122 protein-coding genes and 3 pseudogenes (2 of these 125 cut by a window edge) are annotated in these 230686 nt (G+C 72.0%); 80 read left to right on the top strand and 45 right to left on the bottom strand.

Translation table 11 applies throughout. The annotated features are described in order from the left end of the window. On the bottom strand, positions 1-882 hold the 5' portion of the coding sequence (locus BLQ91_RS12240; protein ID WP_090096921.1) for a TerC/Alx family metal homeostasis membrane protein. It extends 90 nt beyond the left edge of the window; only the first 882 of its 972 coding nucleotides appear in the window; the start codon lies at positions 880-882; the stop codon falls past the left edge of the window. 332 nt (positions 883-1214) lie between these two features. Here BLQ91_RS12240 and BLQ91_RS12235 point away from each other — a divergent pair, with 332 nt between their 5' ends. From BLQ91_RS12235 to BLQ91_RS12220, 4 genes are read left to right on the top strand one after another with little or no spacing between them, the layout of a single operon-like run. Then, positions 1215-2042 (top strand): CPBP family intramembrane glutamic endopeptidase, encoded by an 828-nt coding sequence (locus BLQ91_RS12235; protein WP_090096920.1) that lies wholly within the window; start codon positions 1215-1217, stop codon positions 2040-2042. Continuing rightward, positions 2039-3163, top strand: a complete 1125-nt coding sequence (locus BLQ91_RS12230; protein ID WP_090096919.1) for a sensor histidine kinase — start codon at positions 2039-2041, stop codon at positions 3161-3163. The genes BLQ91_RS12235 and BLQ91_RS12230 overlap by 4 nt, the downstream gene beginning before the upstream one ends. Beyond that, a complete protein-coding gene (locus BLQ91_RS12225; protein WP_090096918.1) occupies positions 3160-3816 on the top strand; it encodes a response regulator in 657 nt (218 codons plus the stop codon). Before BLQ91_RS12230 ends, BLQ91_RS12225 begins: the two co-directional genes overlap by 4 nt. Before the next feature lie 59 nt (positions 3817-3875). Further along, positions 3876-5090 (top strand): GDSL-type esterase/lipase family protein, encoded by a 1215-nt coding sequence (locus BLQ91_RS12220; protein WP_090096917.1) that lies wholly within the window; start codon positions 3876-3878, stop codon positions 5088-5090. On the opposite strand, the gene BLQ91_RS12215 is transcribed toward BLQ91_RS12220, so the two are convergent. From BLQ91_RS12215 to BLQ91_RS12185, 7 genes are all read right to left on the bottom strand, one after another. Beyond that, positions 5087-5650, bottom strand: coding sequence for a hypothetical protein (locus BLQ91_RS12215; protein WP_090096916.1), 564 nt, complete (start codon positions 5648-5650; stop codon positions 5087-5089). The genes BLQ91_RS12220 and BLQ91_RS12215 overlap by 4 nt on opposite strands. Continuing rightward, positions 5647-6999, bottom strand: a complete 1353-nt coding sequence (locus BLQ91_RS12210; RefSeq protein WP_090096915.1) for a hypothetical protein — start codon at positions 6997-6999, stop codon at positions 5647-5649. The genes BLQ91_RS12215 and BLQ91_RS12210 overlap by 4 nt, the downstream gene beginning before the upstream one ends. Further along, a complete protein-coding gene (locus BLQ91_RS12205; protein WP_090097218.1) occupies positions 6996-7751 on the bottom strand; it encodes an ABC transporter ATP-binding protein in 756 nt (251 codons plus the stop codon). Before BLQ91_RS12205 ends, BLQ91_RS12210 begins: the two co-directional genes overlap by 4 nt. Positions 7752-7854: 103 nt before the next feature. After that, positions 7855-8619: an ABC transporter ATP-binding protein gene (locus BLQ91_RS12200; RefSeq protein WP_090096914.1), complete on the bottom strand. Its 765-nt coding sequence runs from the start codon at positions 8617-8619 to the stop codon at positions 7855-7857. After that, positions 8616-9428, bottom strand: a complete 813-nt coding sequence (locus tag BLQ91_RS12195) for a cupin domain-containing protein (protein WP_245733361.1) — start codon at positions 9426-9428, stop codon at positions 8616-8618. Before BLQ91_RS12195 ends, BLQ91_RS12200 begins: the two co-directional genes overlap by 4 nt. Beyond that, on the bottom strand, positions 9425-9976 hold the full coding sequence (locus tag BLQ91_RS12190; RefSeq protein ID WP_090097216.1) for an RNA polymerase sigma factor: 552 nt from the start codon (positions 9974-9976) through the stop codon (positions 9425-9427). Before BLQ91_RS12190 ends, BLQ91_RS12195 begins: the two co-directional genes overlap by 4 nt. A gap of 132 nt (positions 9977-10108) precedes the next feature. Next, positions 10109-11254: a PucR-like N-terminal domain-containing protein gene (locus BLQ91_RS12185; RefSeq protein ID WP_090096913.1), complete on the bottom strand. Its 1146-nt coding sequence runs from the start codon at positions 11252-11254 to the stop codon at positions 10109-10111. A gap of 86 nt (positions 11255-11340) precedes the next feature. Between BLQ91_RS12185 and BLQ91_RS12180 the strand changes: the two genes are divergently transcribed. From BLQ91_RS12180 to cutA, 6 genes and pseudogenes are all read left to right on the top strand, one after another. Continuing rightward, positions 11341-12396, top strand: coding sequence for a ferredoxin reductase (locus BLQ91_RS12180; RefSeq protein ID WP_090096912.1), 1056 nt, complete (start codon positions 11341-11343; stop codon positions 12394-12396). A gap of 79 nt (positions 12397-12475) precedes the next feature. Further along, on the top strand, positions 12476-13594 hold the full coding sequence (locus tag BLQ91_RS12175; RefSeq protein WP_090096911.1) for a fatty acid desaturase family protein: 1119 nt from the start codon (positions 12476-12478) through the stop codon (positions 13592-13594). A 141-nt stretch (positions 13595-13735) separates the two neighbouring features. Next, positions 13736-15517 (top strand): CocE/NonD family hydrolase, encoded by a 1782-nt coding sequence (locus tag BLQ91_RS12170; protein ID WP_090096910.1) that lies wholly within the window; start codon positions 13736-13738, stop codon positions 15515-15517. A 63-nt stretch (positions 15518-15580) separates the two neighbouring features. After that, a complete protein-coding gene (lgt, locus tag BLQ91_RS12165; RefSeq protein WP_090096909.1) occupies positions 15581-16471 on the top strand; it encodes a prolipoprotein diacylglyceryl transferase in 891 nt (296 codons plus the stop codon). Then, positions 16468-16768, top strand: a pseudogene (locus BLQ91_RS12160) (class I SAM-dependent methyltransferase); the annotation flags it as partial. The gene lgt and the pseudogene BLQ91_RS12160, both read left to right, overlap by 4 nt. A 110-nt stretch (positions 16769-16878) precedes the next feature. Then, a complete protein-coding gene (cutA, locus tag BLQ91_RS12155; RefSeq protein WP_176959701.1) occupies positions 16879-17202 on the top strand; it encodes a divalent-cation tolerance protein CutA in 324 nt (107 codons plus the stop codon). Here cutA and BLQ91_RS44010 read toward each other — a convergent pair. Beyond that, positions 17135-17602 carry an NsdA family TPR-like regulatory protein gene (locus BLQ91_RS44010; protein WP_483810787.1) on the bottom strand — a complete coding sequence of 156 codons (468 nt, stop codon included), beginning with the start codon at positions 17600-17602 and terminating at the stop codon, positions 17135-17137. The two genes, cutA and BLQ91_RS44010, sit on opposite strands and share 68 nt — an antisense overlap. 202 nt (positions 17603-17804) lie before the next feature. On the opposite strand from BLQ91_RS44010, the gene BLQ91_RS12150 reads away from it, so the two are divergent. From BLQ91_RS12150 to BLQ91_RS12115, 8 genes are all read left to right on the top strand, one after another. Further along, complete coding sequence (locus BLQ91_RS12150) at positions 17805-18404, top strand: sulfite oxidase-like oxidoreductase (protein WP_090096908.1); 600 nt, start codon at positions 17805-17807, stop codon at positions 18402-18404. Next, positions 18374-19114, top strand: a complete 741-nt coding sequence (locus BLQ91_RS12145) for a ferredoxin reductase (protein ID WP_090096907.1) — start codon at positions 18374-18376, stop codon at positions 19112-19114. The genes BLQ91_RS12150 and BLQ91_RS12145 overlap by 31 nt, the downstream gene beginning before the upstream one ends. A 14-nt stretch (positions 19115-19128) precedes the next feature. Further along, positions 19129-19404 (top strand): DUF6510 family protein, encoded by a 276-nt coding sequence (locus BLQ91_RS12140; protein WP_090096906.1) that lies wholly within the window; start codon positions 19129-19131, stop codon positions 19402-19404. Further along, complete coding sequence (locus BLQ91_RS12135; RefSeq protein ID WP_090096905.1) at positions 19401-20045, top strand: HAD-IA family hydrolase; 645 nt, start codon at positions 19401-19403, stop codon at positions 20043-20045. The genes BLQ91_RS12140 and BLQ91_RS12135 overlap by 4 nt, the downstream gene beginning before the upstream one ends. Before the next feature lie 361 nt (positions 20046-20406). After that, a complete protein-coding gene (locus BLQ91_RS12130) occupies positions 20407-23499 on the top strand; it encodes a PA14 domain-containing protein (protein WP_090096904.1) in 3093 nt (1030 codons plus the stop codon). Positions 23500-23537: 38 nt separating this feature from the next. Then, on the top strand, positions 23538-24551 hold the full coding sequence (locus BLQ91_RS12125) for a LacI family DNA-binding transcriptional regulator (RefSeq protein ID WP_090096903.1): 1014 nt from the start codon (positions 23538-23540) through the stop codon (positions 24549-24551). Positions 24552-24644: 93 nt separating this feature from the next. Then, a complete protein-coding gene (locus BLQ91_RS12120; protein WP_090096902.1) occupies positions 24645-26840 on the top strand; it encodes a discoidin domain-containing protein in 2196 nt (731 codons plus the stop codon). 307 nt (positions 26841-27147) lie between these two features. Next, positions 27148-27699: a malectin domain-containing carbohydrate-binding protein gene (locus BLQ91_RS12115; RefSeq protein ID WP_090096901.1), complete on the top strand. Its 552-nt coding sequence runs from the start codon at positions 27148-27150 to the stop codon at positions 27697-27699. Positions 27700-27794: 95 nt separating this feature from the next. On the opposite strand, the gene BLQ91_RS12110 is transcribed toward BLQ91_RS12115, so the two are convergent. Beyond that, entirely contained in the window at positions 27795-28703 is a 909-nt protein-coding gene (locus tag BLQ91_RS12110) for a DUF1996 domain-containing protein (protein ID WP_245733359.1), read from the bottom strand. Between the two features lie 181 nt (positions 28704-28884). On the opposite strand from BLQ91_RS12110, the gene BLQ91_RS12105 reads away from it, so the two are divergent. The 4 genes from BLQ91_RS12105 (at position 28885) to BLQ91_RS12090 (ending at position 34479) form a co-directional block, all read left to right on the top strand. After that, positions 28885-30993, top strand: a complete 2109-nt coding sequence (locus BLQ91_RS12105) for a discoidin domain-containing protein (protein ID WP_090096899.1) — start codon at positions 28885-28887, stop codon at positions 30991-30993. A 99-nt stretch (positions 30994-31092) separates the two neighbouring features. Further along, positions 31093-32454, top strand: coding sequence for an oxygenase MpaB family protein (locus BLQ91_RS12100; protein ID WP_090096898.1), 1362 nt, complete (start codon positions 31093-31095; stop codon positions 32452-32454). 564 nt (positions 32455-33018) lie between these two features. Then, positions 33019-33618: a hypothetical protein gene (locus BLQ91_RS12095; protein WP_218130245.1), complete on the top strand. Its 600-nt coding sequence runs from the start codon at positions 33019-33021 to the stop codon at positions 33616-33618. 78 nt (positions 33619-33696) lie between these two features. After that, on the top strand, positions 33697-34479 hold the full coding sequence (locus tag BLQ91_RS12090; RefSeq protein ID WP_090097213.1) for a carbon-nitrogen hydrolase family protein: 783 nt from the start codon (positions 33697-33699) through the stop codon (positions 34477-34479). A gap of 50 nt (positions 34480-34529) precedes the next feature. Here BLQ91_RS12090 and BLQ91_RS12085 read toward each other — a convergent pair whose 3' ends face one another. Together BLQ91_RS12085 and BLQ91_RS12080 are read right to left on the bottom strand one after the other, a co-directional pair. Next, positions 34530-36197 (bottom strand): flavin monoamine oxidase family protein, encoded by a 1668-nt coding sequence (locus tag BLQ91_RS12085; RefSeq protein WP_090096897.1) that lies wholly within the window; start codon positions 36195-36197, stop codon positions 34530-34532. 98 nt (positions 36198-36295) lie between these two features. After that, positions 36296-37192, bottom strand: coding sequence for an ACP S-malonyltransferase (locus BLQ91_RS12080; RefSeq protein WP_090096896.1), 897 nt, complete (start codon positions 37190-37192; stop codon positions 36296-36298). A 411-nt stretch (positions 37193-37603) separates the two neighbouring features. Here BLQ91_RS12080 and BLQ91_RS42020 point away from each other — a divergent pair, with 411 nt between their 5' ends. The 14 genes and pseudogenes from BLQ91_RS42020 (at position 37604) to BLQ91_RS12010 (ending at position 105803) form a co-directional block, all read left to right on the top strand. Continuing rightward, a complete protein-coding gene (locus tag BLQ91_RS42020; RefSeq protein WP_218130244.1) occupies positions 37604-49306 on the top strand; it encodes a type I polyketide synthase in 11703 nt (3900 codons plus the stop codon). A 48-nt stretch (positions 49307-49354) separates the two neighbouring features. Then, positions 49355-54778: pseudogene (locus tag BLQ91_RS12070) on the top strand (beta-ketoacyl synthase N-terminal-like domain-containing protein); the annotation flags it as partial. Further along, positions 54778-59229: pseudogene (locus BLQ91_RS12065) on the top strand (type I polyketide synthase); the annotation flags it as partial. The pseudogenes BLQ91_RS12070 and BLQ91_RS12065, both read left to right, overlap by 1 nt. A gap of 38 nt (positions 59230-59267) precedes the next feature. Then, positions 59268-81395, top strand: coding sequence for a type I polyketide synthase (locus BLQ91_RS12060; RefSeq protein ID WP_176959700.1), 22128 nt, complete (start codon positions 59268-59270; stop codon positions 81393-81395). Positions 81396-81489: 94 nt separating this feature from the next. Beyond that, entirely contained in the window at positions 81490-87816 is a 6327-nt protein-coding gene (locus tag BLQ91_RS42595) for a type I polyketide synthase (RefSeq protein ID WP_425412475.1), read from the top strand. Positions 87817-87846: 30 nt separating this feature from the next. Continuing rightward, positions 87847-96618, top strand: a complete 8772-nt coding sequence (locus BLQ91_RS42590; RefSeq protein ID WP_090096891.1) for a type I polyketide synthase — start codon at positions 87847-87849, stop codon at positions 96616-96618. Between the two features lie 7 nt (positions 96619-96625). After that, positions 96626-99436 (top strand): type I polyketide synthase, encoded by a 2811-nt coding sequence (locus BLQ91_RS12045; RefSeq protein WP_245733358.1) that lies wholly within the window; start codon positions 96626-96628, stop codon positions 99434-99436. A 106-nt stretch (positions 99437-99542) separates the two neighbouring features. After that, the gene (locus BLQ91_RS12040; RefSeq protein ID WP_090096890.1) at positions 99543-100394 is read left to right on the top strand and encodes a 3-hydroxyacyl-CoA dehydrogenase family protein; all 852 of its coding nucleotides are present in this window, start codon (positions 99543-99545) and stop codon (positions 100392-100394) included. A 45-nt stretch (positions 100395-100439) separates the two neighbouring features. Continuing rightward, positions 100440-100691, top strand: a complete 252-nt coding sequence (locus tag BLQ91_RS12035; protein WP_090096889.1) for an acyl carrier protein — start codon at positions 100440-100442, stop codon at positions 100689-100691. An 11-nt stretch (positions 100692-100702) separates the two neighbouring features. Continuing rightward, on the top strand, positions 100703-101842 hold the full coding sequence (locus BLQ91_RS12030) for an acyl-CoA dehydrogenase family protein (protein WP_090096888.1): 1140 nt from the start codon (positions 100703-100705) through the stop codon (positions 101840-101842). After that, positions 101839-102900 (top strand): HAD-IIIC family phosphatase, encoded by a 1062-nt coding sequence (locus tag BLQ91_RS12025; protein WP_176959699.1) that lies wholly within the window; start codon positions 101839-101841, stop codon positions 102898-102900. Before BLQ91_RS12030 ends, BLQ91_RS12025 begins: the two co-directional genes overlap by 4 nt. Beyond that, the gene (locus BLQ91_RS12020) at positions 102897-103640 is read left to right on the top strand and encodes a thioesterase II family protein (RefSeq protein WP_090096887.1); all 744 of its coding nucleotides are present in this window, start codon (positions 102897-102899) and stop codon (positions 103638-103640) included. Before BLQ91_RS12025 ends, BLQ91_RS12020 begins: the two co-directional genes overlap by 4 nt. A 177-nt stretch (positions 103641-103817) precedes the next feature. Next, on the top strand, positions 103818-104084 hold the full coding sequence (locus tag BLQ91_RS12015; RefSeq protein ID WP_245733357.1) for a DUF5988 family protein: 267 nt from the start codon (positions 103818-103820) through the stop codon (positions 104082-104084). A 306-nt stretch (positions 104085-104390) separates the two neighbouring features. Further along, positions 104391-105803 (top strand): class I adenylate-forming enzyme family protein, encoded by a 1413-nt coding sequence (locus BLQ91_RS12010; protein ID WP_090096886.1) that lies wholly within the window; start codon positions 104391-104393, stop codon positions 105801-105803. A gap of 85 nt (positions 105804-105888) precedes the next feature. On the opposite strand, the gene BLQ91_RS12005 is transcribed toward BLQ91_RS12010, so the two are convergent. After that, positions 105889-108825: an AfsR/SARP family transcriptional regulator gene (locus tag BLQ91_RS12005; RefSeq protein WP_245733356.1), complete on the bottom strand. Its 2937-nt coding sequence runs from the start codon at positions 108823-108825 to the stop codon at positions 105889-105891. 626 nt (positions 108826-109451) lie between these two features. Here BLQ91_RS12005 and BLQ91_RS12000 point away from each other — a divergent pair. Both BLQ91_RS12000 and BLQ91_RS11995 read left to right on the top strand, forming a co-directional pair. Further along, positions 109452-109727 (top strand): hypothetical protein, encoded by a 276-nt coding sequence (locus tag BLQ91_RS12000; protein WP_090096884.1) that lies wholly within the window; start codon positions 109452-109454, stop codon positions 109725-109727. A 58-nt stretch (positions 109728-109785) separates the two neighbouring features. Beyond that, a complete protein-coding gene (locus tag BLQ91_RS11995) occupies positions 109786-112335 on the top strand; it encodes an ATP-binding protein (RefSeq protein WP_090096883.1) in 2550 nt (849 codons plus the stop codon). 555 nt (positions 112336-112890) lie between these two features. Here BLQ91_RS11995 and BLQ91_RS11990 read toward each other — a convergent pair. Both BLQ91_RS11990 and BLQ91_RS11985 read right to left on the bottom strand, forming a co-directional pair. Then, on the bottom strand, positions 112891-114426 hold the full coding sequence (locus tag BLQ91_RS11990; protein ID WP_090096882.1) for an MFS transporter: 1536 nt from the start codon (positions 114424-114426) through the stop codon (positions 112891-112893). 255 nt (positions 114427-114681) lie between these two features. Then, positions 114682-115113, bottom strand: a complete 432-nt coding sequence (locus tag BLQ91_RS11985) for a TFIIB-type zinc ribbon-containing protein (RefSeq protein ID WP_425412462.1) — start codon at positions 115111-115113, stop codon at positions 114682-114684. Between the two features lie 169 nt (positions 115114-115282). On the opposite strand from BLQ91_RS11985, the gene BLQ91_RS11980 reads away from it, so the two are divergent. The 7 genes from BLQ91_RS11980 to BLQ91_RS11950 all read left to right on the top strand — a co-directional run bounded on the left by BLQ91_RS11980 (position 115283) and on the right by BLQ91_RS11950 (position 153114). Continuing rightward, a complete protein-coding gene (locus BLQ91_RS11980; protein ID WP_245733354.1) occupies positions 115283-116095 on the top strand; it encodes a three-helix bundle dimerization domain-containing protein in 813 nt (270 codons plus the stop codon). Positions 116096-116215: 120 nt separating this feature from the next. Continuing rightward, entirely contained in the window at positions 116216-116413 is a 198-nt protein-coding gene (locus BLQ91_RS11975) for a hypothetical protein (RefSeq protein WP_143022609.1), read from the top strand. Between the two features lie 404 nt (positions 116414-116817). After that, positions 116818-117021, top strand: a complete 204-nt coding sequence (locus BLQ91_RS11970; protein ID WP_090096879.1) for an MbtH family protein — start codon at positions 116818-116820, stop codon at positions 117019-117021. A gap of 368 nt (positions 117022-117389) precedes the next feature. Further along, a complete protein-coding gene (locus BLQ91_RS11965) occupies positions 117390-118712 on the top strand; it encodes a serine hydrolase domain-containing protein (RefSeq protein ID WP_090096878.1) in 1323 nt (440 codons plus the stop codon). 78 nt (positions 118713-118790) lie between these two features. Then, entirely contained in the window at positions 118791-132392 is a 13602-nt protein-coding gene (locus BLQ91_RS11960) for a non-ribosomal peptide synthetase (RefSeq protein ID WP_090096877.1), read from the top strand. A gap of 14 nt (positions 132393-132406) precedes the next feature. Beyond that, positions 132407-151885: a non-ribosomal peptide synthetase gene (locus BLQ91_RS11955; RefSeq protein WP_090096876.1), complete on the top strand. Its 19479-nt coding sequence runs from the start codon at positions 132407-132409 to the stop codon at positions 151883-151885. Next, a complete protein-coding gene (locus tag BLQ91_RS11950; protein WP_090096875.1) occupies positions 151882-153114 on the top strand; it encodes an MFS transporter in 1233 nt (410 codons plus the stop codon). Before BLQ91_RS11955 ends, BLQ91_RS11950 begins: the two co-directional genes overlap by 4 nt. A 33-nt stretch (positions 153115-153147) precedes the next feature. Here the strand turns inward: BLQ91_RS11950 and BLQ91_RS11945 are convergent, their stop codons facing one another. After that, positions 153148-153492, bottom strand: coding sequence for a histone-like nucleoid-structuring protein Lsr2 (locus BLQ91_RS11945; RefSeq protein WP_090096874.1), 345 nt, complete (start codon positions 153490-153492; stop codon positions 153148-153150). 522 nt (positions 153493-154014) lie between these two features. Next, positions 154015-154194, bottom strand: a complete 180-nt coding sequence (locus BLQ91_RS41230) for a hypothetical protein (RefSeq protein ID WP_176959698.1) — start codon at positions 154192-154194, stop codon at positions 154015-154017. Between the two features lie 36 nt (positions 154195-154230). Between BLQ91_RS41230 and BLQ91_RS41225 the strand changes: the two genes are divergently transcribed. Then, complete coding sequence (locus BLQ91_RS41225) at positions 154231-154728, top strand: hypothetical protein (RefSeq protein WP_176959697.1); 498 nt, start codon at positions 154231-154233, stop codon at positions 154726-154728. Between the two features lie 183 nt (positions 154729-154911). Then, the gene (locus BLQ91_RS11935; RefSeq protein WP_090096873.1) at positions 154912-155307 is read left to right on the top strand and encodes an STAS domain-containing protein; all 396 of its coding nucleotides are present in this window, start codon (positions 154912-154914) and stop codon (positions 155305-155307) included. Positions 155308-155401: 94 nt separating this feature from the next. Here the strand turns inward: BLQ91_RS11935 and BLQ91_RS11930 are convergent, their stop codons facing one another. From BLQ91_RS11930 to BLQ91_RS11915, 4 genes are all read right to left on the bottom strand, one after another. Continuing rightward, positions 155402-156550 (bottom strand): cation:proton antiporter, encoded by a 1149-nt coding sequence (locus BLQ91_RS11930; protein WP_090096872.1) that lies wholly within the window; start codon positions 156548-156550, stop codon positions 155402-155404. A 2-nt stretch (positions 156551-156552) separates the two neighbouring features. Then, entirely contained in the window at positions 156553-157032 is a 480-nt protein-coding gene (locus BLQ91_RS11925; RefSeq protein WP_090096871.1) for a cation:proton antiporter regulatory subunit, read from the bottom strand. Positions 157033-157039: 7 nt separating this feature from the next. Continuing rightward, a complete protein-coding gene (locus tag BLQ91_RS11920) occupies positions 157040-157219 on the bottom strand; it encodes a hypothetical protein (RefSeq protein WP_143022608.1) in 180 nt (59 codons plus the stop codon). A 110-nt stretch (positions 157220-157329) separates the two neighbouring features. After that, positions 157330-157818: a nitroreductase family protein gene (locus BLQ91_RS11915; protein WP_143022607.1), complete on the bottom strand. Its 489-nt coding sequence runs from the start codon at positions 157816-157818 to the stop codon at positions 157330-157332. A 138-nt stretch (positions 157819-157956) separates the two neighbouring features. Between BLQ91_RS11915 and BLQ91_RS11910 the strand changes: the two genes are divergently transcribed. Beyond that, positions 157957-159627, top strand: a complete 1671-nt coding sequence (locus BLQ91_RS11910) for a sensor histidine kinase (RefSeq protein WP_090096869.1) — start codon at positions 157957-157959, stop codon at positions 159625-159627. Positions 159628-159631: 4 nt separating this feature from the next. Here the strand turns inward: BLQ91_RS11910 and BLQ91_RS11905 are convergent, their stop codons facing one another. After that, on the bottom strand, positions 159632-160288 hold the full coding sequence (locus BLQ91_RS11905; RefSeq protein WP_090096868.1) for a response regulator: 657 nt from the start codon (positions 160286-160288) through the stop codon (positions 159632-159634). 258 nt (positions 160289-160546) lie between these two features. On the opposite strand from BLQ91_RS11905, the gene BLQ91_RS11900 reads away from it, so the two are divergent. From BLQ91_RS11900 to BLQ91_RS11890, 3 genes are all read left to right on the top strand, one after another. Beyond that, complete coding sequence (locus BLQ91_RS11900) at positions 160547-161236, top strand: hypothetical protein (protein ID WP_143022606.1); 690 nt, start codon at positions 160547-160549, stop codon at positions 161234-161236. Further along, positions 161237-161956, top strand: coding sequence for a SulP family inorganic anion transporter (locus BLQ91_RS11895; RefSeq protein WP_342670633.1), 720 nt, complete (start codon positions 161237-161239; stop codon positions 161954-161956). A gap of 144 nt (positions 161957-162100) precedes the next feature. Continuing rightward, the gene (locus BLQ91_RS11890) at positions 162101-162502 is read left to right on the top strand and encodes an ATP-binding protein (protein ID WP_245733353.1); all 402 of its coding nucleotides are present in this window, start codon (positions 162101-162103) and stop codon (positions 162500-162502) included. 405 nt (positions 162503-162907) lie between these two features. Here BLQ91_RS11890 and BLQ91_RS11885 read toward each other — a convergent pair whose 3' ends face one another. Next, the gene (locus BLQ91_RS11885; protein ID WP_090096866.1) at positions 162908-163792 is read right to left on the bottom strand and encodes a universal stress protein; all 885 of its coding nucleotides are present in this window, start codon (positions 163790-163792) and stop codon (positions 162908-162910) included. A gap of 250 nt (positions 163793-164042) precedes the next feature. On the opposite strand from BLQ91_RS11885, the gene BLQ91_RS11880 reads away from it, so the two are divergent. The 7 genes from BLQ91_RS11880 to BLQ91_RS11850 all read left to right on the top strand — a co-directional run bounded on the left by BLQ91_RS11880 (position 164043) and on the right by BLQ91_RS11850 (position 172351). Then, positions 164043-165179, top strand: a complete 1137-nt coding sequence (locus BLQ91_RS11880) for a GTP-binding protein (RefSeq protein ID WP_090096865.1) — start codon at positions 164043-164045, stop codon at positions 165177-165179. Beyond that, the gene (locus tag BLQ91_RS11875; protein WP_090096864.1) at positions 165179-166003 is read left to right on the top strand and encodes a class I SAM-dependent methyltransferase; all 825 of its coding nucleotides are present in this window, start codon (positions 165179-165181) and stop codon (positions 166001-166003) included. The genes BLQ91_RS11880 and BLQ91_RS11875 overlap by 1 nt, the downstream gene beginning before the upstream one ends. Next, positions 165996-166799: a class I SAM-dependent methyltransferase gene (locus BLQ91_RS11870; RefSeq protein WP_090096863.1), complete on the top strand. Its 804-nt coding sequence runs from the start codon at positions 165996-165998 to the stop codon at positions 166797-166799. Before BLQ91_RS11875 ends, BLQ91_RS11870 begins: the two co-directional genes overlap by 8 nt. Before the next feature lie 267 nt (positions 166800-167066). Beyond that, complete coding sequence (locus BLQ91_RS11865) at positions 167067-169838, top strand: ATP-binding protein (protein WP_342670632.1); 2772 nt, start codon at positions 167067-167069, stop codon at positions 169836-169838. Positions 169839-169877: 39 nt separating this feature from the next. Further along, on the top strand, positions 169878-170750 hold the full coding sequence (locus tag BLQ91_RS11860) for an alpha/beta fold hydrolase (RefSeq protein WP_245733352.1): 873 nt from the start codon (positions 169878-169880) through the stop codon (positions 170748-170750). A gap of 9 nt (positions 170751-170759) precedes the next feature. Continuing rightward, positions 170760-171566, top strand: coding sequence for an alpha/beta fold hydrolase (locus BLQ91_RS11855; protein ID WP_090096862.1), 807 nt, complete (start codon positions 170760-170762; stop codon positions 171564-171566). Between the two features lie 161 nt (positions 171567-171727). Continuing rightward, positions 171728-172351 carry a DUF1345 domain-containing protein gene (locus BLQ91_RS11850; RefSeq protein ID WP_090096861.1) on the top strand — a complete coding sequence of 208 codons (624 nt, stop codon included), beginning with the start codon at positions 171728-171730 and terminating at the stop codon, positions 172349-172351. Between the two features lie 262 nt (positions 172352-172613). Here BLQ91_RS11850 and BLQ91_RS11845 read toward each other — a convergent pair whose 3' ends face one another. The 5 genes from BLQ91_RS11845 to BLQ91_RS11825 form a co-directional block, all read right to left on the bottom strand. Then, a complete protein-coding gene (locus tag BLQ91_RS11845) occupies positions 172614-173906 on the bottom strand; it encodes a ricin-type beta-trefoil lectin domain protein (protein ID WP_090096860.1) in 1293 nt (430 codons plus the stop codon). 110 nt (positions 173907-174016) lie between these two features. Continuing rightward, positions 174017-176869, bottom strand: a complete 2853-nt coding sequence (locus tag BLQ91_RS11840; RefSeq protein ID WP_090096859.1) for a glycosyl hydrolase family 95 catalytic domain-containing protein — start codon at positions 176867-176869, stop codon at positions 174017-174019. Between the two features lie 106 nt (positions 176870-176975). Further along, on the bottom strand, positions 176976-178337 hold the full coding sequence (locus BLQ91_RS11835) for a glycoside hydrolase family 43 protein (RefSeq protein WP_090096858.1): 1362 nt from the start codon (positions 178335-178337) through the stop codon (positions 176976-176978). Between the two features lie 90 nt (positions 178338-178427). Then, positions 178428-179768 carry a glycoside hydrolase family 10 protein gene (locus tag BLQ91_RS11830; RefSeq protein ID WP_090097204.1) on the bottom strand — a complete coding sequence of 447 codons (1341 nt, stop codon included), beginning with the start codon at positions 179766-179768 and terminating at the stop codon, positions 178428-178430. Positions 179769-180280: 512 nt separating this feature from the next. Then, positions 180281-182653: an RICIN domain-containing protein gene (locus BLQ91_RS11825; RefSeq protein ID WP_090096857.1), complete on the bottom strand. Its 2373-nt coding sequence runs from the start codon at positions 182651-182653 to the stop codon at positions 180281-180283. 325 nt (positions 182654-182978) lie between these two features. On the opposite strand from BLQ91_RS11825, the gene BLQ91_RS11820 reads away from it, so the two are divergent. Beyond that, positions 182979-183752 (top strand): FadR/GntR family transcriptional regulator, encoded by a 774-nt coding sequence (locus BLQ91_RS11820; RefSeq protein ID WP_090096856.1) that lies wholly within the window; start codon positions 182979-182981, stop codon positions 183750-183752. Between the two features lie 121 nt (positions 183753-183873). Here BLQ91_RS11820 and BLQ91_RS11815 read toward each other — a convergent pair whose 3' ends face one another. From BLQ91_RS11815 to BLQ91_RS11800, 4 genes are read right to left on the bottom strand one after another with little or no spacing between them, the layout of a single operon-like run. After that, entirely contained in the window at positions 183874-185025 is a 1152-nt protein-coding gene (locus BLQ91_RS11815) for a mandelate racemase/muconate lactonizing enzyme family protein (RefSeq protein WP_090096855.1), read from the bottom strand. Positions 185026-185027: 2 nt separating this feature from the next. Beyond that, positions 185028-185855 (bottom strand): carbohydrate ABC transporter permease, encoded by an 828-nt coding sequence (locus tag BLQ91_RS11810; RefSeq protein ID WP_090096854.1) that lies wholly within the window; start codon positions 185853-185855, stop codon positions 185028-185030. Then, complete coding sequence (locus BLQ91_RS11805; RefSeq protein WP_090096853.1) at positions 185855-186769, bottom strand: carbohydrate ABC transporter permease; 915 nt, start codon at positions 186767-186769, stop codon at positions 185855-185857. The genes BLQ91_RS11810 and BLQ91_RS11805 overlap by 1 nt, the downstream gene beginning before the upstream one ends. Positions 186770-186818: 49 nt before the next feature. Beyond that, entirely contained in the window at positions 186819-188090 is a 1272-nt protein-coding gene (locus tag BLQ91_RS11800) for an ABC transporter substrate-binding protein (RefSeq protein ID WP_090096852.1), read from the bottom strand. A gap of 523 nt (positions 188091-188613) precedes the next feature. Here BLQ91_RS11800 and BLQ91_RS11790 point away from each other — a divergent pair. Beyond that, a complete protein-coding gene (locus BLQ91_RS11790; protein WP_090096850.1) occupies positions 188614-189474 on the top strand; it encodes a hypothetical protein in 861 nt (286 codons plus the stop codon). A gap of 39 nt (positions 189475-189513) precedes the next feature. On the opposite strand, the gene BLQ91_RS11785 is transcribed toward BLQ91_RS11790, so the two are convergent. Continuing rightward, positions 189514-190530: a carotenoid oxygenase family protein gene (locus tag BLQ91_RS11785; protein ID WP_176959696.1), complete on the bottom strand. Its 1017-nt coding sequence runs from the start codon at positions 190528-190530 to the stop codon at positions 189514-189516. A gap of 69 nt (positions 190531-190599) precedes the next feature. On the opposite strand from BLQ91_RS11785, the gene BLQ91_RS11780 reads away from it, so the two are divergent. Continuing rightward, positions 190600-191265, top strand: coding sequence for a TetR/AcrR family transcriptional regulator (locus tag BLQ91_RS11780; protein ID WP_090096848.1), 666 nt, complete (start codon positions 190600-190602; stop codon positions 191263-191265). Here the strand turns inward: BLQ91_RS11780 and BLQ91_RS11775 are convergent. The 3 genes from BLQ91_RS11775 to BLQ91_RS11765 form a co-directional block, all read right to left on the bottom strand. After that, on the bottom strand, positions 191246-191887 hold the full coding sequence (locus BLQ91_RS11775) for a maleylpyruvate isomerase family mycothiol-dependent enzyme (protein ID WP_245733351.1): 642 nt from the start codon (positions 191885-191887) through the stop codon (positions 191246-191248). The two genes, BLQ91_RS11780 and BLQ91_RS11775, sit on opposite strands and share 20 nt — an antisense overlap. Beyond that, the gene (locus BLQ91_RS11770; protein ID WP_090097202.1) at positions 191884-193425 is read right to left on the bottom strand and encodes an acyl-CoA carboxylase subunit beta; all 1542 of its coding nucleotides are present in this window, start codon (positions 193423-193425) and stop codon (positions 191884-191886) included. The genes BLQ91_RS11775 and BLQ91_RS11770 overlap by 4 nt, the downstream gene beginning before the upstream one ends. Before the next feature lie 86 nt (positions 193426-193511). Continuing rightward, on the bottom strand, positions 193512-194579 hold the full coding sequence (locus BLQ91_RS11765) for an NAD-dependent epimerase/dehydratase family protein (RefSeq protein ID WP_342670631.1): 1068 nt from the start codon (positions 194577-194579) through the stop codon (positions 193512-193514). A 75-nt stretch (positions 194580-194654) separates the two neighbouring features. On the opposite strand from BLQ91_RS11765, the gene BLQ91_RS11760 reads away from it, so the two are divergent. From BLQ91_RS11760 to BLQ91_RS11720, 9 genes are all read left to right on the top strand, one after another. After that, entirely contained in the window at positions 194655-195623 is a 969-nt protein-coding gene (locus BLQ91_RS11760) for a hypothetical protein (RefSeq protein ID WP_090096847.1), read from the top strand. Further along, the gene (locus tag BLQ91_RS40210; RefSeq protein WP_245733350.1) at positions 195596-196282 is read left to right on the top strand and encodes a MerR family transcriptional regulator; all 687 of its coding nucleotides are present in this window, start codon (positions 195596-195598) and stop codon (positions 196280-196282) included. Before BLQ91_RS11760 ends, BLQ91_RS40210 begins: the two co-directional genes overlap by 28 nt. 76 nt (positions 196283-196358) lie before the next feature. Then, entirely contained in the window at positions 196359-197327 is a 969-nt protein-coding gene (locus tag BLQ91_RS11750) for a DUF1702 family protein (protein WP_090096846.1), read from the top strand. A 90-nt stretch (positions 197328-197417) separates the two neighbouring features. After that, positions 197418-198401: a DUF1702 family protein gene (locus tag BLQ91_RS11745; protein WP_245733349.1), complete on the top strand. Its 984-nt coding sequence runs from the start codon at positions 197418-197420 to the stop codon at positions 198399-198401. Positions 198402-198448: 47 nt separating this feature from the next. Beyond that, positions 198449-200308: a CRTAC1 family protein gene (locus tag BLQ91_RS11740; RefSeq protein WP_090097200.1), complete on the top strand. Its 1860-nt coding sequence runs from the start codon at positions 198449-198451 to the stop codon at positions 200306-200308. A 5-nt stretch (positions 200309-200313) separates the two neighbouring features. Continuing rightward, on the top strand, positions 200314-201330 hold the full coding sequence (locus BLQ91_RS11735) for an enediyne biosynthesis protein (RefSeq protein ID WP_090097199.1): 1017 nt from the start codon (positions 200314-200316) through the stop codon (positions 201328-201330). Continuing rightward, positions 201327-207059 carry a type I polyketide synthase gene (locus BLQ91_RS11730; protein ID WP_090096844.1) on the top strand — a complete coding sequence of 1911 codons (5733 nt, stop codon included), beginning with the start codon at positions 201327-201329 and terminating at the stop codon, positions 207057-207059. Before BLQ91_RS11735 ends, BLQ91_RS11730 begins: the two co-directional genes overlap by 4 nt. 1 nt (position 207060) lies before the next feature. Next, positions 207061-207498: an acyl-CoA thioesterase gene (locus BLQ91_RS11725; protein ID WP_090096843.1), complete on the top strand. Its 438-nt coding sequence runs from the start codon at positions 207061-207063 to the stop codon at positions 207496-207498. A gap of 20 nt (positions 207499-207518) precedes the next feature. After that, positions 207519-208028 carry a flavin reductase family protein gene (locus BLQ91_RS11720; RefSeq protein WP_218130243.1) on the top strand — a complete coding sequence of 170 codons (510 nt, stop codon included), beginning with the start codon at positions 207519-207521 and terminating at the stop codon, positions 208026-208028. A 61-nt stretch (positions 208029-208089) separates the two neighbouring features. On the opposite strand, the gene BLQ91_RS11715 is transcribed toward BLQ91_RS11720, so the two are convergent. Further along, on the bottom strand, positions 208090-208803 hold the full coding sequence (locus BLQ91_RS11715; protein WP_342670630.1) for a helix-turn-helix domain-containing protein: 714 nt from the start codon (positions 208801-208803) through the stop codon (positions 208090-208092). 638 nt (positions 208804-209441) lie between these two features. Here BLQ91_RS11715 and BLQ91_RS11710 point away from each other — a divergent pair. Genes BLQ91_RS11710 through BLQ91_RS11700 form a run of 3 tightly spaced genes read left to right on the top strand, consistent with a single transcriptional unit; the run spans position 209442 to position 212970 of the window. Beyond that, the gene (locus tag BLQ91_RS11710; RefSeq protein ID WP_090097198.1) at positions 209442-209972 is read left to right on the top strand and encodes a DUF5987 family protein; all 531 of its coding nucleotides are present in this window, start codon (positions 209442-209444) and stop codon (positions 209970-209972) included. Beyond that, positions 209969-211630: an FAD-dependent oxidoreductase gene (locus tag BLQ91_RS11705; protein ID WP_090096840.1), complete on the top strand. Its 1662-nt coding sequence runs from the start codon at positions 209969-209971 to the stop codon at positions 211628-211630. The genes BLQ91_RS11710 and BLQ91_RS11705 overlap by 4 nt, the downstream gene beginning before the upstream one ends. After that, positions 211627-212970: a cytochrome P450 gene (locus tag BLQ91_RS11700; RefSeq protein ID WP_090096839.1), complete on the top strand. Its 1344-nt coding sequence runs from the start codon at positions 211627-211629 to the stop codon at positions 212968-212970. The genes BLQ91_RS11705 and BLQ91_RS11700 overlap by 4 nt, the downstream gene beginning before the upstream one ends. Positions 212971-213021: 51 nt before the next feature. Here BLQ91_RS11700 and BLQ91_RS11695 read toward each other — a convergent pair whose 3' ends face one another. The 3 genes from BLQ91_RS11695 to BLQ91_RS11685 form a co-directional block, all read right to left on the bottom strand. Next, positions 213022-214020: a carboxymuconolactone decarboxylase family protein gene (locus BLQ91_RS11695; protein WP_090096838.1), complete on the bottom strand. Its 999-nt coding sequence runs from the start codon at positions 214018-214020 to the stop codon at positions 213022-213024. A 7-nt stretch (positions 214021-214027) separates the two neighbouring features. Beyond that, complete coding sequence (locus BLQ91_RS11690) at positions 214028-215014, bottom strand: DUF1702 family protein (RefSeq protein WP_090096837.1); 987 nt, start codon at positions 215012-215014, stop codon at positions 214028-214030. A gap of 136 nt (positions 215015-215150) precedes the next feature. Continuing rightward, complete coding sequence (locus tag BLQ91_RS11685) at positions 215151-216095, bottom strand: carboxymuconolactone decarboxylase family protein (RefSeq protein WP_090096836.1); 945 nt, start codon at positions 216093-216095, stop codon at positions 215151-215153. A gap of 86 nt (positions 216096-216181) precedes the next feature. Between BLQ91_RS11685 and BLQ91_RS11680 the strand changes: the two genes are divergently transcribed. Beyond that, positions 216182-216628 carry a winged helix-turn-helix transcriptional regulator gene (locus BLQ91_RS11680; protein ID WP_090096835.1) on the top strand — a complete coding sequence of 149 codons (447 nt, stop codon included), beginning with the start codon at positions 216182-216184 and terminating at the stop codon, positions 216626-216628. Between the two features lie 14 nt (positions 216629-216642). On the opposite strand, the gene BLQ91_RS11675 is transcribed toward BLQ91_RS11680, so the two are convergent. Beyond that, a complete protein-coding gene (locus BLQ91_RS11675) occupies positions 216643-219771 on the bottom strand; it encodes an AfsR/SARP family transcriptional regulator (protein WP_090096834.1) in 3129 nt (1042 codons plus the stop codon). 106 nt (positions 219772-219877) lie between these two features. Between BLQ91_RS11675 and BLQ91_RS11670 the strand changes: the two genes are divergently transcribed. After that, positions 219878-221464, top strand: a complete 1587-nt coding sequence (locus tag BLQ91_RS11670) for an MFS transporter (protein ID WP_090097197.1) — start codon at positions 219878-219880, stop codon at positions 221462-221464. Between the two features lie 170 nt (positions 221465-221634). Here BLQ91_RS11670 and BLQ91_RS11665 read toward each other — a convergent pair whose 3' ends face one another. Genes BLQ91_RS11665 through BLQ91_RS43330 form a run of 3 tightly spaced genes read right to left on the bottom strand, consistent with a single transcriptional unit; the run spans position 221635 to position 225025 of the window. Further along, positions 221635-222435: a TIGR03084 family metal-binding protein gene (locus tag BLQ91_RS11665; protein WP_090096833.1), complete on the bottom strand. Its 801-nt coding sequence runs from the start codon at positions 222433-222435 to the stop codon at positions 221635-221637. A gap of 23 nt (positions 222436-222458) precedes the next feature. Further along, complete coding sequence (locus BLQ91_RS11660) at positions 222459-223694, bottom strand: class I SAM-dependent methyltransferase (RefSeq protein WP_090096832.1); 1236 nt, start codon at positions 223692-223694, stop codon at positions 222459-222461. Then, positions 223691-225025: a nucleotide disphospho-sugar-binding domain-containing protein gene (locus BLQ91_RS43330; RefSeq protein WP_090096831.1), complete on the bottom strand. Its 1335-nt coding sequence runs from the start codon at positions 225023-225025 to the stop codon at positions 223691-223693. Before BLQ91_RS43330 ends, BLQ91_RS11660 begins: the two co-directional genes overlap by 4 nt. 333 nt (positions 225026-225358) lie before the next feature. Here BLQ91_RS43330 and BLQ91_RS11650 point away from each other — a divergent pair, with 333 nt between their 5' ends. From BLQ91_RS11650 to BLQ91_RS11640, 3 genes are read left to right on the top strand one after another with little or no spacing between them, the layout of a single operon-like run. Then, complete coding sequence (locus BLQ91_RS11650) at positions 225359-226006, top strand: DUF2306 domain-containing protein (RefSeq protein WP_090096830.1); 648 nt, start codon at positions 225359-225361, stop codon at positions 226004-226006. 2 nt (positions 226007-226008) lie between these two features. After that, positions 226009-227172 (top strand): epoxide hydrolase family protein, encoded by a 1164-nt coding sequence (locus BLQ91_RS11645; RefSeq protein WP_090096829.1) that lies wholly within the window; start codon positions 226009-226011, stop codon positions 227170-227172. Beyond that, positions 227156-228160 carry an NAD-dependent epimerase/dehydratase family protein gene (locus BLQ91_RS11640; protein ID WP_090096828.1) on the top strand — a complete coding sequence of 335 codons (1005 nt, stop codon included), beginning with the start codon at positions 227156-227158 and terminating at the stop codon, positions 228158-228160. The genes BLQ91_RS11645 and BLQ91_RS11640 overlap by 17 nt, the downstream gene beginning before the upstream one ends. Here BLQ91_RS11640 and rfbA read toward each other — a convergent pair. Then, positions 228110-228985 (bottom strand): glucose-1-phosphate thymidylyltransferase RfbA, encoded by an 876-nt coding sequence (gene rfbA / locus BLQ91_RS11635; protein ID WP_090096827.1) that lies wholly within the window; start codon positions 228983-228985, stop codon positions 228110-228112. The two genes, BLQ91_RS11640 and rfbA, sit on opposite strands and share 51 nt — an antisense overlap. A gap of 151 nt (positions 228986-229136) precedes the next feature. Between rfbA and BLQ91_RS11630 the strand changes: the two genes are divergently transcribed. Beyond that, positions 229137-230240, top strand: coding sequence for a DegT/DnrJ/EryC1/StrS family aminotransferase (locus tag BLQ91_RS11630; RefSeq protein ID WP_090096826.1), 1104 nt, complete (start codon positions 229137-229139; stop codon positions 230238-230240). Then, positions 230237-230686, top strand: partial view of an NDP-hexose 2,3-dehydratase family protein gene (locus BLQ91_RS11625; RefSeq protein WP_090096825.1) — the 5' end (the start) only. The gene runs 942 nt beyond the window's last position; 450 of the gene's 1392 nt are visible here — the first part of the coding sequence; it begins with the start codon at positions 230237-230239; its stop codon lies beyond the right edge, outside the window. Before BLQ91_RS11630 ends, BLQ91_RS11625 begins: the two co-directional genes overlap by 4 nt.

Below are 230686 nucleotides of genomic sequence, written 5' to 3'. Positions count from 1 at the left end.
CGGCGTGGGGATCTCCGGCACGGCGGGCCAGATGCCGTGGGCCCAGTGCAGGACGAGCTTCACGCCGATGAACGCCAGGATGATCGCGAGACCGTGGTTGAGGTGCACCAGCTTGGCCAGCACGGACTGCAGCACGAAGTACAGGGCGCGCAGGCCCAGCAGCGCGAACGCGTTGGTCGTGAACACCAGGTACGGGTCCTCGGTGATGCCGTACACGGCGGGTACGGAGTCGATCGCGAACACGACGTCGGTCGCGAAGATCGCCACCACCACGATCGCCAGGGGCGTCAGGGCGCGGCGGCCGTGCTCGCGGACGACCATCTTCGTGCCGCGGTAGTCGTCCGTGACCGGCATCAGCCTGCGCAGCAGCCGCACCGAGCGCATCTGCGAGGTGTCCTTCTCACCCGGTTCGCCGGACAGGGCGGCGTGCAGGATCTTGATCGCCGAGGCGAAGAGGACGAGGCCGAACACGAGGAACGCCCAGGTGCCCGCGGAGAGCAGGGCGGCGCCGGCCGCGATGAAGACGCCGCGCAGCACCAGTGCGCCGACGATGCCGTAGAGCAGGACGCGCTGCTGGACCTCGGACGGGACCGCGAAAGCGGTCAGCAGCAGCATGAAGACGAACAGGTTGTCCACCGACAGCGACTTCTCGACCACGAAGCCGGTGATGAACTCGACCGACTGGCCGCTGCCGAACTCGAACCACAGCCAGAGGCCGAACACGAGGGGGAGGGCCAGGTAGAACACCGACCAGCCGGTGGCCTCCTTCAGGGAGACCTCGTGCGGGCGCCGGGTGACCAGGAAGTCGACCACGAGCAGACCGAGCAGCACCGCGATGCTGATGAACCACAGTCCGGGCGACGCCACGGATTCGACGGACACGGAACCTCCTCGAACTCCTGCGTTCGAGGTCTCCTTCACCCGTGGGCGGGTGGTCTCCCGAGGACACCTTCCGGGTGTCCGGACTGACCGGGCAGACGCTTTGGGAAGTACTCCCCTCGCCGGAGAGCATAGGTAAAGGGTAGGTAATGCTCAAGTAAGCCGATCGTGGGAAGCATCTCAGTCGGCTCGACGTTTCACCCGCTCGCGGGGAGACGACGGACCGCGCTCCGTGAGATTGCCGCACCACCCGGCCTTGTCCCCCTGGAGAGCTACACGCGGATGTCCACCGCGCGGGGACGTTGCGGCGCCGCGAAATCCCTAGCGTTGCGGCCATGCGATTCGTGCAGCAGTTGGTCGTGGTGGTGGTCGTGTCGTTCGTGGGCGGGACCGGAGTGCAGGCGCTGGGGTGGAACTGGCCGCTCACCCTGGTCGCGGGGTTCCTGGCGGCGGCGCTGGCACTGGCCGCGTACGCGTGGGTGGTGCGCAGGACCGAACGGCGCGAGGCCACCGAGGTCTCGTGGAAGACGGCTCCGGGGGCGCTGGGGCGCGGTGTCCTCATCGGACTCGCGATGTTCGGGGCGGTGATCGCGAACATCGCCTTCCTCGGCGGCTACGAGGTGCGCGGCTGGGGCTCGGCGACGGGCGCGGTCGCGATCCTCGGGTTCATGGTGGCGGTCGCGGTGACCGAGGAGCTGCTGTACCGGGGCGTGCTGTTCCGGATCGCCGAGGAGAAGCTCGGCACGTGGCTCGCGCTCGTCCTGAGCGGTCTGGTGTTCGGCTTCGCGCACATCTTCAACCCCAACGCGACGGTGTGGAGCTCGGTCGCGATCGCGATCGAGGCGGGGCTGATGCTCGGCGCCGCGTACGTCGCCACGCGCAACCTGTGGGTGCCGATCGGCGTGCACTTCGCGTGGAACTTCGCCCAGGGCGGCATCTTCAGCACCAGCGTGTCCGGTCAGGACGCTCCGCGGGGGCTGCTCGACGGCGTCACGTCCGGTCCGGCGATCGTGACCGGTGGCGGGTTCGGGCCAGAGGCCAGTGCCTACTCGGTGCTGGCGGGCGTGGTGGTCACGGCGGCGTTCCTGTGGCTGGCGAAGCGCCGGGGCAACCTCGTGCCGCGCCGTGGCCGCGCCGTGCCGGCCGCTACGCTCGGCGCGTGATCAGCCTTCAGCGGTGGCGCGGCTGGGACGTCCGAGTCCAGGACGCGCCGCTCGCGCTGCTGCTCGCCCTGGGCTCGGTGGTGCCCGCGTTGCACGACAAGGGCACCCAGCTCGGCGGGCTGCCGAACCGGCCGTTCGACGCGCTCGCGATCGCCGTGATCGCCTTCGAGTGCCTGCCGCTGGTCGTGCGCCGCCGGTGGCCGATGGTCTGCCTCGTCCTGGTGTCGGTCGCGTTCGCGGTGGACCAGGCGCGCGGCTACCACACGGTCGCCGGCACGGCGTTGCTCATAGCGTTGATCAGCGCGGGCGCGCACCTGGCGCACCACCGCCGCGCGACCGTCATCGCGTTGACCGCGGCCTACGCGGGGCTGGCGGTCTGGCTGGACCTGCTGGGTGCCACCGAGGGCGTCGCCGGGTTCGTCACCTTCTACCTCGCGGTGGCGGCCGCCTGGGCGATCGGCGCGTGGCTGCGGCTCTCGCGCAGCGCCGAGGAGGAACGCCGCCGGCACGTCGCCGAGACCACCCGCGCCGCGGAACGGACGTCGATCGCCCGCGAGCTGCACGACGTGGTGACCCACCACGTGACCGCGATGGTGGTGCAGGCCGAGGCGGCCCGGTACCTGACGGCCGCTCCCGAGCGCCTCGACCAGACGCTGCAGGCGATCACCGACACCGGCCGGCGGTCGCTCGCGGACCTGCGGCACCTGCTCGACCTGCTGAACCCCGACCACACGCCGGAGTTCGTCGGCGACCTGCGGGGTCTCGTCGAGCAGACCCGCCTGGCCGGGCAGCCGGTCGAGTTCGCCGAGGAGGGCCAGGCGTCGCGGGACGCGGGCAGCGCCGAGGCCGTCGCGTACCGGGTCGTGCAGGAAGCGTTGACCAACGCGCTCAAGTACGCGCACGGCAACCCGACGAACGTCAGCGTTCGTTACGGCGAAAGGGAGATCACGGTGGAGGTCGGCACCTCGGGCGCCACGACTCCCGCTCAGGTCGGCGGCAGCGGGCGGGGTCTCGCCGGCCTGCGGGAGCGCGTCGACGTGCTGGGCGGCGAGTTCTCGGCGGGGTGGCGGGACGGCGGTTTCGTGGTCCGCGCGCGCATTCCGGCGGGAAACCCGGCGTGACGGCACCGGTACGCGTGCTGGTGTGCGACGACCAGGCGCTCATCCGCACGGGGTTCGCCACGATCATCGGCGCGCAGCCGGACCTGGAGGTCGTGGGGGAGTGCGGGGACGGCCGCGCGGCGGTCGACCTCGCCGCCCGGCTGAAGCCCGACGTCGTCGTGATGGATGTGCGGATGCCCGTCCTGGACGGGATCGCGGCGACCCGGCTGCTCGCGGGCGCCGGCGTCGCCGATCCCGTCAAGGTCCTCGTCGTGACGACGTTCAACCTCGACGAGTACGTCTACGAGGCGTTGCGCGCCGGGGCGAGCGGCTTCCTGCTCAAGGACGCCCCACCCACGCAGTTGTTGCAGGGCATCAGGACCGTCGCGAGCGGTGCCGCGCTGCTCGCGCCGGAGGTGACGCGCCAGCTCGTCGGCAGGTTCGCCTCGCGCATCAGGCCCGCCGAGGAGGTCGCGGAGACGCAGCTCGCGCCGCGGGAGCTGGAGGTGTTGCGGCTGATCGCGGAAGGACTGTCCAACAGCGAGATCGCCGCGGCGCTGGTCATCAGCCAGGAGACGGTGAAGACGTACGTCTCGCGCATCCTCACCAAGCTCGACCTGCGCGACCGGGTGCAGGCGGTCGTCTACGCGTACCGGCGCGGTCTGGTGACCTGAGTCCACACTGCGGTCACGGATGGTGACGTGATCGTCACGAAGCGGTAAGAACCAGGGGTATGAGAACCCGAATCCCTGCCCTGATGTCGGCCGTGCTCGTCGTGGGAGCGCTCTCCACCCCGGCCGCCGACGCCGACCGCCCCGTCTGGTTCACCTCCTGGGCGCAGTCGCAGCAGAACCTCGCCCCCGTCACCCTGCACGACCAGTCCCTCCGGATGATCACGCACCTCAGCCAGGGAGGCAGCGCGGTCCGCGTCCGCGTGCAGAACACCTTCGGCACGGGGCCGCTGACGATCGACCGCACCACCGTCGCCCCGAGCACCGGCGGGTCCGCCGTCGAGCCGGTGCGGGAGGTGACGTTCAACGGCTCCCGCGCCGTCACCGTCCCCGCGGGCGGGTCGGTGTGGAGCGACCGCACGTCGCTGGCCACCCTGCCGGACTCCGACCTCGCGGTCAGCATGCACGTCGCCGGGGACGTCGTGCCCGGACGGCACGAGTCGGCGTTCCGCGACAACTACCTCACCCCGGCCGGCTCGGGCGACCACACCGCGGACGCGGGTACCGCCTACACCGAGAAGGTGCAGTCGACCTACGTGGTCAGTGCGGTCGACGTGTTCAACCCACGGCTGAGGGGGACGGTCGTGCCGTTCGGCAGCTCGGTCGTCGACGGCGTGGGCAGCACCAACTGCGGGCCGGGCTGCACGGAACTCGGTACCGACAAGCGGTGGACCGACGTGCTGGCCCGCCGGATCGTCGCCTCCTCGCGGCCCCAGCTCGCCGTCGCCAACGCCGGCATCAGCGGTACGACGAGTGCCGTGTGCCCGCGAACCTCGGCGCCGTTCGTCGGCCTGGACGCGTTGTCGCGCCTGGAAAGGGATGTCCTCGCGTTGCACGGCGTCACCGATGTCATCTACTACTACGGCACGAACGACCTGGCAAACGGCTGTTCGGCCGCGGACGTCATCGCGAGCTACCGCGCGGTGTTCGGTCGCCTGCGCCAAGCCGGGATCGCCGTGCACGTCACGCCGATCACGCCCCGGCCCGGCTACAGCGACCAGAACAACCTGGACCGCCACGCCGTCAACGACTTCGTCAAGCGCGGCGGCGACTGCTCGGACACCTGCGCGACGGTGCAGGACTTCGACCAGGTGCTGGAGGACCCGCTCCGGCCCAACAGCATCAACGGCCCGTACGACACCGGCGACGGCGTCCACGCCAACATCAGGGGCCAGCAGGCGATCGCCGACTACATCGCACTGGAGACGCTCGCTTAGCGGCGTGCGCCGCGTGCGCTGTACGCGGCGCACCCGCTCACGGCCAGCACACCCGCCGTCCACGTGGTCGCCGGGTCGTCCGGGGCACCCAGCGGCCACGTGGCGATCCGGCCGGGCACCGACCCGGCGGGCGGCATGATCGCCGCCACCGCCCACCACAGCACCGGTGCGGTGGCGGCGAACCTCGCCCCGGCGAGTGCCGCCGCGAGTCCGGCCAGACCGGTCAGGCCCGCCACGTCGCGGACGACGAACGCCGCCGGGAACGGCTCGTCCCCGAGTCGTTGCACCAGCAGGACGGCGGCCGCGGCTGCCACCGCGGCGAGCACCAGGTGGCCGAAGCGCCACCACGGCCAGGGGAAGGCGGTGGAGGCGTCGAGCTCCGGGTCCTGGCCCGCCAGACCGGTCGTGCCGACCAGCACGGCGGCGAGCGCGGTCAGCGACGCGCTGAGCGGTGACCACGGTGTGTGCAGCGCCGCCCAGGCGATCAGCACGACGACGGGCAGGAGCACGAGTGCGGCCGGGACGCCGCGCGAGTGCGCGTACAGCGCGAGCGGCCTCATCGGCCGGCCTTCAGCACTTCGAGCACGCGTTCGGCGTCCTGGCAGGTCAGCAGCATCTGACGCGCCCGCACGATGCGGTCCCGCTGCTCCTGCGGGGAGGCGGCGCTGAACTGCTGCCACGCCCGGTCGATCTCGGCGCGCATCCGCTCCTGATTCCACATGAGACGTTCGGACGCCAGCTCGGCCAAGCCACCGTTGAAGTAGCCGGCGGTCACGTACCGGGCGGAGGCCTCCCAGTAGTTCACGCTGTTCGGAGCAGAGCAGCTCGGGACACCCGCTCCGGCGAGCAGCTCGAGCCGCACCTCGTCCTCGGACATCGTCAGCACGCGCGGGTAACCCGACGCACTGATGTAGACGATGTTCGGATCCCGTCGGGGCGCGGTGAGGTGCGCCATCGCGGAGGTGTCCTCGCGGACCCCCGTGGGCGCGTCCGGCAACGCCGCGAGCTCGGCCAGCGCGGCCCTGCCCGCCGCGGCCACGACGGGCAGGCGGTCCGCGTGCACCCGGCTCACGCACACGGCGCCGTCGCAGACCTGCTCACCCGCGGTCGAGTCCACGACCAGCACGTCGGAGTACCTGGCCGGCACGATCGAGAGCGCCAGGACGAGCGCCAGCCCCGCCGGTGCGAGCGCGGCCAGCCGGCCGAGCCAGGTGCGGGCGGCGAGCAGCAGGAACGCCGTCACGCCCAGGCCGGTGAACCACGCGACCTGGCCGAGGTCCACCGACGCCGAGGTGGTGAGCAGGTCGGTGTCCGGCGCGTCCATGACCGGCGTCAGCAGCGCGAACCTGGAGATCTCGTCGTCCGGTGACCGGACTTCCAGGGCCCGGCCCGCGGTGGTCGCGACCATGAACGTGGTCACCAGCGCCACCGGCACGGTCAGCGGGTGGGGGAGCAGCCTGCCGATCGCGAGCCCGACCAGGACGCTCGACGCCAGACCGAGCACCACGGTCACCATCAGCGGCACGAATCCGGCCGAGACGAGCCCACCACCGAGCGCGACCTTCACCACCACCGCGGCGCACAGCAGGACCGCGGCGACGGCGACGGCTCCGCTCACCGCCGAGGCGAGCGCGCCGAGCCGGACCCAGCCGGGCCGGGGTGTGGCGGTGAACAGCTCGGTGACGCCCGCCCGGCTGTCCCGCATGCCCTGCAGGACGGCGAGACCGACGACCAGCGCCCAGACGTAGGCCAGCGGCAACCTGAGCTCCAGCATCGCGGAGGTGCTGTTCGCCTTCCACCGCGAGCTTTCCGACGTGACGAGCCAGAGCATGCCGGCGCCGGACACGAGCACGACGAGTCCGGCCCAGAGCGCCGCCGAGCGGCGCAGCTCGATGCGCAGTCCGGTCACCAGGCACCACCCGAGCTGATCAGCGCCGAGTAGCCGCGCTCGATGGGGCTGTCGCCGACGTGCTCCCGCGTGCCCCTGGCCGCGAGGTCGGCCGGGGTTCCCTGGAAGACGAGGGATCCTTCCGACACGAGCACAACGTCCGTGCACGCCGCCGCGACGTCCTCGACCAGGTGCGTGGAGATCAGCACGCACGACTGCCGGCCCAGTTCGGCCACCAGTTCGCGGAACCTGAGGCGTTGCGCGGGATCCAGGCCGACCGTCGGTTCGTCGAGCAGCAGCACCTCCGGCTCGTTGACGATGGCCTGCGCGATGCCGACGCGCCGGACCATGCCGCCGGACAACGACTTCATCCTGTCCTCGGCGCGGTCGGCGAGCCCGACCCGGTCCAGCGCCCGGTGCACCGCGCCCGGGATCTCGGCCGCCGGCATCTCCTTGAGCCACGCCAGGTACTCGACGAACTCCCTGACCTTGAACCGCTTGTAGAAGCCGAAGTGCTGCGGCAGGTAGCCGAGCCTCCTGCGCAGCGGTCGCATGCCGGTGCCCCGCAACGGGGTTCCGAGCAGCGACAGCGTTCCGGCGGTGGGCTTCTGGACCGTCGCCAGCGTGCGGATCAACGTCGTCTTGCCCGCGCCGTTGGGGCCGAGCAGCCCGTGCACGCCTCGCCCGAGCCGCAGGTCGAGCCCGTTCACCGCGGTGCGGCCCCGCCGGCCGCCGACGCGCACCACCAGGCTGTCGGCTTCGATCGCCTGCATCCAGTTCTCCTTCGAGTCGCTGCCCACGACCGGGAAGACGGTGGTGCGGCCGCCGCGGTTCTCCGTTCGCTGTGACGTGACGCACACCGTCCTCAGTGGAGTGTCACCACGTCCCGGGTCTGTCCGGGAACGCGAGCACGGCGCTGTAGCCGCGTTCGATCGGGCTGTCGCCGGGGTGGTGGTCCGCGCCCTCCGCCACCAGCTGCGCCGGGGTGCCCCGGAAGACGAGCTTTCCCCTGTCCATCAGCAGCACGTCCGTGCAGGCGGCGGCGACGTCCTCGACCAGGTGCGTGGAGACGACCACGCACGCGTCCGTTCCCAGCTCGGTGAGCAGTTCGCGGAACCTGAGGCGCTGCGCGGGATCCAGACCCGCCGTGGGTTCGTCGAGCAGCACGACCTCGGGATCGTTGACGATGGCCTGCGCGATGCCGACCCGCTTGAGCATGCCGCCCGACAACGTCCTGAGCCTGTCGTCCGCCCGGTCGGCCAGCCCGACCCTGTCCACCGCGCGCTGGACGGCCGCGGGGACGTGCCGGTCCGGCACCTCCTTGAGCCACGCCACGTAGGCGACGAACTCGCGGACCGTGAAGCGGCGGTAATGCCCGAACTCCTGCGGCAGGTAGCCGATCTTCTTCCTCGTCTCGCGGAGGTTCCCGCCGCCCAGCAGCCGCAGCTCTCCTCGTGCCGGCTTGAGCACCGTGGCGAGCGCACGGATGAGTGTTGTCTTGCCCGCGCCGTTGGGACCGAGCAGGCCGTGCACGCCGCGTCCCATGTGGAGGGTCACGCCGTCGACGGCCGTCCTGCGGCCCGCCCTGACCTCCAGGTCGCGCGCCTCGACCTCCCACGCGTAGGTGGTCGGTGCCGTCATCGGTTGGCCTCCAGCCGGGTGAACGCCATCCTGCGCACGACGATGACGGTGACTGCCAGCGCGAGGACCGCGGCCCACAGCGGTGCCGCGGCGTCGTTGAGCGCTGTCGGCGTGCGGCTGAACGCGATCGTCGGCGCCACGATCACCACCGCCCACGCCGCGATGAGCACGACCGCCGCTCTCGTGATGCCCACGAACGCTCCCAACGCCAACGTTCCGGCGGTGAAGGCGAGACAGGGCAACAGCCACTGCGTCAGTCCGGCGCCGATGACCAGGCTGGCCGCCGCGAGGCCCGGCACGACCACGGCCAGCACCGCCGCCGTGCGCCGGAACACGAGCGGCAACCCGGCTCGCGGCGTGGCGGCCGTGAGCTCGTGCGCCGGGTCCAGCGCCCGGCTCCACGACGCCGCCACCCCGAGCACCGGCAGCACCGGTGCGACCAGGTGCACGAGCGACACCCGGTCGCCCACCGCGACCCCGAGCCTGTCCAGCGCCACCGCCGCGGCCGTGACGAGCAGGATCATCGCGAGCCACGGCCCGGCCGCGGGCGACACCCACCCGTTGACCCGCCCGCGCCACCGCCCCGCTCGCGGCATCTGGGGCGTGAGGGCGAGCTGCGGCGCGAGCTCAGTCCACACCGCCTCGGCGACGGGGTCGGGGGCCAGGCGCGCGCGGCACGGCGCACAAGCCTCGAGGTGCGACTCGACGGCCCACAGCTCGTCGGCGGCGATGTCCACGTCACCCCGCGCATACCGGCGCAACAGGTGCTCACGCGGATGGGCGGTCGAATCTCCTTGCCGTGCGTTCACGCCAACGCCTCCCTCATCGCGATCCGAGCCCGCCGGGCCCGCGTCTTGACCGTCCCCTCCGGCACCCCGAGCAGCAACGACGTCTCCCGCACGGTCAACCCGTCGAGCACCATCGCCTGCAACACCTGCCGCAACTCCGGCGCCAGCCGCCGCAACGCGTCCCCGACCTCATCCCCGACCACCCCGTCGAGCACGGCCTCGTCGGCGGCGGGCGCGGTGTGCCGAGGCGCGGCAGCCGCGGGCGGCGCGGCGTGGTGCGCACGCCTGCGGAAGGCGTCGATCAGCCGGCGAGCGGCAATCGTCCACAACCACCCGACCGCGCTACCACCCGCGGCCGCGCCGGCGAACGCGTCCGCCGCCCGCCACACCGCCAGATAGGTCTCCTGCAGCACCTCGGCGACGATCTGTTCGTCCGAGCACCGCCTGCGCAACCGCACGGCCAGCCAGGGCGAAGTGCGCCGGTACAGCTCTTCGAAGGCGCGGCGGTCACCCCGTGCGACTCGGCGCACGAGTTGTTCCTCGTCGAGGTCGGCCGGCTCACCCCGGATGGCTCTCACACTCCGCAAGACGTCGGGGTGGTGGGCTCAGGTTCGCGCGATCGTGTGGTGTGGGTCACGTCGGCACGGGTGTCGACGTGACCCGATAGTGGACTCTATAGCTTCAGTGTTGGTCAAAATCAGTCACTCGACCGGCGTCGGCAACCCCACCGCCAGCGTCAACTCCAAAACCCGCTGCGGAGACCCCAGATCCGGGAAGACGTCCCGCAACTGCTGCATCCGGTACCGGACGGTCTGCGGGTGCACGAACAGCGCGGCGGCGACCTCCTCCCGCCGCCCGTGGTGCAGCAGCCAAGCCCGCAACGTCTCCTCCAGCCGTCGGGCGGAGCTGGCCGGCAGGGCGCGCAACGGTGCCAGCGCGCGGGCGCGCAGGTCCGCGTAAGCCTCGGGATCGGCGCTCAGCACCAGCGAGGGGAGGTGTTCCTCGGTGTCGCGGATCAGGGACGACAACGCACGGGCCCGTGCCGCCCGCGCGTACGATGCGGACGCCCGCATCCAGGGGCGGGAAGGGCCGACGACGGCGTCACGTCCCGTCAGCTGGCGCAGCAGGTGGGCGCGGTCGGTGTCCGGCACCAGCAGCACGCCGGTCGAGTCGGGCAGGTCGTCCAGGACCAGGGTGCCGGGGTCGAGCTGGCGGAACGCGGGTCGCACCTGGAACGACGGCAGCAACACCACGGTCAGCGTCGTCGGCGCGGACCAGCCGGCGCGTTGCGCGTCGACCAGCAGCACCTCGGGGGTGGCGCCGGCGAGCAGGTCGCGGGCCAGTTGTTCGAGGTGGCGCTCGTGGGCGAGGCCGCGGGCGGCCAGTTCGTCGGCGTGGCCCGCGGCGGAGGCGGCGGACAGCTCGTCGATGTAGGCGAAGGTCAGCTCGGCGAACTTCGCCACCTCGGCGGCGGGGAGACCGGCGGGTACGGCCCCGGCGGCCAGGCCGCGCCATGCGACGCGGGCGCCCACGCGGTAGGCGCTCAGGAGAGCGTCCATCGAACGCCCGTCCCGCACCTCGCCGCGGCCCAGCTCGTAGGCGGCGTCGCTGGCGTCACCGCCGCCGCCGGTGCCGCTCGCCAGGTCCAGGTAGTGGCCGAGGGCGGTGCGGACGGCCCGGCGGATCGTGCCGCCCATGCGGCCGGAGAGGGCGTTGGCGTAGCTCGGCACCTCGTCGATGATGGCGCGGACGACCTCGTCGGCGGTCGTCCTCAGGACCGCCCGCAGGGCGGTCACGGTCTTCTCGTCAAGGGCGAGTTCGGTGGCCCTCTGCATTGCGTGAGTCACGATTTGTTCCCTGCGAACAATGTGGCTGGATAAATTCACGTCTTGCGGACAGGACTTTACGCCCTGAGGCGCATCAAGCTGGAGTCATGACGAGTGCCGCCCTCCGCAGCAGGGCGTGGAAGTTCCTTGAGCTGGTCACGACGCCACTGCTGCCGTCCGACTACCTCGACCTGGTGAGCCCCCTCCGGGCGGGCGCTGACCTGCGCGGCCGCATCGAGGCCGTGCACCGCGAGACAGACGATGCCGCGACCATCGTGATCCGGCCCGGCAAGGGCTGGCGCGGTCACGTGGCCGGGCAGTACGTCCGGGTCGGCGTCGACGTCGACGGCGTCCGGTTGTGGCGCGCCTACTCGGTGACGTCGCCGACCAGCCGCGCGGACGGCCGCATCACGATCACCGTGAAGGCCATCCCGGACGGCAAGGTCAGCAACCACCTGGTCCGCAGGGCGAAGCCCGGCACGGTCATCCAGCTCGACCAGGCCACCGGCGAGTTCGTGCTGCCGGAGACCACGCCCGCGAAGGTCCTCTACCTCACCGCCGGCAGCGGCATCACACCCGTGATGGGCATGCTGCGCGACACGAAGCTCGCCGACGTCGTGATGGTCCACTCCGCGCCGCGCAAGGAAGACGTGATCTTCCGCAGCGACCTGCACGACCTGGTCGCGGACAAGGCCCTCACCCTCGTCGAGCTGCACACCGACACCGACGGCATGCTCGACGTCGCCGGACTCGAGGAGCTCGTGCCCGACTGGGCCGAGCGCGAGACCTGGGCCTGCGGGCCGACCGGTCTCCTGGACGCCGCCGAGGCGCACTGGGCCGCCCACGGCATCGCCGGCAAGCTCCACACCGAGCGCTTCCGCCCGACCGTGGTCGTGGCGGGCGAGGGTGGCGAGGTCACGTTCGGCAAGACCGGCAAGACCGTCGAGGCCGACGGCGCCACGCCGCTGCTGAACGTCGGCGAGGAAGCGGGCGTGCTGATGCCGTCCGGCTGCCGCATGGGCATCTGCTTCGGCTGCGTGACGCCGCTGAAGTCCGGCGCGGTCAGGGACCTGCGCACCGGCGAGATCACCGAGGCCGAGGACGGCGTGCTCGTCCAGACCTGCGTGTCCGCCGCGGCGGGCCCCTGCGAGCTCGAACGCTAGCCAGCGCGCCCCACCACAGACGTTTCCTTCTCCGCGAAGTGGCCACCCCTCAGCCACGGATCCCTCGAAAGAGAGCTTCATGACCGCCATCGACCCCACCGCGCACCTCACCGACGAGCAGATCGAAGAGCTCGGCCGCGAGCTCGACGCGATTCGCGACGAGATCATCGCGAGCCGTGGCGAGAAGGACGCGGCCTACATCCGCAAGGTCATCTCCGCGCAGCGCAAGCTGGAGCTGACGAGCCGCGGCATCCTGCTGTTCTCGTTCTTCCCGCCGGCGTGGCTCATCGGCACCGCCGGCCTGTCCGTGGCGAAGATCATGGACAACATGGAGATCGGTCACAACATCCTGCACGGCCAGTGGGACTGGATGCGCGACCCGAAGATCCACTCCACCACGTGGGAGTGGGACCACGTCTCGCCGGCCGAACAGTGGAAGCACTCGCACAACGAGCTGCACCACACGTACACGAACGTGATCGGCAAGGACAACGACCTCGGCTACGGCATCATGCGCGTCGACGAGGACCAGAAGTGGCACCCGATGCACCTCGGGCAGCCGGTGTGGAACTTCATCAACGCCTGCTTCTTCGAGTACGGCATCGCCGCGTACGACCTGGAACTGGGCAAGAACCTGCACAAGCGCCGCCGCAACAACCCCGAGTTCCGCGCGCGGGCCAAGGCCGTGGGCCGCAAGATCCGCAAGCAGGTGCTCAAGGACTACGTGATCCACCCGCTGCTGTCGGGCCCGTCGTTCCTCACCACGCTCGCCGCGACGTTCACCGCGAACCTGATCCGCAACCTGTGGTCGCACTCGGTGATCATGTGTGGTCACTTCCCGGAGGGCGTGCAGGTCTTCGAGCGCCGTTCCATCAAGGGCGAGACGCGCGGCCAGTGGTACCTGCGCCAGATGATGGGCTCCGCGAACATCAGCGGCAGCAAGGCGATGCACTTCATGACCGGCAACCTGTCGCACCAGATCGAGCACCACCTGTTCCCGGACCTGCCGAGCAACCGGTACGCCGAGGTGGCGGTCAAGGTGAAGGCGCTGTTCGAGAAGTACGAGCTGGAGTACGTGACCGGTCCGCTGCCCAAGCAGGTCTTCTCCGCGTGGCGCAAGGTGTTCCGCCTGTCGCTGCCGAACCGCAAGCCCAAGGTGAAGGCGCCGAGCCGCGACAAGGAGCTCGTCGCGGCCTGACAACCGGACATGGACTAGACGAAGAGCGGTTCAGATCTTTCGGCCGGTACCGGCGAGCACGCCGGTACCGGTGAGATTCCTCCGTAGGGCCCGAGACGCTGTACCCCTGCTGCTCGATCGGGCCCTCCGACGGAGGAACCTATGCGAAGGGTCTACCTCGTCGCGGCCGCCCTGCTCACGGCCGCGACGATCCACACGCCTGCCTCGAACGCGGCCCCGGAGGCCGCGGCGGCGATCACCGAGACCGTCTACGTCGAGTCCACGATCGACAGTGACGCGGACGGCAAGCCCGACCGGATCGCCGCGGACGTCATGCGGCCGGACACACCGGGCCGGGTGCCGATCGTGATGGAGGCCAGTCCCTACTACGGGCTGGGTGGCGCGGCGGCGTCGTCGACGGCGGTGCCCCGCGGCTTCGGCCGCTGGTACGACGAGTACTTCGTGCCGCGCGGGTACGCCGTGGTCGAGATGGAGATGCAAGGCACGTCCCGCTCGACCGGTTGCCCGACCAGCGGTGGTCCCGAGGACACCGCGAGCGTCCGCGCGGTCGTGGACTGGCTCAACGGCCGGGCGAAGGCGTTCTACGCGGACGGCCGGGAGGCGGTCGCGAGCTGGAGCACCGGCAACGTCGGCATGCTCGGCGTCTCCTACAACGGCACGCTGCCCAACGCGGCCGCCGCGGCGAACATCCCCGGCGTGAAGACGATCGTGCCGATCGCCGCGATCTCCAGTTGGTACGAGTACGCCCGCGACCAGGGCATCGGTTACAAGGGCTGGGAGTCGAACTACCCGTCGTTCCTCGCCGGCTACGTCGTGAGCGCGGCGCAGAAGGCGAAGTGCAAGCCGGTGTTCGACAAGCTCAGCGCGCAGGACGGCGACGAGTCCTGGGACCACACGTCGTTCTGGAAGACCCGCGACTACCGGCCGGGGGCGCAGAACACGACCGCGTCGGTGTTCGTCGTGCACGGCCAGGCGGACTGGAACGTCAAGCCGTCGCAGTTCGGCCGCTGGTGGAAGGAGCTCGCGGACCGCGGTGTGCCGCGCAAGATCTGGCTGCACCGCGGCGGTCACCTCGACCCGATCTCGTTCCGCCAGGCCGAGTGGCAGCGCGTGATGGGCCTGTGGATGGACCACTGGCTCAAGGGCGCGAACAACGGGATCATGAACGAGCCCATGGCCGACGTGCAGAAGCCCGACGGCAGCTGGGAGCAGGCGGCGTCCTGGCCGCGCCCGGACACGAAGAACACCACGCTGTACTTCGGTCCGGCGTCCGGTGGCATGTCCGGTTCGCTGACCGCCACCGCGGCCGGCAGCGGCACGCAACGCCTCGTGAACAACGCGAACATCAACGAGGCGAGCATGATGGCGAACCCGGAGACCGCGAGCTCCGGCCGGCTCGCCTACGTGACAGCACCGCTGACGAAGGCCGCGCGGCTGTCCGGTGAGGTCAGCCTGACCGTCCGCATCGCGTCGAACCGCGCGTCGGTGCCGCTCACGGCGCTGCTGGTGGACTACGGCCCGAGCACCCGGGCCGTGCTGTCCGAACGCAGCCCGCTGCAGCTGTCCACCGAGGTCTGCGGCAAGAACGACCTGCGCGACCGCACCGGCTGCGCGCGGCCGCCGGACGTCTCGATCCAGGCCGTCACGGCGACGATGCTGACCAAGGGGTCCATCGACGCGAAGAACCGCCTGTCGCTGGAGTCCGCGACCCCGTTGCCCACCGGCGGGACCACCGCGGACGTCACCTGGAAGCTGCACGCCAGGGACGCGCTCGTCCCGGCAGGGCATCGGATCGGCATCGTGCTCGTCACCAACCACAACGCCTACATCGCCTCGGACACCGCGGCGAGCGGCGTCGCGCTCGACGTGTCGCTGGGCGCCAGCAAGGTGGTGCTGCCGATCGTCGGCGGAACGGTGAGCTGACCCGCGGAACCGGGGCCTGCGCACTTCACATCGCACAGGCCCCGGCTTCACCAGCCTGGCGCGATGCTGCTCGCGGCCATCCCGAGCCCGACCCAGGGCGTCTGGCACCTCGATCCCGTGCCGATCCGCGCCTACGCGTTCTGCATCATCGCGGGTGTCCTCGTCGCCGCCTGGCTGACCGAACGCCGCTACGTCCGGCGCGGCGGCCGGCCCGGCGTCGTCAGCCAGATCGCGACGTGGGGCGTTCCGTTCGGCGTCGTCGGCGCCCGGCTCCACCACGTGGCGACGACGTGGCAGCCCTACTTCGGCCCCGGTGGCGATCCCGTGAAGGCCCTCTACATCTGGGAGGGCGGCATGGGCGTGTGGGGCGCGATCGCCCTCGGCGCGCTCGGGGCATGGATCGGTGCGAAGCGCGCGGGCGTGGCGCTGCCTCCACTGGCGGACACCGCCGCACCGGGAATCGCGCTGGCCCAAGGCATCGGCCGGCTCGGCAACTGGTTCAACAACGAGCTCCACGGCGCCCCGACCGACCTGCCGTGGGCGTTGACGATCCACGAGTGGGACCTGCAGGCCGGCCGCGCGGTCGTCGGCGCGGACGGACAGCCGGTGGTGCTGGGGACGTTCCACCCGGCGTTCCTCTACGAGCTGCTGTGGACCTTCGGCGTGGCCGCCGCGGTGATCTGGGCGGACCGCCGGTTCCGGCTCGGGCACGGCCGCGCGTTCGGCCTGTACGTGGTGCTCTACACCCTGGGCAGGCTGTGGATCGAGGCGCTGCGGATCGACGCGGCGAACACGGTTCTGGGCCTGCGCCTCAACATCTGGACGTCGCTGCTGCTGGGGCTGGGCGCCGCCGCGCTGACGCTGTGGTCGGCACGGCGGCACCCCGGTCGCGAGGACCTCGGGTCCGGTTCGGCGCCTCGGGCACGAACCGGCGAACGCGGAGTCCAGACATGATCGACTGCGTGAGCGACTACGACGCCGTGGCCGAGGCGTACGACCTGGACAACGGGACGAGCCTGCAGAACGCCTACTACGAGCGTCCGGCGGTGCTGGGGCTGGCCGGGGACGTGGCAGGGCGGCGGGTGCTCGACGCCGGCTGCGGTGCGGGTCCGTTGTTCGCGGCGTTGCGGGAACGGGGCGCCGTCGTCAGCGGCTTCGACGTGAGCGCGGGCATGGGCGCGCCTGCGGCTCGGTGCGGACGCGGACCTGCGCGTGGCCGACATCGCCGGTCCGCTGCCGTTCTCCGACGGCGAAGTCCCAGCATTTGGGAACATGAAGGCGCGAAAACGATTAGGACGCGGCAGGCATGGGCATGGTCCGATCGGCAGCGCGCTGGATCACCGGCGCAATAGGCTGTGGGTGTGAGTGACTACTTGCAGGTGACGACGACTGCTGACAATCGCGACACCGCCGCGAGCCTTGCTCGCTCTGCCGTGGCGGCTCGTCTGGCAGGGGCTGCCCTCGTTTCCGGGCCGAACACATCGTTCTTCTGGCACAACGGTGAGATGGGCGAGGGCGAGGAGTGGCAGGTCACCCTCAGGACCACGGCCGACAGGTATTCCGCGTTGGAGGCGCACCTGCTTCAGGAGCACCCGTGGGACAACCCGGAACTCACGGCTATCTCCATCGTCGAAGCTCCCGAGGACTACAAGGCGTGGCTCGACAAATCCGTTGACGAACGGTAGGCAGTCCTGCTGCGGCGCCCAGGACGCTAGTCACGGACGAGAGGGAGTGGTGCGGCCGAAGTCGATCAGTCACTCTGCTGATGCGCTCGACCGGCCGCACCGAGCCTACGCCCATCGCGAGGTCGATTGCGCGCTGTGTGATGGTTGCTGACTGTTCAACCTCGCCTGCGTCGAGGTAGGCGTGTGCAAGGGACGTCAGGTAGATCGCCTTGTCTCGGGCGTGCGTGTCATCGAAGCGACTGAGGCCGTCTTCGAGCAGCGGGACCGCGCGCAGTGGTCGGCGGAGTTGCGTCCAGCAACGTCCACTCATGATCTTGATCTCGTCTTCGTCGACCCAGAACACCCAGTCTGGTTCGGGTCGGTTGCTGGCTTGATGAACGACCTCCGCAGCGGTAGCCAGGCGCGTTCGGTCTCATCTGCCTGCCCAGCTACCGCATGCGTCCAAGCCATGCGCTCCAGCAACGAGGCTGCACTCGCGGCGTCGCGTGCTCCGGGCGGTTCATCCGGATCACCGTGGTGGTCCCGGTCGTCTCGCCCGCACGTCCCTGTGACCTCCGAGATCATCGGTGGCGCCCGGCGCGCCGGTGTCGTCTACTGGCACGATGCCAATCGTCTCTCCCGGTTTCTCCGGGCGACGCCGGTCACCGGACGCGCAGCTCCCGCCCGGCCAGTACCTGGCGGAGGACTTCCCGGTCCTCACCGCGGGACCGACGCCGCGGATCACGACCGACCGGTGGCAGTTCACCGTCAGCACGGAGGCCGGTCAGCGCCACGACTGGTCGTGGCAGCAGCTGATCGAGCTGCCGGCGGAGAAGATCACGACCGACATCCACTGCGTCACCAAGTGGTCCAAGCTCGGCACCCGTTGGAAGGGCGTCTCGCTGGACGTGCTGCTGGAGGACGTGGAGACGGCCGCGGACTACGCGCTCGTGCAGTCCTACGGCGGCTACACGACGAACCTGCCGCTGGAGGACCTGCTCGACGGGCAGGCGTGGATCGCCTACCGCTACGACGACGAGGAGCTCACGCCCGAGCACGGCGGCCCGGCGCGGCTGCTGGTGCCGCACCTGTACTTCTGGAAGTCGGCGAAGTGGGTCCGCGGGATCCAGTTGCTGCTCGAGGACGAACCCGGCTTCTGGGAAAGCGCGGGCTACCACGACTACGGAGACCCATGGCGCGAGCAGCGGTACCAGGGCGACTGACCTGGCGGGTGGCCGGACTGGCCGAGGCCACCGACCTGACGAAGAGCGCGCGCGGCCTGGTGTTCGACGTGCCCGGCTGGCCCGGTCACCTGCCGGGGCAGCACGTCGACGTCCGGCTCACCGCCGAGGACGGCTACTCGGTGCAGCGCAGCTACTCGATCTCCTCCGTGCCGGACGGGGAGCGCATCGAGCTGAGCGTGCAACGGATCGCGGACGGCGAGGTGTCGCCGTACCTGTGCGACGTGCTGCCCGTCGGGGCCGAGGTCGAGCTGCGCGGCCCGGTCGGTGGCTATTTCGTGTGGCGTGCGACGAGTCAGTCACCCGTGACGCTCGTGGCGGGTGGCTCGGGCATCGCGCCGCTGATGGCGATGGTCCGCACGCGTGCGGCCGAGGGCAGTCGCGTGCCGTTCCGGCTGATCTACTCGGTGCGCACGCCCGAGGACGTCTTCTACGCCGGCGAACTGCGCCGCCGTGCCCGTGAGGACGCAGGTCTGGACGTGCGGGTCGTGTACACCCGGCAGGCCCCGGAAGGTTCTCCGGAGCCGCCGGGCCGGCTGGGTGTGGCCACCCTCAACACGCACGGATGGCCCGCCGAGTTCACCCCCGACGTCTTCGTGTGCGGACCCACCGGGTTCGTCGAGACGGTGTCCGACGTCCTCGTGGCACTGGGGCACGACCCGCGCCGCGTCCGCACCGAACGCTTCGGCTGAACAGGAGAGCACCGATGAGCGACGACCACGCCGGTGGCCACGTCGACGGCAACGCGCTGGCGGGGGACCTGCGGGAGATCTTCGCGGTGGATCTGACGGCGGCGACCGGGCAGTGCTCGGCCTGCGGCTACAAGGGGTCAGTGGCGACCCTGCGCGTCTACCGCAACGCCCCCGGCACGGTCGCGCGCTGCCCGCACTGCGAGGAGGTCGTGCTGCGGCTCGTCCGCGGTCGCGACCGCGCGTGGCTCGACCTGCGCGGCACCGTGAGCCTGGAGATCCCGCTGTCATGAAACTGGCCTGTCAGGCGGTCCTGTTCGACATGGACGGCGTGCTCACCGACTCCACGGTCGCCGCCGAACGGGCGTGGACGCAGTGGGCGCACGAGTACGGTGTCGACCCGGCCGAGGTCCTGCGCGGCCTGCACGGCCGCCGCGCCACGGACACCGTCCGCCTGCACGTACCCGCCTCCGCGCACGCCGAGGCGCTGCGGCGGATCAACGACATCGAGACCGCCGACGCCGGCTCGACCACCGCGATCCCCGGAGCCCGCGAGCTGGTGGACTCGCTGCCGGGCAACTGGGCGCTGGTCACCTCGGCCCCGCCCGGACTGCTGGCGGTCCGGCTGGCCGCCGTCGGGATCCCGTTGCCGCCCGTGGTGATCAACGGCGACGACGTCACGCGCGGCAAACCGGACCCGGAGGGCTACCTGACCGCGGCGCACAAGCTCGGCGTGCCGATCGGGGACTGCCTGGTCTTCGAGGACAGCGGCAACGGGATCGCGGCGGGCCTCGCCGCCGGGGCGGCCACCGTCGTCGGGGTCGGTGAGGACGCGCTGCGGACGCCGGCGCCGGTGGTGGTGCGGGATCTGCGTTCGGTCCGGTGGGCCGGTGCCGGGGTCGAGGTGTCGGGGGAGCTCCGCCGGTCTTCGTGACCTCGCAGGGTCGACCGCCGAGGTCTTCGAGGCCGGCGGCAACGCAGCGCGACGGGTCCGGCCGCCGGTGCGGTTGGCGGGTGAGGACGCGCTGCGCACGCCAGTGCGGGACCCGGGTTCGGTCCGGTGGACCGCCGACAGCGCCACGGCGTAAGGGGACCGCCGCCGCCCTGCCGACCAAACGTCCCCGCCGAGGTCTGGACTGCTTCCAGACCTCGGCACCGAACAACGCGGTTCCCGGAAACTTGTCCGGTTTGACATGCCTGTTACCTCCGAACGGCCGTAGCCCGACTGTTGAATCGTGTGCGTTGATGTGTGGGAGCGCTCTTACAACGTTGTAAAACGAAGGGGATCTTCGCCGATGAAGAAAGCCGCCCCCGTACTCGTCGCTCTGCTGCTGGCGTTGGGCATAGCGCCCGGGACGTCACCCGCGAGCGCCGCCGAGCCCGTGCACGGCCTGAAGGGCGAGTACTTCAGCATGTCGGTACCGGGCGCGCGGGATTTCGCGACGCTGGGTGGCACCGTGCTGGACGCCGACGTCAACCACGGCGACCTGACCGGTGTCTTCGGGTTCCTGAACGGCCGCACCGAACACACGACCGCCCGCTGGACCGGGCAGATCGCGGTGCCGCAGTCCGGTGACTACACCTTCCACGCCATCGGGGACAACGGGTTCCGGCTGCTGATCGACGACCAGCCGGTGATCGACCACTGGGTCGGCGACTGGGACCGGGAGCAGACCAGCGCGCCGGTGGCGCTCACCGCCGGGCGCCAGTACGCGTTCAAGCTGGAGATGTTCCAGGACACCGGCGGCGCCAACATGTTCCTGCGCTGGTCGAGCGCGACCACCGCCAAGCAGCTCGTGCCCACGACCGCGTTCACGCCGCCCCCGGACTTCCAGGTCGTGCCGCGCACGGCCGAGGTCTCCCGGGACGGGCGCACGCTCACCGCGGACTTCGGCGGTCGCGTCACCGGCACGCAGGACCTGGAGGACCACCTGCGGATCGAGGTGGACGCCACCCCGTTCCCGATCTCGCTGATCACCACGAGCCGCAACCGGGCGACGATCCGGCTGGGCGAGCGGGTGCTGAAGGGCCAGCGGGTCCGGATCTACTACGACGGTGCCGGAGCGCTCGCGGTCGACGGCCGGAAGGTCGCCAAGACCGCCCGCACGACCGGGAACGTCTCCACCGAACGGCTCCGGACGCCGTGGGGTGAGGACTTCGACGCGCGCAACCCGTTGCCGGAGTACCCGCGCCCGCAGCTGGAACGCGACAAGTGGCTCAACCTCAACGGTCCGTGGGAGTTCGCGGCCGCCAAGGCGGGCGAGCAGCCGGTGTTCGGCAAGAAGCTGCGCGAGAAGGTCGTGGTGCCGTACCCGATCGAGTCGCAGCTCTCCGGGCTGGAGCGGCACGAGGACCACATGTTCTACCGCCGCACGGTCTCCGTCCCGCACGACTGGCGGATCGGCAGCGGCCAGCGGCTGAAGCTCCACTTCGGCGCGGTCGACTACCACGCCAAGGTGTGGGTCAACGGCAAGCTCGTCGCGGAGCACACCGGCGGCTACACGGCGTTCAGCGCCGACATCACCGACGCCCTCAAGCGCGGTGAGCAGGAGATCGTCGTCGCGGTCACCGACACCACCGGACCGCACCAACCCAAGGGCAAGCAGTCGCCCAACCCCAGCGGCATCTTCTACACGCCGTCGTCGGGCATCTGGCAGACGGTGTGGATGGAACCGGTGGCGGAGCAGGGGATCGACGAGCTCAAGACGACCCCGGACCTCACCACCGGCTCGCTCACGGTCCACGTCCGGTCCGCCGGCAACGCCACCGTCACGGCCGTCGCCAGGGATGCCGGGGGCCGGCAGGTCGGCACCGTCACCGGACCGGCGAACACGGACCTCAAGCTGCCCGTGCCGGACGCGCACCTGTGGACTCCGGACGACCCGTACCTCTACAAGCTCGACGTCACGCTCGGCCGGGACAGGGTCAAGAGCTACTTCGGCATGCGGTCCACGGGCGTCGCCAACATCGGCGGCACGCCGAAGCTCACGCTCAACGGCAAGCCGATCTTCCACCTGATGCAGCTCGACCAGGGCTTCTACCCGGACGGCCTGAACACCGCGCCGAGCGACGAGGCGCTGGTCTTCGACCTGAAGGCGCAGAAGGACCTCGGCTTCAACTCCGTCCGCAAGCACATCAAGGCCGAGCCCGCCCGCTGGTACTACCACGCCGACCGGCTGGGACTCATGGTGTGGCAGGACTTCGTGTCCCTCGAGGACGGCAGCGACCCCGCAGCCCAGCAGGCCTTCGTCAAGGAGGGCCGCGAGCTGATGGACCAGCTGCACAACCACCCGTCCATCTACTCGTGGATCGTGTTCAACGAGGGCTGGGGCGAGTGGGACCGCACCGCCACCGGCCAGATCGCCGACCAGGTGAAGGCGGCCGACCCGAGCCGGGTCGTCAACGCGCACAGCGGGGTGAACTGCTGCGCCTCCAAGGGTGACAGCGGCCGGGGCGACGTCATCGACCACCACGACTACAACAACACCGACCCGGCCCGCCCCGACGGCAAGCGCGTCGTGGTGGACGGCGAGCACGGCGGCTTCACGCTGCGCACGCCGGGACACCAGTGGCCCGGCGCCCCGATCGCGATCTACAGCGGCGTGGCGGACAAGGCGGCGCTGACGGCGAAGTACGTCGACAACACCCGCACGTTCTACCTCGGCCAGGCCCGCGCGGAGATGTCGGCGTCGGTCTACACGCAGGTCACCGACCTCGAAGGCGAGCTCAACGGGCTCTGGACCTACGACCGCAAGCGCATCAAGGTCGACCCCGGTCCCGTCCGCGAGATCAACCGGCGCGTGATCGAGGCCGGGGCCGACGCCGGCAAGCCGTACCCGTACGCGGGCAGCGGTGAGTGGAAGCTCGACGAGACCAGGGGCACCACGGCGAAGGACTCGACGGGCAAGAACCCGCTGACCCTCAGCCCGACCGGCGCCACGTGGAAGGACGGCGCACTCGAGCTCCGCAACGGCTCGGCGGAGACCTACGGTCCGGTCGTCGACACGACCAAGGACTACGCCGTGTCCGCGAAGGTGCGGCTGGACGAACTGCCCGGCAACTACGCCACCGCGGTGAGCCAGGACGGACGTCAGGCGGAGAACCCCTTCTACCTGCAGTACGGACAGGGCGCCTTCGCGTTCAGCACGCCGGGCGGCAACCGCGCCCGGTTCGAGGTCACGCCGGAGATCGGCCGCTGGTACGAGCTCAAGGGTGAGAGGAGCGGAAGCGAGATCCGGCTCTACGTGGACGGGGTGCTCGTCGCCACCGCGACCGCCGGACCGGCCGTCGCGAGCACCGGTGCTCTCGCGGTCGGACGAGCCAAGTACAACGGCCAGAACGTCGACTTCTGGCGAGGTGCCGTGAAGGACGTGCGCGTCACCTCCTGATCACGGGAGAACGCTCTCCGGCGTGGTAGAACCGTGGCATGAGCAAGGTTGCGCCCACGCTGGAGGACGTCGCGCGAGTCGCGGGAGTGTCTCGCGCGACGGTCTCCCGTGTCGTCAACGGCACGCGGAACGTCGACCCCGGCATCCAGGAGACGGTGCGCAACGCGATCGAGCAGACCGGGTACACGCCCAACCGCGCGGCCCGGTCTCTCGTCACCCGGCGCACGGGCACGGTGGCCCTGGTGATCTCCGGTGCCGGCGGGGGATCGGACGTGTTCACCGACCCGTTCTTCGGGCGCGTGACGGCGGGCGTGGTCGACTTCCTGCGCGGCCACAGCGTCCACCCCGTGCTCATGCTCGCCGACTCCGACCCGGCGCGGACCGAGGTCGTCGAGTTCCTCAGGCAGGGCAGCGCCGACGGCGCGCTGCTGGTCTCCACCCACCCCGTCGACCCGCTGCCCGCCCGGCTGCTGGACGCGGGCGTCCCCTCGGTGCTCTACGCGCGGCCCGGCCGGCCGATGCCGGTCAGCTACGTCGACATGGACCACCGCGCGGGCGGCAGGATGGCCGCCGACCACCTCGTGGCCGCGGGGCGGTACAACACCACCACCATCTCCGGGCCGCTCGACGTCCTGGCGAGCCAGGACAGGCACGCCGGGTTCCGCGACGCCATGGCCCGCCACGGGTTCCCGTACGTGCCGAGCGCGGAGGGCGGGTTCACGTTCGAGAGCGGCGCCACCGCGATGCAGCGGCTGCTGACCGAGTGCCCCGACCTCGACGCCGTGTTCGCCGCGAACGACCTGATGGCGCAGGCGGCCGTGGACGTGTTGCAGGCGCACGGGTTGCGCATCCCCGACGACGTCGCCGTGATCGGGTTCGACGACAGCGCGCCCGCCCTGGCCTGTCGGCCGCAGCTCACCACGATCCGGCAGCCGGTCGAGCGGATGGCCGCGGAGATGGCCGCACTGCTGCTGGCGGACCTGGAAAAACCGGGACAACGACCGAGATCCGTCATCTTCGAACCGGAACTCGTCGTACGGGCCTCCGCGTGATTGACCTGGTCGGCACCCGGCGTTAACGTCCCTTGGGAGAGCGCTCTCACGCCCCTGTCCAAGGCTTTCAGCCCCTCCCCGTCAGGCAGGATCATGGGCTCGACCCTGTCCAGGGCCGCCGCGTTCGCCGCTGCCGCTCTGTGTTCGGTGACCTCAGTCAGTGTTGCGTCGCAGGCCGGTGCGGCCGCCTGCGGCACCGGCAACGTCGCTCTCCACCGCCCGGCCACCGCGTCCTCCACCGAGAACGGCGGCACACCGGCGTCCGCCGCCGTCGACGGCAACGCGGGCACCCGCTGGTCGTCTCAGTTCTCGGACCCCCAGTGGCTCCAGGTCGACCTCGGCTCCACCCAGCAGCTCTGCCGCGTCTCCCTGAGCTGGGAGGGCGCGTACGGCAAGGCCTTCCAGGTCCAGGTGTCGGACACCGCCGCCGCGAACTCGTGGCGTGACGTCTACTCGACCACGACGAGCACGGGCGGCACCCAGTCGCTCGACGTCACCGGGTCCGGCCGGTACGTGCGGGTGCTGGGCACCCAGCGCGCCACAGGCTGGGGCTACTCGCTGTGGGAGCTGGGGGTCTTCGCCACCACGCCCGACACACCGGGCGTGACGCCGACCGACCCGCGCAACCCCGACTTCGGGCCGAACGTGTTCGTCTACGGGCCGGGCTCGTCGCAGCCGGAGATGCAGTCGCGGCTCGACTCGATCGCCGCGCAGATGAAGACCAACCAGTTCGGGCCGCAGCGCTACGCCGTGCTGTTCAAGCCCGGCACCTACAACGCCGACGTGAACCTGCGGTTCTACACGCAGATCGCCGGTCTCGGGCTGATGCCCGACGACGTGAACATCAACGGCCACATCCGGGTCGAGGCCGACTGGCTGCAGCAGGGCGACGACCCGAACAACCTCGGGAACGCGACGCAGAACTTCTGGCGCGGCACCGAGAACCTCTCGGTCACCCTGCCCGCCAACCAGATCGAGCGCTGGGCGGTCTCGCAGGCCACCGCGTACCGGCGGATGCACCTGCGCGGCCAGGCGCACCTGTGGAACGGCTACGACGGCTGGGCCAGCGGTGGTCTGATCGTGGACAGCAAGATCGACGGCGTCGTGGTGTCCGGTTCGCAGCAGCAGTTCCTCACCCGCAACAGCAACCTGGCGGGCGGCTGGTCGGGCTCGGTGTGGAACATGGTGTTCGCCGGCACCCAGGGCGCACCCGCGAACCACTTCCCGAACCCGTCGCACACCACCGTCGACACCTCGCCGGTGACGCGCGAGAAGCCGTACCTGTACCTCGACGGCTCGGGGGAGTACCGGGTCTTCCTGCCCGCGCTGCGCCAGAACTCGCGCGGCACGAGCTGGGAGAACGGCAACCCCGGTTCGTCGGTGTCGCTCGCGGACTTCTTCATCGTCAGGCCCGGCACCCCCGCCGCGACGATCAACGCGGCGTTGCAGCAGGGCAAGCACCTGCTGCTCACGCCGGGCGTCCACCAGCTCGACGACACCATCCGGGTCACGCGCCCGAACACCGTCGTCCTGGGTCTGGGCCTCGCGACGCTGACGCCGACCACGGGCAGGGCCGCGCTGACGACGTCCGATGTGGACGGTGTCAGGCTGGCCGGGTTCCTCGTCGACGCGGGCGTGCAGAACTCCCCGGTGCTGCTGGAGATCGGTGACTCCGGCGCGAACTCCCACGCGGCCAACCCGACCTCGCTGCACGACGTGTACCTGCGCGTCGGCGGGTCGCAGGCGGGCAAGGCGACGGTCAGCATGCGCGTCAACAGCCGCGACACGCTGATCGACCACACGTGGGTGTGGCGGGCCGACCACGGCGAGGGTGTCGGCTGGACCGCGAACCCCGGCCAGAACGGCGTGGTCGTCAACGGCGACAACGTCACCGCGTACGGGTTGTTCGTCGAGCACTACCAGCAGCACAACCTGATCTGGAACGGCAACGGCGGCCGCGTCTACCTGTACCAGAACGAGCTGCCGTACGACCCGCCGAACCAGGCCGCGTGGATGAACGGGTCCAAGCGGGGCTGGGCCGGCTACAAGGTGGCCGACTCGGTGACGACGCACCAGGCGTTCGGCGTCGGCGTGTACTGCTTCAACCAGGCGAACCCGAGCGTGGTCACGGACAACGCGTTCGAGGCGCCGAACCGGCCCGGTGTGCGGTTCACGCACCTCGTGGCGGTGTCGCTGGGCGGCGTGGGCACCATCGCCAACGTCATCAACGGTGTCGGTGGCGCGGCGGACGCCACCACCCAGGTCCGTTACCTGGTGAACTACCCGTGAGCCTGATCTGAGAGCACCCGCTCTCCGCCGGGCATCGGACACGCGGCGCACAGGGGCGGGCAGCGGCCTGCCCCTGTGCGCCGTCCTCGGCTTCGTCGGGAGCTGCGACTTCACGGGCGGCACCGATGCGGCGCTGACCGTTGCCACGTCTGGGGTTCTAGCGCGTAGAACGGTCGTTTGACAGCGGCCGAGGTGGTTCGTAACATCGCGGATCAGGCGTGTGAGAGCGCTCTCACGCGCCGCTGCACGACATTGGCATCGACGCCGAACTTTCCGTTGAACTCGAACAAGGTGGTGCTCTTCACGCATGCGCAAATTCATCCGGGTGGTCGCGGCGACCGCCGCGGCGGCCGCTCTGCTGCTCGGCACGGCGCAGGTCTCGCTGGCGGCCGACCCCGTCCTGGTGGACGCCGGCGGTCCCGGTGACATCGGCGTCGGCGGTCTTGTGGACACCAAGCCCGCGGACAAGCGGTCGAACGTGGTCTTCAGCCGCACCGTCCGGAACCGGATCGACAGCTCGCTCTGGAACACCTCGCGGTACCTGGAGTCGTCCTACGAGCTCACCGGCCTGACCGCGGGCGCGTCGTACGAGCTGCGGCTGTACTTCCTCGACTGGTACTTCACCCGTCCCGGCCAGCGGATCTTCGACGTCGACGTGAACGGTCAGCGCGTGCTGAGCGACTTCGACATCATTGGGACCGCCGTCGCCGCAGGAGCGGACGCCCCTCTGACCGCCTTCGGCGTGGAGAAGGACTTCGCCGTCACGGCCGACGCGGACGGCAAGGTGCGCGTCGGCCTCGTGCGCGGTGCGGTGAACCAGCCGCAGATCAACGCGATCGTGCTGGTGCCCGCCGCGTAGCGGTCCACCGCCGACCCAGAACATCCCGGGACGCAGACCATCCCGGGACGCGGACCATCCCAGGGCGCGGACACGCGCCCCGGGATGCTCGTCCTCTACCGCGGCAACCGGTAGTCCGGTCCGAGCGCGGCTCCCCGGTGGGGCTTGTACAGGTCGTACCCGCGCGGGTCGCACTGCAGGCCGCCGTTGACGCAGTGGCGGACCAGCGCGGCCTGCGTGGGCGCGTCCCAGGCGTTCATGAAGTCGTAGTGCCAGGTGTAGCCGCGGCCGCTGGAGAGCCGGACGCGCGACATGTCACCGGACACCGGGAACGCCATCTTGAACTCGATCATCGGCACGGCGACGGGGTGCGACGGCGGGCAGACCAGCGTGGCGCGGTCGGGGTAGGCCATGTGGGACCTGTGATCCGCGGAGTCGAGGTCGCGGCCGTTCCAGCAGCTCGGCGCCTGGTAGCGGACGTTGAGCTGGCTGCCGGGCGGGCAGTGCGCCGGGATGTCCCAGTTGTGGAAGCTGTCGCCGCACTCCCAGCCCTCGACAGCGCCCGGTGCCGTGCGGAACTCCTCCTGCGACGCCGAGGGACTGCCGACCACGAACCGGATGCCCGGCGGGAACGGCACGACGTCCTGGTACCTCAGGATGCCGGACTTGTAGTAGATGACCTGCGGGAAGTCCGGCGGCACCACCTGGTCGCCGTTGAGGACCGACGGGAACCAGTACGCGGACCTGTCGTCCGGCGTCCTGCAGTTGGTCTGCCCCGCCTTGAGCGAGTCGTTGGTGCTGCGGGCGTTGGTGGAGCTGTTGCCGAGGAACGTGTGGAGGTGCGACGCGCCCGGCAGTCCCGGGAAGACGATCGGGTCGTCCGGGAGGTGCGTCGTGACCGAGCAGTTCGCCTGGAACTCGTGGTGCGTGACGAGGTCGTCGGCCCGCGCCGACTGCGTCGCCACCACGACGACCGCTGCCACCAGGGCAGCCGACATCGCCGTCGCGCTGAGTTTTCTGGACACCTGTGTCCTCCTGCCGATGTGGGAACCGGCCTGGAGAGCGCTCTCCCACTCAGCGTCCCGCTCGGCCGCGCGTGGTGTCAAGACCGGTTCTTTTGACACCGCCTGCGTCTGGTCGTACCGTTCGACGGCAGGGCTGTGAGAGCGCTCTCCTCCTACATCCCTACCTGTGGCAGGAGGCGCGATGGCTCGCGTCCGCTCCGTCGGCACGGTGCTCGCCGTGCTGCTCGCTCTGGCGGTGACCCCGGCGCAGGCCGCGCCCGTTCCGCTCTCCGAAGGCAAACCCGCGGTGGCGTCGTCGACCGAGAACGGCGGCACCCCCGCCTCGGCGGCGGTCGACGGTGACGGCGGCACGCGCTGGTCCAGCGCGTGGAGCGACCCGCAGTGGCTGCGGGTCGACCTCGGCGCCTCCTCGTCGCTGACGCGCGTGGAGCTCGACTGGGAGTCCGCGTACGCCACGGCGTTCGAGATCCAGGTCTCCGCGAACGGCGACACGTGGCAAACCATCCGCTCCGTGACCGGGGCGGCCGGCGGTCGGCAGGGCTACGACGTCACCGGCACCGGCCGGTACGTCCGCGTGCACACCACCCAGCGCGCCGGCGGTTACGGCGTCTCGCTCTGGGAGTTCCGCGTCCACGGCACGCAAGCCCCGGGCGTCCCGGGCAGCGGCGTGCACGTCACCGGCTCGCAAGGCGACTGGCGGCTCACGGTCGACGGCCGGCCGTGGACGGTGAAGGGCCTGACCTGGGGGCCACCCGCGGCCGACGCCGCCCGGTACATGCCGGAGCTGACGTCGATGGGCGTCAACACCCTGCGCACCTGGGGCACGGACGCCTCCACCCGCCCGCTGCTCGACGCCGCCGCGGCCCACGGGCTGCGCGTCGTCAACGGCTTCTGGCTGCAACCCGGCGGCGGTCCCGGCTCGGGCGGCTGCGTCGACTACGTCACCGACACCGCCTACAAGAACGACGTGCTCGGCCAGATCCGCCACTGGGTCACGACCTACCGGGACCACCCCGGCGTGCTCCTGTGGAACGTCGGCAACGAGTCCCTCCTCGGCCTGCAGAACTGCTACTCCGGCGCCGAGCTCGAGAACCAGCGCGTCGCCTACGCCCGGTACCTCAACGAGGCCGCGCGGGCGATCCACACCATCGACGCCAACCACCCCGTGACGAGCACGGACGCGTGGACCGGAGCGTGGGCGTACCTGAAGGCGCACACCCCGGACCTCGACCTGTACTCGGTCAACTCCTACGGCAACGTCTGCCAGGTGCGCCAGGACTGGATCTCCGGCGGCCACACCAAGCCGTACCTCCTCACCGAGGCGGGCCCGGCGGGGGAGTGGGAGGTGCCGGACGACGCCAACGGCGTTCCGGCGGAACCGACCGACGTGCAAAAGCGCGACGGCTACACGCAGGCGTGGAACTGCATCACCGGCCACACCGGGGTCTCCTTCGGCGGCACGCTCTTCCACTACGGCACCGAGCACGACTTCGGCGCGGTCTGGTTCAACCTGACGCCCGCGGGCAAGAAGCGGCTCTCGTTCTACGCGGTGCAACGGGCGTTCGGCGGCGCCACCCCGGCCAACACCCCGCCGGTGATCTCGTCGATGGCGGTGCCGCGGACCGTCGCCGCGGGCGCCCCGCTGACCATCGACGTCGCGGCCTCCGACCCGGAGGGGGACGCGCTCACCTGGTCGGCCGCGTTCAACAGCAGGTACATCGACGACAGCGGCGGTCTCGCCGGAACTCCGGTGCGGGTCGCCGGGAACCGGCTCACCGTCACGGCTCCCGACCGCCTGGGCGTGTGGAAGGTCTACGTCCTGGCCGAGGACGGCCGGGGCAACATCGGCATCGAGACCCGGTCGGTGCGGGTCGTCGCACCGCAGCCGGCCGGCGTGGACGTGGCGCGGGGCAAGCCCGTGACCGCCTCGTCGTACCAGCAGGCCGGCGACGGCGCCCCCTACCCGCCGTCCAACGCCGTGGACGGCGACGCCGCCTCCCGCTGGGCCACCGACTGGTCCGACCCGCAGTGGGTCAGGGTCGACCTCGGCGCCGTCACCACCTTCCAGCACGTGCACCTGGTGTGGGAGGGCGCTTTCGGCCGCGCCTACGAGATCCAGGTGTCCGACGACGGCAGCAGCTGGCGGACCGCGTACGGGACGACGTCGGGCAACGGTGGTGTGGACTCGGTCGACGTGACGGCGACCGGCCGGTACGTCCGCCTGCACGCCACGCAGCGCGCAACCGGGTGGGGCTACTCGTTGTACGAGTTCGGGATCTACCGGCGGTGATCCACCTCTGCATCGAGCGGGTGGATTCCGCCACCGCATGAGGTGAATCCCGGGGCGAGACCGGTCTGCGGTCCCGGCGCCACGACTAGCTTCGGCGCAATGACTGTCGAAGTGGCGCTGGGACCGGGATCGAGCACATGGGAACGTCTCGGGCAGTGGCGGTTCCTGCTGGTGATGCACCGCGCGCTGGTTCTCCAGTCCGCGCATCCGGCCGTCGGAGCGGCCGTCGCCGAGTTCTCCGTCTACAACGCGCGGCCGTGGCGGAGGTTGTTCCGCACCATCGAAAGCCTGCACACCTACGTCTACGGCAGTGCGTCCGAACAACGCCGTGAGCTCGCCCGCCTCGAACGTCTCCACCGCCGGATGCAGGGGCAGGACGGGTACGGCAGGGCGTTCGACGCGGGGGACACGAGGGCCAGGGCATGGGTGCACCTGACCCTGTTCGAGGCAGTACTGACCATGCAGCGGCTCGGCGGAGACCCGTTGTCGGCGGAGGAGACCGCTCGCTTCTACGACGAGTGGCGCCGGGTCGGCCGGCAGTTCGGCCTGCACGAGGAGGACCTGCCCGCGACGCCGGAGGAGTTCCGCACCTACTTCGACCGGGTGGTGGCCGAGGTGCTGGAGGACAACACCACCGTCAGGGACCTGTTGTCCGGCAGCATCTACCGCGTGCCGGCACCGCCCGGCCTGCCGATCCCGGAACTCGTCTGGGCCCCGGTGCGGTTCGCGTTGGTCACGGCCGCCGTGCAGGCCACCGCCGCCACGCTGCCGCCGGTGTACCGCGAACGGCTGCGGCTGCCGTCGGTCCCCGGCGCGGATGTCGTGGTGCACGGTCTGCACCTCGCCGCGCGGATGGTCACCGACCTGTTGCCCAAGCCGTGGCGCTACCAGCCGATCGCCGCCGCGTCGATCAGGGCGGCCGGGGTGCGCCGGGCCGAGGTCGTCCCCGAGTCGTTCTTCGAGACCGTGCTCGACCAGAGCGGCGACGGCGTGCTGCGGTGGAGCGACCTGCTCGCGATGGCCAGGGAGATCAGCACCCACCTCGACCTGGACCAGAAGGACGAGGACGCGGTCCACGACGCCTTCCACTCGTGGTGGGAACAGCTGGCCACGGCCACCGGCACGCCCGTGGACGGCTCCGTGACCGCCGCCGCGTACAACGCGGCCCTGGCCGAGCGCGCCTACCCCGGCCCGCCCGACCGCGAACGGGGCTGCGGCGCCGTGGCGGCGACGGTCCGCGGGCTGATCGACCGCGACGGCAACGGCGAGGTGCGGCAGGACGAGTACACCCGCCTGCTCGACCGCAGCCCGCGCCGTCACGAGCTGATCGCCGCCATGCGCGAGCTCGACCACGACGGTGACGGCACCATCCACGGCGACGAGCTGGAGCAGGCGCTGCGCGAGTTCCTGGTGGGGGAGCGCGACTTCGAGGCCGCCCGTCACCTGCTCGGCCGGATCTGAGGGGTCGTTGGTCCTCGCGCGCCGCAGGTGTGCGACTGGGAGCCCGAGCACCGTCGAACGCGTCGATGGCGGAGCGATAGTCGGTTGATGGCCGAGCGGGGTCGAATGATGTGATCGGGGTTACATCGCACTGCGGCGAATGAGGGTGAGGCCGACGAACCCGCCCGCGGAGTCGCGGCTGTCCGGTTCCGCGCTGAGCCGCTCCTTTCCGCGGCATGCCGAGTAGCTCCGACCTGTGAGACCGGGAATTGTCGAGAGGAGGGTGCCATGGACGGATATGAGATTCTCGCCGACGAGGACGGGCACGTTCGCGGCTACGACTAAGGACAACTCGCCCGAGCCGCGGCGATGTCCTGCGAAGACTTCCTCGTGGCTCGGGCCGGGTTCCGCGCCGAGGAACGCATTCCGGCGGAGTGCCTGGCGGGGCGACGCGCGAGGAGATCACCGCGGGCAGGACGACGGGGCACTCGTCTTCGGTGCTCGCGAAACGTCCGCTCTCCTGGAGTGAATGGCGGAAGAATAGAACGATAAAAAAACAATAGATAGCGATGTCAAGATCGAGGAATGGTGGACATCCTCGGTCATGCCCGCGACAACCTGATCCTCGCACTGATCATCGGGTGCGAGATCGCGTTCTGGGTCTTCCTGCTCGCCGGGCTCGTCGTGCGCTATCCGATGCGGAGCCCCAGGCTCGGCGCCGCGCTGCTGCTCTGCACACCGCTCGTGGACGTGGTGCTGCTGGTCGTCACGGTGTTCGACCTGCGCTCGGGTGGCGAGGCGACGTGGGCGCACGCGGCGGCCGCCATCTACCTCGGGCTCACCCTCGGGTTCGGGCACGGCATCATGCGATGGGCCGACCAGCGCTTCCACCACCGCTTCGCCGGCGGCCCGCCTCCCGTCACCCCGCCGAAGTACGGCCGGGCCAAGGTGCGGTACGAGTGGAAGCAGTTCGGCCGGTTCGCGGTCGCGTGGCTCATCTCGGTCGTCATCATGGCGGCGTTGGTCTTCTTCGTGAGCACGCCCGCGCAGACCGAGGTGATGTGGAAGGTCGCCATGCCGATCATGACGGGCACCGGCGCGGCCTGGTTCGTCTTCGGTCCGCTCATGACCACGATTCGTCCGCCGCGTCCGCGCAGCGGCTTCCACAAGACGCACATCGGCTGATCATCGACCTTGACCGCGCCGCCGCCCTCCGCCGTCACCGCGCCGGACGCGGTGGTGCGGCGCAGGAGGACATCCGTGATGAGAATCGCCTGTTGGCAGGCCTCCACGCACCCTTCGGACGTGGCCGGCGCTCTCGCCCGTCTGCGTGTGCGCGCGAGGGAGGCCGCGGCGGCCGGCGCGCGGCTGCTGGTCACGCCGGAGATGGCGCTGTCGGGCTACAACATCGGCAGCGGGACGGTGCGCGAGCTCGCCGAGCCGGAGGACGGACCGATGTGCGGCGCAGTCGCGCGCATCGCCGCCGAGGCCGGGATCGCGATCGCGCACGGCTGGCCGGAACTGGCCGGGGAACGCGTCTACAACTCCGTGCGCCTGGTCGACGCCGACGGAACGCGTCTGGCCGCGTACCGCAAGACGCACCTGTTCGGCGAAATCGACCGGTCCAGCTTCAGCGCCGGTGAAACGGGCGTCGTCCAGGCCGTCCTCGACGGCCTGACCGTTGGCCTGATCATCTGCTACGACGTCGAGTTCTCGGAACTGGTTCGCGCACATGCGTTGCGCGGCACCGAACTCCTGGTGGTGCCGACCGCTCTGATGGCCCCGTGGCAGTTCATCGCCGAGACGGTGGTGCCGGCTCGTGCCTACGAGAGCCAGTTGTTCATCGCGTACACCAACTGGACCGGACGGGAACACGATCTGGAGTACTGCGGCCTCACCAGGGTCGTGGGACCGGACGGCCGGGTCGCCGCGATCGACGCCGGGACCCGGGACGGGCTTCTGGTGTCCGAAGTGGACCTGTCGCTGATCGCCGAGGTCCGCGCCGAGACCACCTACCTCGCCGACCTGCGTCCGGAGCTGTACTGAGACCTGTCCCAGGTCCTGGCCGGACCCGCGGCCACGACCTGGGACGTGTCTCAGATGACGACCGGCGCCAGCTCGTCGAAGAGGTCACCGGGGCCGGGGTTGTCGGGGTGCGTCGCGCCACCGAGGTGGTGCACCACGCCCCAGACCGCGTTCAAGGCCGTCCCCACGGCGTTCTCCGCGAAACCCCCGAGCCAGGAGATGTCGTCGCCGGCCATGAGGAACCCCCGGTGCTTCTCGTCCAACCCGTCCTGCATGAAGTGGGTGAACAGGGCGCGCTGGTACCGGTACTGCCCCGGGAGGCTGGACTTGAACGCCCCCATGAAGTTCGGCTCGGTCTCCCAGGTGACCGCGACCGGCGGCGCGATGATGTGCGAGCGGATGTCGACGTCCGGGTAGATCTGGGCGAGGGACGCCAGCACCGCCTCCAGCCTTTCCTCGGCGGTGAGGGTGGCGACCTTCAGGGAGTCGTCGTTCCACGTGTACGACAGGCACATCACACCGGGTTGGTCCGGGCCGTCGTCGAAGAGGTAGACGCCCCGGGGCAGCCGGTCCGTCAGCGTCATCCCCATGACGTCCCGGCCGGTCTCGTCGCGGTCGCGCCAGAACGGGCGGTCGGTCAGCACGAAGAGCTTCGACGAACCCATGTAGTGCGTTCGTTCCAGCGCGGTCCACAGGTCGGACGGCAGCAGATCGGGGTCGCACTTGATCCGGGACAGCAGGTTCCAGCTCTGGGCGGTGAAGACGGCCACCGGGTACTCGTGCACGTCGCCGGACACGTCCTCGATCACGTACCCGGTTCCGCCGGCGGCGCGGCCGATGCCGATCACGCCGGGCCTCGGTGTCCCGTCGTGCAGTCGTGCGAGCGAGGTGCCCGCGGGCCAGTGCACGAGGTCGTCCGGCTCGTGGTGCCACAGCCCCGTCGGGATCTGCTGGCTGCCGCCGACGATCCGGTACTGCTTGTCGCCGACCTCGGTGTAGACGACTCGCAGGACGTCGAGCACGGAGTTGGTGAAGTCGGTGTCCCAGCCACCGCACCCGAAGCCCACCTGGCCGAAGATCTCCCGTTGCTCGAACGACGAGAAAGCCGCTGTGGAGGCGAGGAAACCGTAGAACGACAGGTTCTCCATCTCCCGGACCGTGCGGTTCCACAGGGCCTTGATCACGGAGACGTCGCGGCGCTCCATCGCGCCCATCATGACCGGCAGGTCCGCCCTCTCGTACAGCGCCTTGGACCACGCGTCCGAGACCTGCTGGAAAGCCAGGGGCAGGTCCTCGGGGCCGCGCGCCCAGTGGGTCTCGCCGCGCAGGTTGATGACCGTGCTGGGAGTGGCTTCGGCCAGCGGGTTGGGGAACGCCACGGCTTTGAGGCCCAGCTTGTTCACGTAGTGGAACAGCGTGGCGGACGGCGAGAAGCGCATCGCTCCCAGTTCCGCCCTCGGCTCCGGGTGGCCCTCGAACCCCACGGTGCGCATCCGCCCACCGAGCTGCTCGATCTCGTAGACCACCGGGCGCAGACCCAGCTTCATGAGCTCGTAGGCGGTCACCACGCCCGAGATCCCTCCGCCGATGACGGCGATCTCGGTGCCGTGGCGATCCGGTGGCACCGCACCCAGTCCCGCCGGGTGGCTGAGCCATTCGTCGTAGACGAAGGGGAAGTCGGGGGACAAACCCGTGGTTGGTGCCGGCTCGTCGTCTGTGACAATCGACGTGAATCCCATTGTGCGACCTCGATGATTCGTCGGGTTTCAGCGGTTCGACGGAATTGCGGATCGGTGGGTGAATGCGCTGGACGGCGCGACGCGTGCCCGCGAGGGGATCACCGGGAGGGCCGACGGGGCTTCAAGGCGTCCTTCGGGCTGGCCGTCACCACGTCGAAGTTCTTCTTCAGGAGGTCCAGGCGGTGGATCAGGTAGTCCGGACCCGCCACGCAGATCCTCGTCATTCCCTCGTTCACCAGCCGGTCGTGGATGTGTCCCCAATGCACCGGGCTGACGGTGGCCGCGTCGAGCATCGCGCCGACTTCGGCTCCTCCGCTCAGGAGCGAGCCGTCCTGGTCCGAGATGATCGGCACCGCCGGCGAGGTGAAGGAGAACTTCCGCAGGACTTCTTCTCGCAGCCGGGCGCGCAACGGCGCCAGAACGCGGGCATGTGCCGCGGGACGCATCGTCGTCAGGCAGTAGCCGCCACGGTCGCTGATCTTCGCCTTGAACGCCGCGAGGTGTTCCTCGTGCATCGTGACGAGGTGCACGGTGTCGTCGAAGTACCCGGAGATCTCGTGCCACTCGCCGTCTCGCGACATGGTGGCGAGGACGTCGGCGAGCCGGTCCGAGGGCGTGCGCACGACCAGCTGGCTGACCAGGTCCCGGTGCTCCTCCCGGAAGTAGTCCAGCTCGCACCGCGCCAGCTCGGCGGTGAGCCGGACGACCTCGGCGAACGGCATGGCCCCCGAGTAGGCGACCGCGGCGCGCTCGCCGAAGCTCGAGCCGACGCACAGGTCCGGGCGCAAGCCCAGCGACTTCTCCATCCAGTCGGCCAGCGCGACGGAGTTCACCAGGAAGGCGATCTGCTGCGCGGCGCTGTACTCGTCGGGTCCGGACCGCAGCGCTTCGAGCAGCGAGTACCCGAGTGCGGCATCCGCCTCCGCCAGTCTCCGCCGGGCGAACGGGCTGACGGTCATGAACCTGCCGACATCGGCGAACCTCGACGGGCCCATTCCCGGAAACACAACTGCTGCACGGCTCACGGCGACGCCTCCAGATGCATGTGATCCACCTCGTCTCAGCCTGTGCCGCACGGGCGGGAAGCTGCTTTCAGCGGCCGAGGAGAAATAAGGCTGGATCCTATGAAGTGGCAGGCGTGCCGATCGATGCCGCGATTCCGCGCATCGGTCATCGACAGGTAATTGCGGTGACCGCTCCCGATCGATTGTGCGCCGTGGTGACCCGACCAGGTGGACGAGGAGTTCTTCCCCGGTGGTCGACTGGTGGAATGCGCACATCCCCCGGATTCCCCGACGTGTGATTACGTTACGCCAGTTCTGCGTCCCGATGTGTTTTTGGCGGGATCGGCCAGCGCTGTCGTTCGCCACCACTGACGTCCCACGGAGTAGTTGGGGAGTGCACTCTTGAGCGAGTTCGATGACCTCCGTCCTGCCGGCGAGGTGGTGGACCGGGGAAACGAGCTGCCTGCGGGAAATCCGGTGGCGGCACAGTCGATGCGCGACCTCGTCCTGCGGGTGACCGCGGAAGTCCTCGCCGACATGGTTCCCGGCGCGCCGGCGCCGGGGAACGGCACGCGGTCGTTCCTCGACCTGGGGTTCGACTCGCTGGCAACGGTCGAGCTGCACGCGCGTCTCGTCGCGGCCACCGGTCTCGAGCTGCCCGTGACCGCCGTCTACGACCACCCCAGCCCGGTGGCCCTGGCCGCCCGCCTGGGAGGGGGGAGCGAAGAGTTCGGGTCCGCGCCGGCGTTCCCGGTCGTGGAGCACGACGACGACGTGGCGATCGTGGGTCTCGGCTGCCGGTTCCCGGGGCGGGTCGACTCGCCGGAAGCGTTGTGGCGCCTGGTCGACGAGGGTGTCGACGCCGTCACCGACTTCCCGTCCGACCGGGGCTGGGACGTCGAGGGGATCTTCGACGAGGACGCGAACGCGGCGGGGAAGACCTACAGCCGGCGCGGCGGGTTCCTCGACGCCGCGAGCGAGTTCGACGCCGAGTTCTTCGGGATCTCCCCGCGTGAAGCGACCGCGATGGACCCCCAGCAGCGCCTGGTGCTCGAGGTCGCCTGGGAGGCGTTGGAACGCGCCGGTGTGGACCCGACCTCGTTGCGCGGCAGCCGTTCCGGTGTGTTCATCGGCGTGGAACCGCAGGAGTACGGCCCGCGCCTGGCGAACGCCCCCGCGGGGTTCGAAGGGCATCTGCTGACCGGCAACACGCCGAGTGTGGTGTCCGGCCGCATCGCGTACGTCCTCGGCCTCGAGGGTCCTGCCCTGAGCGTGGACACCGCCTGCTCGGGTTCCCTCGTCGCCCTGCACCTCGCCGCGCACTCGCTGAGGTCCGGTGAGTGCGACCTCGCGCTGGCCGGTGGTGTCGCGGTCATGGCGAGCCCCGGCAACTTCATCGCCTTCTCCCGGCAGCGGGGGCTCGCGCCCGACGGCCGGTGCAAGCCGTTCGACGAGTCGGCCGACGGGACCGGCTGGGGTGAGGGCGTCGGAATCCTCGCGCTGGAACGGCTTTCCGACGCCAGGCGCAACGGCCACCCGGTACTCGCGGTCGTGCGTGCGTCGGCCATCAACCAGGACGGCGCCTCGAACGGCCTGACCGCGCCGAACGGTCTCGCCCAGCAGCGCGTGATCCGCCAGGCACTGGCCAACGCCCGGCTCACCGCCGCCGACGTCGACGCCGTCGAGGCGCACGGCACCGGCACCCGGCTGGGAGACCCGATCGAGGCACACGCGATCCTCGCCACGTACGGCCGGGAGCGCGAGGCGGACAAGCCGGTGTGGGTCGGTTCGATCAAGTCGAACATCGGCCACGCCCAGGCGGCCGCCGGCGCCGCCGGCGTGATCAAGATGATCATGGCGATGCGCCGGGGAACCCTGCCGCGCTCGCTGCACCTCACCAGCCCGACGCCGCACGCGGACTGGTCGGCGGGCGCCGTCTCACTGCTCGGGGAAGCACAGCCGTGGCCGGTGACCGGCCGCCCGCGCCGTGCCGGGATCTCGTCGTTCGGCATCTCCGGCACCAACGCCCACGTGATCATCGAAGAAGCCCCGCCCGCCGAGGGCGAGCGGATCGGTGACGCCCAGGACACCGATGGCGTCGCCGTGCCGTGGGTGCTGTCGGGCAGGACGCAGGAAGCCCTGCGCGCCCAGGCCGCACGGCTGAAGGCCTTCGTGGGCGACAACCCCGCGCTCAGTCCGGCCGACATCGGCCTGTCGCTCGCCACCACCCGTGCCGCCCTCGACCACCGCGCCGCCGTCGTCGGCCGCGGTCGTGACGAGCTGCTCGCGGGCCTCGACGCCGTGATCGACCCGGCCGCCCCTGCTCTGCGGGACGTCGCGGGGACCGGCGGCCTCGCGTTCCTGTTCGCGGGTCAGGGCTCCCAGCGCCGCGCGATGGGTCTCGAGCTGTACGAGCGCAACGAGGTGTTCGCCCGTGCGCTGGACGACGCGTTCGGCTACCTGGACATCCAGCTGGACATCCCGTTGCGGGAGGTGCTGTTCGCGCAGGAGGGCAGCGAGAACGCCGCCCTGGTCGACCAGACCTCCTACGCCCAGCCCGCGCTGTTCGCGATCGAGGTCGCGCTGTACCGGATGCTGGAGTCGTGGGGCCTCAAGCCCGACTACGTCAGCGGCCACTCCATCGGCGAGATCGCCGCGGCGCACGTGGCGGGGGTCCTCACCCTGGAGGACGCCGCGACCCTGGTGGCCGCCCGCGGGCGGCTGATGCAGGAGCTCGAGGTGCGCGGCGCGATGGTGTCGTTGCGCGCCACGGAAGAGGAAGCGCTGAGCCTGCTCGGCGGGCACGAGCACGCCGCGGGGATCGCGGCGGTCAACGGGCCGCGCTCCGTCGTGCTCTCCGGCGCGGAGGACGTCGTCCTGCCGATCGCCGACCGGTGGCAGGCCCAGGGCGGCAAGGCCAAGCGCCTCAACGTCAGCCACGCCTTCCACTCGCCGCTGATGCAGCCGATGCTGCACGAGTTCCGCACGCTCCTCGAGTTCCTGAGCTTCTCCGCCCCGGCCATCCCGTTCGTCTCCACGGTCACGGGCCGCCTCGTGGGCCCGGACGAACTGTCCACACCGGACTACTGGGTGGCACACGTCAGCGAGGCCGTGCGCTTCCACGACGCCGTGCGGGTCATCGAGTCGGCCGGCGTCACGACGTGCCTGGAACTGGGCCCCGACGGCGTGCTCTCCGCGATGGCCGCCGACTGCCTCCCGGACGAGGCCGACGTGCTGGTCCGGCCCGTGCTGCGCCGCGACCGCCCGGAGGAGGTCGAGGCGCTCAGCGCCGTGAGCCACGCCCACCTGCGCGGCGCGCGGGTCGACTGGCGCGCGGTGTTCCCGGCGTCCGCGACCACCGTCGAGCTGCCCACCTACGCCTTCCAGCGCGAGCACTTCTGGCTGTCCGGAGCGGCCGCGGGCGACGCGGCCACGCTGGGCCTGGAGCCCGGCGACCACCCGCTGCTCGGCGCGGCCGTCGCGCTGGCCGGCGGGGAGGGCCACGTGCTCACGGGACGGCTGTCCCTCGCGACGCACCCGTGGCTCGCCGACCACGTCGTGTTCGGCCGCGTCGTCGTTCCGGGGGCCGTGCTGCTCGACCTCGCGGTGCGGGCAGCCGGGGAAGCGGGGTGCGCCTCGGTCGAAGAGCTGACCCTGCAGGCACCCCTGGTGCTCCCGGAGTCCGGCTCGGTGCAGTTGCAGCTGCGGTCCAGCCCCGTCGACCCCGCCGGCAGAGCCGCGATCAGCGTGCACTCCAGGCTGCCGGGGTCCGACGAGTGGGTCCTGCACGCCTCGGGCGCTCTGGCCGTGGAGCCGTCGGCACCGCACAGCTGGACCACGACGTCGTGGCCGCCCGCCGGAGCGCGGGAGGTCGCGCTCGACGGCGTCTACGACGACCTGGCCGCCACCGGCCTGGCCTACGGCCCCGTGTTCCGCGGGCTGCGCGGCGCGTGGGTCGCCGGTGACGAGGTGTTCGCCGAGGTCGCCCTGCCGGAGCCGGCCGCGGTGACCGCGGCGGACTTCGCCGTGCACCCCGCCCTGCTGGACGCCTCCCTGCACGCGATCGGGTTCGGCGGAGCCGGTGACGACGACGGGCGGGCACGGCTGCCGTTCTCCTGGTCCGGCGTGTCGGTGCACGCGACCGGCGCGACGTCCCTCCGCGTCAGGATCACCGTCAAGAGTGCCGACGAGGTCACCCTGCACGCCGTCGACCCGGCGGGCGCGCCCGTCTTCACGGTCGGCTCGCTGGTGTCCCGCGCGCCGTCCGCGGCCGTCACGCCGCGCGCGAGTCTGTACACAGTGGACTGGGTGTCCGTGCCCGCCGGGGACTCACCGGCGTGGACGACCTACGGCGCGGTGGACGCCGCCCCCGGCGTGCTCGCCCTGGTCGTCTCGCCGGAGAGCGGAGGTCCGGCCGGTGCGCGTGAGGCCACCCGCACCGTGCTCGCGGCCGTGCAGGACTTCCTCGCCGACGCCCGGTACGCGGACTCCCGCCTCGTCGTGGTGACCAGCGGCGCGGCCGGGCCGGACGTGACCGACGTGGCGTCCTCGGCGGTGTGCGGTCTGGTGCGCGCGGCGCAGGCCGAACACCCCGGGCGGTTCGTCCTCCTCGACGGCCCGCAGGAGTTCGCCGGTGCCGCCGCCGGGTCCGGTGAGCCGCAGCTGGCCGTGCGCGAAGGCGTTCTGCTCGCGCCACGGGTCGTGCGCGCTCCTGCCGCGGCCGGCACCGAACGGGTCCTGCCCGTCGACGGCACCGTCCTGATCACCGGTGGCACCGGTGGGCTCGGCGCGGCACTCGCCAGGCACCTGGTGTCCGCCCACGGCGTGACGAGCCTGGTGCTGACCAGCCGCCGCGGCACGCAGTCGCCGGGAGCCGCCGAGCTGAGCGCCGAGCTGGCCGAACTCGGTGCGCACGTCACGATCAGCGCCTGCGACGTCGCCGATCGCGCGGCTCTCGCCTCCGTCATCGGGGCCGTCCCGGCGGACCGCCCGCTCGTCGGCGTGGTGCACGCCGCGGGCTCCCTCGCCGACGGCGTCGTCACGTCGCTCGACGAGGAGAGCTTCGAGCGCGTGCTGCGCCCGAAGGTCGACGGCGCCTGGCACCTGCACGAGCTGACGAGCCACCTCGACCTGCGCTTGTTCGCCCTGTACTCCTCCACGTCCGGGCTCTTCGACGGTGCCGGGCAGGGCAACTACGCCGCCGCCAACAGCTTCCTCGACGCGCTCGCGCTGCACCGCCGCGCGAACGGCCTGCCGGCCCAGTCCCTCGTGTGGGGGCTGTGGAAGCTCGGCATGGGCAGCGGTCTGACGCCGGCCGACGCCGACCGTGCGGCCAGGCAGGGCTTCCCGGCGCTGGAAGAGCACGAAGGCCTCGCGCTGTTCGACGCTGCGCTGGCCTGCGACCTGCCGCTCGCCGTCACCGCGCGGCTCGACCTCGCCGCTGTGGAGGCGCGGTCCCGCGACGCCCTCCTCCCGCCGTTGCTCGAACGGCTGGCCAGGACGAGGCTGCGGCGCGCCGCGGGTGGCTCGCCCGCCGCGAGCCCGCTGGCCGGGGCGACGAGGTCCGACCAGAAGGCGGCTCTGCTCGGCCTGGTGCGCGCGCAGGTCGCCGCCGTGCTGGGACACGCCACCACGGACCGCGTCGACCAGGACAAGGCCTTCACCGACCTGGGCTTCGACTCGCTCACGGCGGTCGAGCTGCGCAACAACCTGAGCGCCGCCGCCGGCGTGCGGCTTCCGGCCACGGTCGTCTTCGACCACCCGACGCCCGCCGCGCTCGCGACGTTCCTGCACGTCCAGCTCTCCGGTGACGAGCCCGACCCGACCGCCCCGGTCCTCACCGCCGCCGCGACGGACGAACCGATCGCGATCGTCGGCATGGCGTGCCGCTACCCCGGAGGGGTGGGCTCGCCCGAGGACCTCTGGAACGTCGTCGCGTCGGGCACGGACACCATCTCCGGCTTCCCGGTCAACCGCGGCTGGGACCTCGACACCCTGTTCCACCCCGACCCCGACCACAGGGGTACCTCCTACGCGACCGAAGGTGGGTTCCTGCATGAGGCGGATGCGTTCGACGCCGAGTTCTTCGGCATCTCCCCGCGCGAGGCGCTGGCGATGGATCCGCAGCAGCGCCTGCTGCTGGAGGTCGTGTGGGAATCACTCGAGAACGCCGGTCTCGACCCCCTGGCGCTGAAGGGCAGCAGGACCGGCGTCTTCGCCGGGGTCATGTACTACGACTACGCCCACAGCCTGCACACGATCCCCGAAGAGGTCGAGGGCTACATCGGCACCGGCACCTCGGCCAGCGTGCTGTCCGGCCGGGTGGCCTACACGCTCGGGCTGGAGGGTCCGGCGGTCACCGTCGACACCGCCTGTTCGTCGTCGCTCGTCGCCCTGCACCTCGCCTCGCAGGCGTTGCGGTCGGGGGAGTGCGGGCTGGCCCTCGCGGGCGGCGTCACGGTCATGGCGACCCCCGAGACGTTCGTGGACTTCTCCCGCCAGCGCGGCTTGGCCGCCGACGGGCGCAGCAAGTCCTTCGCCGCCGCCGCCGACGGGACCAGCTGGTCCGAGGGCGTGGGCGTGCTCGTGCTGGAGCGGCTGTCGGACGCGCGGCGCAACGGCCACGAGGTGCTGGCCGTCGTGCGCGGCTCCGCGGTGAACCAGGACGGCGCGTCGAACGGTCTGACCGCGCCGAACGGTCCGTCGCAGCAGCGCGTGATCCGGCAGGCACTGGCCAACGCCGGTCTGTCCACTTCGGACGTCGATGTGGTGGAGGCGCACGGCACCGGCACCCGGCTGGGCGACCCGATCGAGGCGCAGGCGCTGCTCAACACCTACGGGCAGGACCGCGACGGGCGACCGCCGCTGTGGCTGGGCTCGGTCAAGTCCAACTTCGGCCACACCCAGGCCGCCGCCGGCGCCGCGGGCGTGATCAAGATGGTCCAAGCTATGCGGAACGAGACGCTGCCCGCGACGTTGCACGTGGACGCCCCGACGCCGCACGTCGAGTGGGACACCGGCGCGGTGTCGCTGCTGACCGAGCAGGTTCCCTGGCCCGCGCGGGACCGGCCGCGGCGGGCGGCCGTCTCCTCGTTCGGCATCTCCGGCACCAACGCGCACGTGATCCTCGAGTCGGCGGACGCGGTCGACGTTCCCGTCCGCGCGACGGGCGGGGGCACGTCCGGTTCCAGGACCGCCTGGGTGCTGTCGGGCAAGACGCCGGCGGCGGTGCGGGAGCAGGCGCGGCGGCTGAGCGCCTTCGTCGCCGCCGACGAGACCCTGTCCCCGGCGGACGTCGGCTTCTCGCTGGTCACGACCCGTGCCGCGCTGGAGGCGCGCGCCGCCGTCACCGGAGCGGACCGCGAGGAACTGGTGGCCGCCCTGGACGTCCTCGCGGACGGAGGGGCCGGCGCCGACGTGGTGGAAGGCTCTGTCCTCGGTGGACCGGTGGCGTTCCTGTTCGCCGGCCAGGGTTCGCAGCGGCTGGCGATGGGCCGCGGGCTGTACGACGAGTTCCCGGCCTACGCGTCGGCCTTCGACGAGGTGTGCGAGCTGCTGCCGGGCGTGCGCGAGGTGGTGTTCGGCGCCGACGCGGAGGCGTTGAACCGCACCGCCGTGGCGCAGCCGGCGTTGTTCGCCGTCGAGGTGGCGCTGTTCCGGCTGGTGGAGTCGTGGGGTGTCCGGCCGGAGTACCTGGTGGGGCACTCGATCGGCGAGATCGCGGCCGCGCACGTGGCCGGTGTGATGCCGCTCGGCGACGCGGCCCGGCTGGTCGCGGCGCGCGGGCGGCTGATGCAGGACCTGCCGTCCGGTGGCGTGATGGTGGCCGTGCGGGCCGGCGAGGACGAGATCGGGCAGTTCCTGTCGGACGAGGTGTCGCTGGCCGCGGTCAACGGTGCCGGTTCGGTGGTGCTGTCCGGTGTGGAGGGTCCGGTGCTGGCCGCGGCCGAGGAGCTCACCGCGCGGGGCCGCAAGTGCACGCGGTTGTCCGTGTCGCACGCGTTCCACTCGGTGTTGATGGAGCCGGTGCTGGACGAGTTCCGGGCCGTGGCCGAGTCGATCGAGTACCGCGAGCCGGCGGTGCCGATGGTGTCCACCGTGACGGGTGCCCTGGTGGAGCCCGGCGTGGTGACGTCGCCGGAGTACTGGGTCCGGCACGCGCGGCAGCCCGTGCGGTTCGCCGACGCGGTGGCCGCGTGCGCGGAGCTCGGCGTGGCACGGTTCGTCGAGCTGGGTCCGGACAGCTCCCTGTCCGGCATGGGCGCGGAAAGCGCGGAGGAAAGCGTTTTCGTCCCGCTGCTGCGCAAGAAGCACGACGAGGTCAAGTCGTTCACCACGGCGCTCGCGCGGTTGCACGCGCACGGCGTGACCATCGCCTGGGACGCCATGTTCCCCGGTGCCCGGCGGGTGCCGCTGCCGACGTACGCCTTCCAGCACGAGAGGTACTGGCTGGAGGCGCCGCGCACGCAGGCCGGCACGACCGGCCTCGGGCTCGCCTCCGCCGAGCACCCCCTGCTCGGTGCGGCCGTCGAGTTCGCCGAAGGGGACGGGTTCCTCTTCACCGGGAGCCTGTCCCGGGCGAGTCACGGCTGGCTGACCGACCACGTCGTGCTGGACCAGGTCATCGTCCCCGGCGCGTGCCTGGTCGAGCTGGCCGTCCGCGCGGCGGACGAGGTCCGCTGCGGCACCGTGGAGGAGCTGACGCTCCAGACCCCGCTGGTGCTGCCGGAGTCCGGCGCGGTGGACATCCGGGTGCAGGTCGGTCCCGCCGCCGCGGACGGCCGTCGTTCCATCAGCGTGCACTCGCGCCCAGCGAGCTCCCTCACCGGAGATCCCTGGACGCGGCACGCCACGGGTTCCCTGGTGCCCGCCGCGCCCGCGCCGGACTTCGACCTGCGGGAGTGGCCACCGGCCGGAGCCGAGCCGGTGGCGGTCACCGGCCGCTACGAGGAGCTCGCCGGCACCGGTCTTTCCTACGGTCCCGCGTTCCAGGGCCTGAGCGCGGCCTGGCGGCTGGGCGACGACGTCCTCGCCGAGGTCGTGGTTCCGGGCGACGCGAGCCACGCGGACTTCGGGCTGCACCCGGCACTGCTGGACGCCTCGCTGCACGCGATCGGCCTCACCGAGGACAGGCCGCTGTCGCTGCCGTTCGTGTGGAACGGCGTCACACTGCACGCGTCCGGTGCCGGTGCGCTGCGGGTCAGGCTGCGCGAGGAGAGCGGCGACACCTGGTCGATCCGGGTGGCGGACAGCGCCGGCGAGCCGGTGATGACCGTGGAGTCCCTCGTGCTGAAGGAGGTCTCCGCCGACGGACTGCAGCCGCAGCGGCAGAGCGACTGGTCGTTGCGCGTGGAGTGGGCGCCGGCGGTGCTCGGCGACGCCGTCGAGTGGACGGACTACGAGGCGGTCGGCGGCCGGGCTCCCGCGCACGTCGTCCTGCACCTGCCGGTGGACCGCGACGTGGACGTGCCGGAAGCGGCGCGCAGGCTGTCCCACCGGACGCTCGACGTCGTCCAGCGCTGGGTGGCGGACGACCGGTTCGCGAGCTCTCAGCTGGTCGTGGTGACCGAGGGCGCGGTCGCCGTCGACTCCGCGGTGGACAACCCGGCGACCGCGGTCGTCTGGGGCCTCGTCCGCACCGCGCAGCAGGAGTACCCCGGCCGTTTCCTGCTCGTCGACGCCGAACCCGGCGCGGCGATCGGGCCCGAGCTGCTGGGCAGGCTCATCGGGTCGGGGGAACAGCAGCTGGCGGTGCGCGGCGACCAGGCCTTCGCGCCTCGGCTCGTGCCCGCGGCCAAGGACCGGCTGCTGCCCCCACCGGGCGACGCGTGGCGGCTGGGGATGTCGGGCAAGGGCACGCTCGACCACCTCGTCCTCACGCCCAACCCCGGTGTGCTGGAGCCGATCGCGCCGGGTGACGTGCGCATCGGCGTCCGCGCCGCCGGGCTGAACTTCCGCGACGTGCTGACCGTGCTCGACATGTACCCGGGAGACGCCGGGACGATCGGCAACGAGGCCGCCGGAGTGGTGCTCGAGGTCGGTGCGGACGTGACCGACCTGCGCCCCGGCGACCGGGTGATGGGACTGGTCATCGGCGGGATCGGCCCCGTCGCCGACGCCGACCGCCGGCTGGTCACCCGCATGCCGCGGGGGTGGACGTTCGAACAGGCCTCCGCGGTGCCGCTGGTGTTCCTGACGGCGTACTACGGCCTGCGCGACCTCGGCAGGCTCGAGAAGGGCCAGTCCGTCCTGATCCACGCCGCCGCGGGCGGTGTCGGCATGGCGGCGACCCAGATCGCGCACCACCTCGGTGCGGAGGTCTTCGGCACCGCGAGCGCCGGCAAGCAGGACGTCCTGCGCGCGGCCGGGCTGGACGACCTGCACATCGCGTCGTCGCGCGACCTCGACTTCGAGGACGTCTTCACGGCGGCGACCCTCGGACGCGGCGTCGACGTCGTGCTCAACGCGCTGTCGGGCGAGTTCGTGGACGCGTCGCTGCGCCTGGTCACCCCCGGCGGCCACTTCGTGGAGATGGGCAAGACCGACGTCCGCGACGCCGCCGAGGTCGCCGCGGGACCCGGTCACGTCACCTACCGCGCGTTCGACCTGATCGACGCCGGACCGGACCGGATCGCGGAGATCTGGGCGGAGCTCGACGAGCTGTTCGAGCGCGGGGAGCTCACGCCGCTGCCCACCCGGAGCTGGAACGTGTTCCAGGCGCAGGAGGCGTTCCGGTTCATCAGCCAGGCCAAGCACGTCGGCAAGGTCGTGCTCACCCTGCCCAGGCCGGTGGACCCCGACGGAACGGTCCTGGTCACCGGCGGCACCGGTGCGCTCGGCAGCGCGGTCGCCCGTCATCTCGTGACCGAGCACGGCGTTCGCCACCTCCTGCTGATGAGCAGGAGCGGAGCGGACGCGCCGGGCGCGGAACGGCTGCGCGCCGACCTGGCCGGGCTCGGTGCCACCGCGACCATCGCCGCCTGCGACACCGCCGACCGCGAGGCGCTGGCCGGCGTGCTGGACGGCATTCCGGGGGACCGGCCGCTGACCGCCGTCGTGCACACCGCCGGCGTGCTCGACGACGGACTGCTCGGGTCGCTCACGCCCGCACGGCTGGACGCGGTCCAGCGCGCGAAGGTGGACGCGCTCTGGCACCTGCACGAGCTCACCCGGCACCTCGACCTGGCGCGGTTCGTCGCGTTCTCCTCGATCAGCAGCATCACCGGCACCGAGGGACAGGCGAACTACGCCGCGGCCAACGCGTTCGTCAACGCCGTCGCCGAGCACCGCCGCGGCCACGGCCTCGTCGGCCAGGCCCACGCGTGGGGCCTCTGGGAGGACGGCATGGGAGCGAACCTGTCCCGCGCCGACCTGGACGTGATGGAGCAGGAGGGCTTCGGCGCGCTGGCCATCGCCGAGGGCATGGCCCTGTTCGACGAAGCGCTCCGCGCGGACGAGCCCCTGGCCGTCCCGGTGAAGCTCGACCGCGCCGCACTGCGCAAGTTCGCCAAGCACAACGAGATCAACCAGATGTGGCACGACCTGGGCCGCGCTGCGGCCCGCCGGGTCACCGAGGCGCCCCAGTCGTCCTCGCTGGCGGAACGGCTCGCCTCCCTGACGGAGACGGAGCAGAACGCCTTCCTGGTCGACCTGGTCCGCGGGCACGCCGCCGCCGTCCTCGGCCACAGCGACGTGGCCGCGCTGGAGACGACCAAGCCGTTCACGGACATCGGCCTCGACTCGCTGACCGCGGTCGAGCTGCGCAACCGGCTCAACACCGCGGCGGAGGTGCGGCTGTCCGCGACCGCCGTCTTCGACCACCCCACGACGGTCGCGCTCGCGGCCCACCTGAAGCAGCTGCTCGCTCCGCAAGGCGCGGCGAAGTTGTCCGCGGCTGCCGTGCTCGCCGAGCTGGACCGCCTGGAGACGAGCCTGTCGGCCGTCGACGGGGACGGTCACCTGACGATCGTGCTGCGGCTGGAGGAGCTGCTGTCGACTTTCTCGGCGACGGCGGCCGGGCCGGTCGACGCCGCGGACGGCGACCTGGCGGACGCGTCGGCCGACGAGCTCGTCGACTTCCTGGAACGAGAGCTCGGCCTGTCCTGACCGAGCACGCCCCCTTGTCCTGGTCAACATTCCTTTTGAGGTTGTGAGATGGCGGATCAAGAGAAGCTGGTCGGTCTGCTGAAGAAGCTGACCGCGGACCTTCAGCAGACCAGGACGCGCCTGCGCCAGGCGGAGTCCCGCGACAGGGAACCGATCGCGATCATCGGGATGGCCTGCCGCTATCCCGGTGACGTCGAGAGCCCCGAGGACCTGTGGCGACTGGTCGACGAGGAGCGGGAGGGGATCTCCGCGTTCCCCACCAACCGCGGGTGGGACCTGGACGGGCTGTTCGACGCCGATCCGGAGAGCTCCGGCAGCAGCTACGCGACCACCGGTGGCTTCGTGCACACGGCGGACCAGTTCGACCCGGACTTCTTCGGCATCTCCCCGCGCGAGGCACTGGCGATGGACCCGCAGCAGCGCCTGCTGCTGCAGGTGACGTGGGAGGCGATCGAGCGGGCGGGCATCGCCCCCGGCTCCCTGGCCGGCACGAAGACCGGCGTGTACGCCGGTGTCTCGTCGCAGGAGTACGGACCGCGGCTGCACGAGCAGGCCCTGGAGGTGGAGGGGTACCTCCTCACCGGCACCACGTGCTCCGTGCACTCCGGCCGGATCGCCTACAGCCTCGGTCTCGAAGGCCCCGCCATCTCGGTGGACACCGCCTGCTCGTCGTCGCTCGTGGCGATGCACTTCGCCGTGCAGGCACTGCGCAGCGGTGAGTGCGACCTCGCTCTGGCGGGCGGCGCGAACATCATGGGCGGGCCCGGCGTCTTCGTCGAGTTCTCCCGCCAGCGGGGTCTGTCGCCCGACGGGCGGTGCAAGTCGTTCGCCGAGGCCGCCGACGGCACCGGCTGGTCCGAGGGCGTCGGCATGGTGATGCTCGAGAAGCTCTCCGACGCCCGGCGCAACGGCCACCGGGTGCTCGCGGTCATCCGGGGTTCGGCGATCAACCAGGACGGTGCGTCGAACGGGCTCACCGCACCCAGCGGACCCGCCCAGAAGAGCGTCATCGCGCAGGCCCTCGCCGACGCCCGGCTGTCGACCAGGGACGTCGACGTGGTCGAGGCGCACGGCACCGGCACCCGGCTCGGCGACCCCATCGAGGCGCAGGCGGTCCTCGCGACCTACGGGCAGGACCGCCCCGGCGACCGGCCGGTGTGGCTGGGCTCGCTCAAGTCCAACATCGGCCACACGCAGTGCGCCGCGGGTGTCGGCAGCGTCATCAAGATGGTCATGGCGTTGCAGAACGACACGCTGCCCAAGACCCTGCACGTCGACACCCCGACGCCGTTCGTGGACTGGCAGTCGGGTTCGGTCGAGCTGCTGACGGAGGCTCAGGCGTGGCCCCGGCGCGACCAGCCGCGCCGTGCCGCCGTGTCGTCCTTCGGCATCTCGGGCACCAACGCCCACCTGATCCTGGAAGAGGCGCCCGCCGAAGCGAACACCGAGGACTCCTCCGGTGGCCGCACGCACCCGCCCGTTCCCGTCGTGCTGTCCGGGACGAACCGCGAGGCGCTCGCGGCGCAGGCCCGGCGGCTGCGGTCCTCCGTCGAGGCGGACCCCGCCGCGAACCCGCTCGACCTCGCGTACTCGCTCGCCACCGGCCGGACCGCACTCGCCGAGCGCGGTGCCGTCCTCGCCACCGACCGCGACGGCCTGCTCGACGGCCTGGCCGTCCTCGCCGAGGGCGGCAGGAGCGACCAGGTCCTGCGGGGCGGCGCGAGCGGCGGCAAGACCGCCTTCCTGTTCACCGGCGGAGGGGCGCAGTACCTCGGCATGGGCCGCGACCTCTGCGCGGCCAGTCCCGCGTTCGCCGCCATCTTCGACACCGTGACGGCGGAGTTCGACGCCCACCTCCCGCGACCGCTGCGCGAGGTGGTGTTCGCCGAGGACTCCGCGCTGCTCGACCGGATCGACTACATGCTGCCCGCGTTGTTCGCCATCGAGGTCTCGGTGGCACGGCTGCTGGAGTCGTGGGGCGTCGTCCCCGACTTCGTGGCCGGGCACTCGATCGGCGAGTTCGCCGCGGCGCACGTCGCCGGCGTCTGGTCGCTGGCCGACGCCGCGCGCATCGTCGCGATCCGCGGCCGGTTGATGAACTCGTTGCCGCCGGGCGGCGCGATGGTGGCGATCCAGGCCTCCGAGGAGGAGGTCGCGCCCGAGCTGACCGGCCTGGTCGGGTTCGCGGCGCTGAACGGGCCGACGTCGGTCGTGATCTCCGGTGACGAGGAGACCGCCACGGCCATCGCCCAGCGGTTCAAGGACCGGGGGCGCAAGGCCAAGAAGCTCGTCGTCAGCCACGCGTCGCACTCGGCGCTGATGGACGGCATCCTCGACGAGTTCGGCCGGGCCACCGCCGAGCTCACGTACTCCGCGCCGCGCATCCCGATCATCTCCACCCTCACGGGCAAGCAGGCCGGGGCGGACGAGGTGGGCGACCCGCAGTACTGGGTGCGGCACATCCGCCGGCCCGTCCGGTTCACCGACGCCGTCAACGTGCTCGAACGCGAAGGCGTCACCCGTTACGTCGAGGTGGGACCGAACGGTGTGCTGACCGCCGCCGCGATGGAGATCGTGGAGCGGCCCGACGCCGCCGCGTTCGTCCCGTCGCTGCGCAAGGACCACGCCGAGGACCTGGACCTGGCGACGATGGTGGCGCGGCTGCACATCAGCGGCGCGCCGATCGACTGGACGGCGTTCTTCGGCGACACGGGCGCCCGTCGCGTCGACGTGCCCACCTACGCGTTCCAGAACAGCCCGTACTGGCTCGCCAACGACGACGCTCCCGCCGACCTGAGCTCGATCGGGCTCGCCTCGGCGGAACACCCGGTGCTCGAGGCGTCGATCCTGCCCGCCGACGGCGACGGGGCGTTGTTCGCCGGCCGGCTGTCGCTGTCGTCGCACCCGTGGCTGGCCGACCACACCGTCCTGGGCACCGTGATCGTGCCGGGGGCGGCGCTGGTCGAGCTCGCGATCCGCGCCGGTGACGAGGTCGGCTGCCGGACGGTCGAGGAACTGACCCTGCACACACCGGTGCTGCTGAGCCCCGACGCCTCGCTGGCGCTGCAGGTGGTCGTGGGCGACGCCGACGAGAACGGCCGACGCCCCATCTCCGTGCACAGCCGCCACCGCAACGCTCCCGCGGGGCACGCGTGGACCCGCAACGCCGACGGCTGGCTGCGGCCCACCGCCACCGACCAGGACTGGACACCGGTGCAGTGGCCGCCCGCCGGGGCCGACCCCGTCACCGTCGCCGACCTCTACCAGCGCCTGGCCGACTCCGGGTTCGACTACGGCCCGGTGTTCCAGGGCCTGCGGGCGGCGTGGCGGCGGGGCGACGAGATCTTCGCCGAGGTCGCCCTGCCGGAAGCCGGCGCCGACGGCTTCACGATCCACCCGGCCCTGCTCGACGCGGTGCTGCACACCCTGTTCCTGGTTCCCGGCGCGGAGGAGTCCCCGGCTCTGCCGTTCTCGTGGGGCGGTGTCTCGCTGCACGCCACCGGTGCGCGCACGCTGAGGGTGCGACTGACGGGAACCGACGGCACTTCGGGCACGCTCTCCGCGGTGGACGACGCCGGCGAGCCGGTGCTCACCGTCGAGTCGATCGTCGTCCGGCCCGTCGCGGCGGACCAGCTGCGCGGCGCGGACGCGCGGGAGAACCTCTACACCGTCGAATGGTCGAGCACGCCGGCCCGCGCCGCCGAGCCGTGGACGGACCACGCCGACCTGCCCGCGGACGGCCCCGTCGCAGGGCACGTCGTGTTCTCCGCACAGGCCGGTGACGACCCGGTCGCCGACACCCACCGGCTCACCGCGACCGTGCTGGACGTCCTGCAGACCTGGCTCGCGGACGACCGGTTCGCCGCGGCGACCCTGGTCGTGCGCACGAGCGGCGCGACCGGTTCCGGCGAACCGAGTCCGGCCGCCGCCGCGGTGTGGGGCCTGGTCCGCTCCGCCCAGTCGGAGCACCCCGGCAGGTTCGTCCTCTTCGACGGCCCGGCCGAGGCGGTCGGCGAGGCCGTCGCGACCGGTGAGCCCCAGGTCGCCGCACGCGGCGGTGAGCTGGTCGTGCCGCGCCTGGTCCCCGTCGCGGCCGCCGAGGACCCGGCGTCGTGGGACCCGGAGGGCACCGTGCTGATCAGCGGTGGCACCGGAGACCTGGGAGCGCTGGCCGCCCGGCACCTGGTGATCGAGCACGGCGTGAAGCACCTGGTCCTGACCAGCCGCCGCGGGATCGACGCACCGGGAGCGGCGGAGCTGCGCGACGAACTGACCGCCCTGGGCGCCCGGGTCGTCGTGGAGCGTTGCGACGCGGCCGACCGCCAGGACGTCGCCGCCGTGCTGGGCCGCATCCCGGCCGGGCACCCGCTGACCGGCGTGGTGCACGTCGCGGGCGTGCTCGACGACGGCGTCGTCACCGCGTTCACGCCGGAACGGCTCGCCGGGGTCCTCACCCCGAAGGTCGACGCGGCCTGGCACCTCCACGAGCTCACCCAGGACATGGGCCTGGAGCACTTCGTCCTCTACTCGTCGGCCGCCGGTGTCCTGGGCTCGCCCGGGCAGGGCGGCTACGCCGCGGCCAACTCCTTCCTGGACGCGCTGGCGGGCTACCGCCGTGCCCGCGGTCTCGCCGCCCGGTCGCTCGCCTGGGGACCGTGGCAGCAGGACCGGGGTCTGACGGTGCACCTGGACGAGGCGCAGACGGACCGCCTCGGCCGGGACGGCTTCTCCTCGCTGGACCGCGCGGAAGGCATGCGCGCGTTCGACGCGGCGCTGGCGTCCGGCGACGCGCTGGCGGTGCCGGTGAAGCTCGACTTCACCGTCCTGAACCGCCTGGCGCGCACCAGCGAGATCCCGCCCGTCCTGCGCGGCCTGGTGCGCACGGCCGGCCGGCGGAACGCGACGACGAGCGAGGCGGGGGAGATCTCCCTCGTCGAACGCCTCGCCGCGCTGCCCGCCTCCGAACGGCAGGACGCGGTGCTGGAGGTCGTGCTCGAGCTGGTCGCCGACGTGCTGGGGCACCGCTCCGGAGCGGTGATCGACCCGGAACGCGCGTTCACCGAGCTGGGCTTCGACTCGCTGTCCTCCGTGAACCTGCGCAACAGGCTCAACACGACGTTCGGGCTGAGCCTCGCCGCCACCGTCGTCTTCGACCACCCGTCACCCCGCGCGATCGCCGTCTTCGTGCTGTCGCTGCTGCCGGGCCTCGACGAGCCGCTCGACGCCGCCGCGGCGGACGAGCAGCGGATCCGCCGCGTGCTCGCCACGGTCCCGTTCGAGCGGCTCCGGGCGGCCGGGGTGCTCGACGCGCTGGTCCGGCTGGCGAACGACCTGGCGGCCGAGCCCGCCGGCGAAGAAGCCCCCGCGGCCGACCTGATCGACGAGATGGACGCCGACGACCTGGTGAGGCGCGTCATGGCGGCCGCGGAGGACAACGTCATGTCACTCACCCCCGGTTCGGAGAACTCCTGATGCCCTCCAACGAAGAACTCGTCGCGGCACTGCGGGAGTCGGTCAAGGAGAGCGCCAGGCTCGCCGCGCGCAACCGGAAGCTGGCCGACGACGCCCACGCACCGGTCGCGATCATCGGCATGGCCTGCCGGTACCCCGGCGGCGTCGAGTCGCCGGAGCAGCTGTGGGACTTGGTCGCCTCCGGCACCGACGCGGTGTCGGAGTTCCCGGCCGACCGCGGCTGGAACCTCGGCGAGCTGTTCCACCCCGATCCCGACCACCGCGGCACCTCGTACTCCCGCGAGGGGAGCTTCCTGCACGACGCCGGCGACTTCGACCCGGGCTTCTTCGGGATCTCGCCCCGCGAGGCGCTCGCCATGGACCCGCAGCAGCGGCTCATGCTCCAGATCAGCTGGGAGGCCCTGGAGCACGCGCGCATCGACCCGACGACGCTCAAGGGCAGCGCGACCGGCGTGTTCGCCGGGCTCATGTACAGCGACTACGGCACCGGCGTCGGGGAGCTGCCCGACGGCGTCGAGGGCTTCCTGGGCAACGGGACCCAGGGCAGCGTCCTGTCCGGCCGGGTGGCCTACACGCTCGGCCTGGAGGGACCGGCGCTGACGGTCGACACCGCCTGCTCGTCCTCGCTGGTCGCCGTGCACCTGGCCGTTCAGGCGCTGCGCACGGGGGAGTGCTCGATGGCTCTCGCCGGGGGCGTGTGCGTCATGCCCATCGCCGACACCTACGTCGAGTTCTCCCGGCAGCGCGCGCTGTCCCCGGACGGCCGCTGCAAGTCCTTCTCCGCCTCCGCCGACGGCACCGGTTTCGGTGAGGGCGCGGGAATCCTGCTGCTGGAGAAGCTCGAGGACGCCGAGCGCAACGGTCACCGCGTGCTCGCGGTGATCCAGGGCTCCGCGGTGAACCAGGACGGCGCGTCCAACGGCCTCACCGCGCCCAACGGCCCGTCGCAGCAACGCGTCATCCGTGCCGCGCTCGCGGACGCCAGGGTGCCCGCGACCGAGGTGGACGTCGTCGAGGCGCACGGCACCGGGACCAGGCTGGGCGACCCGATCGAGGCCGACGCCCTGCTGGCCACCTACGGCCAGGACCGCGAGGAGCCGTTCTGGCTCGGCTCGATCAAGTCCAACATCGGGCACACCCAGTCCGCCGCCGGCGCCGCCGGGATCATCAAGATGGTCGAGGCGCTGCGCCGCGGCGAGCTGCCGCGCACGCTGCACGTCACCGAGCCCTCGCCCGCTGTCTCGTGGAGCTCGGGCAACGGGCGCCTGCTCACCGAACACCGCGACTGGCCCGCCGCCGGGCACCCCCGCACCGCGGCGGTGTCGTCCTTCGGCATCAGCGGCACCAACGCCCACGTCATCCTCCGCGAGGCGCCGCCGCGCACGGCCCCCGCGCGCACGACCGCACCGCCCGCCCGCGTCCCCTGGGTGCTCTCGGGGACCAGCGCGGAGGCCGTGCGCCGCCAGGCCGGGCGTCTGGCACGCCGCGTTTCCGATCTCGACCCGGTGGACGTCGCCTTCACGCTCGCCACCGGTCGCGCCGCGCTCGCGCACCGCGCGGTGGTCTTCGGCGAGGACGGGCTGGCCGCCCTGGCGTCCGGTGCGGAGTCACCCGAGGTGGTCACCGGCACTCAGAGCACCGGCAAGGTCGCGTTCCTGTGCACCGGCCAAGGTGCGCAGCGGCTCGGCATGGGACGCGAGCTGTCCGCGTACCCGATCTTCGCGGACAAGCTCGCCGAGGTGGCGGCACACCTCGACAAGCACACCGGCTTCTCCCTGCTCGACGTCGTGCACGGCACCGTGCCGGAAGCCCTCGACCAGACGGCGGTGACCCAGCCCGCCCTGTTCGCGTTCGAGGTGGCGCTGGCGGAGCTCGTCCTGTCGTGGGGCGTGCGGCCCGACTACCTGCTCGGCCACTCCATCGGCGAGCTGACCGCCGCGCACCTCGCGGGCGTGTGGTCGCTGGAGGACGCGGCGAGGCTGGTCGCCGCCCGCGGCAAGCTCATGCAGGAGTTGCCGGCGGGCGGCGCGATGGTCGCGGTCAGGGCCTCGGAAGCCGGGATCGAGCTGCTGCCGGGCGTGAGCATCGCGGCGGTCAACGGCCCCGAGTCGCTCGTGCTGTCGGGTGACGAGGACGCCGTCCTCCAGATGGCCTCCCGGTTCGAGCGCCCCAAGCGGCTCTCGGTGAGCCACGCCTTCCACTCGCACCACATGGACGGCATGCTCGCCGAGTTCCGGGAGATCGCCCGCGACGTGGAGTACGCCGCGCCGCGCATCCCGCTGATCTCCAACCTCACCGGCGCCCCCGCCACCGCGGACCAGGTCACCGACCCGGAGTACTGGGTGCGGCACGTCCGCGGGACCGTCCGCTTCGCCGACGGCGTGGCCGCCCTGCACTCCGCGGGAGTCCGCCGGTTCGTCGAGATCGGCCCGGACGCGGCGCTGTCCGCGCTGGGCGCCGACTGCGTGCCGGACGGGGTGTTCCTGCCCGTGCAGCGCAAGAACCGCGACGAGGTCACCACCGCCGCGCACGCGCAGGCCACCCTGTTCGCGAACGGCGTCAAGCTCGACTGGCCCGGCATCTTCGCGGGCACCGGTGCCGAACTGGTCGACCTCCCGACCTACCCGTTCGAGCGGGAGCGGTTCTGGCTCGCGCCCGAACCGGCGAAGCGGGCGAGCGGCTGGCGCCACCACATCCGGTGGACGCCCGTCGCGACCTCGCCCGGCGGCCAGGCCGGACCCTGGACGGTCGTGGCGGAGCAGGACGACGCCTGGGCGCAGGCCGCCGCGCAAGCGCTGGGGACGACCGTCGTCGGAGCCGCCGAGGCCCGCGAGGGCAACGTCCTCGCCTTCGTCGGCGACGGCATGGCGGCCGCGGCGCTGCTGCGGGAGAACACCCGGTTGTGGTGCGCCACGCGCGGAGCGGTCGCGGTCGGCGGGCACGAACGGGTCGCCTCGCCGCGGCAGGCCGAGGTGTGGGGTGTCGGCCGGGTCGCGGCGATCGAGCAACCCCGGTCCTGGGGTGGCTGCGTCGACCTGCCGGAAGTTCCGGACGCCCGCTCCGTCGCGCGGCTGCTGGAGGTGCTGTCCGGCGGCGAGGACGAGGTCGCGATCCGCACGTCCGGCGTGCACGCCCGGCGCTTCGTCCCCTCCGAGCCCGCCACCGGCACGTGGACCACGAGCGGCACCGCGCTGGTCACCGGTGGCACGGGTGCGCTCGGGGCGGTCGTCGCCCGGCGGCTGGTCGAGGCGGGCACGCGGCACCTGGTCCTGCTGTCGCGCCGGGGAGAGGACGCCCCCGAAGCGCGTGAGCTCGCCGCGGAACTCACCGGACTCGGTGCGCGCGTGGAGATCCACGCCTGTGACGCGGCCGACCGCGAGGCCTTGGCCGCCGTCGTGGCGGAGCTCGACGACCTGCGGGTCGTCGTGCACACCGCCGGCGTGCTGGACGACGGCCTGATCGCGAGCCTCACCCCGGAGAGGTTCGCCGCCGTCGCGAAGCCCAAGGTCGAGGTCGCGCACCACCTGGCCGACCTCACGAAACACCTCGAACTGGACGCGTTCGTCCTGTACTCCTCGGTCGCCGGGGTGCTCGGCAACGGCGGCCAGGCCGCCTACGCCGCGGCCAACGCGCACCTCGACGCGCTGGCCGAGCAGCGGCGCTTCGACGGCCTGCCCGCCACGGCGGTGGCCTGGGGACCGTGGGCCGAGGGCGGCATGGCCGGCTCGCTCGACGAGGGCGTGCGCCGGATGGGGCTGCGGCCGATGGCTCCGCGGGCCGCCGTCGACGCGCTGGTCGAGTCGCTGGCGGCGGGCGACGCCGCCGTGACCGTGGCCGACTTCGACTGGTCCGCCTACCTCGACACCTCGAGCCCGGCACCGGTGCTCGCGGAGATCCCCCGCCCGCAGGCGGAGACTCCCGCCGCGACGGCCGGACCGGACCTGCGCGAACGGCTCGCCGGGCTCATCGAGCCTGAGCAGCGCCGCCTGCTGCTCGACCTGGTCCGCGAGGTCGTCGCGAAGGTGCTCGGACACCCGAGCAGCGCGACGATCGAACCGGACCGCGCCTTCGGCGAGCTCGGCTTCGACTCGCTGACCGCCGTCGAGCTGCGCAACCGCCTCGACGCGGCGGCGTCGCTGTCGGTGCCGTCGACCCTGGTCTTCGACCACCCGACACCGCTCGCGCTCGCGGACTACCTGTGGGGCGAGCTGGCGGGCCCGGAGCGCGCGGCGGACGCCCTGCTGCGCGACCTCGACCGGGCGGCCGACGTCCTCGGCGGCCTCGACGCCGGCAGCGAGGCGCGCGCCGCCGTCCTGGAGCGCCTGCACGCGCTCGTCGCGGAGTTCGGCTCCGCACCAGTGCCTTCCCGCGGAGCTGTGGCGCGGACCGACCTCACCGAGGCGTCCGACGACGAGCTCTTCGCCTTCATCGACCAACAGCTCGGCACCTGAGCCGGCGCTCGTGATCTTGACCAATGAGTGGGGCAACCGTGGATGAGAACGCCAAGCTGCGCGACTACCTGACCCGGGTCACCGGTGAGCTGCAGCGCACCCGAAACCGGCTGGCCGAGGTCGAGGACCGGGACGCCGAGCCGATCGCCGTCGTGGGAATGGGCTGCCGGTTCCCCGGCGGCGTGCGCACACCCGAGCAGTTCTGGGACCTGCTGGTCACCGGCCGGCACGGGGTCACCGAGTTCCCGGTGAACCGGGGCTGGGACGTCGACGCGCTGTTCGACCCCGACCCCGACCACCTGGGCACGAGCTACGTGCGGCTCGGCGGCTTCGTGCACGACGCCGACGAGTTCGACCCGGAGTTCTTCGGCGTCTCCCCACGCGAGGCCGTGTCGATGGACCCGCAGCAGCGCCTGCTGCTGGAAACCTCGTGGGAGGCGCTGGAGCGGGCGGGGATCGACCCCACCTCGCTCAAGGGCAGCCGCGCCGGCGTGTTCATGGGCACGAACGGCGTGGACTACGCGCGCGACATCCCCAGGGGCGTCGAAGGCGTCGAGGGCTACCTGGGCACCGGCACCGCGGGCAGCGTCCTGTCCGGCCGGATCTCCTACGTGCTGGGGATCGAGGGCCCGTCGGTCACCGTCGACACGGCGTGCTCGGCGTCGCTGGTGACCCTGCACCTCGCGGTCCGCTCGCTGCGCGCGGGCGAGTCCGACCTGGCGCTGTCCGGTGGCGCCACGGTGATGTCGGACCCCGGCGCCTTCGTCGAGTTCTCCCGCCAGCGCGGGCTGTCCCGCGATGGTCTGGTCAAGGCCTTCGCCGCCGCTTCCGACGGCACCGGCTGGGGCGAGGGCGCGGGTGTGGTCGTGCTCGAGCGGCTGTTCGACGCCCAGCGCAACGGCCACCGGGTCCTCGCCGTCATCCGCGGCACGGCGGTCAACTCCGACGGCGCGTCCAACGGCCTCACCGCGCCCAACGGCCCGTCGCAGCAGCGCGTCATCCGCGCCGCCCTCACCGACGCCCGCCTGACCGCGAAGGACGTCGACGCCGTCGAGGCGCACGGCACCGGCACCACCCTCGGCGACCCCATCGAGGTCCAGGCGCTGCAGGCAACCTACGGCCGCAACCGGGAGGCGGGCCGCCCCCTGCACCTCGGCTCGGTCAAGTCGAACATCGGTCACACGCAGGCCGCCGCCGGCGTCGCGAGCGTGATCAAGATGATCCTCGCGCTGCGCAACGGCGTGCTGCCCGCGAGCCTGCACATCGACGCCCCCACCCCGCAGGTCGACTGGTCGTCCGGCTCGATCTCGCTGCTCACCGAGAACCGCACCTGGCCGGCCGACCGCGTCCGCCGCGCGGGTGTGTCGTCGTTCGGCATCAGCGGCACCAACGCCCACGTCATCCTCGAGCAGGCACCGGAGCCGGCGGAGCTGCCCGACCGCGGGCCCGCGCCCGCGCTGATCCCGTGGGTGCTCTCCGGCAGGACCGACGCCGCTCTGCGCGCCCAGGCCGAGGCGCTGCTGCAGGTCGACGAGGACCCGGCCGACATCGGCTACTCGCTGGCCGCGACGCGGGCGACCGGTCAGCGCCGCGCGGTCGTCACCGGCACCGACCTCGACTCGCTGCGCGCGGGCCTGCGCGCCGTCGCCCAGGGGGCCGGCGCCCCCGGCGTCACCACCGGCGAGGCCGTGGGCGGCCAGCTCGCCGTCATGTTCACGGGGCAGGGTTCCCAGCGGCTGGGCATGGGTCGTGAGCTGTACGAGGCGTTCCCGGTCTTCGCCGAGGCGTACGACGAGATCGCGGCGTTGCTGCCCGGCATCCGGGAGATCGACGACGCCGAGGTGCTCAACCAGACGGGCAACGCGCAGCCCGCGCTGTTCGCCCTCGAGGTCGCGCTGTACCGGCTGGTCGAGTCGTGGGGCGTGAAGCCGGACTTCCTGATCGGCCACTCGGTCGGCGAGCTGGCCGCGGCGCACGTCGCCGGCGTCTGGTCGCTTCCGGACGCGGCCAAGCTCGTCGAAGCGCGCGGCAGGCTCATGCAGGCGCTGCCCACCGGCGGGGCCATGACCGCGGTCCAGGCCGACGAGGACGAGGTCAGGGCCGCGCTGCGCGACGGCGTCGACATCGCCGCGATCAACGGTCCCCGGTCGGTCGTGATCTCCGGGGACGCGGACGCCGTCGCCGAGGTGACCGCTGGCTTCGCCGCCTCCGGCCGCAAGACCAAGGCCCTCGCGGTCTCGCACGCGTTCCACTCCTCGCTGATGGACGCCATGCTCGACGAGTTCGCCGAGGTCGCGCGCGGGGTGACCTACCGGACGCCGAAGATCGCCCTGGTCTCCAACGTCACCGGTCAGCTCGCCCGCACCGAGGAGATCTGCGACCCCGGCTACTGGGTCCGGCACGTCCGCGAGGCCGTCCGGTTCGCCGACGGCGTCGCGACCCTGGCGGCGGCCGGTGTCACGCGGTACCTGGAACTCGGTCCGGACGGCGTGCTCTCCGCCGCCGGCCAGGACTGCGCGGACGGCCGGTTCGTCCCCGCGCTGCGCCGCGACCGCGACGAGGTCGCGACGATCCTGTCCGGTCTCGCGCAGCTGCACGTCCACGGCGGCCGGGTCGACTGGGCCGCGTACTTCTCCGGTGCCCGCGTGGTCGACCTGCCCACCTACCCGTTCCAGCGCGACCGCTACTGGCTGCCCGTCACCGCGCCCGCGGGCGACGCGTCCGGGCTCGGCCTGAGCTCGCTCGACCACCCGCTGCTCGGTGCCGCCGTCTCGGTCGCCGACGCCGACGGGTTCCTGTTCACCGGCATCCTGTCCACCAGGACCCACCCGTGGCTCGCCGACCACGTCGTCATGGGCGCGGTGGTCGTGCCAGGCACGGCGCTGGTCGAACTGGCCGTGCGCGCGGCCGACGAGACCGGCCTCACCTCCATCGAGGAGCTCACCCTCCAGGCCCCGCTGGTGCTGCCCGAGAACGCGGGCGTGCACGTGCAGCTGTGGGTCGGCGCCGCGGACGAGGCGGGCCGTCGCCCGCTGACCCTGCACTCGCGCCCCAGCGGCGCCGCGGTCGACGGCGCGTGGACGCTGCACGCCTCCGGTTCGCTGGTCGCCGCGAGTCCGAGCACCGACTGGGACCTCGCCGAGTGGCCGCCGGCCGGTGCGGAGGCGGTCGGACTCGACGGGCACTACCAGGAGCTCGCCGCACTGGGACTGGACTACGGCGAGACGTTCCAGGGCCTGCGCGCGGTGTGGAGGCGCGGCGAGGACACGTTCGCCGAGGTCGCGCTGCCCGACCGGGCGCGCGACCAGGCGGGCCGGTTCGGCCTGCACCCGGCACTGCTCGACGCCGCCCTGCACGCCCTGGCCGCCGACGAGGGCGGCCAGGCCCGGCTGCCGTTCGCCTGGTCGGACGTCACCCTGCACGCCTCCGGCGCCGCCGACCTGCGGGTGAGGCTGTCCCCGGCGGGCACCGACGCGGTCACCCTGAGGGTCGCCGACGGTGAGGGCGCGCCGATCGCCACGGTCGGTTCGCTGGCCGTGCGGCCGGTGTCGGCCGAGCAGATCCGCACTTCCGCCGAGCAGAACGGGCTCTACGAGCTCGCTTGGAACCCGGTCACCGCCACTTCCGGTGACGCGCCCGGCTGGGTGTGGTGGGACGACCTGGGCGAGGAGGTCCCCCCGGTCGTCGTGCACCGCGCCGGTGGCGAGGACGTGCACGACGCGGTCTCCGCCACGCTCGGTGTGCTGCAGCAGTGGTTGGCCGACGAGCGGTTCGAGAACGCGAAGCTCCTCGTGCAGACCGTGGGCGCCGTCTCGGCGGGACCGGACGACCCGGCCGTCGACCCGGCCGTGGCCGCGGTCTGGGGCCTGGTGCGCTCCGCGCAGTCCGAGCACCCCGACCGCTTCGCGCTGGTGGACGCCGCCGAGATCACCGGCGCCGTGCTCGCGTCCGACGAGCCGCAACTGGCCGTGCGCGACGGTGAGCTGCTGGTGCCGCGCCTGGTCGCCGCGGAGAGCACCGGCCGCCTGGTCCCGCCCGCGGGCGGCTGGCGGCTCGGCATGTCCGGCAAGGGCACCGTCGACCACCTGGTGCTGGAGCCGGTGGCGGCGCAGCCGCTCGCACCGACCGAGGTCCGCGTCGCCGTGCGCGCGGCGGGCCTGAACTTCCGGGACGTGCTGAACGTCCTGGGCATGTACCGCGGCGAGGCAGGACTGCTCGTCAGCGAGTTCGCCGGCGTCGTGACCGAGGTCGGCGCGTCCGTGACCGACCTCGCGCCCGGCGACGAGGTGATGGGCCTGGTCGCCGGTGGTGGTGGGCCGGCGGCGGTGGTCGAGCGCCAGATGATCACCCGCAAGCCCGCGGCGTGGACGTTCGAACAGGCCGCGACCGTGCCGCTGGTGTTCCTCACCGCCTACTACGCGTTGTGCGACCTCGGCGAGCTGAAGGCGGGGGAGTCGATCCTGATCCACTCCGCCGCCGGCGGTGTGGGCATGGCCGCGACGCAGCTGGCGCACCACCTCGGCGCCGTGGTCTACGGCACCGCGAGCGAGAGCAAGCAGCACGTGCTGCGCGAGGCGGGCATCGCCGACGAGCGCATCGCCTCGTCCCGCACGCTCGACTTCGAACAGAGCTTCGGCCGCGTCGACGTCGTGCTCAACGCGCTGGCGGGCGACTTCGTGGACGCCTCGCTGCGGACGATGGCGCCGGGCGGCCGCTTCCTCGAGATGGGCAAGGCCGACGTCCGCGACGACGTGGCCGTCCACCACCCGGACGTGCGCTACCAGGCGTTCGACCTGAGCGAGGCGGGGCCCGAGCGCACCGCGCAGATGTGGACCGCCTTGGTCGAGCTGTTCGACCAGGGGGTGCTCGAACCCCTCCCGGTGAAGGTGTGGGACGTGCGCCAGGCTCGCGCGGCGTTCCGCTTCCTGAGCCAGGCCAAGCACATCGGCAAGGTCGCGCTGTCGATGCCGCGGGCGGCCGAGCCGGGCGGGACGGTGCTGGTGACCGGCGGCACCGGAGGCCTGGGCGCCGTCGTGGCCAAGCACCTGGTCGCCACCCACGGTGTGCGCAAGCTGCTGCTGACCAGCCGCCGCGGGCTCGACGCCCCCGGTGCGGCGGCGCTGGTCGAGGAGCTCACCGCGCTGGGCGCCGAGGTGTCGGCCGTGGCCTGCGACGTCGCGGACCGCGACGCGCTGACCGCACTGCTCGACGGCGTCGAGCTCACCGGTGTGGTGCACGCGGCGGGCGTGCTCGACGACGGCACCATCGACTCGCTGACCCCGCGGCGGGTGGCGGGCGTGCTGGGGCCGAAGGCCGACGCCGCCCGGTACCTGCACGAGCTGACCGCGGGTCAGGACCTGGCCTTCTTCGTCACCTTCTCCTCGGCCGCCGGCGTGCTCGGCGCGCCGGGTCAGGGCAGCTACGCGGCCGCGAACGCCTACCTCGACGCGCTCGCCGAGCACCGGCGGGCCCTGGGCCTGCCCGGCCAGTCGATGGCGTGGGGCCTGTGGGCCGCCGGCATGGGGGAGGCGCTCGGAGAGGCCGAGCTCGCCCGGTTGCGCAACGGCGGCACCCCCGCGCTCACCGTGCCGGAGGGACTGGCGCTGTTCGACGCCGCGATCGCGGCCGGCGCGCCCGTGGCCGTCCCGGTCAAGCTGGACCTGCCCGCGCTCCGCGCCTCCGCGCGGAGCACCTCGCTGCCGGCCGTGCTCGGCGGCCTCGTGAGCACGCCGCGCAGGCGCGTCGCGCAGTCCGGCACCGGGCGGGGTTCCTCGCTCGCGCGCCGCCTCGCCTCGCTCACCGAGGCCGAGCAGGACCACGAGCTGCTGGACCTGGTCCGCACCGAGGTCGGGCTGGTGCTCGGCCACGTGACGCCGGGCGGCATCGAGCCCGGCCGCGGGTTCCTGGACCTCGGCTTCGACTCCCTGACCTCCGTCGAGCTGCGCAACCGCCTGAGCTCGGCGACCGGCCTGCGCCTGCCGTCGACCGTGACCTTCGACCACCCGACGCCCGTCGCGCTGGCGAGCTTCCTGCGCGCCGAGCTGCTGGGCGAGCTGGGGGTGGCGGGCACTGCGCAGGTGCGGGCGCAGGTCGCCGCCTCCGACGACCCCATCGCGATCGTCGCCATGAGCTGCCGCTTCCCCGGCGGGGTGCGTTCGCCGGAGGACCTCTGGTCGCTGCTGGCCGAGGGCCGCGAGGGCATCTCCCCGTTCCCGGACGACCGCGGCTGGGACCTGGCGGCGCTGTTCGACACCACGCCGGGCAAGCAGGGCGTCTCGAACACGAGGGTCGGCGGGTTCCTGGAGAACGCCGGTGACTTCGACCCGGAGTTCTTCCGCATCTCGCCGCGCGAGGCGCTGGCGATGGACCCGCAGCAGCGGGTGCTGCTGGAGGTCTCCTGGGAGGCCTTCGAGCGGGCCGGGCTGAAGCCCGCGGACCTGCGCGGCAGCGCGACCGGTGTGTTCGCGGGCGCCATCTACCACGACTACGCCTCGCAGCTGAAGACGATCCCCGACGACGTCGAGGGGTTCCTCGGCACCGGGACCTCCGGCTCGATGATGTCCGGGCGGATCGCCTACACCTTCGGGTTCGAGGGGCCGGCCGTGTCCGTCGACACCGCCTGCTCGTCGTCGTTGGTGGCGCTGCACATGGCCGCCCACTCGCTGCGCTCGGGCGAGTGCGAGCTGGCCCTCGCGGGCGGTGTGACCATCATGTCCACGCCCGGCCCGTTCATCGACTTCAGCAAGCAGCAGGCCATGGCGCTCGACGGCCGCTGCAAGGCCTTCGCCGACGGCGCCGACGGCGTCAGCTGGGGCGAGGGCGTCGGCATGGTGCTGCTGGAGCGCCTGTCGGACGCGCGGCGCAACGGCCACCCGGTGCTGGCCCTGCTCAAGGGCTCGGCGGTGAACCAGGACGGCGCGTCCAGCGGTCTGACCGCGCCGAACGGTCCGTCGCAGCAGCGGGTGATCCGGCAGGCGCTCGCGAACGCCGGTCTGTCCACTTCGGACGTCGATGCGGTGGAGGCGCACGGCACCGGCACCCGGCTCGGCGACCCGATCGAGGCGCAGGCGCTGCTCAACACCTACGGCCAGGACCGGCGGGAACCGCTGTGGCTCGGGTCGGTGAAGTCGAACATCGGCCACACGCAGGCGGCGGCGGGCATCGCCGGTGTCATCAAGATGGTCGAGGCGATGCGCAGGGGCGTGCTGCCGCGCACCCTGCACATCGACGAGCCGTCCAGCCAGGTCGACTGGGACAGGGGCGCGATCCGGCTGCTCACCGAGCAGGTCGAGTGGCCGCGGACCGGTGCGCCGCGCCGGGCGAGCGTGTCGTCGTTCGGCTTCAGCGGCACCAACGCGCACGTCGTGCTCGAGCACGTCCCGGCACCGGCCGCCGAGGAGGCGGAGACCACCCCGCCCGCGGTCGTGCCGCTGGTGCTGTCCGCCCGTTCCGAGGACGCCTTGCGGGAGCAGGCCGGTCGGCTCGCCGCCGCCGCGGACCCGCGATCGCTCCTGGACGTCGCCTACTCGCTGGTCACGTCCCGCCAGGCGCACGAACGACGTGCCGTCGTCGTGGGCGCCGACCACGAGAGCGTGCTCGCCGGGCTGTCGGCGTTCGCCGCCACCGGCCAGGCTCCCGGCGTCGTCACCGGTCTGGCCGCTCCCGGCAGGCTCGCGTTCCTGTTCACCGGCCAGGGTTCCCAGCGGCTGGGCATGGGCGCGGGGTTGTACGAGGCGTTCCCGGCCTTCGCCGAGGCGTATGACGAGGTCTGTGCCCACCTTCCGGGTATCAGGGACATCTCCGACGCGGACGTGCTCGGCCAGACCGCCAACGCGCAGCCCGCAATCTTCGCGCTGGAAGTGGCGCTGTTCCGCCTGGTCCGGTCGTGGGGTGTCACGCCGGACTTCCTCGCCGGGCACTCGATCGGTGAGATCGCGGCGGCGCACGTCGCCGGCGTCATGTCGCTCGAAGACGCGGCCAAGCTCGTGTCCGCACGAGGCCGTCTGATGCAGGCGCTGCCCGCCGGTGGCGCGATGGTCGCCGTCCAGGCGACCGAGGACGAGGTCCGGGAACACCTGTCCGACGAGGTGTCCCTGGCCGCGGTCAACGGGCCGAACGCCGTGGTGCTCTCGGGTGTCGCTGCACCGGTGCTCATGGTCGCCGCGAAGTTCCAGGAGCTCGGCCGCCGCACCAAGCAGTTGACCGTGTCGCACGCGTTCCACTCCGTGCTGATGGAGCCGATGCTCGCCGAGTTCCGCGCGGTGGCGGAGTCGATCGAATACCGCGAACCGGCGGTCCCGATCGTGTCCACCGTGACGGGCGCGCTGGTCGAGCCCGGTGTGGTGACGTCGCCGGAGTACTGGGTCGAGCACGTCCGCAAGCCGGTGCGGTTCGCCGACGGCCTGACGGCGCTGGCGGGCCTGGACGTCACCCGTTTCCTGGAGATCGGTCCCGACGCCGTCCTGTCCGGGCTCGGGCAGGACACCGCGGACGCCGTCTTCGTCCCGTCCCTGCGCAAGGACCGCGACGAAGCGACGTCGCTGGTGGCCGCGCTCGGCGCGCTGCACAGCCACGGCGTCGAGGTCGGCTGGCAGGAGTACTTCGCCGGCAGCGGCGCGACGGTCGTCGACCTGCCGACCTACCCCTTCCGGCAGCAGCGGTTCTGGCTGCACTCCACGCCCACCCCCGGTGACGCCCCGAGCCTGGGTCTCGGCGCGCTGGACCACCCGCTGCTCGGCGCCACGGTCACGCTCCCCGACAGCGGGGGACTCGTGCTGACGGGCCGGCTGTCGCTGGACGCGCAGCCGTGGCTGGCCGGGCACCGGGTGATGGGCACGGTCCTGCTGCCCGGCACCGCGTTCGCCGAACTGGCCGTCCGCGCGGGCGACGAGGTCGGCTGCGACACGGTGGAGGAGCTCGTCCTCCAGACGCCCCTGGTGCTCGGCGGCGCGGCCCTGCAGCTGCGGGTGACCCTCTCCGAGTCCGAAGAGGACGGTCGGCGCACGGTCACCGTCCACTCGCGACCCGAGGGCGCCGACGACGACTGGACCCTGCACGCCACCGGCACGCTGGTCCGCGGCGACGACGAGCCGGGGGAGCCGCAGACCGTGTGGCCGCCGGAGAACGCCGCACCGGTCGACCTCGAAGGCTTCTACCCGAACCTCACCGAGGCCGGACTGGACTACGGCGGGGTGTTCCGCGGCCTGCGTGCCGCCTGGCGCCGGGGCGAGGAGACGTTCGCCGAGGTCGAGCTGCCCGCCGACACCGACGTGAGCCGGTTCGGCCTGCACCCGGCCCTGCTGGACGCCGCGCTGCACGCCGTCGGGCTCTCCGGCGGCCAGGCGAGGCTGCCGTTCTCGTGGGCCGGCCTGACGCTGCACGCGGCCGGCGCGACCGCGCTGCGCGTCCGGCTCGCCCCGGCGGGAGCGGGCGCGCTGTCGCTGCGGGTCGCCGACGTCACCGGCGCTCCGGTGCTCTCGGTCGACCGGCTCGCGCTGAGGGAGATCAGCGAGGAGCAGCTGCGCCCGGCCGGTCAGGCGGAGCGCGACGCCCTGTTCACCGTGGACTGGGTGCCGGTCAAGGCCGACGCACGTGCCGATGTCCTGCCGTACGGCGAAGAGGCCGTCGCGGACGCGTTCGTCCACGTTGTTCCCGAAGGTGCGGCCGACGCCGTCACCGTCGAGGTCCTGGACCGGCTGAAGTCGTGGCTGGCCGAGGACCGCGAGGCCAAGCTGGTCGTGCGCACGACCCCCGGTGTTCCCGCGCACGCCGCGGTGAGCGGGCTCGTGCGCAGCGCGCAGGCCGAGCACCCCGACCGGTTCGTGCTGGTGCACGGCGACGGTGACGTCGCCGCCGCCGTCGGCACGGGCGAGCCGGAGGTCCTGCTCGCCGACGGCGAGCTCAAGGCTCCCCGCTTGGTGCGCGCCAAGGCGACCGGCCGCGACGACTGGTCGCTCGACGGGACCGTCCTGGTCACCGGTGGTACCGGAGGCCTGGGCGCGCTGGTCGCCCGCCGCCTCGTCGAGAACCACGGCGTCCGCCACCTGCTGCTGGTCAGCCGTTCCGGCGGCGACAGCGCCGGAGCACCCGCGCTGGTGCAGGAGCTGACCGCGCTCGGTGCCGAGGTGACGGTCGCCGCGTGCGACGTCTCCGACCGCGGCCAGCTCGAAACCGCGCTTTCTCTCGTGCCCGCCGACCAGCCGTTGCGCGGCGTCGTGCACGCGGCCGGTGTGCTCGACGACGGCGTGCTCGACGCGATGACCCGTGAGCGCGTGGAAGCCGTGCTGCGCCCGAAGGCCGATGCCGCCTGGCACCTGCACGAGCTGACCGACGGCCTCGACCTGTTCGTCACGTTCTCCTCGATCGCGGGCACGCTCGGCGCGCCGGGCCAGGCCAACTACGCCGCGGCGAACGGCTTCCTCGACGGGCTGGCCGCTCACCGCCGCGCGCAGGGCCTGCCGGCGACCTCGATCGCCTACGGCCTGTGGGACGAGGGCATGGGCCACGGCCAGGCAGCCGGGCCCGCCGGGTTCGCGGCGCTGTCGGCCGAGGACGGCCTCGCGCTGTTCGACCTGGTCGCGCTCGGCGACGACGCCAACCCGGTCGCGATGAGGCTGGACGTCGCCGCGGTCAGGGACGGCGCGAAGACCACCGGCGTGGTCCCGCACGTGCTGCGGAGCCTCGTCAAGGTGCGCCCACGGCGCACCGCGCGCACGGAGGAAGGCGCCGGGCTGCGCCAGCGACTGGGCGCGCTTCCGCCGGCCGAACGGCTGCGGCAGCTGCTCGAACTGATCCGCACCGAGGTCGCGCTCGTGCTGGGCCACACCAGCCCGGACGCCGTCGAGACCGACCGCGCGTTCGGCGACCTGGGCTTCGACTCGCTCACCGCGGTCGAGCTCCGCAACCGCCTCGACGCGGCCACCGGTCTGCGGCTGCCCGCGACCCTGATCTTCGACTACCCCACGCCCCTGGCGCTGGCCGAGTTCGTCCAGGCCGAGTTCGTCGACGAGCTGGCCGACCCGGCCACGCCGTCGTTCGCCCCCGTGGCGCTCGGCGACGACCCGATCGCCATCGTCGGCATGGCCTGCCGCTACCCCGGTGGCGTCGGGTCGCCGGAGGACCTGTGGGACCTGGTCACGAACGGCCGCGACGGCGTCACCCGCTTCCCCGAGGACCGCGGCTGGGACGTCGACGGCATCTACCACCCCGACCCCGACGCGCAGGGCAAGACCTACACGCGGGAGGGCGGGTTCCTGCACGACGCCGGCGACTTCGACCCCGAGTTCTTCGGGATCTCGCCGCGCGAGGCGCTGGCCATGGACCCGCAGCAGCGGCTGCTGCTGGAGGTCTCGTGGGAGGCGCTGGAGCACGCACGGGTGGACCCGAGCGGTCTCAAGGGCTCGCAGACCGGTGTGTTCGCCGGGTTGATGTACCACGACTACGGCGCGCGCCTCGGCGTGCTGCCCGACGGTGTCGAGGGCTTCATCGGCACCGGCACGTCCGGCAGCGTGCTGTCCGGGCGCGTGGCCTACACCCTGGGCCTGGAGGGTCCCGCCGTCACGGTCGACACGGCGTGCTCGTCCTCGCTGGTCGCCATGCACTGGGCGATGCAGGCCCTGCGCACCGGTGAGTGCTCGATGGCGCTCGCGGGCGGTGTCACCGTCATGGCCACTCCCGACACGTTCATCGGCTTCTCCCGCCAGCGTGGTCTCGCCGCCGACGGCCGGTGCAAGTCCTTCTCCGGAGACGCCGACGGCACCGGCTGGTCCGAAGGTGTCGGCGTGCTGGTGCTGGAGCGGTTGTCCGACGCCCGGCGCAACGGGCACCGCGTGCTGGCCGTGGTCAAGGGTTCGGCGGTGAACCAGGACGGTGCGTCCAACGGCCTCACCGCTCCGAACGGCCCGTCGCAGCAGCGGGTGATCCGCCAGGCGCTGGCCAGCGCGGGCATCGAGTCGTCCACCGTGGACGTCGTCGAGGCGCACGGCACCGGTACCCCGCTGGGCGACCCGATCGAGGCCCAGGCGCTGCTGGCCACCTACGGCCAGGAGCGCGACGAGGAGCCGCTGCACCTCGGCTCGATCAAGTCCAACATCGGCCACACCCAGGCCGCGGCCGGTGTCGCCGGCGTCATCAAGATGGTGCAGGCGCTGCGTCACGGCGTGCTGCCCGCGACGCTGCACCTGGACGAGCCGACGCCGCACGTCGACTGGGCGTCCGGTGACGTCAGCCTGCTCACCGAGCAGCGCGCCTGGCCCGAGGTCGACCGGCCGCGCCGTGCCGCCGTGTCGTCCTTCGGCATCAGCGGCACCAACGCGCACGTGATCCTGGAACAGGCTCCGGACGAGCCCGTGCCGCCGCGCGAGGGCGTGGAGCTCCCCGCCGTGCCGTGGGTGCTCTCCGCACGCAGCGAGGAGGCACTGCGCGAGCAGGCGGCCCGGTTGCTGGCCGTCGACGGTCAGCAGGCCGACCTCGGTCTGTCGCTGGCCACCACGCGCACCTCGCACGACCACCGGGCCGTCGTGGTCGGCTCGACCCCGCAGGAGCTGCGCGCCGGTCTGACGGCGCTGTCGGCGGGGGAGACCGCGACGTCGGTCACGACCGGCAGGGTCCTTCCCGGACGGACGGCTGTGCTGTTCACCGGTCAGGGTTCCCAGCGGCTGGGCATGGGTGCGGGGCTGTACGAGGCGTTCCCCGTCTTCGCCGAGGCCTACGACGAGGTCTGCGCCCACCTTCCGGGTATCAGGGACATCTCCGACGCGGACGTGCTCGGCCAGACCGCCAACGCGCAGCCCGCGATCTTCGCGCTGGAAGTGGCGTTGTTCCGCCTGGTCCGGTCGTGGGGTGTCACGCCGGACTTCCTCGCCGGGCACTCGATCGGTGAGATCGCGGCGGCACACGTCGCCGGCGTTCTGTCCCTGGAGGACGCGGCGAAGCTGGTGTCCGCACGCGGTCGCCTGATGCAGGCGCTGCCGAGCGGTGGTGCGATGGTCGCCGTCCAGGCGACCGAGGACGAGGTCCGGGAACACCTGTCCCCCAAGGTGTCGCTGGCCGCGGTCAACGGCCCGAACGCCGTCGTGCTGTCCGGCGCGGCGTCGCAGACGCTCAAGGTCGCCAAGAAGTTCGAGAAGCTCGGCCGCCGCACCAAGCGGCTCACCGTCTCGCACGCGTTCCACTCGGTGCTCATGGAGCCGATGCTCGACGAGTTCCGCGCGGTGGCGGAGTCGCTGACCTATGCGGCACCGTCGATCCCGGTCGTCTCCACGGTCACCGGGGAGCTCGCCACCGACCGGCTGACCGACCCCGAGCACTGGGTCGAGCACGTCCGGGCGACCGTGCGGTTCGCCGATACCGTCTCCGCGCTGCACGACAAGGGCGTCACGCGGTTCCTCGAGGTCGGCCCGGACGGCGTGCTGTCCGCGATGGGCGCTGACAGCGTCGACGGCCTCTTCACCTCGTTCCTGCGCAAGGACCGCGACGAGGCCACGTCCGCGCTGACCGGCCTGGCCGCCGCGTACACCAGGGGTGAGCAGGTCGACTGGTCCGCGGTGTTCGCCGGGAGCGGCGCGCGGATCGTGGACCTGCCGACCTCGGCCTTCCAGCACCAGCGGTTCTGGCTCGCCTCCACCGGTGGGGGCGCGGACGTCTCCGCCGTCGGTCTCGTGCCCGCCGAGCACCCGCTGCTCGCCGCGGCCGTGCCCTTCGCCGACGGTGACGGCTGGGTGCTCACGGGCCGGCTCTCGCTCGCCACGCACCCGTGGCTCGCGGACCACGCCGCCCTGGGCAGCGTGCTCATGCCGGGAACCGGGCTGCTGGAACTGGTCGTGCGCGCCGGCGACGAGGCCGGCTGCGGCACGGTCGAGGAGCTGACGGTCCAGGCGCCGCTGCTGCTGCCGGCGTCCGGATCGCTGGACGTGCAGGTGCTCGTCGGTGCGGCCGACGGCGCCGGCAGGCGACCGGTGTCCGTGCACTCCCGCGGTGCGCACGGATCGTGGACCGAGCACGCGGCGGGCACGTTGTCGCCCCTTACGTCCGCCCCGGCGTTCGACCTGGTTGCCTGGCCGCCCGCGGGCGAGGCCGTGGAGCTCGACGGGGTGTACGAGGACCTCGCCGCCGCCGGACTGGTGTACGGACCGGTGTTCCAGGGCCTGAAGGCCGCCTGGCGCTCCGGCGACGACGTCTGGGCCGAGGTCGCGCTGCCCGAAGCGGAGCACGACCAGGCCGGCCGGTTCGGCCTGCACCCGGCCCTGCTCGACGCGGCGCTGCACACGATCGGGCTCATGGCGGGGGAGGAGACCCGTCTCCCGTTCTCGTTCGGCGCGGTCACCCTGCACGCCACCGGTGCGACCACGTTGCGCGTCCGGGTCACCTCGACCGGCACCGACAAGGTCTCGGTCCTCGTCGCCGACAGCACCGGCGCCCCCGTCGCGACGATCGGCTCGCTGGTCGTCCGCGCCGCCTCCGCCGAGCAGCTGCGCACGACCGACGAGCCGCTGTACGAGCTGTCCTGGGTTCCCGTGCCCGCACAGGGGACTCCGGGCGGGCACGTGCCGTTCGACCAGGTCGGTGACGACGTTCCCGCCGCGCTGGTCCTGGACGTCGCGGCGGGTGATCCCCGGGAGGTCCTGCACAGCACGCTGGCGGCGGTCCAGGGGTTCCTCGCCGAGGAGCGGTTCGCCGACGCCCGCCTGGTCGTCGTGACCGACGAGTCGCTGTCCGGTGCGGCCGTGCGCGGTCTGGTCCGCAGCGCGGAGTCGGAGAACCCCGGCCGGTTCGTCCTCGTCGAGGGCGACGACGTGAGCACGGCGCTCGCGGCGGGCGAGCCGCAGGTCCGCGTCCACGACGGCGAGGCGCTGGCGCCCCGGCTCGTCCGGGCGCGGACGGCCGAGCCGGCCGTGTGGGGCGAGGGCACCGTCCTCGTCACCGGCGGCACGGGTGGGATCGGCGCCGCGGTCGCCCGGCACCTCTCGCGGGTGCACGGCGTCACGAAGCTGGTCCTGACGAGCCGCCGCGGCCTGGAAGCACCCGGTGCGGCGGAACTCGCCGCCGAGCTGGGCGCGGTGGTCGAGGCGTGCGACGTCGCCGACAGGGACGCCCTGAAGGCGTTGCTGGACTCCATCCCCGACCTGACCGGGGTCGTGCACGCCGCCGGTGTGCTCGACGACGGCGTGGTCACGGCACTGACGCCGGAGCGGGTGGACACCGTGCTGCGCCCGAAGGCCGAAGCGGCGGTGGCGTTGCACGAGCTGACCCGCGACCGGCCGCTGAGCCAGTTCGTCCTGCTGTCCTCGGTCTCCGGCATCCTCGGCGGACCGGGGCAGGCGAACTACGCCGCGGCGAACGCGATTCTCGACGCCCTGGCCGAGCTGCGGGTCGCCGAAGGCCTGCCCGCCCGGTCCCTGGCCTACGGCCTGTGGGCCGACGGCATGGGCGACGGGTCCGATGTGGACAGGCTGAGCCGGGACGGCTTCGGTGCACTGTCCGAAGAGGAGGGTCTGGCGCTGTTCGACGCCGCGCTCGCCGCTCAGACGGCGGTGCCGGTACCGGTGAAGCTGGACCTCCCGACGTTGCAGGTCCACGCCCGCACCTCGCCGATCCCGGCCGTGCTGCGGGGTCTGGTGCGGGTTCCGCGCCTGCGCAGCGCCGTCAACGCCCAGGCGGTGTCGGCACTGCTGGAGACGCTGTCCAGGCTCTCCGACGCCGAGCAGCGCACGCACGTGACGGACCTGGTCCGGACGCGCGTCGCCGAGGTCCTGGGCCACAGCGGAACAGCCGCGGTGGAGGTGGGACGTGCGTTCACGGAACTGGGCTTCGACTCGCTCACGGCGGTCGAGCTGCGCAACCGGCTCGGCGAGGCGACCGGCCTGCGGCTGCCCGCGACGCTGATCTTCGACTACCCGACGCCCCTGGCGCTGGCCGAGTACGTCCGCACCGAGCTCCTCGGCGCGACGGCCACCGAGGTGGTCCCGGCGGCGCGCTCCGCCGTGTCGGACGAGCCCGTCGCGATCATCGCGATGAGCTGCCGCTACCCCGGTGGCGTCCGCTCGCCGGAGGACCTGTGGCGGCTGGTCTCCGAGGGCACCGACGCGATCACGCCGTTCCCGTCCGACCGGGGCTGGGACCTCGAGGACCTGTACGACCCGGACCCCGACCGCACCGGGAAGAGCTACACCCGCGAGGGCGGGTTCCTGCTCGACGCGGCGGACTTCGACGCCGAGTTCTTCGGCATCTCGCCCCGCGAGGCGATGACCGTCGACCCGCAGCAGCGCCTGCTGCTGGAGACGGCCCAGGAAGCCTTCGAACGCGCCGGGATCGACCCGGCAGCGCTCAAGGGCAGCTCCACCGGTGTGTTCGCCGGCGTGATGTACAACGACTACGCCTCCCGCCTGACGAGCACCCCCGACGGGTTCGAGGGCCTGCTCGGCACCGGCAGCGCGAACAGCGTCCTGTCCGGCCGCGTCGCCTACACCTTCGGGCTGGAAGGTCCCGCGGTCTCGGTGGACACCGCGTGCTCGTCGTCGCTCGTGGCGCTGCACCTCGCGGCGCAGTCGCTGCGGTCAGGCGACTGCGACCTGGCGCTGGCGGGTGGCGCGACGGTGATGGCCACGCCGAACCCGTTCATCGAGTTCTCCCGGCAGCGCGGCCTGGCCGCCGACGGCCGGTGCAAGCCGTTCGCCGCGGCGGCGGACGGCACCGGCTGGTCGGAGGGCGCCGGGTTCCTGCTCCTGGAGCGGTTGTCCGACGCCCGGCGCAACGGTCACCGCGTCCTCGCGGTCGTCCGCGGTTCGGCGGTGAACCAGGACGGCGCGTCCAACGGCCTGACCGCGCCGAACGGTCCGTCCCAGGTGCGCGTGATCCGCCAGGCCCTCGCCGCCGCCGGACTGTCCACTTCGGACGTCGACGCGGTCGAGGCGCACGGCACCGGCACCGCGCTCGGCGACCCGATCGAGGCGCAGGCGGTGCTGGCCACCTACGGCCAGGACCGGGACGTGCCGCTCGTGCTCGGCTCGATCAAGTCCAACATCGGTCACACCCAGGCCGCGGCCGGCGTCGCCGGGATCATCAAGATGGTCGAGGCGATGCGGCACGGGACCATCCCGGCGAGCCTGCACATCGACTCGCCGTCCCCGCACGTGGACTGGGCCGGGGGCGAGGTCGAGCTGGCGACCGAGGCCCGGCCGTGGGCGCGGCACGACCGCCCGCGCCGTGCGGCCGTGTCGGCATTCGGCATCAGCGGCACCAACGCCCACGTCATCCTCGAGCAGGGACCGGACGTCCCGGTGACCGCGCGAGAGGTGAAGACGCCGGCACTGCTGCCGTACGTCCTTTCCGGACGGACGGAGAAAGCCCTGCGGGCGCAGGCGGAACGCCTGCTCAACGCCGAGCTCGCGGAACCGGTGGACGTCGCGTACTCCTTGGTCACCAGCCGCACCGTGCACGAGCGGCGTGCGGTCGTGACGGGACGTCCCGCCGACCTGCGCGCCGGGCTCGCGGCCCTGGCGGAGGGGCAGCCCGCGGCGAACCTGACCGTGGACCGCGCCGTCGCGGGCAAGCTCGCCGTCCTGTTCACGGGGCAGGGTTCCCAGCGCCTGGGCATGGGGCGTGAGCTGTACGAGGCGTTCCCCGTCTTCGCCGAGGCGTACGACGAGATCGCGGCGTTGCTGCCCGGCATCCGGGACATCGACGACGCCGAGGTGCTCAACCAGACGGGCAACGCCCAACCGGCGCTGTTCGCCCTCGAGGTCGCGCTGTACCGGCTGGTCGAGTCGTGGGGCGTGCAGCCCGACTACCTGGCCGGCCACTCCATCGGCGAGCTGAGCGCGGCGCACGTCGCCGGCGTGTTGTCGTTGCAGGACGCGGCGAAGCTGGTCGAGGCGCGCGGACGGCTGATGCAGGCACTGCCCACCGGCGGCGCGATGGTGGCCGTCGAGGCCACCGAGGACGAGGTGCGCGAGCACCTCACCGCCGAGGTCGGCCTGGCCGCCGTCAACGGTCCCTCCGCCGTCGTGCTGTCCGGTGTGGAGGCTCCCACGCTGGCCGTGGCGGAGAGCTTCCGCGCACAGGGACGCCGCACCAGGCGACTGGCGGTCTCGCACGCCTTCCACTCGGTGCTGATGGACCCGATGCTCGCCGAGTTCGCGGAGGTCGCGCGCTCGCTGGACTACCGCGAGCCCGCGGTGCCGGTCGTGTCGAACGTGACCGGCCGGCTGGCGACCGAGCTGACCGACCCGGACTACTGGGTGCGGCACGTGCGGGACACCGTCCGGTTCGCCGACGGCGTCCGCGAGCTGGAAGCCGCCGGTGTCACCCGGTTCGTCGAGCTGGGTCCGGACGGTGTGCTGTCCGCGATGGGCCACGACTGCGCGAGCGACGCGGCGGTGTTCGTCCCGTTGCTGCGCAAGGACCGCCCCGAGCGGCAGTCCGCGGAAGCCGCCTTCGGCCGGTTGGTGGCGACGGGCGTCACCGTGGACTGGGAGGCGTTCTTCGCGGGCACCGGTGCCCGGCGCGTCGACCTCCCGACCTACGCCTTCCAGCGCGAGCGCTACTGGCTCGAGAGCGGTCCGGCGACCGGCGACGCCGCCGGCCTCGGACTGACGACGACCGAGCACCCGTTGCTCGGCGCCATCACGTCGACGCCGGACGGGGACGGGCTGGTCTGCTTCGGCAGGCTGTCCCGCGCCGCCCAGCCGTGGCTCCTGGACCACACCGTGCTCGGCGCGGTCCTGGTCCCCGGCGCGGCCCTGGTCGAGATGGTCGTCCGGGCGGGTGACGAGCTCGGCTGCCCGAGGGTGGCCGAGCTGACCCTCGCGGCCCCGGTGGTGCTGCCCGACCAGGGCGGACTGGCCGTCCAGGTCGTGGTCGGCGCCGCGGCCGAGGACGGCGGGCGCGAGGTCGCGGTGTACTCGAGGCCGGCGGACGCCTCCGTCGAGGAACCGTGGACGCAGCACGCGGCGGGTGTGCTCGTGCCCGACGAGAACCGCCTCCCGGAGGCGGCGGGCGCCTGGCCGCCCGCGGACGCGGAAGTCCTGGAGGTGGAAGGCCTCTACTCCGACCTGGAGGCCACCGGCCTGAGCTACGGCCCGGTGTTCCAGGGCCTCGCCTCCGCCTGGCTGCGGGACGAGGAGATCTTCGCCGACGTGGTGCTGCCGGAGGCGGCGCACGGCGACGTGGCCCGCTTCGGCATCCACCCGGCGCTGCTCGACGCGGCCCTGCACCCCATCGGGCTGCTCGGCTTCGACGGGGAGGCGACCGCACGGCTGCCGTTCCTGTGGCGCGACGTCTCGCTGCACGCCACCAACGCGACCGCGGTGCGCGTGACGGTGACGCCCACCGGTCCCGACTCGGTCCGGCTGGAGCTCACCGACACCGCGGGCGCACCGGTGCTCACCGTCGGATCCCTGCTGCTGCGCGAGGTCTCCGCGGACCAGCTCGACACCGGTCCGTCCACTTCGGACTGGCTGTTCCGGGCGGACTGGGTCCCGGTCGCGGGTGGCGGTGCCCCGGTGGCCTGGGCCTTCCACGACGAGGCCGGGCAGACCGCGCCCCCGGTGGCGGTGCTCAGGGTCCGGCCGCTCTCCCAGGAGGTCCCGCGCGCCGTGCACGACGTGCTGGCGAGCACGCTCGCCACCGTCCAGGCGTGGCTGGCCGACGAGCGCAACGCGGACGGCAGGCTCGTCCTGCTCACCCGTGACGCGGTGCGGGTGAACGGGTGCGATGAGGTCAACCCGGTCACGGCCTCGGTCTGGGGCCTGATCCGCAGTGCCCAGGCGGAGAACCCCGGCCGGCTGGTGCTGGTGGACGCCTCCGAGCAGGACGTCGACCTGGCGCTCGCCGGGCTCGGCGACGAGACGCAGCTGGCGGTGCGCGACGGCGTGGTGCACGCCTGCCGCCTGGTCCGGGCGAGCAGCGCGCCGGAACTGGTCCCGCCGCCGGGTGAGCGCACCTGGCTGCTGGACCCGGCGGGCGAGGAGACTCCGGACCGGTTCACGTTCCGGCCGTTCCCGGAAGCCGCCGCACCACTGGCCGCGCACGAGGTCCGGATCGGCGTCCGTGCCGCCGGCGTCAGCGTCGGCGACGGAGGTCTGCTCGGCCACGAGGCCGCGGGCATCGTCGTGGAGGTGGGGGAGGGCGTCACCGACCTCCACGTCGGCGATGCGGTGATGTGCCTGGTGCACAACGGTTTCGGTCCGGTCGTCCGCACCGGGCGCGCGCTCGTCACCAGGGTCCCGCACTGGTGGACGTTCGAGCAGGCGGCCTCCGTGCCGCGGGCGTTCCTGACCGCCTGGTACGCGCTGAACGACCTGGCCGGTCTGTCCGCGGGGGAGGCGGTGCTCATCGACGGCGCGGCCGGGGACGTCGGCATGGCCGCCACCCAGATCGCCCGCCACCTCGGCGCGGAGGTCTACGGCACGGCCGACGAAGGCCAGTGGGACGTCCTGCGCGCGGCGGGTCTGCCCGACAGCCGCATCGCCTCCTCGCGGACTCCCGGCTTCGAGGAGCGGTTCCTCGGCTCCACCGACGGCCGCGGCGTCGACGTCGTGTTCGGCGCGCTCGGCGGCGGCACCACCGACGCGGTGATGCGGCTGTTGCCGCGCGGTGGGCGGATGGTGGAAATGGGGAAGGCCGATCTTCGCCCGGCGAGCCATTTCTCAGGGCAGTATCCAGATGTGACTCACCGGGTGTGCGACGTCGAGGACGCCGGCACCGAACGGATCGCGGCGATGTGGGAGGAGCTGGTCACGATGTTCGAGTCGGGAGTGCTCAACCCCCTGCCGATCCGTTCCTGGGACATCCGCGAGGCTCCCGAGGCGGCCCGCTTCCTCGGTCACGCCGAGCACGCCGGCAAGGTCGTGCTGACCGTGCCGCGGGTGCTCGACGCGAGCGGAACGGTTCTCGTCACCGGCGGTACCGGTGGCCTCGGCGCCGTCGTGGCCCGGCACCTCGTGACCGCGCTCGGCGTGCGGGACCTCGTTCTCGTGGGCCGGCGTGGCGCGGACGCGCCGGGTGCGGCGGAGCTCACGGGCGAACTGACCGGGCTCGGCGCGAAGGTCCGCGTCGTCGCGTGCGACGCGGCCAACCGGTCGCAGCTGGAAGACCTGCTGGAGAGCATTCCGGTGCTGACCGGTGTCGTCCACGCGGCCGGTGTGCTCGACGACGGCCTGTTCACCTCGCTGACGCCGGACCGGCTGGAGAAGGTCCTGCGCCCCAAGGTGGACGCGGCCTGGAACCTGCACGAGCTGACCCTGGGCCGGGACCTCACGATGTTCGTCCTGTTCTCCTCGGCCGCGGGTGTCCTCGGCACGCCGGGCCAGGCGAACTACGCCGCGGCGAACACCTTCCTCGACGCGCTCGCCGAACACCGGCGCTCGCTCGGCCTGCCCGCCTCCTCCCTCGCCTACGGCCTCTGGGCCGACGGCATGGGTGCGGCGACGGACGCCGGCCGGATGGCCCGCGAGGGTTTCGGTGCGCTCACCGCGGCCGAGGGCCTGGCGTTGTTCGACCTGGCCACGTCCATGGCCGCGCCGGCGACGGTGCCGGTGAAGCTCGACGTGGCGAGGCTCGGTGCGATCGCCGAGAGCGCCTCCCTGCCCCCGCTGCTGCGGACGCTGGTGCGGCCGCAGCGCGCCCGCCGGTCGGCCTCGGCCGAGAACGCGGGACAGGCGGAGGAACTGAGGCGGCGCCTGGCCGGGCTGTCGCAGGCCGATGCCCGGCAGGCGTTGCTCGACGTGGTCCGCCGCCAGGCGGCGGCCGTGCTCGGTCACGCCGGGCCGGACACGATCGAGCCCGAACGGGCGTTCACCGACCTGGGCTTCGACTCGCTGACCGCGGTCGAGCTGCGCAACCAGCTCGGCGAGGCCACGGGTCTGCGGCTGCCGGCGACGCTGATCTTCGACTACCCGACCCCGGACGCCATGGCGGAGTTCCTCCAGGCCGAGGTGGTACCCGCGGCCGCCGCCGAAGCGTCCGGTGTGGACAGCGAGATCACCCACCTGGAGGCGGCGCTGTCCGCGCTCGACCCGGCGACCACCGACGGGGCGCACGTGGAGACGAGGCTGCGCCGGCTGGTCGCGCTGTGGCGGGACAAGACCCGTCCCGGCTCGGACGACGGGACGGACATCGAGGCCGCCACGCTGGACGACATGTTCTCCCTGCTCGACAACGAACTCTGACCCACTTCGACCTTTCCGTTCGTGGCGGCGTCCACACAGGACGCCGTCACAAGGAGGAAGCGGCATGACCAGCGACGACCGGACGCTCGACTACTTGAAGCGGTTGACGACCGAGCTCCGCGACACCAGGCGTCGCCTGGACGAGGTCCAGGAGAGCGCATCCGAGCCGCTGGCCGTCATCGGGATGGCCTGCCGGTACCCCGGCGGGGTGGACTCGCCGGAGGACCTGTGGCGACTGGTGGCGCGGGGCGGTGACGGCGTGACCAGCTTCCCGGACAACCGGGGCTGGGACGCCGACGCGCTCTACCACCCCGACCCGGACCACCGCGGCACCACGTACACCACCGCGGGCGGCTTCCTGCACGAGGCGGACAGGTTCGACGCGGAGCTGTTCGGGATCTCACCCCGTGAGGCGCTGGCCATGGACCCGCAGCAGCGCCTGCTGCTCGAGGTCACGTGGGAAGCGCTGGAACGCGCCGGGATCGCCCCCTCCTCGCTGAGGGGAAGCGCCACCGGGGTGTTCGCCGGCGCGATGCGCGCGGAGTACGTGTCCGGGTTGACGTCGGTGTCCGAGGACATCGAGGGTTTCATCGGTACCGGCTCGTCCAACAGCGTGCTGTCCGGCCGGGTGTCCTACACGTTCGGCCTGGAAGGGCCGGCGGTGACCATCGACACCGCCTGTTCGTCCTCTTTGGTCGCACTGCACCTGGCCGGGCAGGCCCTGCGCACCGGTGAGTGCTCTCTGGCCGTGGTCGGCGGCGTCACGGTCATGTCCACCCCCGAGACGTTCGTGGAGTTCTCCCGCCAGCGCGGGCTGGCCGTCGACGGGCGGTGCAAGGCGTTCGCCGCCGCCGCCGACGGCACGGGGTGGTCCGAGGGCGCCGGTGTCGTGCTGCTGGAACGGTTGTCCGACGCCCGCCGCAACGGGCACCGCGTTCTCGCGGTCGTCCGCGGTTCGGCGGTCAACCAGGACGGGGCCTCCAACGGCCTCACCGCTCCCAGCGGCCCGTCCCAGCAACGGGTGATCCGCCAGGCGCTCAAGAACGCCCGGCTGTCCACATCGGACGTGGACTTCGTCGAGGCGCACGGCACGGGCACCCGGCTCGGTGACCCGATCGAGGCGCAGGCGTTGCTGGCCACCTACGGCCAGGACCGCGACGTGCCGCTGTACCTGGGCTCCATCAAGTCCAACATCGGCCACTCCCAGGCGGCCGCCGGCGTCGCCGGGATCATCAAGGTCGTCGAGGCCATGAGGCACGGGGTGCTGCCGCGCACGCTCCACGTCGACGAGCCGTCGCCCCACGTCGACTGGACGGCGGGCGCCGTGGAACTGCTCACCGACGAGCGCCCCTGGCCCGCTGTCGACCGGCCCCGCCGTGGTGCGGTGTCGTCGTTCGGCCTGAGCGGCACCAACGCCCACGTCATCCTGGAGCAGGTCGTCGAGGAGCGGGAGGACGTCGAACGGACGCCTCCTCCGGTGCTGCCGTGGGTGCTGTCGGCCAAGAGCGAGAACGGCCTGCGGGCACAGGCTTCCCGCGTCCTCGACGCCGTGGGCGGAGCCGATCCGCTCGACGTCGCCCACTCGCTCGCGACCGGCCGGTCCACGCTCGACCGGCGGGCCGCGGTGGTCGGCTCCACCCGGGACGACCTCGTGGCCGGTCTGACCGCGCTGGCGCAGGGGACGCCTTCCCCCGCCGTCGTCACGGGCACCCCGCTGATCGGGCGCACGGCGTTCCTGTTCACCGGGCAGAGCAGCCAGCGCTGCGGCATGGGCCGTGAGCTGTACCGGGCGTTTCCCGCCTACGCCCAGGCGTTCGACGCGGTGGTGGCGGCACTGGACGAGCACCTGGACCGGCCGCTCGCCGACGTCGTCTTCGGCGACGACCAGGACCTGCTCGACCGGATGAGCTACCTGCAACCGGCGCTGTTCGCCGTCGAGGTCGCGCTGTTCCGGCTGCTGGAGTCCTGGGGCGTGCGTCCCGACTTCGTCGCCGGGCACTCCATCGGCGAGCTCACCGCCGCGCACGTCGCCGGTGTCTGGACGTTGCGGGACGCGGCGAAGATGGTCGCCGCGCGCGGCAGGCTGATGGAGGCGCTGCCCGCCGGCGGCGCCATGGTGAGCGTCCAGGCCGCGGAGGACGAGGTCCGCGCCGCGCTCGTCGACGGCGTCGAGATCGGTGCGGTCAACGGTCCGGACGCGATCGTGCTGTCCGGCGACGAGAACGCGGTCCTCGCGGTGGCGGAGTCGTTCGCCCGGCAGGGTCGCAAGACCAAGCGGCTGCGCATGACGCACGCGTGCCACTCGGCGCGCATGGACGGCATGCTCGCCGAGTTCACCGCGGTCGCGGAGAGCGTCTCCTACGGTGCCGCGAGCATCGCGGTGGTGTCCAACGTGACCGGCAAGCTCGCCGGCACCGACGAGGTCACCGCGCCGGGGTACTGGCCGCGGCACGTCCGCCAGCCCGTCCGGTTCGCGGACTCGATCTCCTGGCTGCGCTCCGAGGGCGTCTCGAGGTTCGTCGAGTTGGGACCGGACTCGGTGCTGACCGCGATGGTCGCACGGGTCCTGCCCGACGAGGACGTGCTCGCGGTGCCGATGCTGCGGGGCGGCCGCCCCGAGCCGGTGACGGCGACGGCCGCACTGGCCGCGCTGCACGTGCGCGGCGGACGCGTGGACTGGCGGACGTTCTACGAAGGCACCGGGGCTCGGACGGCGGAGCTGCCCACCTACGCGTTCCAGCACGCCAGCTACTGGCTGAAGTCCGCGGGCGGCGCGGGAGATCCGGCCGGGCTGGGCCTGGCCGACGCCCGCCACCCGTTGCTGGGCGCGTCGGTGGCACTGGCCGACGACTCCGGGGTCGTCCTCACCGGCCGGGTCTCGCTCACGACCCACCCGTGGCTCGCCGACCACGTCGTCGCGGGCACCGCGCTCCTGCCGGGAACGGCGCTCGTCGAGCTGGCGCTCCGCGCGGGCGACGAGGCCGGGTGCCCGCACCTCGAGGAGCTCACCCTGCTGGAGCCGGTGTTCCTGGACGGTCCGCGCGACGTCCAGGTCGTGCTGGCCGCGCCGGACGAGTCGGGCCGCCGGTCGGTGTCCCTGCACTCCCGTGCGGGCGAGGGACCCTGGACCCGGCACGCCTCCGGCACGCTGACCCCGGCCGTCGCGGCGCCGGACTTCGACCTGGCCGAATGGCCGCCGCGCGGTGCCACCGCCGTCGACCTGGACGGCGTGTACGAAGCGTTCTCCCGCAACGGCCTGGAGTACGGGACGGTGTTCCGGGGCCTGCGGGCGGCCTGGCGCCTCGGGGACGAGGTCTACGCGGAACTGCGGCTGCCGGAGGAGGGGGAGGCGCGCAAGGACGCGGAGAAGTTCGGCCTGCACCCCGCGCTGCTCGACTCCTGCCTGCACGCCATCGGTCTCACGGCCGACGAGGACTCCGGTCCGCGGGTTCCCCACCTGTGGCAGGACGTCGCCCTGCACGCGGTCGGCGCCACCGCGCTGCGGGTGCGGCTGACCCCCGGCCGGTCGGACGCCGTCACGCTCCGGGTCGCGGACGGCGTCGGTGCGCCGGTGGCCACCATCGGTGCGCTGGTGCTGCGCGAGATCAGCGCCGACCAGTTCGGGACGGCCGGACCCGGGGGACCGGACTCGCTGTTCCACCTTGAGTGGAAAGCGCTTTCCATCACTGGTGGTACCGAAGTCGAGTGGGCGTTCGCCGACGACCTGGACGACGACGTCCCGCCTCCGCCGGTCGTCGTGCTCCCGGTGCGCCCGGGAGGCGCCGACGTGGCGGGCACCGCGCTGGCCGAGACCAACCGGGTCCTCGCCGTGCTCCAGCGGTGGAACGCCGAGGAGCGCCTGCACGGCACCACCCTGGTGGTGCTCACCCGCGACGCGGCCGGCACGGACCGGGTCGACCCGGCGGCCGCCGCGGTCTGGGGGCTGGTGCGCTCGGCGCAGTCCGAGTACCCCGGCCGGTTCGTGCTGATCGACACGGACACCGACACCGACACCGAGCCGACCGCCGCCCAGCTGGCGGCCGCCCTGTCCACCGGTGAGCCGCAGTTGCTCTCCCGCGGTGGTGAGCTCGCGGCACCGCGCCTGGCCCCGCTGCCGGCGGCCGACGAGCTCGTCGCACCGGCCGGCTCGGCCTGGCGGCTGGGCATGACCGGTCGCGGCACCCTGGACAACCTGCGCCTGGAGCCGCACCCGCAGGCGCTGGAACCGCTGGGGCCGGGCGACGTCCGGGTCGCCGTCGCCGCGGCGGGCCTGAACTTCCGCGACGTGCTGAACGTGCTCGGCATGTTCGACGGCGAGCCCGGACCCCTCGGCAACGAGGTGGCGGGCGTGGTGGTCGAGGTCGGGTCCGAGGTGACGGACCTGGCGGTCGGCGAGGCCGTGATGGGCGTGGCCGCCGGCGGCGTCGGCACTGTCGCGATCGCTCCCCGCCCCTACTTCACCCGCGTTCCCGAGGGCTGGTCGTTCGAGACCGCGGCCTCGGTCCCGCTGGTGTTCCTGACCGCCTACTACGGGCTCAAGGAGCTGGCGGGGCTCAGCGCGGGCGAGTCGGTGCTGGTCCACGCCGGCGCCGGCGGCGTCGGCATGGCCGCCGTCCAGATCGCCCGCCACCTCGGCGCGGAGGTCTACGCCACCGCGAGCACCGGCAAGCAGCACGTCCTGCGCGAGGCCGGGCTCGACGACGGCCACATCGCCGACTCCCGCACGCTCGGCTTCGAGGAGCACTTCAGGGCCACCAGCGGTGGGCGCGGCGTCGACGTCGTGCTGGACGCGCTGACCGGTGACTTCGTCGACGCCTCGCTGCGGCTGCTGCCGCGGGGCGGCCGGTTCATGGAGATGGGCAAGGCCGGGCTGCGCGACCCGGAGGAGGTCGCCGCGCGGCACCCCGGCGTTCGCTACCGGCCCTTCGACCTGATCGAGGCCGAACCCGAGCTGCTCACCCGGATGTGGTCCGAGGTGGTCGAGCTGTTCGACCGCGGCGTGCTCACGCCGCTGCCCACCCGCGTGTGGGACGTGCGGCGCGCCCCGGAGGCGTTCCGCTTCCTGAGCCAGGCCAAGCACATCGGCAAGCTGGTGCTGACGATCCCGGCCGGTCCCGAGCCGGACGGCACCGTGCTGATCACCGGCGGCACCGGCGACCTCGGCGGGGCACTCGCCCGGCACCTGGTGACCGAGCACGGAGTGCGGCACCTCGTCCTGACCAGCAGGCGCGGCCCGGACGCGCCGGGCGCGGCCGAGCTGGTCGCCGACCTGACGGGCCTGGGCGCCGCGGTCACCGTCGTCGCCTGCGACCTCGCCTCCCGCGACGCCGTGGCGGACCTGCTCGGCGCGATCCCGGACCGGCACCCGCTGACCGGTGTCGTGCACGCGGCGGGCGTCCTGGACGACGGCCTGGTCGACGCGCTCACCCCGGAACGGGTGGACCGCGTCTTCGCCCCGAAGGTCCGAGCCGCCTTCCACCTGCACGAGCTGACCCGGCACCTGCCACTGCGCTGGTTCGTCCTGTTCTCCTCGGCCGCCGGGGTGCTGGGCAACGCGGGGCAGGCCAACTACGCAGCGGCCAACAGCTTCCTCGACGCCCTGGCCACCCGCCGCCGCGGCGACGGTCTGGCCGCCCACTCGATCGCGTGGGGCCTGTGGGCGGGCGGCATGGGCGGCCGGCTCGGCGAGGAGGGCGAGGAACGCCTGCGCCGCGGTGGTTTCCCGCCCATCACGTCCTCCGAGGGCATGGCGATGTTCGACACCGCCGTCGCCACCGCGCACCCGGTCCTGCTCGCGCTGAAGGTCGACCGCGCCACGGCCCGCGCCAACGCCTCGGACGCGTCCATGTCCCCGTTGCTGCGCGGTCTGCTCGGCGGTCCCGGCCGGGCGCGGGCCAAGGCCGCCACCGCGCAGCAGGACGACGAGCTCCTGCGCACGCTGGCCGGCCTGCCGCCGGCCAGGGCGAACGAGCTGCTGCTCGACCTGGTCCGGCGGGAGACCGCACTGGTGCTGGGCAGGACGGGCGCCGACAGCGTCGAGCCCGCCCGCGGTTTCAGCGACCTCGGGTTCGACTCGCTGACGTCGGTCGAGTTCCGCAACCGCCTGAGCGCCGTCACCGGGTTGCGGCTGTCCTCGACGCTGGTCTTCGACTACCCCACCCCGGCCGCGCTGTCGGCGTTCCTGCACACCGAACTGGTCGGCGACGCCGAGCCGTCGAGCACCGCGCTGATCGAACAGATAGGCCGGCTCGAGGCGATGCTCGCCGGCACCGATCCGGACGACACCGAGGTCGACCGGCGTCTGCAGCGCCTGCTGTCCGACTGGACGGCCAAGCGCTCGGACAGCTCCGGGAGCGATCTCGACACCGCGACCCCGGACACCATCCTCGCGCTGATCGACCACGAGTTCGGCTCGCGCTGACCAGCCCGGCCGTCATAGGAGCCATGACCGATGCCCACCGAAGAGCAGTACGTCGACTACCTCAAGCGAATGGCGGCGGACCTGCGGGAGAGCCGTCGGCAGCTGCGGGAGTCCGAGGAACGCGACACCGAGCCGATCGCGATCATCGCGATGAGCTGCCGCTTCCCCGGTGAGATCCGTTCACCCCAGCAGCTGTGGGACCTCGTCAGCACCGGGGGTGACGCCATCTCGCCGTTCCCCACCAACCGCGGCTGGGACCTCGAGGGTCTCTACCACCCGGACCCGGAGCGGCCGGGCACCACCTACGTCCGCGAGAGCGGCTTCCTGCACGACGCCGACGAGTTCGACGCCGAGCTGTTCGGCATCTCGCCGCGCGAGGCCGAGGCGACCGACCCGCAGCAGCGGCTGCTGCTGGAGACCGCCTGGGAGGCCATCGAGAGCGCGGGCATCGACCCGACCTCGCTCAAGGGCAGCGCGACCGGCGTCTTCGCCGGTGTCACGAACACCGAGTACGCCACCCGGCTCACCGCGGTGCCGGAGGAGTACGAGGGCTACCTCGCCACCGGCACCCTGGGCAGTGTCGTGTCCGGCCGGATCTCCTACGTGCTGGGCCTGCAGGGGCCGTCCGTGTCCGTCGACACCGCCTGCTCCTCCTCGCTGGTGGCGCTGCACCTGGCCGCCCGTTCGCTGCGGACGGGGGAGTCCACCCTCGCCCTGGCGGGCGGCGTGACGGTCATGGCGAGCCCCGGCCCGTTCGTCGACTTCTCCCGCCAGCGCGGGCTGGCCGCGAACGGCCGGTGCAAGCCGTTCGCCGCCGGCGCCGACGGCACGAACTGGGCGGAAGGCGCCGGCGTGCTGGTGCTGGAGCGGTTGTCCGACGCACGGCGCAACGGCCACCCGGTGCTGGCGGTGGTGCGGGGCAGCGCGGTCAACTCCGACGGCACGTCCAACGGCCTGACCGCCCCGAACGGCCCGTCCCAGCAAGCCGTGATCCGCCAGGCCCTGGCCAACGCGAAGCTGTCCCCGTCGGACGTGGACGCGGTCGAGGCGCACGGCACCGGCACGAAGCTCGGCGACCCGATCGAGGCGCAGGCCCTGATCGCCACCTACGGCCAGAACCGCGCCGAGCCGCTGTGGATCGGCTCGGTCAAGTCCAACATCGGGCACACGCAGTGCGCCGCGGGCGTCGCCGGCGTCATCAAGATGGTCGAGGCGATGCGGCACGGGGTCCTCCCGGCGAGCCTGCACGTCGACCGGCCGTCCGAGCACGTCGACTGGTCGGCCGGATCGATCTCGCTGCTCTCGCGGCAGCGGCCGTGGCCGGAGGCGGACAGGCCGCGCCGGGCCGGGGTGTCCTCGTTCGGCATCAGCGGCACCAACGCCCACGTCATCCTGGAGCAGGTGCCGGAGGAGCCGCTGCCGCCGCGCGAGGTCCAGGCGCCGGCTGTGGTGCCTTACGTCCTGTCGGGAGCGTCTCCCGCCGCGGTGCGGGCGCAGGCCGCGGCACTGCTGTCCAGCGTGGACGCTGCCTCCGACGAACCCGTGGACGTCGCGCTGTCGCTGGCCACCGCCCGCGCGGCGATGGACCACCGCGCGGTCGTCGTCGGGGCCGGCCCCGACGAGCTGACCGCGGGACTGCGCGCGGTGGCCGACGGCGACGCCGGGGCCGTCACCGGGTTCGCCACCACCGGGAAGCTGGCCGTGCTGTTCAGCGGCCAGGGCTCGCAGCAGCTCGGCATGGGCCGTGAGCTGCACGAGGCCTTCCCGGCCTTCGCGACCGCGTTCGACGAGGTCTGCGAGTACCTGCCGGGTGTGCGCGACGTCGTGTTCGGCGACGACGCCGAGCGGCTGAACCGCACCGAGTTCGCGCAGCCCGCGCTGTTCGCCTTCGAGGTGGCGCTGTTCCGCCTGGTCAGCTCGTGGGGTGTGGTTCCCGACCTGCTGGCGGGGCACTCGATCGGTGAGCTGGCCGCCGCCCACGTCGCGGGGGTGCTGTCCCTGCCCGACGCGGCGCGGCTGGTGCTCGCCCGAGGCCGCCTGATGCAGGCGCTGCCCGCCGGTGGGGCGATGGTGGCGGTCGAGGCGACCGAGGACGAGGTCCGCCCCCACCTGAACGACGACGTGTGCCTGGCCGCGGTCAACGGCCCCCGCGCGGTGGTGCTGTCCGGCGCCGAGGAGGCCGTCCTCGCGGTGGCCGGGCGGTTCTCCGACCGCCGCACCACGCGGCTGAAGGTGTCGCACGCCTTCCACTCCAGCCTCATGGACCCGATGCTGGCCGAGTTCGCGGAGATCGCCCGTGACCTCACCTACGGCGAGCCCGCCATCCCGGTCGTCTCCACGCTGACCGGCGAGCTCGCCGAGCGGCTGACCGACCCGCGGTACTGGGTCGAGCACGCCCGCGAGGCGGTGCGCTTCGCCGACGCCGTCGAGACCCTGCGCCGGCGGGGAGTGACCGCGTTCCTCGAGCTGGGCCCGGACGCCCCGCTGACCGCGATGGGCCGCTCCGCACTGCCGGACGGCGTGGTGTTCGCCGCCGCCCAGCGCAAGGAGCGCGAACCGGTCCGCACCCTCGTGTCCGCGCTCGCCGCCCTGCACGTCAACGGCATCGCCGTCGACTGGGCCGCCTACCTCGACGGCACCGGTGCCCGTGTCGTCTCGCTGCCGACCTACCCGTTCCAGCGCCGGCGCTACTGGCTCGAGGACGCCGGAGACGTCACGGGCGGCACCGGTGGTGAGGACGCCCGGTTCTGGTCCGTCGTGGCGAGCGGCGACGCCGAGGAGCTGGCCGCCGAGCTGGAGCTGCCGGACGCGCAGGCCCCTCTCGGCGACGTCCTCCCGGCGCTCGCGCGCTGGCGCAGCTCCCGCGCGAACGAGTCCGAAGTGGACGCGCTGGGCTATCGCGTGCACTGGAAGCAGTTCGCGCCGGAGCCGGCCGAGGCGTCCGGGCGCTGGCTGCTGGTCTCCTCGCCGCGTTCCGGCGACTGGACCGGAGCCGCTGCGGCGGCACTGCGGGGAGCCGAGGTCGACCACGTGGTGCTCACCGCGCCGGACCGGGCCTCGGTCGCCGCCGCGGTGGACGGCATCCCGGCGTTCGACGGTGTGCTCTCCCTGGTCGGCCTCGACGAGCACGAGACCGGCGGCCTGTCGTTCGGCGCCGAGGCGACCCTGTCGCTGGTGCAGGAACTGGCGGCCCGTGAGATCACTGCTCCACTGTGGACGGTCACCCGCCAGGCCGTCGCGACCGGCCCGCACGAGGCGCCCGCCTCCGCGGTCCAGGCCCAGCTCTGGGGCTTCGGCCGTGCCGCCGCGCTGGAACACCCGCGGTTGTGGGGCGGGTTGGTCGACGTCCCGGCCGAGCCGTCCGATCGCGTCAGCGCGCTCCTCGGCGCCGTGGTCGCCGGTCCCCGCGGCGAGGACCAGGTCGCGATCCGCGCGGCCGGCGTGTTCGGTCGTCGCCTGGCGCACGCCGAGAACGCCGAGCCGCCGCGTCCCTGGAAGCCGCGGGGCACGGTTCTGGTGACCGGCGGCACCGGCGGTCTCGGCGGTGTGGTCGCCCGCTGGCTGGCCGAGGCGGGCGCGGACCGCGTGGTGCTGGTCTCCCGGACCGGCGGGAACGCGCCGGGCGCGGAGTCCCTGCGGGAGGACCTGGGCAGCAGGGTCTCCATCGTCGCCTGCGACGTCGCCGACCGCGACGCGCTCGAGACCGTCGTCGCCGACGTCCGCGACGACCTGCGCGCAGTGTTCCACCTCGCGGGAGTCCTCGAGGTCGGGCAGATCGAGACGGTCGGCCGCGAGTCCTACGTGGACGCGTTGCGCGCCAAGGTCTCCGGAACGCGGAACCTCGAAGAGCTCACCGACGGGCTCGACCTGGACGCCTTCGTGCTGTTCTCCTCGATCGCGGCGTCCGTCGGCAACCCCGCGCAGAGCGTCTACGGAGCCGCGAACGCCTACCTGGAGGCCGTCGCGCAGCAGCGCCGGTTCCGCGGTCTTCCCGCCACCTCCGTCGCCTGGGGCCGCTGGGGCGAGGTCGGCATGGGTGTGAGCGGCCAGGCGGACCAGCTGCTCAGCGACCTCGGTGTGCCGGCCATGGCGCCGGAACTGGGCGTGCTCGCGCTGCGGCGCGCGCTCGGCCGGGACGAGACCGCGCTGACCGTGGCCGCGTTCGAGTGGCCGAAGTTCGCCCCGCCGTTCGCCGCGCTGCGGCCGAGCCCGCTGCTCGCCGACCTGCCCGAGGTCGTGGCGATCGCCGAGGCCGACGCGCGGCGTGCCGAAGAGGGCGCCGAGGTCACCACGGCGTGGCGGACGCGGCTCGCCGGCATGCCCCAGGCCGAACGTGAACGCGTGCTGCACCGGCTCGTGCTCACCCACACCTCCGCCGTGCTCGGCCACGAGGACGAGGTGAGCGCCCAGCAGCTGTTCACCAAGCTGGGCATCGACTCGCTCACCGCGGTGGAGCTGCGCGGCCGCCTCAACGCCGAGACCGGCCTGGCGCTGCCGCCCACCATCGTCTTCGACCACCCGAGCCCGGCCGCGCTCGCCGCACACCTGCTCGCCGAGCTCGGCCCGCGGGAGCAGTCCTCGGCGACGAAGACCACCCTGCGCGCGAACACCGCGCAGGGCCAGGAGATCGCCGTGGTCGGCATGTCCTGCCGCTTCGCGGGTGGCAGTGACACGGTCGACGACTACTGGCAGAACCTCATGCAGGGCAAGGACCTCGTCAGCCTCGCCCCGGCGGACCGGTGGAACGCCGCCGACTACCTGGACCTCGACCGCACCGCGCCGGGCAAGGCCTACACGCAGCACGGCGCGTTCGTCACCGACATCGCGGGCTGGGACGCCGCGTTCTTCGGGCTCTCGCCGCAGGAGGCGCGCCGCACCGACCCGAGCTTCCGGCTGCTCATGGAGCTCGTCTGGGAGGCGCTGGAGGACTCCTCGCTCACCGCGGAGGAGCTGCGCGGCAGCCGCACCGGCGTGTTCGCCGGGCTGATCGACACCATCCAGTACAGCATGCGGCAGCTGGAGGCCGACGGTGCCGAGGCCGGGGACGACCCGTACTTCGGCCTGGGCAGCTCGCTGTCCGCGGCCGCCGGCCGGATCGCGCACCAGCTCGACCTGCGCGGCCCCTGCCTGACCGTGGACACCGCGTGCTCCTCCGCGCTCAGCGCCATGCACCTGGCCGTGCAGAGCCTGCGCCGCGGCGAGTGCGACATCGCGATCGTCGGCGCCTCCTCCACGATGATCAACCCGGAGGTGTTCGTCCAGTCCTGCAAGATGAGCATGCTCGCCGCCGACGGCCGCACCAAGACCTTCGACGAGTCCGCCGACGGGTACGTGATCGGTGAGGGCGGCGGCGTGGTCGTCCTGCGCCGCACCCAGGACGTCCCCGCAGGACAACGCACCCGTGCGGTGATCCGCGGCACGGCGACCAACCAGGACGGCCGCAGCAACGGTCTCACCGCGCCCAACCGGGCCGCGCAGATCGCGGTCATCCGCGCCGCCCACGCCGACGCGGGCGTGCGGACCGACGACATCGGCTACGTCGAGGCGCACGGCTCCGGCACGCAGCTCGGCGACGCCATCGAGTTCACCGCCCTGCAGGAGGTCTTCGGCGAGCGCTCCGCGCCGGAGCCGCTGTACGTCGGCGCGGTCAAGTCCAACGTCGGCCACACCCTGGCCGCGGCCGGAATGGCCGGTCTGGTCAAGACCGTGCTCGCGCTGGAACACGGCGAGATCCCGGCCAACCTGAACATGACCACCCCCAACTCGGTCGTCACGCTGGACGGTCCCGTCCGGCCCGTGCAGACCGCGAGGCCCTTCCCCGCGGACGCGGGCGGCGTGCTGCGGGCGGGCGTCAGCTCGTTCGGCTGGTCGGGGTCGAACGTCCACTTCGTACTGGAACAGGCACCTCAGAGGCCGGTGCCGCGACCGGGACCGCCGTGGCAGCTGCTCACGGTGTCCGGCCACAGCGAGTCCAGCCTGCGCGCGAACGCCGCGGCGCTGGCCGACCACCTGGAGGCGCACCCGGAGCTGGAACTGGCCGACGTCGCGCACACCACGCAGTCCGGGCGCAGCGCGCTGCCGGTGCGGTCCGCGTTCGCCGTGCGCGACACCGCGGACGCCATCGCGTCCCTGCGGGCGGGCGTCACCGGTTCGGTCGTCGAGGAGAAGCGCCGCTTCGGTCTCCTCCTGCCCGCGGACCCCGGCGCGTGGCGCGGCACCACCGAGGAGCTGTACCGCACCGAACCGGCGTTCAGCGCCGCGATCGACGAGTGCGCCGGCCTGCTCCACGGGCGGGTGGACCTGCTGGGCGCGTTGCACGGCGAGGCGGAGGCCGACGAGCGGGCCGTCGTGTTCGCGGTCGAGTACGCCCTCGCCCGGTTGCTCGGTTCGCGCGACCTGGTCCCGGCCGTCGTGCTCGGCGCCGGGGTGGGGGAGTGCGTCGCCGCGGTCGTCGGCGGAATGCTGTCGCCGGCGGACGGTCTGGCGCTGGCCCTGGACGGGACGGTGCCCACCGAGGTGGCGGAGCCCGCGATCACCGTGGTGTCCTCGCGCACCGGCGCCGCGCTGACCGCGGCCGAGGTGCGCGACGCCGCCCACTGGGCGGGAGAGCCCGGCCGGATCGCCGACGGCCTGCCGGTGCTGAGCCGCCACGCCGAGGTCCTCGTCGAGGCCGGTTCGGGCGCTGACACCGCGACCCCGGTGGTCAGCCTGCCGCTGGAACAGGGCCGCCGGTCGTGGCTCGCCGCGCTCGGCGCGCTGTGGGAGCACGGCGTGCCGGTGGACTGGGCGAGCGGTGCCGACGCGGAACGCGTGTTCGTCCCACTGCCCGCGTACCGCTTCCAGCGCACCCGCTACTGGCCCGAGGTCGCGGCGACCGGCGCCACCGGTTCGGCGGCACCCGCCACCGCGGCGAACACCGGGATGCCGTCCTACGACGGCCTCAAAGCCCACGTGCCCACCTGGCGGCGCGACAACAGCCGGCCGCGGCCCGCCCCGGCCGGGCCGCTGGTGCTCCTCGCCGAACCGGGCGGGTTCGCCGACAGGTTCGCCGCGCTGGCACGGGAAGCCGGGCACGAGGTCGTCCACGCGCACACCCGGCCGCAGGACCAGGAGGACTACCGCGCCCTGCTCGCGGGCACCACCGGCGAGCCGGTCCGGATCGTGCACGCCTACGGTCTCACCGACACCGGTCAGGAAAGCGGCTTCTACAGCCTGATGCGGCTCGGCAAGGCCATCGGCACGGAGTGCGCGGGCAGGCGGGTCGAACTGGTCAGCCTGGCCGCGAACGGGTTCGAGGTCCTCGCCGGTGACGCGAAGGACCCGCACGCCGCGACCATCGCGGGCATCACGAGCGCCATCGCCGCGGAGTACCCCCTGGTCCGGTCGCAGTACGCCGACCTCGGCACGGACGGCGACCACGCCCTCCAGGCGCTGCGCGAGCTCGACGCCCTGGCCGCGTCCACTTCGGACACCGTGGACGGTGTCGGTGTGGTCGCGTGGCGGCACGGCCGCCGCTGGGTGCGCGACTTCGAGGTGGTCGGGCTGCCGGAGGTCGCCGACTCCGAGGCCTGGCGTCCGGGCGGTGTCTACCTCATCACCGGCGGTCTGGGCGAGCTCGGCCTGGCACTGGCGCGGCGACTGGCCCCGCTCGGCACCAGGCTCGCGCTGGCGGGCCGCAAGGGGTTGCCGCCGGAGGACACCTGGGACGCCTGGATCGCGGAGAAGGGCGTCAACGACAAGACCAGCGGCGTGCTCATGGCCGTCGCGGAGCTGCGCGCGCTGGGCGCCGAGGTGTTCGTCGCCCAGGCCGACGTCAGCGACCCCGCCCAGGTCGCCTCGCTGGTGCGGGACGTCCGGTCGCACTTCGGTGAGCTGCACGGCGTCGTGCACGCGGCGGGCGTCGCCGGTGGCGGCCTGCTGCAGACCAAGACCGAGGAGCAGGCGGCCGCGGTGCTCGCGCCGAAGGTGGCGGGCACGCTGGCCCTGGCCGACGCGCTGCGCGACGACCCGGTGGAACTGCTGGTGCTCTACTCGTCGGTGGCGAGCCTGACCGTCGGCGTCGGCGCGACCGACTACTCGGCGGCGAACGCGTTCCTCGACTCCTTCGCGCTCGTGGAGGCCAACACGGGCGGGGTCGCCAAGCGCGTCGTGTCCGTGGCGTGGGGACCGTGGCAGCTCGACCCGTGGACGTCCGCGGGCCTCGCCGGCTCGGCCGAGATGCAGGAGAGCTCGAAGCGGTTCCGCGAGGAGTTCGGCATCCCGACCGAGGAGGGGACCGAACTGCTGTCCCGCATCGTGGCCTCCGGCGAGACGCAGGTGGCCGTGCTGTCGCTGGAGCTCTCCGACGCACTGGCCGCACTGGCCCAGCTCGACTCCCTCGACGCCCTGGTGGGCGGCGCGGCGGTCGACCTGGCCGACGACAAGCGCTACCCCCGTCCGGAGCTGCGCACCCCGTACGTGGCTCCGAGGACGCCGGCCGAGCAGCAGGTGGCCGAGATCTGGCAGGCCTGCCTGGGGCTCGAGCAGGTCGGCGTCGACGACCGGTTCTTCGACCTCGGCGGCACCTCGCTGATCGGTCTGGTGGTGATCGGCCGCATCGGCAAGGAGCTCGGCGTCGAGCTGGCGCCGGCGACGTTGTTCGAGAAGCCGACCATCGCCGAGTTCGCGACCCTGCTCGCCGCACCGGAGGCGGCGGCGGGGCCGGACCTCGCGGACGTGGCCGGGGACGCGTCCGCCCGCGGTGAACGGCGCCGTGCGCGCGCCGGAGCCCTGCGCAGGCGCCAGACCGGGACCCGAAGGTGAGGAACAGGTGACCACACGAGAGCACGAGACCAGTCCCGAACTGGAGACCGGTCCAGAACGCGACACGGGCAACGACATCGCGATCGTGGGCATGGCCGGGAACTTCCCCGGCGCTCCGGACATCGGCCGGTTCTGGGCCGACCTGTGCGCGGGGCGGGACGGGATCACGAGGATGAGCCCGGCCGAGCTGCTGGCGGCCGGCGTGCCGCAGGAGCTGGTGGACGACCCCGCCTTCGTCGCCGCGTCGGGCCTGCTGTCCGATGTGGACCGCTTCGACGCCGGCTTCTTCGGCTTCAGCAGGTCCGACGCCGAGGTGGCCGACCCGCAGCACCGCCTGTTCCTCGAGTGCTCGTGGCACGCGCTGGAGGACGCGGGCGTCGATCCCAGCCGCTTCGACGGCCTGGTCGGGGTGTTCGCCGGTGGTGCGCCGAGCACCTACCTGCTGTCCAACCTGCTGCAGAACGACGAGGCCGTGCTCACCTACGGGCCCGACCACCTCGTGCTGCAGAACGAGAAGGACCTGCTCCCGTCGCGGGTGTCCTACGCGCTCGACCTCACCGGACCGTCGGTGAGCGTCCAGAGCTGCAGCTCGACCGCGCTCGCCGCGGTCGCCGCCGGCTGCGGCAGCCTGCTCGCCGGCGAGTCGGACCTGGTCGTCGCGGGCGCGGTCTCGGTGATCGTCCCGCAGTACCCCGGCTACCTGCACCACGAGGGCAGCGAGTTCTCCCCGGACGGCGTCAGCCGCGTCCTCGACGCCGGCGCCAACGGCAAGATCCCCGGTGACGGCGTCGGTGTGGTCGTGCTGCGCAGGCTCGAGGACGCCCAGGCCGACGGGGACCGGATCTACGCGGTCATCCGCGGCTGGGCCGCGCTGCACGAGGGCAGGAACGGCCGCCAGGGGTTCGGTGTGCCCGGGGTGCCGGGCCAGACCGCCGTGATGGCCGAGGCGCTGGCCGTCGCGGGAGTCGACCCCGCCGAGATCGACCACGTCGAGGTGACCGCGATGGGCACCCCCTTCGGTGACGCCGTGGAGGTCATGGCGCTGCAGGAGGTCTTCGGCGTGGACGGCGTCGAGCGGGTCACGCTCGGCTCGACCGACGGCAACCTCGGTCACATCAACCAGGCGGGCGGGATCGCCCGCCTGATCAAGGCGGCTCTCGCGCTGCACCACGAGAAGCTGCCGCCCGCCGTGAACTTCTCCGCACCGAATCCGCGCCTGGCCGCGTCCGGCGACCGGCTCGCGGTGGTGGCGGAGCTGACCGACTGGCCGCGCGGCGAACGCCCACGGCTCGCCGGCGTCAACGCGCACGGCTACGGCGGCGCGGACGTCCACGTCGTCATCGAGGAAAGCCCGGTCGACGACGACGTGCGACCGGCGGCGCGTCCGCACCAGCTGCTGGTCTGGTCGGCCCGCACGGCCGAGGCGGCCGACGCCGCGACCGCGAACCTGGCCGCGGCCGCCGCGCACTGGGCGGACCCGGTGGACGCCGCCTACACGCTGCAGGTCGGCCGCAGGGCGTTCGAGCACCGGCGGATGGCCGTGGTCTCGTCGGGCGCCGACGCGGTGCAGGCGCTGACCTCGCCGACGCGGGTGCTCGCCGAAACCGGCGTGAGCGCGCGACGAGCGGGCTTCCTGCTCGCCGGGGTGGGGGAGCAGTACGACGGCATGGCCGGTGGCCTGTACGCCACCGAACCGGTGTTCCGCGCGGCGGTCGACGAGTGCGCCGAGCTGTTCCGCGGGCACCTCGGCTTCGACCCGGTCGCCGGTCTCGTCGGTGCGCGGAAGACGGGCGGCGGCGGTCTGGCCGCCCTGCTCGGCCGCGCTCCGGAGGCCGAAGCCGGCGGGTCCGCGGACACGGTCGTCGTCCAGCCCGGTGTCTTCGCGATCGACTACGCGCTCGGCAGGCTGCTGACGGCCTGGGGCGTCGAGCCCTCGGTCCTGGCGGGGTACAGCGTCGGCGAGTTCGCCACGGCGGCGCTCGCGGGCAGCCTGACCCTGCGGGAGGCCACCGCCCTGGTGGCGAGGAGGGCCGAGCTGATCTCGGCGCTGCCCGCCGGAGCGATGGCCGCCGTTCCGCTGTCGGAGACCGAACTGACCGGGTTGGTGGGCGATCTCGCGGGTTTCTCCCTCGACGTCGCCGCGGTCAACGGCCCCCGCATGATCGTCGTGTCCGGCCCCGTCGAGGGCGTCGGCCAGCTCACCGAGAAGCTCGCCACGGCGGGGGTGCCCGCGAGGCCGCTGCGGACCACCCACGCGTTCCACTCGCGTTCCCTGCGGCCGGCGGCGGCCCAGCTCACCGCCTGGGTCAGGCAGAACCTCAGCCCCCGTGCGCCCGAGACGCCGTACCTGTCCAACGTCACCGGGCTGCCGATCACCGAGAGGCAGCTGGGGGACCCCGGCTACTGGGCCGAGCACATGTGCCGTCCGGTGCAGTTCGCCACCATGATCGGCCACCTGGCCGCGCACTGGCCGGACACCGCGTTCGTCGAGCTCGGTGCGGGGCAGTCGCTGGGGTCGATGTTCCGAGGACATCCGGACTTCCCCCAGAAGTCCTGGACCCACCTCGTGCCGACCCTCCCCGGTGAAGCGGACCCGAAGCAGGACACCGAGTCGGCGGCCGAAGCGCTCGGCAGGCTCTGGCTGTCCGGTGTGGACGTCGACTGGCACGCCTACCAGTCCGGTCGCGGGGCCAGGAAGACCACCGTGCCCGGCTACGCCTTCCAGCGTGAGCGCTACTGGCTCGAACCCACCGCCCCGGGGTCCGCGACCACGGTTCCGAGGGGCGCCCGAGCGGCCGACGCCGGCCGGACGGGCTGACCGCGCGCCACATCGCCGAGCCCGGCTTCGTCGCGTCCACGTACGCGACGAAACCGGTGTGCCCGAACGATTTCCTTCCCACGAGCAATGCAGTCGAGGAGTAGCGATGACGAACGTCGGAGTTGTCGGAGCCGGTGTGATGGGCACCGGCGTCGCACAGGACCTGGCCCAGAAGGGGCACACCGTGGTCCTGGTGGACAACAACCCGGACGCGCTGGACGCGGCGCTCGGCCGGATCGAGCTGGAGTGCCGGATGAGCCGGATGCTCGGCGGCCCGGAGGTCGACGCCGCGGCGGTGCTGGCGTCGATCACCGTCGGCACCTCGCTCGAACTGCTCGCCGAGACCGAGGTGGTGATCGAGAACATCACCGAGAACTGGGATCTCAAGAGCGCGCTGTACGCCCAGCTCGACCTCGTCTGCAAGGCGGACACCGTGTTCGTGGCGAACACGTCGGCGATCCCGATCACCAAGATCGCCGCCCTGACCTCGCGCCCGGACAAGGTGATGGGCGTGCACTTCATGAACCCGGTGCCGATGAAGCCCGCGTGCGAGTTCATCCCCGGCTACCACACGAGTGAGCAGACCAAGGAGACGGTGCGCGCGCTGCTGGAGTCGATGGGCAAGAAGCCGATCCCGGTCAACGACGCCTCCGGGTTCGTGTCCAACCGCGTGCTCATGCTGACCGTCAACGAGGCGGCCTTCCTCGTCCACGAGGGCGTCGCCGACGCGAAGACCGTCGACGAGGTGTTCCGCAGCTGCTTCGGCCACCCCATGGGACCGCTGGAGACGGCCGACCTCATCGGCGTCGACACGATCCTGTACAGCGTCGAGGTGCTCTACGAGCAGTTCAACGACAGCAAGTACCGCCCCTGCCCGCTGCTCAAGAAGATGACCGACGCCGGTCTGCACGGGCGCAAGAGCGGCCAGGGCTTCTACTCCTACCAGAGCATGGGCTGATCTCGCCCCCTCGGTTCCAGCGTTCCACACGAGAAAGGTCCAGCAATGTCGAACGACGCCTGCACCCAGATCCGCACCTTCATCACGACCAAGTTCCCCGACGTGACGTTCTCCGACGAGGAGGACATCTTCGCGCTCGGCTTCGTGAACTCCCTGTTCGCGATGGAGCTGGTCATGTTCATCGAGAAGGCGTTCGGTACCCGCATCCCGAACGAGGAGCTGCACCTGGGCAACTTCCGGTCCGTGTCGTTGATGGCCGACCTGGTGGCGCGGCAGACGTCCGCCGCCGTGGGCTGAGCGGAGCGGTGATGAAAGCGGAAACGCGGCGTGGACCGGCTGACCTCGCGGAGGTCGGGCGGTTCGTCGATCTGGAGATCGCGCCCCGCGCCAACACCTTCGAGAGGGAGGAGTGGATCCCGCGCGAGGTCCTGTCGCGCGTGGCCGACCTGGGCCTGTGGGCGCCGTTCCTCCCCCCGGAGTTCGACGGTGAGGCCATGGACATGGTCACGGTCGGGCGCGTGCACGAGGAGATCGGCCGGGGGTGCTCGGGTCTGCGCAGCCTCCTGACCGTGCACTCGATGGTCAGCGCGTCGGTGCACCGGTGGGGCGAGCCGGCGCAGCAGGAGCAGTGGCTGCGGGCCCTCGCCCGCGGTGAGAAGCTCGGCGCGTTCTGCCTGACCGAACCGGACCACAGCGGCAGCGACTCCACCGCGGAGGGCACCACGGCGGTGCGGGACCAGGACGGCTGGATCCTCAACGGCAGGAAGAAGTGGATCACCGGCGGTCAGGTCGCCGACGTGTTCATGGTGTTCGCGACGACCGGCGCCGGCACCAGCACCTTCCTGGTGGAGTCGGACCGCCCGGGCGTCCGGGTCACCCCGCTGCCGCACGTGATGGGCACGACGGCGAGCATGCTCGCCGAGATCGAGTTCACCGACGTGCGCCTGGAACCGACCGCGCTGCTCGGACCGCAGGGCTGGGCGGCGGGAACGGTCATGACCAACGCGCTGGACCTCGGCCGCTACAGCGTGGCGTGCGGTTCGGTCGGCATCATCCGGGCCGCGATCGAGGCGTGCGCCGCCTACACGTCGGTCCGGTCGGCCGGCGGTGTCCTGCTGCGGGATCTGCCGCACGTGCGGCAGATGATGAGCGGAATGGTGACGGCCCGCGACGCGGCGAGGCTGTTGTGCGAGAAGGCGGGCGCTCTCAAGGACGCGGGTGACCCGGCGACGATCATGGCGACGTGGGTGGCGAAGTACCACGCGTCGACTTCGGCCGTGCGGATCGCGGGCGACGCCGTCCAGATCCACGGCGCCAACGGGTTCAGCCCTGACTACCCCGTCGGGCGGCTGTACCGCGACAGCAAGGTCACCGAGGTCATCGAAGGCAGCACCCAGGTGCAGGAGCTGACGATCGCGGCCGAGGCATATCGAGAGGTGGCGCAGTGACGCAGACGGACATCGCCGCTCCGGCCAAGCCGAAGCGCGGTCGCATCAAATGTGTGGTGTGGGACCTGGACAACACCCTGTGGGACGGCACTCTGCTCGAGGACGGCGAGGTGCGCGTGCGCCCCGATGTCGTGGCGGAGATCAAACGGCTCGACGAGCTGGGCGTGCTGCACTCCGTGGCCAGCCGCAACGACCACGACGCCGCCATGGCGCGGCTGAAGGCGGAAGGCCTCGACGAGTACTTCCTGTACCCGCAGATCAACTGGAACCCCAAGTCCCAGTCGGTCGAGCGGATCGCCAAGGAGCTCAACATCGGGCTGGACGCGATCGCGTTCGTCGACGACCAGCCGTTCGAGCTGGAGGAGGTCGCCCACGCGCTGCCCGCGGTGAAGACGGTCGACAGCGCGCGGATCGCCGTGGAGCTCGCCTCGGAGGAGTTCCAGCCGAGGTTCGTCACCGACGAGTCCCGGGTGCGCCGCGAGCTCTACCGCGCGGCTGTGGTGCGTGACCAGGCGGAACTCGACTACACGGGCACCAACGAGGCCTTCCTGTCCACGTTGGACATGGTGTTCACGATCAGCCGGGCCAAGCAGGAGGACCTGCAGCGCGCGGAGGAGCTTACCGTGCGCACCAACCAGCTGAACTCGACCGGCCGCACGTACTCCTACGACGAGCTCGACGCGCTGCGCACCTCGCCCGACCACCTGCTGCTCGTCGCGTCGCTGACCGACAAGTACGGCGGCTACGGCAAGATCGGTCTCGCGCTCGTGGAGCGCGGCCAGCCCGCGTGGCACCTGCGGATGATGCTGATGTCGTGCCGCGTGATGGCACGCGGTGTCGGCACGGTGCTGCTCAACCACGTGATGCGGCTGGCGAAGGAGGACGGTGCCAAGCTGCGGGCGGACTTCGTCGAGACCGGCCGGAACCGGGTGATGTACGTGACCTACGCGTTCGCGGGGTTCAGCGAGATCTCCCGCGACGACAACCGCCTGGTGCTGGAGTCCGGCCTCGAGCAGATCCAGCCGCCTCCCGCGTACCTCAAGGTGGTCGTCGAATGACCACGGCGAGCACCACCCGGAGCTGGCTGCCCTACGGCAGCACGGGAACCGGGACCCGGTTGTTCTGCTTCCCGCACGCGGGTGCCAGCGCGGCGGTGTACGCCGGCTGGCGTGCGGCGGGGAACGACGACCTGGTCATCTGCCCGGTGGAGCTCCCCGGCCGCGCGGCCCGCGGGCGCGAGACCGCGCACCACGACCCCGACGCGCTGGTCGACGACATCGTCGACGGGCTGGGCGCGGAGCTCACCGGCGACTACGCCCTGTTCGGGCACAGCGTCGGGGCCCTGGTCGCCTACCTGGTGGCGCGGCGGATCGTCGAGCGGGGAGGACCGCCACCCCGGCACCTGTTCGTGTCGGGCCGGGCGGCACCCCAGCTGCCCAACACCCGCAGGGAACTGCGCGCGCTGCCCACCGACGACCTCGTCGAGGAACTGCGCGCGCTGGGTGGCTTCCCGGACGTCCTGCTGAAGGAGCGCTCGCTGCTGGAGATGTTCCTGCCGCTGCTGCGCGCGGACCTGTCCGTCAACGAGGTCTACCGGCACGTCCCCGGGCCGCCGCTGCCGATCCCCCTGACCGCCTTCGGCGGGGTCGACGACCCCCGCGCCGAGAAGTCCGAACTGGCCGCGTGGCAGGAGCTGTCCGCGGATTCCGCGGTGGTCACCTACCCCGGCGGCCACTTCTACCTCGAGGGCCGGGTGCCGGAGGTGCTCGACGTCGTCCGCATGAGGATGGCCGGCTGAGCCGCCTGCCTCCCCGGCAGGGCCAGGATTCGCACGCGGTTCCGACCACGCACCCCCGCGCGGGTTTGTTCGTGGTGGCCGAGATCTTCCCGATGACCGATCGCAACTCCTGCCGTGGCACAGGGCAGCGAGGACATCGCAGGCAAAGCTCACGACTCGTGGCGAAAGGAACCCAGCATGACCGAGGCTGTGCAGATCAACGGTGCGAACGACATTGTTGCCGCCGCCGGCGGCAATTCCGGCTACCTCGTCGACGCGGTGCTGCACGGCGGCCCCGCTGACCTGCCGCAGGAGATCCGGTCACAGCGGGTCCACCGCGAGGAGAGGAAGGTGAAGATCCCGCACTACGGCGGGCACGAGCACTTCGAACGGGACGGCGCCGCACCCGGCGAGCGCGCTGAGGTGGTGTTCCGCTGGACCGGGCGCACTCGCCTCGCCGAGTGAAGCGGACCGCGGAGGGCCGTCGGCGCCGCGGGCCACAACGCCCTCGGCGTCGGCGGCCGGTTCGCGGCCGGTGACCACGTGACCGGCCAACGGACTTCGCTGTGCCGGTGTTGCGGTGTTCTTCCCATCGCAGGCTCGTGATTTCAGTGTTCAGCAGTTTGCGCGGTCAACGCAATTTTTCCTGTCTCCCGCACGGCGCGGTTGAGAAGAAGAACCATTAATCACACGACTACCGCCCCGTGGGCGGTAGTCGGAGTTTCGTGCAACACCTTGTTTTGTGACAGCCGTTCTGAAGGAGCTGATCCGATGCCGGCAATGTTGTTCGCCCCGGATGTCACTTTCACCTTCGACGAGCTCGAACAGCGCGCCCTGTGCACCGCGGACGTGCTGCGCGAGAAGGGTCTCGGCCTCGGCGACCGCGTCCTGGTGAAGGTCGACAACTCCGTCTCCTACCTCAGCACGCTCTTGGCGCTGATGCACGTCGGTGCGTCCGTGGTGCTGGTCGACCACCAGCAGAAGCCCGGCCAGACGGCGGAAGCCTGCACTCGTTCACTGGTCAAAATGGTCATCGTCGACGACGAGGCCCCCATCTCGCACGACCAGGAGGTCGTGCACTGCTACGAGCTCGCCGTGGGCGCCTGCGGCCGGAAACCGGCCGACGCGGCGCTGGACTTCTCGGCGTGGTGCGAGCTGCCGGACAGCATCATCATGTGGTCCTCCGGCTCGACCGGCGAGCCCAAGGGGGTCGTGAAGAACGGTGGCCGGTTCCTGAAGAACCTCCAGCGCAACGCGGACCTCGTCGGCCACCGCCCCGACGACGTCCTGCTCCCGTTGCTGCCGTTCAACCACCAGTACGGGATCTCCATGGTCCTCATCGCCTGGCTCGTGCGGTGCTCGCTGGTGATCGCCCCGTACCGCAGGCTGGACCGCGCGCTGCGGCTCGCAGGGATGGTGGGCGCGACCGTGGTCGACGCGACGCCCGCCACCTACAAGAGCATCCTGAACATCGTGGAGCGGCAACGGTCGTTCCTCGGCATGTTCGGTGAGGTCCGCATGCTGTGCAGCGGTGCCGCGCCGCTCGACCCGGCCCTGTCCCACCGGGCGGCCGAGGTGTACGGCCTGCCGTTGCTGGACTCCTACGGCAGCACCGAGATGGGCAACGTCGCGTTCGCGACGCCGGACAACCCGGTCGGAACGGGTCGGCCGGTCGAGGGCATGGAGGTGCGCATCCGCGGGGAGGACGGCTCGGTGCTCCCCGCCGGTCAGATCGGTGAGATCGAAGTGCTGGACCCGGATCTCATGGAGGGGTACCTCGATCCGCAGGGTACGGTCACGCCGGTCGCACGGGAGTGGTACGCCACCAACGACTTCGGCTACCTCGACGCCGACGGCAACCTGTTCGTGGCCGGCCGCAAGACGGCAGTGCACCGCAACGGCTACACACTGCACCCCGAGATCATCGAACACACGCTGGCCGCACGCGGCTGCATCGCGATGATCGTGGCGCTGCCGGACGAGCGGCGCGGTTCGACGCTCGTGTTCTACGTGGAGGACGAGCAGAAACGCGATCCGGCCCACTGGCGTGAGCTGATCAACAACATCCTGCCGAAGTACGAACAGCCGAACCGGGTCACCGTGGTCGGCCGGTTCCCGTTGAACCGGAACGGGAAGCCGGACCGCAAGCAACTGGAGGAGCGCGCACTCGCGGAGGATTCGTGAACGCGGTGGCGGAGCAGCACGACGCCACGATCCTGGGGGAGTCGGTCACGCGGTGCGCGGTCGACTTCCCCGAACACCCGGAAATCTAGAACCCGCCGTTCGACGTGGCCGCGGCCGACAGCGGGCTCTGCGCCGCGACCTTTTCCAGCACGGCCAGGGCCTTGCTCTCCCACGACGCGAGCCGCAGCTCCTGGAACGTCGCTATCGCCTGTTCCACGATGGCGATCGCGTGGAACGCCTCCCCGCGCTGCGCCACCAGCTGGGCGAGGTCGAGCTGGACCCGCGCGGCTCCGAGGCGGTCGACGTTCTCCTCGCACAGCCGAATCGCTCGCCACAGCAGGTCGCTCGCCTCCTCGACCATGCGCATGCGGCTGTGGATCAGGCCGAGTGAATGCAGGGCATAGCTCTCCCCGACGGTGTCGCCGGAGCGTTGCACCATCGTGAGCACCGACGTCAGGAGCTGGCGCGCCTGCTCGTACCGTCCCTGCGCGAGCATCGCACCACCGAGCCGGTACAGCAGCTGGGCTTCCACCCGTGGACTGGAGATCTCCCGGCACATGCCGAGGGCGTCGCGCAACTGGTCGGCCGCCAGTTCGTTCTCGCCGCGGTCGAGCGACAGCTGGGCGAGGTGCGACACGACGTGGGCCCGGCCGATGACGTCGCCGACCTGCTCGAAGCCGGACAGCGACTGCTCGAATATCCGCTGTGCCACCTCGGGACGGCCTTCGGTGTACTCCAGCAGCCCGAGGTTGCGGCGCGCCAGCGCCATCCCGTGGGTGTCGTCGAGCTCGGTGAAGAGGTCCAGGGCGGGCACCAGAGCGGCGCGGGTCGCGTCCATGCGCCGCTGGCTGTGGTGCAGTGAACCGAGCGAGCAGAGCAGGGCCGCGGTGCCGCGCTTGTTGCCGGCCCTGCGCACGGCCTCCAACGCCCGTTCGTGGGTCTGCTGCCAGTCGTCGAAGCGGCTGCGGCTCTCGAACAGCGTCACGAGCGTTATCGCCAGGTCCCAGCACAGCTCGTCCAAGCCGGCGTCGGCCGCCTGGAGGACGGCTGCGCAGAGGTTCTGGTGCTCGCTCTCCAGCCAGCTCATCGGGTCCTGCAGCACCTGGTCCAGGTGCTGCGCGGGCGGTTGCCAGCGCTTCCCGTGGCCGTGCAGCAAGGTGAAGTCGCCGCCGTACAGGCGGCGGTGTGCTTGTTCGGCCATCGCGAGCCAGCCTCCGACGACCCGTTCCACGGAGGTCAGCTGCGTGTCCAGGGTCTCGTGCGCGGCGGCCTGCTCCTTGGCGTACAGGCGGATCAGGTCGTGGAAGCGGTACCGCGGCAGGCCGGTGATGTCGGTGCCCACCACGTCGACCAGCTGCGCGTCGACCAGGCGCTCCACCAAGTCGAAACTGCGGTGGTCGTCGTTGGTGAGAGCCGAGGCGGTCCAGCTCGGCAGGTTCTCCGCTTCGAGCAACGACATCAGCCGCATCATCCGGCGGGCTTCGGGCGCGAGGCCGTCGTAGGTGAGCGACAGGCTGGCGCGCACGACCATGTCGCCGTGCGCGAGCTCGTCGAGTCGATGGCGTTCGTCGGAGAGGCGGCCGACCAACGAGGCGAGGGGCCAGTGCGGACGAGCCGCGAGACGCGCGCCGATGATGCGCAGCGCCAGTGGAAGCCCTCCCACGGCGTCTATCAACGCCGGCACGGCGACCGGTTCGCTCTCCAGGCGTTGCCTGCCGATGATGCGCCCCAGCAGTTCCCGCGAGTCGTCGGAGTTCATGCAGTCGACCTCGACCAGATGAGATCCGGCGAGACCGGTCAGCCGAGCCCTGCTCGTGACGATGACGCCGCACGACGGCGAGCCCGGCAGGAGCTGGTGCACCTGCGACTCGCTGGCCGCGTCGTCCAGAACGACCAGCACCCGGCGGTGCGCGAGCATGCTGCGGTACATGTCCGCCCGTTCGTCGACGCCGTCGGGCAGCGACGAGCCCATGACTCCCAGGGCGGAGAGGAAGCGGCCGAGAACCTCGGCCGGTGTGGCCGGTTGGGCGTGGGTACCGCGCAGGTCGCAGTACAGCTGACCGTCCGGGTAGGTCTCGGCGGCGACGCGGTGGGCGACGTGCACGGCGAGAGCGCTCTTGCCGATGCCCGCCTTGCCGGAGATGTTGACCACGTGCATCGTCATGTGATCACCGGACAGCACGTCCTGGACACGCGCAACCACTTCCTGGCGGCCGATGAAGTCCGAGGTCGCGGCCGGGAGCTGGTGCGGTGACACGACGTTGTGGGCGGCGACCTGGGCCCGGTCCTCGTGGTCCAGTCGCAGCACCTCGTCATCGGTGAGGATCGCTCTCTCGAGCCTGCGCAGCTGGTCGCTGGGTTCGAGGCCGAGGCGTTCGATGAACAGGTCGCGGCCCGCGCGGTAGACCTCGAGTGCCTCGGGTTGCCGGCCGGCGCGGTAGAGCGCGACCATCAACTGGCCCCGCAGGCGCTCCCGCAGCGGATTCTCGGTCACGACGCTGTGCAGCTCACCGATGAGGGCGTGGTGGCGGCCGAGTGACAACTCGGCCTCGACGCAGTTCTCCAGCGCTGCCAGTCGTTTCTCCTCCAGCCGGATCGCTTTGCTCTGCAAGGTGGCGCCCGCCCCGTTGAGAGCCGGTCCGCGCCACAGGGACAACGCCGCGCGCAGAATCGTCGCCGCGTCCTCCAGACGGCCCTGGCGGACGGCGAGGTCGGCGGCGGCCACGCGGCGTTCGAAGAGGGAGATGTCGATCTTGTCCGCAGCGACTCGCAACAGGTAGCCGGGTTGCCGGGTCTCGATCTGGGCGTCGACGCCCGCCCTGGTGAACTCCCGCCGGAGCGCGGACACGCAGATCTGGATCTGCGCCCGCGCGGTCGACGGCGGGGAGTGCTCCCAGACGAGGTAGATCAGCTGTTCCATGCCGACGACGCGGTTCGCCTCGAGCAGCAACGCGGTCAGAACGGTCCTCTGGCGACGCGGAGGTGTCGGCATCTGCTCTTTGGAGCCGATTACCTCGATCATTCCGAGTAGTCTGAAAATAAGTCCGTCGTCAGGGGCGAGGCTCATGGTTGACGACCCTTTGCGCCTTTGTCCTTCGTGCTGCGCCGGTTGCTCTGCTCTGCGTTCGCCTGAATGACCGGAGGGTTGGGTTAACAGTGTGGAAACATCCCCGGCGGTGGTCCCGGCGCGAATTTCTTCGCCCCGCCCGTTGCTTCCCCGAAGTTAGTCAGGGTGACGAAAGTTGTCAAGTTGCCGCAGTGCATCGACAAGCAATGCATCCAATGCATACGATCCCGCTCGCCATCTCATTTGGAATGGCTCCGGACGGCGGGCGTGCACCTACGCGAATACGCGGTTGCGAAGACGGGGATTTTACGGTTGTTATGCCACGTGTTGCCACGTGTTGCGCGTACCGCAACGAATTCCCGGATTTCGCCTGCTCGGGTGCGGCGACCGTGAGCTGACTGATGAGTCAGTAATGTGAGTGTCTCATTTGGTCGTGGGTCGCGCCATCGCGACCAATTGATACGCAGTGGGTGCGCGATAGAAGAGCGATGGGCGGTCCTCCTAACTTCGCCACCAGACACCGCTCGAAGGTGCCCGCACGACGACTTGAGCCGAGATCCGATCAAGCGAGGAAGACAGACATGATCCGCAAGAACACCGCCGCCGCCCTGTTTCTCGCCGCTGTTCCGGCGTTTCTGACGATGACCCTCTGCATCGGCACCGCGCAGGCCGACGGCGTCCGCTCGGGTGACGACCTCGGGCACCACGGCCGGCACAGCCGGATCACCGCCGACGGAGACACGCCCTGGGGTTCGCTGATGTCCCACGACACCCCGTGGGGACTGGTCAACTCGGCTCCCGCCTCTCCGATCGATGGCCTCACCGCAGGCAACGGCGACACCCCCTGGGGGCGGTGACACCCCCCGGGGCTGACCCCTGCCCTGCGTCCGGACAACCATCGATGGAGCCAGAAACATGCAATTCCACCTGCTGGGCCCACTAGAAGTCCTCGACGACGAGTCACCCGTGCCGCTGGGCGGGATCAAGCAGCGTGCGGCTTTGGGCTACCTGCTCCTGCAGGCCAACCGGGTGGTGGCGACGAGCAAGTTGCTCCACGCGTTGTGGCCGCGGGACGTCCCGCCCACGGCGCGCAAGATGCTCCAGAACGCCGTCTCGGGGCTGCGAGGCGTCTTCGCCGCGGGCCGCAACCCCGAAGGCGCCCCGCTGCTGCTGACCCACGCACCGGGCTACCTCCTGCGCGTGGACGAGAACTGCCTCGACCTGACGCGCTTCCAGCGGCTGGCCGAGCAGGGGCGGGGTGAGCTCTCCGCGGGCAACTGGCCCGCCGCGGCGACGGTGCTCCGCAGGGCACTGGGCATGTGGCGCGGACCGGTCCTCGCGGACCTCGCGGAGACGGGGCTCACCTGGCCGGAGCTCACCGTGATCCGGGACTGGAAGCTGGCGGCGCAGGAGGACTGCTTCGAGGCAGAGCTCGCCTGCGGCAGGCACGGGGAGATCATCGGCGAGCTCGAGTCGCTGGTCGAGCTCGCGCCGTACCGCGAACGGCTGGGCGGTCAGCTGATGCTCGCCCTGTACCGGTGCGGCCGGCAGGTGGACGCGCTGGGCGTCTACCGCCGCACGAGGGCGGCACTGGTCGAGGAGCTCGGTCTGGAGCCCGGCCGCGAGCTGCAGGACCTGGAGCGCGCGATCCTCGACCACGCGCCCGCGCTGGACCTCCCGTCGTCGGTGCGGGGCAGGCACCTGCTCGCGGTCGGCCAGGAGCCCGCTCCCGTGCGTGCGCCCGTCGTGGTGACGCCGCCGCCCGCCGTCGAGCTCGCCGCCGCGGTGGACGCGGTGGAAGGCGGGATGGCGGAGCGCAAGCGCGTCAGCGTCGTGATGGTGTCGGCCCAGCTCGGCCCCGCGGCCGGTGACGGTGACCCCGAGGACGTCGACGCGCTGCACCAGCAGGTGGCCTCCGTCGTCTCCGCCGAGGTTTCCCGGCTGGGAGGTCTCGTCGGCGGAAGCGTCGGATCGGTGTTCCTCGCCCTGTTCGGCGTGCCCCGGACCGCCGAGGACGACGCTGATCGTGCCGTGCGTGCGTCCGCGGCCATCCGCGACCGGCTGGCTGCTGTCGCCGAGGTGCAGATCGGCGTGGCGACCGGCGACTCCCTGGTGCGCCTGCCTTCGTCGGGTGCGCCCACGGCCAGCGGCGTCCTGCTCGACCGCTGCCGTCAGCTGATGGAGTCGGCACCGTTCGGAGCGGTGCGTGCGTGCACCGCGACCCGTGACGCCGCCGCCTCCGCGAAGTGGGAGGTGGACGGCACCCCGGCCGGGGGCTGGCAGGTGATCTCGTGCCTGTCACCTCGCGGTGCGACCCGCCGCGCGCAGGCGGCGGTGCCGTTCGTGGAACGCGAGCGCGAGTTGTCGGTGCTGCGGGGACTGCTCGACGAGGTGCGCACGCGCCGCCGCCCGCACTTCGTGACCGTGTTCGGCGAGGCGGGCCTGGGCAAGACGAGGCTCGTGAACGAACTCGCGTCCTCTGGTGCGAACGTGTTGCGCGGCACCGCGACGGCCTTCGGCGACGATCACGGCTACGGCGCGTTGTCCGATGTCGTGAGCGGCTTCTCCTCCTCGGGAACGTTGCGCGCCGCCCTCGCGGCGCTGGTCGGTGCCGGTGAGCTCGCGGACCGGCTGCACGCGAGCCTGGCTCGTCTGGCCGAGCCCGACGCCGAGGTGCCCGCGGACTTCCCGGCGTGGCGGCACTTCCTGGAGGAGGTGGCGGAGTCCGAACCGCTGGTCGTGCTGCTGGAAGACGTGCACTGGGCGAACGACGTGGTGCTCGACTTCGTGGAGGAACTGGGTGAACAGGCCGGTTCGGTGCCGTTGCTGGTGATCGCGACCGCGCGTCCGGAGCTGCTGCAGCGCCGGCCGTCGTGGTTCGGTGGCAAGCGCAACGCCACGACGATCAGCCTGGAACCCCTGTCGCACAACGGAACCCGCAGACTGCTGAGCTCGCTGCTGCCGGCGCCGGAGTTGTCGTCCGAACAGTGGCAGACGCTCGTGTCCTGCGTCAGCGGCAACCCGCTGTTCGCCGCGGAGTACGCCGGCATGGTGGCCGACCCGCGCGCGACGTACCTGTGGAACGACACCTCGCTGCCGGTACCGCCTTCGGTGCGCGGGGTGCTGACCGCGCAGCTCGACTCGCTGCCGGTCGAGGTGAAAGCGGTCCTGCAGGACGCGGCGCTGTCCGGTGACGTCGTGTCGCCCGGTGCGGTGGCCGCGACGGGCCGACGCGACCCCCGGCAGGTCGCCAAGGCGCTGGAGTTGCTGGAACAGCGGGACTTCCTGCGTCGTCAGGGGCGCAACAGCGAGACCGGCGAGATCGAGTACGGGTTCCGGCACGTGCTCGTGCGCGACGTCGTCGCCGAGCAGATCCCCCGAGCCGAACGGGCGTCGAAGTGCGAGAGGGCGCGGGCGTGGCTCGACCAGCCGGCGTTGAACCTCACCGACCGCCGGGCGGGATGACCCGGCGTGACGCTTGACGTCGGGCCCGCGTCCCACCCCCGGCGCGGCCCGGCGTCAAGCTCGCTTCCCGCTGGGGGACAGGCCGAACACCAGGATCTTCCGGACGTCGACGAGCTCGGCGTCCGCGTCCGTGCCGGGGTTGCCCCGCGGCTGTTCCGGTTCGGCGTCCGAACAGCGAACGCGCGGACCGGGGATGCGGGACCACCGGTGCGGCGAGTCCGTGCCACAGCGCGCTCAGCCCGAAAGGCTCGAAGTCGAGATCCAGCCCCGATGGCGATCCGCCGCATCCGGTCGCTTTCTCCCGGCCAGGCGGCGCGTGTTCTCGTGGTGCGAGGAAGCTCAGCCGACCGGCTGGGCTTCCTCGCGTGCGGGGGAGGAGCTCGGCCAGCGGACCTGTGACCTGATCAGGGCTGCCGAGCTCGGCGGCGGGGGAGCGGTCGAGGCGCGCGGCCACCCGATCCCTGATCCGCCGGCCGAGCTCGCGCATCGTCAAGACGAGCATCTCGCCGTGACTCTGCTTCGAACCGGTCGCGCCGAAGTGACGGCAACGGGGCCTCACGCGCCGAGTGCGGGATCCGGTTCGCGTGCTGGTTCCTGCTCGATGACCTTCGGAACCCCGCGCAGGACTCCCAGGGCGACGAGAGCGAGGAGAACCGTGACGGCGGCGCTGACGACCATGCTCGTCCGGACGCCACCGAGGAACGCTTCGGTCGCGGCGGTCCGCACGGCTGTGGCGACCGGCTCCGGCAGGGCGGTGGTGACAGCCGCGCCGAACGACTCCTGGACCTGGTCGGCGACCGCCTGCGGGACGCCCGGGGGGACGAGGAGCTCCGCTCGGTAGATCCCGGAGAGAACGCTTCCGATGACGGCGATCCCCAGGGAACCACCCAGTTCGTACGCGGTCACCGAGATCGCCGCGGCCGCACCGGCGCGATCGCGGGGGACGGTGCCGAGGATCGTGTCACCGGTGACCGTCAGGGTCAGCCCCGCGCCCGCCCCGACGGCGACCTGCGCGAAGACGACCACCATGTACGGCGACTGCGTCTGGACGGTGGCGAGCACGCCGAAGCCGATCGCGGCGAGAACCAGGCCCAGCGCCACCGCCGGCCCGCGGCCGATCCTGTTGATCACCGACGCGGCGAGGACACCGCCCGCCAGCACGGCTGCCAGCGCTCCCGGCACGTAGGCGAGCCCCGCGTTGAGCGGAGTCCACTCGCGCACCAGCTGGAAGTACTGGCTGATGATCAGTCCGAACGCCGACAGGGTGAACACCGCGATCAGGTTCGAGCCGACGGAAGCGGTGAACTGCCGGCTGTGGAAGAGGCGCAGGTCGATCAGCGGCACGGGCAGCCGCAGCTGCCGTCGGGCGAACAGCCCCAGCGCGACGACTCCCACGACCAGAGCGGTCATCACGTCCAGGTGCCACAGGCCCAGGACGAAGGCGGTCTTGATCGTGTACACCACCGCGACCACACCGACCACGGACAGCAGCACGCTGGCCAGGTCCATCCGCACCCCCTGCGGCGCGCGCGACTCCGGGATGAACCTGGTCGCGATGAGGATGAACAGGGCGATCGGGATGTTGATCAGGAAGACCGAACCCCACCAGAACTGGTTCAGCAGGACTCCGCCGATGATCGGCCCGACCGCGAACCCCGCCGCGGACACGCCGGCGCTGGCGCCCACCGCTGCCGTGCGGGCCCGTTGCGTGGTGAACATGACGCGCAGCAGGGACGTGGTCGCCGGCAGGATCGCCGCTCCCGCCACGCCCATCAGAGCTCGCGCGACGATCAGCACCTCGGCGGTCGGTGCGTACGCCGCCAGCACCGAGGTCGCGGCGAACGCCGTGACACCCCACACCAGCATCCGCCGCCGTCCCAGCCGGTCGCCCAAGTTGCCGAAGGTGACCAGCAGGCCCGCCATCGTGAACCCGTAGACGTCCACGATCCACAGCATCGCCATGTTGGAAGCGCCGAGCTGGACGGTCAGCTCGGGTGCCGCCAGGTACAGCACGGTCATGTCCACCGTGACGATGAGCTGGGCGAGGCACGACGCGACGATCGTGGCGTGGCCCGCCGCCCGGCTACTCATGGCACGACCGGGTCGACGGGGCTGTGGCAGGAGTTTCGAACGCCTGCGCGACGCCCGTGCGACCGTCTGCGCCGACCGGTTCGGCACTTCGTCCGGCCCGAGCCGGCCGCGGGCCGGAGAATGGACAACGTCCCTGCGTTTGGTTCACCGCGCACCTGCAATTCCGAATTTGTCCCAAGTCGCGGTACGCGGTTGCGTACCGAGTTATCGCTCGTCCCCCGTGGGGCAGTGCTGATGGCGTGCATTGCTCCGGACTCAGCCGAAGATGTCGTCGAGGAAACCCCACCTGTCCTTTTTCTTCTTCTTCCCGTGGGAGTCCTTGCTCGTGCCGAAGAAGTCGTCATCGTCGCCCCAGAAGTCGTCCTTCTTCTCGCGCGGCGGCGGTGCCTGGTGGTGCGGCGCCGACATCGGTGCAGGTTGGTAGGGTGGCGGAGCCTGCGTGGCCTGGTGATGACCGCCGGACTGCAGATGGGTGCGGTAGGTCAGCAGGATCTGCTCCAGCTCACCGGCGTCGAGGTAGATGCCCTTGCAGTTGTCGCACTGCTCGAGATGAATCCCGTCCCGGTCGAAGGTGCGCATGGCGTGATGACATTTTGGACAGATCACAGAGGCAGGATAGGGTGATCTGCGCACGCTTGTCCCGCTCGTGCGGCTTCTTCGGGAATCGTCCGGTAATCGCTCGCCCATTCGATGTCACAGGACGACGCGAGAGCTGGAGAGGCGCAAGTGGACGATCGTGTAATTGATACCGCACATCGTGTTCGCCTGCCAGCGTCGTGGTGCGGCCGGATCGGCTGGAGCCGTATCGGCGGTGACTGTCCTACGCTGACCCGAGACGTCGTGGAAGGTGGTCGGGGTGCTGGCGGCAGAACCCGCGGTGCGGTGGCATGCGGTGGACGAGCAGATTCGCCGCATGGAGTCACGGCTGGTGACGGAGCACGACAGCGTGCCTCCCAGCCTGGTGCACGAGTGGGTCGAGCACGCCCGTGCGCGGCTGGGTGGTGCGGCTGTCCGGGACTTCGTCCCGTTGCTGGTGGAACGCGCGGTGCGGGCGCGCGTGCGGAAGTTCCCGGCCGAGGACGGGGAGATGTCCGGCACGCCGCTGACCAGCTGGGCGCGCAACACGGCGCACCGGCTGCTGGCCCGGCACTCGCCGCGCCGGTGGGCGCACTCGAGCGGCGTCGCGCGCCGCGCCGAGCAGGTCGCGCGCGTCGTGCCGGCCGGCGAGCGGGACGTGCTGGTCGCGGCGGCGTGGCTGCACGACATCGGCTACGCGGAAGAGGTGGCCGAAACGGGCCTGCACTCGCTCGACGGGGCGCGCTACCTGCTGCGGGCAGGCGTGCCCCGGCAGGTGTGCGACCTGGTGGCGCATCACTCCGGAGCCTCGGCCGTCGCGGAGGTGGTGGGCCTGCTCGACGAACTGATGGAGTTCGACGACGTGCAGGGCCGTCTCCGCGACGCGCTCTGGTACAGCGACATGACCACCGGGCCCGACGGTCAGCCGACCACGTTCGAGAACCGACTCGCCGAGATCCGTCTGCGGCGAGGGCCGGACGATCCGGTTGTGCGCGCTCTCGCCATCAACGTCGACGCACGCCGTGCAGCGGTCCGGCGCACCCATCGTTTGCTGCGCCGCACACTGGGGCACCCTTCGAGGGTCCTGGTCTGACGCCGCTCCCGCCGGGGACCGGCCGGTGGTGGGGTGTCGAACTCCTCCCGGCAGCTGAGATCGCGGCGAGTCGAAGCACGAATTTTTCCTGGGCCTGCGGCAAATGCGGGCAGCCTCGTCATGAGGGTGGCGTTGACGGCGGCGTCCACGGTCAGGGGCCGGCTGTGGGCGGACGGCTTCGTGGTGGAGCGCCACCTCTGCCCTCGTGCCGGGAACCGTGACCGGCACGAGGCCGAACAGGGCAGTGCTGCGGCGGTGCTACGCGTGAAAACGGCCCATCCCGGCGTGCCGGGGTGGAGGCCGGAGGCGATCCGCTGAGCCCACGAGCCGACCCGGATCTCGTCCTGTCACCGCCGTCGTGCCGTCGGCCGAGGCGGGATGTGGTGCCGCTCAGCGCGCCACAACTCGATTGCATTTGTCCTGCCCGTTGCCACTCCGGGCAATTGCGAAGAAGTAAGTAACTCTCGGGTAAGGGGCCGGTTCCCTGTTGGTGAGACGCTAAACATACAGTTTTTTGATGCCCATTCGCCGTGGATGGAATGCTCCTTTCGGCGGTGTTTGGGTGCAGGGGCCGAACGACACTGTTATCTTCGGCTGCGGCGGTGCCGGTTGTGCGCTGCCGCAGGTTTGTGTCTGCGGTTCTCCTCGGTGATGGTCGGCGAGTCCGACTCCGGCGAGGGTGAGACCGTGCCTGTTGTCAGCTCCGGGAGAAGGAGAGAGTTGTGGCCGAGGACGTTTATCAAGTGCTGATCAATGATGAAGAGCAGCGCTCGCTGTGGCCGTTGGGCAAAGAGGTTCCCGCGGGGTGGCGCAGCGAGGGCAAGGAGGGGTCGCGGCAGGAGTGCATGGACTACGTCGACACCGTGTGGACCGACATGCGGCCCCGTAGCCTGCGGGAACGCATGTCGGTCGACACCGCCGGCTGATCTCGCGGCGTGCGGGAACGCCGCCCGGACCGGCCAGGTGCGGCTCTGCCGGATCTCGTCAAACCTGGCGTTCGGGTGAATCGCAGCTATTTGCCGTGACCTTTCGCGATCATCATCAATGGCCGATGGGATTTGGGAACCAAATTGTGGGACTTCGTAACTCGGGGCTGACATCGTCGTTGGAACGTTGTATGGATGTTCGTCGGTGCTGTGAACTCCGGAGAGAATTCCTGCTGACGGGGAATGTGGCCGCAGAGTGAGCGGAAGTCTGCGCGGGAGTTATCGGTGCCTGTATGCGTGCCGCGTCCTGTGTCCTGGGACACAGCAGAACAGATCGATCAGAAGAACCAGACGTTCCGTGAGAGGAAATGGTGGAGCACTTACGCGAGGTGCTGAGACGTTCAGCACAGGACAACCAAGTACCCGGTGCACAGCTCGTCATATGGCGGGATGGTGAGGTCCGGGAGTTCGAGTTCGGTGAGGAACGGCACGGCACCGGGTGTGCGGTCAAACGCGACAGCAAGGTGCCCATCGGCTCCATCACCAAGACGTTCACCGCGACGCTGCTGATGGTCCTGGTGTCCGACGGCGACGTCGACCTGGACGAGCCGGTGGTGGAGTACCTGCCCGAACTGCGGCAGGCGCTCGGCGGCCACGCCGACGTGCTCACCGCCCGCCACCTGCTCAGCCACACCGGTGGCCTGCCCTCGGAGGTCGTCGCCCCGCCGGACGGCCGGGTGGCGCTGGCGGCCTCCGTGCAGGACGTCGTGCAGCCGCCGGGCGCCGGCTTCTCCTACTCCAACACGGGGTACGCGCTCATCGGCCGCCTGATCGAGGTGGCGACGGGCATGACCTGGGCGGAGGCGGTGCGCACGATCCTGCTCAAACCGCTGGGCATCGACCTCGGGTTCATCGGGGAGCAGGGCGGTGAGGCCACGGCCAGCGGCCACACCGTCAACCACGCGCTGCGCCTGGTGCGGCCCGTCGACCAGGAGCTGGACCTCGTCGAGGCGCCCGCCGGTGGTCTCGCCGCCAGCGCCGCCGACCTCGTCGAGCTGGCGAAGATGCACCTCGACCCCCGGCACGGCGGCATCGACCCGGGACTGGTCACTCCCGAGCACCTCGCGGAGATGTGCCGCCCGGTGCCGGGCGCGGAGCCGTTCGGGCTCGCGGACGGCTGGGGCCTCGGCCTGGCGATCTTCCGCGGTCACGGCACCGGGTGGCTCGGGCACGACGGTACCGCCGACGGCACCTCCTGCCACCTGCGCCTGAACCCCGAGTCCGGCACGGTCGTGGCCCTGACGGCCAACTCGTCCACCGGCGCCGCCCTGTGGCGGGACCTGCTGCCCGAACTGCGCGCGGTGGGCATCGACCTCACCGAGGGCGAAACGACGATCGACGCCGAGCCGAGCGTGTCGATCCCGCGCGAGTGCACCGGCACGTACGTCAACGGCGACACGGCGTTCTCCGTCGTGGTCGAGGGCGATGAGCTGCACCTGGTCGTCGACGACGAACCGGCCGCGCGGCTCGCGGTCCACGACGGGTTCGTCTTCTCCGTGACGGATCTGGCCAACGGCGCGACCGGTCGCCCCGGCCGCTTCCTGCGAGACCCCCGCAGCGGCCGGATCGACCGGATCCAGATCGGCGGCAGGGTCGCGGGCCGGCGGCACCGCGAACGCGACGTGGCCTGACGCCGCGGTTCCGCACCCTTTTCCTCTTCTCCTTGTACCCGTGGCGCTGTTGCGCGCCCAAAAAGAGGTTGGACGGCGATGACGCTCCACGACACAGTGCCCGCCACCACGTCGGCCGGTGGTCCTTTCCGCGCGGGGCAGCGGGACACGGTGGTCGGCCTGTTCACCGAGCAGGTCCGGCGCACTCCCGCCGCGGTGGCGGTGGCCGCCGACGACGGCGAGCACACCTACGCGGAACTGGACGCGCGCTCGGACCGGCTCGCGGGGTCCCTGCTGCGGCTGGGAGTCCGGCCGGAACAGCCGGTCGGTGTGCTCGTGGAGCGGTCGGCCGGCCTCGTGGCCGGTCTGCTCGCCGTGCTCAAGGCCGGGGGCGCGTACGTGCCGCTCGACGCTCGTGCGCCCGACGAGCGGATGGCGACCGTGCTGGCCGAGGCAGGGGTCTCGGTGCTGCTGACCGACGACACCTGGAAGAGCGTGGCGGAGCGTGTGCACGGCGGCCACGTGCTCCTCGTGAGCGACGAAGGGGAGTCCGCACCCGAGGTGCCGGTACACCCGGACAACCTGGCGTACGTCGTGTTCACCTCGGGGTCCACGGGGGTGCCGAAGGGCGTGGCGGCACGCCACCGCGACGTGGTGGACCTGGTGCGCGACGAGCGGTTCACCGGCGGCGCGCACGACCGCGTGCTGGTGCACTCACCGATGGCGTTCGACGCGTCGACCTACGAGCTGTGGGTGCCGCTGCTGAGCGGCGGCACCGCCGTGATCGCTCCTCCCGGCGACGTGGACGGCCAGGTCCTGCGGAAGGCGATCAACGAGCACGGCGTGACCGGGCTCTTCGTGACCTCGGGTCTGTTCCGCGTGCTGGCGCAGGACGACCCCGCCTGTCTGACGGGGCTGCGCGAGGTGTGGACCGGCGGTGACGTCGTGCCGGCCGCGGCGGTGCGGCGGGTGCTGCGGGCGTGCCCCGGCACCACCGTCGTGGACGTCTACGGCCCCACCGAGACGACCACGTTCGCCACCTGCCACCCCCTGCCCGAGCTCGGCGCGGTGCCCGACGTCCTGCCCATCGGCACGGCACTGGACGGCATGCGCCTGCACGTGCTCGACGAGGACCTGAACCCCGTTCCGGACGGGGAGACCGGTGAGCTGTTCATCGCGGGCGCCGGACTCGCCCGCGGCTACCTCCACCGCCCGGGCCTGACCGCGGACCGCTTCCTGGCCGACCCGTCCGGCGCACCCGGTGACCGCATGTACCGCACCGGCGACCTGGTCCGGTGGACGCCGCAGGGCGCCGTCGACTTCGTCGGCCGCGTCGACGAGCAGGTCAAGATCCGCGGCTTCCGCGTGGAGACCGCCGAGGTCGAGGCCGTGCTGGCCAAGCACCCCGAGGTCGTGCAGGCCGCGGTGCAGGCGCAGGTGGACCACAACGGGGTCAAGCGCCTGGTCGCGTACGTGGTGTCCACGGCGGCACCGTCCGAGGAAGAACTTCGCGCGTTCCTCCTGCGCTCGCTGCCGGACTACATGGTGCCGTCGGCGTTCGTGGCGCTGGACCGCCTTCCGCTCAACAGCAACGGCAAGGTCGACCGCAAGGCGCTGCCCGCACCCGACTGGGGCCGCGACCGGCGGGCCGGGCACGTCGCGCCCCGCACTCCCGCCGAACGCGCCATCGCACAGGCCTGGGCGGACGTGCTCGCGATCGATCCCGAACTGGTCGGCGCGCAGGACGACTTCCTGTCTCTGGGCGGCGACTCGATCCAGGCCCTGCGCGTGGTGTCACGGCTGCGCACGGCGCTCGACGTGCCGTTGTCGACCGGGGACCTGATGGGCGCGCGGACCGTGGCCGGCCTCGCCGACCTGCTGGCCGACCGCCTGCCCATCGCGGAGGACGACCGGATCACCCCCGTTCCGCACGGCGACGCTCTGCCGCTTTCCCCGGCACAGCGGCGGTTGTGGCTGCAGCACCAGCTCGACCCCGCCGCTACCGACTACAACACCGGCGTCGCCCTGCGGTTGCGCGGTCCGCTGGACCTGACCGCCCTGCGGGCCGCGCTCGACGGACTGGCCGAGCGGCACGAGACCATGCGCACCACCTTCGCCGAGGGCGACGGTCAAGGCGTGCAGGTGGTCGCCGCCCGTGCCGCGGTGCCGCTGAGGGTGGAGGACCTTTCCGCCGCCGCGAACCAGGACGACGCGCTGGACCGGTTGTGCGCGGAGGAGCTGACCACACCGTTCGACCTGGGCGCCGGCCCACTGGTGCGCGCCGTGCTGGCCAGGCTGGCCGAGCAGGACCACGTGCTGCTGCTCGACCAGCACCACGTCGTCACCGACGGCTGGTCGGTCCGGCTCCAGGTCGACGACCTGCTCGAGCTGTACCGGTGCGCCGTCCGAAGAACGACAGCCGACCTCAAGCCGCTCCCCGTGCGCTACGGCGACTTCGCGGCGTGGCAGCGACGCCGCCTCGACGACCCCTCCGTGCGGGAAGAGATCGGGCACTGGCGTCACGTCCTCGACGGCCTCGAACCGCTCGACCTGCCCACCGACCGGCCCCGCCCCGCGCAGCGCACCACGGCGGGCGCGGTGCACCGCGAAGCCCTGCCGAGCGAGCTGGTGCAGCGCCTGTCCGACATCAGCAGGGACGGCGGCACCACCCTGTTCACCACGCTGGCGGCCGCCGTGCAGCTGCTGCTGGCCCGCTACACCGGCCGCCGCGACGTGGCCGTGGGCACCGCGTCCGCCGGACGTGGCCGGCCGGAGCTCGACGACCTCGTCGGGTTCTTCGTCAACACCCTCGTCCTGCGGTCCACAGTGGACCCGGAGATGTCGTTCGAGCGGTTCCTGGCCGACGTCAAGGACACCGTGCTCGACGCGTTCGCCCACGACGAGGTCCCGTTCGACCGGCTCGTCGACGAGCTGCGCCCGGACCGGGACCCCAGCCGCACCCCGCTGGTCCAGGCACTCGTCGTGCTGCAGCAGGAGATGGTGCGCCCCGGGACGGTCGAGGCGCTGGACGTCACCGAGCACCACCTGCCGCGGCCGCGGGCGCGGTTCGAGCTGCTGGTGGAGTTCTGGCCGCGCAACGGCTCGCTGGACCTGTCCGTCGAGTACAACACCGACCTGTGGGACGCCACCACCATCCAGCGGATGGCCGGCCACCTCAGGACCCTGCTGGAGGCCATCGCCCCCGGCGTGCGCCTGGGTGAGCTGCCCCTGCTCGGGCAGCAGGAACGCCACCAGGTGCTGGAAGCGTTCAACGACACCGGCAGCCACGAACCGGCCACGGTCACCTCTCTGTTCGCCGACCAGGTCCGCCGCACACCCGATGCCGAGGCCGTGGTCGCCGGCAGCACGTCGCTGACCTACGCCGAGCTGGACGTGCGGGCCAACCGCCTGGCGCACCACCTGCTGCGCCACGGGCTGCGTCCCGAGAAGCCGGTCGCCCTGCTGCTGAGCCGCTCGGTGGACCTCGTGGTCGCCGAGCTGGCCGTGGTCAAGGCCGGCGGCGCCTACGTCCCGCTCGACACCAGGGCGCCCGCCGAGCGGCTGGCCGTCCTGCTGGAGGGATGCGGCACCGGGGTCGTCCTCACCGATGGCACGTGGCTCGCCACCGCGCAGAAGGTGCACCACGGGCACGTCGTCGTGCTGGGCACCGAAGAGGGAGCGCCCTCCGCACCGGACGTCCTGGTCCACCCGGACCAGGTGGCCTACGTCATGCACACCTCCGGGTCCACCGGCGTGCCCAAGGGCGTCGCCGTGCGGCACCGCGACGTGACCGACCTCGCGAGGGACCGGAGGTTCGCGGGCGGCGCGCACGACCGGGTCCTGCTGCACTCCGCGGCCGCGTTCGACGCCACCACCTACGAGCTGTGGGTGCCGCTGCTGAACGGCGGCACCGTCGTGGTCGCCCCGCCGGGGGACCTGGACGCCGACCGGCTCCGCGACCTGGTCACCCGGCACCGGCTGACCGGGCTGTGGCTGACCGCGGGCCTGTTCCGCGTCATCGCGCAGGACGCCCCGGAGTGCCTGACCGGGCTGCGCGAGGTGTGGACCGGTGGTGACGTCGTGCCCGCACCGGCGGTCCGTCGCGTGCTGCGCGTGTGCCCCGGCATCGCCGTGGTCGACGGCTACGGCCCGACCGAGACCACCACCTTCGCGACCTCGCACCGCATGACCGACGCCGACGCGGTCGGCGACCTGGTGCCCATCGGCCGCCCGCTCGACGGGATGCGCCTGCGCGTGCTCGACGAGAGCCTGTCGCCCACCCCGATCGGCGTGCCGGGCGAGCTGTTCATTGCCGGTTCGGGCCTGGCGCGCGGCTACGCGGGCCGGCCGGGGCTGACCGCGTCCCGGTTCGTCGCCGACCCGTTCGGCGCGCCGGGGGAGCGGATGTACCGCACCGGCGACCTGGTGCGGTGGCGGGCCGACGGCACGGTGGAGTTCGTCGGCCGCACCGACGACCAGGTCAAGATCCGCGGGTTCCGCGTCGAACCGGGCGAGGTCGACACCGCCCTGTCCGCGCACCCCGCCGTCGCCGGGTCGGTGACGGTCGTGCGCGCCGACGACACCGGCCGCAAGCGGCTGGTCGCCTACCTGACCGCGGCGGGCACCGCTCCGGACGTGGCCTCGTTGCGGGAGTTCCTCGGCCGCACGTTGCCGGACTACCTCGTGCCGTCGGCCTTCGTCGTCGTGGACGCGCTGCCGCTCAACGCGAGCGGCAAGGTCGACCGCCGCGCCCTGCCCGACCCGGTGTGGGCCACCACCACCGCGCACGTCGCGCCCGCCGGCGGACCGGAAGCCGTGCTGGCCGGGATCTGGGCGCAGCTGCTCGGCGTCGAGCGCGTGGGCGCCACCGACAACTTCTTCGAGCTGGGCGGCGACTCCATCCTCAGCATCCAGGTGGTGTCGCGCGCCCGGCAGGCCGGGCTGGCGCTCAGTCCCGGCGACCTGTTCCGGCACCCCACCGTGGCGGCGCTCGCGGCCGTGTCGGGCGTCGCCGGACCCGCCGTGGCCGACCAGGGCCGGGTGGCGGGCGACGTGCCGCTCACGCCGGTGCAGCGGTGGCTGTTCGCCACGAACCCCGGCTACCCCGAGCACTTCGACCAGGTGCTGACGGTGGAGCTGGCGTCCGATGTGGACATCGACGCCCTGCGCACGGCACTGGTCGCGCTGGTGGAGCACCACGACGCGTTGCGGATGCGGTTCGAGCGCACGGAGTCCGGGTGGCGGCAGCACAACGCGCCGGTCGAGCCGGCCGAGCTGCTCACCACCGGTCCGTGCCCCGGGTTCGACCTGGCGACCGGGCCGCTGCTGCACGCCGAGCTGCGACACCCGTTGCTGCGCTTGACGATCCACCACCTCGTCGTGGACGGCGTGTCGTGGCGCGTCCTGCTGGAGGACCTCGTCACCGCCTACGACCAGGCGGTGCGCGGCGAGCCCGTCCGGCTCGCCGCGAAGACGACGTCGTTCAGGGACTGGGCGCACCGGCTCACCCGGCACACCGCCGGCGGTGGTTTCGACGACGAGCGCGACCACTGGACGGCGACCGCCTCGGTGGACCCGTCCCTGCCCGTCGACCACGACGGTCCCAACACCGCCGGGTCCACCCGGGCCGTCTCGGTCCGGCTCGACGCGGAGACCACCAGGGCGCTGCTGCAGGACGTGCCCGGCGCGTACCGCACGCAGGTCAACGACGTGCTGCTGAGCGCTCTCGGCCGGGTGCTGGCCGACTGGACCGGCCGCACGCGGGTGCCCGTGGACCTGGAGGGCCACGGCCGCGAGGACGTGCTCGACGGAGTCGACCTCTCCCGCACGGTCGGCTGGTTCACCTCGATCTTCCCGGTCGCGCTGGACGTGCCCGGCGGTGACGAGCCCGGCGGTGATTGGGGAGCGGTCCTCAAGTCCGTCAAGGAACAGCTGCGCGCGGTGCCGCGCAAGGGGATCGGGTACGGCGCGCTGCACGAGCCCGGCGCCGGCGGACCGCAGATCAGCTTCAACTACCTCGGCCGCCTCGACTGGTCCGCCGTCGAGGGCGGCGTGCTGCACACCGTGCGCGGCAGCCTGGAGCTCGACAGCGCACCGGAGGCCCCGCGCCCGCACCTGCTCGACGTCGTCGGCGCGGTCGAGCACGGCTGCCTCGACCTCACCTGGTACTTCAGCGACCGGGTGCACGACCGGCGGACCGTGCGGGACCTGGCCGAGGCGATGGCCGCGGCCCTGCGGGAGGTCGTGGCACACTGCGCCCGGCCGGGTGCGGGCGGCAGGACGCCGTCGGACTTCCCGCTGGCGCGGCTCGACCAGGCCGCGGTGGACCGGCTGGCCGGTGACGGCCGTGACGTGGAGGACGTCTACCCGCTGACGCCGATGCAGGCGGGCATGGTCTTCCACGGCCTGGTCGACGGCACGACCTCCGGCGCGTACTTCAACCAGGTCCGCTTCCGGCTCTCCGGCGTGACCGACCCGCTGGTGCTGGGCGAGGCCTGGCAACGCGTCGTGGACCGCAACGCCGTGCTGCGCAGCGAGGTCGTCTGGGACGGGCTCGCGGAACCGCTGCAGCTCGTGCGCCCCGACGTCGCCCTGCCGATCACCCACCTCGACTGGAGCGGTCTCGACGAGGACGAGCAGCTGCGCGCACTGCTGGAGAGCGACCGCGCGGCCGGGCTGGACCTCGCCACCGCGCCGCTGATGCGCGTCGCGATCGCCCGCCTGGCGCACGACGAGGTGCTGGTGCTGTGGACGTTCCACCACGTCCTGCTCGACGGGTGGAGCGCCGCCCAGCTGTTCACCGAGGTCTGCGAGCACCACGCGGCCATCACCCGCGGCACCCCGGGACCCGCCGCGGCCCGCCCGCCGTTCCGCGAGTACCTGCACTGGCTCGACCGGCAGGACGGCGAGCAGGCCGAGCGGTACTGGCGGCGGGTGCTCGACGGCTTCGCCGAGACGACCCCGCTGCCGTTCGACCGCCGCCCGGTCGACGCGCACCGCGCGCAGTCCGGTGGCACCGTCCGCTTCGAGCTGACCGCCGGCAGCACCGAACGGCTGCGCGAAGCGGCCCAGCGCCACGGGTTGACCGTCAACACCGTGGTACAGGGCGCATGGGCGGTGTTGCTGGCCCGCTACGCCGGTGCGTCCGACGTCGTGTTCGGCACCACCGTGTCCGGCCGGCCCGCCGACCTGCCCGGCGTCGAGTCGACCGTCGGCATGTTCATCAACACCGTGCCCACCAGGGTCGCCGTCGACCGCGGCCGTGACCAGCTGTCGTGGCTGCGGGAGCTGCAGGCCGACCAGGCGGAGGCGCGGCGCTTCGAGCACGTGCCCCTGTCGCGGCTGCGCGGGTGGAGCGACCTGCCCGGTGGCGCGAACCTCTTCGACAGCATCGTGGTGTTCGAGAACTACCCGTTCGACGAGGACGCGATGGCCGCGCACGGCCTGCGGCTGCACGACGTGCACGCGCACGAGCCCACCAACTACGCCCTCACGGTCGTGGTGTCGCCGGGACCGCGCCTCGTGGTCGAGCTGGACCACGACCCGGCGCTGTTCGACGAGGCGACGGTGCGGCGGCTCGGCCGGCACCTGCGGATGCTGCTGGACGACGTGCTGGTGGACCCCGCGCTGCCGCTGGGCGAGCTGCGGCTGCTCGACGACGCCGAACGCGAGCAGGTGCTGGTCGAGTGGAACCCGGCCGGCCGGGACTTCCCGGTGGCGACGCTGCCCCGGTTGTTCGCCGAGCAGGCCGCGCGCACCCCGGACGCCGTCGCGGTCACCTGCGAGGGCGAGCACCTGAGCTACGCCGAGCTCGACGCCCGCGCCAACCGGCTGGCGCACCTGCTGGCCGGACGCGGTGCCGGACCGGAGGAGTACGTCGCGCTGCGGCTGCCGCGGTCGACCGACCTGGTCGTGGCGGTGCTGGGCGTGCTCAAGTCCGGCGCGGCCTACCTGCCGATCGACCCGTCCTACCCGGAGGACCGGATCGCGGGGATGGTCGAGGACACCCGGCCGGTGACCGTGCTGACCGAGCTGCCGGACCTGTCCGGCATGCCGTCCACGGCACCGGAAGTGCTGCTGCGGCCGGAAAATCCCGCGTACGTCATCTACACGTCCGGTTCCACCGGCAGGCCCAAGGGCGTCGTCGTGCCGCACGCCAACGTGGCCCGGTTGTTCTCGGCCACCGACGCCTGGTTCGGGTTCGGTGCCGACGACGTGTGGACCCTGTTCCACAGCTACGCCTTCGACTTCTCGGTGTGGGAGCTGTGGGGGCCGCTGCTGCACGGCGGGCGGCTCGTGGTCGTGCCGCACGAGGTGTCGCGCTCGCCGCGCGAGTTCGCCGCACTGCTGGCGCGGGAACGGGTCACGGTGCTCAACCAGACGCCGTCGGCCTTCTACCAGCTGATCGCCGAACAACCGCGGGACCTCTCCCTGCGGTACGTGGTCTTCGGCGGTGAGGCGCTGGACGTGCGCAAGCTGGCGGCCTGGAACGGTCCCGGCGAGCTGATCAACATGTACGGCATCACCGAGACCACCGTGCACGTCACGTGGACACCCGCGGACGGCACCGTCGGCGAACCCATCCCGGACCTGCGCGTGTACGTCCTCGACGAGGACCTGCGGCCGGTGCCGCCCGGCGTCGTCGGCGAGATGCACGTCGCCGGCGCCGGACTGGCCCGCGGGTACCTCAACCGGCCGGGCCTGACCGCGTCCCGGTTCGTCGCCGACCCGTTCGGCGAGCCCGGCTCCCGCATGTACCGCACGGGCGACCTGGCGCGCTGGAAGGACGGCCGGCTCGACTACCTCGGCCGCGCCGACCACCAGGTCAAGATCCGCGGCTTCCGCATCGAGCTCGGCGAGGTCGAGGCCGCGCTCGAAGCGCACGACGACGTCACCGCCGCGGTCGCCGACGTCCGCGAGCACGCCGGGCGCAAGGTCCTCGTCGGCTACGTCGTGGGCGGCCGGGGCGTCGACCTGCGCGCGTTCCTGGCGCGGACCCTGCCCGACCACATGGTGCCCTCGTCGTTCGTGCACCTGGACCGCCTTCCGTTGACCGGCAACGGAAAGCTCGACCGCAAGGCGCTGCCCGCGCCGGAGTGGGAGACGACCGGCGCCCGGCACGTCGAGCCGCGCACGGAAGCCGAGCGCGTGCTCGCGGACATCTGGGCGCAGGTGCTGGGACTCGAGCGGGTCGGCGTCGAGGACGACTTCTTCGAGCTGGGCGGTGACTCGATCATCAGCATCCAGGTCGTGTCGCGGGCCCGGCAGGCGGGCTACGGCCTGGCGCCGCGGGATCTGTTCAACCACCCCACGGTGGCCGCGCTCGCGGCGGCCGTGCCTGCTGCCCAGACCACGGCCGGTGTGCCGCAGGGACCGGTGGCCGGCGAGGTTCCGCTCACCCCGATCCAGCGCTGGTTCCTCGACACCGAGCCGCCGCATCCCGAGCACTTCGACCAGTTCGTCGAGGTCGAGTTCACCGACGAGGTCGACCCTGCGGCGTTGCGCAAGGCGTTGGCGGGCCTGGTGGAACACCACGACGCACTGCGGATGCGGTTCGACCGCACGGGCTCCGGCTGGCGGCAGCACAACCCGCCGGTCGGTCCCACCGACGTGCTGTCCGAAGTGGACTCCGGGTTCGACCTGAGCCGCGGACCGCTGCTGCGGGCCACGCTCACGTCCCGCACGCTGCGGCTCACCGCGCACCACCTGGTCGTCGACGGGGTGTCGTGGCGGGTCCTGCTGGAGGACCTGGAGACCGCCTACGGCCAGGCCCTGCGCGGTGAGGAGGTCGTCCTCACGGCCAAGACGACGTCGTTCCGCGAGTGGGCGCTGCGCCTCGCCGAGTACACCGCCGGTGGCGGGTTCGACGACGAGGCCGACCACTGGGCGGGCGTGACCGGCGACCCCGCCGTGCCCGTCGACCGCCACGGCACCGGCACGACCGGTTCCGTGCGCGGTGTCGCGGTCGAGCTGGACGCCGACCTGACCAGGGCGCTGTTGCAGGACGTGCCCGCCGTGTACCGCACGCAGGTCAACGACGTGCTGCTCAGCGCGTTGGGACGGGTGCTGGCGGGGTGGACGGGCCGGGACCGGGTGCTGGTCGACCTGGAGGGCCACGGCCGCGACGGCGACTTCCTCGACGGTGTGGACCTGTCCCGCACGGTCGGCTGGTTCACCTCGGTGTTCCCGGTGGCGCTCGACGTGCCGGCCGGGGACTGGGGCGAGGTGCTGAAAGCGACCAAGGAACGGCTGCGCGCGGTGCCCCGGCGCGGCATCGGCCACGGCGCGCGGTACGGCGGAGTGCGGCCGGCTGTCGCGTTCAACTACCTCGGGCAGTTCGACGGTGCCGCGGGCGGCGAAGCGTTCCGCACGATCGGTGGACTGGGTGCGGACGCCGCGCCCGACACGCCCCGGCACCACCTGCTCGACGTCGTCGGTGCGGTTCAGGACAAGCGGCTCCAGCTCACCTGGTACTACAGCGACGAGGTGCACGACGAGGCGACGGTGCGGGCCTTGGCCGAGGCGATGACGTCGGCGTTGCGGGAGGTCGTGACGCACTGCGCCGAGCCGGGTGCGGGCGGCCGGACGCCGTCGGACTTCCCGTTGGCGGGCCTGGACCAGGCCGCGGTGGACCGGATCGTCGGAGACGGCCGTGACGTCGAGGACGTCTATCCGTTGACGCCGATGCAGGCGGGCATGGTGTTCCACAGCCTGTCCCACGGCCACGAAGGCCTCTACACCGAACGGCTCTCCTTCGTCCTCGACGGCGTCACGGACGTGGAGGCGCTGGAGCGTGCGTGGCGCGAAGTGGTGGCACGCACGCCGATCCTGCGCAGCCGCGTCGTGTGGGAGGGCGTCGACCGGCCGGTGCAGGTGGTGTGCCGCGAGGTCGACCTGCCGGGTGGCGGTGTGGCTGTCGGCGAACTCGACCTCGGCACCGCGCCGCTGATGCGGCTGGACCTGACGCGCGAGTCGGACACGGCCGTGCGGGTCGGGTGGACGTTCCACCACGTGCTGCTCGACGGGTGGAGCACGTTCCAGGTGCTCAACGACGTGATCACCTGCTACGCGGCCTTCACCGCCGGGCGCTGGGCGGAGCTCCCGTCCCGCCGCCCGTTCGGCGACTACCTGCGCTGGCTGTCCACACAGGACCCGGCCGAGGCGGAAACGCACTGGCGGCAGGCGCTGCGCGGGTTCGAGGCCCCCACACCGCTGCCGCTCGACCGGCCCGCCGAACCGGGTCACGCCACCCGCTCCGCCGAGTGGACCACGATGACGCTGCCCGGCAACGGGTTGCGCGAGTTCGCCCAGCGCAACGGGTTGACGCTCAACGCCGTCGTGCAGGGCGCGTGGGCGCTGCTGCTGTCGCGCTACAGCGGGCAGAACGACGTGTGCTTCGGTTCCACCGTGTCCGGCCGCCCGGTCGAGCTGGCCGGCGCGGACGCCATCACCGGCATGTTCATCAACACCCTGCCCGTGCGGACGGCGATCGCGGAGGACGAGCCGGTCGCGGTGTGGCTGAGGAGGCTGCAGGCGGAGCAGGCCGAGGCCCGGCGGTTCGAGCACGTGTCGCTCGCGGACCTGCAGGCGTGGACCGGCACGGAGCTGTTCAGCAGCATCGTGGTGTTCGAGAACTACCCGGTCGACGAGGTCGCGACCCACGGCGTCACCGTCCGCGACCTGGACGCCGTGGAGACGACCAACTACCCGCTGAGCGTGGGGGTTCGCCCCGGCGAGGAGCTGGAGTTCCGGCTGAGCTACGACCCGGCGCTGTTCGACCCCGCCACGGTCGAGCGCGTCGGGGGCCACCTCGCCACGGCGTTGCTCGGCCTGGCCGCCGATCCTGACCGGGCCGTGGGCGAGGTCGACGTCCTCGGCGAGGCCGAGCGGCGGCTCGTCCTCCCGGAGCGGGCGGAGCTCCGCGTTCCGCACGCGACCGTCGTGGAGCTGTTCGCCGCACAGGTGGACCGGACGCCCGACGAGACGGCCGTGGTCGCCGGCGACACGTCGCTCACCTATGCCGGGCTGGACGCTCGCGCGAACCGGTTGGCACAGCGGCTGATCTCGCTCGGCGTGCGCCCCGAGGAACGCGTCGGCGTGCTGCTGCGCCGATCCGCCGACGTCGTGGTGGCGGTGCTCGCCGTGCTCAAGGCGGGCGGCGCGTACCTGCCGCTGGACAGCAGGGCTCCGGCGGAACGGCAACGACTGGTGCTGGAGCAGGCCGGGAGCCGGGTGCTGATCACCGATTCGGACGTCGTCCCGTTCGACGGGCACGTCGTGGTCCCCGACGGCGAGCAGTCGGCCGATCGGCCCGCCATCACCACGCACCCGGACGGACTGGCCTACGTGGAGTTCACCTCGGGCTCGACCGGCACGCCCAAGGGTGTCGCGGTGCGGCACCGGGACGTCGCCGCGCTGGCACTGGACTCCCGGTTCGACAGCCCGGCGCACCGGACCGTGCTCCTGCACTCGCCGCTGGCGTTCGACGCGTCGACCTACGAGCTGTGGGTGCCGCTGCTGCGGGGTGGCCGGGTGGTCGTCGCGCCGCCGGAAGACCTCGACGCTGCCGCGTTGCGCGACCTGGTCACCGCGCACGGCGTGACGGCGCTCTGGCTGACCGCGGGCCTGTTCCGCGTGCTGGCGCAGGACTCGCCGGACTGCCTGGCGGGCGTGAACGAGGTGTGGACCGGCGGTGACGTCGTGCCTGCCGCCGCGGTCCGCCGGGTGCTGGCGGCCTGTCCCGGTCTGGTGGTGGCCGACGGGTACGGGCCGACCGAGACCACGACGTTCGCCACCTCGTACCGGATGACCGGCCAGGACGACGTGCCGGACACCGTGCCGATCGGCTCCGCGCTCGACGGCATGGGCACGTACGTGCTGGACGACCGGCTGCGCCCGGTGCCGATCGGTGTGCCGGGCGAGCTCTACCTCGCGGGTGCCGGTCTGGCCCGCGGGTACCTCGACCGGCCCGGCCTCACGGCCTCCAGGTTCGTCGCCTGCCCGTTCGGCACACCGGGGGAGCGGATGTACCGCACCGGCGACGTCGTGCGGTGGCTGCCCGGTGGTGTGCTGGAGTTCGCCGGCCGCGCCGACGACCAGGTGAAGCTGCGCGGCTTCCGCATCGAGCTCGGTGAGGTCGAGGCGGTGCTGGCACGGCATCCCGGCGTGGGCGGGCTGGTCGTGGTGGTCCGCGAGGACGACCTCGGCGGCAAGCGGCTCGTGGCCTACCTGGTGCCCGCCGACCCCGCTCGTGCTCCGGAACCGGCGGAGCTGACGGCGTTCGCGGGACGGTCCCTGCCCGACTACATGGTGCCCTCGGTGTTCGTCGCGCTCGACGCGTTGCCGTTGAGCGCCAACGGGAAGGTCGACCGGGCCGCGCTACCCGAACCGTCGGTGACCGCGCCCGCCGCGAGGTACGTGGCGCCCAGGACCGAGACCGAGGAGGTCATGGCCGCGATCTGGGCCGAGGTGCTGGGTGTGGAGCGCGTCGGCGCCGAGGACGACTTCATCGCACTCGGCGGCGACTCCATGCGCAGCCTGCTCGTCACGTCCCGCTGCCGCGCGGCCTTCGACGTGCCGCTGACCCCGCACGACGTCCTCACCGCCCGCACGGTCGCCGACCTCGCGGGACTGGTCGAGGAGAAGATCCTGCTCGAGCTCGAACGACTCGCCCTCGAAGACGGCGCCAACCAGGAACTGTGAGGAGACACCACACCATGTCGTCGTCGATCGAGGACCGCATCGCCGCGCTGCCCCCGCACCTGCGCGAGCAGATGCGCCGCCGCCTCTCCGGCCGCTCGCAGCAGGCCGACGCCATCAGACCGGCCGACCGGACCCGACCGTTGCCGCTGTCGTTCCCGCAGCAGCGCCTGTGGTTCCTGGACGGCTTCCAGCCCGGCGGCTCCGGCTACAACAGCGCGCTGGCGCTGCGCCTGACCGGACACCTGGACGTGGCCGCGCTGACCGCGGCGCTGACCGGGCTCGTCGCGCGCCACGAGTCGCTGCGCACCACGCTCGACGAGGTCGACGGGGTGGGTGTGCAGGTCGTGCACCCGCCGTTCGACCTCGCCCTGCCGGTGGCCGAGTCGCCAGGGGATCTGGACGAGCTGCTGGTCGAGGAGTACTCCCGACCGTTCGACCTGCGGCGCGGCCCGCTGGTGCGCGCGTTGCTGGTGCGGCTGGCGCACGACGAGCACGTTCTGCTGGTCACCGCGCATCACGTCGTCACCGACGGCTGGTCGATGGGCGTGCTGACCGAGGAACTGGGCGAGCTGTACGGGGCGGCCGTCGACGGGCGGCAGGCCGCGCTGCCCGCGTTGCCGCTGCAGTACGCCGACTTCGCCGCCTGGCAACGGGAACGGCTGTCCGGTGACGCGTTGCGCGGCCAGGTCGAGCACTGGACGCGGCGGCTGAGCGGCACCACTCCGCTGGAGCTGCCCACCGACCGGCCGCGTCCGCCGGTGCGCACCACGAACGGTGCGACGCACGCGTTCACCGTCCCGGCCACGACCACCGCGGCGTTGCGCGCGCTCGCCCAGGAACGCGGCACGATCCTGTTCTCCGTGCTGATGGCCGGGTGCCAGGCGCTGCTGGCCCGCTACGCCGGCCAGGACGACGTGGCCGTGGGCACCGTGACCACCGGTCGCGACCGCCCCGGGCTGGAGCGGCTGGTCGGGTTCTTCGTCAACACCGTCGTGCTCAGGTCCACAGTGGACAGCAGGGTGTCGTTCGCCGAGTTCCTGGACCAGGTCAAGGAGAACGTCAAGGAGGCGTACGCCCACGACGAGGTCCCGCTCGAGCACGTGGTCGACGCCCTGCGCACGGACCGCGACGTCAGCCGCAACCCGTTGTTCGACGTGATGGTGCTGCTGCAGAACGCCGAACGCACCCCGCCGCGGTTGCCGGGCCTGGTGGTCGAGAGGGTCGGACTGGCCCGGCGGGACGCCATCTTCGACCTGACCGTCGAGTTCCAGGAACGGGACGGCCTGCTGGACGGGGTGGTGGAGTACAACACCGACCTGTTCGACGCCGCCACGGTCGAGCGCTTCTCCGCCCACCTCGTGCGGCTGCTCGACGGCGTGGCGACCGAACCGCACCGGCCGGTGGGGGAGCTGCCGTGGCTCTCGGAGGCCGAACGAGACCAGGTGCTGGTGGGCTGGAACGAAGCCCATCGCGCGCCGGTCGAGGCGACGATCCCCGGCCTGTTCGCCGAGCAGGTGCGCCGGACGCCGGACGCGCTCGCCGTGATCTCCGGCGACGCGGCCCTCACCTACGCCGAACTGGACGCGCGGGCCAACGGGCTCGCCCGTGAGCTGGTCGAGCTAGGCGTGCGGCCGGAGGACCGGGTGGGGCTGCTCGTGGAACGGTCCGCCGACCTGGTCGTCGCCGAGCTGGCGATCGTCAAGGCCGGAGCGGCGTACGTGCCCCTCGACGGCCGGGCGCCGGCCGACCGCATCCGGCGGGTCGTCGACGACTCCGGGATCGCCGTCGTGCTCACCGATGCGCGCAACGAGAACCTGGTCAGCTCCGTCCACACCGTACGGCTCGACGGTGACCGGAGCGGCGCGGCCGATCCCGCCGTCGTGGTGCACCCGGACCAGCTCGCCTACGTCATGCACACCTCCGGGTCCACCGGCACGCCGAAGGGCGTGGCGGTGCGGCACCGCGACGTCGTGTCGCTGGCACTGGACTCCCGTTTCGACGGCGGGGCTCACGACCGCGTGCTGCTGCACTCGCCGTCGGCGTTCGACGCCTCCACCTACGAGCTGTGGGTGCCGCTGCTGCGCGGCGGTCAGGTCGTGGTGGCACGGCCGGGCGACGTGGACGCCGACGCGATCAGGGACGCCGTCGCTCACGGGGTGACCGCGATCTGGTTGACCGCGGGTCTCTTCCGGCTGGTCGCCCAGGAGGCGCCGGAGGCGTTCGCCGGGCTGCGGGAGGTGTGGACCGGCGGTGACGTGGTGCCCGCCGCGGCCGTGCGCGGTGTGCTCGACGCTTGCCCCGGTCTGACCGTGGTCGACGGCTACGGCCCGACCGAGACCACGACGTTCGCCACGTCGTTCCCGATGACGGACACCGTGCCCGATGTCATCCCCATCGGCCGGCCGTTGGACGGCATGGCCGTCTACGTGCTCGACCGGGGGCTGCACCCGGTTCCCGCCGGCGTGCCGGGGGAGCTGTTCCTCGCGGGCGCCGGCGTGGCCCGCGGCTACCTCGGACAGCCGGGCCTGACCGCCGAGCGGTTCCTGCCCGACCCGTTCGGCCCGCCCGGCTCCCGCATGTACCGCACCGGCGACATCGGCCGCTGGCGCGCGCACGGCGTGGTGGAGTTCGTCGGCCGCACCGACGACCAGGTCAAGATCCGCGGCTTCCGCGTCGAGACCGGGGAGATCGACGCCCTGCTCGTGCGCCACCCCGGCGTCGCCCAGTCGATCACCGTCGCCCGCGTCGACGACGGCCGCAAGCAGCTCGTCGCCTACCTCGTGCCCGCGGCGGGCACGGTCCCGGCCCACGCCGAGCTGCGCACGTGGCTCACCCGCGAGCTGCCCGACTACATGGTGCCGTCGGCGTTCGTGGAGCTGGACGCGCTTCCGTTGAGCGGCAACGGGAAGGTCGACCGCCGGGCGCTGCCCGCACCCGAGGCCCGCACGGCGGCCGACCGCCACGTCGAGCCCACCACGCCGGTCGAACGGGAGCTGGCGCGCGTCTGGGCCGAGGTGCTGCGCGTCGACCGCGTGGGAGTCGAGGACAACTTCTTCGAGCTGGGCGGCGACTCCATCCTCAGCATCCAGCTCGTCGCCCGCGCCCGCCGGGCAGGCCTGCGGTTGTCGTCCAAGGACGTCTTCCTGCACCCCACCGTCGCCGAGCTGGCCGCCGTCGCGACCGCCGTGGCCGACCAGGCGCCGGACGCCCCGGTCAGCGGTCCCGCGCCGCTGACGCCGATCCAGGAGTGGTTCTTCGAGACCGCGCCCGCGAACCCGCACCACTTCACCATGTCCACGCACGTGGAGCTGACGCCTGACGTGGACGAACGGGCGCTCGCCACCGCCGTGGACGCCGTGGTGGCGCACCACGACGCGCTGCGCACCCGCTTCCGCCGCGACGGCGACCGGTGGGTCCAGGACATCTCGCCCACTCCGCCCACCGGCGTCCTGCAGGTGCTGACCGGCGTTGATGACCACACCTGCGACGAGGCCGCCCTGGCCGCCCAGTCGAGCCTCGACCTCGCCGAAGGCCCACTGCTGCGAGCGCTGCTGTTCCGCCTCGGCGACGGCCGCTGCCGGCTTTTCCTGACCGTGCACCACCTCGTCGTGGACGGTGTGTCGTGGCGCGTGCTGCTCGACGACCTCGACACCGCCTACCACCAGGTGCTCCGCGGTGAGCCGGTCGCGCTCGAACCGGTGACCACCGCGTTCGCCACGTGGACCCGCCGGCTGGCCGACCGGGTGCGCGCGGGTGAGCTGGACGCCGACCTCGACCACTGGACCGGCTTCGCCGCCTCCGCCCCCGCCGAGATCCCGGTGGACCGCGACGGCGACCCCGCCGAGGACGTCCGGTCGGTGACCGTGCGGCTCAGCGCCGCCGACACCGGCGCGCTGCTGCACCAGGTGCCGGGCGTCTACCGCACGCAGGTCAACGACGTGCTGCTCAGCGCCCTCGGCCGGGCGCTCGCCGGCTGGACCGGGCACGACCGCGTGCTGGTCGGCCTGGAGGGCCACGGGCGCGAGGACGTGCCCGACGACCTCGACCTCTCCCGCACCGTCGGCTGGTTCACCAGCCAGTTCCCGCTCGCCCTGCACGTGCCGCAGGGCGACTGGGGCGGCGTGCTGAAGTCGGTGAAGGAGCAGGTGCGCGCACTGCCACGCCGCGGCCAGAGCTACGCGGCGCTGCGCTACCTGTCCGCTCCCGGCTCCCCGGCGGCGGTGCTGCGGGACGACCCGCACCCGTTGATCAGCTTCAACTACCACGGCCAGTGGGACGTCGCGTCCGAGGACGACGGGCTCGTTCGCGCTCGCCGCGCCCCGCTCGGCCGGGACAGCGCGCCCGGCAACGCCCGCGCGTACCTGGTCGACGTCGTCGGACTGGTGGAGAACGGCCGGTTGGAACTCACCTGGCTGTACTCCGGCGGCGTGCACGACGAGTCGACGGTGCGGGCCGTGGCCGAGGCGATGATGAACGGGCTGGCGGAGATCGTGGCGCATTGCGCCGAGCCGGGTGCCGGCGGCCGCACGCCGTCGGACTTCCCGTTGGCGCGGTTGGACCAGGCGGCGGTGGACCGGTTGGCCGGCACCGGTGCCGAGGTCGAGGACGTCTACCCGCTGACGCCGCTGCAGGAGGGAATGCTCTTCCACGGCTTGGCCGATCCGTCGTCCACCGCCTACTTCGACCAGGTGCGCCTGCGGTTGACCGGCGTCACCGACGGACGAGCTCTCGCGACCGCGTGGCAGCGCGTCGTCGACCGCACGCCGGTGCTGCGCGGCGCACTGGTCTGGGATGGTGTCGAACGACCCGTGCAGGTGATCCACTCGCACGTCGGCCTGCCGACCACGCACCACGACTGGCGCCCGCTGTCGGAAGAGGACCGCGAACGCGAGCTGGAAGCGCTCGCGGCACAGGACCTCGACCTGCGCCGGGCACCGCTGATGCGGATCGACCTGGCCCGGTTGTCCGACGACGAGGTGCTGCTCGTCTGGACGTTCCACCACGTGCTGCTGGACGGGTGGAGCCTCGCGCAGGTGTTCGCCGAGGTGTGCGAGCAGTACCGGGCGATCACGGCGGGCAGCGCGCCGGAGGTCGTGTCCCGGCGGCCGTTCCGCGACTACCTGCGCTGGCTGGACGCGCAGGACCGGTCCGACGCCGAACGCCACTGGCGTGAGGTGCTGGCGGGCTTCTCCGCGCCCACCGCCCTGCCCTACGACCGCCCGCCCGCGCGTGACCACGCCACCGAGTCCTCCACGGCGGTGCCGGTGGCGCTGACCGCCGAGCAGACCGACCGGTTGCGCCGCACCGCTCGCCGCCACGGCCTCACCGTCAACACCGTGGTGCAGGGCGCGTGGGCGTTGCTGTTGTCGCGCTACAGCGGTGAGTCCGACGTCGTGTTCGGCACGACGGTGTCCGGCCGCCCCGGTGAGCTGCCGGGCGTGGAGCAGATGATCGGCCTGTTCATCAACACCGTGCCGGCCAGGGTCGCGGTGCGCGCCGACGCCGAGGTCGCGACCTGGCTGGGCGAGGTGCAGGCGGCGCAGACGGAGTCGCGCCGGTTCGACTTCGTGTCGCTGGCCGACCTGCGGTCGTGGAGCGACGTCCCGGCGGGGTCGTCGTTGTTCGACAGCGCCGTGGTGTTCGAGAACTACCCGCTCAACGACGTCGCCGAGGTCGGCGGCATCCGGGCGGCCGAGGTGCAGGCCCGCGACACCACGACCTTCGCGCTCACCCTCAGCGCCGTGCTCGACGACCGCCTCCGCCTGGACCTGGCCTACGACCCGCACCTGTTCGACACCGGCACGGCCCACCGCCTCGCCGACCGCCTCCTGCTGCTCGTCGACGCCATCGCCGCCGACTCGGCACGACAGGTGTCCGAGTTGCCGCTGATGACCGGCGACGAGCGGCACCAGGTCCTGGTGGAGTGGAACGACACGGCCACCGAGGTGACGGAGAAGTCGGTCGTCGAGGTGTTCGAGCGCCAGGTGCGGTCCACTCCGGACGCGGTCGCGTTGGTGGTGGGGGATCGGTCGCTCTCGTTCGCGGAGTTGAACGCGTGGGCGAATCGGGTGGCGCGGGCTTTCGTCGCGTCGGGCGTGGGTCGCGAACGTGTGGTGGCGTTGTCGTTGCCGCGGTCGGTCGAGTTCGTGGTGGCGTTGCTGGCGATCTGGAAGGCCGGCGGGGTGTACCTGCCGGTCGACCCGTCGCTGCCGGCAGACCGGGTGGAGTTCCTGCTGCAGGACGCGAACCCGGTGCTGGTGGTGCGCGGCGAGCTGCCCGAGACGGACGGCTCGACCGACCTGGAGCCGGTGGATCCGGAGCAGGCGGCGTACGTGATCTACACGTCCGGTTCGACCGGGCGGCCCAAGGGTGTGGTGGTCGAGCACGGCAGTCTGGTGAACCTGCTGGTGAACCACCGCGAGGACTTCGTGGCCGGGAACCGGTTGCGGGTGGCGTTGTCGGCGGTGTTCTCGTTCGACACGTCGCTGGAAGGCATCGTGCTGATGGCCGATGGTCACGAGTTGCACGTGCTGGACGAGGACGTGCGGCTCGACCCGTCCGCGCTTGTGCGGTACGTGCGTGATCGCCGGATCGATTTCCTCGACCTGACCCCGTCCTACGCACGACAGCTGGTGGAGGCCGGGCTCGTGGACGGCGAGCACCGGCCGAAGGTGCTGATGCTGGGCGGCGAAGCGATCGGTGACGACCTGTGGCGGCGGCTGGCGGACGTGCCGGGCACCGCGAGCTACAACTTCTACGGCCCGACCGAGTCCACAGTGGACGCGCTGTCCGGCCGGATCACCGGCACCGGGCGACCGGTCGTGGGACGCCCGCTGTCCAACACGCGGGCCTACGTGCTGGACGAGGACCTGGAGCCGGTTCCCGTCGGCGTGCCGGGGGAGCTGCACCTCGCGGGCGTCCAGCTCGCCCGCGGCTACCTCGGCCGTGCGGGCCTGACCGCCGACCGGTTCCTCGCGGACCCGTTCGGCGCGCCCGGTGACCGCATGTACCGCACCGGCGACCGCGTCCGGTGGCTGGCCGACGGCACCCTGGACTACCTGGGCCGCACCGACGACCAGGTCAAGATCCGCGGCTTCCGGATCGAGCCCGGCGAGGTCGAGGCCGCGCTGACACAGCACCCCGACGTCCGCGAAGCCGTGGTCATCGCACGGCAGGACGAGGGACATCAAAGGCTTGTCGCCTACGTGACGGGTACCGCGACCGACCTGCGGACGTGGCTGGGCCAGCGGTTGCCCGATTACCTCGTGCCGGCCGCGTTCGTCGAGCTGGACGCCATTCCGCTGAACGCCAACGGCAAGGTCGACCGCCGCGCCCTGCCCGCGCCCGACTTCACCGGGGCGCGCACCGAGCACGTCGCACCGCGCACGGACGTGGAACGCGAGGTGGCGGCCATCTGGTCCGAGGTGCTGGGCGTGCCCGGCATCGGTGTGCGGGACGACTTCTTCGAGCTCGGCGGCGACTCCATCCTCAGCATCCGGGTGATCTCCCGGCTGCGGGCCGCGTTCGACGTGGAGATGTCGCCGCGGGCGCTGTTCAGCCACCCGACCGTCGCCGGGATCGCCGCGCTGGTCGCGGAGTCGGCGCAGGCCGGGCTGGCCGAGATCCCCGTGGTGCCGCGCGACGGCGGCCTGCCGCTGTCGTTCGCCCAGCAGCGGTTGTGGTTCCTCGACGAGTTCGAACCCGGAGGCGTCGAGTACCTGACGCCGTCGATCCTGCGGCTGCGCGGCCCCCTGGACGTCGACGCCCTGAACGCGGCGCTGACGACGCTGGTCGCGCGGCACGAGTCGCTGCGCACCACCTTCGAGACCGTCGACGGACGCGGTGTGCAGGTCGTGCACCCGCCCCGGCCTGTCGAGGTGCCGGTGGTGGACGTCACCGAGCAAGAACTGGCACACGTCCTGACCCGCGAGACCACCACGCCGTTCGACCTGCGGCGCGGCCCGCTGGTGCGGGTGCTGCTGGCGCGGCTGGGCGAGGACGACCACGTGCTGTCCCTGGTGCTGCACCACATCGTCACCGACGGCTGGTCCAACGGCGTGCTGCTCGGTGAGCTCGGCGCCTGCTACGAGGCCGCGACGGGTGGCGGGGAAGCGGAGCTGCCCGGCCTGCCCGTGCAGTACGCCGACTTCGCGGTGTGGCAACGGAACTCCTCGACCGAGGAGGTGCTGCGCGAGCACCTGGCGCACTGGCGTCGCGCGCTCGACGGCGTGCGGCCGCTGGAACTGCCCACCGACCGGCCCCGGCCGGCGACCCGGGACAAGCAGGGCGCTCTCGTGCACTTCCAGGTGCCCGCCGAGGTCACCGACCGGCTCAGGGCGTTGGCCCGCCGGCACGACGGCACGCTGTTCATGGCGCTGGTCGCCGCGTGCCAGGCGGTGTTCTCCCGGTGGTCCGGGCAGCGCGACGTCGCCGTCGGCACGGTCGTCTCCGGCCGCGACCGCACCGAGCTCGAGGGGCTGGTCGGGTTCTTCGTCAACACGCTGGTGCTGCGCTGCGACGTCGACCCGCGCGAGGGCTTCGGCCACCTGCTCGGCCAGGTGCGGGAGACGGTGCTGGACGCCTTCGCCCACCAGGACGTGCCGTTCGAACGGGTCGTGGACGAGGTGCACCCCGTGCGCGACCCCAGCCGCACCCCGCTGTTCCAGGCGATGGTCGTGCTGCAGAACACGGGCGGCGACGAACCGCGCCTGCCCGGTCTGCGGGTCGAGGAGCTGCCGCCGCCGTCGGTCGCGGCCGGTTTCGACGTGTCGTTCCAGTTCCAGGAGGTCGACGGCCGGCTGGAGGCGGTGCTGACCTACGACACCGCGTTGTTCGACACCGCCACGGCCGAGCGGCTGGTGGCCCACGTCGGCGTGCTGCTCGACGGCGCGACCGCCGAACCCGACCTCGCCGTGGCCGACCTGCCGCTGCTCACCGACGACGAGCTCGTGGACGTGCTGGAGAGGTGGAACGACACCGGTACCGCCGGCCCGGTACCGGCCTACCACGAGGTCTTCGGGGACCGCGCCGCCCGCACTCCCGACGCGACCGCGCTGGTCGACGGCGCGCGGTCGTGGACCTTCGCCGAGCTCAACGCCGACGCCAACCGGATCGCCCACCACCTGATCGCCGCGGGCGTCGGGCCGGAGTCGGTGGTGGCACTGGCGTTGCCCCGCTCGGCCGAGCTGGTGCTCGCGATCCTGGCCGTCCTCAAGGCCGGCGGCGCGTACCTGCCGGTCGACCCGCAGCACCCGGCGGAGCGGATCGCGTTCGTGCTCGACGACGCCCGGCCGGTGCTCGTGGTGGTGGCGGACGGCAGCGTCCACGGCGACCTGCCGCACGTGCGGCTCGACGACCCCGCCGTGGGCGCTCGTCCGGCGACCGATCCGTCCGACGCCGACCGCACGGCGCCGCTGCGGCCGGAGCACGCCGCCTACGTCATCTACACCTCCGGCTCCACCGGCCGTCCCAAGGGTGTCGTGGTCGAGCACCGCAACCTCGCCGCGCTCGTCGCGGACCACCACGCCCGCCTGCTGCCCCGGGACGGCCGCGTCCTGCGAGGCATCGCCACCGCCGCGTACACCTTCGACGCCTCCTGGGAGGGCCTGCTCCTGCTGGCCGCGGGCCACGAGCTGCACCTGCTCGACGACGACGTCCGGCTCGACCCCCGGGCCGTGGTCGAGCACATCGCCCTGCACGGCATCGACTTCCTCAGCTGCACCCCGTCCTACCTGCGGCAGCTCCTGCCGGAAGGAGTGCTGGAACGGCCGCTGCTGCTCGCCCTGGGCGGCGAGGCCGTCGGCGAGCCGCTGTGGCGTGCGCTCGCCGAGGCCGACGGCGTCACCGCGGTGAACCTCTACGGCCCCACCGAGTGCACCGTGGACTCCGTGTGGACCGAGATCACCGGCCGGGACCTGCCGGTGATCGGCACACCGGGGCAGGGCCTGCGCGCCTACGTGCTCGACGCCGGGCTGCGGCCCCAGCCGGTCGGCGTGCCGGGCGAGCTGCACCTGGCCGGTGACCAGGTGACGCGCGGCTACCTGAACCGGCCGGGCCTGACCGCGGACCGGTTCGTCGCCGACCCGTTCGGGCCGCCCGGCAGCCGGATGTACCGGACCGGCGACCTGGTCCGCTGGACCGCCGACGGCGTGCTGGAGTACCGGGGCCGCGCGGACGACCAGGTCAAGATCCGCGGTTACCGCGTCGAGCCCGGCGAGGTGGAGGCCGCGCTGGCCGGCCTGCCGGGGGTGGCGCAGGCCGTGGTCGTGGCCCAGGAGGTCGAACCGGGCACCCACCGCCTCGTCGGCTACGTCGTGGGAACCGTGGAGGTGGACGAACTGCGGGCGCGGCTGAAGCTCCGGCTGCCCGACCACCTGGTGCCGTCGTTGTTCGTGCTGCTCGACGAGCTGCCCACGACCGACAGCGGCAAGGTGGACCGCCGTGCCCTGCCCGCTCCCGACGCCGGCGGGGCGCAGGACCACGTGGCGCCGCGCACCGCCGTCGAACGGGAGCTGGCGCGGGTCTGGGCCGAGGCGCTGCGCGTGGACCGCGTCGGCGTGCACGACAACTTCTTCGGCCTGGGCGGCGACTCGATCCTGAGCATCCAGGTCGTGTCGAAGGCCCGCCAGGCCGGCCTGGAGCTGGCCACCCGGGACCTGTTCACCCACCAGACCATCGCCGAGCTGGCCACCGTCGTCCGCACGGACGAACCGAGGACCGAGCTCCCGGAGATCGCCGGGCCGGCGCCACTCACGCCGATCCAGCGGTGGTACCTCGATTCCCACACCGACGACCCGCACCACTTCACCATGTCGGTGCACCTGGAGCTGGCCGACGACGTCGACGTGGCCGCGGTGACGCGCGCCCTGGCCGCCGTCGTGGCGCACCACGAAGCCCTGCGCACCCGCTTCACCCGCGTGGACGGTGAGTGGGTCCAGGACGTGGCCGACGCCGCGGTCGAGCTCGAACGCCACGACGTGTCCACAGTGGAGGAAGAAGCTCTCGTCACCGCCGCCCGGGCCGGGCTGGACATCACCCGCGGTCCGGTGATGCGCGCGTTGTTGTTCTCCGGCAAGCGGTTGAGCCTCGTGGTGCACCACCTCGTCGTCGACGGCGTGTCGTGGCGCATCCTGCTCGGCGACCTGGAGACCGCGTACCGCCAGGCAGTGGCGGGCGAGCGGATCATCCTCGACCCGGTCGGCACCCGGTTCACCCAGTGGGCCCACCGGCTGGCCGAACACGTGCGCTCCGGCGCGTTCGACGCCGAACTGCCGCACTGGGCCGCCGCGCTCGACGTGCCGGGCGACGTGCCGGTGGACCGCGACGGCCTCAACACCGCCGGATCCACGCGCGTGGTGTCGGTGCGGCTGGGCAGGGAGCACACCGACGCCCTGCTGCACCGCGTGCCGGACGTCTACCGCACGCAGGTCAACGACGTGCTGCTCAGCGCGCTCGGCCGGGCCCTGTCGGCGTGGACCGGACGGGACCGCGTCGCCGTGACGATGGAGGGCCACGGCCGTGAGGACGTGCTCGACGGCGTGGACACCTCGCGCACGGTCGGCTGGTTCACCACGCAGTACCCGGTCGCGCTGACCGTGCCCGCCGGCGACTGGGGCGTGGTGCTCAAGTCGGTGAAGGAACAGCTGCGCGCCGTGCCCGGCCGCGGGTTCGGGTTCGAGGCGCTGCGCCAGCTCCGCGCGAACTCCTTGACCGGGTCCGCGTTGCCCCCGGTCAGCTTCAACTACCACGGCCGGTTCGACGTGGCGGCGGCCGAGGAAGGCCTGGTTCGCGGCCGCCTGGACGACAGGGGAGCCGACTCGGCCGCCGACAGCCCGCGGCCGTTCCAGCTCGACGTCGTCGGCGGCGTGGAGGACGGCGAGCTGGTGCTGTCCTGGTTCTACTCCGAGCACCTGCACGACGAGTCGACCGTGCGGACCGTGGCCGAGGCCGTGGTGCGCGGGCTGGCGGAGATCGTGGCGCATTGCGCCGAGCCGGGTGCCGGTGGCCGGACGCCGTCGGACTTCCCGCTGGCGCGGCTGGACCAGGCGGCGGTGGACCGGTTGGTCGGCACCGGTGCCGAGGTCGAGGACGTCTACCCGCTGACCCCGCTGCAGACCGGGATGCTGTTCCACACGCTGGTGGACGACACGTCGACCGCCTACTCGAACCGGTTCCGGCTGCGGCTGTCCGGGGTGTCCGACCCGGACGCGCTGGCCGAGGCGTGCCGCCGGGTCGTGAACCGCACTCCGGTGCTGCGCGGCGGCGTGGCGTGGGAGGGCGTCGAGGCGCCGGTGCAGATCGTGCGCCACCGCGTCGACGTGCCGATCACCGTGCACGACTGGCGCCACCTGCCGGTCGAGGAGCACGACGCCTCGGTGGGCGGCGAGGAGCTCGACCTCACCACACCACCGTTGCTGCGCCTGGCCGTCGCGCGACTCACCGACGACGAGGTGGCGCTGTTCTGGACCGCCCACCACGTGCTGCTGGACGGGTGGAGCTTCGCGCAGGTGCTGGCCGAGGTGTGCGAGCAGTACACCGCCGTCGTGCGCGGTGCGGAACCGGAGCTCCCGCCGCGGCGGCCGTTCCGCGACTACCTGCGGTGGCTGGCCGCGCAGGACACCGCGGCGGCCGAACGGCACTGGCGTCAGGTGCTCGCCGGCGTCGAGGCGCCGACCCCGCTGCCGTGGGACCGCTCGCCGGTCCAGGCGCACCGCGCGGAGTCCAGTGCGTCCGTCCACGTCGAACTGGACGCCGGCCGCTCGGCCGCCCTGAACCGGGTCGCCCGCGCCGGCGGGCTGACCGCCAACACCGTGGTGCAGGGTGCGTGGGCGTTGTTGCTGTCGCGCTACAGCGGTGAGTCCGACGTCGTGTTCGGCACGACGGTCTCGGGACGCCCGGCGGAACTGCCGGGCATCGGGTCCATGGTCGGCATGTTCATCAACACCGTGCCCACCCGTGTCCGGGTCGACCTGGGCGCTCCGGTGCTGCCGTGGTTGCGTGACCTGCAGGCGGCGCAGACGGAGTCGCGCCGGTTCGACTTCGTGTCGCTGGCCGATCTGCGGTCGTGGAGCGACGTCCCGGCGGGGTCGTCGTTGTTCGACAGCGCCGTGGTGTTCGAGAACTACCCGGTGGACGAGCTGCTCGACGACTCGCAGGGCGTGCGGGTGCTGGAGGTCGAAGGCGCCGACACCACCAGCTTCCCGCTGGCCCTCAGCGCGAACCTCGGCGACCGGCTGCGCCTGGAGCTGGACTACGACCCGCGGCTGTTCGACGCCGCCACGGTCGAACGCCTCGCCGCCCGTCTCGCGGTGGTGCTGGAGGGCATCGCGACCGACCCGGCCCGTGCGCTCGGCGAGCTGCCGTTGATGACCGACGACGAACGCCGCCAGGTGCTCGTGGAGTGGAACGCCACCGACGGCGAGGTGTCGGCGCAGTCGGTCGTGGAGGTCTTCGAGAGCCAGGCGGAGGCCACGCCGGACGCCACCGCCCTGGTGGTGGGGGATCGTTCGTTGTCGTTCGCGGAGCTGAACGCGTGGGCGAACCGGGTGGCGCGGGTGTTCGCGGCCTCGGGGGTGGGGCCGGAGCGCGTGGTGGCGTTGTCGTTGCCGCGGTCGGTCGAGTTCGTGGTGGCGTTGCTGGCGATCTGGAAGGCCGGTGGGGTCTATCTCCCGGTCGACCCGTCGCTGCCGGCAGACCGGGTGGACTTCCTGCTGCGCGACGCCGCACCGGTGCTGGTGGTGCGCGGGTCGTTGCCGGGCGCCGACGACCAGGACGCCTCGAACCCGGCTCGGGTGCGCGGCGACCACGCCGCCTACGTCATCTACACCTCCGGCTCCTCCGGGCGGCCCAAGGGTGTGGTGGTCGAGCACGGCAGTCTGGTGAACCTGCTGGTGAACCACCGCGAGGACTTCGTGGCCGGGAACCGGTTGCGGGTGGCGTTGTCGGCGGTGTTCTCGTTCGACACGTCGCTGGAAGGCATCGTGCTGATGGCCGACGGCCACGAGCTGCACGTGCTGGACGAGGACGTGCGGCTCGACCCGTCCGCGCTCGTGCGGTACGTGCGCGACCGCCGGATCGACTTCCTCGACCTGACCCCGTCCTACGCACGACAGCTGGTGGAGGCCGGGCTCGTGGACGGCGAGCACCGGCCGAAGGTGCTGATGCTGGGCGGCGAAGCGATCGGCGACGACCTGTGGCGGCGCCTGGCGGACGTGCCGGGCACCGCGAGCTACAACTTCTACGGCCCGACCGAGTCCACGGTGGACGCGCTGTCCTGCCGGATCACGGCCGATGCCCCCGTCGCGGTCGGCCGGCCGTTGCTGAACGTGCGTGCCCACGTGCTGGACGAGCAGCTGCGACCGGTCCCCGTCGGGGTTCCGGGCGAGTTGTTCCTGGCCGGTGCGCAGCTCGCTCGCGGGTACCTCGGCCGTGCGGGCCTGACCGCGGACCGGTTCCTCGCGGACCCGTTCGGCGGCCCGGGGGAGCGGATGTACCGCACCGGTGACCGGGCGCGGTGGCTGGCCGACGGCACGCTGGACTACCTGGGCCGCACCGACGACCAGGTCAAGATCCGCGGCCACCGGGTCGAACCCGGCGAGGTCGAAGCCGTGCTGTCCCAGCACCCCGGCGTGCGCGAGGCCGTCGTGATCGCCCGCCGGGTCGACGGGCACCAGCGGCTCGTCGCCTACGTGACTGGTGCGACGGCGGACCTGCGGCCGTGGCTCGCGGACAGGGTGCCCGACTACCTGGTCCCGTCGGCGTTCGTCGAGCTCGACGCGATTCCCCTCAACGCCAACGGAAAGGTGGACCGGCGCGCGCTGCCCGAACCGGACCTGCGGGCCGCGGCCCCGGCCTACCGCGCCCCGCGCACCCCGGCCGAGGAGCGGGTCTGCCGCATCTGGGCCGACGTGCTGGGCGTGCCGCGGGTCGGGCTCGACGACAACTTCTTCGAGCTCGGCGGCGACTCCATCCTCAGCATCCGGGTCGTGTCCCGGCTGCGCGCCGAACTGGACGCGCCCGTGTCGCCGCGCGTGCTCTTCACCTCGCCGACGGTCGCCCGGCTGGTCGAGGAGATCGGGGCGGGGACGGGAGCGGCCGAGGACGTCATCCCGAGGACGTCGCGCGACGGTGCCCTGCCCCTGTCGTTCGCGCAGCAGCGGCTGTGGTTCCTCGACCAGTTCGAGCCGGAGAGCACCGACTACCTGTCGCCGTCGCTCCTGCGGCTGCGCGGTCCCCTGGACGTCGACGCCCTGAACGCGGCGCTGACCGCGCTGGTCGCGCGGCACGAGTCGCTGCGCACCACCTTCGACGGCGTGGACGGGCAAGGCGTGCAGGTCGTGCACCCGCCCCACCCCGTCGAGGTGCCGGTGCTCCACGTGCTCGGCGGCGAGGACGGTCTCGCCGAGGTGCTGGAGCGGGAGAGCACCCGTCCGTTCGACCTGGCTCGAGGCCCGCTGCTGCGGCCGTTGCTGGTGCGGGTGGCCGAGGACGACCACGTGCTCCTCCTGCTGGCGCACCACATCATCACCGACGGCTGGTCCAACGGCGTGCTGACCGCCGAGCTGAACGCGCTCTACCGCGGTGAGGCGCTGCCCGACCTGCCGATCCAGTACGCGGACTACGCGGCGTGGCAACGGGAACGGCTCACCGGGCCGCTGGCCGACGAGCAGCTCTCGTTCTGGCGGGACCGGCTCGCCGGCGTCACCCCGCTGGAACTGCCGACCGACCGGCCCAGGCCCGCCGTCCGCACCAACCGCGGCGCGGTGCACCTGTTCACCCTGCCCGTCGACGTCGCCGAAGCGCTCAAGGCACTGGCGCGGCAGCAGGACGGCACCCTGTTCATGGCGCTGGTCGCCGCGTGCCAGGTGCTGTTCGCCCGCTGGTCGCGGCAGGACGACATCGCCGTGGGCACGGTGACCTCCGGCCGGGACCGCGCCGAGCTGGAGGGCTTGGTCGGGTTCTTCGTCAACACGCTGGTGCTCAGGTCCACTGTGGACGGATCTGCGACGTTCCGCGAGTTCCTCGGCGAGGTCCGGGGTGGTGTGCTCGACGCGTTCGCCCACCAGGACGTGCCGTTCGAGCGCGTGGTGGACGAGCTGAGGCCGGACCGCGACACCAGCCGGACCCCGCTGTTCCAGTCGATGGTGATCCTGCAGAACACCCCCGACGCCGTGCCGGAGCTACCCGGCCTGCGGGTCGAGGACCTGCCGTTGCCGAAGGTGGCGGCCAACTTCGACCTCACGTGGGAGTTCCAGGAGGACGACGACGCACTGCACGCGGCGGTCAACTACAACACCGACCTGTTCGACGCCGCGACCGTCGAGCGGATGGCCGGGCACCTGCGCGTGCTGCTGACCGCCGCCGCCACCGACCCCGATCGTCCGCTGGCCGACCTGCCGTTGATGGACGAGGACGAACAACGGACCGTCCTGCACGCGTGGAACGACACGGCCCACGCCGTGCCCGACGCCACCATCACGGACCTGTTCGAGGCGCAGGTGCGGCGGACGCCGGAGGCCACCGCGGTGGTGGACGGCGGCGAGGCGTGGACGTATGCCGAGCTGAACGCCCGTGCCAACCGCGTGGCGCACCGGCTGATCGCCCAAGGCGTCGGCCCCGGCCGGTACGTCGCGATCTCGTTGCCGCGCTCCGCCGAGCTGCTCGTGGCCGTGCTGGCGGTGCTCAAGGCGGGCGCCGCGTACGTGCCGGTCGAGCCGGACCAGCCCGCGGACCGGGTCGCGTTCGTGCTCGGCGACGCCCGGCCGGTCCTGGTGCTCGACGACCGCGACTTCCTGCGCGGCGAGGACGGCCGGGACGACGACCCCGGCGACCGCGACCGGACCACGCCGCTGTCCACCGGCGACGCGGCGTACGTGATCTACACGTCCGGGTCGACCGGCAGGCCCAAGGGCGTGGTCGTGGAGCACCGCTCGGTGGTCGACTACCTGGTCTGGGCGATCGAGGTCTACGGCGGTCTGCGCGGGGCGGCGGTGCTGCACTCGCCGGTCTCGTTCGACCTCACCGTCACGACGCTGTTCGGCCCGCTGCTGGCCGGCGGCCGCATCGTGGTGAGCGACCTGGACGAGGACGCGGTGCCGGTGGAGCAGGCGGCGTTCCTCAAGGCCACGCCCAGCCACCTGTCGCTGCTCGGTGCCGTGCCGGCGGAGCTGTCGCCGACCGGTGACCTCGTCGTCGGCGGCGAGCAGCTGCTGGGCGCGGTGGTCGACGAGTGGCGGCGCGCGCACCCGACGGCCGTCGTGATCAACGAGTACGGTCCGACCGAGGCGACCGTCGGTTGCATGGAGCACCGCGTCGAGCCGGGCGAACCGGTGGACCCCGGACCCGTGCCGATCGGCCACGCTGCCTGGAACACCCGCCTCTACGTCGTGGACGACCAGCTTCGGCCGGTACCACTCGGGGTTCCCGGTGAGCTGTGCATCGCGGGCGACGGCCTCGCCCGGGGCTACCTGAACCGTCCCGGCCTCACCGCGGCCTCGTTCGTGGCGTGCCCGTTCGGTGTGCCGGGGGAGCGGATGTACCGCTCCGGCGACCTGGTCCGCAGGCGTGCCGACGGCGTGGTCGAGTACCTGGGCCGCATCGACGACCAGGTCAAGATCCGCGGTCACCGGGTCGAGCCGGGCGAGGTCGAGTCCGCGCTCCTGCGGCACCCGCGGGTGGCCGAGGCCGCCGTGGTGGCCGCGGACACCGGCCAGGGCCACGCCCGCCTGGTCGCGTACTTCGTCGCCGCCGGTGAGGTGGACATCGCCGAGCTGCGCGCGTTCCTCGCGGACCGCCTGCCCGCCTACATGGTCCCGTCCGCCTTCGTCGCGGTGCCCGTCCTGCCGGTGACGCCCAACGGCAAGCTCGACCGGGCGGCGCTGCCTGCCCCGGAACCGCTCGCCGACGGGGGAAGCGAGTACGTGGCGCCGCGCACGCCGGTCGAGACCACGCTCGCCAGGGTGTGGGCGGACGTGCTCGGCGCGGAACGGGTCGGGCTGCGGGACAACTTCTTCGAGCTGGGCGGCGACTCCATCCTGGTGATCCAGGTGGTGTCCCGTGCGCGGAAGGCCGGGCTGACCCTGACCACCAAGTCCCTGTTCCGCAACCAGACGATCGAGGCGCTGGCGCCGTTCGTCACCGAGCTCGAAGCCGAACCGGTGAACACCGCCGAGGTCGTCGGCGATGTCCCGCTCACGCCGATCCAGCGGTGGTTCTTCGAGACCCGCACGACCGTGCACCACTTCGCCCAGTCCATGCTGCTGGAGCTGACCGCGGACCTGGACGAGGCGGCGCTGGAAAGCGGGCTCGCCGCCCTGATGGCGCACCACGACGCGCTGCGCATGCGGTTCGAGCACGCCGGCGGCGAGTGGCGTCAGCACAACGCCCCGGTCGAGCCGGGCGCGGTGCTGGAGCGGTACGACCTCAGCGCGATCGGTGAGCCGGAACGGCAGGCGCACATGGTGAAGATCGCCGACGAGGCGCACGCGGGCTTCGACCTCGCCGAGGGGCCGTTGTACCGGTTCGTGCTGTTCCACGGCGACGACATGCCGGCGCCGCTGCTGTTCCTCACCGTGCACCACCTCGTCGTGGACGGCGTGTCCTGGCGGATCCTGCTCGACGACCTCGACACGGCCTACCGGCAGGCGGCCCGCGGCGAGGCGGTGGACCTGGGCGCGAAGTCGACGTCGTTCCGCGAGTGGGCGGACGGGCTGACCCGGCACGTCGCCGGGGGAGCGCTGGACCACGAGGTGGACCACTGGGCGTCGGCGCTCGGCGCGGCCCCGCTACCCGTCGACCACGAGGAGCCGACGCCGGGCACCGCCGCGGCCGAGGTGCACGTGGTGCTCGACGCGCAGGACACCGACGCACTGCTGCACGACGCGCCCACGGCCTACCGCACCCGGATCAACGACGTCCTGCTCGCCGCGCTGGCGTCGGCCCTGTCCCGGTTCACCGGAGAGCGGACGGTCTCGCTCGACATGGAAGGGCACGGCCGCGAGGACGTTCTCGGCGCGGACCTGTCCCGCACGGTCGGCTGGTTCACCACGCTCTACCCGGTCGGGCTGACGCTGCCCGGCGACGGCGCCTCGTGGCGCGACCTCGTCAAGGCGGTGCGCAGGCAGCTGCGCACGGTGCCCGGCAACGGGTTCGGCTTCGGCGCGCTGAAGCACCTGGGCGCGCCGGACGTGCGGGAGCGCCTCGCGGGCAGGGGACCGCAGGTGGTGTTCAACTACCTCGGCCAGTCCGGCAGCACCACCGAGGAGGCCTCCGGAGGGCTGTACCGGACGGTGCTCGACCCCATCGGCCAGGACGGTGACCCGACCGACCGGGGACCGCACCTGCTGGAGGTGGTCGGCGGCGTGGCGGCGGGCGAGCTCCGCTTCACCTGGCACTACCAGCCGGACCGGCACGACGAGGCCACGGTGCGGCGGGTCGCGGAGGACTTCCTCGACGCCCTGCGCGGCATCGCCGCGGACTGCCGGAGCGGCCGATGAGCACCTCGTTGTCGCGCAACAGGAACTACCGCCTGCTGTGGGCGGGACAGGCCCTGTCCGAGGCGGGGGCGAGCGCGTCGGTCATCGCGCTGCCCCTGCTGGTGCTCCTGCTGACCGACTCGGCGGCGGCGTCCGGCGTGGTGCTGGGCGCCTCCGCCGCCGCGCAGCTGGTCGTCGGCCTGCCGGCCGGCGCGCTGGTCGACCGCTGGAACCGCAGGACGGTGATGCTGGTCTGCGAAGCCGTGCAGGCGCTGGCCGTGGCCCTGTTGGTGGCCGGCCTGTGGTGGCAGGCCGTCGGCGTCGAGCACGTGGTGGTGGTCGTCATCGTGCTCGGCGTCTGCCGGGCGCTGGCCGAACCGGCGGAGGAGGCACTGCTGCCCGCCATCGTGCCGGAGCCCCAGCTCCCGGACGCGGTCGCGATGAACGCCGCCCGCGGCTACCTCGGCCAGCTCTCCGGCACGGCCCTCGGCGGCCTGCTGTTCGGGCTGTCCCGCGTGCTGCCGTTCGTGGTGGAGGCGGTGACGCACGTGGCGACGTTCCTGGCGTTGCTGTTCATCCGCGTCCCGCCGCGCAAACGGGAACCGGCGCCGCTCAGCCGGTTCCACCGCGAGGTCGGCGAAGGCCTGCGCTGGGTGTGGACCCAGCCGGTGGTGCGGGTGGTCGCCTTCTGCGCTGTGGGCCTCAACCTTTTCTTCCAGGCGTTCTACCTGCTGATGATCGCCATCGCCCACCGGCAGGGCGTGCCCGCCGCGCAGATCGGGATCATGGGCGCGATGCTCGGAGTGGGCGGCGTCCTGGGCGCGCTGGTGGCGCCACGCCTGCACCGCGCACTGCGCCCGCACCGGTCGATCGTCGCCGTCTTCTGGGCCATCACCGCGCTCATCCCCGTGGCGCTGTTCCTCGAGCCGGGAATCCCGACCGGCGTGGTGTTCGCGGCCGCCGCGTTCCTGGCCCCCACCGCCAACACCACGATCACCACCTACCAGCTGCTGCTCACACCGGACGAGCTGCGCGGCAGGCTGAGCAGCGTGATGGGCGTGGCGCTGGGCATCGCCTCGATCGCCGGTCCCGCGGTCGGCGGCCTGCTGGTGGACCTGCTCACCCCCACGGCGGCCATCCTCACCTGCGCCGCCGGAGCCGGCCTGCTGACGATCTACGCCACCGCGAACCCCACCCTGCGCAGGTTCTCCCGCGAAAGCGACAGCCGGATCGGCGTTTCCGCTGAATGAGAGTGCGCGCTGATCCGGCTGTCGCGACCGCGTTCAGCGGTGCTGTTCCAGAAAGGCGGTGACGACGCGATCCGGGATCCGGCCGCGGTCGGAAATCGCATGACCGTTTCTGCGTGCCCATTCTCGGATCGCTCGTGTCTGTCGTCTCGGATGCGCTTTTCCGGACTTCGCGTGGCCGGAGTCGGTCGTGCGCCGATCGCCGATCCGGCGGGCCTTGACGACGAAGTCCCGCAGAGCCGCCCGTAACCGGCTGGCGTTGTGCCCGTTGAGATCGATCAAGTAGATCACGCCGTCCAAACCGAAGTGCACTGTTTCGAGCTCTTCTTCCGACGAGGTGCCGTCCAGGTCGTCGACGAGGTCGTGGTGCTTCTTCGCCATTCAGTGTCTCACAGTGATAGGTGAAGAATAGAGCGGACGATTCAGCTTAGCAGTGTCGAAGTGTTTGCTGCACGGCGTGGGGTGTTGTTTCCGTGCTCGCCTTTTGGTTCTGCTTCCGCAAATGTCTGACCCGGATGGAAATCGCGTGCGCCGGGGCTGATCGCCGGGATGCGGGGGCTGGGTCGCCTCCCCGTGCCGCGTCCGTAGCAGAATTCGACGAACCGCAGCCCGACAGCGAGGACGAGTGATGGGACCGCTGACCTTCAGCGACGACGAGGACAACCGGCAGGAGTGGCTGCCGGACGCCGAGAGCTTCCTGCAGGCCCGTTCGGCGCATCTCAAACAACGAGCGCCACGCGGTGCCGCGGAGCCCGGACGAGGTCGTGACGAGGAGCTCCGATCCGAGTTCGACCGCTCCGTGCTGCGGAAGACCCATCCGCGCGAACTGCGCCGCCGCCTGGAGGTCCTGACCCGCATCGACGGACGCGAGCCGATCACCACCTCCGGCGTCACCCACTACGGCTACGGCACCGGCGACACCGTCAACGCCTGGTTCACGGCCGACGGTCGCGGCCTGGTGCTGACGTTCGACCGCTCCAGCGCTCTCAGTTCCACAGTGGACACTCGCGCCCAGGCGGCGCTGTACGACGGCGTGCCGGCGGATCTGCTCGCCCTGGTGAGGGACGCGCCGGAAACAGGCACGACGCTCAACGTCCCGCATCCGACGGCGGCACGCTGGTGGCCGCCACCGGGATCTTCACCTTCTCCGGCCCGTGCGCGATGGCGGACGGCCTGGTGGCGCGCCTGCAGGACGACGGGCTGGGCATCGAGGCCACGGGGGTCGGCCGACTGCTCGAACACTTCCTCGCGTCGCGGGACTTCACCACCGAGGCGGTCGCGGAGGCAGGGCGGTGGTGGAGCCGGGAGGACATCGCGAAGGGCTTCGCCGCGACCCCCGCACCGGACGACCCGCAGGCCGCACCACTCGACCGCGAGGCGCTGACCAGCTTCTGCGAGGTCTGGGCCGACTGCGGGTACAACGACCGCTGGGACGTGCACTACGTCCTGTTCGACAGCTGCACGCTCGAAGAGGCGGGTCCGGACCGCGACGACCTGCTGGAGCTGGTCCGGACCCTCGGACTCGAGCGCGTCGACGCCCCGCCGGGAGCGGCCACCGGTGAGGTGTGGGTCCGCACCGACCCCCGCATCGACGCGGAACTCGGCAACTGGTCCTGAGGGGTGGCCGGCCGGGGCGGCCTCTGACCAGTCCGTTTGAACGCGCGGGAATCGCTGATCGGTGCGAGTCTGGACGTCGTCGACCGCGGCGGGAGCCAGGGAGGCCGATCAAGACGGTGCCGTCACGCTGACGCGCACTCTCCCGGGAAGATCAACGGCTTGCTTCGGAAGTGGTGGTGCACGATGACGGACAGGCCGGGCGGCGGCATCTCACACCTGCACATCGAGACCGTCGACCACGACGGCGTGGTGGTCATGGTGGTCAGCGGTGACATCGACATCACCAACGTCAACCAGGCGCGCGTCGCTGTCGAAGAGCAGATGAACCACCACCCCGAGGGCATCGTCGTCTGCCTCGCCGTGGGGTTCTTCGCCTCGACAGGACTGTCGCTGCTGGCCGAGGCCAACCAGCGCGCCCGGCTCGCCGGGATCGGGTTCGCCGTCGTCGCGCCCGGACGCACCACCCGGCGCGCGCTGGAAGCCACCGGCCTGGACCAGGTCCTCCTGTTGCACGAGACCGTGCCGCACGCGGTCGAGGCGCTGCGCACCTCGTCCGCGGCGGAACAGACCATCCTGTGACCTGAGGTGGGCCATCGGTCGTCAGCCGGTTGTGTCCGATGTGGCGTTTCGGGGTGAACACCACCCCGGCCGCTCCCGCCGGGGTCCGGGGTGCTCAGGACGGTCGTGGTGAGAGCCAGGTGCCGGACCAGCGGGTGATGAGCGGTCCGGTCGTGGCGAGGATGAGGACGTACGCCGTGACGACGGGTCCGAGTTCGGGGCTCGTGGCGCCCGCGAGGCTCATGATCACGATGGAGAACTCGCCGCGGGCGATGAGGGCGGTGCCGGCGCGGAGGCGGCCGCGTGGGGCTACGCCGTCGCGGCGGGCGGCGTACCAGCCAGTGGCGATCTTCGTGAGGATGCCCGCCAGGGCGAGTGCGGCTGCCGCGGGCAGGGCTGGGAGCAGCTGGGCCGGGCTGACTGCGAAGCCGATGGCGAGGAAGAACGCGGCGGCGAACAGGTCGCGCAGGGGCGCGAGGACGGCGCGTGCTCGTTCGGCCGTGGCGCCGGTGAGGGTAAGTCCGACGAGGAAGGCGCCGACCGCGGCCGAGACCGACACGAGCTCGGCGAGTGCCGCGACGACGAGGGTGGTGCCGAGGACGCGGAGCATGAGCTGTTCGTCGTCGGGGTGGGCGAGCCAGCGGTTGACGTGGTGGCCCCAGCGGTGAGAGGCGGTGAACGCCGCGGTCACGCTGGCGATCGCGATGACCACTCCGACCAGCGCCTGCCACCAGGTGCCGCCGGAGGCGAGGACCACGAGCACCGGGAGGTAGATCGCCATCGCGAAGTCCTCCATCACCAGGACGGCGAGGACCGCCGGTGTCTCGCGGTTGCCGAGACGGCGCAGGTCGCTCAGCAACCGCGAGATGATGCCGGAGGAGGAGACCCAGGTAGCGCCTGCGAGGGCGAGGATCCCGGGCCACGGCAGGCCGAGCAGCCATCCCGCGATCAGCCCCGGCGCCGCGTTGAGGACGAGGTCGACCAGTGCGGACGGGATGTGGTGGCGCAGGCTGTGGGTGAGTTCCGCGGTGGTGAACTCGAGCCCGAGGGTGAGCAGGAGCAGCACGACGCCGATGGAGGCGCCGGCCTCGACGAAGTCACCCGCGGCGGGAACGGGGGCGATGCCACCGTTCCCGAGGGCGAGGCCGGCGAGCAGGTACAGCGGGACGGGGGAGAACGACCACCGTCTCGCGGCCGCGCCGAGCACGCTGAGCCCGACGAGGATCACGCCGAGCTCGAGCAGCAGCGCGAGAGACGTGTGCACCGTCAGGCCTCGATGATCCGGCGCACGCCGTTGATGCCGTCGTGGGTGCCGATCACCACGAGCACGTCGCCCGCCCGCAGCACTTCCTCGGGCAGCGGGGAGGCGATCACGTCCTCGCCGCGCACGATCGCGACGACCGACGCGCCGGTGCGGGTCCGGGCACGGGTGTGGCTGAGCGGTTTGCCCGCGTGCGCGGACGCGTCCGGTACGACGACCTGTCCGGCACTGAGCCCCGGCACCTCCCTGGTCAGGTCGGCGAACCGCTCGGCGATGCGCGGCGCGCCGAGGATCTCGGCGACCGTGTCGGCCTCGGCGGTGGTGAGGCGGAACAGCGGTTGCGCCTCGTCCGGGTCGTCCGCCGCGTAGCGGATCACCTCGAAGTTGCCCTCGCGGCGCGCGACGATGCCGATGCGGTCACCGTCGGCGTTGGTGAACTCGTAGCGCAGACCGACGCCGGGCAGCAGTACCTCGTTGACGTCCATCCGGTCATCATGGCAAGCCGGGACCTGCCCGTACCGCAGGGCTTTCCGGACACTTCTCGATCACGTCGAGCTCGGCCTGCAGCACCTCGGTGAGCACGAGCAGGTCGGGCGCGTGCTCCTGCCGCCCCAGTCCCGTCCGGACTGCGACCCGTCGTTCGTCGAGTCCACCTGGGGCGACCGGCGGCACGACCACACCTTCGCCGCACCGTCCGTCGCACGGCGTCGAAGGGCGGCAGTCCGCTGATCCCGGCGTTCGCGGTCGACCGCACCGACGTCGTCCTCGTCGAACTCACCGGCTCATGCGCGCGAGCAGGACTGGCGCTCGTCGGACCCGATCAGCAGTTCGGACACCGGGCGTCGCGGGGTGGGGCGGGATCGGCGTGCCGCAGCCCAGCCGCAGCACGGTCTGCGGCACGAGCTTCCCCCCAAAGCGCGGCGCAGGCGGTGCTCGTCGTCGATCTTGACCGTGCCACCGCGGCGCACCACGGCGAGTGCGCCGGGCGCGTCGTGGCCGGGCAGCATCGACACCAGGGGACGCACGCCCATGCTCTGCAGAGCCAGCCTGAGGTTGAACAACGCCGCGCCGCAGGACAGCCGCAGCTCGCGGTTCTCCGGGTCGGTCGCCGCCAGCTTGCGGCCCGGGTCCGGGTGCAGCTCGATGCGGTCCCGCCTCACCTCGAACCGCCAGGGCTGGGTGTTGTGGACGGAGGGCGCGAGCGAAGCGGCCACGAGCGCCTTCTCGATCTGCTCCGGTCCCAGCCCGAGAGCCGCCGTCACCTGAGCCATGTGTTCACCTCATCGTGTTGCCTGGTCCAACGTGCTGTCCTCCACCTTCCCCGCTGCGCCGGGACGGCCCCACCGTCCAAGGTCCCGGCTCGACCGGGACTGCTTCGTGCCGTCGCGGCGGCATGAAAAGCTTGATCCATGGATGGACAGGAGGCCCCGGCGCGAAGCCTGCTGGGCGGTCTGCGGCTGGACGAGCTGCTCGACGAGATGCGGGACCGGCTCGCTGAGATCGGGTCGACCAGGGACAAGATGCAGAGCCTGCTCGACGCGGTGCTCGCCGTCGGCGCGGGTCTGGAGCTGGACTCGACCCTGCAGCGCATCGTGCAGGCAGCTGTGGAGCTGGTGGGCGCCCGCTACGGCGCGCTGGGGGTGCTCGGGTCGCGGCACAACCTGTCGCAGTTCGTGTACGTGGGCATCGACCCGGAGACCCGCTCGCACATGGGTCACCTGCCGGAGGGCAAGGGCCTGCTCGGGCTGCTGATCAAGGACCCGAGGGCGATCCGGCTGCACGACATCAGCGAGCACGCGGCGTCGGTCGGCTTCCCGCCCAACCACCCGCCGATGCACAGCTTCCTCGGCGCTCCCGTGCGGGTGCGCGACGAGGTGTTCGGCAACCTCTACATGACCGAGAAGACCGACGGCGGCGACTTCACCGCCGACGACGAGGTCGTGCTGGAGGCGCTGGCCGCGGCCGCCGGTGTCGCGGTCGAGAACGCCCGCCTGTTCGAACGCTCGCGCATGCGGGAGCGGTGGCTGGAGGCGACCGCCGAGATCAACGCCCAGCTCCTGGCCGGTGCGACCGCCGAGGACGCGCTGCGGTTGATCGTGCAGCGCGCGGTCGAGCTGGCGGGAGCCTCCTGGTCCGCGGTCCTGCTGCTCGAGGGCGACGAACTCCGCACGGCGGCGCACGCGGGTAACGAGGCCGGTCCCGGCCGGTTCGCCGCCGACGCGCCGGTGTTCGCGGAGGTGTTGGAGACCGCCGCGCCGGTGATGCTCGAGGAGGCGGGTGAGCAGCTCGGCGACCTTCCCGGTCAGGCTGGTCCCACCGTGGTGGTGCCGCTGCGGGCGGGCACGACGGTGACCGGTGTCCTGCTCTCGGTCCGGGAGAAGGACGCGACCGCGTTCGGGGCGGACCTGATGCCGTTGCTGGCGTCGTTCGCCGACCAGGCCGTGGTGGCGATCGAGTTCGCCGAGAACCAGAACGCCCGGCGCATGGTCGACGTGCTCGAGGACCGCGACCGGATCGCACGGGATCTGCACGACCACGTGATCCAGCGCCTGTTCGCGACCGGCATGAGCCTGCAGGGATCGCTCACGTGGGTGACCCACCCGGAGGTCCGCAGGCGGGTGCAGAAGGCGGTGAACCAGCTGGACCAGACGGTGCTGGAGATCCGCACGTCGATCTTCGACCTGCAGGCGGACTCCGGTGACACGGGTTTGCGCAGGCGCTTGCTGGACATCGTCGCCGAGCTCACCGAGGGTGCCGAGCTGACGCCCGCGGTGCGGATGTCGGGCACCATCGACAGCCTGGTGCCCGACTACATCGGGGAACACGCCGAGGCAGTGGTGCGCGAGACCGTCAGCAACGCGCTGCGCCACTCGCGCGCGACGGAGCTGACGCTGACCGTCGAGGCGGGCGATTCCCTGATCATCTCCATGGTGGACAACGGCCTGGGCATGCCGGCCGAGGTCGCGCGCAGCGGCTTGCGCAACCTGGAGCAGCGTGCGACCGCGCTGAACGGCGTGCTCACCGTCGGCGGCGAGCCGGGCGGCGGCACCCGCGTGACGTGGCGGGTGCCGCTGGACTGACCGCTCAGCCGGTCTCGTTGTCGTGGGTGGGCTTGCGCAGCTGGGAGGCGAGCACGGCGGCCTGGGTGCGGCGTTCGAGGCCGAGCTTGGCCAGCAGGTGCGAGACGTAGTTCTTGACGGTCTTCTCCGCGAGGAACATCTTCTCGGCGATCTGCCGGTTGGTCAGGCCGTCGCCGATGTAGTCGAACACGGTCCGTTCCTGCTCGGTGAGCGCCCGGACGGGGTCGCCCTGCTCGCGTTCGCGGCGGATGCGGTTGAGCAGCGCGGCGGTGGAGCGGGCGTCGAGCAGCGACTGCCCGGCCGCGACGGTCTTCACCGCGGTGGTCAGGTCGGTGCCGAGGATGCGCTTGAGCACGAACCCCGACGCGCCGGCCATGATCGCGTCGAACAGCGCCTCGTCGTCGGTGAACGACGTGAGCATCAGGACGTTCAACTCGGGCAGCCGCGAACGCAGCTCGCGGCACAGCTCGATGCCGTTGCCGTCGGGCAGCCGCACGTCGAGCACCGCGACGTCCGGGTTGGCCACCGGGATCAGGGTGAGCGCCTCGGTGACCGAGCCCGCCTCGCCCACGACCTCCAGGTCGGGGGAGGCGCTGAGCAGCTCCCTGATGCCGACCCGGACGACCTCGTGGTCGTCCACCAGGAAGACTCGTGACACCACTTGCGACCCACCTCTCCTCAACCGTTCCACGATCACGATCTCTTGTGGCGAGCGGCCGCACACAGGGACCAAAGACCCTGTTCCCGGGGAACGAGGTCCTCCGCACCCGGCTGGACTCCTCGCCATCCGATCAGCTGCCCGTCCAGTATGAGCGGTGTGGAGCCGGTGTGCGCGGGCCTCTGCGGAGAGTCCAAGTGCCCATTGCGGAGGGGCACGTCCGCTCTGCCCCCACGGCACCACGCGGGGAATCGTCAACGCATGCGATGGAACCCAGCAGAGGCCGCGGGAGTCGTCGAGGCGGCCGGTGAGGCGCCCGTGTACAGCGAGGACCGGCCGTGGTCGCTGGAGCTGCACAACCGGTCGGTCTACCTTTTCGCGAGGGGACACACGTCGGAGCACGATCCGCTCGGCTTCGACCGGTTGCTGTCGTGCGGCGCCGCTCTGGAACACGTCGTGCTCGCCGTCCGGCACGCGGGCTGGCACCCGCACGTCGTGTTCCCGGCCGATCAGGCGAGTCCCGACCTGCTCGCCGTCATCCGCGCGGACCGCCGTGAACCAGCGGATCCGCAGGACCTCGACCTGCACCGGGCGATCCGCCTCACCGAGGCCACCGGCGCGGGCGACGCCCGTGCACTGGGATGGGCCAGCCACTGGGTGGGAACGGAGCTGCGCGCGCTGGGCGAGCACGAGCTCGTCGTGATCACCACCGGCGATCGCCGTCCGGACCACATCCGGGGTGGTGCCGCGTTGCAGGCGGCGGTGCTGGCGGGCCGCAGCACCGGCGTGGCGGTGCGACCGGTCGTCCACCTGGTGCACCGGCGCGAATGGCGGGCCGGCCTGGTCGAACGGCACGAGCTCGCCGGATTCCCGCAGGCGCTGGCCGTCGTCGGTGCCACCTCGTGGCGCTACAAGCGTCCCGGCACAGGTGACGGAGTTGTGGTTCCGTGAGTGAGTTCGAAGACTGCGGTCAACGTCCGTTCGGGCGCGACGTCACGACTGGCGTCACTGGTGCACGCGCTGACGCTCGCCGTGATCATGCTGGCCGCGGCTCCGCTGGTCGGGCGCATCCCGTTGGCCGTGCTGGCCGGTGTCCTGCTCGCCACCGCGGTGAGGATGGTCGAGGTGGGATCGGTGCGGGTGCTGATGCGTGCGAACCGGTCCGACGCGGTGGTGCTCGCCCTCACCGCGGTCGCGACCCTGGCGCTGGACCTCGTCACCGCCGTGATCATCGGCCTCGTCGTGGCCGGAGCACTGGCGCTGCGAGCCGTCGCCAGGTCCGCGCGGATCGACGTGGAACCGCTGGAAACGGGCGATCACAGCGAGGAGGAGCGGGAGTTGCTCTCCGAGCACATCGTCGCCTACCGGCTGGACGGACCGCTGTTCTTCGCCGCGGCACACCGGTTCCTGCTGGAGCTCACCGAGATCTCGGCGGTCTCCGTGGTGGTCCTGCGCCTGTCGCACGTGTCCACCCTGGACGGAACCGGAGCCCTGGTGCTGCGGGACGCCGTCGAGAGGCTGGAGCACCGCGGCGTCACCGTGCTGCTTTCCGGCGTGTGCAAGGAGCACCGCCGGCAGTTGGAGATCCACGGCGTGCGGATGTTCCCGAGCACGCCCGAAGCCATCGAGTACGCGCGGAACCACCTGCGACGGAACGGAACGTTGCCATGACGCGCTGTCGCCTTGCCCGGATCGTCGCCGTGGACGGAAAGTTCGTTCCCGGTCCTCTGTTCTGTCCACGGACGTGGCGCCAGGTACGGTGAGCTTCCAGCTTTCCGTCCGGTATGACCGGATCCACGCCCAGCGGAGGCAGTGGTGACAACCGTCGAAGAGGGCGCCGGATCACTGGCGCTCGACCTGCCCGCCGACGCCTCGACCACCGTCGGCTCGGTGCGCAGGTGGCTCGTCGGCGTGCTCGACGGCCTCGGCGAGGACCACCTCTACGACGTCCAGCTCATCGTCACCGAGCTCGTGAGCAACGTGTACGACCACGCGCCCGGCCCCGGACAGCTGCGGGTCGCGCACCACACGCAGCCCTGCAGGGTGAGCGTCGAGGTGGACGACTCCTCGACGGCACTGCCCGTGCGCGGCCGCTCCCGGCTGGGCGGCAGCCGGGGACGGGGCATCGTCGTGGTCGAAAGCGTGTCCGTGCACTGGGGTGTGCGTCCACTGCCCGAGGGCAAGACCGTGTGGGCAGTCGTCGACTGCACCGGATAGCCGGTTTCGCGCGCACACGGCTGTCGTAAGTGAGGTGCGCCTTGATCGCTCGGAGATCGGGCGTGGTGAAGGTCACGCGGCGGTCCGGCGGACGGATCCCATGACGACTCCCTCCGGACTGGTCGGACCGCTCGGGCTTTCGCCGCAGCCACTCGTCCTGTTCGGAGTGGGAGGTCATCGTCTGATGAGTCCGGAGTCACTCCGCGAAGGCCTCGGCGGTGGTGTCGACGATCGCCTGCCGCGTCGCGGACGGCAGAGGCTGGCTCCTGGTGCGCCACACGAGTCGAAGCTGTGGTCCGGTGGGTCGAGATCGCGGTTCCGGGCGGGTGCGGTGGTGACCAGATCCCGGAAGTGATCAGCTCCGTCGGTGGCGAGGTCGGGCAGCCGTAGTGGTCGTCGGCGCGGTCATGGGCCGGGCGACGGGACGATGGCCACCGGGCAGGTGGCGTGGTGGATGAGGGCCTGGCTGGTGGATCCGAGGAGCAGGCCCCGGAATCCTCCGCGGCCGCGGGACCCGGCGACGACCAGCTGGGCGTTCTCGGCCTGCGTCAGCAGGGTGTGGGCCGGGCGGTCGCGGGCGACGACCTGCTCGACGGTCACGCCGGGGTACTGGGCCAGGTGGTCGGCCAGTCGCTCGTTCAGCGCCTTGGACTCCTGTTCCTGGATGGTCTCCCAGTCGGCGATCAGGTCCCAGACGTCCGTGGGCAGGTCGCTCCAGGCGTGCACGGCCACGAGGGGCGCGTTGCGGGAGGCCGCGGCCTGGAAGGCGAAGGAGATCGCCGCTCGGCTGGCCGGTGATCCGTCGACGCCGACCACGACCGGGCCGTCCTGACGGGGTTCGGTCTGCGCGTCCGGTCCGCGCACGACCACGACGGGGCAGTGGCCGTGGGTGGTCACCGCCACCGCGATCGATCCGACCACGAGGCCGGTGAAGCCGCCCAGCCCTCGGGTGCCGAGCACCACCAGCTCGGCCGAGGCCGAGCGCCCGATCAGCTGTTCGGCGGCCCAGCCCCCGGTCAGCTCGGTGCTCACCTCGACCTCGGGTGCGGCTTCGAGGGCCGTGGCGGACGCTGCGGCGAGCCACTGGTGGCCCTGCTCGGTCAGCGCGTCCCGGTAGGCGCCCAGCGCTACCGTGTGGGGCGCGCCTGCGGGAACGGCCGCGGTCGTGTGCACGAGCACCAGTGGCGCATCACGGCGGACGGCTTCGCGGGCCGCCCAGCGCACTGCCTGCGCGGCCGACGCCGACCCGTCCACGCCGACCACCACGGGCCGGTTCGCTGCATCCGCCATGGGTATCTCTCCTTGCTTCGTCGGGCCGTCGAACGGCCGCGACCACTGGGCGTGCTCGGTGCGTCGGCACCGGGCCGCTGGTTCGTTCGAGCTGTTCTGATCATCGCCGCCGCGCAGAGGGCACACCAGGGACCGAGTTCCCGTCGGCGGCCGGGACTTTCTGCTCGGGTCCCCGGTCGTCGCTGTGGTGGCCCCGCAGGAAGTCGCGATGACGAGTCACAGCAAGTATGAAGATGATTATCATGTGCATATGCTTCGACGCACACCTGTCACCGTCCTGTCCGGTTTCCTGGGCTCCGGGAAGACGACGTTGCTCAACCACGTGCTCGCCAACCGGGAGGGGCGGCGGGTGGCGGTGATCGTCAACGACATGAGCGAGATCAACATCGATGCCGCGCTGGTCGCCGGTCAGGGCAGCCTGGACCGCACCGAGGAACGGCTGGTCGAGCTGACCAACGGCTGCATCTGCTGCACGCTGCGGGAGGACCTGCTCGACAGCGTCGGCGAGCTGGCGCGCTCGGGCCGGTTCGACACGATCCTGATCGAGTCCACGGGCATCTCCGAGCCGATGCCGGTGGCCGCGACCTTCGACTGGACGTTCGAGGACGGCACCAGCCTGTCCGACCACGCCCAGCTCGACACGATGGTCACCGTCGTGGACGCGGCGGGGTTCCTGCGCGAGCTGACCACCGGTGACCAGCTGGCCGAACGCGACATCGCCGCGGCGGAGGGGGACGAGCGCACGATCTCGGACCTGCTGGTCGACCAGGTCGAGTTCGCGGACCTGCTGGTGGTCAACAAGACGGACCTGGTGACCGAGGAGCAGCTCGCGACGCTCGACGCCGTGCTGCGCAGGCTCAACCCCGTCGCCCGGCTGCTGCACACCCGGCACGGCGTCGTCGACTTGGCCGAGGTGCTCGACACCGGGCGCTACGACCCGATCACCGCCGCGCAGGCGCCTGGCTGGGCCCAGGAGCTCGCGGGCACCGGCCACGTCCCGGAGACCGAGGAGTACGGCATCCGCTCGGTCGCCTTCCGGGCCTCGCGGCCCTTCCACCCGGCCCGGCTGACGGCGGCGTTGGCCGACTGGGAGGGAGTGTTGCGCAGCAAGGGTTTCTGCCACATCGCGAGCCGCCCCGACGTCCTGGCCGTGTGGTCGCAGGCGGGCCCGAACCTCACCCTGGAACCGGGGCAGCTGCTGGACACCCCGTGGGGCCGTCAGGAGCTCGTCTTCATCGGCGTCGGCCTCGATCTCGACGAACCGCGCCGGCGGCTCGAGCCCGCCTTGCTGACCGACGAGGAGTTCGCGGCCGGGCCGGAACACTGGCGCACGCTGGAGGATCCGCTGCCGCTGTGGGACCTCGCCGACCTGCACGAGCACGCCTGATGACCGGCCCGTCGACCGCCGACCCCGCCGCGGCGGAAGCGGTGTTCGCGCCGGCCGAGCTCGCGCTGCTGGACTCGTTGCCGATCGGCGGCGTGGTGGCCGACGTGGGACCTGGAGCCGGGACGAGCACGGTCCGCTTGGCCGAGCGCGCGCTGCGGGTGTACGCCGTGGACAACGACGAGGCGATGCTCGGGATGGTCCGCGACCGCGCCGCACGAGCGGGGCTGGGCGACCGTGTGCGCACGGTCCTGCAGGAGCTCGACGACGGCCCGGTTCCGCTGTCGGAACCGGTGTCGCTGATCTGGTCGGGTGCCTGCGTGCACCACGCGTTGTCGTGGCAGGACGCGGTGTCCGGACTGGCGGACCTGCTCGCACCCGGTGGTGTGCTCGCCCTCGGCGAGGGTGGTCTGCCGGCGCGGTGCCTGCCGTGGGACGTCGGTGCCGGCAGGCCCGGCCTGGAGAGCAGGCTGGACGCCGCGCACAACGAGTGGTTCACGGCGTGGTTCGAGGGCAGGCCCGGTGTCGTGCGCGAGGCACGCGGGTGGCCGGAGCTGATGAGGACCGCCGGGCTCGAGCAGGTCACCAGCCGCAGCGTCCTGCTGGACCTGCCGGCACCGCTCGGGTCCTCCGTGCGGGAGGTCGTGCTCGCGGAACTCGCCGCGCGGGTCGGGCGGGCGCGGGCCTTCCTGGCTGAGGACGACCTGCGGGCGTGGGCGGCGTTGCTCGACCGCTCGTCATCGGCTTGGCTGGGGGCGCGTGACGACGTGGCACTGCTCGGTGCCAGAACCGTCCACATCGGAGTGAAACGGGGAGGTCATGGCTGAGGACCGGCAGACCGAGGTCCGCGGCGCGTTCGACGCCGCGGCGGCCGACTTCACGGCGCTGGGCCGCCACCTCTGGGAGCCGATCGGCGCGGCGGCGGTCGCCGTGGCCGATCCGAAACCCGGCGAGCGCGTCCTCGACGCCTGCTGCGGCACCGGCGCCTCGGCGATCCCGTCGGCGCGGCTCGTCGGGGTGGACGGGCACGTCGACGCCGTCGACCTGTCCGGTCCGATGGTGGACGAGCTGCGCCGGCTGTCGACCGGCCTGCCTCAGCTGCACGCGCACCAAGCCGATGTGACGACGTGGCCGGGGGAGGGTTACGACGTGGTGCAGTCGGCGCTGGGCATCTTCTTCTTCCCGGACATGACCGCCGGGACCGACCACCTGATCAGCCGGGCCCGGCCCGGTGGGCGGGCGGTGTTCACCATCTGGCGCGGGGAGGCGATGGTGGCGGCGGGCCGCCACCTCGGCCTCGCGATCGCCGAGGTCACGAACACGCCCGTACCGGCGCCCCGCCCACCGCACCTGATCGACGAGGTCAACCAGGCGGACACCTACGCGGCCTGGCTGACCGGACGCGGTCTGGCCGACGTCGAGGTCACCGTGCACGAGCTGGCGCTGACGATGACGCCGGAGGTGGCGTGGCTGGTGGTCGTCGGATCCGGATTCCGGGGAGCGCTCGCGAAGGTGCCCGCCGAGCTGGTCGCGGACGTGCGCGAGCGCTACCTGACGTCGCTGGGGGAGGCCTGCCTGGAGGAGCTCGACGCCACCACGCTGATCGGCAGCGGACGTCGTTGATTTCTCGCGTCCGGCCACGCCGAGCCGAAGCGGCGGCGTGCACGGGCGTGGCCTCGGTGGAGGTACCGGATGTGAGGCGCACCACCTCGGTGAGCAACAAGCCCGTCGAAGGGTCGGGGTGGTGCTGCAATACTGCCGCAGGCACTGGAGCCCCGGCTTTCGCCACGGCGGCACGCGTGCCGTTGTGCGGCCCGCGTCCCCTGTCCGGCTCGTGCGAGTCACGCGGGGGCCAGCAGGTTCCGCGTGTCCCGGGCGCGGCAGGTGGCGGTGGAGAAGAGAGAGTTCGGCATGCAACGACGGGCCCTGCTGGGTCGTGAGACCGAGCGCCGCGCACTGGCTGCCCTCGTCGAGCAGGCCGCCTCCGGGTCGGGAGGCGCGGTGGCCGTCCACGGCTCTCCCGGGATCGGCAAGTCGGCGCTGGTCGCCGAGGCGGCGGCGCGGGCAGCGGAGCGCGGGACGCGGGTGATCACGGCGGTGGGGGTGCAGTCGGAGGAGCACGTGCCCTGCGCCGGCCTGCACCAGCTGGTCCACCAGCTGCGGGACGGGATCGACGACCTGCCCGCACCGCAACGCGCCGCGCTGCGCGCTGCCGTCGGGCTCGCCGACGAGACCGTGCCGGACCTCTACCTGGTCGGCCTCGCGGCGCTGACCCTGCTGTCGGACGCGGCGGTGAAGGCGCCGTTGCTGGTGGTCGTCGAGGACGCCCATTGGATCGACCGGGCCAGCCTCGACGTCCTCGGGTTCGTCGCGCGGAGGATCGAGTCCGACCCCCTCGCGCTGGTCGCCGTCACCCGCTTCCTCGACGACCGGCTGACCGGTGCCGGGCTGCCGGTGCTGCACCTGGACCCGCTGACGGACGAGGTGTCGGGGGAACTGCTGGACTCGGTGGCTCCCGGCCTGGGGCAGCAGGTCAGGCGGCGGCTGCTGGCGGAGGCGGCCGGGAACCCGCTGGCGTTGACCGAGTTGCCGGTCGCACTGCGGGCGGTCGGTGGGGCGTACGCGCTCACTCCGGGGCCGCTGCCGCTGACCGAGCGGCTCGAACGGACCTTCACGGCGCGGGTGTCCCGTCTTCCGGCCGACACGCGGGCGGTTCTCCTCCTCGCCGCCCTCAACGGCGACGGCACGATGGACGAGTGTCTCGCCGCCGCCGGCCGGATGCTCGGGACGGCGGTCGACACCGCCGCCCTCGCGCCGGCGGTGGACGCCGGTCTGCTGGAGCCGTGGGGGATGGTCTTCCGGCACCCGCTGGTCCGCTCGGCGCTGCACCACGCGGCGACCGCCGCGGAACGGCAGGCCGCGCACGCCGCTCTCACCTCGCAACTGGAGGGGCAGCCCGATCGGCGGGCGTGGCACCGCGCGGCCGCCACCGCCGGTCCCGACGAGCACGCGGCGCGGGACCTGGTCCTCACCGCCGACCGGGCTCTGCGGCGCGGCGGTGTCGCCGCGGCCCTCGCCGCGCTGCGGCGGGCGGCGGAGCTGACCGCGGACCCCTCCGCGCGTGCGGACCGGCTGCTGCGCGCGGCCGAGCTCGCCCTGGAGTCGGGCCAGTGCGAGGCCGCGGCCCACCTGCTGGGCCAGGCGCGCTCGCACGACCTCTCGGTGCGGAACCGGGGCCGTGCGGCCTGGGTCGACATCGTCCTGGTCGAGGGGTCGGCGCAGGGCGAGGGCACCGCGACCGCCGAGCTGGCGGAGCTGGCTGTGGAGGTCGCCGCCAGCGGTGAGCCCGCGCTGGGCCTGCGCATGCTGTGGGGCGCGGTCCTGCACTGCTTCTGGGGCGAGCCGGGGCCGGCCGCCCGCCGGCGGATCGCCGTCGCCGCCGAGCGGATGCCCGTGGACGCGGACAACGCGGGCGTGGTGGCCCTGCGGGCGTACTGCGCGCCGGTCGAGCGCGGACGCGCCGCCCTGGAGTCCCTGGCCGCTCAGCTGGACCGGTGGTCCGAGGACGCCGACTGGGACCAGCTCCTGGGCAGTGCCGCGGTGATGATGGGCGCTCCCGCCCTGGCGAGCCGGCTGGCCACGAGGTCGCTCGACGCCCTGCGGGCACGGGGCCGGTTGTCGATGCTCGCCAGAGCCCTGTGCGTCCAGGCGGGCGGGGCCGCACGGCTCGCTGACGTGCGCGCCGCTCAGCTCGCCGCCGAAGAGGCGGGCGAGCTGGCCCGCGAGACCGGGCAGCCCCTCGTGCACGCGATGGTGCACGCCATCCGGGCACAGGTCGCCGCCGTCTGCGGCGACCCGCGCGCGCAGGAGTGGGCAGCGGAGGCGGAACGCACCGCGCTGCCCGGCGGTGCGCGCCCGGCGCTGGCCATCGTGCAGATGGCCCGCGGACAGGAAGCCCTCTGCCAGGGCCGCTACGGCGACGCCTTCGGGCACCTGCTCCGCGTGTTCGAGCCGGCCGACCCCGCCTTCCACCCGTGGCTGCGCTTCTACGGGGTCGCCGAACTGGTCGAGGCGGCGGTGCGCAGCGAGTCCGCCGAAGCGGCGCGGGACGTCCTGCGCGAACTCGCCCCGCTCGCGGAGCAGACCCCCTCACCGGCCCTGCTCTGCGGGCTGCGCCTCGGCCGTGCCCTGCTCAGCCCGCCGGACACCGCCGAGCAGCTGTACCGGGAGGCCCTCGGCGCCGTCCCCGTCGACTGGCCGTTCGAGCGGGCGCGGGTGCACCTCGCCCTGGGCGCCTGGCTGCGGCGGCACCGGCGGCCCGCGGAGTCGCGCGTCGTGCTGCAGGCCGCGTGCGAGGTCTTCGACGCGCTCGGCGCGTCGGCCTGGTCGCAGCGGGCACGTCAGGAGCTGCGTGCCGCGGGCACGTCCTCGCCCCGGCAGGACCCGGTCGCCGTCGACCGGCTCACCTCGACCGAGCTGCACGTCGCCCAGCTCGCCGCGCAGGGGCTGACCAACCGGGAGATCGGCGAGCGGCTGTACGTTTCGCCCAGGACGGTGAGCACGCACCTGCAGCGCATGTTCCCCAAGCTGGGCGTCACCTCCCGCGGCGAGCTCGGCGCGGTGCTGCGCAGCACGACTACGTACGTCGAAGACGTCGGCTGACGGACGCGGCAGAACCCAACCGCTCCCTAGGTTCGTGCCATGCCCGGTTCGCACACGGCGGACGGGCGGGAAGGCACCATGGGAACCATCACCGTCGGCACCGAGGGCTCGACCGACGTCGAGCTGTACTACGAGGACCACGGCTCGGGCCAGCCGGTCGTCCTGATCCACGGCTACCCGCTCGACGGCCAGTCGTGGGAGAAGCAGACCGACGCGCTGGTCAAGGCCGGCTACCGCGTCATCACCTACGACCGCCGCGGCTTCGGCCGGTCGAGCAAGACCATGACGGGCTACGACTACGACACCTTCGCCGGTGACCTGGACAAGGTCCTGACGCAGCTCGACCTGAACGACGTCGTGCTCGTCGGCTTCTCGATGGGCTCGGGCGAGGTCGCCCGCTACCTCGGCACCTACGGCTCGCAGCGGGTGGCGAAGGCGGCCTTCCTCGGCGCGCTCCAGCCGTTCCTGCTGCAGACCGACGACAACCCCGCCGGCGTGCCGCAGTCGGTGTTCGACGGCATCGCCGAGCAGGCCGAGGCCGACCGCTACGCCTGGTACGAGAACTTCTTCGTCGACTTCTTCAACACCGACGAGACGCTCGGCTCCCGTCTCAGCGATGCCGCGCTCCGGGCGAACTGGGCCACCGCCATCGCCTCGGCGCCGGTGGCGGCGTACGCGTGCGTCCCGGCGTGGCTGACGGACTTCCGGGCCGACGTGGAGCGCATCGACGTGCCGTCGCTCATCCTGCACGGCACCGCCGACCGCATCCTGCCGATCGACGCCACCGCCCGCGAGTTCCGCCGCCGCCTGCCCGGCGCGCGCTACGTCGAGATCGACGGTGCTCCGCACGGCCTGCTGCTCACGCACGCGGCCGAGGTCAACGCCGCCCTGCTCGCCTTCCTCACGGACTGAGACCCGCAGATGCACAGACTCACGCACCGCTTCACCGCTCTGCTGGCCGTGCTCGTCGCCGCCTCGGGGCTCGCCCTGTTCGGCATCTCGAACGCGGTGGCCGCCCACCCGCCGGCCGGGCAGAAGCCCACGATCGTCCTCGTCCACGGCGCCTTCGCCGACGGCGCGAGCTGGAACCCCGTCATCGAACGGTTGCAGCGCAAGGGTTTCACCGCCATCGCCGTGGCCAACCCCCTGCGCGGGGTCGCCTCCGACGCCCAGGCGCTCGACACGCTTCTCGCCACCATCGACGGGCCAGTGGTGCTCGTCGGCCACTCCTACGGCGGTGCCGTCATCACCAACGTGAAGGCGCGTTCCCCGAAGGTCAAGGCGCTGGTGTACGTGGCCGCCTTCGCCCCCGCCGGGGGTGAGGCCGCGGCGCAGCTCGCCGCGAAGTACCCCGGCAGCACGCTGGGGGAGACGCTGGCACCCGTTCCGCTGCCCGACGGCTCGACGGACCTCTACATCAAGCCCTCGCTGTTCCGGCAGCAGTTCGCTGCCGACGTCCCGGCACGGCAGACCGCCCTGATGGCCAGCACCCAGCGCCCCATCCGGGACGCCGCCCTGAACGAGGCGTCGGGCACGCCGGCCTGGGCGAGCATCCCCTCGTGGTTCCTGCTGGCCGGCGCCGACAAGAACATCCCCCTGCGGGCGCAGGAGTTCATGGCCGGCCGGGCGGGTTCACGCGCCACCGCGACCGTCGAGGGAGCGTCGCACGCCGTGGCGGTCTCGCACCCGAACGCGGTCGTCGAACTCGTCCGCCGCGCCGCGGGCTGACGCCTCTCCCGGCCCCGTGACCTCGAGGTCGCGGGGCCGGAGCGGCCGGCAGGCCGCAGCACCGCTTCCGGCGGACGTCCCTGTGCCAGCGGATCGCTCGGCCGTGCGCGTCGCACGTCGGCCGCCCGCCGACCCACCCTGCTATCCCGACCGAGGAAGTCATGCGCTTCAAGCTGTCAATCGTGCTGTCCCGGATCCTGGAGGGCACGCTCGCCCTGCTCGGCATCCCCATCTTCTTCGCGGAGGTGAACGACACCAGATGGATCGCGCTGTGGGACCTCATCGCCGTCGTCTACCTCGCGATCCGCGTCATCCGCCTCAGCCGCAGCAAGCGGGCGGGAGACGACCGGGGCGCGTGGGTCAAGACCGCGCTGGGCCGCCGCAGCGGCACCCTGTTCACCCTGTTCACCAGCCTCGTCGGGATCACGTCCGGCCTGACCATCGTGCTCATCGAGGAAGGCACCCAGGCGGCGGCGCTCGGCAAGGCCGTGGGTGTGCTCGCGGTGCTGCTGGCGTGGGCGATCCTGCACTTCGGCTACGCCGACCGCTACGCGCAGGCCTACTACAGCGCCCTGCCCGAAAAGGTGCTGGTGTTCCCCGGCACCGAGCACCCGACCTTCATCGACTTCGCCTACTTCTCGTTCACCGTGGGCACCACGTTCGCGGTCTCCGACGTCGAGTCGCGCACCTCCAGGATGCGGCTGCGGATCCTCGCGCACGGCGTGCTCTCGTTCATCTACAACACCGCGATGCTCGGCATCGCCATCGGCGTCATCAGCGGCTGACCGCCCGGTGGTGCCGCAGGCCGGGTGGTTCTGCGTGATCGGGGGATGGACGCTCACGGCTGCGTGAGCGTCCATCCCGCCGGTGCCGGCGTCGAGGAGGTCGAACACCGGGTTCAGCCCACCCGTGGCGGACCACTGGATCGCGGGCACCCGCCGCCGTGCGGGTGCGGCGAGCGCCGCCAGACCGCCACCGGGGAGGGTGCGCCTGCGGATCGGGTGGGGTGTGCCGGTGGACGCTCGTCCGGTGCGGGAGCGGGTGACGTCAGGCTTTGGCCCAGCGCTGGTCGGCGCTGCCCCGGCAGGTGGCCAGGGTGACGGCCGCGCCGTTGCCCGTGCCGCCGGAGGTCAGACACAGTCCTGTTTGGACGTTGACGGCCGTGCCGCCGCCGAGGTCCCAGTTCTGGTTGGCGCCGCCGTGGCAGTCCCAGATCTGCACCCTGGTACCGGAACCGGCGCCGGTGGGCGCGTCGAGGCACTTGCCGGTGACCTGCAGTGCCTGACCGTTCTGGGTGAACTGCTGGTTGGCGGCCGCGTGGCAGTCCCAGGTGATCAGCTGGGTGCCGTTGGCCGTGCCCGCGCCGGACACGTCGAGGCAGCGACCGGAGGACTCGCCGCGCAACCGGAACGAGGTGGGGCTCGGAGTCGTGTCGCCGGTGAAGAAGTTCCACACCTCGTTCTTGACCCAGCTGCGGGCACCGCTCTCACAGCCCGCGCATCCGTCCACCGGTCCCTGCTGGTGGCCGCCGTCGAACGGGGCCCACACCACCGGGTAGCCGGTACGGCAACCGGAGTAGGTGGTGGTGATGTGCGTGTTGCTGCCCCGCGCGGGTTCCGGGGCGTTCTGCGGCGTGCAGCCGTTGTTGCGGACCCAGCGGTCGCGCTGGCCGCGCCCCGACCCGATGTTGTCGCTGATGCCGTGGATGCCCATGAACGCCACAGGCGCGGTGCCGCCGGCACACCCGCTGATCTCGCCCGGCGAGGCGATCGCGGCGATGGCGCGGAACACCGTCGGACGGGAGCAGGCCAATGAGATGCTCATCGCGCCGCCGTAGCTGAAGCCGAGCGAGAAGCGCTGCGTGGTGTCGACGCAGAGGTCGTTCTCGATCCGGCTGAGCATGTCGTCGACGAACCTGACGTCCTCGCCGCCGGAGTTGCCCCAGCCGTTGTTCAGCCCCTGCGGCGCGACGAAGATCGCCGAGTTGTTCGCCAGCCGGCGCAGGCCGTAGTGGGCGTAGACGTCGCCGTCGCTGCCGCCGCCCGCCACCTGGTTCGCCGTGCCGCCCAGCCAGTGGAACCCGAAGACCAGCCGGTACTGGCGGGTGTTGTCGTAGTTGTCCGGGATGCTCAGGATGAACGAGCGGTTCTTGCCGCCGCTCTGGATGGTGTGGGCGCCGTTGCGCAGCGTGGGGGCCTTGCCGCAGCCGGCGGTGCCCGCGAGCACGGTCTGCTCGGCCGGAGCCTCTGCCTGTGCGTGGGTGGCACCGGCGCCGGAGAGGACCAGCGCGGCCGCCGCGATCAGCGACCACGCCCGTCGGTGGATGGTGTTCTGTCGCATGGGTTTCACTCCCGTGATGGTCAGGCGGCTGCGCGAGTGTTGCCGTCGGGGGCGGACGAGGCCGGTGTGAGCCCGCTGTGCTGCTGCAACATCGTCGTTCCTCCGGTTCGTCACGCCGGCTGGAGCTGGAACCGCTGGTTCTCGGCCCCGTTGGGGGTCCACTGGGAGATCCGGGCACCGTCGGCGGCCGACGCCTGCCACACGTCGAGGGCGAGGCCGCTCCACCGGTTGACCAGGCTGATCACCCCGCCGCCCTGGTCGGTCACGCGCCACTGCTGGGACGTGGCGCCGGTGTCGGTCTGCTGGGTGACGTCGGCGCCCGTGGCCGTGCCCGCGACCTGGAGCACCAAGCCGCTGTGCCGGGCCCGGACGCGGTAGTACCCACCGCCGGAGTCGAGGAAGTCGAACTGCTGGTTGAGCCCGCCGGTCGGGGACCACTGCTGCAGCAGCGCGCCGGGTGCCGTGGACACGCCGCCGATGTCGGCGTACTTCCCGCTGTGCCGTGCGACGAGCCGGTAGGGCACGCCTGGCTGCACCACGGGTCCCGAGCCGGTGCCCCGGCCGGTCGCGCGGTAGACGTGTCCACGTTGGACGGTGAACTGCGCGACGTCGGCTTCGGGTTTCACGGCCTCGACCGCGGTGCCGGTGGTCGTGTCGCGCAGCTCGAACGTGCCGGTGAAGATCCGGTTGCGGACGCGGACCGTGCCGTCCCGGTCGGCGGCGACGGACAGCGTGACAGCGCCGTCGGCCGCCCAGGTCGCGCCGACCGTGTAGCCGCCGCGCCCGCGCAGGCCCGAGACGCTGCCCGCCGGCCAGGCCGGCGGCAGGGCGGGGAGCACGTGCAGCTCGCCGTTGTGGCTGTGCAGCAGCATTTCCGCGATACCGGAGGTCGCGCCGAAGTTGCCGTCGATCTGGAACGGCGGGTGCAGGTCGAACATGTTGGGCGCGAGGCGGTCGGTCGTCACCAGGGAGCGCAGCAGGTCGTGCGCCCGGGAACCCTCCTCCAGCCGTGCCCAGTAGTTGATCTTCCAGGCGAGTGACCACCCGGTGCCCGCGTCACCGCGCAGCTCGAGCGTGCGACGCGCGGCCGTGTGCAGCTGGGGGGTGCCGCGCTTGGTGATCTGGTTGCTGGGGTGCAGGCCGTAGAGGTGCGACACGTGCCGGTGGTTCGGTTCGGTCTCGATCCAGTCGTACAACCACTCCATCACGTTGCCGCGCGAGCCCACCCGCGTCGGCGCCAGCCGCTGCCTGGCCGCGCGGACCTGCGCGCGGAAGTCGGTGTCGACGCCGAGCACCTCGGACGCGGCGGCGCAGCCGTCGAACAGGTCGCGCAGGATCTGCATGTCCATCGTGGGCCCGGCGCACACCGAGGCGTTGGCGTGGTGGTTGAGCTCCGGTGAGTTGGACGGGTTGGTGACGAGGTGGCCGAGGTTCGGCTCGGTGACGAGCGTGTCCAGGAAGAACTGCGCACACCCCTTGAGCGCCGGGTAGTACGTGCGCAGGAAGTCCGCGTCACCGGTGAAGCGGTAGTGGTCCCAGATCAGCGTGGAGAGCCACGCGCCGCCCGTCTGCCACATGCCCGCCGCGGCGAAGTCGACGACCGACGCACCGCGCCAGGCGTCGGTGTTGTGGTGGGTGACCCAGCCGCGGGCACCGTACTGCGCCTGGGCGGTGCGGGCGCCGGTGATCGTCAGGTCGTTGACCATGCGGAAGACGGGCTGGAGGCACTCGCCGAGGTTGGTGGTGTCCGCCGGCCAGTAGTTCATCGGCAGGTTGGCGTTGATGGTGTACTTCGAGTCCCATGCCGGCGCCATCTGGTCGTTCCAGATGCCCTGCAGGTTCGCCGGTTGCGTGCCGGGCCGCGACGACGAGATCAGCAGGTAGCGGCCGTACTGGAAGAGCAGCGCGGCGAACTGCGGGTCGGTCGTGCCGGCGTGCCGGGCGATCCGGACGTCGGTCGGCTGGTCGGCCGCCGCGGTCCTCCCCAGGTCGAGGGACACGCGCCCGAACAACGCCTGGTGGTCGGCGACGTGCCGGGCCCGCAGGGTGTCGAAGGACAGGCCCTGCGCGGCGTTCAGGCGGCTGCGCGCGATGCCCTGGTAGTCGCCGTTGACCGTGCGGAAGTCGACGTAGCTGGTGCCGATGGAGATCAGCAGGGTCACCGCGGAGGCGCCGCTCACCCGCAACGTCCCCGCCGAACTGGTGACGGTGCCGCCCTCCGCCACCGCCCTGGCCAGTGCCAGGAACCGCACGGTGCCCGCGATTCCCCGCTGGGTGCCGGAGATCCCGTCCAGCGCGATCGTCGTGGCGTCCGGGCTGGACGTCGTGGTGCGCTGGGGCGAGCCGAACGACGCGGTGAACGAGATCGCCCCCGGCGTCTCCGCGGTCAGGCGCACGGCGATCACCTGGTCCGGCGCGCTGGCGAACACCTCCCGCCGGTGGCGCACGTTGTTCACCACGTAGCTGACAGCGGTCGTCGCCGTCGTGAGGTCGAGCGTGCGCTGGTACCCGGTCGCGGTCCCGAACGGCAGCACCAGCCTGAGGTCGCCGACCGGCTGGTAGGCGAGCTGCCCGGCCGGGTTGCCGAGCATCGTCTGGTCGATCAGCGACTGCGCCTGCGTCCACTGGTTCGAGAACACGAGCTGCCGGATCTGCGCCAGCGCTCCGGCACCCCGCGGGTTGCTGTAGTCGTGCGGACCCCCTGCCCAGACCGTGTCCTCGTTGAGCTGCAGGCGTTCGGTGTCGGTGTTGCCGAACACCATCGCGCCGAGCCGCCCGTTGCCCACCGGCAGCGCGCGCAGCCAGTCGCTGCCGGCCGGGCGGTCGTACCAGAGCGCGAGGTCGTTCGCCGCCCGCACCTCCTCGGGTGCCGCCGAGGCGGTGCCGGTGGCCGTCCACCCCGCCTGCGTCAGCACGACTCCCGCGCCCAGCTTCATGAGCTGCCGGCGGTTCAGGTCGGACATGTCGGTCCTCCAGAGGTTTCTCGCGGTCGCTGAAGCACCCCTGGTGGTCGTCGGCCACGAGGAGCAGGGGAGGGGACGGTAAGTTCACGACGTCGCCTCGTGCGGATCAGGCGCTGAACTGCCACCAGTTCACGTTGAGCAGGTAGCTGTTGCCGCCGGTGAACCTCAGGTAGAGGTCGCGCGTGCCGGTCAGCCCGTTGACGGCGCAGGAGACGGTGGTCCACGTCTGCCAGCCGCCCGTGTTCGGCACCGAGCAGGTTCCGGCGAGGGCGCCGGTCGGGCCGCCGGAGCGGACCTCGACGGAGCTTCCCGCGACGGTGGACGAGACGCGGGCGGTGAAGGTCCTGGCCCCGTTGCCGAAGGCGACGTTCTTCAGCTTGACGTAGTCGCCGTTGTTGAGGTGGCTGAGGTTCAGGCCGCCCTCGCTCGACGGTTCGGTCTCGACACCGCTGCCCCACGCGATGGTCTCGCCCTCCTGGCGGACGTAGGGGTTCAGGGTGTCCGCGGCCGGTGGCCCGGCCGTGGTCATGTTGATGGTCGGGATGGTGCCGTCGGCGTTGTAGGTGAACCTCTCGACGGCGACGGAGCGGGTGAAGCCGCCACCGCCGGGCAGGGCGCCGTTGTGGTAGAAGAAGTACGAGCTGCCCTTGAAGTCGATGATGCCGGCGTGGTTGGTGAAGCTGCTGCCCTGCGTGGGCATCACGGTGCCGCGGTAGGTCCACGGTCCGGTGGGGCCGGGCGCGGTGGAGTAGGCGATGAACTCCGAGCAGCACTTGGCGGCGAAGACGTTGTAGTACAGGCCGTTGCGCTTGTAGACCCAAGGGCCTTCCTCGTACAGCGTGGGCCGGTTGGGGTCGCCGGTGCGGGTGCCGAAGCCCGCGGTGGTGAGCGGGATCCTGGTGATGCCGCCGCTGTAGGAGGTCATGTCGGGGTTGAGGCGGACGTAGGAGAGGTTCGGGTTGCCCCAGTACAGGTAGGCCTGGCCGCCGTCGTCGATCATGACGGTGGGGTCGATCTCACCGTTCTCGACGAGTGGTCTGCCGATCGCGTCGCGGAACGGCCCGGTGGGGCTGTCGGAGACGCCGACGCCGATGGCCGGGCGTCCGGTGGCCTTGGTGACGACGGGGACGTACCAGTAGAACTTGCCGTTGCGCTCGATCGCCTGCCCGGCCCAGGCGTCCTGCTTGGCCCAGCTGAAGGTGGTGAGGTTCATGGGGGAGCCGTGGTCGGTCCAGTTGACCATGTCGGCCGAGGACCAGACACGCCACTCCTTCATCGTGAACCAGGTCGAGCCGTCCTCGTCGTGTCCTGTGTAGAGGTAGACACGTCCGTTGTGGACCAGTGGCGCGGGGTCCGCGGTGTAGATGTGCTGCACGATCGGGTTGTCCGCCCTGGCGGGGGCGATCATGCTCAGGACCAGTCCCACCACTGCGGCGGTGGTCGCCCAGAACCTTCGTTTCGTGGCCATCGTCGTCTCCTGGGGGCAGGGAGGCTCCGCGGCCCGGGCCGCACGCCCAGGCCGCTGGAGCCGTCCTCCGGTGGTGTGTGCTGCGGAACGTCAGGTGGCGGTGCAGGAGGGGTTCAGGCCGTTACCGCTGCCGGTGCCCTGGAAACCGAACTCGGTGGATCCGCCCGCGGGCACGTTGGCGTTGTAGTCCACGTTCGTGAAGGTGACGGTGCCGCTGGTGCCGCTGCGGTTGGCGCTCCACGAGGAGGTGACCGTCCCGTTCCCCAGGGTCGCCGTCACCCGCCAGCCGCGCAGTGCGGCGGATCCGGCGGTGACCTTGACCGTGGCGACGAACCCGCCGTTCCACTGGTTCAACGACACCGACGCGGTGCAGCCACCGGGGCCGGGGTCATTGGACGTGGTGGTCGTGGTGGTCGTGGTGGTGGGGCCTCCCGCGTTCAGCGCGTCGAGCACCGCGTTGTACGCGGGCTTCTTGGCGCCGGAACCGGTGAACAGCAAGGGGTTCTCGCCGCCGCGCCACGAGTCGGTGTCGCGGATCCCCCACACGGTGATGCCCGTGCAGGCGCGGATCGCCATGCACGCCCTCGTGACCGCTCCGTAGGCGTTCGCCTGGTTGCTGCCGGCGATGTCGAGCTCGGTGATCTGCACCTCGACGCCGAGGTCGGCGAAGCGCTGGAGGTTCGCCTGGTAGTCCGGCGGCGCGTTGTTGGTGAGGTGGGACTGGAACCCGACGCAGTCGATCGGCACGCCGCGGGCCTTGAAGTCGCGGACCATGTTGTAGATGCCGGTGGACTTCGGGTTGATGCTGTCGGTGTTGTAGTCGTTGTAGCAGAGCTTCGCCGCGGGGTCGGCCGCACGGGCCGCGCGGAACGCCGCCTCGATCCAGTCGTTGCCGGTGCGCTGCAGGTTGGAGTCGCGCCGGCCACCGCCGCCGCCGTCGGCGAACGCCTCGTTCACCACGTCCCAGGCGTAGATCTTGCCCTTGTAGTGGGTGGCGACCTGGGTGACGTGGTTCATCATGGCCCGGCGCAGGTCGGAGCCTTCCAAGCGCTGGGCCCAGCCCGGTTCCTGCTGGTGCCACAGCAGGGCGTGACCCCGGACCCGCTTGCCGTTGCCCACGGCCTGGTTGAGGATGCGGTCCCCGCCGGAGTAGTTGAACTGGCCGCGGTTGGGCTCGGTCGCGTCCCACTTCATCTCGTTCTCGGCGGTCACCATGTTGAACTCGGTGTTGAGGATGTTCACGTAGGTCTGGTCGTTCAGCCTGCCCGCCGCCACGGCGGTGCCGTAGTAGCGGCCGGACTGCGCCGCGGCGGCGCCGAGCGTGGTCGCCGCGCTGGCGGGGACGGACACGACGAGCACGGCGCCCAGGGCCGCCGCCGCTGCTGTCGACACGATCGGGACGAGTGAGACCGACCTCGATGTCAGTTTCATCTTCCACACTTTCACCGGACGTGCCCGCAATGCGGGCGTGATGGGTGGGGCGATCCGGTGCACGCCGAGGAGACCCGGTGCGGCGGTGCCGGGGCACTCGTGTGCGCGCAATCGCGGCTGTGGTGCGTCTCCGTCACCCGCGGTGCGGAGGGAGGTAGGTGCCGAAGCCGAATCGTCTTCGGCGGGAGAGCTGCATCGCCATCCCCTTCCCCACGCGACTGCGAGTGCGTCGTCCAGGAGTGTTGCAGCTCGGTGTTCACGCTCACAAGAAGGCGAACGCGACTTGTCCTCGGAATTGCGCTGGATGGAGGAAAGCGAGGTGAAAAGGCGGTGAAAACGCATGTCGAACGCAGTCGAATGCCGCCGAAAAGAATCGAATGAAACGCCGTCGGACTGAAGTGAGCGCTAACACCCGCGCAGCTTTCGGAGCGCACGGCGGTGCCGCCGGTCGCCCCGTCCGGCGCTGCGCGCCGTAGCGGGGTGCCGGCGGCCCGTTGCTCCGCTTGAACCGATCAGCCGCGCAGGCTCCACTGCTGGTTCGTGCCGCTGTGGCACGCCCAGAGCACGACCGGCGTGCCGTTGGCCGTTCCGTTGCCACTGGCGTCGAGGCACAGCCCCGACTGCGCGCCGGTGACGCTGCCGTCGGCGTTGACGCTCCATTGCTGGTTCAGGCCGCCGTGGCAGTCCCAGAGGATCGCCGCGGTGCCGTTGGCGGTGCCGCCGCCCGAGGCGTCGAGGCACTTGCCGCCGATCGTGAACTGCTTGCCGGAGGTGTAGGTCCAGCGCTGGTTCGCGCCGCCGCCGCAGTCCCACAACCTCGCGGCGCTGTTGTTGGCCGTGGTGGCGACGTCGAGGCAACGGCCGGACTGGATGCCGGCGACGGTGACGTTCTCCCGTCCGCCGCTACCGCCCGGTCCGGCGCCGTCCATCACGGCCTGGGCACCGGCCGGCCAGGTGCCGCCGGAGACGACGACGTTGCCGCTCACCACGTTGCCGCGGTCACCGTGGGAGATGTTGCTGCTGCCGTTGCTCGACCAGTTGCCGGTGAGCGTCCAGTTGCCCATGTTCTCGCCGCCGTAGTAGTTGGCGGTGGCCCAGGTTCCGGTGGCGGAGAAGACGTTGCCCGTCGCGCGGTAGTACTTGGAGCCCTCGTCGAAGTAGAGCCCGAAGAACCCGTTGGTGCGCAAGCAGTAGTTGCCGCGGATCTCCGCGTTCGGGTTCCAGCCGAGCGTGTAGATGCAACCGCCGTCGGTCATCTGCTGCATCACGTCGTGGACGTAGTTGTTGAGCAGCTTGTTGCCGGACGCGGTGGTGGGAGTGGAGTACCGGGGCTGGTAGTTGTAGAGGCCCCGGCCGGCGTAGTGGTTGCTGCCGCCCGCGTCGTTCGAGCCCCAGCCGTAGCCGAGGGAGATGCCGGAGTACGGCAGGTTGTAGACCTCGTTGTGGGCCACGGTCGCGTTGGTGACGTAGGTGTTGAGCACCGACACGTTTCCCCGGTACTCGATCCCGAGGTCGTGGACGCGGTTGTGGCTGACGGTGATGTCCCGGTTGACCATCCGCTGGTCGCCCGGGTGGTGCGCGTCGGCGCGCACACCGCCGACCACGACGCCGCCCGCCGAGCTCTGCGCGATCTCCGAGCGGGTGATCGTGATGCCGGATGCGCCCAGGCCGACTCCACTGGTGTGCGCGTTCGCGTCGTTGCCGATGCCGATCGCGGTCTGCCCGAGGTTGACGAAGCGGGAGTCGGTGAAGGTGACGCGGCTGGCCGCGGAGATCTGGACGGCGGCGGGCATCTGCGACCAGTGCGGCCGGACCGCCTCGAACGCCGGGCAGCCGCTCCGGCACGAGTTCAGCCGATCGGCCGGCCAGTTCCAGTTGCCGGAGATGTAGGCACCGGTCTGCTGGTCCGCGTACCCCTGGTTGCTGCTGGGGCCGAGCCACGAGGTGCCGGTGAACGTGATGCCGCCGAAGGAGATGTCGTGCGCGGGCGCGTCGTAGGTGCCACCGACGGAGACCAGCGACTGCAACGCCGGCAGTTCGACGCTGACGTTGTTCATGTTCTGCCCGGAGCGGGGGATGTAGTACAGGACACCGGTGCCGGGGTTGAGGTACCACTCGCCCGCCGTGTCCAGGAACTCGTACGCGTTCGCCAGGTAGAGCGGGCCGGCGCGGAACGGGTTGTTGAGCGTGTCGTAGCCGAACGTGTTGTTGTTCCACGCGGGTTGCTGCATCGTCAGGAAGTTGCCGCTGATGCTCTGCACCGGCGAGTACCTGTCGGTGAAGGAGTTGACGCTCTCCACCTCGACCCGGTTCTGGTTCGCCAGGGTGTTCAGGTAGCTCAACGCGCCGTTGGAGAAGCGCATGCCGCTGTCGGTGAAGGTGAAGTCGGACCGGTTGACCTGCGTGCGCGCGCGGGTCGCGATAGCACCGTCGACGTAGAGCTGACGACTGTCGAGACCGGCACCGACGTTCGCCCGCCAGATGTTCTTGCCGGCGTCGGCGACCGTCCAGCCCGTGACGGCTCTGGCGCCGCTGATGACGGGACGAGCCGATGCGGCCGCCTGCCACAGCACGCGGTAGCCGTTGGTGCCCGAGTCCGCCGCGGTGAGCCGGAACGGCTGCGAGAGCCGGTACACCCCGTCGGCGAGCTCCACGACGATGTCACCGGACATGGTGCCGGTGCGGGACCGCACGGCCGACTGCGCGGCCGTCAGCGAGCACGGAGCGGTTGCGGTGCAGGCGGTGCCGGTGCCGGAAGGGGAAGCGTGCAGGGTGGTCGTGGCGGCCGAGGCCGGGGGAGCGGTGGCGACCGCCGCGGCCACCACGACCGCGACGGCGGCGAGAGCTGTTCGCCGCCGCGCCGCGGGGAACGAGGACGTGGACAAGGGACCTCCTGAGGTGGGTGCGCGGCGGCTGTCGGGGCTTGTGGACGCTCGGAGCACGGCGTGCCACCACGTCCACGCGGGTGAGGTGTGATCGCACGCGGCGGGGCCGGCGGCGTCCGGTCGCCGAGCGCTCGCGGAACGTCGGATCGCGGCGTTCGGTGCTCAGGTCGGGACTGTTCCGTTCGGGCGGAGCGAACGGTGCCGGCGCGGTGCAGAAGTCGGCCAGCGGAACACCCCGAACGTAACTCGTATGACGTGTGACGTCAATGGTGTTACGTACACTTCGGAGTCGGGAGCACCACGGCGCAGCGCAACGGAGCCGAGCATGACAGCGACAGGACGGCAGGCGGGACAGGGCGTGCCCGCGGATCCGGTGTGGACGCGGAGACCGGCCAGCCTCGCCGCGGCCGTCACCGCGGAAATGGTGCAGCGGATCGTCCGGCACAGCTATCCCGCCGGCATGACGCTGCCGCCCGAGCCGGTGCTCTGCGAGACCTTCTCGGTGAGCAGGACGGTGATCCGCGAGGCGGTGAAGGTGTTGCAGGAGAAGGGCCTCGTCACGGTGCGCCAGGGCTCCGGTACGACCGTCAACCCGCCGGTGCAGTGGAACGTGCTCGACGAGCAGGTGCTCCTCGCCGCGATCGCCGAGGACGAGAGCCTCGCGACCCTGGACGACCTCGTCGTGACCCGGCGGCTGCTGGAGTCCGACATGGCACAGGTCGCCGCGCGCACCGCGGACGACGAGACCGTCGACCGGTTGCGGGCACTGGTGGACCGGATGGACGAGCTCGTCGACGACGTCGCCGGTTACGAGGAGCACGACCGCCTCTTCCACGACGCGATCATGCTGGCGTCGGGGAACCGCATCGCCCGCGGCGTCGTGCGCTCGCTGCAGTCGCAGGTCCTCAACACGGCCGGGTACCGCGGTGAGAGCAGCCGCGAGCTGTGCCAGGCGTCGAACGCCGGGCATCGGCGCGTCCTCGACCGCATCGCCGCCCACGACCCCGCCGGCGCGGCGGAGGCCATGTTCACCCACATCACCGAGGCGTGGCTCGTGCGCCGCGGCGAAGCAGGGGACCCCGGCCGGCTGAACCGGTGAAAGCGCTTACCGGCCGCAGCGCCCGCGACCGGACCGCATGGCGGCACGGTCGCGTCTGACACCGGCCGAAGTCGCCGCGGCGAACGGACGCCGGTCTCCGGCGGGGCAGGGCCGGATCTCCTCAGGCCGTCTCGACCGCGTGCAGGCGCCGCCCGGCGCGTTCGGGGCGGATGTGCGCGCCGCCGGCCAGCGGGTCGGGCAGCAGGTGACTCGCCAAGGCGACCGCCTTCTCGTCCACGCGCACGCCCAGCCCGGGGCTGTCGCCCAGGACGTAGGCGCCGTCCTCCACGCGCAGGTCCACGGAGACGCCCACCGGCGGCTGGACGTCCTGCAGCTCGCTCACCAGGTGGTTGGGCACCGACGTGGCGGCGTGCAGCAGGCCGGCGGGCGTCGTGCCGATCGGGCTGACCGGCAGGTCGTGCGCGTGCGCGAGCGCGGCGACCCTCAGGAAGTGGGTGATGCCCCAGACCGCGGCCGTCTGCACGATGTCGACGGCCCCGGCCGCGATGAGCGCCCTGTGCTGTTCGAGCCCCGTGAGGTTCTCCCCGGTGGCGACGGAGGCGCGGACCCCGCGGCTGACCGCGGCGTGCCCTTCCGCGTCCCAGCGCCGGACCGGTTCCTCGATCCACGTCAGGTCCAGCGTGCGCTCGAGCTCGCTCACGTACCGGACCGCCTGCTTGCGCGTCCAGGTCTCGTTGACGTCGAGCATCAGGCTCGGCCGCGATCCCCGGCGCGCCTTGGCGAGGACGTCGCGGACCAGGGCGAGCCGGTGGGCGTCGTGCTCGACGTCGAGGCCACCCTTGATCTTCGCCGCGCGCACACCCAGCTCGGCGTAGGCCTCGTACACCGCGACGAACTCGGTGTCGTCCAACGCGATGTCGAGACCTGAGGCGTACGCGGGCACCCGGCGGTCGCGCCCGCCGAGCAGCCGCCACAGCGGTTCACCCGCCGCCTGGGCCTTGATGTCCCACAGCGCCGTGTCGATCGCGCCGATGGTGCCGAACACCGCTCCCGCGTGCCCTGCCTTGAACGTCCGGCGCAGCATCGTGTCGTAGAGAGCGGTGACCGACCGCGGGTCCTCGCCCTCGATGGCGGCGAAGACGTTCTCGATCTCCACGCACGGGCCGAGCCCGACGCCGCAGATGCCCGTGTCGGTCTCGACGACGACGATCGGCACCCGGACGACGCCGTCGGCGTACACGCCGTTGGCGTCGCCGACCGGCCGGCCCCAGTTCTGGACCGTCGTCAGGGTCCGGTATCCGATGATGCGCATGGTCAGCCCTTCGTGGACCCGGCGGTGACGCCGTCGGCGATCTGGCGTTGCAGGAACAGGTAGACGACGAGGACCGGCACCGCCGCGATCAGCACACCGGCGGCGAACGCCGGGATGTCGTCGGAGTACTGGCCGCGCAACGAGGTGACGCCCACCATGAGCGTCCGGTGCTCGGCCGACGGCATCAGCGACAACGAGATCAGCACGTCGTTCCAGCAGAACAACGCGTCGAGCACACCGACGGACAGCAGTGCCGGGGCGCCGATCGGCAGCATGATGCGCCAGTACACCCCGTACACCGTGTTGCCGTCGATGCGGGCGGCGTCGACGACGTCCGCGGGCACGGTGGAGTAGAAGCTGGTCAGGAGGAAGATGGTGAACGGCAGGAACTGCGCCACGTAGGCGAGCACGAGGCCCGGCCAGGTGTCGACGAGCCCTGCCCCGGTCATGATCCGCGCCAGCGGCACCATGACCACCTGGAAGGGGACGAACAACGCGGCGAGCACGCCGAGGAACAGCACGGACGAACCGCGGAACTTCAGCCGTGCCAACGCGAAACCCGCCATCGACCCGATCAGGAGCAGCAGCGCGACCGAGCACGTCACGACGACGACCGAGTTCAGGAAGTAGCGGGACATCCCCACACCCGTCCACGCCCGGACGAGGTTGTCCCAGTTCCACGAGCCCGCCGGGGAGAACCGGTCGAGGACGTACTCGCGGCGGGTCTTCAGCGCGACGTTGGTGGTGAACACCAGGGGGTAGACCGTGGCCAGGGCGAGCAGGCCCATCGGAATCGCGGCGACCCACCCGGCCCGCCGGGTGCCGGACATCAGTCCTCCCCGCCCGTGCGCCGCAGGACGGCGATCTGCGCCAGTCCCACCACGAGCATGATCAGGAACAGCGCGGTGGACGCGGCGGAGGCGAGCGCGGGCTGGTTCATCTGCCCCTGCTGGATCCAGACGTAGTACTCGGGCAGGTAGGTCGACCCCTCCGGGCCGCCGCTCGTCATCACGTACACCAGGCCGAACATCGACGTGAGCATGCCGATCAGGGTGGTGACGAAGACGAACTGGATGGTGCGCGTCAGGCCGGGGACGATGACGTGCCGGATGGTCTGGGGCAGCGTGGCGCCGTCCACCTCGGCCGCGTCCAGCAACGACGGGTCGAGGGTGGCGAAACCCGCCAGGAAGACGACGAGCGCCATGCCGAACGTCGCCCAGACGTGCACGCCGACGATGGCGAAGATCGCCACGTCCGGATCGCCGAGCCAGTCCACCGGCCCGATGCCCAGACCGCCGAGCACCGTGTTGAGCGGACCGTCGAAGGCCAGCAGCAGGGTGAAGATCGCGCCGACGATCACGGGGGAGAGCACGGCGGGGAAGAAGTAGACGCCGCGGTACACGCGGTGTCCCGGCACCTTCAGGTGGAGGAAGGTCGCGAGCAGCCCGGGGATCGCCACGGCCACCGGCAGCAGCAGCACGAGCAGCCCGACGTTGCGCAGCGCCGTGAGGAAGAGGGGATCGCCGAGCAGCGTCAGGTAGTTGTCGAACCCGACGGCCGTGCCGTCGCGGTCGCCGTCCCCGGTGAACGAGAAGTTGATCCCGAGCACGAGCGGCCACAGTCGCGGTCCCACGATGATCAGGACGGCCGGTGCCAGCAGGACCAGGGGTGCGAACCGCTCGGCGCGCGACCCCCTGGGTCTGCGCCGCCGTGGCGGGATCGCCGTCCGATCCCTTGTGGACACTGCGGTTCCGAGTACGTCCACAGTGGACGCGGACCGGGTGGCCACGCGGTCAGCCCGTCTTGTCGGAGGCGGCCAGCTGCCGCAGCGCGTCGTCCACCGTGGCCGAGCCGCTGAGCAACTGCTGCGAGAGACGGCCCATGAGCTCGATCGTCTTGGACCCCAGGGCGACGTGCAGGGCGGGCTTGCCGGCCTTGACCTCCGAGACGATGGTCCTGACGGCGGGGCCGCCCGCCGAGGTGCCGATCGTGGTGTCGGCCGCGATCGCGCCCCCGTCGCGGTGGAAGGCCTCGAGCGCGCCGGCCGACGTCAGCGACCGCACGAGGTCGGCCGCCTGCTTCGGATCCCTCGTCCACTTCGCGACCGCGTAGCCGATACCGCCGTCGTAGGGCAGGCTCGGCTTTGCCACGGGGTTGACCGAAGGCGCGTTCCGCACACCGACGTTGTCCGGGGTGAGGAACTCCGCGAAGTCCTTCCAGTGCCCCACGTCGGACATCAGGCCGATGACGTGGGCCGCCTTGCCCGAGTTGAAGGCCGCGAACGCGTCGTTGAACATCGCGGTGGAGTTGGCGCCGTCGGTGTTGAGCCCGGACTCGCCGGCCTGCCGCCACAGCTCGAAGATCTTCTTGACGTCCGGGGAGGACCAGTCGCGCTTCCCGCCGACCCAGTCGTCGTACTCCCGCGGTGTCAGCACCGCCGATCCCAGCGCCGACAACCAGAACTGGATGCCGATGCCCTCCTTGTTGCCCAGCGCGAAGCACCTGGCGCCGGTCTTCTCGGTGATGGTGGCGCAGTCGCGGACGAACTCGTCCCAGGTCGCGGCGGGCGCCTCGGGGTCGAGGCCGGCCTTCCGGTAGAGGTCCTTGTTGTAGTAGAGCGGATGTCCCTGCAGCGTCACCGGCGCGGCGTACACCTTGCCCGACTTGGTGAACGCGTCCCACCCGGCCAGTCGTTGCCTGTCCTCGGCGACGTAGGAGTCCAGCGGGGCGAGGGCGTCGGCGCGGTCGCGGATCTGGCCGCCCCCGTTGAACAGGACGACGTCGGGACCCCTGCCGGACTGGATGGCCGCGCCGAGCAACGTGTAGTACTGGTCGAACGGCTGCGCGACGAACTCGACGGCTACACCGGGGTGCTTCTTCGCGAAGTCGGCCTTGGCCTCGCGCACGTACCCGGCGGCCTTGGCGTCGCCCGACTTCCAGTCCCAGACCACGAGCTTGTCCGCCGGCCCGCCGGAACGCGATCCCGGTCCCGCGGCGCTCCCGCAGCCGGCCGTCAGGACCAGAACCGCGGCCAGGGCCGCGGACCACTGCGTGCGCTGCTTCATCGCTGCTCACCCTTCGAGTGGTGGCTCGTGGGCTGAACATAAGTCGTATGACGTATAACGTCAATGACAGCACGGCCCAACCCGACGCCCCCATTCGCCACCACGCGAGATGCGCGGTAACGCGGTCAACGGGCCGAACGTGCCTCGTAACCGTCGGCGAGATAGGTGTCCAGCCGCCGCCGACGCTCAGCGATGTGTTCTTCCTGCCGCACGAGTTCATCGCGGACCTGCCGGCCCCGCGCCAGGAGCGCGGCGCAGTCGCCACGCGGGTGACCGCGGGCCGAGGCCGGTGGATCGCGGTGACGAAGCGTCTTCACAGAACGTTCAACGCTTTGCGTGAGTTCGCGTGCTGGTGCCCCGATCACCTTCAGCCGACATTGCTCCATATGGCGTAATGAACGGCCGAATTCCGTTGTAGTGGAATGGTGGCAAGGCACAGTGCGCCGTCGCGGTGGCGGCCGGATCAGCCGTTCTCGACGGGGACCTTGAAAGCGCCGCGGTCACCGGCTGACACAATGGACGAATGGCACTGGGTTACGTCTTCGCCGTGCTGGCGACCCTGGCGTCAGGAAGTGGTTCGATCCTCGAGTCGATGGGTGTCCGGCGTGTGGCCGCGCAGGGCGGATCGTCTCGGGATCTCATCGCTCTCTGGCGTCAGTGGCTGTACTTCCTCGGTCTTGGCGTGAACCTGCTGGGATTCGCCTTCGCCTCCGCGGCGTTGCACCGGCTGCCGCTGTTCCTCGTCCAGTCGATGCTCGCGTTCAGCGTCGGCGTGACCGCCATGATCAGCAGTTTCATGGGCTCCCGCCTCCGTGCGCGGGGATGGGGCGCGCTGGTGGTCGGCGCGACCGGTCTGGTCCTGCTGGGCGTGTCCGCGGAGCCGGGTCCCGCACAGGCCCTGGCGCCGCAGTGGCGGTGGATCCTCCTGGCCATCCCGGTCCCGGTGGCGGCGATCGTCTTCTACGCCCGGCGCCACCACCACGTCGGCGCGACGGTGGCGCTGGCGTTCGGCTCCGGTGTCTCCTACAGCGTCGTCGGCATCTCGGCGCGGACGCTGCACGTCCCGGACGCCGTGTGGCGACTCGTCCTGGAACCGGCGGCCTGGTCCATCGTCCTCAACGGCCTCACCGCGGCGGCGCTGTTCGCGATGGCGCTGCAGAAGGGCGGTCCGACCGGGGTCACCGCGATCATGTTCACCACCAACACGGCGCTTTCGTCGTTCGTCGGCCTGGTCTACCTCGGCGACAACGTCCGCGACGGTTACGTGACCGCCGCGACCACGGGGTTCGTCCTGGCGATCGCCGGAGCGATCGCCGTCGCCCACTATTCGGCGAACACGCGGCACAAGGAGCCCTTGCCGGAGCCGGTCGGTACGCGGGTGTGAGCCTGCTGGCTGTGCCGCTCGACCTGCACAGCCGTGTTCTCAGGCACGCACAGGTTCGAGCAGTGGCTGCCACGTGGTGCGCGTTGCGACCGGAACGGTGACGGGAAGCCGCACGACGGAGCGCGGGCCGGAGGCCAGATCCGCGGCGTCGAAGACGGCCAGGTTGCTCGAAGTGCTGTCGTGGAACGGGACGATGAGCCATTCGCCGGCGGTCGCGGGCTGGCCGAGGCGGTGACCGGGCCCGAAGTCGTGGGTCGTGGACGTGTGCGGATCGTGCCGGGACACCGCGGTGCCCCGGACCGCGTACACGGTGTGGTGCCGTCGGCCGCGTTCCGGGTCGGCCACGACGGCGGAGTCGGCGCTGAGCAGGCGCTCTTCGCTTGCGGTGCCCGTGCTCGGGTCGAGGGTCCAGCGCGTCAGCTCCCGAGGTCCGGTGGGCGAGGTGTGCCGCACGGCGTCCAGGACGACCTCCGGTCCGTCCTCGTAGGCGTTGACCGTCTCCGGCACGAAGCACGGTGACACGGGGAACCAGAGGGGGTTGCCCCGGGACCGGCGTGGCAGGAGGCCGATCCGCGCCTGCTTGCCGGGACGCCAGGTGCAGGGGGCGCGCAGGCCGATGAGCTCGGTGGCGCGGTCGTGTTCCACGGACAGGTCCAGGACGACGACGTGGTCCGCCGTCAGGGCGACGGTGTCGATGCGCGCGGGGCCGCTGAGCACGAAACAACGGCCCCGGCGGACCGCGCCCGCGGCGCTCATCGTCACGTGTTCGGCGAGCGGGGAGCCCGGCCTGGTCGCGATCGTGTGCCATTCGCCGGTGCGGGGGTCCTGCGCCGGCCGGGCGACGCGGAGACCGTCGCGCACCGCCGGGGCCAACGTCGGCACGGTGCCCAGCAGTGAGAAGTCGGTGCGGGCGCGGTGCCAGGCCGCGGTGCCGCCGGCGAGGCGGACGCCGGTGATGGAGACCGGCTCCGTGCCGTGTGCGGGATGCGGGACGGACTGCAGGAACCTGCCGTGCAGGTTCGCGGGCAGCTCACCCTCGACGAGGAGTGCTTCCACGGACGCACCTCCGACCATTGCATAACAGCGTTGTGCTAAACATATCGCCGTTATGCAACAATGTCAAAGGTGAGCCCACGCCGAATGGACCCGCGCACCCACACCGTCCTCATCGAGATCGCCGCCGCGTTGCTCGCCACCGAAGGACCCCAGGCCCTCTCGACGCGGCGCATCGCGGCGGAGGCCGGCACCTCGACGATGGCCGTGTACACCTACTTCGGCGGGATGAGCGGCCTGGTGCGGGAAGTGGTGCACGAAGGGTTCCAGCGGCTGGAACGCCACCTGACGGCCGTGCGCTCGACGTCCGACCCGGTCGCGGACATGGCGCTGCTCGGCCGGGCGTACCGGATGAACGCGCTGGCCAACCCCCACCTGTACAGCGTGATGTTCGGGGGCGCTTCGCTCAGCGGCTTCTCGCTGACCGACGACGACCGCCAGCACGGCCGGTACACCCTGACGAGCGTCGTGGAGTGCGTGGCGAAGTGCGTGGCGGCGGGCCGGTTCGCCGACGCCGACGTCGCGCACGTCGCACACCAGATGTGGATCGCCACTCACGGCCTCGTGACCCTGGAACTGGGCGGGTACCTGGCGGCGCCGCTCGACGGCGAGGCGCTGTTCGAGCCCCAGCTCGTCGCACTGATGGTGGGGGCGGGCGACCGGCCGGACGCGGCGACGCGGTCCGTGCGGTCGTCACGCCGGCGCATCGAGCGCGAGCTCAGTCCACAGGCGGGGTGAACGGGCCCCAGCGGAAGGCGGGCAGCCACGGTTCGTGCGCGCCGTCCCAGTCCAGCGCCGCGATCTCGGCGTGGGACCGCCGACCGGCGAGGCTCCGGTGCAGGTCGTGGGTTCCGGCTCGCAGCGTGCGGACGACCGGGCCGTCGCCCGCCGTCCACGTGGCCGTGGGACTCTCGATCCGCAGGGCGGGCAGGCCGTGCGCCTTCACGGAGGCGGAGAAGCCGCCGACGAGCAGGTCCAGCGTGCTGGGGTAGGCGGGGTGCCCGGGATCGGGCGGGACGTCCAGGGCGGCGTGCAGGTCGAGGAGATGGGTGAACGCGTCCATCACCATCCGCCCGGCCGAGCGCGGGCCCTCCAGTTCGACCAGCGGCTCGAGGACGTGGCAGACGCGCTCCCACTCCGCCAGGGCGAGATCGACGTCGGTCATACCTCGTGGAGCCGTGCCCGCGGGGGAACCCAGCCGGGCGGCCACGCTCGCCGCGACCTCCACGAGGTGCGCCACCAGGTCCGTCACCGTCCACCCCGGACAAGCGGGCACCGGCGCGGTGGCGACCCGCCGTGCCGCCAGCAGCCCGATGTCGAGGCGGACCTGCCGGTACAGCAGGTGGTCGGGCGCGCTCACAGCGGCACGTTCCCGTGCTTGCGCGGCGGCGCGGAGGCACGTTTCGTGCTCATCATCTCCAGGCCCCGGGCGATCGCCGCCCGCGTCTGCGCGGGGTCGATGACGTCGTCGACCAGGCCGCGTTCGGCGGCGTAGTGCGGGTGCATGAGCTGCTCCTGGTACTCGGCGATCAGTTCCGCCCGCAGCGCCGCCGGGTCGGCCGCCGCCGTGAGCTCCTTGCGGAACAGCACGTTCACCGCGCCTTCCGCCCCCATGACCGCGATCTCGTTGGTGGGCCAGGCCAGGGACACGTCCGAGCCGATCGAGCGGGAGTCCATCACGATGTACGCGCCGCCGTAGGCCTTGCGGATGATCACCTGGATGCGCGGGACCGTGGCCTCGCAGTAGGCGTAGAGCAGCTTCGCGCCGTGCCGGATCGCGCCGCCCTGCTCCTGGGCCGTGCCCGGCAGGAAACCGGGCACGTCCACCAGCGTGATCAGCGGGATGTTGAAGGCGTCGCAGAACCGCACGAACCGCGCCGCCTTCTGCGCCGCGGCCGAGTCGAGCACGCCGGCGAGCACCAGGGGCTGGTTGCCCACGACGCCCACCGGCCGGCCGTCGACGCGGCCCAGGGCGCAGATCACGTTCCCGGCCCAGTGTTCGTGCACCTCGATGAACTCGCCGTCGTCCAGCACCTCGGCCACGACCGAGCGCATGTCGTACGGCTTGTTCGGCTCCACGGGCACGAGCTGGGCGAGCCGCGGCCGTTCGTCGGTCGTGGCGCCGACCGGGCCGTCGTGCGGTGGGCTGTCGAGGTTGTTGGCGGGCAACAGGGACACGAGGTACCGCACGTCCGCGAGGCAGCTCTCTTCGTCGTCGTGGACGAACGTGGCGACACCGGACTGGCTGCCGTGGACGTCCGCACCGCCGAGTTCCTCGTGCGTCACGACTTCGCCGTTGACGGCCGCGACGACGTCCGGTCCGGTCAGGTACATCTTCGCCGTGCCGCGCACCATGAACGTGAAGTCGGTCAGCGCGGGGGAGTAGGCGGCGCCGCCCGCGCAGGGGCCGATCACGACGCTGATCTGCGGGATGATCCCGGACGCCGCCACGTGCCGGCGGAAGATGCCGCCGTAGGCGTTGAGGGCCATCACCCCCTCCTGGATGCGGGCTCCACCGCTGTCGTTGAGCCCGATCAACGGGCAGCCGGTGGAGAGCGCCAGGTCCATCACCTTGTGGATCTTCGAGGCGTGCGCTTCGCCGAGGGACCCGCCGAACACCGAGAAGTCCTGGGCGTAGACGAACACCCGGCGTCCGTCGATCGTGCCGGAACCCGCGATCACACCGTCGGTGTGCGGCCGGTTCTCGGAGATCTTCATCCCCCTCGCCTGGTGGCGCCGGTACAGGTCGATCTCGGTGAACGAGCCGGGGTCGAGCAGCAGGTCGAGCCGTTCGCGGGCGGTGTGCTTGCCGAGTGCGTGCTGCCGGGCGACGGCGTTCTCGTCACCGGTCACGATGCGCGACCGCAGCCGGTCGGACTCGTCCAGCACGGACCGCATCGACCGCGGTTCCGCCACCGGGGCGGGGCGGGGCACGCTCACCGGCACGAAGTCGACCCGCCGCAGCGACCGTTCGGACAGGTCGGTCATGCCACCCTCCCCGCGTCACGCAGCCAGCGCACGGTGTCGGCCATCGTCTCCGCCAGCGGCCGGGCGGGCCCGGACGAGGCGGTGCTCTGCGCGGCCCGGCACGTGCGGATCGCCCCGCCCTGCACCGGGACGGGCCACGGCCACACCCGCTGCAGCGCGTCGGCGGCCACCCCCACCGGCACCAGCGCCGCGGCGGGCAGGAACACGGCGGGCAACCGGCGCCCGGTGACCTCCCGCAACGTCCGGACGTAGTCGCGCGTCGAGACGAACCGGCCCGGTCCGAAACACCGGGACGGACCGCCGGTGAGCAGACGGGCGTGCAACGCCGCCGTGTCGCGGACGTCGCCCAGCGGGAAGCCGCCGGTCGGCCAGATCGGCATGAGCCCGCGCAGGGTGGCCCGCAGGCGCGCGGTCTGGTCGCCCAGCCGCGGGTCGTGCGGCCCGAGCAACGCGGGCGGGTAGCTGATCACGGCGCCGTGCTCCCGCGCGACCTTCTCCGCCGCGGCCTTCGACGCCGCGTACGGCTCGGAAGACGTCGTCACGGGGGAGTTCTCGTCGAGCACCGCGCCGCCGAGCGCCACGAAGCTCGACACGTGCACGACCCGCCCGACCCCCGCCTTCCGCGCCGCCCCCAGCACCGTCTCGGTGGCGAGCGCGTTCGTGCGCCGCATCTCCTGGCGCCGGCGCCGGTCGAACGAGTAGACGGCAGCGGCGTGCAGCACGGCGTCCGCGCCGCGCACCAGTTCCGCCACCCGGCCGGGGTCCGTCGCGGCACCGGCGACCACCTCGACGCCGGCGGGATCGACGCCCAGCGGGCGCAGCACCTCCGGCACCGCCCGAGGGTTCCTCGTGAGGAGGCGGACCCGGTGCCCGGCCGCGATGACCGCCGCGACCGAGTGCGATCCGACGAAACCCGTCCCTCCGGTCACGCTCACCAGCATCCGCACCCCGTTCGCCGCGACGACGAACGCCAGCCTGCCCGCGCGGCGGTCGTGCTGCTTCTTCGAGAGTGCGATGTCCGCCGCGTCACAACCCCGCACTCTGGGATAAGCGATTGTCGCCACGCCACCTCCATTCTGTGATAGGCGCAGCAGCGCAAGTCCTTTGTGGATGAATGTAGGCGGCGGAGGAGAACACCCATGTCGACGGAACAGACCGCACCGGCACCAGTGCGGCCGATCGCCACATCCGCGTTCGTCAACGGCCACTTCCCGCGCAGGCGCGGACTGCTCGTCCTGCTGAGCGCGCTCGCGGGCTTCGCGTTGACGGTCGTGTGGTCGGCGCACTTCGTGGACTCGACCATCGGGGACAACGTCGCGAACACGTTGCTCGGCCACGACGCCAAGGCCACGCCGATCGCCGGGACGGCCGCCGGCATCGCGTTCGCGTTCGTCACGGGTCTCGCGGGCACGTTCACCGCCTGCAACATCGCGGCGTTCGGGGCGATGGCGCCGATGCTGGGCGGCTCCAGCAGCCGTGCCGAACGGGTCCGCGGCGCGCTCAAGCCGTTGCTGTGGCTGTCGGCGGGCATGCTGTCGGTGTCCGCGGTCTACGGCGCGATCGTCGGACTCGTGGGCACCTCGATGCCGCAGTTCTCGACCGCGCAGAACGTCGCGGGCACGCTGTCCGGCCGCAGCGTGCAGTCCCTGGTCGTGTTCGGCGTGATCGGCCTGACGATGACCTACCTCGGTCTCGCCGCGCTGGGCGTGGTCCGCGACCCGTTCGCGCGCATCGCGAAGCGCTATCCCAACGCCCCCATGGTGTTCATGGGTGTGCTCATCGGAGGGTTCCTGATCGGCCGCCCGTTCGGCCTGTTCCGCCAGCTGTTCCGCGACGCGGCGGAGAGCGGCAACCCCCTCTACGGAGCTGCCGCGTTCTGCCTGCAGTCCCTCGGCAACATCGCGGTGCTCGCCCTGGCGCTCGTGGCCACCGCGGCGTTCCTGGGCGACCGGGTCCGGCGGTGGTTGACGGAGAAGCCGGTGCGGCTCGCGGTGATCACCGGCGTCGCGCTGATCACCGTGGGCGTCTTCACCTTCCTGTACTGGGACGTGCGGCTGCTCGCCCGTCGCGAGCTGATCCCGTGGTACCCGACGGCGCCATGGGCGTGACGGGCGACGGCCTGCGGATCGCGGGGCTGAGCCGCCTCGCGCAGGTCAGCATTCCGACGATCAAGTTCTACCTGCGGTCCGGCCTGCTGCACCCCGGCAGGAGGACCGGGCCGAACCAGATGCGCTACGACGAGAGCCACGTCCGCAGGCTTCGCGTCGTGCGCGCACTCGTCGACCGCGGCGGCCTGCCCGTCGCCGCGGTCGCCGAGCTCGTCGGCGGCAGCGTCGACGTCAGGGTGCCGGACGTGCTCACCGCGATCTCCCGCACCAGTGCGCCGGACTCCACCGCGCCCGATTCCACCGCGCCCGACTCCACAGCGCCCGGCCCCGTCGGGGAGGTGCGGGCGAAGTGGCGCGACCGCGTCGACGAGGTGCTGGCGAAGGACGGGCGCAAGGTCGCGGGCGACAACGCCGCCGCGGCCGAGCTGGCCGGCGTGCTGGCGAGCCTGGAACTCGCGGGACACGCGCCCGACGACGCCCTGCTGGAGGCCTACCTGCGGGCGGGGGCGGCGGTCGCGGCCGCCGAGGCGGACCAGGCGCGCGGCGCCGGTGCCACGCGGGAGTGCGCGGAACGCCTGCTGGTGTCCATCGTCCTGGGCACGGTGGCGCTCACGGCTGCCCGCAGACTGGGCCACGACCTCGCGGACGAGAACGGCTGAGCGGCACCGCAATTGGAAAGATGCAAATTGCCACAGGTGCGGATGAAGATGGGAGGAGCCTAGTAGAGGAGCGCTGATGTCGACGGTGCTCGGTTCCATCAGACGATTGATTTTCGCACCGGCTCTCGTGGACGTCACGTTCGCGGCGCGCGGTTTCTCGATTCCGGAATCGGAGACGACCCGGGCACTGGAACAGATTCCGCAGACCGTGATCGCGGGATTCGAATGGGGAATCGACTGCCGCGGGCTGTGGGAGCTGGAACGCAGGTTGTCGCTCGTCGCGCCCGAGCTGCGCGGGTTCGCCTACGAGGGCGCGACGATGGCCTGCACGGTCCTGGACGCGATGGACCGGGGCAAGCGCACCCGTGACCTGCTGCGCGGTCCCGGTCTCCCGCACCTCTTCCTCGCCTACATAGGCATCGGCTTCGCCATGGCCCGGCTGCCCCGGCCGCTGTGGCGCAAGGTGGTGCCCGACCTCGAAGGCGTCCGGTACCACCCGGCGATCACCTGGCTGGCCGTCGACGGCTACGGCTTCGACCGCGCCTACTTCCACCCCGAACGCTGGGTCGCCGGGCAGCGGTCACCGGAGCCGTACCCGTGGCAGGACACGCCCTCCTACTTCCCCCGGGCCTTCGACCAAGGGCTGGGCCGCGCCCTGTGGTTCATCCACGGCGCGGACGTGAAGGCCGTCGCGAGCGCCGTGCGGAGGTTCACCGGCCGCCGCCACCCCGACCTCTGGAGCGGTGTCGGGCTCGCCGCCACCTTCGCCGGTGGCGCCACCCCCGCGGACCTCGCGTGGCTGCGGGCCGAGGCGGGGGCGCAGGCGCCCGAGCTCGCACTGGGGGCCGCACTCGCCGTCATGGCCAAGGCGGCGGCCGGCCACGTCGACGACCGCGCGGCACAGGCCGTCCACGCCCTGGGCGACCTGTCCGCGACCGCCGCGGTCACCCTCGTCGAGACCTCCTCCACGTCCGCCGGCGAAGCGGGTCCCGAGCCCGAGTACGAACGGTGGCGCAGTCGCATTCGCGCACATTTCACGCGGTGAGAAAAGGGTCGAGCATGCTGGAAGATGTCAGACCGCCTCGGTGATGCAAAGAATAGTGGCGGGAAATCGTATGTTTGGGGAGAGTGCATCGTGACCAAGGCGGGATGGCGCGTTTTGCGGCGTCGGTTGCTGACGCCCAGGAGTTCGGAGGCCACGCTTTCAGTACGTGGATTCCACCACAAGAACGAGGCTGCGAAGGAACTGCTGGAAAACATCGGCCGGAACTTCCTCTTCGGGTTCGCGACCGCGGTGGAGGCACGCGCGCCCGACGAGGTGGAACGACACCTCGACACCGTGTCCCCGCAGTTCCGCGGCTTCGCCTACGAGGGTGCGGGAATGGGGTTCGCCACGCTCGACGCGCTGCCGTTCGGTGGCGGTGGGCGGGTGGCGGAGTTCCTCGCGGGAGCAGGCGCGAAGCACGTCTACATGGTCTACGTGGGCGTCGGCTGGGCGATGGCCCGCGTGCCGAGGTTCCGCTGGCCGCGGCTCGCGGTGAGCGACGAGCTGCTGCAATGGCTCCTGCTCGACGGCTACGGCTTCCACCAGGCGTACTTCCACACCGGAAAGTACGTGCACGGCCACTACCGCGAACCCGACTTCCCGTGGCCCTTCTCCGGCCCGGCCTGGTACGCGAACCGCGCGATCGACCAGGGCATCGGCAGGGCGCTGTGGTTCGTGGGAGGTGCGGACGCGGCCCGGGTCGCCGAACTGGTCGAAGGCTTCCCCGACACGCGGCGGGCCGACCTGTACGCGGGCGCGGGCCTCGCCGCGACCTACGCGGGCGGCGCCGGACCCGAGGAGCTGCGCTGGTTCGCCGAGCACGCGGGACGCCACCGCGCGGTGGTGGCCCAGGGCAGCGCGTTCGCCGCGGAAGCCCGTGTGCTCGCGGGCCTCGCCGTCGACCACACGCACATCGCCACCCAGATCCTGTGCGGCACCGGCGCGGACGAGGCCGCGCACCGGGTCCGCGCCCTCAAGCCGGCCGGGCCCGGGCGGGACGACGTTCCCGCCTACGAGCTGTGGCGGCGCGGCTTCGCCGACCAGTACGTCCACTCAGGAGGTGTGGAGCAGTGAACTGGGCCCGCAAACAGCTGCCGGGGATCCTGGCGCTCGTTCTCGTGATGGTGACCTTCCTGATGGCCCGGCTGCCCGCCGCGTCGCAGGCGGAGAAGCGCGACGTGGCGAGCGGTTACGGCTTCACCTCGATGTCGATCTCCCTCCCGGGAGGGTTCGACCAGCAGACCATCCGCAAGGTCAACAAGGACTACTCCCACATCGACGCCTGGATCTCCTCCGTCGGCGCGGCGATCGCGATGAACGACCTCGACGGCGACGGCCTCGCCAACGACCTGTGCCTGGTCGACCCGCGGATCGACCAGGTCGTCGTCACCCCGGCACCCGGCGCGAAGGAGGAGCGCTACCAGGCGTTCGCGCTCTCGCCCGGCTCGCTGCCGATGAACGACGTGATGGCGCCCATGGGCTGCGTGCCCGGCGACTTCAACGAGGACGGCCGCGTCGACCTGCTGGTGTACCTGTGGGGCCGCACGCCGGTCGTGCACATCGCGAAGGAGGGCCAGGGCGGACTCACCGCCGCCTCCTACACCGCGACCGAACTGGTACCCGGCGCGAACTCCACCGCGGGCCGCTACACGGGTCCCCAGTGGAACACCAACGCCGCGGCGGTCGCCGACTTCGACGGTGACGGCCACGCGGACGTCTTCATCGGCAACTACTTCCCGCACGGCCCGGTGCTCGACCCGTCGGTCAGCGGCGGTGTCGAGATGAACGACTCGATGTCGGCCGCCTACAACGGCGGCGAGAACTACTTCCTGCGCTGGACGGGAGCGTCGGCGGCCGGAGCCCGCTTCGAGGTCCAGGAGGGCGTGCAGGGCCTGGACTCGTCCAAGGGCTGGGAGCTCGCGGCGTCCGCCGCAGACCTGGACGGGGACCTGCTGCCGGAGCTCTACCTCGCCAACGACTTCGGCCCGGACCGCATGTTCCACAACAGGTCCACGCCCGGCCGGATCGTGCTCGCACCGGTCGAGGGCGTCCGCACCGCGCTCACCCCGAAGTCGAAGGTCGTCGGCCAGGACTCGTTCAAGGGCATGGGCGTCGACTTCGGCGACCTCAACCGCGACGGCGTGTACGACATGTTCGTCAGCAACATCACCACGTCGTACGGCATCCAGGAGAGCAACCTCCAGTTCATGTCCCAGTCCGGCGACCGGGACGTGCTGCGCGCCAAGCTCGCCAACAGCGAGGCGCCGTGGGAGGACGTGAGCGCACCGGCCGGCACCGCGTGGTCCGGCTGGGGCTGGGACGTCAAGATCGCCGACTTCGCCAACTCCGGCGAACCCGCGATCGCCCAGGCCACCGGCTTCGTCCGCGGCCAGGTCAACAGGTGGCCCCAGCTGCAGGAACTGGCCACCGCCAACGACCTCGCGCTGCGCCACCCCGTGTCCTGGCCGCGCGTGACGGTCGGCGACGACGTCGGCGGCAACCACCGCCTCGCCTTCTACGTCAAGGACGGCGACCGGTACGTCGACATCGCGGAGCAACTCGGCCTCGCCATCCCCGTCCCCACCCGCGGCATCGCCACCGGTGACGCGGACGGCGACGGCAAGCTCGACCTCGCGGTGGCCCGGCAATGGGCGGAACCGGTGTTCTACCGCAACTCCGGCCCGTCTCGCGGCAGCGCTCTCACGTTGCGGCTGTGCCACGACGGCGGATCGCCCGCCGTCGGCGCCCAGGTCACCGCGAAGACCAGGGACGGCCGCACGTTCATCGGCCACGTCGACGGCGGCGGCGGCCACTCCGGCAAGCGCAGCCACGAGGTCCACATCGGACTCGGCAAGGCGGACGGACCCGTCGAGGTGCGGATCAACTGGCGCGACCGCTCGGGCGAGACCCGCGAGGACACGCTGACGCTCGACCCCGGCAGGCACACGCTCGAACTCGGTACCGAGGCGAAGGAGAGGTGACGGACGTGACGGACGTGGCGGCGACCGTGCCCCGGCACGACCCGAAGGTCGTCAAGGCACTGCGCAACTTCGCGATGTCGATGACCGTGTTCAACATCATCGGCTACTCCGTGCTCGGGTTCGAGCAACCGTGGCTGTGGCCGTTCATCGCGCTGCTGACGGGTTACACCGTCGAGATCGGGCTCGAGCTCGTCGGGTCCAGGATCGACGGACGGCCACCGAGGTTCACCGGCAACGGCGTGCGCGGTGTGGTCGAGTTCCTCTACCCGGCGCACATCACCAGCCTCGCGATGAACATGCTCATCTACGTCAACGACCAGGTCTGGGTGATGATCTTCGGTGTCACCGTGGCCGTCGGCGCGAAGTGGGTGCTGCGGGCACCGGTGCGCGGCCGGCTGCGGCACTACATGAACCCGTCGAACTTCGGCATCGCGGTCATCCTGCTGATCTTCCCCTGGGCGAGCATCGTGCCGCCCTACCACTTCACCGAGAACGTGCACGGCCTGTTCGACTGGCTGATCCCGGCGATCATCGTCACCGCCGGCACGATGCTGAACGCGAAGCTCACCGGCCGCATGTGGCTGATCCTGTCGTGGCTGTTCTTCTTCGTGGTCCAGTCGGTGGTCAGGGGGATCCTGTTCGGCACGTCGATCCCCGGCGCGCTGCTCACCATGACCGGCGTCGCGTTCGTGCTGTTCACGAACTACATGATCACCGACCCCGGCACGAGCCCGTCGAAACCGATCTCGCAGATCGCGTTCGGTGGCGGCGTGGCTCTGGCGTACGGCTTCTTCACCGGTGTGCACATCGCGTACGGCCTGTTCTTCGCGACGGCGCTGGTGTGCCTGATCCGCGGCATGTTCCTGTGGGGCATCCACTTCGTGAACAGGTCGCGTGAGCAGTTCGAGGCGAGCCAGGCCCTCGCGGCGAAGGAAGCCGGGGCCGCGGTCGAGAGCTCCACGGAGAACGGCCAGGTCGTCTCGCCTCCCTCGACAACGGGCAAGGAGGTCGTACCGGCATGACGAAGATCGCGATCGTCGGTGTGGCCTGCCGCTATCCGGACGCGACGTCGGCGCGGGAGCTGTGGGAGAACGCTCTCGCCGGCCGCAGGGCCTTCCGGCGGCTCCCGGACGAGCGGATGCGCCTCGAGGACTACTGGGACCCGGACCCCGCGACGCCCGACCGCTTCTACGCCCGCACCGCCGCCGTCATCGAGGGCTACGAGTTCGACCGGGTGGCACACCGCATCGCGGGCAGCACCTACCGCTCCACCGACCTGACGCACTGGCTCGCGCTCGACACGGCGGGCAGGGCGCTCGCCGACGCGGGGTTCGCCGGTGGCGAAGGCCTGCCCCGCGAACGCACCGGTGTCGTGATCGGCAACACCCTGACCGGCGAGTTCGCCAGGGCCAACCTGATGAGGCTGCGGTGGCCGTACGTGCGCCGCACGGTCGCCGCCTCGCTGAAGGCCAGGGGCTGGGACGACGAGGAGCTCGCCGGCTTCCTCGCGGATCTGGAGGCCACCTACAAGAACCCGTTCCCCGCCGTCGACGAGGACAGCCTCGCCGGTGGTCTCGCGAACACGATCGCCGGCCGGGTCTGCAACTACTTCGGCCTCAACGGCGGCGGCTACACCGTCGACGGAGCCTGTTCCTCGTCGCTGCTGTCCGTGGCGACGGCGGCGGGCCGGCTCGTCGACGGCGACCTCGACGTCGCCGTCGCGGGCGGGGTGGACCTGTCGATCGACCCGTTCGAGATCGTCGGTTTCGCCAAGACCGGGGCGCTCGCCCGGTCGGAGATGCGGGTCTACGACCGCGGCTCCAACGGTTTCTGGCCGGGTGAGGGCTGCGGCATGGTCGTGCTGATGCGCGAGCAGGACGTGCAGCCGCACCAGCGCGTCTACGCGACGGTAGCCGGGTGGGGCGTGTCGTCCGACGGCTGGGGCGGCATGACCCGCCCCGAGGTCAGCGGCTACCGGCTCGCGCTCGACCGCGCCTACGAACGGGCCGGGTTCGGCGTCGACACCGTGCCGATGTTCGAGGGCCACGGCACCGGCACCGAGGTCGGCGACGCGACCGAGCTGCGGGCGTTGTCCCAGGCACGCGCGGCAGCGAACCCGGCGGCCTCCCCGGCCGCGATCAGCACCATCAAGGGCATGATCGGGCACACCAAGGCGGCGGCGGGCGTGGCCGGTCTGATCAAGGCCGCGCTGGCGTTGCACCACCAGACGCTGCCGCCGACGATCGGCTGCGTCGATCCGCATCCCGTGCTGGCGGAGGACCGGGCGAACCTGCGCGTCCTGCGCACCGCCGAGCCGTGGCCCGCGGACGCCCCGCTGCGGGCCGGCGTCACGGCGATGGGCTTCGGCGGGATCAACACCCACGTCGTGCTCGAGTCGTCCGTGCCGCTGCGCGCCCCCGACGCGCGGGCGCTGGAGATGTCCCGCGCCGCGCAGGACGCCGAGGTGCTGCTGGTCGACGCCGACTCGGCGGAGGCGCTGCGGGCGACGCTGGGCGAGCTGGCCGAGTTCACGGCACGGGTGTCCTACGCGCAGCTCGGTGACCTGGCGGCGGTGCTGCACGGCCGGCTGTCGGACCGGCCGTACCGGGCGGCCGTGGTCGCGCGGTCGCCCGAGGATGCCGTGCAGGGGCTCACCCGCGTGCTGGAGGCGGCGAACTCCGGTGCGGCGACGTGGTTCGCGCCGGACGGCCGCGGCTTCCTCGGTCACGTCGCGGAACCGGCGACGGTCGGGTTCCTGTTCCCCGGCCAGGGCTCCGGCCGGGGAACGAGCGGCGGCGCGATGCGCAGGCGCTTCGCGGCCGCGCGGGAGGTCTACGAACGGGCGGCGCTGCCGGCGTCGGGGGACATGGTCGCCACGTCGGTCGCCCAGCCCCGGATCGTCACCGGGTCGCTCGCGGGGCTGCGGGTGCTCGCGGGCCTCGGCGTCACGGCGGACGTCGCGGTGGGCCACAGCCTCGGCGAGATCACCGCGCTGCACTGGGCCGGAGCGATCGACGAACAGACCCTGCTGCGCGTGGCGTCCGTGCGTGGCGCGACCATGACCGAGCACAGCGCCTCGGGCACGATGGCGAGCCTTGGCGCGTCAGCGGAGCTCGTGAGCGAGCTCGTCCGCGACCTGCCGGTGGTGATCGCCGCGTTCAACGGTCCGAAGCAGACAGTCGTCGCGGGCAGCGAGGCCGCGGTGGCGGCGGCGGTCGAGGCGGCGGCCGGGGAGGGTGTGCAGGCCACGGCGTTGCGGGTCTCGCACGCGTTCCACTCGCCACTCGTGGCTCCGGCAGCCGACGCGCTGCACGCGAAACTGGGTGCCGAGAAGTTCGGCGCGGTCAGCGGGCACGTCGTGTCGACCGTGACGGGGGAGGCCCTGCCGTCCGATGTGGACGTCCCCGGCCTGCTGCGCGCTCAGATCACCGATCCCGTGCTGTTCTCGCAGGCGGTCGGGGTCGCGGCGAAGGACGCGGACCTGCTCGTCGAGGTCGGTCCCGGCCGGGTGCTGACGGCGCTCGCGGCCGACGTGGCGCAGGTGCCCGTCGTCGCGCTGGACACCGACGACGAGTCGCTGGTGTCGCTGCTCGGCGTCGTCGGGGCCGCGCACGTCACCGGAGCCGCGCTGGACCTGCGGCCGCTGTTCGCGGACAGGCTGGTGCGGCCGTTGCGGATCGGCCAGGACTTCTCGTTCTTCGCGAGTCCCTGCGAGCAGGCGCCGGAGTCGTCGGTCGGTGCGGCCAACCTGGTCGTGACGGCCGTGGCGGGCATGACCGTCGTCGGCACCGCGACGTCCACCGTGGACGTGCTGCGGGAGATGGCGGCCGCGCGCGCCGAACTGCCGAGCGAGGCCGTCGCCCCCGAAAGCAGGCTGCTCGACGACCTGCACCTCAGTTCGATCACCGTGGGCCAGCTCGTCAACGAGGCCGCCCAGCGGCTCGGGGTACCGCCCGCCCACGCGCCGACGAACTTCGCCACCGCCACCGTGCGGGAACTGGCCGATGCCCTCGACGACCTGAGCGCCACCGCCAGGGAGACCGACACCGCGGGGGCGGTCGTCACCGGTGCCGGACCGTGGGCGCGGGCGTTCGTCGTGGCCGACGAGCCGGTTCCGCTGCGACCGGTGGCGGTGGCCGAGGACGACGGCCAGTGGCAGCTCTACGCCGAGGACGGCCACCCGTTCGCCGAACGGTTGCGGCGCGACCTCGAACGAGGGGGGACCGGGGACGGCGTCCTCGTGTGCCTGCCCGAGGTGTGCGAGGAACGGCACCTGGAGCTGGCGTTGCGCGGCGCGAAGTCCGCGGCGGCGCGCAACGACGGCCGGTTCGTGCTCGTGCAGCACGACACGGGTGCGGCCGCCATGGCGAAGACCCTACGGCTGGAGGCACCCGGCGTGCGGGTGACGATCGTGCACCTGCCCGCCGGGTCGGGGTGCGACGTCGTGCTGCCGGAGGTGCTGTCGACGACGGCGTTCAGCGAAGTGCGGTACGACCGCGAGATGACGCGCACGGTGCCGACGATGCGGGCACTGCCGGTGGCTCCGGCCGCCGAGATCCGGCCGCTGACCGACACCGACGTGCTGCTGGTCACGGGCGGCGGCAAGGGGATCACCGCCGAGTGCGCGATCTCGCTCGCCCAGGAGTGGGGAGCGCGGCTGGCGGTCCTCGGCAGGTCCGAGATCTCCGCGGACGCCGAACTGGCCGCGAACCTCGACCGCATGAGGGCGAGGGGCATCGAGGTCGCGTACGCGGTGGCCGACGTCACCGACGCCGAACGGCTGCGGGCCGCCGTCGGTCAGCTGGAGGCCGTGCTCGGCCCCGTCACCGCCGTGCTGCACGGAGCCGGGCGCAACGAGCCGGTCGCGCTGTCCGCGGTGGACGCGGAACGGCTGCGGTCGACGATGGCGCCCAAGCTCGACGGGCTGCGCGCGGTGCTCGGTGCCGTCGACGCGGGGTCGTTGCGGCTGCTGGTGACCTTCGGCAGCATCATCGGCCGCTCCGGGCTGCGCGGCGAGGCGCACTACGGCACCGCCAACGACTGGCTGGCCGCGCTCACCCGCGAGTTCGCCGACACCCACCCGTCCTGCCGTGCCCTGTGCCTCGAGTGGTCGGTGTGGTCCGGTGTCGGCATGGGCGAGCGGCTCGCCGTGGTCGAGTCGCTCTCGCGGGACGGCGTCACCCCCATCCCGCCCGACGAGGGCGTGCGGATCCTGCGCCGGCTGCTCGTCGATCCGCAGACGCCGGACGTCGTCGTGGTCAGCGGTCGCACCGAGGGCGTCGACACCGTGCGTCACGACCTGCCGCCGTTGCCCCTGCTGAGGTTCGTGGACAAGCCGCTGGTCCGGTACCACGGCGTCGAGCTCGTCACCGAGGTGGAGCTGAACGCGGGCACCGACCTGTACCTCGCCGACCACCTGCTCGACGGCAACCTGCTGTTCCCCGCCGTCTACGGCATGGAGGCGATGACCCAGGTCGCCGCGGCGCTCACGGGACGTGAGTCCACCCCCGTGTTGTCCGGGATCCGGTTCCTCCGGCCGATCGTGGTGCCACCTCGCGGCACGACGACAATCCGGATCGCCGCGGTGGTCACCGCCGACGACGTGGTGGACGTGGCGATCCGCAGCTCCGAGACCGCGTTCGAGGCAGACCACTTCGTGGCCCGGCTCTCGTACGGGAAGGCGGTTCCCCAGGAAGATCCGGTCGTGCACACCGGTCTGCCCCCGATCGCGCTCGACCCGGCGGCGCAGCTCTACGGCGACACCATGTTCCAGGGTCCGAGGTTCCAGCGGTTGCGGCGCTTCCACGAGGCCCGTGCCCGCGACGTCAGCGCCGACGTGGCCCTGAGCGCGCACCCGGACGGGTTCGCCGGTTACCTGCCCGCCGAGCTGCTGCTCGCCGACCCCGGCATGCGGGACGCGTTGATGCACGGCAACCAGGTCTGCGTCCCGGACGGGACGCTGCTGCCGGAACGGATCGACCGCCTGTACCCCGCGGGCTCGACCACCGGCGCGGGCGAAGTGCGGATGCGCGCCACCGAACGCCACCGCGACGGCGACACCTACGTCTACGACATCGCGGTGTTCGACGGCGACGAGGTCGTCGAGAGGTGGGAGGGCCTGCACCTGCGTGCCGTGCGGCGCAAGGGGTCCGCCGGCCCGTGGGTGGCCCCGCTGCTGGGGTCGCACCTGGAACGGGAGGTCGAGGGCCTGCTGGGCCACCGGGTCGCGGTGGTCGTCGAACCCGACCGCGAGGCGGGCGCCGACCGGGCGACCCGGCGCAGGAGCACGGCGCTCGGGGTGAGCCGGCTGCTGGGACGCGAGACCGAGGTCCGGTACCGGGCCGACGGCCGGCCCGAGGTCGACGCCGGGGTGGTCGTGTCGGCGTCCCACGCCGCCGGGGTCACCCTCTGCGTGGCCGCGGACCGCGTGACGGCCTGCGACCTGCAGGAGGTGCGTGAGCAGGAGGACCAGGTGTGGCAGGGGCTGCTGGGCCGGCGGCACCGCACCGCGGCGCTGCTGGCCGGGGCCGGTGAGCCGTTCGCGGTGGCCGCGACCCGCGTGTGGTCCGCCGTCGAGTGCCTGCAGAAGGCGGGTCTCCCGCTCGACACCCCGCTCACGCCGGAACCGGGCGGGCCGGAGGGCTGGGTGGTGTTCACCGCACCCGGGCTGAGGATCGCGACGCTGGTGACGGCGCTGCGCGGGGTCGCGGATCCCGTGGTCGCCGCCGTGCTGCTGGTGGAGGGGAGCTGACGTGGAGTCGTACTTCGAGATCAGGCACACGGTCGGCTTCGAGGAGACCAACCTCGTCGGCAACGTGTACTACGTGAACTACCTGCGCTGGCAGGGCCGGTGCCGGGAGATGTTCCTGGTGCGGCACGCCCCCGACGTGCTGACCGAGCTCCAGGACGACCTGAAGCTCTTCACGCTGAAGGTCGACTGCGAGTTCTACGCCGAGCTCACCGCGTTCGACGAGCTGGCGGTCAGGATGACCCTGGTCGAGCTGGCGCAGACCCAGGTCGAGTTCGGCTTCGACTACGTGCTGGTCGGGCCGGACGGGTCGGAGAAGCTCGTGGCGCGGGGCGCCCAGCGGGTCGCGTGCATGCGCGGCCCGAACAACGGGACCAGGCCGGCGCGGGTGCCCGACTCGCTGCGCCTGGCGCTCGAGCGGTACGCCCCGGCGGCGGCCTGATCATGACGGGGGAGACCTGCATGGACGAGTTCGAAGACCCGAAGACGTTGCGACGAGTCTTCGGCACGTTCGCGACGGGCGTCACCGTGGTCACCGTCGGGGGTTCCGCGCCGCACGGCATGACGGCGAACTCCTTCACGTCGGTGTCCCTCGACCCGCCGCTGGTGCTCGTGTGCGTCGGTCGTGATGCCTCGATGCACGGGCACCTCACGAAGACAGGGGCGTTCGGGGTGTCCGTGCTCGCCGCGGACCAGGAGGACGTCGCACGGCACTTCGCCAGCAGGTGGCGGCCGGCGGGCCACGCGCAGTTCGACGCGGTGGACTGGGTGCCGGGCACCAGGATCGACGCGCCGCTCATCGGCGGCGCGCTCGCCCGGTTCGAATGCACGTTGTGGCGCACCTACGACGGCGGCGACCACACGATCTTCCTCGGGAGGCTCCTCGCGACCGACGGTCCGGCAGGCCGCAACGCGTTGCTGTTCCTCAACGGCACCTTCCACGCGCTGGAGCACTCCGGCCTGTCGGCCTGAACCACCCGCATCAAGGCGAAAGGCGGGTCACCATCGGTGACCCGCCTTCTCGCGTCGGCGTTCAGCTCGCCCGTGATGCTTCCAGCGCGGTGGTCCGGACGTCGAGCAACGCCATGAGCACCGGAGGATCGATGGCGGACATCGGGCGCAGGACGACGTCCACGACGTGCGCCACCGTGCTGCTCGACACGACCAGCGGGCCGTGCGAACCCACGGACGGCGTGCGGTCCGCGGTGTGTTCACTGCCCGCCGGCACCGTGTGGATCAGCAGGTGCCATGCGCCCTCCGGCACGTTCTCCAGCTGGAAGTGACCCGGCCCCGGCAGCACCGCGCAGCTGATCGGCGCCCCCTGCGGGATCGGGTCGCGGAACAAGCCGACGAACGTGGGTCCGGGCTCGCACTCGGCGGGGCAGTGGATCCGGCCGCTGACCGAGCTCGTGCGCCGCACCACGATGTTCTTGCGGTTGTCGACGGAGATGCGCGTCGTCCGGCCGCGCAGCTGCCGGTACTCGGTGGGGGAGAGTCCGACGCTGGTTTTGAACCGCGAGCTGAACGTGCCGGGACTGTTGTAGCCGACCCGGTGGCTGATCTCCGTGACCCTCAGGTCGGTCGCCACCAGAAACCGTTTGGCCTCTTGCAGCCGCAACGCCGAGAGAAAACGCGCCGGTGATACTCCGGTAACCCGCTGGAACACGCGGGTGAAGTGAAATTTGCTGAACATGGCGACTTTCGCCATGTCGTCGATGGTTATCCGCTCGCCCAGGTTCGTCTGCATGGCACCGACGACTCTCGCGACTGCTTGTTCGCCGAGCTTGTCCATTGGTCCCCCGATTCGGCTGGTGCGGTGGAAGTGGCGGATTATTCAGTTGTTGGGAAAGTGCGTTGGAATCGCTCCAGCCGAAGCTAGCAGTGGGCAAAACGCCAGGCAAGGCGCGATTCAGGCATAGCGCCCCTCTGTTGTCTTCACTCTCGGTAGGCGATTCACGGTTGCTATGTCACCTCTACGTATTGTCTATGTGCGAAGCGCATGGCCGTGCTTTGTGGCGGACCCGGCTCGTTGGTCCGTACAGTCGAACGTCCTGAACCACCTGGAGTTGTGGGCGCGCTCCCGGAGATGGTGTTTCGATGTCGCTCTGCGTGTGCGAAGGGGATCATCCCACCTCTTGAGTTGATCTTCCATTAATCGAGACCGCAATCCGGGAGATGCGCCGTTCGGGCGACGATCGCGAGAATGGTGTCCACGGAAAGCCTCGGCTGGTATCGGCCGCCTTCCGTGTCTTCCGCCGAACGGGTGGTTCGGCCTGTGAAAGTCAATGTTGCTCCACAGCCGGGCGTTCGCCCGAACCCACACGACAGGAGGACGCGCACGTGACCGCCAGCGAAGCGGAAACAGGGCAGAACGACGTCACGACGATGACGTTCGAGGCGTTCGCGGACACGATCGTGCCCGGCGAGAAGAGGTGGCCCGGGGACGTCGCGGTCGCGGGGGCGAGCGCCGGTCCCGGTGCCGTGGCGGCCGGCGCCATCGAACTGCTGCGCATGCCGGAGGGAGGGATGGCCGCGTTGCTGGACCCGCTCGCGGGTCTGCTGAACAACCACGCGGCGACGTACGCGGCCGAGCGCGACATCGAGCTCGACCCCGCGTTGCCGCCGTTCGTCGCTTTGCCGTTCGGCGACCGCACGGCGGTGGTGCAGCTGCTGACCACACCCGGCCATCCGGAGAAGGAGGTCTGGGTCGGCATCGCGCTGTTCAGCAACATGGCCTTCGACACCGGCGCGCACATGCACACGACCGACGCGATCGCCGCAGGCCACCCCGGGCTGCTGACGATCGGGTTCGCGCAGCCGGACCCCGACGGCCTGTGGCGCTTCCCCGACTACACCTACGGCAAGCCCCTCGCGCGCCGTCACCCGGACACGACACCCTCAGGGAGCCCGGCATGAGTGCGTCCACAGTGGAGCAGACGGACGTGGTGGTGATCGGCAGCGGGTTCGGCGGCGCGATCACCGCCTACCACCTCGCCGCCGGTGGCGCGCGGGTCGTGGTCCTCGAACGCGGCCCCTGGCTGCAGGCCGACGAGTTCGACCACGACTTCCGGCTCGGCTCGTCGTCCACCCGCGTCTTCGACTTCGTCGTGGGGGACGGCATGAGCGTGCTGAGCGGCAACTGCGTCGGCGGCGGCAGCGTCGTCTACTTCGCCGCGATGCCCAGGGCACCCCGGTTCGTCTTCGACCGCCAGGGCTCGATCGGCAGGCGCATGTGGCCGGCTTCGATCACCAGGGACAGCCTCGACCCGTGGTACGACCGGGTCGCGGAGGCGTTGCCGATCAGCACCACCGACTGGGACACGATGACCTACGGCGGTGGCCTCTTCGGTGCCGCCTGCGCGCACGCGGGTCACACCGCGAACCCGGTGCCCGCCGCCATCGACACCGCGCTGTGCACCAACTGCAACTGGATGATGTCCGGCTGCAAGTTCGACGCCAAGCGCTCGCTGCTGCTCAACTACCTGCCCGCCGCGCTCGCCCACGGGGCGGAGATCCGGCCGCTGCACGAGGTCCAGCAACTGTCCACGACGGACGGTGGCGGCTACCGGGTGCACTACAACGTGATCGACGGCGAGGACTACCGCGTGTCCACCGGCTCCGGCACGATCGACGCGAAGGTCGTGGTCCTCGCCGCCGGCGCCGGCGCGACACCCGTGATCCTGCAGCGCTCCGAGCCCACGCTGGGTGCGATGCCGCACGCGGCCGGCCGGTACTTCTCCGGCAACGGCGAACGCCTCAACACCGCGATCCTGAACGAGGACCGGGTGCGCGAGGTGCTCGGCATCAGCATCGACGAGGCTGTCACCTTCCAGGCCAACCAGATCGGCCGCGGCCCCTGCGTCGCGAGCTGGGACCGGCTCGACGGCTCGCTGCCCGAGTACTCGCGCTTCTCGCTCGAGCAGCTGTACTTCCCGCCCGGCCTCGGCACCATCCTCGCCCAGGTGCCCGATGCCACCGGACCGACCTGGTTCGGCGTGGAGAAGAAGGAGATCCTGCGCCGCTGGAAGTCGTGGCTGACGGTGTTCACGATGTCCGAGGACGACAACGAGGGCGTCTTCGGCCCGCCTCCTCCCACCGGCAACGCCCACCGCATCTCCCAGCAGATGCTCGGCCGCGGCACGATCAGCTACCAGCCGACCGAGAACACGCGGCGCGGCTGGGCGGAGTCCGACGCCGCAGTCCGCGACATCCTGGAACGCGACGGCATGTCCCGTGTGATGCCGTGGACGAACGACGTCGTGGGCGCGTACACCGTGCACCCGCTGTCCTCCTGCCGCCTCGGTGACGACCCGGCGACGTCGGCGCTCGACGAGAACCACGAGCTGCGCGGACATCCCGGCATCTTCGTGACCGACGGCTCCGCGGTGCCGGGTGCGCTGACGGTGAACCCGGCGATGACGATCGCGGCACTGGCCGAACGCGCGGTGCCCGCGATCGTGCGGGCGGCTCGCCAACGCGGGGTCGACGTCTCCTACGGCGCGCCGTCGCCGGACGGGGAGACCTCGGCGCGCAACGGCGTTCTCCCGCTGGTGTCACACCTGGTGGCGGAATGACGACGGCGGTCGCGCCCGCCGCGGTGGCTCCCGGACCGCCGCGGCGGGCGACCCTCGCGGTGCTCGCGAGGATGGCCAGGAACCGGTTGCGGGTCATGTCGTCGATGTCGGCCCGGTACGGCGACGTCGTGCGGCTGCCCCTGGGGCCCAAGACGCTGAACTACTTCAACCACCCCGACCACGCGAAGCACGTGCTCGCGGACAACGCCGCGAACTACGTCAAGGGCATCGGCCTGACGCACGCCCGGCGTGCGCTGGGCGACGGTCTGCTCACGAGCGACGGTGAGCTGTGGCGCAAGCAGCGCAAGGTGATCCAGCCCGTGTTCCAGGCCAAGCGGATGGCGCGGTACGGAGGAGTGATCGCCCAGGAGGCGGCGGACACGGCGCAGAGGCTCCGGTCGCTGCGCGGGCAGACCGTCGACATCCGCGCGGAGATGACCGATCTGACGCTGCGGGTGCTCGGGCGGGTCCTGCTCGACGCCGACCTCAGCGAGTTCCACACGCTCGGGGCGTCGTTCGAGGCGGTGCAGGACCAGGCGATGTTCGAGATGATGTCGCTCAGCGCGGTGCCCACCTGGGTGCCGTTGCCGCGCCAGCTGAGGTTCCGCCGGGCACGCGCCGACCTGCAGGACGTCGTGGACCGGCTCGGCGCCGACGGGGCGCGAGCGGGTGGGGACGACGTCGTGTCGCGGCTGGTCGAGTCCACGCGCGCGGAGACCGACGCGGCCGTCGGGCGGCGCCGGATGCGCGACGAGCTCGTGACGTTGCTGCTCGCCGGGCACGAGACGACGGCGAGCACGCTCAGCTGGGCGTTCCACCTGCTCGACCGCCATCCGCACGTGGCCGCCGCGGTGCACGACGAGGTCGCCGGTGCGCTGGGTGACCGCATGCCGGTGTTCGAGGACCTGCACGCGTTGCCGTACACGTCGGCGGTGCTGCAGGAGGTCATGCGGCTGTACCCGCCGGTGTGGATCCTGCCGCGCCAGGCCAGGGAGTCCGACGTGATCGGCGGCTACCGCGTGGAGGCCGGCGCCGACGTGCTGATCTGCCCGTACACGCTGCACCGGCACCCGGCGTTCTGGGAGGCCCCCGAGCGGTTCGACCCCGGCCGCTTCACCGGTGACGCGGCGGGCCGGCCGGCCTACGCCTACATCCCGTTCGGCGCCGGGCCGCGCTACTGCGTCGGCAACCACCTCGGGATGATGGAGGCGACCTTCGTGCTGGCGACGGTCACCAGGGCGCTGCGGCTCACCGGGGTACCGGGACGGGCGGCGGTGCCGGAGCCGATGCTGACGCTGCGCATGCGGGACGGTCTGCCGATGACCGTGTCCGCCTGGTGAACACGCCGGAAGTGCCGATGGCGACGAGCCATCGGCACTTCTCGCGCGTCCTCAGTGGACGATACCGGCCTTCTGCTCGCCGAGGTGCCGGGCGGCGGTCAGCGCGGCCAGGGACAGCAGCCCGAGCAGGTCGCGGTCGTCCGGGTACTGGTCCCGGAACCGCGCGACGTCGTGGTCGCCGACCTGGTGCGGTGCGAGCGCGGTGAGCAGTGCGAGCCGGGCGGAGGGGACGGACTTCGGTCCGAGGGCGTGCAGGTGCTCGTCCACCCAGGACGCGCTGATGCCCGGTGGCCGGCCGAGGCGCTCCGGGACCACGGTGTCGAGCGTGTGGCGTGTCTCGTCGGGGAGGTGGTCCGCCGCCGCGGCGGTTTCGTTCGCCAGGGTGGCGAAAGCGGCGGCGACGGCAGGGGAGCCGGCCGCCCAGCCGAAGCCGTCCGGCGGTGGTGTGCCGAGGCGCAGACCGGCCGCGCGACCGGTCTCGTTCCGCGCGGTGACCCTGCCGGACATCACCCTGCCGGCCACGCGCCGGGCGATGGCCCGCGCTCGCGGGGGACCGGGCAGGAACGTGCCGTCCAGCAGGACGTTGATCACCCTGTTGAGGAAGTGGAAGTACACCAGGACGCCGACGTACTCGGGTGTGTGGGCCGCGGCGAACGGCGGCCGCACCGGCGTCTCGGCCCACGCCGCGAACGGCCGCAAGGCCGGGTCGAGCCCGTCCGCGCCGGCGCCGGACAGCAGCTGGGTGGCGAAGGACCCGGCGCCGCCGCCGTGGAGCATGATCGCGTGGGCGTCCACGCAGTAGGTGCACTCGTTCAGCCGGGACACGGTGGCGGCCACCGCCTCCTTGCTGACGCGGGGCGCCGTGCCCGCCAGCAGAGGTTCGCGGAAGGCCGCCCAAGACGCGGCGAGCAGCGCAGGCGCGGCGGAGAACATCGTCACCGCCTCGACGAGCCGGCCGACCTCCTTCGCGGACTGCGCGTAGACCTCGCGGACCAGGCCCGTCGCCCGTTTCGGCGGGACGACCTCGACGTGTTTCACGATTCCGGACATGGCGGCCTCACCGGAAGTAGTTCTGGACGCGCTGGCGGAAAACCTCGTACGCGGGGACGGCGCCGTCCTCGGGGAGGTCCTCGATCTCCTTCGCGGCGATTTCCGAACATTCCTCCGCGCTGCGCCCGCAGAACACCTGGGCGGCCATTTCGCTGTGCGGCGTCACGAGGCCGGCGACCACCCTGGCGCGCATCGCGAAAACCGCGCCCTGGGCGACCTCCGGCAAGAGGTCACCGGCTCCCTCGACCAGTTTTCCGAGTTCCTGCTCGGTGACCCCGCCCGCATAGGAAGCGGCCAGTCCCGCTCCGCTGAGGAGGTCCGCGTGCCTGCCCTGGGGAAAGCGTCTGATGCTTTTCAGTAGCCGGTCGACGTCGCCGCCGTGGATGAACCACATCGCCCGCCCGATGCCGTGGTCGATCACCCGGTTCGTGTACGCGGCCGGACCGGGCCAGGCGAGCCGTCCGGGCACGCGGTGTTCCTCCACCCACGAGACGTGGTCGAAGTAGGCGAGGTGGAAGCCGTAGCCGTCCATGATCAACCAGCTCAGCGACGGGTGGTCGGCGAGCTTGCGCGCGTCGGGGATGGCCCGTGACCACAGCATTCGCGGCAACCTCGCCAGCGCGAACCCCACGCCGATGTAGGCCATGAAGATGTGCTTCGACGCGGGCGCCGAGGTGAAGTGCGGCCCCGCGAGGAACTGCTCGACGTGGCTGCGGCCGGGCAGCGGGGTGAGGGCGTCGCGAATCGCCAGCGCCATCGTGGCACCCTCGTAGGCGAAGCCGCGGTATTCGCGGGACAGTGCGTCGAGTCGCGCGATTATCGAGCCGTGGTCTTTGTGCTCGATGCCGAACTCGAATCCGTAGACGAGCTGCAGGGCGCTCATTTCGAGTTGGGCGCGCGCGGGTGTGTCGATGGCGAACCCGCGCCGGTCGAAGAGGACGTCCGAAGCGTCCGGCGTGACGAACCGTTTGCGAATCAGTCCCGTGGTTGACATTTCCGGTGGGACCTCCTCTTGGAAAGGCGATTATCCACCGTTCAATGCTGGCACACCTTCCGGTCGGGCCGCTTCTCTCACGTTGCTCCCGGAGAAAAGAAATCATCGGACAACGGCAATGCGCGGTATCGGGTATTCAGGCCGGGGACTTCGTCAGCGCCGTCGCGCGGACCGCCGCGGCCATGCTCGCCCACGCGGCGAGCTCGATCAGCGCGGCGTCGTCCGCCCGCGCGTCCCGGATCACCTCGTCGTCCACCTGGTACGGCGCGAACGCGCACAGCAGCGCCAGCCTGACCGCCGCCCGGTCCCGCGGCCCGACGCGGGCGGCCGCGTCCCACGCCCACCTCCGGCTCGGACCCTTCGGTCTGCCGTCCCAAGTGGACAGTTCGGCGGCGAGCAGCACCCGCGCGGCTTCCGGGACCGGTGCCGAGTCGAAGACGGCCTTCGAACGGGCGAGGGCCTGTGCGACTACCGGGCTGCCCGCCGCCCACGCGAGCTCATCGGGCAGCGGCGCCTCCGGCAGCGGGTTGCGTCCGGGCGGGGTGCTCACGGCGGACGCGATGAGGCCGGTGAGCATCCTCGTCACGGGACCGAGCATGAAGGCCGGCGCGTACGGCGGCATCGGCCGTTCGGTGAGGAAGACGCTCACCATCCTGTTGAAGTACTGCAGCGTCGTCGCGACACCGAGCACTTCCGGCAACTCGTCGGCGGTGAACCGCCCGGTGTCCGCGAGATCCACTCTGCCGCCACCGAACCTGGCCGTGGTCGCGGTGTGGACGGTGACGCAGTAGGGACATTCGTTGGCCTGCGACACCGCCGCCGCGACGGCCTCCTTGGTGCCGCGGTCGAGCAGGCCGGGAGCGAGCACGACGTCCCGCAACATCACCCAGGACGCCCGCAGCGCGGCGGGTGCCGCCGCGTGCAGCACGACGGGGGGTGCCAGCACGCCGAACTCGCTTTCGACCGCGCGGTAGACCTCGAGGACTTCGGGACCGGCCCGGCGGAACGGAACGGGCGTCACGTGCCGGACCTGGGCGAGGGAGAGGCCGCGCAGGGCCTTGCGGAGCAGCGAGCGCGCCATCGGGCCCCCAACGGTTGCATGATGCTACTCACCGGAACGCTACGGTACGTCGGTTCGATCACGCAACTGGCGGTTTAGCATGGGGAATGCTCGGACGAAGGTACGACGACCAGGTCTGCTCAGCCGCCCGCGCACTCGAGGTGGTGGGCGAGCGGTGGACGCTGCTGATCATGCGGGACGTGCTGCTGGGCGTCGTGCGGTTCGACGGCCTGCTGGCGAGCCTGGGCATCGCCCGCAACGTGCTCAGCGACCGGCTCGCCGGCCTGGTGGAGCACGGCGTGCTGGAACGCGTCGCCTACCAGCGGCACCCGCTGCGGTACGAGTACCGCCCGACCGCGGCCGGCCGGGAGCTCGCGGTCGTGGTGGTCGCGCTGATGCAGTGGGGCGACCGGAACGTGCCGTCGCCGGACGGACCGCCGCGCACCGCCCTGCACGCCACGTGCGAGGGCGAACTGGTCGCGTGCCTGATGTGCCCCGACTGCGGCGAGCCGGCCCGCCCCGGTGAGGTGACGACGAGGTCGAACCGCGCCTGACCTGTGGGCACCCGCTACAGCGGCACGACCGCCGAGGAGCCGTTCGACTCGAACCCGTGCGAGTACTCCGCGGCGAACTCCTCGCCCAGGCGCTGCCGGACCCCGGCTTCCACCCGGTCGCGGTCCGCTCGCTCGGCGGCCGTCAGCATGGCTCCGGCGGACCGCCGTGCCGCCGCGGCGGCCCCGAGCAGTCGCGCCGCTTCGGCCGGCAACGAGTCGGCGAGGCACGCCCCCGCCAACCCCTCCATGGCGACGGCGACCGCGCGCTGGTCGCCCAGCGAGCGGGCGACGGTGAGTCCTTCGAGGTGCCGGGACCTCGCGGTCCTGGTGTCGCCGCGCTGTTCGGCGACGAACCCGAGCTCGGTGAGGATGAGCCACAACCCGATGCCCGGCTCCCACTCCCACTCCAGCACCGTGCGCAGGTGGCGTTCCGCAGCCTCGAGGTCTCCCGCCCGCCGGGCGATCAGACCCAGGTTGATCTCGGCGAAGATCTGGCCCGGCTTGTAGCTCTGCTCCCGGGACAGGCGCAGGGCGCGCTCGTTCAGCTCTCGGGCGTGCGCGTGGTCACCGCGCAACATCGAGACGCGGCCCAGCCAGCTCAGGCGGTCCGCGGCCTGCGGCCACAGACGCAGCTCCTCCGCCATGCGCAGGCCGTCGCGGTGCAGGCGGGCCGCCTCCTCGTAGTCGCCCTCGATCTCGGCGAGGCCACCGAGCGCCTCGGTCGCGCGCAGCTGACCCCACCGGTCGCCCAGCTCCCGGAACAGCGCGAGGCTCTGCGAACCGTTGCGCCGCAGGGACTCCAGGTCGCCTCGGGTGTGCGCGCGGATCGCCTGCAGGCTCAGCGTCGCGGCGACACCCCACCGGTCGCCCAGTTCGCCGAACGTCTCCTGCGCGCGGTTCACCAGGTCCTCGCTGGTGGACTGGGCGCCGAAGTCCGCCTCGACCAGGCCGAGGAAGAACTGGGCGAACGCCTTGCCCCGCGGGTCGTCCAGCGAGTCGTACGCGGCGAGCGCGGCGGCACGCGCGGCCGCCCGGTCCGCCACGTCGCTGCCGAGGAACGTGATGCCCGCGTGCCACGCCGAGGCGCGGGCCCGTTCGGCCGAGTGCGCGGTGTCGAGGGCCAGGGCGGTGGACAGCGCCCTGCGCGCCTCGGACAGCCTGCCCCGCAGGTACCAGTACCAGGCCAGCGCGTTGACCAGCCGCAGCGCGCCGGGACCGTCCGCGGTGTCGAGTGCGGTGCGCAGGTTCGCCGACTCGGCGTCGAGGCGTTCGAGCCACTCGCGCTGGGCGGGTCCGCGCAGGTGCGGTTCCGCGGTCTCGGCCAGTGCCGTGTAGTACCGCCGGTGCGCCTCCTGCACGGTCTCGGTCTCGCCGGCCTCGGCCAGCCGTTCGCGGCAGTAGGCGGCGACCGATTCGAGTAACCGGTACCGGGTTCCGTCCGGTGTGTCCACGGCGGTGACCAGCGACCGGTCGACCAGGTCCGCGACCGCGTCCAGCACGTCGGCCGCCGCGACGATCCCGCCCGCGCACACCGCCTCGGCCGCGGTCAGCGTGCACCCGTCGGAGTGCGCGGCGAGCCTGCGCAGCACCGCGCGTCCGACCGGGTCGAGCGGCTCCCAGCTCCAGTCGATCACCGCGCGCAGCGTCTGCTGGCGCGGTGGCGCGTCGCGGTAGCCGTCCGCGAGCAGCCGGAACCTGTCGTCGAGTCGCGCCAGCAGCTCGCGCAGCCCCAGCGACCGGGCCCTGGTCGCCGCGAGCTCCAGCGCGAGCGGCACCCCGTCGAGCCGGGTGCACAGCTCGGCGACGGCCCGGGCGTTGCCCGCGTCCAGCGTGAACGAGGGCGCGGACCGGGCGACGAACAGCTTCACCGCGCTCGACCGCTCCACGACTTCGGGTGGCGTGCCGGGTGGCGGCAGGTCGAGCGGCGAGACCGTCCACACCGACTCGCCCGCGATGCGCAACGGCTTCTGGCTCGTCGCGAGCACCCGCAGACCCGGCGCGGCGGCCAGCAGCCGTTCGGCGATCGCCGCGACCTCGGTGACGAGGTGCTCGCAGTTGTCCAGCACCAGCAGCATCCGCCGCGTCCGCACGGCTTCGGAGAGCACCTCGGTGCCCGGCACGTCCCTGATGCCGAGCGCCGCCATCACCGCGCTCGGGAGCAGACCGCCCTCGGTGATCGTCGCGAGCTCCACGAGCCAGGCGCCGTCCGGGTACCGCGCGGCCGTGCGGGTCGCCACCTCCACCGCGAGACGGGTCTTGCCCACACCACCCGATCCGGTGAGCGTCACGAGCCTCGAGGAGCCCAGCAGCGCGCAGACGCCGGAGACGGCCTCGTCCCGGCCGATCAGCTCGGTGGGCGGCACGGGGAGGGTGGCGGGGCGCCGGCCCAGCGGTGCGAGCGAAGGGTCGTGGCGCAGGATCGACCGGTGGAGCTCGGCGAGCCGCTCACCGGGTTCGAGCCCCTGTTCGTCGTGCAGCAGCGCCCGCACCTCGCGGAACGACGCCAGCGCCTCGCTCTGCCGCCCGGCCCGGTAGAGCGCCAGCATGTGCAGCTCGCGGAGCCGTTCACGCAGGGGGTGGGCCGCCACCAGGTCGCCGATCTGGCCGAGCAGCGCGGCGTGCTCGCCGAGTTCCAGCCGGGCCTGGGCCAACTCCTCGGCGGCCGACAGCCGGTCCTCCTCCAGCCGGGTGATCTCGGCGCGGGCGAACGGTTCCCCGGCGAAGTCCGCGAAAGCGGCCCCGCGCCACAGCGCCAGCGCGTCGCCGAGCAGGCGGGCGCGCTCGCCCAGGTCCGTGCTGGTGCGCGCGGCGGCGGTGAGGGCGGAGAACTGGTCCGCGTCCACGCGGCCGGCGCCGGTCCGCAGCACGTAGCCGGGCCGCTGGGAGGCGAGCAGGTCCCGCGCGCCGGGTTCGCCCGCGGCCAGGGCCTGGCGCAGCTTGGAGATCTTGGTCTGCAGGGCGCCCGTCGGGTTGACCGGCAGGTCGTCGCCCCACAGGTCCTCGATCAACGCGGTCGCCGACACCGGGCGGTTGCGGTGCGCCAGCAGGTTCGCGAGAAGTGCCCGCACCTTCGACTCGGGGATCTCGACCGGGCGGCCGTCGGCGGTTCGGACGGCGAGCGGCCCGAGCACCGCGAAGAACATGCGCACACGATACCGGCCGAAAGAATTCCGACAGTGCAGGCGCGCAGGGTGAGCCGGATCGATGAGTTCGGGTGCCGGCCACGGCACCACACGGAAGGACAAGTTCATGGATTCGACCGGTCCGGCCGAGGACACCACGCGGGCGGGGCGGCGGGAGTGGATCGGCCTCGCGGTGCTCGCCCTGCCGACGCTGCTGCTGTCGCTCGACCTGAGCGTGCTGTTCCTCGCGCAACCCCAGCTGAGCGCCGACCTGAACCCGTCGGCCAGCCAGCAGCTCTGGATCATGGACATCTACGCGTTCATGATCGCGGGCTTCCTCGTCACCATGGGCACCCTCGGCGACCGCATCGGCCGCCGCAAGCTGATGCTGTACGGCTCCGCCGCGTTCGCCGTCGCGTCCGTGATCGCCGCCTACTCGACGACCCCGGAGATGCTGATCTTCGCGCGGGCCCTGCTCGGCATCGCCGGCGCGACCCTGATGCCGTCCACCCTCGCGCTGATCATGACGATGTTCACCGACGCCAAGCAGCGCGGCTTCGCGATCGGCGTCTGGCTGAGCTCGTTCATGGGCGGCATGGCCATCGGCCCGGTGATCGGTGGAGCCCTGCTCGGCTGGTTCTGGTGGGGATCGGTGTTCCTGATGGCGGTACCGGTGATGGTGCTGCTGATGGTCACCGCCCCCGTCCTGCTGCCGGAGATGCGCGACCCGGACGCCGGCCGCATCGACCTCCTCAGCGTGGTGCTGTCGCTGCTCGCGATCCTGCCCGTGGTCTACGGTCTGAAGGAGATCGCGCAGTACGGCTTCAGCGCGGTCGCGGGAGGGTCGGTTCTCGTCGGCATCGTGTTCGGCGTGCTGTTCGTGCTGCGCCAGCGCACGCTCGACAGCCCGCTGCTCGACCTGAAGCTGTTCCGCAGCAGGACGTTGAGCGGCGCGCTGGTCGTCATGCTGCTGACCTCGGCGACGATCTCGTCCAGCATCATGCTGTTCAGCCTCTACCTGCAGACCGTCCGGGGTTACTCGGCCGTCGAGTCCGGCCTGTGGCTGATCCCGGCCGCGACCGCGCTGATCGTCACGTCGCTGGTGGCGCCGAAGATCGCGCAGAAGGTCCGTCCGGCCTACGTGGCCGCCGCCGGTCTCCTGGTGGCGGCGGCCGGTCTCGCGGTCGTGTCCCAGGTCGGCACCGCCACGAGCCTCGTGGTCGTGCTGCTCGGGTTCGTCCTGGTGCAGGCCGGCGTCGGCCCGATGGGCTCGCTCGGCACGGAGATGATCGTCGGCTCGGCGCCGGAGGAACGCGCCGGCTCCGCCGCCTCGGTGTCGGAGACGAGCACCGAATTGGGCGTGGCCATCGGTGTCGCGACCTACGGCACGATCGCGGCGGCGGTCTACCAGAACCTCGTCGCGGTACCGCCGGGCGTTCCCGCGGAGGCCGCCGCGGCGGCCGGGGAGACGATCAGCGGTGCCGTCGCGGCGGCGGAGGGACTGGCCGCCGACACGGGTGCGGCCCTGCTCGACTCCGCCCGTGCCGCTTTCACCAGCGGCGTGAACACCGCGGCGGGAGTCGCCGCGGTGATCCTGGTGGTGCTGGCCGGGCTGACCGTCGCCTTGCTGCGGCACGTCGGCAAGACCGGCGAGGAGTCACCGGCCCCGGCCGACGCGGGAGTCGCCATGGCGGCGGAACGGGAAGCCCGGTGACCCGGTCGCGCCGCAACCGGGTGGCGACGATCCCCTGATCGTCCGGTCGCGGCGCGACCACCCACGGGTGAGCCCGGCATCGTCCCCCCTCGATGCCGGGCTCACTCGCGCTTGCGCGTCACCCGCACGCGAAAAGGGCCGGGGAGTCCCCGGCCCTTCCCGTCACCGCGTCACGCGGGCTGGCTCGAGAACTGCCCGGCCTCCCGTCCGGCTCCCGCCGGCCCGCGGTAGGCCTGTGCGATCTCCAGCCAGCCGAGCGCCTCCTCTCCCTCGGCCACCACCGCGAGGTCCGCGTGGTGCCGCCGCCTGGCCACGAGCAGGCAGAAGTCCAGTGCCGGTCCCGAGATCCGCTGCGAGGCGTCCTGCGGCCCGAACGTCCACAGCTCACCGGACGGCCCGGTCAGCTCGAACCGGAACGGCTTCTGCGGTGGCGTGAGCCCCCGCGCGAGGTAGCCGAACGTCATGGTGTGGAAACCGAACCCGCACAGGTGCTTCAACCGGCCGGTCGGCTCGCGGCGGATGCCGAGGGTGTCCGCGATGTCCTGGCCGTGGGCGAAGAGCTCCATCATGCCGCCGGCGGCGAGCACCGGCGCGGGCAGCGGGTTCACCAGCCACGGCACGAGCCGGCCGTCGGGCACGGACGACAGCGCGCTGCCCGCGGCCTGCCGTTCGGCCCGCCAGCGTTCGAGCAGCTTGCGGGGGCCGAGTGAGAGGAACGGGGCCAGCGCTCCCGCGACCGCCCCGTCGAAGTCCGCTCCGATGCCCGACACGAGGGTGGCGAACGCGGCCGGGTCGGAGGCGGCGAGGCCCGCCATGCGGGTGGTCGAGGTGAGGTGGGCGATCTGGTGGGCGATCGTCCAGCCGGGTGCGGGGGTCGGCAGCGACCACTGCGACTCGGTGAGGGGGGCGACCATGCGGTCGACCTCCTCGCCCTCGGCTTTCAGTGCGAGGAAAACGTTCTCTTCGGTCACGCGTCTGTCCTCCTGGGACCGGGCTACACGATGTGGACGTCGGGCACGTAACGGATCCAGCGGCCGCCCGACTCCCGGAACCCGATCTCCTTGGCAAGGATCTCGTCGGCGTGGTTCCACGCGAACAGCACCGCGTAGTCGGGGTAGGGGTCGGAGAAGGCGGCCGGTGGGCGCACGGGGATGTGCGAGCCGGGGGTGACGCGGCCCTGCTTGGTGACGCTGGTGTCGCAGATGAACGGCACGAGGTCCGGCCCGATGCCGCAGAAGTTCAGCACCGTCGCGCTCTTCGCGGTCGCGCCGTAGCCGACGACGCTCTTGCCCTCCGCGCGCAACGACCGCAGCAACTCCACCAGGTCGGTTCTGATCTGTGCGACGTTCGAGGCGAACCGGGTGAGCGTGGCCGGCGAGGTGAGACCGGACAGCTCCTCCTCGGCGGCGAGCTCGGCGACAGCTGGTGCCACCGCGCGAGTTCCCTTGCGCGCCAGGGTGTACCGCAGCTCACCGCCGTGCACGGTGAGCCGTTCGACGTCGACCAGTTCCAGTCCGTGCATCAAGGCCATGTACTGCACCGAACGCACGGTGAAGAAGAAGAAGTGCTCGTCGTAGATCTGGTCGAACGAGTTGCGCTCGACGATGTCGGCGAAGTACGGGTCCTCGAAGACGAAGATCCCGCCGGGGGAGAGCAGCGCGGCGACGCCGCGCAGGATCGATCCGATGTAGGGGATGTGGCACAACGTGTTCGCGGCGAACACGACGTCGGCCGGGCCGTGCTCGGCCAGGACCTCCACCGCGGTCGGCTCGTCGAAGAACGTGTTGCGCACCTGCACGCCCTTCGCGGCGGCGCGCTGGGCCACCCCGCCGGACGGTTCCACCCCGAGGTGGTGGACGCCCTCCGCGGCGAACCACTCGAGCATCACGCCGTCGTTGCAGCCGATCTCCACGACGAACGGTGCCGGCCCGGTGAGCTCGTCGCGGCGCAGCCGTGCGGCCAGCGCCGCGAAGTGCTCGCGCATGAACCGCGAGCCCGACGACAGGTAGGGGTAGTCGTGGTGGAACATCCGGTCCCGGGGCACCTCGGACATCAGCTGCACCATCGTGCAGGACTCGCAGACCCCGACGGCGAGCCGGAAGCGGAAGTCGCCGGCCGGATCACCCGGCAGCACGAAGGCGTCGGAGAGCGGCTGCGATCCGAAGTCGGCGAACTCGCGCACGACACCGGCGCACACGTGGCAGACGGAGTTCTTCCGGTTGTCGTTCATCGCGCCCCCGCTCGTTGCTGCTCGACGAGCTGAGCCAGCACGGGCACGAGCTCACCCGGGCTCGGCGCGGCGGCGGCGTCGAGCCGCAGCCGGTGCGCCCCTTCCGCGAAGGACGGGTCCTCGACGACCCGCATGACCCGCTTGCGCATGACGTCGATCGAGTGCCGCGCGAAGTCGAGGGTGAGCCCGGCCCCCTGGCCGACCACCCACGCCGCGGTGTCCGACGACTCGATGTCCTTGGCCGCCAGGGCCCATTCGGTGCCGGCCTCACCCTCGGCGAGCAGTCCCTCGTCACCCCCGGAGTCGAGGATGAGCTGCGGCACCCGCAGACCGGCCGCCGCGGAGAACGTGCCGACGCCGCCGTGGTGGATCAACGCCGCGCACGTGGGCAGGAGCTGGTTGAGCGGCACGTAGTCGACGACGCGCACGTTGCCCGGCACCTCGCGCACACCGGCCAGCTGCGTCTCGTTCAACGTCGCCACGACGTCGACGTCCAGTTCGGACACCATCTCCAGCAGGCCGGGCACGTGGTCCCAGCCGCCCTTCATGACCAGGCGCCGCGACTGCCCGAGCGACAACGCGACGCGCGGCCGGTCCTGCGGGGCGTGGAGCCAGTCCGGGACGGCGGTCTGGCCGGAGTACGGGATCCAGCGCATCGGCACCGTCCTGGTGGCCACCGGCAGCCGCATGCCCGCGGGGAGCGGGTCGATGGTCCACTGGCCGAGCAGCAGGTCGCGGTCCACCTCGACGCCGTGCCGCTCGGCGGCGGGACGAACGGTCTCGGCCAGCGGGTTCCAGTTCGTCCCGACGCGGTCGAGCACCCACGCGAAGTAGTCGAGACCCCAGTGCAGCCGGGCGTGCGCCGCGCCGCTCACCCGTGCCCCGATGGCCGCGGCGGGGAAGCACGCGTCCCAGACGACGAGGTCCGGTTTCCAGGCGCGGCAGAAGTCCACGAACTCGTCGACCACGGGCAGCGCGTCGGAGGCGGTGGCGCCGACCGGGTGGAAGTCCCAGATGGGCGGCAGCATGAACTGGCAGAAGACGTCCCAGAGGTTCTGCTCGGCCGGGCTGAACGGGCCGAGCGCGAGTCCGGTCTCGTCGAGCCGCGCGCGTGTCTCCGGCGGTGTCGGACGTCCCGGTCCCATCAGGGCCGGTGCGCTGTCGGCGGTTCCGAGGGACACACCGGTCAGCCCGACCGCCGCGACGGCGTCGGCGAGCGCCGGATGCGCGGCGACGCAGACCTCGTGCCCCGCGCTCTGCAGCGCCCAGGCGAGCGGAACCATCGGGTTCAGGTGCGATGGCGTTGGCCAGGGGGTGAACACGACTCGCATGCGGCTGCTCCTCAGAGGGGGAAAGCGAATGACGCAGGCACGGCGACGGCCATCCTGAGTCGCGCGGAGCAGCGTCCGCATCTCCGAGGTTGCGGAGCGTGAAACCGCTGGCACCCCTGGGTTTCCGACCCCGGATTACAAGGCGTCGGCAGCGCAATCTGCGAGAAGGAAGTGCCGCTGTCCAAAGCTACGGTCAGCGGGCGCGCGCATCGGGTGGAATTCGCAGGCTGAGGAGGAAGTTCAGTGACTGATCAGCTCGCTCCGATCTCCGGTCGCGCGCCGGCGGCGACGCCCAGGGCGGCGTCCAGACCCGTGTGGCGAAACCCTTGGTGGATGGCGTTGGTGGCGCTCGTGGTGGCATTCTTGGTCTACGCCTTACCGCCCTACCTCGACCTCGACCCGGCGAAGTCCCTGTCGCCGATCGTCGAGGGCTCCTCCATCCACTACCCGTTGCTGGTCCTGCACATCGTCGCGGGCACGCTGGGGCTGCTCACCGCCTGCCTGCAGATGTCGTCGTGGGTGCGCGGCAGATATCCGCGACTGCACCGCACGAGCGGGATCATCTACATCTTCGGTGGCGCGCTGCCGGTCGCGGTGAGCACGCCCGTCCTGCTGCTGTTCTCCGGCGAGATCGCGGCGGGACCGGGCAGGGTCGGCAGGTTCGTGCTCGGCCTGCTGTTGCTGCTGAGCACGGTCGTGGCGTACCGCATGGCGAGAAGGCACCGGTACGCCGACCACCGCCGGTACATGATCTACAGCTTCGCGCTGATCATGGACGGTGTCGGCACGCGGCTCGTGCTGTTCCTGCTCGGGATCGTGCCGGTGTTCGGCGTGCAGCTGCCGTGGACCGCGCGGATCGACCAGGCGCTGCTGTTCGAGATGGTCGGGTGGTGCGTGTGGGTGTTCAACCTGCTCGTGGCCCAGTGGTGGATCGAGCGGACCAAGCACCGGAAAGTCCTGCCCGCCAACGTGAAAGGCTGACCATGCGTCCCTTCCGGATCGACGTGCCCGACAGCCGGCTCGACGACCTCCGCGCCCGGATCGCCTCGACCCGCTGGCCCGCCGCCATCCCCGGCACGGGCTGGGAGCGCGGAGTGCCGCCGGAGTACCTGCGGGAGCTCGCCAAGCACTGGTCCACCGACTTCGACTGGCGGGCGGTGGAGCGGCGGCTGAACTCCTACGACCAGTTCGTCACCGAGATCGACGGCGCGACCGTGCACTTCCTGCACGTCCGTTCGCCGGAACCGGACGCGCGGCCCTTGCTGCTCACGCACGGCTGGCCGGGCTCGGTGATCGAGTTCCTGGACGTGATCGGCCCGCTTACGGACCCGCGATCGCACGGCGGCGACCCCGCCCAGGCGTTCCACCTCGTCGTGCCCTCGTTGCCGGGACACGGTTTCTCCGGTCCGGTGGAGCAGCCCGGCTGGGACCTCCCCAGGATCGCGGGGGCGTGGGCGGAGCTGATGGCCCGGCTGGACTACGACGCGTACTTCGCGCAGGGCGGCGACTGGGGCTCGTTCATCTCGCTGGAACTGGCCCGCCGCGATCCGGAGCACGTGCGGGCGGTGCACGTGAACATGCTCGTCACGGTGCCGTCCGGTGATCCGGCCGAGCTGGCCGCGCTGTCCGAACAGGACTTCGGGCGGCTCGGCGGGCTGCAGCGGTTCGACCGGGAGCTGTCGGGCTACCTGAAGCTGATGTCCACCAGGCCGCTGACCGTCTCCTTCGGGCTGAACGACTCCCCGGCCGGCCTGCTCGCGTGGATCGTGGAGAAGTTCAAGGACTGGACGGATCCGGCGGCCGAGCTGCCGGAGGACGCGGTGAACCGCGACATGCTGCTCGCGAATGTGACGCTGTACTGGCTGACCGGGACCGCCGCGTCGTCCGCGCAGCTGTACTTCGAGGCGGGCCCCCAGCTCGGTGCGATCTTCACGCCGGGTGTGCGGCCGGAGCCCGTGCCGGTCCCGCTGGGGGTGAGCGTGTTCGGCGGTGACGTCGTCGCGCCGGTCCGGGCGCTGGCCGAGGCCGCCTACCCCGCGATCGTCTCCTGGTCGGAGGTGCCGCGGGGCGGGCACTTCGCCGCGATGGAGGAGCCGGAGGCGTTCGTCCGCGAGGTGAGGAAGTTCTTCGGTGCGGTCGAAGGCTGACATGCGGGGCCGCACCGCCCTGGTCACCGGGGCGACGGGTTTCCTCGGCGCGCACCTCGCCGAGGAACTCGTCGCCCGCGGTGCCACCGTGCTGTGCCCGTGCCGGTCGGGGGTGCTCCGCCTGCCGGCGCACGACCGCCTGCGGCCGGTCCGGCTCGACCTGCTGGACAGGACCGGTCTCGCTCGGCTCGTGGCGGCCCGGGACGTCGACCTGGTCGTGCACAGCGCGGCCGTGGACGGGACGCCCGAGGACAAGCGGCTGCGCGCGGGCACGATGATCGACGAGAACATGCGGATGGTGTCGAACGTCCTCGACAGTGCGCGACGGGGCGGGGTCGCGGACACCGTGCTGCTGAGCTCCAGCGACGTCTACGCGGGCACCATGCCGTGGCCGACGAGGGAGACCGAGGACCACCACACGGACATGAGGTTCGCGCGGGACGGCTTCTACCTGTCCAAGGTGTACGCCGAGGTGCTCGCCGAGCAGTACGCGGCCGAGCACGGGATGCGCGTGCACCTGCCCAGGCCCGTCAGCATCTACGGCCCCGGCGACGACTTCGGTCCCCGGTCGCTGCGACTGATCCCGAGGCTGATCTCCCGCGTGCACGCGGGGAAGGAGGTGGAGATCTGGGGGAGCGGTGAGCAGACCCGCACGTTCATCTACGTGACCGACGTCGTGCGCGCGGTGCTGGCGATGGTCGAACACCCGGCGCACCGCGTGGCCAACATCGGAACAGGGGAACAGGTCTCGGTGCTGGCACTGGCGCGACTCGTGGGAGAGGCACTGGGCAGGCCGGTGCGTCTCAAGACCGATCCGGGCAAGCCGGAGGGCCGGTCCAGCCGCAACCTGGACCTGACCCGGATGCGGGAGATCGACGGTACGGCGCCCGTGTCGCTGCGGGAGGGACTGCGCCGCACCGCGGCGTGGTACCGGCGGTCAGCCGCCGAACTCGCGGACGATCTCCGTGATGTACCGGCCGTATCGTGAGTTGCCGTACCTGCGAGCGGCGGCGAGGCAGGCGTCGGTGTCGATGAATCCCATGCGCAGGGCCACTTCCTCCAGGCACGCGATGCCGACGTCCTGGCGCTGCTCGAGGGTGCGGACGTACTGGCTCGCCTCCAGCAACGCCTCGGGCGTTCCGGTGTCGAGCCAGGCGAAGCCGCGACCGAGGTCGACCATCTTCGCGAGGCCGCGGTCGAGGTAGACGCGGTTCACGTCGGTGATCTCCAGCTCGCCGCGCGCCGACGGCCGCACCTGGCGCGCGATGTCGACCACGTCGTTGTCGTAGAAGTAGAGGCCGGTGACGGCGAGGTCCGACCTAGGCCGCGCCGGCTTCTCCTCCAGCGACACCAGCCGCCCGGTGTCGTCCAGTTCGCCGACGCCGTACCGGTGCGGATCGCTCACCCGGTAGCCGAACAGCACGCACCCCTTCACCGCGGTGCTGTGCTTCTCGAGCACGCGCTGGAATCCGGGACCGTGGAAGACGTTGTCGCCCAGCACGAGCGCGACGGAATCGCCGCCGATGTGCTCCTCTCCGATGAGAAAAGCCTCGGCCAGCCCGTTCGGACGCGGTTGTTCGGCGTAGTCGAGGTGGATGCCGAACTGGCTGCCGTCGCCCAGCAGTTGCCGGAACAGCGGCACGTCGCGGGGCAGCGAGATGATCAGCACCTCGCGGATCCCGCTCAGCATGAGCACCGACAACGGGTAGAAGATCATCGGCTTGTCACCGACCGGGAGCAGCTGCTTCGAGATCGCGGCGGTCATCGGGCCCAGCCGGGAACCGGTGCCGCCGGCGAGAATGATTCCCTTCACGAATCCAGTTAACGGCAGCGGCGGGGGAAACCCGCGGTATTTGTTCGATAATGCGCTTCGCGGCGCGGTAGGGGGCATTAGGGGTTGGGTGCCGGGGCGCTCGTGAATCTAATTGTGGTGATTCACCGGAAACACACTCGGAGGTAGCGCCGTGGGAACGTCGGTGTGGAATTACCTGGCTGAGTACGAGGCCGAGCGCGACGACATCCTCGACGCGGTGGACAGCGTGTTCCGTTCCGGCCGGCTGGTCCTCGGCGACAGCGTCGCCGGGTTCGAGGCCGACTTCGCCGCCTACCACGGCGTGCGGCACTGCGTCGGCGTCGACAACGGGACGAACGCGCTCGTGCTCGCACTCAGGGCGTTGCAGGTCGGGCCGGGTGACGAGGTCATCACCGTGTCGAACACGGCGGCACCGACCGTGGTCGCCATCGACTCGGTGGGCGCCACACCGGTGTTCGTCGACGTGCGCCCGTCGGACTACCTGATGGACGTGAGCCAGGTGGCCGCCGCGATCACCCCGCGGACGAAGTGCCTGCTGCCCGTGCACCTCTACGGCCAGTGCGTGGACATGGCGCCGCTGCAGGCGCTGGCGGAGACGCACGGCATCCCGGTCCTGGAGGACGTCGCCCAGGCACACGGCGCCACCCACCACGGGCGGATCGCCGGCGGCATGGGCGAGGCGGCGGCGTTCTCCTTCTACCCCACCAAGGTCCTCGGCGCGTACGGCGACGGCGGCGCGGTGATCACCTCGGACGACAAGGTCGAGGAACGGCTGCGGCGGCTGCGCTACTACGGCATGGCCGAGCGGTACTACGTCGTGGAGACCCCTGGCCACAACAGCCGGCTCGACGAGGTGCACGCCGAGATCCTGCGCCGCAAGCTCCGCCGCCTCGACACCTACCTCGCGGGCCGCCGGGCCGTCGCGCGGAGGTACGCCGAAGGCTTGGCGGACACCGAGCTCGTGCTGCCGCACGTCGCCGACGGCAACGAGCACGTCTACTACGTCTACGTGGTCCGCCACCCGGACAGGGACCGGATCATCGAGGAGCTCCGGTCCCGCGACATCTTCCTCAACATCAGCTACCCGTGGCCCGTCCACACGATGACCGGCTTCGACCACCTCGGCTACGCGACCGGCTCGTTGCCGGTGACCGAGGCACTGGCCAAGCAGATCTTCTCACTGCCCATGTACCCCTCGCTCGACCCGTCCGTGCAGGACAAGGTGATCGACGCGCTGCACGAGGTGCTCCGATGACGAGCATCTCCACGCAGATCGCGTTGTCCGCGCACGACGTCGAGGGCGCGCACCTCGACCTGCCGGACTTCCACCGCTGGTTCGCCGGGCTGGCCGACCAGTGCTACACGCACACCCGCCGGATCCCGCTGGACGCCCTCGACGGCTGGCACACCCTGCCGGGCAGCGGCGACATCGTCCACGCCAGCGGCAAGTTCTTCACCGTCAACGGCCTGGACGTCGACATTCCGGGCAACGCCGTCCCGCACTGGACCCAGCCCATCATCAACCAGCCCGAGGTCGGCATCCTCGGGATCCTCGTCAAGGAGTTCGGCGGCCGCCTGCACCTGCTGATGCAGGCGAAGCCGGAACCGGGCAACCCCAACGGCCTGCAGCTCTCGCCGACCGTGCAGGCCACCCGCAGCAACTACACGAGGGTGCACGGCGGCCAGGACGTGCCCTACCTC

The organism is Lentzea jiangxiensis (assembly GCF_900104175.1).
In the GTDB taxonomy this organism is placed as follows: Bacteria; Actinomycetota; Actinomycetes; order Mycobacteriales; family Pseudonocardiaceae; genus Lentzea; species Lentzea jiangxiensis.
This window is presented reverse-complemented; position numbering and strand designations above follow the sequence as displayed.

Coding starts and splice junctions, on each gene's coding strand:
- BLQ91_RS12235 (WP_090096920.1), top strand. CDS start 1,215: ATGCGATTCGTGCAGCAGTTGGTCGTGGTGGTGGTCGTGTCGTTCGTG.
- BLQ91_RS12220 (WP_090096917.1), top strand. CDS start 3,876: ATGAGAACCCGAATCCCTGCCCTGATGTCGGCCGTGCTCGTCGTGGGA.
- BLQ91_RS12215 (WP_090096916.1), bottom strand. CDS start 5,650: ATGAGGCCGCTCGCGCTGTACGCGCACTCGCGCGGCGTCCCGGCCGCA.
- BLQ91_RS12205 (WP_090097218.1), bottom strand. CDS start 7,751: ATGCAGGCGATCGAAGCCGACAGCCTGGTGGTGCGCGTCGGCGGCCGG.
- BLQ91_RS12200 (WP_090096914.1), bottom strand. CDS start 8,619: ATGACGGCACCGACCACCTACGCGTGGGAGGTCGAGGCGCGCGACCTG.
- BLQ91_RS12180 (WP_090096912.1), top strand. CDS start 11,341: ATGACGAGTGCCGCCCTCCGCAGCAGGGCGTGGAAGTTCCTTGAGCTG.
- BLQ91_RS12175 (WP_090096911.1), top strand. CDS start 12,476: ATGACCGCCATCGACCCCACCGCGCACCTCACCGACGAGCAGATCGAA.
- BLQ91_RS12170 (WP_090096910.1), top strand. CDS start 13,736: ATGCGAAGGGTCTACCTCGTCGCGGCCGCCCTGCTCACGGCCGCGACG.
- lgt (WP_090096909.1), top strand. CDS start 15,581: ATGCTGCTCGCGGCCATCCCGAGCCCGACCCAGGGCGTCTGGCACCTC.
- BLQ91_RS12150 (WP_090096908.1), top strand. CDS start 17,805: ATGCCAATCGTCTCTCCCGGTTTCTCCGGGCGACGCCGGTCACCGGAC.
- BLQ91_RS12145 (WP_090096907.1), top strand. CDS start 18,374: ATGGCGCGAGCAGCGGTACCAGGGCGACTGACCTGGCGGGTGGCCGGA.
- BLQ91_RS12140 (WP_090096906.1), top strand. CDS start 19,129: ATGAGCGACGACCACGCCGGTGGCCACGTCGACGGCAACGCGCTGGCG.
- BLQ91_RS12135 (WP_090096905.1), top strand. CDS start 19,401: ATGAAACTGGCCTGTCAGGCGGTCCTGTTCGACATGGACGGCGTGCTC.
- BLQ91_RS12130 (WP_090096904.1), top strand. CDS start 20,407: ATGAAGAAAGCCGCCCCCGTACTCGTCGCTCTGCTGCTGGCGTTGGGC.
- BLQ91_RS12125 (WP_090096903.1), top strand. CDS start 23,538: ATGAGCAAGGTTGCGCCCACGCTGGAGGACGTCGCGCGAGTCGCGGGA.
- BLQ91_RS12120 (WP_090096902.1), top strand. CDS start 24,645: ATGGGCTCGACCCTGTCCAGGGCCGCCGCGTTCGCCGCTGCCGCTCTG.
- BLQ91_RS12115 (WP_090096901.1), top strand. CDS start 27,148: ATGCGCAAATTCATCCGGGTGGTCGCGGCGACCGCCGCGGCGGCCGCT.
- BLQ91_RS12105 (WP_090096899.1), top strand. CDS start 28,885: ATGGCTCGCGTCCGCTCCGTCGGCACGGTGCTCGCCGTGCTGCTCGCT.
- BLQ91_RS12100 (WP_090096898.1), top strand. CDS start 31,093: ATGACTGTCGAAGTGGCGCTGGGACCGGGATCGAGCACATGGGAACGT.
- BLQ91_RS12095 (WP_218130245.1), top strand. CDS start 33,019: ATGGTGGACATCCTCGGTCATGCCCGCGACAACCTGATCCTCGCACTG.
- BLQ91_RS12090 (WP_090097213.1), top strand. CDS start 33,697: ATGAGAATCGCCTGTTGGCAGGCCTCCACGCACCCTTCGGACGTGGCC.
- BLQ91_RS12085 (WP_090096897.1), bottom strand. CDS start 36,197: ATGGGATTCACGTCGATTGTCACAGACGACGAGCCGGCACCAACCACG.
- BLQ91_RS12080 (WP_090096896.1), bottom strand. CDS start 37,192: ATGGGCCCGTCGAGGTTCGCCGATGTCGGCAGGTTCATGACCGTCAGC.
- BLQ91_RS42590 (WP_090096891.1), top strand. CDS start 87,847: ATGCCCACCGAAGAGCAGTACGTCGACTACCTCAAGCGAATGGCGGCG.
- BLQ91_RS12040 (WP_090096890.1), top strand. CDS start 99,543: ATGACGAACGTCGGAGTTGTCGGAGCCGGTGTGATGGGCACCGGCGTC.
- BLQ91_RS12035 (WP_090096889.1), top strand. CDS start 100,440: ATGTCGAACGACGCCTGCACCCAGATCCGCACCTTCATCACGACCAAG.
- BLQ91_RS12030 (WP_090096888.1), top strand. CDS start 100,703: ATGAAAGCGGAAACGCGGCGTGGACCGGCTGACCTCGCGGAGGTCGGG.
- BLQ91_RS12020 (WP_090096887.1), top strand. CDS start 102,897: ATGACCACGGCGAGCACCACCCGGAGCTGGCTGCCCTACGGCAGCACG.
- BLQ91_RS12015 (WP_245733357.1), top strand. CDS start 103,818: ATGACCGAGGCTGTGCAGATCAACGGTGCGAACGACATTGTTGCCGCC.
- BLQ91_RS12010 (WP_090096886.1), top strand. CDS start 104,391: ATGCCGGCAATGTTGTTCGCCCCGGATGTCACTTTCACCTTCGACGAG.
- BLQ91_RS12005 (WP_245733356.1), bottom strand. CDS start 108,825: ATGATCGAGGTAATCGGCTCCAAAGAGCAGATGCCGACACCTCCGCGT.
- BLQ91_RS12000 (WP_090096884.1), top strand. CDS start 109,452: ATGATCCGCAAGAACACCGCCGCCGCCCTGTTTCTCGCCGCTGTTCCG.
- BLQ91_RS11995 (WP_090096883.1), top strand. CDS start 109,786: ATGCAATTCCACCTGCTGGGCCCACTAGAAGTCCTCGACGACGAGTCA.
- BLQ91_RS11990 (WP_090096882.1), bottom strand. CDS start 114,426: ATGAGTAGCCGGGCGGCGGGCCACGCCACGATCGTCGCGTCGTGCCTC.
- BLQ91_RS11985 (WP_425412462.1), bottom strand. CDS start 115,113: ATGGGCGAGCGATTACCGGACGATTCCCGAAGAAGCCGCACGAGCGGG.
- BLQ91_RS11975 (WP_143022609.1), top strand. CDS start 116,216: ATGAGGGTGGCGTTGACGGCGGCGTCCACGGTCAGGGGCCGGCTGTGG.
- BLQ91_RS11965 (WP_090096878.1), top strand. CDS start 117,390: ATGGTGGAGCACTTACGCGAGGTGCTGAGACGTTCAGCACAGGACAAC.
- BLQ91_RS11960 (WP_090096877.1), top strand. CDS start 118,791: ATGACGCTCCACGACACAGTGCCCGCCACCACGTCGGCCGGTGGTCCT.
- BLQ91_RS11955 (WP_090096876.1), top strand. CDS start 132,407: ATGTCGTCGTCGATCGAGGACCGCATCGCCGCGCTGCCCCCGCACCTG.
- BLQ91_RS11950 (WP_090096875.1), top strand. CDS start 151,882: ATGAGCACCTCGTTGTCGCGCAACAGGAACTACCGCCTGCTGTGGGCG.
- BLQ91_RS11945 (WP_090096874.1), bottom strand. CDS start 153,492: ATGGCGAAGAAGCACCACGACCTCGTCGACGACCTGGACGGCACCTCG.
- BLQ91_RS11935 (WP_090096873.1), top strand. CDS start 154,912: ATGACGGACAGGCCGGGCGGCGGCATCTCACACCTGCACATCGAGACC.
- BLQ91_RS11925 (WP_090096871.1), bottom strand. CDS start 157,032: ATGGACGTCAACGAGGTACTGCTGCCCGGCGTCGGTCTGCGCTACGAG.
- BLQ91_RS11915 (WP_143022607.1), bottom strand. CDS start 157,818: ATGGCTCAGGTGACGGCGGCTCTCGGGCTGGGACCGGAGCAGATCGAG.
- BLQ91_RS11910 (WP_090096869.1), top strand. CDS start 157,957: ATGGATGGACAGGAGGCCCCGGCGCGAAGCCTGCTGGGCGGTCTGCGG.
- BLQ91_RS11900 (WP_143022606.1), top strand. CDS start 160,547: ATGCGATGGAACCCAGCAGAGGCCGCGGGAGTCGTCGAGGCGGCCGGT.
- BLQ91_RS11885 (WP_090096866.1), bottom strand. CDS start 163,792: ATGGCGGATGCAGCGAACCGGCCCGTGGTGGTCGGCGTGGACGGGTCG.
- BLQ91_RS11880 (WP_090096865.1), top strand. CDS start 164,043: ATGCTTCGACGCACACCTGTCACCGTCCTGTCCGGTTTCCTGGGCTCC.
- BLQ91_RS11875 (WP_090096864.1), top strand. CDS start 165,179: ATGACCGGCCCGTCGACCGCCGACCCCGCCGCGGCGGAAGCGGTGTTC.
- BLQ91_RS11870 (WP_090096863.1), top strand. CDS start 165,996: ATGGCTGAGGACCGGCAGACCGAGGTCCGCGGCGCGTTCGACGCCGCG.
- BLQ91_RS11860 (WP_245733352.1), top strand. CDS start 169,878: ATGCCCGGTTCGCACACGGCGGACGGGCGGGAAGGCACCATGGGAACC.
- BLQ91_RS11855 (WP_090096862.1), top strand. CDS start 170,760: ATGCACAGACTCACGCACCGCTTCACCGCTCTGCTGGCCGTGCTCGTC.
- BLQ91_RS11850 (WP_090096861.1), top strand. CDS start 171,728: ATGCGCTTCAAGCTGTCAATCGTGCTGTCCCGGATCCTGGAGGGCACG.
- BLQ91_RS11845 (WP_090096860.1), bottom strand. CDS start 173,906: ATGCGACAGAACACCATCCACCGACGGGCGTGGTCGCTGATCGCGGCG.
- BLQ91_RS11840 (WP_090096859.1), bottom strand. CDS start 176,869: ATGTCCGACCTGAACCGCCGGCAGCTCATGAAGCTGGGCGCGGGAGTC.
- BLQ91_RS11835 (WP_090096858.1), bottom strand. CDS start 178,337: ATGGCCACGAAACGAAGGTTCTGGGCGACCACCGCCGCAGTGGTGGGA.
- BLQ91_RS11830 (WP_090097204.1), bottom strand. CDS start 179,768: ATGAAACTGACATCGAGGTCGGTCTCACTCGTCCCGATCGTGTCGACA.
- BLQ91_RS11820 (WP_090096856.1), top strand. CDS start 182,979: ATGACAGCGACAGGACGGCAGGCGGGACAGGGCGTGCCCGCGGATCCG.
- BLQ91_RS11815 (WP_090096855.1), bottom strand. CDS start 185,025: ATGCGCATCATCGGATACCGGACCCTGACGACGGTCCAGAACTGGGGC.
- BLQ91_RS11810 (WP_090096854.1), bottom strand. CDS start 185,855: ATGTCCGGCACCCGGCGGGCCGGGTGGGTCGCCGCGATTCCGATGGGC.
- BLQ91_RS11800 (WP_090096852.1), bottom strand. CDS start 188,090: ATGAAGCAGCGCACGCAGTGGTCCGCGGCCCTGGCCGCGGTTCTGGTC.
- BLQ91_RS11790 (WP_090096850.1), top strand. CDS start 188,614: ATGGCACTGGGTTACGTCTTCGCCGTGCTGGCGACCCTGGCGTCAGGA.
- BLQ91_RS11770 (WP_090097202.1), bottom strand. CDS start 193,425: ATGCGGTCCGTGCTGGACGAGTCCGACCGGCTGCGGTCGCGCATCGTG.
- BLQ91_RS11760 (WP_090096847.1), top strand. CDS start 194,655: ATGTCGACGGAACAGACCGCACCGGCACCAGTGCGGCCGATCGCCACA.
- BLQ91_RS11750 (WP_090096846.1), top strand. CDS start 196,359: ATGTCGACGGTGCTCGGTTCCATCAGACGATTGATTTTCGCACCGGCT.
- BLQ91_RS11740 (WP_090097200.1), top strand. CDS start 198,449: ATGGTGACCTTCCTGATGGCCCGGCTGCCCGCCGCGTCGCAGGCGGAG.
- BLQ91_RS11730 (WP_090096844.1), top strand. CDS start 201,327: ATGACGAAGATCGCGATCGTCGGTGTGGCCTGCCGCTATCCGGACGCG.
- BLQ91_RS11720 (WP_218130243.1), top strand. CDS start 207,519: ATGGACGAGTTCGAAGACCCGAAGACGTTGCGACGAGTCTTCGGCACG.
- BLQ91_RS11715 (WP_342670630.1), bottom strand. CDS start 208,803: ATGCAGACGAACCTGGGCGAGCGGATAACCATCGACGACATGGCGAAA.
- BLQ91_RS11710 (WP_090097198.1), top strand. CDS start 209,442: ATGACGTTCGAGGCGTTCGCGGACACGATCGTGCCCGGCGAGAAGAGG.
- BLQ91_RS11705 (WP_090096840.1), top strand. CDS start 209,969: ATGAGTGCGTCCACAGTGGAGCAGACGGACGTGGTGGTGATCGGCAGC.
- BLQ91_RS11700 (WP_090096839.1), top strand. CDS start 211,627: ATGACGACGGCGGTCGCGCCCGCCGCGGTGGCTCCCGGACCGCCGCGG.
- BLQ91_RS11695 (WP_090096838.1), bottom strand. CDS start 214,020: ATGTCCGGAATCGTGAAACACGTCGAGGTCGTCCCGCCGAAACGGGCG.
- BLQ91_RS11690 (WP_090096837.1), bottom strand. CDS start 215,014: ATGTCAACCACGGGACTGATTCGCAAACGGTTCGTCACGCCGGACGCT.
- BLQ91_RS11685 (WP_090096836.1), bottom strand. CDS start 216,095: ATGGCGCGCTCGCTGCTCCGCAAGGCCCTGCGCGGCCTCTCCCTCGCC.
- BLQ91_RS11680 (WP_090096835.1), top strand. CDS start 216,182: ATGCTCGGACGAAGGTACGACGACCAGGTCTGCTCAGCCGCCCGCGCA.
- BLQ91_RS11675 (WP_090096834.1), bottom strand. CDS start 219,771: ATGTTCTTCGCGGTGCTCGGGCCGCTCGCCGTCCGAACCGCCGACGGC.
- BLQ91_RS11670 (WP_090097197.1), top strand. CDS start 219,878: ATGGATTCGACCGGTCCGGCCGAGGACACCACGCGGGCGGGGCGGCGG.
- BLQ91_RS11660 (WP_090096832.1), bottom strand. CDS start 223,694: ATGAACGACAACCGGAAGAACTCCGTCTGCCACGTGTGCGCCGGTGTC.
- BLQ91_RS43330 (WP_090096831.1), bottom strand. CDS start 225,025: ATGCGAGTCGTGTTCACCCCCTGGCCAACGCCATCGCACCTGAACCCG.
- BLQ91_RS11650 (WP_090096830.1), top strand. CDS start 225,359: ATGGCGTTGGTGGCGCTCGTGGTGGCATTCTTGGTCTACGCCTTACCG.
- BLQ91_RS11645 (WP_090096829.1), top strand. CDS start 226,009: ATGCGTCCCTTCCGGATCGACGTGCCCGACAGCCGGCTCGACGACCTC.